This is a genomic window from Pedobacter sp. MR22-3 (assembly GCF_026240075.1).
In the GTDB taxonomy this organism is placed as follows: domain Bacteria; phylum Bacteroidota; class Bacteroidia; order Sphingobacteriales; family Sphingobacteriaceae; genus Pedobacter.
The window spans coordinates 1-230686 of the sequence record NZ_JAPIVF010000003.1 but is presented as its reverse complement, the minus strand read 5'-3'; the positions used below and the strand labels follow the sequence as shown (position 1 = coordinate 230686).

The 230686-nt window shown below is 39.0% G+C and carries 191 protein-coding genes and 1 tRNA gene (1 of these 192 cut by a window edge); 106 read left to right on the top strand and 86 right to left on the bottom strand.

All coding sequences use genetic code 11. The features are described 5' to 3' along the window. A protein-coding gene (nusB, locus tag OQ267_RS07945; protein WP_088300822.1) for a transcription antitermination factor NusB crosses the window boundary here: on the bottom strand, positions 1 to 302 show its 5' end (the start). Its footprint begins 649 nt before the window's first position; 302 of the gene's 951 nt are visible here — the first part of the coding sequence; it begins with the start codon at positions 300 to 302; its stop codon lies off the left edge, out of view. Between the two features lie 46 nt (positions 303 to 348). Further along, entirely contained in the window at positions 349 to 1437 is a 1089-nt protein-coding gene (locus OQ267_RS07940) for a Glu/Leu/Phe/Val family dehydrogenase (RefSeq protein ID WP_088300823.1), read from the bottom strand. A 188-nt stretch (positions 1438 to 1625) separates the two neighbouring features. Between OQ267_RS07940 and OQ267_RS07935 the strand changes: the two genes are divergently transcribed. Continuing rightward, positions 1626 to 3416 (top strand): ABC transporter ATP-binding protein, encoded by a 1791-nt coding sequence (locus OQ267_RS07935; protein ID WP_265835478.1) that lies wholly within the window; start codon positions 1626 to 1628, stop codon positions 3414 to 3416. Positions 3417 to 3483: 67 nt separating this feature from the next. Then, positions 3484 to 3807 carry a DUF3276 family protein gene (locus tag OQ267_RS07930; protein ID WP_088300825.1) on the top strand — a complete coding sequence of 108 codons (324 nt, stop codon included), beginning with the start codon at positions 3484 to 3486 and terminating at the stop codon, positions 3805 to 3807. A gap of 86 nt (positions 3808 to 3893) precedes the next feature. Here the strand turns inward: OQ267_RS07930 and OQ267_RS07925 are convergent, their stop codons facing one another. Beyond that, positions 3894 to 4355, bottom strand: a complete 462-nt coding sequence (locus OQ267_RS07925; RefSeq protein WP_088300826.1) for a DUF5362 family protein — start codon at positions 4353 to 4355, stop codon at positions 3894 to 3896. A gap of 187 nt (positions 4356 to 4542) precedes the next feature. Here OQ267_RS07925 and ychF point away from each other — a divergent pair, with 187 nt between their 5' ends. Next, a complete protein-coding gene (gene ychF, locus OQ267_RS07920; RefSeq protein ID WP_088300828.1) occupies positions 4543 to 5643 on the top strand; it encodes a redox-regulated ATPase YchF in 1101 nt (366 codons plus the stop codon). A gap of 95 nt (positions 5644 to 5738) precedes the next feature. Here ychF and OQ267_RS07915 read toward each other — a convergent pair whose 3' ends face one another. Both OQ267_RS07915 and mgtE read right to left on the bottom strand, forming a co-directional pair. Next, a complete protein-coding gene (locus OQ267_RS07915) occupies positions 5739 to 6353 on the bottom strand; it encodes an HAD hydrolase-like protein (protein ID WP_265835477.1) in 615 nt (204 codons plus the stop codon). 8 nt (positions 6354 to 6361) lie between these two features. Continuing rightward, positions 6362 to 7738 carry a magnesium transporter gene (mgtE, locus tag OQ267_RS07910; protein ID WP_088300829.1) on the bottom strand — a complete coding sequence of 459 codons (1377 nt, stop codon included), beginning with the start codon at positions 7736 to 7738 and terminating at the stop codon, positions 6362 to 6364. 508 nt (positions 7739 to 8246) lie between these two features. Here mgtE and OQ267_RS07905 point away from each other — a divergent pair. The 8 genes from OQ267_RS07905 to OQ267_RS07870 all read left to right on the top strand — a co-directional run bounded on the left by OQ267_RS07905 (position 8247) and on the right by OQ267_RS07870 (position 21036). Beyond that, the gene (locus tag OQ267_RS07905; protein WP_265835476.1) at positions 8247 to 11258 is read left to right on the top strand and encodes a SusC/RagA family TonB-linked outer membrane protein; all 3012 of its coding nucleotides are present in this window, start codon (positions 8247 to 8249) and stop codon (positions 11256 to 11258) included. Between the two features lie 22 nt (positions 11259 to 11280). Beyond that, positions 11281 to 12678, top strand: a complete 1398-nt coding sequence (locus tag OQ267_RS07900) for a SusD/RagB family nutrient-binding outer membrane lipoprotein (RefSeq protein WP_265835475.1) — start codon at positions 11281 to 11283, stop codon at positions 12676 to 12678. A 569-nt stretch (positions 12679 to 13247) separates the two neighbouring features. After that, on the top strand, positions 13248 to 13922 hold the full coding sequence (locus OQ267_RS07895) for a TolC family protein (RefSeq protein ID WP_265817127.1): 675 nt from the start codon (positions 13248 to 13250) through the stop codon (positions 13920 to 13922). A gap of 6 nt (positions 13923 to 13928) precedes the next feature. After that, positions 13929 to 16079, top strand: a complete 2151-nt coding sequence (locus OQ267_RS07890) for a GumC family protein (protein ID WP_265835474.1) — start codon at positions 13929 to 13931, stop codon at positions 16077 to 16079. A gap of 11 nt (positions 16080 to 16090) precedes the next feature. Continuing rightward, complete coding sequence (locus OQ267_RS07885; protein WP_265835473.1) at positions 16091 to 17551, top strand: O-antigen ligase family protein; 1461 nt, start codon at positions 16091 to 16093, stop codon at positions 17549 to 17551. After that, on the top strand, positions 17532 to 18731 hold the full coding sequence (locus OQ267_RS07880) for a glycosyltransferase (protein ID WP_265835472.1): 1200 nt from the start codon (positions 17532 to 17534) through the stop codon (positions 18729 to 18731). The genes OQ267_RS07885 and OQ267_RS07880 overlap by 20 nt, the downstream gene beginning before the upstream one ends. Before the next feature lie 99 nt (positions 18732 to 18830). Next, a complete protein-coding gene (locus tag OQ267_RS07875; RefSeq protein ID WP_265835471.1) occupies positions 18831 to 20039 on the top strand; it encodes a glycosyltransferase in 1209 nt (402 codons plus the stop codon). Positions 20040 to 20118: 79 nt separating this feature from the next. Next, positions 20119 to 21036, top strand: a complete 918-nt coding sequence (locus tag OQ267_RS07870) for a glycosyltransferase family 2 protein (RefSeq protein ID WP_265835470.1) — start codon at positions 20119 to 20121, stop codon at positions 21034 to 21036. A 13-nt stretch (positions 21037 to 21049) separates the two neighbouring features. Here the strand turns inward: OQ267_RS07870 and OQ267_RS07865 are convergent, their stop codons facing one another. Beyond that, entirely contained in the window at positions 21050 to 21799 is a 750-nt protein-coding gene (locus OQ267_RS07865; protein WP_265835469.1) for a glycosyltransferase family 2 protein, read from the bottom strand. A gap of 114 nt (positions 21800 to 21913) precedes the next feature. Here OQ267_RS07865 and OQ267_RS07860 point away from each other — a divergent pair, with 114 nt between their 5' ends. After that, complete coding sequence (locus tag OQ267_RS07860) at positions 21914 to 23440, top strand: lipopolysaccharide biosynthesis protein (protein WP_265835468.1); 1527 nt, start codon at positions 21914 to 21916, stop codon at positions 23438 to 23440. Further along, the gene (locus tag OQ267_RS07855) at positions 23437 to 24171 is read left to right on the top strand and encodes a glycosyltransferase family 32 protein (protein ID WP_265835467.1); all 735 of its coding nucleotides are present in this window, start codon (positions 23437 to 23439) and stop codon (positions 24169 to 24171) included. Before OQ267_RS07860 ends, OQ267_RS07855 begins: the two co-directional genes overlap by 4 nt. A gap of 56 nt (positions 24172 to 24227) precedes the next feature. Here OQ267_RS07855 and OQ267_RS07850 read toward each other — a convergent pair whose 3' ends face one another. After that, positions 24228 to 26081: a hybrid sensor histidine kinase/response regulator gene (locus OQ267_RS07850; RefSeq protein WP_265835466.1), complete on the bottom strand. Its 1854-nt coding sequence runs from the start codon at positions 26079 to 26081 to the stop codon at positions 24228 to 24230. Positions 26082 to 26678: 597 nt separating this feature from the next. Between OQ267_RS07850 and OQ267_RS07845 the strand changes: the two genes are divergently transcribed. From OQ267_RS07845 to OQ267_RS07835, 3 genes are all read left to right on the top strand, one after another. Further along, a complete protein-coding gene (locus OQ267_RS07845) occupies positions 26679 to 27083 on the top strand; it encodes a response regulator transcription factor (protein WP_088300842.1) in 405 nt (134 codons plus the stop codon). After that, positions 27083 to 28285: a sugar transferase gene (locus OQ267_RS07840; RefSeq protein WP_322974818.1), complete on the top strand. Its 1203-nt coding sequence runs from the start codon at positions 27083 to 27085 to the stop codon at positions 28283 to 28285. Before OQ267_RS07845 ends, OQ267_RS07840 begins: the two co-directional genes overlap by 1 nt. Positions 28286 to 28541: 256 nt before the next feature. Continuing rightward, the gene (locus OQ267_RS07835; protein ID WP_265817112.1) at positions 28542 to 32885 is read left to right on the top strand and encodes a PAS domain S-box protein; all 4344 of its coding nucleotides are present in this window, start codon (positions 28542 to 28544) and stop codon (positions 32883 to 32885) included. 155 nt (positions 32886 to 33040) lie between these two features. Here OQ267_RS07835 and OQ267_RS07830 read toward each other — a convergent pair. Next, a tRNA-Arg gene (locus OQ267_RS07830) sits at positions 33041 to 33112 on the bottom strand. A gap of 411 nt (positions 33113 to 33523) precedes the next feature. Here OQ267_RS07830 and OQ267_RS07825 point away from each other — a divergent pair. The 4 genes from OQ267_RS07825 to OQ267_RS07810 all read left to right on the top strand — a co-directional run bounded on the left by OQ267_RS07825 (position 33524) and on the right by OQ267_RS07810 (position 42365). After that, positions 33524 to 35053 (top strand): GAF domain-containing protein, encoded by a 1530-nt coding sequence (locus OQ267_RS07825; RefSeq protein ID WP_265835465.1) that lies wholly within the window; start codon positions 33524 to 33526, stop codon positions 35051 to 35053. Between the two features lie 6 nt (positions 35054 to 35059). Next, a complete protein-coding gene (locus OQ267_RS07820) occupies positions 35060 to 39892 on the top strand; it encodes a chemotaxis protein CheB (RefSeq protein ID WP_265835464.1) in 4833 nt (1610 codons plus the stop codon). 255 nt (positions 39893 to 40147) lie between these two features. Further along, complete coding sequence (locus tag OQ267_RS07815; RefSeq protein WP_265835463.1) at positions 40148 to 41821, top strand: ArnT family glycosyltransferase; 1674 nt, start codon at positions 40148 to 40150, stop codon at positions 41819 to 41821. A 211-nt stretch (positions 41822 to 42032) separates the two neighbouring features. Further along, on the top strand, positions 42033 to 42365 hold the full coding sequence (locus OQ267_RS07810) for a DUF5763 domain-containing protein (RefSeq protein ID WP_265835462.1): 333 nt from the start codon (positions 42033 to 42035) through the stop codon (positions 42363 to 42365). Positions 42366 to 42626: 261 nt separating this feature from the next. On the opposite strand, the gene OQ267_RS07805 is transcribed toward OQ267_RS07810, so the two are convergent. The 11 genes from OQ267_RS07805 to tatA all read right to left on the bottom strand — a co-directional run bounded on the left by OQ267_RS07805 (position 42627) and on the right by tatA (position 51432). After that, the gene (locus OQ267_RS07805; protein WP_265835461.1) at positions 42627 to 42977 is read right to left on the bottom strand and encodes a hypothetical protein; all 351 of its coding nucleotides are present in this window, start codon (positions 42975 to 42977) and stop codon (positions 42627 to 42629) included. Next, entirely contained in the window at positions 42978 to 43676 is a 699-nt protein-coding gene (locus OQ267_RS07800) for a HEAT repeat domain-containing protein (protein WP_265835460.1), read from the bottom strand. It lies immediately after the preceding gene. A 3-nt stretch (positions 43677 to 43679) separates the two neighbouring features. Further along, complete coding sequence (locus OQ267_RS07795; RefSeq protein ID WP_265835459.1) at positions 43680 to 43943, bottom strand: hypothetical protein; 264 nt, start codon at positions 43941 to 43943, stop codon at positions 43680 to 43682. Positions 43944 to 43979: 36 nt separating this feature from the next. Then, the gene (locus OQ267_RS07790; protein ID WP_265835458.1) at positions 43980 to 44207 is read right to left on the bottom strand and encodes a hypothetical protein; all 228 of its coding nucleotides are present in this window, start codon (positions 44205 to 44207) and stop codon (positions 43980 to 43982) included. A 603-nt stretch (positions 44208 to 44810) separates the two neighbouring features. Further along, complete coding sequence (locus OQ267_RS07785; protein WP_265835457.1) at positions 44811 to 45002, bottom strand: SMI1/KNR4 family protein; 192 nt, start codon at positions 45000 to 45002, stop codon at positions 44811 to 44813. A 77-nt stretch (positions 45003 to 45079) separates the two neighbouring features. Next, positions 45080 to 45508, bottom strand: a complete 429-nt coding sequence (locus OQ267_RS07780; protein ID WP_088300850.1) for an immunity protein YezG family protein — start codon at positions 45506 to 45508, stop codon at positions 45080 to 45082. A 5-nt stretch (positions 45509 to 45513) separates the two neighbouring features. Next, positions 45514 to 45855: an immunity protein YezG family protein gene (locus OQ267_RS07775; RefSeq protein WP_088300851.1), complete on the bottom strand. Its 342-nt coding sequence runs from the start codon at positions 45853 to 45855 to the stop codon at positions 45514 to 45516. Between the two features lie 12 nt (positions 45856 to 45867). Continuing rightward, on the bottom strand, positions 45868 to 47478 hold the full coding sequence (locus OQ267_RS07770; protein WP_265835456.1) for a DNA/RNA non-specific endonuclease: 1611 nt from the start codon (positions 47476 to 47478) through the stop codon (positions 45868 to 45870). A gap of 2 nt (positions 47479 to 47480) precedes the next feature. After that, positions 47481 to 48341 (bottom strand): hypothetical protein, encoded by an 861-nt coding sequence (locus OQ267_RS07765; protein ID WP_265835454.1) that lies wholly within the window; start codon positions 48339 to 48341, stop codon positions 47481 to 47483. 3 nt (positions 48342 to 48344) lie between these two features. Continuing rightward, positions 48345 to 50228 carry a type VI secretion system Vgr family protein gene (locus OQ267_RS07760; protein WP_265835453.1) on the bottom strand — a complete coding sequence of 628 codons (1884 nt, stop codon included), beginning with the start codon at positions 50226 to 50228 and terminating at the stop codon, positions 48345 to 48347. Between the two features lie 1012 nt (positions 50229 to 51240). Further along, on the bottom strand, positions 51241 to 51432 hold the full coding sequence (tatA, locus tag OQ267_RS07755; protein ID WP_088300856.1) for a twin-arginine translocase TatA/TatE family subunit: 192 nt from the start codon (positions 51430 to 51432) through the stop codon (positions 51241 to 51243). A gap of 200 nt (positions 51433 to 51632) precedes the next feature. Between tatA and OQ267_RS07750 the strand changes: the two genes are divergently transcribed. The 8 genes from OQ267_RS07750 (at position 51633) to OQ267_RS07715 (ending at position 60203) form a co-directional block, all read left to right on the top strand. After that, positions 51633 to 52163 (top strand): OmpA family protein, encoded by a 531-nt coding sequence (locus OQ267_RS07750; protein ID WP_088301345.1) that lies wholly within the window; start codon positions 51633 to 51635, stop codon positions 52161 to 52163. A 187-nt stretch (positions 52164 to 52350) separates the two neighbouring features. After that, complete coding sequence (locus tag OQ267_RS07745) at positions 52351 to 53160, top strand: alpha/beta fold hydrolase (RefSeq protein WP_265835452.1); 810 nt, start codon at positions 52351 to 52353, stop codon at positions 53158 to 53160. A 581-nt stretch (positions 53161 to 53741) separates the two neighbouring features. Next, positions 53742 to 54368, top strand: a complete 627-nt coding sequence (locus OQ267_RS07740; RefSeq protein WP_265835451.1) for a hypothetical protein — start codon at positions 53742 to 53744, stop codon at positions 54366 to 54368. A gap of 136 nt (positions 54369 to 54504) precedes the next feature. Further along, entirely contained in the window at positions 54505 to 55854 is a 1350-nt protein-coding gene (locus OQ267_RS07735; RefSeq protein WP_265835450.1) for a M28 family metallopeptidase, read from the top strand. A 42-nt stretch (positions 55855 to 55896) separates the two neighbouring features. Beyond that, a complete protein-coding gene (locus OQ267_RS07730) occupies positions 55897 to 56370 on the top strand; it encodes a TspO/MBR family protein (RefSeq protein WP_265817085.1) in 474 nt (157 codons plus the stop codon). Positions 56371 to 56419: 49 nt separating this feature from the next. After that, positions 56420 to 58717, top strand: a complete 2298-nt coding sequence (locus OQ267_RS07725; protein ID WP_253248992.1) for a patatin-like phospholipase family protein — start codon at positions 56420 to 56422, stop codon at positions 58715 to 58717. Further along, positions 58714 to 59244, top strand: coding sequence for a hypothetical protein (locus OQ267_RS07720; protein WP_265817082.1), 531 nt, complete (start codon positions 58714 to 58716; stop codon positions 59242 to 59244). Before OQ267_RS07725 ends, OQ267_RS07720 begins: the two co-directional genes overlap by 4 nt. 35 nt (positions 59245 to 59279) lie before the next feature. Next, a complete protein-coding gene (locus tag OQ267_RS07715; protein ID WP_265835449.1) occupies positions 59280 to 60203 on the top strand; it encodes an exopolyphosphatase in 924 nt (307 codons plus the stop codon). Here OQ267_RS07715 and OQ267_RS07710 read toward each other — a convergent pair. After that, entirely contained in the window at positions 60189 to 60869 is a 681-nt protein-coding gene (locus tag OQ267_RS07710) for a hypothetical protein (protein WP_265835448.1), read from the bottom strand. The two genes, OQ267_RS07715 and OQ267_RS07710, sit on opposite strands and share 15 nt — an antisense overlap. A gap of 93 nt (positions 60870 to 60962) precedes the next feature. Here OQ267_RS07710 and OQ267_RS07705 point away from each other — a divergent pair, with 93 nt between their 5' ends. Beyond that, positions 60963 to 61214, top strand: coding sequence for a hypothetical protein (locus OQ267_RS07705; RefSeq protein WP_265835447.1), 252 nt, complete (start codon positions 60963 to 60965; stop codon positions 61212 to 61214). A 136-nt stretch (positions 61215 to 61350) separates the two neighbouring features. Here the strand turns inward: OQ267_RS07705 and OQ267_RS07700 are convergent, their stop codons facing one another. From OQ267_RS07700 to OQ267_RS07665, 8 genes are all read right to left on the bottom strand, one after another. Further along, positions 61351 to 61920 carry a Maf family protein gene (locus OQ267_RS07700; protein WP_265835446.1) on the bottom strand — a complete coding sequence of 190 codons (570 nt, stop codon included), beginning with the start codon at positions 61918 to 61920 and terminating at the stop codon, positions 61351 to 61353. Between the two features lie 68 nt (positions 61921 to 61988). Further along, entirely contained in the window at positions 61989 to 62369 is a 381-nt protein-coding gene (locus OQ267_RS07695; RefSeq protein ID WP_265835445.1) for a hypothetical protein, read from the bottom strand. Positions 62370 to 62627: 258 nt separating this feature from the next. After that, entirely contained in the window at positions 62628 to 63155 is a 528-nt protein-coding gene (locus OQ267_RS07690; RefSeq protein ID WP_088300867.1) for a KdsC family phosphatase, read from the bottom strand. Between the two features lie 73 nt (positions 63156 to 63228). Beyond that, on the bottom strand, positions 63229 to 63471 hold the full coding sequence (gene iscX, locus OQ267_RS07685) for a Fe-S cluster assembly protein IscX (protein WP_088300868.1): 243 nt from the start codon (positions 63469 to 63471) through the stop codon (positions 63229 to 63231). Positions 63472 to 63615: 144 nt separating this feature from the next. Further along, on the bottom strand, positions 63616 to 63948 hold the full coding sequence (locus tag OQ267_RS07680; RefSeq protein WP_088300869.1) for a 2Fe-2S iron-sulfur cluster-binding protein: 333 nt from the start codon (positions 63946 to 63948) through the stop codon (positions 63616 to 63618). A 40-nt stretch (positions 63949 to 63988) separates the two neighbouring features. Further along, entirely contained in the window at positions 63989 to 64753 is a 765-nt protein-coding gene (locus OQ267_RS07675; RefSeq protein ID WP_265835444.1) for a Rossmann-like and DUF2520 domain-containing protein, read from the bottom strand. Positions 64754 to 64756: 3 nt separating this feature from the next. Beyond that, entirely contained in the window at positions 64757 to 67225 is a 2469-nt protein-coding gene (ccsA, locus tag OQ267_RS07670; RefSeq protein WP_088300871.1) for a cytochrome c biogenesis protein CcsA, read from the bottom strand. Positions 67226 to 67230: 5 nt separating this feature from the next. Beyond that, positions 67231 to 67665 carry a cytochrome c maturation protein CcmE gene (locus OQ267_RS07665; RefSeq protein ID WP_088300872.1) on the bottom strand — a complete coding sequence of 145 codons (435 nt, stop codon included), beginning with the start codon at positions 67663 to 67665 and terminating at the stop codon, positions 67231 to 67233. A gap of 296 nt (positions 67666 to 67961) precedes the next feature. Here OQ267_RS07665 and OQ267_RS07660 point away from each other — a divergent pair, with 296 nt between their 5' ends. The 4 genes from OQ267_RS07660 (at position 67962) to OQ267_RS07645 (ending at position 73820) form a co-directional block, all read left to right on the top strand. Next, positions 67962 to 68642 (top strand): hypothetical protein, encoded by a 681-nt coding sequence (locus tag OQ267_RS07660; protein WP_088300873.1) that lies wholly within the window; start codon positions 67962 to 67964, stop codon positions 68640 to 68642. A gap of 88 nt (positions 68643 to 68730) precedes the next feature. Beyond that, a complete protein-coding gene (locus tag OQ267_RS07655; protein ID WP_265835443.1) occupies positions 68731 to 70728 on the top strand; it encodes a hypothetical protein in 1998 nt (665 codons plus the stop codon). Between the two features lie 82 nt (positions 70729 to 70810). Continuing rightward, positions 70811 to 72151, top strand: coding sequence for a hypothetical protein (locus tag OQ267_RS07650; protein WP_265835442.1), 1341 nt, complete (start codon positions 70811 to 70813; stop codon positions 72149 to 72151). Between the two features lie 64 nt (positions 72152 to 72215). Beyond that, complete coding sequence (locus OQ267_RS07645; protein ID WP_265835441.1) at positions 72216 to 73820, top strand: Na+/H+ antiporter; 1605 nt, start codon at positions 72216 to 72218, stop codon at positions 73818 to 73820. 217 nt (positions 73821 to 74037) lie between these two features. On the opposite strand, the gene OQ267_RS07640 is transcribed toward OQ267_RS07645, so the two are convergent. The 4 genes from OQ267_RS07640 to OQ267_RS07625 form a co-directional block, all read right to left on the bottom strand. After that, on the bottom strand, positions 74038 to 75459 hold the full coding sequence (locus OQ267_RS07640; RefSeq protein ID WP_088300877.1) for a Glu/Leu/Phe/Val family dehydrogenase: 1422 nt from the start codon (positions 75457 to 75459) through the stop codon (positions 74038 to 74040). 134 nt (positions 75460 to 75593) lie between these two features. Then, positions 75594 to 75812, bottom strand: a complete 219-nt coding sequence (locus OQ267_RS07635; RefSeq protein ID WP_172406477.1) for a CcmD family protein — start codon at positions 75810 to 75812, stop codon at positions 75594 to 75596. Positions 75813 to 75944: 132 nt separating this feature from the next. Then, a complete protein-coding gene (ccsA, locus tag OQ267_RS07630; RefSeq protein ID WP_088300878.1) occupies positions 75945 to 76607 on the bottom strand; it encodes a cytochrome c biogenesis protein CcsA in 663 nt (220 codons plus the stop codon). 148 nt (positions 76608 to 76755) lie between these two features. Next, complete coding sequence (locus OQ267_RS07625; RefSeq protein WP_265835440.1) at positions 76756 to 77421, bottom strand: heme exporter protein CcmB; 666 nt, start codon at positions 77419 to 77421, stop codon at positions 76756 to 76758. Positions 77422 to 77662: 241 nt separating this feature from the next. On the opposite strand from OQ267_RS07625, the gene OQ267_RS07620 reads away from it, so the two are divergent. Beyond that, complete coding sequence (locus tag OQ267_RS07620) at positions 77663 to 78142, top strand: methylated-DNA--[protein]-cysteine S-methyltransferase (protein WP_265835439.1); 480 nt, start codon at positions 77663 to 77665, stop codon at positions 78140 to 78142. A gap of 15 nt (positions 78143 to 78157) precedes the next feature. Continuing rightward, positions 78158 to 78547 (top strand): hypothetical protein, encoded by a 390-nt coding sequence (locus tag OQ267_RS07615; protein ID WP_265835438.1) that lies wholly within the window; start codon positions 78158 to 78160, stop codon positions 78545 to 78547. Between the two features lie 129 nt (positions 78548 to 78676). On the opposite strand, the gene OQ267_RS07610 is transcribed toward OQ267_RS07615, so the two are convergent. From OQ267_RS07610 to OQ267_RS07595, 4 genes are all read right to left on the bottom strand, one after another. Then, positions 78677 to 79099, bottom strand: a complete 423-nt coding sequence (locus OQ267_RS07610) for a hypothetical protein (protein ID WP_265835437.1) — start codon at positions 79097 to 79099, stop codon at positions 78677 to 78679. A gap of 156 nt (positions 79100 to 79255) precedes the next feature. Beyond that, complete coding sequence (gene gldC, locus OQ267_RS07605) at positions 79256 to 79591, bottom strand: gliding motility protein GldC (RefSeq protein ID WP_056871223.1); 336 nt, start codon at positions 79589 to 79591, stop codon at positions 79256 to 79258. 116 nt (positions 79592 to 79707) lie between these two features. Beyond that, a complete protein-coding gene (locus OQ267_RS07600; protein ID WP_088300882.1) occupies positions 79708 to 79980 on the bottom strand; it encodes a hypothetical protein in 273 nt (90 codons plus the stop codon). A gap of 5 nt (positions 79981 to 79985) precedes the next feature. Continuing rightward, entirely contained in the window at positions 79986 to 81332 is a 1347-nt protein-coding gene (locus tag OQ267_RS07595) for a DEAD/DEAH box helicase (protein WP_265835436.1), read from the bottom strand. 319 nt (positions 81333 to 81651) lie between these two features. Between OQ267_RS07595 and OQ267_RS07590 the strand changes: the two genes are divergently transcribed. The 4 genes from OQ267_RS07590 to OQ267_RS07575 all read left to right on the top strand — a co-directional run bounded on the left by OQ267_RS07590 (position 81652) and on the right by OQ267_RS07575 (position 84615). After that, entirely contained in the window at positions 81652 to 82986 is a 1335-nt protein-coding gene (locus tag OQ267_RS07590; RefSeq protein WP_265835435.1) for a dihydroorotase, read from the top strand. Positions 82987 to 83020: 34 nt separating this feature from the next. Continuing rightward, positions 83021 to 83218 (top strand): DUF2683 family protein, encoded by a 198-nt coding sequence (locus OQ267_RS07585; RefSeq protein WP_265835434.1) that lies wholly within the window; start codon positions 83021 to 83023, stop codon positions 83216 to 83218. Positions 83219 to 83262: 44 nt separating this feature from the next. Next, positions 83263 to 83448, top strand: a complete 186-nt coding sequence (locus OQ267_RS07580) for a type II toxin-antitoxin system YoeB family toxin (RefSeq protein ID WP_322974810.1) — start codon at positions 83263 to 83265, stop codon at positions 83446 to 83448. A 93-nt stretch (positions 83449 to 83541) separates the two neighbouring features. Beyond that, positions 83542 to 84615, top strand: a complete 1074-nt coding sequence (locus OQ267_RS07575) for a DUF3810 domain-containing protein (RefSeq protein ID WP_265835433.1) — start codon at positions 83542 to 83544, stop codon at positions 84613 to 84615. A gap of 76 nt (positions 84616 to 84691) precedes the next feature. Here OQ267_RS07575 and OQ267_RS07570 read toward each other — a convergent pair whose 3' ends face one another. Continuing rightward, entirely contained in the window at positions 84692 to 85273 is a 582-nt protein-coding gene (locus tag OQ267_RS07570) for a tRNA-(ms[2]io[6]A)-hydroxylase (protein WP_088300888.1), read from the bottom strand. Between the two features lie 150 nt (positions 85274 to 85423). On the opposite strand from OQ267_RS07570, the gene OQ267_RS07565 reads away from it, so the two are divergent. The 3 genes from OQ267_RS07565 (at position 85424) to OQ267_RS07555 (ending at position 90433) form a co-directional block, all read left to right on the top strand. Next, positions 85424 to 86659, top strand: coding sequence for a glycosyltransferase (locus OQ267_RS07565; RefSeq protein ID WP_265835432.1), 1236 nt, complete (start codon positions 85424 to 85426; stop codon positions 86657 to 86659). Positions 86660 to 86802: 143 nt separating this feature from the next. Next, positions 86803 to 89283, top strand: a complete 2481-nt coding sequence (locus OQ267_RS07560; RefSeq protein WP_265835431.1) for a TonB-dependent receptor — start codon at positions 86803 to 86805, stop codon at positions 89281 to 89283. A 4-nt stretch (positions 89284 to 89287) separates the two neighbouring features. Further along, positions 89288 to 90433 (top strand): PepSY-associated TM helix domain-containing protein, encoded by a 1146-nt coding sequence (locus OQ267_RS07555; RefSeq protein ID WP_265835430.1) that lies wholly within the window; start codon positions 89288 to 89290, stop codon positions 90431 to 90433. Between the two features lie 40 nt (positions 90434 to 90473). On the opposite strand, the gene OQ267_RS07550 is transcribed toward OQ267_RS07555, so the two are convergent. Continuing rightward, a complete protein-coding gene (locus OQ267_RS07550; protein ID WP_265835429.1) occupies positions 90474 to 93206 on the bottom strand; it encodes a TonB-dependent receptor in 2733 nt (910 codons plus the stop codon). 259 nt (positions 93207 to 93465) lie between these two features. On the opposite strand from OQ267_RS07550, the gene dnaK reads away from it, so the two are divergent. The 4 genes from dnaK (at position 93466) to OQ267_RS07530 (ending at position 98841) form a co-directional block, all read left to right on the top strand. Next, on the top strand, positions 93466 to 95322 hold the full coding sequence (dnaK, locus tag OQ267_RS07545; RefSeq protein ID WP_265835428.1) for a molecular chaperone DnaK: 1857 nt from the start codon (positions 93466 to 93468) through the stop codon (positions 95320 to 95322). Positions 95323 to 95549: 227 nt separating this feature from the next. Then, the gene (locus OQ267_RS07540; RefSeq protein ID WP_265835427.1) at positions 95550 to 96581 is read left to right on the top strand and encodes an Atu2307/SP_0267 family LLM class monooxygenase; all 1032 of its coding nucleotides are present in this window, start codon (positions 95550 to 95552) and stop codon (positions 96579 to 96581) included. Between the two features lie 144 nt (positions 96582 to 96725). Continuing rightward, positions 96726 to 97847, top strand: coding sequence for a suppressor of fused domain protein (locus OQ267_RS07535; protein WP_265835426.1), 1122 nt, complete (start codon positions 96726 to 96728; stop codon positions 97845 to 97847). A gap of 58 nt (positions 97848 to 97905) precedes the next feature. Continuing rightward, on the top strand, positions 97906 to 98841 hold the full coding sequence (locus tag OQ267_RS07530) for a zinc dependent phospholipase C family protein (RefSeq protein WP_265835425.1): 936 nt from the start codon (positions 97906 to 97908) through the stop codon (positions 98839 to 98841). Positions 98842 to 98901: 60 nt separating this feature from the next. Here the strand turns inward: OQ267_RS07530 and OQ267_RS07525 are convergent, their stop codons facing one another. The 8 genes from OQ267_RS07525 to OQ267_RS07490 all read right to left on the bottom strand — a co-directional run bounded on the left by OQ267_RS07525 (position 98902) and on the right by OQ267_RS07490 (position 106765). Further along, entirely contained in the window at positions 98902 to 99588 is a 687-nt protein-coding gene (locus tag OQ267_RS07525) for a VTT domain-containing protein (protein WP_265835424.1), read from the bottom strand. Between the two features lie 72 nt (positions 99589 to 99660). Next, complete coding sequence (locus OQ267_RS07520; RefSeq protein ID WP_088300898.1) at positions 99661 to 100359, bottom strand: DUF4397 domain-containing protein; 699 nt, start codon at positions 100357 to 100359, stop codon at positions 99661 to 99663. A 58-nt stretch (positions 100360 to 100417) separates the two neighbouring features. Continuing rightward, on the bottom strand, positions 100418 to 101089 hold the full coding sequence (locus OQ267_RS07515; RefSeq protein WP_265835423.1) for a DUF4397 domain-containing protein: 672 nt from the start codon (positions 101087 to 101089) through the stop codon (positions 100418 to 100420). 70 nt (positions 101090 to 101159) lie between these two features. Further along, positions 101160 to 102284: a DNA polymerase III subunit beta gene (gene dnaN / locus OQ267_RS07510; protein ID WP_088300900.1), complete on the bottom strand. Its 1125-nt coding sequence runs from the start codon at positions 102282 to 102284 to the stop codon at positions 101160 to 101162. 33 nt (positions 102285 to 102317) lie between these two features. Beyond that, the gene (gene gldG / locus OQ267_RS07505) at positions 102318 to 104003 is read right to left on the bottom strand and encodes a gliding motility-associated ABC transporter substrate-binding protein GldG (protein WP_265835422.1); all 1686 of its coding nucleotides are present in this window, start codon (positions 104001 to 104003) and stop codon (positions 102318 to 102320) included. Next, positions 104003 to 104728, bottom strand: coding sequence for a gliding motility-associated ABC transporter permease subunit GldF (gene gldF / locus OQ267_RS07500; protein ID WP_265835421.1), 726 nt, complete (start codon positions 104726 to 104728; stop codon positions 104003 to 104005). The genes gldG and gldF overlap by 1 nt, the downstream gene beginning before the upstream one ends. A gap of 339 nt (positions 104729 to 105067) precedes the next feature. Next, a complete protein-coding gene (locus OQ267_RS07495) occupies positions 105068 to 105775 on the bottom strand; it encodes an ATP-binding cassette domain-containing protein (RefSeq protein ID WP_265817033.1) in 708 nt (235 codons plus the stop codon). Between the two features lie 72 nt (positions 105776 to 105847). Then, a complete protein-coding gene (locus OQ267_RS07490) occupies positions 105848 to 106765 on the bottom strand; it encodes a glycerophosphodiester phosphodiesterase family protein (protein ID WP_265835420.1) in 918 nt (305 codons plus the stop codon). Positions 106766 to 106852: 87 nt separating this feature from the next. Between OQ267_RS07490 and OQ267_RS07485 the strand changes: the two genes are divergently transcribed. The 11 genes from OQ267_RS07485 to OQ267_RS07435 all read left to right on the top strand — a co-directional run bounded on the left by OQ267_RS07485 (position 106853) and on the right by OQ267_RS07435 (position 116430). Next, positions 106853 to 107062 carry a hypothetical protein gene (locus tag OQ267_RS07485; RefSeq protein WP_265835419.1) on the top strand — a complete coding sequence of 70 codons (210 nt, stop codon included), beginning with the start codon at positions 106853 to 106855 and terminating at the stop codon, positions 107060 to 107062. Next, entirely contained in the window at positions 107046 to 108689 is a 1644-nt protein-coding gene (locus tag OQ267_RS07480) for a glycine--tRNA ligase (protein WP_265835418.1), read from the top strand. The genes OQ267_RS07485 and OQ267_RS07480 overlap by 17 nt, the downstream gene beginning before the upstream one ends. A gap of 76 nt (positions 108690 to 108765) precedes the next feature. Beyond that, a complete protein-coding gene (locus tag OQ267_RS07475) occupies positions 108766 to 109443 on the top strand; it encodes a 2'-5' RNA ligase family protein (RefSeq protein ID WP_265835417.1) in 678 nt (225 codons plus the stop codon). Positions 109444 to 109556: 113 nt separating this feature from the next. Further along, positions 109557 to 109961 carry a helix-turn-helix domain-containing protein gene (locus tag OQ267_RS07470; RefSeq protein WP_088300908.1) on the top strand — a complete coding sequence of 135 codons (405 nt, stop codon included), beginning with the start codon at positions 109557 to 109559 and terminating at the stop codon, positions 109959 to 109961. 86 nt (positions 109962 to 110047) lie between these two features. Continuing rightward, a complete protein-coding gene (locus tag OQ267_RS07465) occupies positions 110048 to 110812 on the top strand; it encodes an SDR family NAD(P)-dependent oxidoreductase (RefSeq protein ID WP_088300909.1) in 765 nt (254 codons plus the stop codon). A gap of 133 nt (positions 110813 to 110945) precedes the next feature. Next, positions 110946 to 111626: a CAP domain-containing protein gene (locus tag OQ267_RS07460; RefSeq protein WP_265817027.1), complete on the top strand. Its 681-nt coding sequence runs from the start codon at positions 110946 to 110948 to the stop codon at positions 111624 to 111626. A 107-nt stretch (positions 111627 to 111733) separates the two neighbouring features. Continuing rightward, complete coding sequence (locus tag OQ267_RS07455) at positions 111734 to 112249, top strand: GtrA family protein (RefSeq protein ID WP_265817026.1); 516 nt, start codon at positions 111734 to 111736, stop codon at positions 112247 to 112249. Positions 112250 to 112369: 120 nt separating this feature from the next. Beyond that, entirely contained in the window at positions 112370 to 114148 is a 1779-nt protein-coding gene (locus OQ267_RS07450; RefSeq protein ID WP_265835416.1) for an aromatic amino acid hydroxylase, read from the top strand. 469 nt (positions 114149 to 114617) lie between these two features. Next, on the top strand, positions 114618 to 115319 hold the full coding sequence (locus OQ267_RS07445) for an SDR family oxidoreductase (protein WP_265818277.1): 702 nt from the start codon (positions 114618 to 114620) through the stop codon (positions 115317 to 115319). Between the two features lie 87 nt (positions 115320 to 115406). Continuing rightward, the gene (locus OQ267_RS07440; protein WP_088300913.1) at positions 115407 to 115769 is read left to right on the top strand and encodes a hypothetical protein; all 363 of its coding nucleotides are present in this window, start codon (positions 115407 to 115409) and stop codon (positions 115767 to 115769) included. A 112-nt stretch (positions 115770 to 115881) separates the two neighbouring features. Further along, positions 115882 to 116430, top strand: coding sequence for a C40 family peptidase (locus tag OQ267_RS07435; RefSeq protein WP_265835415.1), 549 nt, complete (start codon positions 115882 to 115884; stop codon positions 116428 to 116430). Position 116431: 1 nt separating this feature from the next. Here the strand turns inward: OQ267_RS07435 and OQ267_RS07430 are convergent, their stop codons facing one another. The 3 genes from OQ267_RS07430 to OQ267_RS07420 form a co-directional block, all read right to left on the bottom strand. After that, positions 116432 to 117034 (bottom strand): YdeI/OmpD-associated family protein, encoded by a 603-nt coding sequence (locus OQ267_RS07430; RefSeq protein WP_265835414.1) that lies wholly within the window; start codon positions 117032 to 117034, stop codon positions 116432 to 116434. Positions 117035 to 117058: 24 nt separating this feature from the next. Beyond that, the gene (locus OQ267_RS07425; protein WP_265835413.1) at positions 117059 to 117946 is read right to left on the bottom strand and encodes a flavin reductase family protein; all 888 of its coding nucleotides are present in this window, start codon (positions 117944 to 117946) and stop codon (positions 117059 to 117061) included. 191 nt (positions 117947 to 118137) lie between these two features. Further along, on the bottom strand, positions 118138 to 119133 hold the full coding sequence (locus OQ267_RS07420) for a fumarylacetoacetate hydrolase family protein (RefSeq protein WP_265835412.1): 996 nt from the start codon (positions 119131 to 119133) through the stop codon (positions 118138 to 118140). A gap of 375 nt (positions 119134 to 119508) precedes the next feature. Between OQ267_RS07420 and OQ267_RS07415 the strand changes: the two genes are divergently transcribed. Further along, a complete protein-coding gene (locus tag OQ267_RS07415; protein WP_265817020.1) occupies positions 119509 to 120669 on the top strand; it encodes a homogentisate 1,2-dioxygenase in 1161 nt (386 codons plus the stop codon). A 102-nt stretch (positions 120670 to 120771) separates the two neighbouring features. Continuing rightward, the gene (gene hppD, locus OQ267_RS07410; protein ID WP_088301352.1) at positions 120772 to 121902 is read left to right on the top strand and encodes a 4-hydroxyphenylpyruvate dioxygenase; all 1131 of its coding nucleotides are present in this window, start codon (positions 120772 to 120774) and stop codon (positions 121900 to 121902) included. A gap of 178 nt (positions 121903 to 122080) precedes the next feature. On the opposite strand, the gene OQ267_RS07405 is transcribed toward hppD, so the two are convergent. The 7 genes from OQ267_RS07405 to dnaE form a co-directional block, all read right to left on the bottom strand. Continuing rightward, positions 122081 to 122599 (bottom strand): DsbA family protein, encoded by a 519-nt coding sequence (locus tag OQ267_RS07405; protein WP_265817018.1) that lies wholly within the window; start codon positions 122597 to 122599, stop codon positions 122081 to 122083. A gap of 6 nt (positions 122600 to 122605) precedes the next feature. Then, complete coding sequence (locus OQ267_RS07400) at positions 122606 to 123070, bottom strand: redoxin domain-containing protein (RefSeq protein ID WP_172406479.1); 465 nt, start codon at positions 123068 to 123070, stop codon at positions 122606 to 122608. A 21-nt stretch (positions 123071 to 123091) separates the two neighbouring features. After that, positions 123092 to 124828 (bottom strand): thiamine pyrophosphate-dependent enzyme, encoded by a 1737-nt coding sequence (locus tag OQ267_RS07395; protein WP_265835411.1) that lies wholly within the window; start codon positions 124826 to 124828, stop codon positions 123092 to 123094. A gap of 131 nt (positions 124829 to 124959) precedes the next feature. Further along, positions 124960 to 125877 (bottom strand): DUF58 domain-containing protein, encoded by a 918-nt coding sequence (locus OQ267_RS07390; protein ID WP_265835410.1) that lies wholly within the window; start codon positions 125875 to 125877, stop codon positions 124960 to 124962. 111 nt (positions 125878 to 125988) lie between these two features. Then, positions 125989 to 127203, bottom strand: a complete 1215-nt coding sequence (locus tag OQ267_RS07385) for a PQQ-dependent sugar dehydrogenase (protein ID WP_088300921.1) — start codon at positions 127201 to 127203, stop codon at positions 125989 to 125991. Between the two features lie 162 nt (positions 127204 to 127365). Then, complete coding sequence (trxA, locus tag OQ267_RS07380; protein ID WP_088300922.1) at positions 127366 to 127686, bottom strand: thioredoxin; 321 nt, start codon at positions 127684 to 127686, stop codon at positions 127366 to 127368. A 145-nt stretch (positions 127687 to 127831) separates the two neighbouring features. Next, positions 127832 to 132265, bottom strand: a complete 4434-nt coding sequence (gene dnaE / locus OQ267_RS07375; RefSeq protein WP_265835409.1) for a DNA polymerase III subunit alpha — start codon at positions 132263 to 132265, stop codon at positions 127832 to 127834. A 217-nt stretch (positions 132266 to 132482) separates the two neighbouring features. On the opposite strand from dnaE, the gene OQ267_RS07370 reads away from it, so the two are divergent. The 8 genes from OQ267_RS07370 to OQ267_RS07335 all read left to right on the top strand — a co-directional run bounded on the left by OQ267_RS07370 (position 132483) and on the right by OQ267_RS07335 (position 139114). After that, the gene (locus tag OQ267_RS07370; protein ID WP_265835408.1) at positions 132483 to 133181 is read left to right on the top strand and encodes a DUF6624 domain-containing protein; all 699 of its coding nucleotides are present in this window, start codon (positions 132483 to 132485) and stop codon (positions 133179 to 133181) included. 118 nt (positions 133182 to 133299) lie between these two features. Next, on the top strand, positions 133300 to 134238 hold the full coding sequence (gene mdh, locus OQ267_RS07365) for a malate dehydrogenase (RefSeq protein ID WP_265835407.1): 939 nt from the start codon (positions 133300 to 133302) through the stop codon (positions 134236 to 134238). Between the two features lie 154 nt (positions 134239 to 134392). Beyond that, positions 134393 to 134818, top strand: a complete 426-nt coding sequence (locus tag OQ267_RS07360) for an aspartyl protease family protein (protein WP_265835406.1) — start codon at positions 134393 to 134395, stop codon at positions 134816 to 134818. A 69-nt stretch (positions 134819 to 134887) separates the two neighbouring features. Further along, on the top strand, positions 134888 to 135283 hold the full coding sequence (locus OQ267_RS07355; RefSeq protein WP_265817007.1) for a group III truncated hemoglobin: 396 nt from the start codon (positions 134888 to 134890) through the stop codon (positions 135281 to 135283). Between the two features lie 210 nt (positions 135284 to 135493). Continuing rightward, positions 135494 to 136174, top strand: a complete 681-nt coding sequence (locus tag OQ267_RS07350) for a response regulator transcription factor (protein ID WP_088300928.1) — start codon at positions 135494 to 135496, stop codon at positions 136172 to 136174. Beyond that, positions 136171 to 137526: a sensor histidine kinase gene (locus OQ267_RS07345; protein ID WP_265835405.1), complete on the top strand. Its 1356-nt coding sequence runs from the start codon at positions 136171 to 136173 to the stop codon at positions 137524 to 137526. The genes OQ267_RS07350 and OQ267_RS07345 overlap by 4 nt, the downstream gene beginning before the upstream one ends. Before the next feature lie 137 nt (positions 137527 to 137663). Beyond that, the gene (locus tag OQ267_RS07340) at positions 137664 to 138161 is read left to right on the top strand and encodes a hypothetical protein (RefSeq protein ID WP_265835404.1); all 498 of its coding nucleotides are present in this window, start codon (positions 137664 to 137666) and stop codon (positions 138159 to 138161) included. Positions 138162 to 138187: 26 nt separating this feature from the next. Further along, on the top strand, positions 138188 to 139114 hold the full coding sequence (locus OQ267_RS07335; protein ID WP_088300931.1) for a bestrophin family protein: 927 nt from the start codon (positions 138188 to 138190) through the stop codon (positions 139112 to 139114). Positions 139115 to 139275: 161 nt separating this feature from the next. Here the strand turns inward: OQ267_RS07335 and OQ267_RS07330 are convergent, their stop codons facing one another. Then, positions 139276 to 140496, bottom strand: coding sequence for an ABC transporter permease (locus tag OQ267_RS07330; protein WP_265817003.1), 1221 nt, complete (start codon positions 140494 to 140496; stop codon positions 139276 to 139278). Positions 140497 to 140711: 215 nt separating this feature from the next. On the opposite strand from OQ267_RS07330, the gene OQ267_RS07325 reads away from it, so the two are divergent. After that, complete coding sequence (locus OQ267_RS07325; RefSeq protein ID WP_265835403.1) at positions 140712 to 141980, top strand: DUF1343 domain-containing protein; 1269 nt, start codon at positions 140712 to 140714, stop codon at positions 141978 to 141980. Positions 141981 to 142153: 173 nt separating this feature from the next. After that, complete coding sequence (locus OQ267_RS07320) at positions 142154 to 142363, top strand: hypothetical protein (RefSeq protein ID WP_088300934.1); 210 nt, start codon at positions 142154 to 142156, stop codon at positions 142361 to 142363. A gap of 41 nt (positions 142364 to 142404) precedes the next feature. On the opposite strand, the gene OQ267_RS07315 is transcribed toward OQ267_RS07320, so the two are convergent. Together OQ267_RS07315 and OQ267_RS07310 are read right to left on the bottom strand one after the other, a co-directional pair. Beyond that, complete coding sequence (locus OQ267_RS07315; RefSeq protein WP_265835402.1) at positions 142405 to 144258, bottom strand: ATP-binding protein; 1854 nt, start codon at positions 144256 to 144258, stop codon at positions 142405 to 142407. Positions 144259 to 144280: 22 nt separating this feature from the next. Next, positions 144281 to 145327, bottom strand: coding sequence for a DNA topoisomerase IB (locus tag OQ267_RS07310; RefSeq protein WP_265816998.1), 1047 nt, complete (start codon positions 145325 to 145327; stop codon positions 144281 to 144283). 87 nt (positions 145328 to 145414) lie between these two features. Here OQ267_RS07310 and fmt point away from each other — a divergent pair, with 87 nt between their 5' ends. Then, entirely contained in the window at positions 145415 to 146323 is a 909-nt protein-coding gene (gene fmt / locus OQ267_RS07305) for a methionyl-tRNA formyltransferase (protein ID WP_265835401.1), read from the top strand. A gap of 90 nt (positions 146324 to 146413) precedes the next feature. Here fmt and OQ267_RS07300 read toward each other — a convergent pair whose 3' ends face one another. Together OQ267_RS07300 and OQ267_RS07295 are read right to left on the bottom strand one after the other, a co-directional pair. Further along, positions 146414 to 147253: an aminotransferase class IV gene (locus OQ267_RS07300; RefSeq protein WP_088300942.1), complete on the bottom strand. Its 840-nt coding sequence runs from the start codon at positions 147251 to 147253 to the stop codon at positions 146414 to 146416. Positions 147254 to 147256: 3 nt separating this feature from the next. Beyond that, the gene (locus OQ267_RS07295) at positions 147257 to 148285 is read right to left on the bottom strand and encodes an RluA family pseudouridine synthase (protein ID WP_088300943.1); all 1029 of its coding nucleotides are present in this window, start codon (positions 148283 to 148285) and stop codon (positions 147257 to 147259) included. A 101-nt stretch (positions 148286 to 148386) separates the two neighbouring features. Between OQ267_RS07295 and OQ267_RS07290 the strand changes: the two genes are divergently transcribed. The 4 genes from OQ267_RS07290 (at position 148387) to OQ267_RS07275 (ending at position 152789) form a co-directional block, all read left to right on the top strand. Next, on the top strand, positions 148387 to 149412 hold the full coding sequence (locus OQ267_RS07290; protein WP_088300944.1) for a DUF6588 family protein: 1026 nt from the start codon (positions 148387 to 148389) through the stop codon (positions 149410 to 149412). Between the two features lie 66 nt (positions 149413 to 149478). Beyond that, a complete protein-coding gene (locus tag OQ267_RS07285; RefSeq protein WP_265835400.1) occupies positions 149479 to 150357 on the top strand; it encodes a 1-aminocyclopropane-1-carboxylate deaminase/D-cysteine desulfhydrase in 879 nt (292 codons plus the stop codon). 696 nt (positions 150358 to 151053) lie between these two features. Next, positions 151054 to 152385, top strand: coding sequence for an L-lysine 6-transaminase (gene lat / locus OQ267_RS07280; protein WP_265835399.1), 1332 nt, complete (start codon positions 151054 to 151056; stop codon positions 152383 to 152385). A gap of 2 nt (positions 152386 to 152387) precedes the next feature. Further along, positions 152388 to 152789, top strand: coding sequence for a hypothetical protein (locus OQ267_RS07275; protein WP_265835397.1), 402 nt, complete (start codon positions 152388 to 152390; stop codon positions 152787 to 152789). 71 nt (positions 152790 to 152860) lie between these two features. Here OQ267_RS07275 and OQ267_RS07270 read toward each other — a convergent pair whose 3' ends face one another. The 4 genes from OQ267_RS07270 to OQ267_RS07255 all read right to left on the bottom strand — a co-directional run bounded on the left by OQ267_RS07270 (position 152861) and on the right by OQ267_RS07255 (position 156268). Then, complete coding sequence (locus OQ267_RS07270) at positions 152861 to 154222, bottom strand: acyl-CoA dehydrogenase family protein (RefSeq protein WP_265835396.1); 1362 nt, start codon at positions 154220 to 154222, stop codon at positions 152861 to 152863. A 191-nt stretch (positions 154223 to 154413) separates the two neighbouring features. Further along, positions 154414 to 155130, bottom strand: coding sequence for a bacillithiol biosynthesis deacetylase BshB1 (bshB1, locus tag OQ267_RS07265; RefSeq protein ID WP_265835395.1), 717 nt, complete (start codon positions 155128 to 155130; stop codon positions 154414 to 154416). Continuing rightward, positions 155127 to 155648, bottom strand: coding sequence for a glutathione peroxidase (locus tag OQ267_RS07260; RefSeq protein WP_088300950.1), 522 nt, complete (start codon positions 155646 to 155648; stop codon positions 155127 to 155129). Before OQ267_RS07260 ends, bshB1 begins: the two co-directional genes overlap by 4 nt. Before the next feature lie 5 nt (positions 155649 to 155653). Next, positions 155654 to 156268, bottom strand: a complete 615-nt coding sequence (locus tag OQ267_RS07255) for a DUF4294 domain-containing protein (RefSeq protein ID WP_088300951.1) — start codon at positions 156266 to 156268, stop codon at positions 155654 to 155656. Between the two features lie 110 nt (positions 156269 to 156378). Here OQ267_RS07255 and OQ267_RS07250 point away from each other — a divergent pair, with 110 nt between their 5' ends. From OQ267_RS07250 to OQ267_RS07230, 5 genes are all read left to right on the top strand, one after another. Further along, positions 156379 to 158586, top strand: coding sequence for a RelA/SpoT family protein (locus tag OQ267_RS07250; RefSeq protein WP_088300952.1), 2208 nt, complete (start codon positions 156379 to 156381; stop codon positions 158584 to 158586). A 202-nt stretch (positions 158587 to 158788) separates the two neighbouring features. Beyond that, on the top strand, positions 158789 to 159283 hold the full coding sequence (locus OQ267_RS07245; RefSeq protein WP_088300953.1) for a Fur family transcriptional regulator: 495 nt from the start codon (positions 158789 to 158791) through the stop codon (positions 159281 to 159283). A gap of 38 nt (positions 159284 to 159321) precedes the next feature. Next, complete coding sequence (locus OQ267_RS07240; protein ID WP_088300954.1) at positions 159322 to 160602, top strand: adenylosuccinate synthase; 1281 nt, start codon at positions 159322 to 159324, stop codon at positions 160600 to 160602. 160 nt (positions 160603 to 160762) lie between these two features. Then, positions 160763 to 160912, top strand: a complete 150-nt coding sequence (locus OQ267_RS07235; RefSeq protein ID WP_265835394.1) for a hypothetical protein — start codon at positions 160763 to 160765, stop codon at positions 160910 to 160912. Positions 160913 to 161099: 187 nt separating this feature from the next. Further along, positions 161100 to 162356: an anthranilate synthase component I family protein gene (locus OQ267_RS07230; protein WP_265835393.1), complete on the top strand. Its 1257-nt coding sequence runs from the start codon at positions 161100 to 161102 to the stop codon at positions 162354 to 162356. A gap of 153 nt (positions 162357 to 162509) precedes the next feature. On the opposite strand, the gene OQ267_RS07225 is transcribed toward OQ267_RS07230, so the two are convergent. The 4 genes from OQ267_RS07225 to OQ267_RS07210 all read right to left on the bottom strand — a co-directional run bounded on the left by OQ267_RS07225 (position 162510) and on the right by OQ267_RS07210 (position 165504). Next, complete coding sequence (locus OQ267_RS07225) at positions 162510 to 163316, bottom strand: M48 family metallopeptidase (protein ID WP_088300956.1); 807 nt, start codon at positions 163314 to 163316, stop codon at positions 162510 to 162512. A 93-nt stretch (positions 163317 to 163409) separates the two neighbouring features. After that, positions 163410 to 164057, bottom strand: coding sequence for a glycerol-3-phosphate 1-O-acyltransferase PlsY (gene plsY / locus OQ267_RS07220; RefSeq protein ID WP_088300957.1), 648 nt, complete (start codon positions 164055 to 164057; stop codon positions 163410 to 163412). A 49-nt stretch (positions 164058 to 164106) separates the two neighbouring features. Beyond that, positions 164107 to 164949, bottom strand: a complete 843-nt coding sequence (gene nadC / locus OQ267_RS07215; protein WP_265816975.1) for a carboxylating nicotinate-nucleotide diphosphorylase — start codon at positions 164947 to 164949, stop codon at positions 164107 to 164109. Between the two features lie 156 nt (positions 164950 to 165105). Beyond that, positions 165106 to 165504: a DUF4783 domain-containing protein gene (locus OQ267_RS07210; protein WP_088300959.1), complete on the bottom strand. Its 399-nt coding sequence runs from the start codon at positions 165502 to 165504 to the stop codon at positions 165106 to 165108. A gap of 169 nt (positions 165505 to 165673) precedes the next feature. Here OQ267_RS07210 and gpmI point away from each other — a divergent pair, with 169 nt between their 5' ends. Together gpmI and OQ267_RS07200 are read left to right on the top strand one after the other, a co-directional pair. After that, positions 165674 to 167197: a 2,3-bisphosphoglycerate-independent phosphoglycerate mutase gene (gene gpmI, locus OQ267_RS07205; RefSeq protein ID WP_088300960.1), complete on the top strand. Its 1524-nt coding sequence runs from the start codon at positions 165674 to 165676 to the stop codon at positions 167195 to 167197. After that, entirely contained in the window at positions 167197 to 167730 is a 534-nt protein-coding gene (locus OQ267_RS07200; RefSeq protein WP_265835392.1) for a hypothetical protein, read from the top strand. The genes gpmI and OQ267_RS07200 overlap by 1 nt, the downstream gene beginning before the upstream one ends. Before the next feature lie 42 nt (positions 167731 to 167772). Here the strand turns inward: OQ267_RS07200 and OQ267_RS07195 are convergent, their stop codons facing one another. Continuing rightward, positions 167773 to 168393: a tetratricopeptide repeat protein gene (locus tag OQ267_RS07195; RefSeq protein ID WP_265816971.1), complete on the bottom strand. Its 621-nt coding sequence runs from the start codon at positions 168391 to 168393 to the stop codon at positions 167773 to 167775. Between the two features lie 305 nt (positions 168394 to 168698). Here OQ267_RS07195 and lon point away from each other — a divergent pair, with 305 nt between their 5' ends. Together lon and OQ267_RS07185 are read left to right on the top strand one after the other, a co-directional pair. Further along, positions 168699 to 171170: an endopeptidase La gene (gene lon, locus OQ267_RS07190; protein WP_088300963.1), complete on the top strand. Its 2472-nt coding sequence runs from the start codon at positions 168699 to 168701 to the stop codon at positions 171168 to 171170. Positions 171171 to 171252: 82 nt separating this feature from the next. Next, positions 171253 to 172200, top strand: coding sequence for a lipid A deacylase LpxR family protein (locus tag OQ267_RS07185; RefSeq protein WP_265816968.1), 948 nt, complete (start codon positions 171253 to 171255; stop codon positions 172198 to 172200). Between the two features lie 60 nt (positions 172201 to 172260). Here the strand turns inward: OQ267_RS07185 and arfB are convergent, their stop codons facing one another. After that, positions 172261 to 172680, bottom strand: coding sequence for an alternative ribosome rescue aminoacyl-tRNA hydrolase ArfB (arfB, locus tag OQ267_RS07180; protein WP_088300964.1), 420 nt, complete (start codon positions 172678 to 172680; stop codon positions 172261 to 172263). 74 nt (positions 172681 to 172754) lie between these two features. Here arfB and cmk point away from each other — a divergent pair, with 74 nt between their 5' ends. The 6 genes from cmk to OQ267_RS07150 all read left to right on the top strand — a co-directional run bounded on the left by cmk (position 172755) and on the right by OQ267_RS07150 (position 181461). Next, positions 172755 to 173435 (top strand): (d)CMP kinase, encoded by a 681-nt coding sequence (gene cmk / locus OQ267_RS07175; RefSeq protein WP_265816967.1) that lies wholly within the window; start codon positions 172755 to 172757, stop codon positions 173433 to 173435. A 182-nt stretch (positions 173436 to 173617) separates the two neighbouring features. Next, entirely contained in the window at positions 173618 to 174448 is an 831-nt protein-coding gene (locus OQ267_RS07170; RefSeq protein WP_265835391.1) for a 3-keto-disaccharide hydrolase, read from the top strand. A gap of 55 nt (positions 174449 to 174503) precedes the next feature. Next, entirely contained in the window at positions 174504 to 176009 is a 1506-nt protein-coding gene (locus OQ267_RS07165; RefSeq protein ID WP_265835390.1) for a TPM domain-containing protein, read from the top strand. A gap of 55 nt (positions 176010 to 176064) precedes the next feature. Beyond that, a complete protein-coding gene (locus tag OQ267_RS07160; RefSeq protein WP_265835389.1) occupies positions 176065 to 177123 on the top strand; it encodes an SH3 domain-containing protein in 1059 nt (352 codons plus the stop codon). A 364-nt stretch (positions 177124 to 177487) separates the two neighbouring features. Continuing rightward, positions 177488 to 179422, top strand: a complete 1935-nt coding sequence (rpsA, locus tag OQ267_RS07155) for a 30S ribosomal protein S1 (protein WP_029288947.1) — start codon at positions 177488 to 177490, stop codon at positions 179420 to 179422. A gap of 374 nt (positions 179423 to 179796) precedes the next feature. Beyond that, positions 179797 to 181461 (top strand): beta-N-acetylhexosaminidase, encoded by a 1665-nt coding sequence (locus tag OQ267_RS07150; RefSeq protein WP_265835388.1) that lies wholly within the window; start codon positions 179797 to 179799, stop codon positions 181459 to 181461. Here OQ267_RS07150 and OQ267_RS07145 read toward each other — a convergent pair. Next, a complete protein-coding gene (locus tag OQ267_RS07145; protein ID WP_265835387.1) occupies positions 181458 to 182384 on the bottom strand; it encodes a helix-turn-helix transcriptional regulator in 927 nt (308 codons plus the stop codon). The genes OQ267_RS07150 and OQ267_RS07145 overlap by 4 nt on opposite strands. Positions 182385 to 182637: 253 nt before the next feature. Here OQ267_RS07145 and OQ267_RS07140 point away from each other — a divergent pair, with 253 nt between their 5' ends. The 7 genes from OQ267_RS07140 (at position 182638) to OQ267_RS07110 (ending at position 192491) form a co-directional block, all read left to right on the top strand. Further along, positions 182638 to 184143, top strand: a complete 1506-nt coding sequence (locus OQ267_RS07140; protein WP_265835386.1) for an aldehyde dehydrogenase family protein — start codon at positions 182638 to 182640, stop codon at positions 184141 to 184143. Positions 184144 to 184292: 149 nt separating this feature from the next. After that, positions 184293 to 184667 carry a DUF779 domain-containing protein gene (locus tag OQ267_RS07135; RefSeq protein ID WP_265835385.1) on the top strand — a complete coding sequence of 125 codons (375 nt, stop codon included), beginning with the start codon at positions 184293 to 184295 and terminating at the stop codon, positions 184665 to 184667. 106 nt (positions 184668 to 184773) lie between these two features. Continuing rightward, positions 184774 to 184980 carry a hypothetical protein gene (locus OQ267_RS07130; RefSeq protein WP_265835384.1) on the top strand — a complete coding sequence of 69 codons (207 nt, stop codon included), beginning with the start codon at positions 184774 to 184776 and terminating at the stop codon, positions 184978 to 184980. Positions 184981 to 185769: 789 nt separating this feature from the next. Beyond that, complete coding sequence (gene pyrR / locus OQ267_RS07125) at positions 185770 to 186324, top strand: bifunctional pyr operon transcriptional regulator/uracil phosphoribosyltransferase PyrR (RefSeq protein ID WP_088300974.1); 555 nt, start codon at positions 185770 to 185772, stop codon at positions 186322 to 186324. 93 nt (positions 186325 to 186417) lie between these two features. After that, positions 186418 to 187347, top strand: a complete 930-nt coding sequence (locus tag OQ267_RS07120; RefSeq protein ID WP_010600217.1) for an aspartate carbamoyltransferase catalytic subunit — start codon at positions 186418 to 186420, stop codon at positions 187345 to 187347. A gap of 418 nt (positions 187348 to 187765) precedes the next feature. Further along, positions 187766 to 190789, top strand: coding sequence for a tetratricopeptide repeat protein (locus tag OQ267_RS07115; protein WP_265816954.1), 3024 nt, complete (start codon positions 187766 to 187768; stop codon positions 190787 to 190789). Position 190790: 1 nt separating this feature from the next. Continuing rightward, complete coding sequence (locus tag OQ267_RS07110; protein ID WP_253248993.1) at positions 190791 to 192491, top strand: TonB-dependent receptor; 1701 nt, start codon at positions 190791 to 190793, stop codon at positions 192489 to 192491. Positions 192492 to 192581: 90 nt separating this feature from the next. On the opposite strand, the gene OQ267_RS07105 is transcribed toward OQ267_RS07110, so the two are convergent. Genes OQ267_RS07105 through OQ267_RS07090 form a run of 4 tightly spaced genes read right to left on the bottom strand, consistent with a single transcriptional unit; the run spans position 192582 to position 199000 of the window. Next, a complete protein-coding gene (locus OQ267_RS07105; protein ID WP_265835383.1) occupies positions 192582 to 194183 on the bottom strand; it encodes a SusD/RagB family nutrient-binding outer membrane lipoprotein in 1602 nt (533 codons plus the stop codon). 3 nt (positions 194184 to 194186) lie between these two features. Then, positions 194187 to 197288, bottom strand: a complete 3102-nt coding sequence (locus OQ267_RS07100) for a SusC/RagA family TonB-linked outer membrane protein (protein WP_265835382.1) — start codon at positions 197286 to 197288, stop codon at positions 194187 to 194189. 31 nt (positions 197289 to 197319) lie between these two features. Further along, entirely contained in the window at positions 197320 to 198312 is a 993-nt protein-coding gene (locus OQ267_RS07095; protein ID WP_265835381.1) for a FecR domain-containing protein, read from the bottom strand. Between the two features lie 46 nt (positions 198313 to 198358). After that, positions 198359 to 199000: an RNA polymerase sigma-70 factor gene (locus OQ267_RS07090; RefSeq protein WP_265835380.1), complete on the bottom strand. Its 642-nt coding sequence runs from the start codon at positions 198998 to 199000 to the stop codon at positions 198359 to 198361. A 283-nt stretch (positions 199001 to 199283) separates the two neighbouring features. Here OQ267_RS07090 and OQ267_RS07085 point away from each other — a divergent pair, with 283 nt between their 5' ends. Both OQ267_RS07085 and OQ267_RS07080 read left to right on the top strand, forming a co-directional pair. Then, entirely contained in the window at positions 199284 to 202403 is a 3120-nt protein-coding gene (locus OQ267_RS07085; RefSeq protein ID WP_265835379.1) for a SusC/RagA family TonB-linked outer membrane protein, read from the top strand. Positions 202404 to 202420: 17 nt separating this feature from the next. Next, the gene (locus OQ267_RS07080) at positions 202421 to 204058 is read left to right on the top strand and encodes a SusD/RagB family nutrient-binding outer membrane lipoprotein (protein ID WP_265835377.1); all 1638 of its coding nucleotides are present in this window, start codon (positions 202421 to 202423) and stop codon (positions 204056 to 204058) included. A 223-nt stretch (positions 204059 to 204281) separates the two neighbouring features. On the opposite strand, the gene OQ267_RS07075 is transcribed toward OQ267_RS07080, so the two are convergent. From OQ267_RS07075 to OQ267_RS07035, 9 genes are read right to left on the bottom strand one after another with little or no spacing between them, the layout of a single operon-like run. Further along, positions 204282 to 205661, bottom strand: coding sequence for a YeiH family protein (locus OQ267_RS07075; protein ID WP_265835376.1), 1380 nt, complete (start codon positions 205659 to 205661; stop codon positions 204282 to 204284). 16 nt (positions 205662 to 205677) lie between these two features. Continuing rightward, positions 205678 to 207120, bottom strand: a complete 1443-nt coding sequence (locus tag OQ267_RS07070; protein WP_265835375.1) for a phytoene desaturase family protein — start codon at positions 207118 to 207120, stop codon at positions 205678 to 205680. Between the two features lie 11 nt (positions 207121 to 207131). Next, positions 207132 to 208376 carry a sulfite dehydrogenase gene (soxC, locus tag OQ267_RS07065; RefSeq protein WP_265835374.1) on the bottom strand — a complete coding sequence of 415 codons (1245 nt, stop codon included), beginning with the start codon at positions 208374 to 208376 and terminating at the stop codon, positions 207132 to 207134. Further along, a complete protein-coding gene (locus tag OQ267_RS07060) occupies positions 208376 to 208975 on the bottom strand; it encodes a c-type cytochrome (protein ID WP_265835373.1) in 600 nt (199 codons plus the stop codon). Before OQ267_RS07060 ends, soxC begins: the two co-directional genes overlap by 1 nt. Before the next feature lie 3 nt (positions 208976 to 208978). Beyond that, positions 208979 to 210661, bottom strand: coding sequence for a hypothetical protein (locus tag OQ267_RS07055; RefSeq protein ID WP_265835372.1), 1683 nt, complete (start codon positions 210659 to 210661; stop codon positions 208979 to 208981). A gap of 28 nt (positions 210662 to 210689) precedes the next feature. Continuing rightward, positions 210690 to 212024 (bottom strand): DoxX family protein, encoded by a 1335-nt coding sequence (locus OQ267_RS07050; protein ID WP_265835371.1) that lies wholly within the window; start codon positions 212022 to 212024, stop codon positions 210690 to 210692. Positions 212025 to 212031: 7 nt separating this feature from the next. After that, positions 212032 to 212946 (bottom strand): cyanophycinase, encoded by a 915-nt coding sequence (locus OQ267_RS07045; protein ID WP_265835370.1) that lies wholly within the window; start codon positions 212944 to 212946, stop codon positions 212032 to 212034. A 9-nt stretch (positions 212947 to 212955) separates the two neighbouring features. After that, positions 212956 to 214308 carry a RagB/SusD family nutrient uptake outer membrane protein gene (locus tag OQ267_RS07040; RefSeq protein WP_265835369.1) on the bottom strand — a complete coding sequence of 451 codons (1353 nt, stop codon included), beginning with the start codon at positions 214306 to 214308 and terminating at the stop codon, positions 212956 to 212958. Between the two features lie 15 nt (positions 214309 to 214323). After that, on the bottom strand, positions 214324 to 217443 hold the full coding sequence (locus OQ267_RS07035; protein ID WP_265835368.1) for a SusC/RagA family TonB-linked outer membrane protein: 3120 nt from the start codon (positions 217441 to 217443) through the stop codon (positions 214324 to 214326). Positions 217444 to 218075: 632 nt separating this feature from the next. Between OQ267_RS07035 and OQ267_RS07030 the strand changes: the two genes are divergently transcribed. The 8 genes from OQ267_RS07030 to OQ267_RS06995 all read left to right on the top strand — a co-directional run bounded on the left by OQ267_RS07030 (position 218076) and on the right by OQ267_RS06995 (position 228971). After that, positions 218076 to 219626, top strand: coding sequence for a hypothetical protein (locus OQ267_RS07030; RefSeq protein ID WP_265835367.1), 1551 nt, complete (start codon positions 218076 to 218078; stop codon positions 219624 to 219626). After that, the gene (locus OQ267_RS07025) at positions 219626 to 220333 is read left to right on the top strand and encodes a MotA/TolQ/ExbB proton channel family protein (protein ID WP_088300989.1); all 708 of its coding nucleotides are present in this window, start codon (positions 219626 to 219628) and stop codon (positions 220331 to 220333) included. The genes OQ267_RS07030 and OQ267_RS07025 overlap by 1 nt, the downstream gene beginning before the upstream one ends. Next, entirely contained in the window at positions 220333 to 220734 is a 402-nt protein-coding gene (locus OQ267_RS07020) for an ExbD/TolR family protein (RefSeq protein WP_088300990.1), read from the top strand. The genes OQ267_RS07025 and OQ267_RS07020 overlap by 1 nt, the downstream gene beginning before the upstream one ends. Next, the gene (locus OQ267_RS07015) at positions 220734 to 221552 is read left to right on the top strand and encodes an energy transducer TonB (protein ID WP_088300991.1); all 819 of its coding nucleotides are present in this window, start codon (positions 220734 to 220736) and stop codon (positions 221550 to 221552) included. The genes OQ267_RS07020 and OQ267_RS07015 overlap by 1 nt, the downstream gene beginning before the upstream one ends. A 140-nt stretch (positions 221553 to 221692) precedes the next feature. Next, positions 221693 to 222982: a bifunctional folylpolyglutamate synthase/dihydrofolate synthase gene (locus tag OQ267_RS07010; RefSeq protein WP_265835366.1), complete on the top strand. Its 1290-nt coding sequence runs from the start codon at positions 221693 to 221695 to the stop codon at positions 222980 to 222982. Positions 222983 to 223051: 69 nt separating this feature from the next. After that, positions 223052 to 224710: an alkaline phosphatase PafA gene (pafA, locus tag OQ267_RS07005; protein ID WP_265835365.1), complete on the top strand. Its 1659-nt coding sequence runs from the start codon at positions 223052 to 223054 to the stop codon at positions 224708 to 224710. A 393-nt stretch (positions 224711 to 225103) separates the two neighbouring features. After that, positions 225104 to 225472: a VOC family protein gene (locus tag OQ267_RS07000; RefSeq protein ID WP_265835364.1), complete on the top strand. Its 369-nt coding sequence runs from the start codon at positions 225104 to 225106 to the stop codon at positions 225470 to 225472. Between the two features lie 127 nt (positions 225473 to 225599). Next, on the top strand, positions 225600 to 228971 hold the full coding sequence (locus OQ267_RS06995; RefSeq protein ID WP_265835363.1) for a methylmalonyl-CoA mutase family protein: 3372 nt from the start codon (positions 225600 to 225602) through the stop codon (positions 228969 to 228971). Positions 228972 to 229031: 60 nt separating this feature from the next. On the opposite strand, the gene OQ267_RS06990 is transcribed toward OQ267_RS06995, so the two are convergent. Continuing rightward, positions 229032 to 230012, bottom strand: coding sequence for an acyl-ACP desaturase (locus OQ267_RS06990; protein ID WP_088300995.1), 981 nt, complete (start codon positions 230010 to 230012; stop codon positions 229032 to 229034). Positions 230013 to 230686: the final 674 nt, after the last annotated feature.

Genomic DNA, 230686 nt, shown 5'->3' with positions numbered 1-230686 from the left:
ACTGCTGATACATATTCAGGGTTTTGCTGCATTAAAACACTAAACTTATTATGAAGCAGTTTTAAATTGGGATTAAGATCATCCGCAGTTTTCAGGTGTTTATTTGCACGCTCTGCAGCGTCATTGGCCGTAAACTCGGTCACTTCTACCATAAGTGATAACATCCAGATGTACATTTCGTACACGCTGTCAATGCTTTGCATCAGGAGTTTTAAATCTCCTTTAATGTCTTTTTTGTCTGCCATGTGCCATGCAAAAATATTTTGCAAAGCTTTGATCCTTAAGTGCCTTCTGTTTAACATGAATGTAAGAACGAGTGGGTTTTTTAAAACCTTTTTTTAATAATTATTAATATGACGATTTAATTTTTTTAATGTCGGCAATCCGTTTTTCAGCAATCCGGTTTGCAGCGATGTTGGTTGATATTTTTTCTGATTTACTCAGTTTGATGACACTTCTTGTGGCATCATAAATATTTTCGGTGAGCTGAACAGTGCGTTTTTTACCAAAACCAGTCCATTCAGAATAGCAGGCAATTAATCCCCCTGCATTAATCAGGTAATCAGGAGCAAATAAAATTCCTTTTTTAGAAAGCAGTTCACTATCCAGAACCTCATCCTTAAGCTGATTATTTGCAGAGCCGGCAATAATGGCAAATTTCATGCGCTCAATGGTTTTGTTATTTACTGTAGCTCCCATGGCACATGGCGCATAAACATCGGCATCAATACCGAATATTTTATCAGCTTCAATGGGCTTTGCTTTGTATTTACGGGCAACGTAAGTGAGTTGTTCCTGGTTAATGTCACTGATCAGCACCTCTGCATTTTCCTTTCTTAACAAGGCCACCAGGTGTTCGCCAACATTACCAATTCCCTGTACTACAATGGTTCTGCCGGCAAGCATATCGGTACCAAAAACTTCCTTTACACTGGCTTTAATACCGAGATAAACACCCTGAGCAGTAAAAGGTGCCGGATTTCCTGCCCCGCCGATGGATTCAGGAACGCCCGTAACATAATTGGTTTCCATGCGGATATACTCCATATCCCTGGTATTGGTTCCCATTTCTTCTGCAGTAATGAACTCGCCATTCAGATTTTTGATAAACCTTCCATAGCTGCGCATCAGCGTCTCCGTTTTATCCTTTCTGGAATCGCCGATAATTACGCCTTTTCCACCACCCAGGTTTAAACCTGTGATGGAAGCTTTATACGTCATTCCTCTTGATAAACGCAAGGCATCTTCTAAAGCTTCTCCTTCGGTGGCATAGCTCCACATCCGGGTTCCGCCCAAAGCCGGCCCTAAAGTGGTATCATGAATGGCAATAATTGCTTTCAAGCCAGTATCCGGATCATTGCAAAAAACCAATTTCTTATGCCCGTAGGCACTTAATTGAGCTAATATGGATGAATCGGACGGAGAATTTGCTGGCATATTTAACGATCGGCTAACTTCCTGCAAAATTAAAATAAAAAAACCATTAATACATGCATTTAACTTAACTATAACAAAATATATTTCGTTCTGATCACATCACAATCGTTTTGCATTTTGAAAACTGATGAGGATTAACAATATAATTATTGAGTTTGAAATCGTGAAATTGCCTAAGTTTGTACCACATGAAACATCTGCGCAGATTAAATAAGTATTTTCTGAAATATAAATGGTGGATTATACCCGGAAGTATTTTTGTAGTCATCTCCAATATTTTCGGTGTTGTTCCTGCCCAGGTAATTGGTTATGCGGTTGATCTGATCACAGAAAACATACAGATCTATAACCTTTTTAATGGCTTTGACCGACAGGAGATCATTTATAGCATATTCAGCAGTAACCTTCTGTATTTTGGGCTATTGGTCATAGCACTATATATACTTAGGGGCCTGTTTCTGTTTTTTATGCGTCAAACCATAATCCTGATGTCGAGGCATATTGAATTTGACATGAAGAATGATATCTATCAGCATTATCAGGAGTTAAGCCTTGGGTTTTACCGCAGAAATAATACCGGCGACCTTATGAACCGTGCTACGGAAGATGTAAACCGGGTTCGGATGTATGTTGGTCCGGCCATTATGTATACCATCAATACCTTTGTTTTATCGGTATTAATTGTATGGTCAATGTTTGATGTAAACTCCAAACTGGCCATTTATTGCCTTCTGCCCCTCCCCTTCCTTGTGGTTATTATTTATTATGTAAATACGCTTATTTTCAAGAAAAGCGGAAAAATTCAGGAAAGGCTTTCTGAATTGTCAAGTTTTGTACAGGAGCGTTTTTCAGGCATACGCATTATCAAGTCCTATGTCAGGGAAGATTACACCCGGAACATGTTTGAGATTCAAAGTAATGATTATAAAAAAGATTCCATGAGTTTGGTAAAGGTTTCGGCGCTGTTCTACCCTACCATGATGCTATTAATCGGATTAAGCACCATTTTAACCATTTACATTGGCGGCATACAGGTGATGAATGGAAGCATCACGGCCGGAAACATTGCAGAGTTTATCATCTACATTAATCAGCTTACATTTCCGGTAACCATGCTGGGCTGGGTCACTTCTTTGATTCAACGTGCAGCAGCTTCGCAAAAAAGGATTAATGAATTTTTAGATATTCCATCTGATATCCAGTCGACAGAACTTAATGCTAAAACAATTAATGGACATATCAAATTCAACAATGTAAGTTTCACTTATCCCGATACCGGTATTGAAGCATTGAAAAATTTAAATTTTGAGATTAAAGCAGGATCGTTTGTGGCCATTATTGGCAAAACAGGTTCTGGAAAATCTACATTGGCCAATTTAATCATGCGCATGTATGATGTTCAAAATGGAGCTATTTTGGTTGATGGTAATGATTTAAAATCTCTCAATCTGAAAAACTACCGCAGCCAGATTGGCTTTGTACCACAAGAGGTTTTCTTGTTTTCTGATACGATAAGAAATAATATTGCCTTTGGTTTAGACCAGGTTACAGATGAAGAAATTTACACTGCCGCCAAAAATGCTTCCGTTTACCACAACATTATTAATTTTGATGAAAAATTTGAAACGATGCTTGGTGAACGTGGCATAACATTGTCTGGCGGACAAAAACAGCGTGTATCTATTGCCAGAGCTTTAATCAAATCGCCTGGAATTTTAATATTTGATGATTGTCTTTCAGCTGTTGATACCAAAACGGAAGAAGAAATTTTAAATAATCTGGGTAAAATGATGAGCGGAAAAACCAGTATTTTAATTGCGCACCGCATTTCTACCATTAAGAATGCAGATAAGATTCTGGTGCTTGATCGCGGAGAAATCATTGAGCAAGGCACACACAGCGAATTACTTAGCAAAAACGGGAGTTATACAGAACTTTACAATAACCAGCTTTTAGAGGAAGAATCACGAAGTATTTAATTTTATTTTGAACTTTAAATATTTGCTTTATATTTACCGAAACCAAAAACCAACATCAATACCAACCATGGGAGAATTCGACAACAAGGAAAGAGAAGAAGTTTTTTCAAAGAAAGTAAGAGCAGGCAAGAGAACTTATTTCTTCGATGTGAAGGCTACTCGCTCAGGTGATTATTATTTAACAGTTACCGAGAGCAAGAAAAGATTAGAAGACGGTGTGTTTGTAAAACACAAAATTTTCTTATACAAAGAAGACTTTGAAAAATTTACGGAAGGCTTAAACGAAACGGTTGATTATATTAAATCTCATCAGGATGTTATTGAAAAACGCTATGAATATTCTGAAAACGGAGAACATAGTGCTAAAACATCTGACGATTTTTCGTTTTAATCTAATCATATAAAAAAAGCCTTTGCGAAAACAAAGGCTTTTTTATGCTTTAAATATTTACTGTATACAGATTTGATCAATAGTGGCTATGCTACGGCCAATCCTGCTCCCATTAAAAAGATCAATAGAAAGTAGCCGACAATTACGGTGATTGTAATAATTCCCCAAAATTTAAAAAGCGATTTTACATGTTGCATAGCGCTGTTTAAACTTTCCTGATTTCCAAACAATACGCCTTGTTTTCCTTGATTTGAAATCCTAAACAATAACAAACTCGGGTAAAAATAAAACAGGCCAAGAAATAAATAAACGATCGTGATTGCAGTTGAACTGCCCTGCCCCAATGTACCCAATTGTTTGGCCAGCATTGGATTGCCCGCAATCATTGATGGGATTGAAAACGAAATTAAAACCATCATCGCTGAAAATACAAATCCAACAATTGATAGAAATTTCGCCCATTTGGTAATATCGTAAAGGTAACTACGCATTTCTTCTGTTACCACTAATTTCACTTCCTGAGGTACGCCCTCCGCTAAATCTTCCATATTAATCACTGTAATTTTGGATAAACTTAGATAAAATATCTAGCTGTAACAAATAACCAGCTTTAATTAAAGAGTTTAAAAGCTTATCTTTGCCGCCTGAAAAAGGTGAAAGGTGAAAGGTGAAAGGTGAAAGGTGAAAGGTGAAAGGTGAAAGGTGAAATCGTAAATCGTAAATTAAAAAATATAAATGGCATTACAATGTGGTATAGTTGGTCTACCAAACGTAGGTAAATCAACGCTTTTTAACTGTTTATCCAATGCAAAGGCGCAAGCTGCAAACTTCCCTTTTTGTACTATAGAGCCTAATGTTGGTGTAATTACGGTACCGGATGACAGACTAACCAAACTGGCTGAGCTGGTTAAGCCTAACAAAGTACAGCCTAATACTATTGAAATTGTAGATATTGCAGGTTTAGTTAAGGGCGCATCAAAAGGTGAGGGTTTAGGTAACCAGTTTTTAGGCAACATACGGGCTACAAATGCGATCATTCATGTTTTACGGTGTTTTGATGATGGTAATGTGATCCATGTTGATGGCTCTGTTGATCCGATCCGTGATAAAGAAATTATCGATACAGAATTACAGCTAAAGGATTTGGATACGGTTGATAAGCGCATCCAGAAGGTAGAAAAAATGGCTAAAACCGGTGGTGATAAAGATGCCAAACGCACTTATGAAATATTATCGGTTGTAAAAACACACTTAGAAAATGGCAAATCTATCCGTACTGCTCCTCTTGCGCAAGAAGATTTCGATTTCATCGAAGATTTGGGTTTATTAACCCAAAAACCTGTAATGTACGTGTGTAATGTGGATGAGGCTTCTGTCGTAAGCGGCAACAAATATGTTGATCTGGTAAAAGCAAGCGTAGCTGATGAACGTGCAGAGGTGCTGGTTATTTCTGCTAAAATAGAATCTGAAATAGCAGAATTAGAAAGCTATGAAGAGCGTCAGGAATTTTTAGCTGATTTAGGTCTGGATGAGTCTGGTGTAAATAAATTGATCCGTGCGGCCTATAAATTATTAAACCTTTATACTTATTTCACTGCCGGGGTTCAGGAAGTACGTGCATGGACCATTACCAAAGGTTTTACCGCCCCTCAGGCGGCAGGTGTAATCCACACTGATTTCGAAAAGGGCTTTATCCGTGCAGAAGTAATCAAATACAACGATTTCGTCACTTTAGGTTCGGAAAATGCCTGTAAAGATGCTGGTAAACTGGGTGTTGAAGGCAAAACTTACGTGGTAGAAGATGGAGACATTATGCACTTCAGGTTTAATGTTTAATAATCAAGAGTTACTAACTTTTACTGTCAACCGACTGGGAAAGTTAGTAACTCTAATGTTTAAATATTCACAATATTAACAGTTCAAATACTGTTTTAAACCTCCAATCCATAAGCCGCAAGCTGCGCCTTGGTATCTTCATAACTGGTGTGGTAGATCCCTTGCAATCCCAAACCTTCAGCTACTTGCACAAAAAGCATCCGGTCATCAATATATAAACTGGTGGCTACATCGCTTTGTGAAATATCTATCGCAACTTTGAAAATATCTGCATCAGGTTTGCGGAAGTGTACAAAACTGGATGAGACAAAGAAATCTACAAATTCATTCAGTTTAAAAGTATTGATCCTGTACTGGTTAAGTTCCCTGCCTTCATTACTGATAACCGCTACCTTAAGCTGATACTTCTTTTTCAAATCACAGATTAATTGAATCATTTCCGGGTAAGGCAATGATTTTTTGAACATAAATTCTTTAAAATCATCGTAGGTAAACTGACGAGGCTTGAAGAAGACGATCCGCTCAAGATATTCATCGAGGGTTAATTTTCCAACTTCGTAAGTGTCGAAGGTTAAATGGTGGCGTTCTTCTAAATCAACCGAATCCAGATCAAAAAGTACAGAGGCTTCTCCCCTGGCGTGCCTGTCCCAACCATTGGTAAGCAACACGCCGCCAATGTCTGTAAAAAGTGTGGTTATTTTCTTTTCCATCATTTATTTTATAATAAAACTCCTTTTAAAATCAATACGGCTACGCTAAAGTAAATGACAATACCGGTCACATCCACCATTGTGGCCACAAATGGTGCTGATGAAGTTGCCGGATCGAGCTTCAGCTTTTTGAGGATAATGGGCATCATAGAGCCAATTAAACTTCCCCATAATACAATGCCTACCAGCGTAAAAAATATGGTGGTGGCGATCAGGAAAAAGTGAGGTCCATAATCATACAGATGCAGTTCCTGCCAGATCACAATGCGCACAAAGCCAATGGTTCCCAATATAATCCCCAGCATTGAGCCAGACACCAATTCGCGACGCATTACGCGCCACCATTCTGCAATGGTAACTTCACCAAGTGCCATCGCCTGAATAATCAGGGTTGAAGCCTGCGAACCACTGTTACCACCACTACTCATAATTAAAGGAATAAACAGGGAAAGTACCACAGCCTTTTCGAGTTCAATTTCGAAGTGCTGCATGGCTGTTGCGGTTAACATTTCCCCCAAAAAGAGTACAATTAACCAGCCTGCACGTTTCTTCACCAATTTTAAAATCGGAATATCCAGGTAGGGCTCATCTAAAGCTTCAGTACCTCCGATTTTGTGCATGTCTTCTGTATATTCTTCATTGGCAATCCAGAGGATATCATCTACCGTCACAATCCCCAGCAGAATATTGTTTTCATCTACAACAGGTAAAGCTACCCGGTTATTCATCCTGAAAATATTGATGGCATCTTCCTGCGGATCATTTGCCTTTAAAGCGATAAAGCGTTTGTCTGTTAATTCTCCGATGATAGAATCCGGATCGGCCAACAAAACTTCCCGAATCCTGATATCATCCAGCAATACGCCATCTTTATCGATCACATAAACCACATCAATCGTTTCAGAGTTTTTTCCATACCGACGGATATGGGACAGCACCCTTGCTACCGACCATTCTGGCTTTACAGCAATATAATCGGGCGTCATTAAACGACCGATACTATATTCGTTATAGCCTAAAAGTGCCAGTGATTCCTTACGTTCTTCAGAAGGTAAAAGGGAAATCATTTTCTTTACCACATCGCCTTTCATTTCACCAAAAAGCGCGGTACGATCATCAGGTGGTAAATCCTTTATAATTTGATTTAACTTATTACCTGAAAGCTTTTTAATGATCCGCTCCTGCGTAGGGAAATCCAGAATACGAAATACGTTTACAGCCCTGTTGAGGGAAATGGTTTCGATGAATTTGGCTGCACATTGTGGAAGTTCATCAATTAATTCTTCTACATCAGAGATATTCAGTCCGTCGAGATATTTCTTTAAGGCAATATCATCTTGTTTTTCAAGTAGTTCCTGAACCTCTTCTACAACCATTTCTTCCATAAACAACTATTTAATTTAATACATGCCAAAACCTCTGCTAGCGGTTCGCAAAGGTGCATTTTTATTTTTTAAAAAGCCAACTGTGCACCTGTTAATTCATTTATAATGTGGCTTAAATAATCGATACGAGCATTTAAATGAAATGATATTCATCATCAATCATGATGATTTAATAATTCTTTAATATTATGGATATACCAATTGGATGCTTTAAAAAAATTGGAAGTATTTTTATTTTCTACTCCTTCATTAAAATATCGTTTTCATTTTTCATGCAACTAAAATAACCTATCGTATTATCATGTTTAAAGTGTAAACTTCATTCGGGTTATGCTAAAAAATATAAAATTATACCTTAAGTTCATCATTGTCAGCATTTCATACTTCCCTCCAATGCATTTAACATTTGCGTAATATTTTTGTTAAATTATGGTTAATACCTGATAAAATCCTCTAATGATCTGGTTTGCAAGTCACCTAAATTTGGGCAGACTAACAACCAAACCACATGATAACTAAACTCAAAACTGCTTTTCTGGCAGTAGTCATGCTCTGTTTTATACAGCTGCAAGCCCAAACGTCTCTCATTAGTGGTAAAATTACGACTAAAGATGGAATGCCCATACCTAGCATTTCAATAAAGGTAAAAGGTACATCCCAGGGCGTATCTACAGATGCTCAAGGGAAATTTTCCATCAGCGGCGCAAATCCTTCTGTACTGGTCATCAGCGGCATAGGCTACCAGACCCGGGAATTTGCGTTCAACGGGCAGCCTGCAGTGTCTATTGTGCTTCAGGAAGATCAGCAGAACCTGAGCGAAGTAGTAGTTACCGCATTGGGCGTTAAGCGTGAAAAACGCAACCTTACCTACAGTTCGCAGGAGGTAAAAGGTGAACAGTTAACTCAAACCAAAGAGCCCAATCTGGTAAATGCACTGGCGGGTAAAGTTTCAGGTGTACAGATCACCAGTTCATCAGGTTCGCCGGGTAGCTCATCCAGAATAGTAATCAGGGGTGCCAATTCCCTTTATGGAAATAATGAAGCTTTAATGGTAATTGATGGGATTCCGGTCAATAACGATGAAACCGGAAACCTGAATTCTGGCCCGGGAACGAATAGAATAGCAGATTTGGACCCTAATATTATCGAAAGTATCAACGTTTTAAAAGGAGGAGCAGCAACGGCCCTTTATGGTTCTGACGGTGCAAAGGGAGTAATTATCATCACCACGAAAACCGGAATGCAAAATAAGAAACCAACATTGAGTTTTTCATCTTCACTGTCTTTAGAAACCCCTTTACTGCCGGAGATTCAGAATAAATACTCATTAGGATCAAACGGTGTATATTTTGATGGCGTAAACCAAAAAACAAGTACTTCCTGGGGAGCAAGAATGGACACCCTAAAAATAAACGGACAACCAGCAACGGTTTACGATCAATCAGATTTATTCTTTAAAACCGGTAAAACCTATACCAATACCATTGGTATAAATGGTGGTGGTGCTTCAGGTACTTATTTCCTATCCTATACCAATCTTTCGCAAGATGGTACGGTACCACAAACCTCCTTTGACAGAAACACGGTTTTTGGAAAATTCAGCACGCAAATACTTAAAAATCTTGACGTTACCTTTTCTCTTAATTATGCCAACACTAAAAACAACAGGTTACCTGAAGGTTATGCTTTAGAAAGTCCGGTGTGGACAATCTTTACGGCACCGGTTTCTTACAATCTTCAACCTGCCCTTAATCCAGACGGAACACAAAGACTTTACCGCTTTTCAAGAAACAATCCGTACTGGGTATTGGATAATATCAGCAACACATCAGTAGTTAACCGGTTTTTACCCACTTTTAACGCCAGTTATAAGCCCCTGAGCTGGTTAACTGTAACAGAACGCTTTGGTGCTGATGTATACACCGAACAAGGAAAGTATCATGAATCTTCACTCTCCGTATCTAACCCCAATGGTCGGATCGTAAATAGTAACACCAATTTCAGACAATACAACAACGACTTAATTATCGGAGCCAATCAAAGTTTTGGTGATTTTAACATTGATGCCATCTTAGGCAATAACATTATCTCTACCTATTCTGAAAATGCATATGCCAACGGGCTTGGGATTACCGTTCCGGGATTTGATAACATAGGATCTACTTCTACGGTTAAATTTACGGAAACCAGCTACTTAAGCAGAAAAATAGGGTTTTACCTGCAATCAAATATCGACTATAAAAAATTCCTGATCCTCTCCCTCACCGGACGATATGACGGAACTTCCGTACTGGCCAGAAACAATAGCTTTTATCCTTATGGCTCTGCCGCTACAAGTTTTATTTTCTCTAACTTCTTTTCAAAAGAAGTTTCTGACATCATGAGCTTCGGAAAGTTAAGGGTATCATACAGTACCGTTGGAAATGCCAGTATTGGTCCATACAGCCTGCTTACACCTTATGAATCACAAACAGTAAGAAACATCGCCTTTCCATATCAAGGTCAATCCGGCTTTCTGATCAGTACGGTATTAAGTGATCCCAACTTAAAAAATGAGCGGATTAATGAATTTGAGGTAGGCCTGGAAACCGGTTTCTTTAAAAACCGTATAGGTTTGGAAGTAACATATTTCGAAAAAAAGACCGTAAACGGAATTATTCCCAATGTAGCACTTGCACCTTCAACCGGGTTTAATTCTACCAGTGTAAATACTGCATCCATGCGCAACAGAGGTATCGAAGTACTTTTAAATGCTAAACCCATTAAAACAGAAAACTTTAGCTGGGATTTGACACTGAATTATAGCAGAATCAGAAATAAAGTATTGTCTATTTACAATAACCTTAACCAGATTGGTAATGGCTTTACTTTTATTTTGGCCAATCAACCTTATGGCGTCATTTATGGAACACGATATGCCAGAAACAGTGAGGGCAAATTATCCATCGGTGACGATGGATTGCCATTCGCCGCAGATGAACAGGGCATTATCGGAAACATCAATCCGGATTGGATGGGCGGCATTATCAATAACTTCAAATACAAGCAGTTTACCTTAAGTTTCTCCTTTGATATGAAAAAAGGTGGCGATATCCAGAACAATGTTGATGGCTATGGCTATTTTTATGGTACACCAAAAGTAACGGAAAACCGGGAAAACCGAGTAGTGGAAGGTGTTAATGCCACTACCGGATTACCCAATACGGTTTCAGTTTCAGGTCAGGCTTATTACCAGCGTATCAACAGTATACTTGAATCCGTTATTCAGGATGGTACTTACGTAAAATTGAGAAATGTAAGTTTCGGCTATAACTTAAAACCAACATGGCTGCAAAAAACGCCTTTCAAAACACTAGGAATCCAGGTTACGGGTAGAAATTTATGGATTTACGCACCACACTTTACTGGTGGAGACCCTGAAGTAAGTTCATTTGGTTCTTCCAATGGTTCACAGGGAATTTATTCCTTCTCTATTCCTACCTCAAGATCTGTAGATTTTAGTCTGAAGTTAACATTGTAAGCAACATATAGCAATAATCAACATGAAAAAGATATATTATATTTTAAGTTTTACACTGATCACAGCTTTTGCCGGCTGCAAAAAATATATAGATGTGAACAATGATCCTAACAGACCAATAGATGTGAAGGAATCGTTGATGCTTCCGCCTATTCAAATGCTCATCTCGCAAAATATAAATGCTTCAGGGGATGGAAACCTGAGTGTGATTCTTCAGCAGTACCTGCAGGTAATGGCCCTGAACCAGGTAGCACCCAATTTCGGCACGTATCAAATGTATCACATAGACATGGATGGTGATTGGAATAGCATCTACGTGCGCACATTAAATAACCTGAACTTGCTGAATATAAAAGCGACAACCAATGGCAATTTAAATTATGCCGCGATTTCGAAAATACTCAGTGCTTATACTTTGGGTTATGCCACAGATGCTTTTGGCGATATCCCTTACAGCCAGGCTTTTAAGGGAAAGGAAATGCTTACGCCTGTGTATGACTCGCAACAGCAGATTTACATACAATTGCAGCGCTTACTGGATGAAAGCATTGCAGATATTGATAAGAAGACGGGTTTAACACCTGGTGCAGACGATCTTATCTATCTTGGTAACATGGCAAAATGGAAAAAGCTTGCCTATACCCTAAAAGCACGCTTCTACATGCATCTGACCAAGGCACCAGGTACTTCTGCAGCAGCACAGGCACAACTGGCTTTAACAGCACTAAGCAATGGTATGCAAAATAATGATGATGATTTTAAAATCTCATTTAGCGGTTCTGCAGGAGCTGAAAACCCATGGCAACAGAACTTTTTACCCGGCAGTACATTCGTGCTGGCAAATACTTTTGTGGATCAGCTGAAATTAAGAAATGATCCCAGACTCAGTAAGATGGTGAAACCAGCTACTGAAACAGGTTTGTATACCGGCAGGCAGATTGGACTGGAAGAAATCGGTAGCCTGGAATCCTATTCTATTCCGGCAGATTTTTATGCAGGTGCCAGTGCAAATAACTACCTCGTTAATTACACTGAAGCTGCTTTCTTAAAAGCTGAGGCTACTTTTATTATTTCCGGTGCTGATGCTGCACAGCCGTTTTATGCCGAAGGTGTTCAACGCCATATGGAAAAATTAGGAGTAAGTACAACCGACATTAATAATTACCTTGCTGCAAGGGGGCCACTTCGTGCAACTAATGCCATACAATTAATTATGGAGGAAAAATCGGTGTCTAACTTCCTGAACCCGGAAAACTACACCGACTGGCGCCGCACCGGGTTTCCGGTTTTAGCCAAAGTAAAAAATGCATTATCAGAAATTCCGAGAAGGGTTTTATATCCAAATTCAGAAATGATCTCTAATCCTCAACCGCAGCAAAAAGCGAAAATTACCGATCGCCTTTGGTGGGATAATAATTAGAAAATATTTTCAACCATTTTACAAAGGAGGTTGCATCATTGATAAAATGATCAGCCTCTTTTTTATACCAGCTGTTTTGAGAATTATCTGATCTCTTCATGTTCATTCTGAAAGTAGTTAACAGGTTACAACTGATATGGAAAACGGCATGATTTTAAGAAGAGAAAACAGACAGGTCAACCATTTTGAACATAAACTCAGTAAAAAACAGTAAATTTTTGCACGATCTTCCCACTGATCAGTTTCCAAAACAATTAAAAAGCCATTAGTAATAAGCGCCTAATCATATCTGAAACACCGTACATCAGGATTTATTCACTGCATAAAAATCCTATTTAATAAACAATAGAAACACTTTTTCATTAAAAAATAAAAAAATAGCAGGTGATGTAGCAGCATCTGGATCACCACGGTTATGAAATTAATTCTACTCAGGTACTTAAAAGCTTACAACTTGATGAAAAAAAAGGATTTAGTTTACAGAAAAGAATATACTAATTCACTAATTTTGACATTTGATTTATCTCAATAACTTAAATCCCCAAACAAAACGGTAGATTACCAAACCAATGGCCAAAATTTTTCTATTCATTATTATTATTCTATTTTCTATAAATACCTATGCCCAGGAGAGCTTTATTGGAAATATTAACTACATGCTTCTGGAAAAGTATGTTGATTTGGCCAAGCAAAACTACCCTAAAAGGAAAATGTATAAGGCCAGTGAGTTGAGCGCAAAGGCTAAAGTTGGCGTAGCAAGGGCTACTTATTTTGATGCTTTTACAGCTTCTTATAATTATAGTCCAACCAACGCTTCAAAAATTAACACGACCAATAACTATACATTAAACGGCTTGCAGCTTGGTATTTTTTTTAACGTAGGTATTTTATTCAGAACTCCTGCTTATGTAAGGCAGGCGAAAGAAGAACATAATGAAAAGATTTACCAGGCACAGGAGTACGACATATTACTGGCCTCAGAAGTGAAGAAAACCTATTACGAATATTTGCGTGAAGCTGCAGATCTGAAAGTTAAGGCGCAAACCTATACCGATAATAAAGCGGCCAGTGACGCACTTCGATATAAATTTGAGAAAGGCGAAACCAGTCTGGATGATTATACCAAGGCGAAAACGATAACATCATATGCCAATTCTGAACGCTTGCTGGCAGAACTTAATCTGCTCAAAGCTAAAGATTCACTCGAAGCATTGATTGGTGAGGCATTAGAGGACGTGAAATAAAGAAGTATGAACATTCAAGAATTTTTAAATCTTACACGTAAGTACAGGTGGCTGATCATTTCAATCCCTGTACTGACACTCATCATCACGTTTCTCTTTGTGAGGAATCTACCGAAAGAATATAAATCTGTGGCACAGATTTCTACTGGTTTACTAGATCCATCCCGGCAGGTGGCATCGGAAGTACAAGGTTATTCGGGTCCTGATATCATTATAAAACTGAACCAACAGTTTACCACCATTATCGATGTGATGCGGATGCCGAAAAATATGAGTCTGCTGTCTTACAGATTAATATTGCACGACCTCAAAAACCCGCAGGCACCTTTTAAGCCGCTAAGTACCGACCTCAAAAATCTGAATGCTGCCCAAAAACAAGAGGCTATTAATTTGTTCGAGAGCCGCTTGATGAAAAGAGAGGTACTAACCCCCCTGGATAATGGCAGGTTAATGCTGTTCAACCTTGTTGAATCTATGGGCTATGGTACGGTACAGCTGAATAAAAAGCTGAATATTACGCATGAACAGAACAGTGATTTTATATCCGTAGAATTTATTTCTCAGAATACCTTGCTTTCTGTTTTTGTGGTGAATACCCTCGCCAACGATTTTATCAATAATTACAGTTTAGATCAGATCAGCAATAAAAACACATCCATACTGGTGTTGGATTCGCTCCTGAAGAAAAAAGAAACTGTGATGAACGACCGCATACGCCAGTTGAAAGATTATAAAATTAAAAACGGCGTATTAAATCTGGATAAGCAATCACAAATCATCTATCAGCAAATTACTGATAACGAGAATAAAAAAAGTCAGGCCTTAATTGACAGGCAAGCTGCCCTGGCCGCCTTAAAAAATGTAAATGATAAGTTAGATGGCCGGAATACAGATAAATATCTTGGAGCTGAAGTAGTGGCTGATAATCAGGATATCATCAATTTAAAAAACAAAATCGAAACTGCAGAGAATATATACCTGGATGGTGGCTATAAAGCCCTTGATAAAAAGAAAGTTGATTCATTGCAACTGCTGTTGAGCGCAAAGTTATTAAAGTCAAATGACCGTTACGTAAGCGATCCGCTCGTTGCCAAGCAAACTTTAGTTCAAAGACGCATAGCTATAGGAATCGATTTAGAAAAAACGACGGCGGGTATTAAAGATATCGACAGGGAGTTAGACAAGTTAAATGCAAAATTTACCGGAATGGTTCCCTTTGATGCAGGCGTTCAGGATTATGAACGCAATGCCGATGTAGCAACTAAAGAATACCTGGAAATACTAAGCCGCTACAACCAAACCAGTCTGGATAAAAATATTGGTCTGCGCTTGCAACTCGTACAGGAAGGTGTGCCTACCGTTGCGGAATCGTCAAAAAAACCGATTTACATGGCATTAAGTGTTATCGCCAGCTTCGCTATCTGTTTTTTCCTGCTATTTATCATTTACTTTTTAGATCATTCTATTAACAATGCGCAGGAACTAAAAGCAGCTACCAATAGCAAGGTAATCGGTGAGTTAAATTTCATCAAACCTAGACACAGGGATATCACCAAAATCTGGGAGGAGGAACATACAGACCAAGAAATTTCATTGTTTAAGGACCAAATGCGTGCACTCCGTTTTGAAATTGACCGTTTGCTTGCCACAGAAAACCAGAAAGTTTTGGGAATTACAAGTCTGAAATCTGCCAGATCTCCAATTTTTACACTTGTTGGCTTAACTTATGCTTTTGCTTCATTGGGCAAAAAGATTTTAATCATTGGTCATGCTGAAATAGCCGTGGAACTGGAAAAATTGAAAATTCCGACCAACCAATCTATCGGCAATATTTTATCAGGAGCAACCATTGTAGCTGATCAGTCCATTACTTTTTTAAGCAATGATTTAGGAGGTAAGTCGCTGCTGGAAAAGGGAAATCAGGAAGGCATCCAGCAAATATTCAATACATTTGATGCACAGTTTGATTTAATCCTGGTGTATTTAGATCCGGTAAACAGTTTGTCGGCCATTAAAGAGTGGATCTTCTTTACAGATCAATACATCGCTTTATTTATGGCAGGCGACTCCATTGCCAACCATGAAAAGGAAAAGGTTACACAACTGAATGCGGACAAAAAGTTTGCAGGATGGATCATCAGCGGCGTTAAAGCTTAATCAGCAGGCTAATGCTTGATAAACTGAACACCTATATCACGGATAATAAAAAAAAGATTATTTTTTTTATTATCGCCATGTGCCTTTCCATATTAGTTGCTGGTTCCATCAGCAAATTTGGATTGCTTGGTCCCCTGTGTGCAATAGCCATTGCGGCCTCAGGTACTTTTCTGGTGTATGCTGTCAAAAATCCACGCCTTGCCTTTTGGGCCTATTTTGCCTATTGCTTTTGTCTGGGATTTCTGGTTAAATCCTTTTTACAGGTTCCGGTCGGACTTGCTTTAGAAGCACTATTGCTGCTCACCTGGTGTAGTATCCTGATCAATATGGATAAATTCAACTGGCAAAACATAAAAAATGAACACGTAATATTATCATTAATTTGGTTTGGCATCAGTTTCCTTCAAATATTAAATCCCTACGGTGGAAGCATTGTTGCCTGGTTTAATGAATTAAGGTTTGTGGCTTTAAACTGGTTGCTCATTTCACCACTGGTATTTTTAATATTTAACAGCCGGTCAGACTTAAATAAGTTTATTATATTCATTTTCTTATTTTCTTTTCTCGCCTGTTTATATGGTGTAAAACAACTTTATTTTGGCCTCACCAGCGGCGAACAGCAATGGATGGGCATGGGTAACGAGATGACGCATATTATAAAAGGTAAGCTCCGGGTATTTTCCATTTACTCGGATGCGGGGCAATTTGGTGCCTCGCAGGCCATTATGGCTGTGATCTCGCTGGCACTCCTTATTGGCCCGTTTAGCTTTGGAAAAAAAATAATTATCGCATTATTCACCTTTGTATTTCTATATGGCATGGCCATTTCAGGTACCAGGGGTGCACTATTTGCGCTGGCAGCCGGCGTAGCAAGCGCCTTATTTCTAAGTAAAAATTTTAAGGTATTATTTGTAGGTATCTTGTTATGTGGAAGCGGATTTTTTATCTTAAAATATACAACCATTGGCGAAAATATATTTCAGATCAGTCGTTTACGCAGCGCATTAAATCCGGAAGATGCTTCTTTCAAAGTAAGGCTGGATAACCAGAAAAAGCTAAAATCCATATTAAAAGACTTGCCTTTTGGCGCAGGTTTAGGAATGAGCGGGATGAATGGAATAACCCACAACTCCGATAAAGTTATTGCCAATATACCACCAGACAGCTACTGGGTAAAGGTATGGGTAATGTATGGCGTTGTTGGCCTCATCTTCTGGTTTGCCATTACCTCCTATATTATTGGGAAATGCAGCGGCATTGTTTGGAAAATTCAAGACCCGGGGTTAAAGGCAAAGATGATTGCCCTTACGGCCGGAACAGTGGCCTGTTTTATCTGTAGTTACGGCAATGAAGTGATGAATGGAATGCCATCATCTGTAATCATGTTCATGTCATGGTCTTTTGTATATATTGCACCATGGCTTGATAAAAAGTTAAACCAAACTGAACCTGATGGAAATAATCATCATTAATCTCTTACACATAGCACTTTGGATTTTAGGCATTTACCTGCTTATCAATTGCTTGTATCTGGCTTTTTTTGCGATCGCCGGCCTTTTTAATTTACCTAAATCACAAAAACATGCCATCACTTATAAAAAGATTGCCTTGCTTTTTCCTACCTACAGGGAAAATAGTGTTATTATCGAAAGTGTAAAATCTGCATTAAACCATCATTATAACGGAGACTTTGAAGTTGTCGTTATTGCAGACGGCTTACAGCCCCAAACCATTGCCATTTTGAAAGAAATGGGTGCAAATGTTATCGAGGTTTTTTTTAAAAAAAGCACCAAAGGGAAAGCCATGCACTTTGCCATGGAAAAGCTAAAAGATAAGGGTTTCGATATTGCAATGGTACTGGATGTTGATAATGTATTGGGAGCAGATTGTTTGCATTACATCAATTATGCCTTTCAACAGGGGAACAAAGTCATTCAGGTACACCGAACAGCTAAAAATGTAGATACCAGTTTTGCTTTCTTAGACGCTTGTAATGAAGAGGTGAATAACCAGATCTACCGCAAAGGTCATGCTGTTTTGGGTTTATCGGCCACACTTATTGGGTCGGGAGTGGCTTTCGATTTTTCATATTTCCATAGCAAATTAGGTTATATTGGAGAAACAGTGGGCGAAGATAAAAAACTGGATTTTATGATGGCCAGCGATAAAGTTAAAGTGGCTTACCTAAATGATGTATTTGTTTATGATGAAAAAGTAGAAAATGCACAGGTGTTTACCAATCAGCGCACAAGATGGATTGCATCTCAAATAGAATTCCTGAAAGAATATGCTTTAGAAGGCATATTGATGTTATTTAAGGGAAACATAGCGTTTTTCAATAAAACATTTCAAACTTTTTTAGTACCCAGGATCTTGCTACTGGCATTGCTATTCATCATGGCTGCACAATCATTTTTTAATCCTATCGGACCGGGCAGGGAATTCTGGATCACATTATTCCTTAGTCTTTGCATTACCTTGTTCATCGCCATACCCAGAAAATTCTATGTAGATAAAAGGCTTTATCTGGCTATCTTACAAATTCCGAGAGCAATGATTGGAATGGTGATCGCATTATTTAGTATTGGCAAGGCCAAAAAATCTTTTATGGTCACGCCGCATCACAATAAACCTGTTAAAGATAATCACTAATCATGCCGATAGAATTGCTGGCCATCATAGGCACCCTGTTTGGAATAGTGGGTTTCATCAGAGGACTAAACACATCAGAACATACAAAAAAGTAAGAAAATGTCGATTTTAAAGAACAGAGACATTATTATCGTTGGTCAGCAACCCTGGGACACCGCAATTGGCAGTAATTGCAAAGATCTGGCGCTTGAATTTAGCAAAAACAACCGGGTACTGTACGTGAATGCGCCTTTAGACCGAAGGACGAGCTTGCAACAAAGAAATGTTGAATTGGTAAAGAAAAGGTTGCGCATTATTGCCGGTAAGGAAGAAGGCCTCGAACAGGTATCGCCAAATCTGTGGGTGTATTACCCTAAAGTCATAGTCGAATCCATTAACTGGATCAAAATCATGCCGGTATTCCGCTGGTTAAATAAATTAAATAACAGGAAATTTGCCCGGGACATTCATGTCGCATCAAAAAGATTGAATTTTGAAAATTTCGTTCTGTTTAATGACAATGATATTTTCAGGAGCTTTCATTTAAAGGAATTTTTAAAACCTTGGATAAGTGTTTATTACTCCAGAGACTATATCATTGCTACCCCCTATTGGCAGTATCATGGAAAATACATGGAGCCACAACTGATTGAAAAAAGTGATTTATGCGTGGCAAATTCAGTTTTCTTGGCCAACTATTGTAAAAAATACAATCCGAATTCTTTTTATGTTGGACAGGGTTGTGATTTTAAGTTGTTCAAACATGATGACCCTATTTCTTTACCAGATGATCTTTCTGCAATCAAAGGTCCGAGATTGGGATATGTCGGTGCCATATTATCATTAAGGCTTGATGAAGCCATTCTTTTACACCTGGCAAAAACACGACCAGACTGGAGTATCATATTGGTTGGACCAGAGGATGATGATTTTAAAAGAAGTGAACTTCATCAATTAGACAATGTACACTTTTTAGGAAGCAAAAAAACGGAGACACTGGCTGCGTACATTAAAGGATTTGATGTTTGCTTAAATCCGCAGGCGATAAACCCGCTTACCATAGGCAATTATCCTCGTAAAATTGACGAATATCTGGCCATGGGCAAACCCACTATCGCCACCAATACAGCAGCCATGAGCATTTTTGAACAGCATGTTTACCTGGCTGAAACGAAAGAAGATTACGTAACATTGGCAGAAAAAGCATTGGTTGAGCACAGCGAAACTTTGGCTACTGAACGAATTAACTTTGCACATACCCATACATGGGCCAAAAATGCCGAAGAAATTTACCAGGCTATAAATGAAGTCTCAGCAAATAGAAGTTAGATCGCATCCATGAAATCGATTATCAAAAGCATTTAGATTATTTTTGCCAGGCAGATTAACATCAATATTAATAAAACGCATGTCCACCACCTCCATCATTACCGTCAATTTTCACCAGGAAGCCGTAACCATCGCACTACTCCAGTCAATCGGTAAACATTATGATGGAAAAGATGTTGAAGTGATCATTGTAGACAACGGGGCTAAGCAAAACCAGGAAAATGTTTTTCAACCTTACTTTGAAAACATTAAATATATCCAATCGAAGGAGAATCTGGGCTTCGCTGGTGGGAATAATTTAGGAATTAAGCAAGCCATTGGCGATTATATCTTTTTATTAAATAACGACACCGAATTGCCTGCCGGATGTATCGAAACCCTTTGTGCTGAATTGGAACAACATAAAAACATAGGGCTTTTGTCGCCGTTATTATTGTATTACGACCGAAAGGATGTAATTCAGTATGCAGGTTTCACGCCTGTAAATCACCTCACAGGCAGAAATGCCACCATTGGCGAACTGGATCGAAATGAAGGGCAATATGCCAATAAAAGCCATCAAACCGGGTATTGCCATGGTGCCGCAATGATGTGCCGTAAGGAAGACCTGCTCAGAGCAGGCTTAATGGAAGAAAATTATTTTCTGTATTATGAAGAGCTGGACTGGTGTGAAAAATTCAAAGCAATTGGCAAACAAGTTTGGTTTACTGGCAAAACCCATGTTTACCACAAGGAATCAATAAGTGTTGGCATAGACAGCCCGCTAAAAATCTATTTCCACACGCGCAACAGGATGCTCTTTATTAGGAAGAATACAGGCTTAATGAATACCGTTCTCTTTTCTGTGTACTATACTTTAATAGCCTGCCCGAAGGCGGTGTTTAAATATTTATTTAATCAGCAATCGCACCTGGCAAAATGGGTATTAAAAGGCCTTTTATGGAATTATACCCATCGTAAAGACAGCAAAAATTTAGGATTCGATCTGCAGAAGTAAATTTTCGATTAATCTACCTCAGCCTTTTCAAGACCGTTAACACAGCATAATTGATGAAGTGATATACAGACTTTACAAGACCAAGTTTTTCACTTTCCCTAAAAATTTTCCAGGTTTTGACAATGGCCTTCATTTTATTTGAAGACTGGGAATGTTTCCTGATTCTATACAAGGCCAATGGTTCATTGATTCCGTATCCCAGTTTACACTTTTTAAGCAACTGCAGGAAGAAAATCCAGTCTTCATGGCCCGCCTTCGAAAATTGTAAATCTCCGATAGTGCTCTTCAGCATCATGGAAGTTGAAAATATGATGACATTATGCGACAATAATTGAGTGTAGCTTACACTAAATGGCGCTGGAATTACCCCTGAAATGATATCGCCATCTTCATTAATTCTATTGTAGGCACAGAAGGTTAAACTGAGCATTTCTTTTTCCATATAAGCCACCTGGCGGCCTAGCTTATTTTCCAGCCAGATATCATCACTGTCCAGAAACGCAATATATTTACCGCCGGCTTTTGCCATCCCAAGGTTTCTCGCATGTGAAACACCTTTGTTTTCCGGTAAACGAATCAATTGTATGTTATTGTGCTGATTAGCAAACTTTTCTACAATGGTGCAGGTATCATCTGATGATTTGTCATCGATGATAATTAATTCCCATGAGGTATAATTCTGGGCAATCACTGAATTTAAGGTTGCCGTAATAAACTTAGCAGAATTATGGCAGGGTACAATTATCGATACGAGTGGTTCCAATTGATTAAAAAATTAAAATCTTGCGTTTGAGGACTAAAATAGAGAATTATTGCAAACCTTTTAAGTGCTTGTATAAATTAAATAAAAAACCACTACTTTAGTCATCCTTTATTTATGGATAGAAGACGCTTCGTAATTAACCTGGTTTCCAATCTTTTTAGTGCCCTTTCCGGCATCGGAATCTCCTTCTTTTTAACGCCATACATCGTAGCGCATTTAGGTAAGGAGGCTTATGGTTTTTTTCCGTTAACCAATAACTTTATCATGTATGCAGGTATTATCACCACTGCATTAAACTCCATGTCAAGCCGGTACATCACTATAAGTTTAGAGAAAAAAGAAATCAGGGAGGTAAATACCTATTTCAATTCCATATTATTTGGAAACCTGTTGATTTCGTTCTTTTTTATCATTTTGAGTGCATTGTTCTGCTATTTCATCAGCAATATACTTGATATTCCTACCCGACTATTTGAAGATGTAAGGTTACTCTTCATCTTCATGTTTATCAGCCTGGTTATCAATGTATCATCAGCAGTTTTTTCTGTAACGGCCTTTGCGCTGAACAGATTTGACCGCTTAGCCTATATCAATATTGCTTCTAACATCATAAAACTGGGTACCATCATACTACTGTTTTATTTTTTCACGCCGAAGATTTACTTTTTAGGTTTAGTTACGGCCATCCTGTCGCTTTACACCCTCATCGCGAACTACAGGCTTACCAAAAAACTACTGCCAGAAATTGTTATCGATTGGGCTTTCTTCGCTAAAGGTACACTGTCTGTAGTTGTTGGCGCCGGAATCTGGAATTCCATCATGGCACTGTCTAATGTGATTAACACCCAATTGGATTTATTGATTGCCAATCATTTTTTTGGCGCATCAGGCATGGGCTTTTTATCCCTCACCAAATTTATTCCGAACGCCATTTATATCCTGCTGGGAATCATCGTCCCCATATTTTTACCGGAAATGTTTAAGGCCTATGCCCGAAACGATATGGAGAAACTTAAGCATACCTTAAATCAGTCTTTTAAAGCCATATTCCTGGTGGTTTTAGTACCCCTGGCGGTATTTTTTGTTTATGGAGAAGATTTTTTTCATCTGTGGTTACCCACGCAGGATGCAAAAGGGCTGCACATTCTTTCTATTATTACACTTATTCCCTTTATCGTTCATGGAACGGTAGAAACGGTATATCATGTCTTTGTTATTACCAATAAATTAAGAATGGCTTCCATATGGGGAATTTTTATCTCTATACTAAATTACGTTTTAGTAATACTCCTATGTTTATACAGTAATCTGGGTGTATATGCCATACCCGTTGCAGCACTGATCAGTGGTGTATTTAGTCACCTTACCTTTACCCCATTATATGCAGCCTATTGCCTGGAAGAAAAGCGATGGTATTTTTTTATCAAAATGATCAAGGGCCTTGCAGGATTTATGCTGCTGTTATTAATTGCATATGGCTGGAAAAAACTCAATCTGTTTACCATTGACTCCTGGATTACCTTTTTAACCAATGGCTTGATCATTGGCACCATACTTTTTCTAATTTCCCTGGTGATCAAGTTTGAGCGTACCGAATTATATGAAGGCTATCAAAAAATAAAAAGGAAAGTGATACGATGATACCAAAAATTATACACTACTGCTGGTTTGGAAAAGGAGAAATGCCAGACCTCGTTTTACAATGCATTGCCTCCTGGAACCGTTATCTTCCGGAATACGAAATTATGGTTTGGAACGAAGAAAATTTTGACGTGAGCCTATATCAATATTCAAAGGAAGCCTATCATGAACGTAAGTTTGCCTTCGTATCTGATGTTTGCCGATTATATGCCCTTAAAACGGTGGGTGGGATTTACCTCGATACTGATGTAGAATTTCTCAGGCCGCTGGATGACGCCATGCTTCGGGATGTTGCCTTTACCGGATTTGAAGGGAATTTTTTACTGTCTTCGGCAATAATGGGAAGTATGAAGGAGGGCCAATGGGTCAATGAATTATTATCTTATTATCACAACAGAAGTTTTTACCTGGCGAATGGAGCATTAGATCTTAATCCAAATACGGAGAGTATAACGGCATTCATGAAAGAAAAAAAATCCCTCAAAACGGATAATACTTTACAAATCTTGTCAAACTATTGCACCATCTACCCAAGTGACTATTTCAGCCCGAAAAGTTGGAAAACGCTAAAGATAAATATCACCGGAAATACTTACAGCATTCATCATTTTGCGGCTTCATGGCTTCAGCATTCCAACTATAGCACGCTCGGCAAACTGGCTAACCTGTTATTGGGAAAAAGAATTTCGGATTTTTTATCCAAACATTACCGAAAGCTTAAGGGATCATAATCATCTTTTAAAAACATCCAATTTTTAGATCAAGTAGTGGATAGCAAAGCTCAATATCAACCGTTTCTTTTTTGAATTTCCGCCTGAAGCTCATCCATTACCTGGTTAAGCACACGATTAACCTCCTCAATCATGGAATGCAGCTCCGCTCCACTTCCATCTTCATTCAATGCCTCGATGCTTCTGATGGTGCGCTGAATTGATTTGATTTCCAGATGATCAATAGTAGATTTTAACTTATGCGCCAGTTTAGAAACCTGAGGAAGATCATTTTCCCGGAAACAGGCATTAAGATGATTTAATGTATCAGGTACCTGTCCACAAAACAACTCAATCATTTTAGTTACAAAATCTTCCCTCCCCTTGCTGATTATTCTGAGGCCTTCTAAACTATATAAAGGTTGTGTTAGCTCCGGCTCTGGAATATGAATTGGTTTCTTCTTCATCCAGCTATCTATCACCTTGATCAGGAGTTCTTCATTAATGGGCTTGGTAAGGTAATCATCCATCCCCGCAGCAATACACCTTTCCCTTTCTCCCGCAACCACAGAAGCCGTAAGGGCGATGATCGTGCCGGGGTATCCCTGCTGCCTCAAAATGCTGGTTGTTTCATACCCATCCATTACAGGCATTTGAATATCCATCAGGATAATATCGTAAACTTCATCCTTGACCATGTCAAGTGCCATCTCACCATGCTCGGCATTCAATACCTGAGCGCCATAATTCAATAAAATTGCACTGGCCACCAGTCTGTTGGTTTCATTATCGTCAACAACCAGAATTTTTCTACCCGCAAACAATTCTTCATTCTGGGTTACGATAACATCATCCGGAAGGTGGATATCAGTGCCTTTCTGAAGTTTGACAATAAAAGAAATTTCAGAACCAGCCCCTCTTTCGCTTTTCACATCGAAATGCCCACCCATCTGTTTCACCAATTTCTGAGAAATACTCATCCCCAACCCTGTTCCGCCATGTTTACGCGATACAGATTCATTTTCCTGACTGAAATTGTCGAAAAGCCGGTTCACGAATTCCGGGGCCATTCCAATTCCGGAGTCCTTCACCAGAATTTTAATTTCCTGGCTTCCCTGATCCTCTTTCAAAACTGCGGCGGTTAATGATACAAAACCTTTCTCGGTAAATTTTATAGCGTTACTCAGCAGATTCATGACTACCTGATTGATCCTCAAGGGATCTCCTATTAATACTGGTGCAATATCAATGTCTTCCGGAAGGATAAAGTCTATTTCCAATCCCTTCTTTTCTGCCTGATCCCGCATTAACTGCGTAACCTTTGAAAGAACTACCGGAAGATTAAAACCTATATGCTCCAGTTCTACTTTACCGGCCTCTATTTTGGAAAGGTCCAGAATATCGTCAATAATTCCCAACAGGTTGGTTGATGCTGTTTGTATGGTTTGAAGATAATAATCCTGTTCTTCAGTAAGCTTGGTTTTAGAAAGCTGACCAGCCATGCTGATAATAGCATTCATAGGCGTTCTGATCTCATGACTCATATTGGCCAGAAACAGTTCTTTAATGTCGGAAGGCTTTTCATTAACTGTATTTGCCGTCATCAGTTCCTGGTTATTGTTGCGCAAAAATTTTTCTCCGGCAAATAAGAATGATTTCTGGGCACTGATTTCCTCCCATTTTCCTAAAACTTTTCCATCAACATTTTTTATACGGAGCGCTGTATCTCTGCCCAAAAAAATCAGATTATCCATATCTTCCTGATCAAACCGCTCAAAATGATCTGTGAAATTTTCTCCGATATAATCTCCATATAGTGTTTTCAATACCTCACCCATCTGAACGATGTTCAGATTTTCATCTAATAACAAAAAGTAAGGATAAAGTCTGTTTAATTGAGCGAAATTGAGTTGTAAAAAATTGGTTTCCATTAATCAGATGGTTATAAGATGCCTAAATTTATGAAAATACCGATAAAATCAGAATTTAAATAGACATACTAAAAATAATGTGTGACCGGAATCGTGAGATAATGCTGCCCCTGCAATTTAAACTGTTTATTAAAACTAAGATCAATAACCATTTTGTCCATTCTGAGTTTTATATGCTTGAAACTGTTTTTTAACTTTAGGCCAATATTAAGAATCTCTAAAAGACGATGCTTTTATGTCTGTACAAAAATACCGGGTTTAAATATTTTGTAGAAAATGTGGTCAGTATACCACTATAAGTTTTGTAATTGTAGGCTATGTATGTAGATTTGTCATGATAATAAAAACAATTAAAATATCTACACCCTAAAGGAGTAAAACAGATAGCAACGATTAATTTTTTCTTATTATTGTGTGTTACCAGTAAAGATTTAATATGATTTTCCGGATGATAAATGTATTTATATACATTACTTATTTAATGATCCGGGCAATGAAAATTAAAGTCAGTTTGGTGATTACTTAATGTTAATTGCTATTTTTCACTAAACTATCCCTGGTAATACCTGTAATAAGCTCTATCATACGTCTTTCCAAATGAGTAAAACTAACAATCCCAAAATACACATACTCCTAGTTGAGGATGATGAATTCATGCAAGCCATACTTGATGAGATTTTGAATGTAAATTATCGCATAGATATCAGACCAGATGGCTTGGGTGCGTTAGCTTTTTTACAAAGCGGGAACATTCCTGACCTGATTATTTCAGATCTGAATACACCAAACATGAATGGGCTCGAATTAATAGAGCAACTTAAAGTGAGCGATTTTTTCAGTTCACTTCCTATCATGATTTTATCAGGTGAAGAAAGCTCCGATAAACGTATTAAATGTCTTGATGCCGGTGCCGATGATTTCGTGGTGAAACCTTTTAACCCTGCAGAATTGGAAGCTAGAATTAAGATGGTGTTAAGACGGGCCGGAAAAAGTGTGATCTAATGGAAACTACTGATAGAGCCAATACGCATGCGCAGATCATAGCCTTTGTTGGCTTCGTTGATGATTTTTTACATTCTTTTCTTGAAAGTTGTGACTTCAATGGTATACAGCTGGTGCATTTTGAGAATGGAATGGTGCTTGTTCAAGAATGGGAAGCTAAAAAGCTGCCTATAGTGGCAATTATTTCTCATAGCGAAATATTATCCAGCGGAGGCCTTTCGCTGATGGAAACAATTAAAAACAGGAAGATGCCAGCCGTGCCTTTCTTTTTAGTTGTAAGGTATTTTAATTCAAATCTGAGGATATTAGCACTTACCGCAGGTATCTCTGATGTTTTCAGACTTCCTTTGCAAAAAGACCGTTTGGAAAAACGTGTACTTTTCTTCATCCGGAATGGGGCTTCGTTAATTAAAGAACTGCCTGCTCACAGCAGGCCGGTATATCATACCGGATTGGCCAAACGCATATTTGATGTTTTTTTTGCCGGCATGGCACTGATTATGCTGTTTCCCCTATTCATTTTGGTTGCGATTTCCATACGTCTGGAATCTAAAGGGCCTGTATTTTATTATTCTTTACGCACAGGAACAGGATTTAAGATCTTCAGATTTTATAAATTCAGATCAATGTACATCAACGCTGATCAGAAAGTTAAAGACCTGATGCACCTCAACCAATACAATATTGACGAAAAGAAGGAAGAAAAGCTTACGCAGGAAAATCAGGTGCTTTGTGATACTTGTATGCAAACAGGTAAATGCCAATATCCTATTTATGCAGATGGGGCAAAATGGTGTGAAAAAGATGATGCTTACGTTAATTCAATGAAAAACGGATCTGCTTTTTTTAAGATTACCAACGATCCAAGAATTACCAGGGTGGGTAATTTCATCAGAAATACGAGCATTGATGAATTGCCGCAGCTGTGGAATGTTATAAAAGGCGACATGAGCATTGTTGGTAACCGGCCATTACCCATTTATGAAGCAGAAAAACTAACGACCGATAAGTCTGTTCTGAGATTTGCCGCACCAGCTGGATTAACCGGTTTATGGCAGGTTGAGAAACGTGGTAAAGGAAAAATGAGTGAAGAAGAACGATTGATGCTGGATAATACCTATGCAAAAAATCAAAGTTTTAAAAACGATATTAAACTGATTTTAAGAACAATACCTGCCATTTTCCAGAAAGAGAGTGTTTAAATATAAGCTGATCAGCAATAGAATACCATTATTTAGAGTTTCTTATTCAGAAGAATTTATTTCAGAACTGCTCATAAAACCATATCTTCAAAACCAAAACAAACTAACCAACTATTTTCTTCCGATAGCGCAAAAATCAAACAGTATTAGAATATATTAATATTTGCAGGTAGCCTGATAACAGCTGCATGCAGATATAGAAAATGGCTTAAGTAAACCGGCTTATAGTGATTACCACTATGCAAAACAAATTGAAATGCAAGAAAAAGAATTAGCCCGCCTGCGTGCACTGTATAGTTACGATATCATAGACTCCGATAAAGAGCGTGATTTTGATAGGCTCACAGAAATTGCCTCTTTGATCGCCGATTGCGAAATTTCATTAATTTCCTTTATTGATAAAAACAGGGTATGGTATAAATCAGCTAAAGGGCTTTCTGTAGAGGAGGAGCCCAGAGGATTTACCATGTGTGAATGCGCCTTACTATCTGATAAGCCTTTCATTGTAGAAGATACACTGGAAGATGCGCACTGGTGTACGCATCCAATGGTACAGGAGGGAATTAAAGTACGTTTCTATGCCGGTTTTCCACTTATTGATCCTAATGGATTTACACTCGGCTCATTTTGTGTAATCAGTACAAAACCAAATAAGATATCGCTATCACAGCAAAAACAGCTTTCACTTCTCGCAGAGGAAGCCATCACCGTTATTGTAGACCGTCGGAAAAAGCAGGAATACAAAAACTTCAGTCACCTGATCAATAACTCTGAAGATCTGATCTGCATTTTGGCTCAGGATTGGACTTTTAAGATGGCCAACCCATGCTTCAATGAATGCCTGGGATGGAGTGAAGAAGAGCTGCAATTCAAAACTATTTTTGATATTGTTCCGGAAGAAGATCAAGATAAGGCAAAGGCATTTTGGTCTAACATTAAAAAGGGCCAGGCAGATGAGCAAAATACACATCAGATAGCAATAAAGACAGGTGGTCACCGGATAATTGAATGGAGTGCTACTGCTGAAAAAACAGATAAAAATATATTTGCAATTGGAAGGGATGTTACAGCTGAAATAGAAAAAAACCAGGCGTTAAAAGTTAGTGAGCAAAAGTTAAAGGCATTTTTTGAAAGTTCACAAGGACTAATGTGTACGCATGATATCCATGGTAAATTAATTTCCATTAATCCTATTGGCGCCAGAACATTAGGCTATTCCAGGGCGGAGCTTATTGATAAAACGCTTTTTGACATCGTTCCGATAGAACAGCACGATGATCTACATCAATATCTTGCAGATATCTTATCAAATGGCTTTTCTAAGGGCTATATGGTTATTAAACGCAAATCGGGTGAAGAACGGTTGTGGTTATATTCAAACATACTGGAAGGTGACCTTAATGGTGAACCCTATATTATTGGAAATGCTGTAGATATAACTGACCAAAAGAAATTAGAAAAAGATCTTCTTCATACGAAAAATTTACTGGAGGAAACCAGTGCCCTGTCAAAAATTGGTGGCTGGGAACTTAACTTAGTTGATCATCAGCTTTACTGGTCCAGTATCACACGTGAAATCCATTCCGTACCAGATGGGTTTATTCCTACTAAAGAAAACGCAATTCAATTCTACAAAAGTGGAGAAAGCAGAGAAAAAATCATGCAAACGGTACAGGAATGCTTGCTTACAGGTAAAGACTGGGACCTGGAACTTCAGATTATCGACTTTAATGGTAAGGAAATCTGGGTACGCACAAAAGGCAATGTACATATTGTAAAGGAAGAACCAATTCGTTTGTATGGCACCTTTCAAAATATTGATGATCAGAAGCGTGCACAGCTGGAAGTAACCGCTTCTAAAAAACTGCTGGATGATGTCCTTTCAGCAGCTACCGGTGTAAGTATAATCGCTACAGATTTAGAGGGTACCATCACCGTGTTTAACGAAGGTTCAGTACAATTATTAGGCTATACTGCCGAAGAAATAATAGGAAAGCAAACACCAGTCATCTTTCATGACCCGAAAGAAATAGAAGAACTTTGTACCGATTTCAGTTCTTCATTAGATTTCGAAGTTTCAGGATTTGGCTTTTATAAACAGTGTGCAGATCATCTTCAGAAAGAAAGAACATTTACTTTTATTACCAAATCAGGCAAACGGCTAAGGGTATCATTATCCATCACTTCTATAAAAGATAGCAACGGCAATATCATAGGTTATTTAGGTATTTCGATTGATATTACGCAGAAAGAAGCCACAGAAAAAGAACTGGCAACAGAAAAAGCATTATTACTGGCTTTCATTGAAAATGCACCCGCATCTGTAGCCATGATTGATGCAGATATGCGTTTTCTGATGACAAGCAAAACCTGGTTAAAAGACTACACCCAGATTGAGGGAAATATCAAGGGATTATCGTATTATGATGTTTTCCCTAATTTATCCGATGAACGCAAGGCTGTGCATCAAGAGGTGCTCAATGGTAGGGTTGTTAAAAAAGAGGAAGATGTATATGTTGACGTCAAAACCAATACACCAAATCATATTTCCTGGGAAATGAGACCCTGGTTTAAAGCAGACAACTCTATTGGTGGCATGATGATCTTTACACACAACATTTCAGCAAGTGTTCACCACCGGCAAGAGTTAACTGTAGCGCGATTACGCGCCGACCTGGCTAACATGGCAAAGTCTGAATTTCTCGCCAATATGAGTCACGAAATCAGAACGCCATTAAATGGCGTGATTGGTTTCACAGATCTGGTATTAAAAACCCAGTTGAATCATACCCAAAAGCAATACTTAAAGATTGTCAATCAATCTGCCAATGCACTGTTGAGCATTATCAATGATATTTTAGATTTCTCAAAAATTGAGGCCGGAAAATTTGAGCTTGATATTGAAAGGTGTGATCTTTATGAAATTGCAGGACAAGCGAGCGATATCACCAACTACCAGATTCAAACTAAGAAATTAGAAATGCTGTTGAATGTTCAGCCAAATCTTCCAAGATTCATCTGGACTGACGCACTTCGATTAAAACAGGTACTGATTAATTTATTGGGGAATGCAGCAAAATTTACGGCCAAAGGAGAAATTGAACTTAAGATAGAATCCCTGAGCGAAAGTCAAAACCATCACTTACTTCGGTTTAGCGTTCGTGATACCGGTATCGGAATCGCAAAGGGAACGCAGGCAAAAATTTTTAATGCATTTTCACAGGAAGATTCTTCCACCACAAAAAAATATGGTGGCACCGGCTTAGGACTAACAATTTCAAATAAATTATTAAAGATGATGGATAGCCGCCTCTATCTGGAAAGTTCTCCCGGACAAGGCAGTATTTTTTACTTCGACTTAAATCTGAAGTCGGAAGAGGGCGATCCGGTGGAATGGCTTGGTCTGGAAAACGTCACTAATGTGCTCATCGTAGATGATAACGACAACAACAGGAACATCTTAACAGATATGCTGCTGTTGAAAAACATCAAGTCTGATCATGCAAGAAATGGCTTCGAAGCACTACAATTTCTGGCCGAAGGCAGAAACTACGATGCAATTTTGATGGATTATCACATGCAATATATGGATGGGATAGAAACCACAAAGAAAATCAGGGATAATTTTACACATGGAGATGAAAAGCTTCCTGTAATTCTGCTCCACAGCTCTTCAGATGACGGTACAATTATCAAAGCCTGCAACGAACTTGAAATTGAAAACAGGTTACTAAAGCCAATAAAAATAGATAAGCTTTATCATGCTTTGGTGAGACTCAAAACAAAGGAACCAGTACCGAGAAATCTGGAAATTTCAGCACCAATAGTATCGCATAAAAACCATGAATACAGTTTTTTGATTGTTGAAGACAATGAAGTAAACAGATTCCTCACACGCTCTTATATTGAAAAACTTTATCCGCAAAGTATAATTGTGGAAGCGGAAAATGGCCTGGTAGGTATCAAAGAATTCGAAAAAATGCCATTTAGCCTTGTTTTTATGGACATACAAATGCCGGAAATGAACGGTTATGCATGTACAAAAAAAATCAGATCACTAGAAAAAGGTAAAAGAACGCCAATAATTGCTTTAACCGCTGCCAATGTAAAAGGAGAAAGAGAAAAAAGCGTTGCTGCCGATATGGATGATTTTATGACTAAACCCGTCCTGGAGGAAAATATTGAGGCCATATTAAGCAAGTGGCTGGTTCAGCCCGAAACGCCTGAACGTGATGCAACCGAAAATGAAACCGATCAGGATCTGGTTCATTTTAATATTAAAAAACTGGCATCCTACTTTAGTGAAGATGCCGTTAAATTGCAAAAAATCATTGGGATCACACTTAATCAGCTTCATCAGGCGCAACAACAGCTGGATAAAAATATATTACCTGAAGATGCCGAGATGGTACTTTCAATATCACATAAGTTGTACGGCATGTCTACCTCTGCCGGACTTGAGAATTTAGCCGGGATAAGCAGGGAATTACAAAAGGTTGATGTGGCAGATCATATCTCACTTCAAAAGGGAGCAGCAGCACTCCTTGCAGAGATAAAATTGCTGATCCCGGTATTAATGAAACACAAAAAGGAAGAATAATGCTTAGGGCGGCTCCGCGTGTTGGAGTCGCTTAATGCTTTTTATAACTACAACCATGTGGTTAAATGAACGGTCTTTCGCTATTACCCAGTTCCAAAAATTAGAGGCTAAAAAAAATGGAGTCAGTTATACCTAGATAACTGACTCCAACCAAGTGTTCCCAGAGGGATTCGAACCCCCATCGGTGGTACCGGAAACCACAATTCTATCCATTGAACTATGGGAACTTTGAGCGGCAAATATATAACTTGCCATCCAAATTTGACGTATTTTGAAAAAAATAGTAGAATATATTTCTGCTACCGGCGTCTAACAATCTTTTCGCCATATGATTTAATCTGCCATCCCTGGTTATTTCAGTCGTTAAATCATTTCTATATAAAGCAACACTGCACAGTTAAAAAAGGATAGATCGGGTATGAAGGAATACTGATCAAGCCCTTCAATTCGTTATTTAAGTTAAATTCAGTAAATGTTCACCACTTATATATACTCCCGTTCGTCATAACCGAGATATTTCAATATTTTTACTGGCTTCAATGTTAATATTGAAACGTGATTGGAATAAAATAACTGATACATACAAAACAACATGATATCAGTTCAATAGGAAAAAGATACATAACCCCTGATAGCAAATGCCTGAAAATAAAAATTACGACGCACAATTTTGTGGAAACCTGGCCATACACCAAACCAATTCCATACAGGATTATGGCTATTTACTGGTATTAGCGCAGGAAAACCTCGAAATCATACAAGGCAGTGAAAACATCGATCAAATTTTCGAAAATACAATCCAGGCGCTCATCGGCACCAACATCGCTACATTCCTTCATGCGGAAGACCTTATCTACCTCAAAACGGAGATCAGCAAAGGTGAACGTAGCCGCCTGCCCTTTAACTTTACTTTAAATTTCCCTTCTGGTACTGTGCCGGTGAATATACTGGCACATGTAAAAAAGGATTTTATTATCCTGGAGATAGAAAAAGAGGCAGATACTACAGAAAGAAGTTTTACGGATGTTTTTCAGGAGGTTCGCTCTTTTATCTCTACCATTGAGAAAACCAGCAGCGTTATAGAAATCTGTGAGGCCAGCATCCGCGAAATCAGGCGCATCTCCGGCTTCGATGGCATCCGGATGTACAGTTTTGATGAGCAATGGAATGGTACCGTTATTGCCGAAGAAATTACCGGAAAGCTCGAAAGTTACCTCGGACAAACCTTTCCTGCATCTGATGTACCAAAACAGGCCCGTGCACTTTATATCCAAAATCCTTACCGGTTAATTCCAAACAGACTTTATCAGTCATACCGCTTATATCCGGTAATCAACCCCATATTTAACGGATTTTTAGATTTATCAGACTGTAACCTCCGCAGTATTGCAGGCGTGCACCTGGAATACATGAAAAATATGGGTGTAACGGCTTCCATGTCTATCCGTGTGATGGCGGAGGGGAAACTCTGGGGACTTATTTCCTGCCACCACGAAACGCCTAAATACCTGACCGTGGAAAACAGGTCTATATTTGAATGGTTAAGCATGGAAATTTCTCATCGCATTTCCGCTGTTATTATACAGGAATCGTTAAGCCGTTCTGCCGCACTGCTTCAGAAAAAAGCCTTAATTATAGAAAATATCTATTCAAAAGGAAATATCCTTAACGGAATAACGGAAGATCAAAACCAAAACCTGCGCTCTTTGTTTAACGCTACAGGATTTTTAGTTCATGCTGACGGAATAGTATCCAGTGGCGGAACGGTACCTGAAAATGAGGTGCTGGATAACATCATATTATGGATCAAGAGCAAATCTCTCGTAAATGTATTCCATACCAATAACCTGAGTGATGTGTTTGAAGATGCAGATGATTATGCAGATGTGGCCAGCGGAATGCTTGTTATCCCGATCAATCCGGGTCTGGGTGATTTTATAGTTTGTTTCAGGCCTGAAGTAGTGAAGCAAATTAAGTGGGGCGGTGATCCCAATCAGGCCATCAATTTTGAAAAAGACGGCAAAAGTTACCATCCCAGAAACTCATTTAAGCTTTGGCTGGAAACCGTTCACGGACAATCTGAAGCATGGTCGGAACAGGAAATGGAGACGGCAGAATCATTAAGGAACTTCCTTTTTGAATTTAGTACCACATCACTATACAATTAGTGTACAATGACTGACAAGAAAACAAAAGAAGGTATAAAAAGATACGATAAATACATTGTTGCCATAGGTGCATCGGCCGGTGGACTGGAAGCCATTCATGAGTTTTTTGATCATATGCCTGCCAATGCAAGCTTTTCTTTCGTGGTGATCCAGCATTTATCATCCGATTACAAGAGCCTGCTGGTAGAACTGGTGGGCAAACATACACACATGAAAGTGTTTGAGGCGGCCAATGATATGACTATCCAGCAGGATTGTGTTTACATTATCCCGAACAATAAGCTGATGACGATGAGTCATGGCCGTTTAAGACTGGCAGAAAAATCACTTGTAAAAGCACCAAATACCGCGATTGACCACTTTCTTTATACCCTGGCAAAAGATAAAAAAGAAAAAGCCATTGCCATTATTCTTTCCGGTACAGGTACTGATGGCACCAAAGGTATTCAGGCCATCAAAGAAAATGGCGGCATGGTCATCGTTCAGGATCCGGCTACAGCCAAATTTGATGGCATGCCCAATAGTGCCATTGCTTCAGGAAATGCTGATTTTATCCTCCCTCCTCCTGAAATGAGCCATGAGTTGTTTATTTATGTGAATGAAGAACCGGTAAAAGTGCTGGAGAACGGCAAAATAAATGAGCCGCTACTGGAAGAGGTTTTTAAAATTGTTCATCTTCAAAGCGGCAATGATTTCAATTTGTACAAAACCCCAACCATCATCCGTAGAATTGGGCGAAGAATGAATGAAAACGGCATTAAATCCCTGGATGATTATGTTGAATTTTTAAAAACAAATAAACGTGAACCCGGCATCCTGGCACAGGATTTCCTGATTGGTGTCACCAAATTTTTCAGGGATGATAAAGCTTTTGAAGCCTTTGGCGAACAGTTGGAGCAGGTGGTTAGCAGCAAGCAAAATGGCGATAACATTAAAATCTGGGTTTGTGCCTGCAGTACCGGTCAGGAAGCCTATTCCGTAGCCATCCTGGCCAATGAATATGTAGAAAAATCAGGAAAAAAAATAGACATTAAAATTTTCGCGACTGATATTGACGAAAAGAGCATAGAAATTGCCGCTAAAAACCAATATCCTGAAAGTATAAAAAAGGAAATTCCCAAACCGTATTTTAAAAAGTATTTTGTTCAGGATGGCGTTTTTTATAATGTACTCCCCGCCATACGGAAAATGGTGGTTTTTGCCAAACATGATGTCATAAAATCGCCGCCATTTATCAAAAATGATATGGTAACCTGCCGGAACATGCTGATTTATATGAATAATGTGCTTCAGGAAAAAATACTCTCCGTATTCCACTTTTCGCTGGTAAAAGGGGGCTATTTGTTTTTAGGTTCAAGTGAAACCGCTTCATCCTTAAAAGATGGTTTTACTGAAATACCAGGCAAATGGAAAATTTACGAAAAAACAGGAAGCATCAATTATGCCAGTTATAATACTTATAATACGGGTGCCAGGTCTCAGCTGGTAAAAGATAAAAAGAAAACAGTTGCTGCAGATTTTGTAATAAGTCCAATTGAGAAGAGTTTTAGTAACTTCTTAACAAAAGACCTGGGTTATGCCGGTATATATGTCGATAAATCCTATATCATGCAGGATGCCATTGGAGATTACCGGAAATATCTTTCCCTGCCCGAAGAAAAAATAGAATTAAACGTGCTGAAAATGGTACCCAAAGCGGTATCTATTATGCTGAATTCGGCACTTCGCAAAGCCTGGAAAAACCAGGAGGCTACACATTTAAAAAGAGTTTATTTTAATACAAAAGATCAGGCAACTTATTTAAACATTTCGGTGCAGCCTCCCGAGCAGGACAGCGGAATAGGTTTCACGCTGATTATTTTTGGGGAAAGCACCGTAGAAACCATCCAGGAAAAGGATGATATGGGCATGTTTGAGATCCATGATGGCAATCAGAATGAATATATTTTTGAGCTTGAGGCCGAACTGAATGAAACCAGGAGCAATCTTCAGCTGGCGGTAGAAGAAATGGAAACCACCAATGAGGAACTCCAGTCTACCAATGAAGAGTTGCTTTCTGCCAATGAAGAACTGCAATCCAGTAATGAGGAGCTACAATCACTGAATGAAGAGCTGCACACGCTAAATACCGAACACCAGCTTAAAATAAAAGATCTGGTAGATTTGAATGACGACCTTGACAACTATTTCAGAAGTACGGATATCGGGCAGATTTTTGTAGACGCCGGCATGTTTATCAGAAAGTTCAATGGTGCAGCCATTAGTATGGTCAACCTCATTGAAGCAGATATTGGCCGGTCTATAGAACACATTTCCAATAATATTAAGGCACAAAACCTCAACGCCGATATACAGCAGGTATTAAATAACGGGCACATTATTGAAAAGGAAGTGCAAATCCGCAACGGGCAGAGCTGTTTGATGCGCATTATGCCTTACATCAGGAAAGACAGGAAAACCGATGGTGTGGTGATTACCTTTGTAGATATTTCTAAATTAACGGAATTAAACAACATCATCAGCGGGGTATTTAATGCCAGCTTAAACGGCGTTCTGGCTTTCAAAGCGGTCAGGAATAAACAACATTTTATCACCGATTTTGAATGCATTTCTTTTAATGAAGCCGCACTCCGCATCCTGAAAAAGCCCCATGAATCGCTGGATAAATCCAAACTCACAGACGGCTTGCCTGAACTCTCGGGCAGCAACCTCATGGAGAAATATATTGAAGTGGTTGAAAAAGGAAATACCTTCCAGATCCAATTCAGGTTAAATGATCACCTTTGGATTGAATTGGTGGCGGTTAAAATGTCTGATGGCTTTGCAGCAACCGTAACCGATATTACCAAACAAAAAGTTGCAGAAGAAAAACTGAAAAAAAACTATAATGAATTGCTTGGTACCCGCGAAAACCTGAAGCATTTAAATGCAGCACTGGAGCAAAAGGTACAGGAGCGAACCATGCGCTTATCAGAAAGCGAAACCCGGTTTAACCTGGTTGCACAGGCCACCAACGATACCATCTGGGATTGGAATCTGGCCGATAATACCATGTGGCGGAGCCAGAATTTCACTACCATGTTTGGTTATGAGAATATACCTGATAACCAGAACATTTCTTTCTATTTTGAAATCGTCCATCCTGACGACAGGCAGAGGGTTAAAAAAAGCGTTTACGATGCCATTAACCAGGGCAGTGAGCAATGGACTTCCCAATACCGTTTAAAAAAGGCCGATGGCAGCTTTGCGACCATTTTAGACAGGGGAAGTATTCTGCTCGACGAAAACCAGGTACCTTACCGCATGGTAGGCTCCATACTCGACATTTCGGTGCTGGCAGATACTGAAACAAAACTCAGTTCAACGGAGCGTAAATTCAGAAAAATATTTGATTCCAATGTAATCGGAATGATGTTCTCCAATGTTGATTCCGGTAAAATTGAAACAGCCAACCGAAGCTTTTTAGAAATGCTGGGGTATACACCTGAAGATTTTGAACAAGGCAATATCAACTGGAGAAAACTTACTCCGGATGAGTTTATGCCCATCAGTAATATTTCTGCCGAATTGTTAAAATCAAAGGGTTTTTGTCCCCCATTTGAAAAACAATATTACACTAAAAGCGGTAAAAAGCTAGATGTACTGATAGGTTCTGCCATCCTGGATGATGAAAACAGGAGTGATGCGGTAACCTATATCATCGACATCAGCAAGCAGAAACACAATGAAAAGAGGCGGAATGAACTTCAGCACCTCATCAGAAAACAGCAGGATGAATTTTACAGCATTTTCAAGAAGGCGCCGGCATTGATCAGTATCCGCAGGGGCAGCAACCTCTTGTTCGAATTTGTAAATGAGTCTTTTGCGAAATTTGATGGTGGCGATCATTATGTTGGTGAAACCATGAGAGCCGATTCTTTATTCGCCAATCCGGAACTTAAAGCCATGGAACAGCAGGTAATGAAAACGGGTAAAACTTTTCTGGCCAATTCCTATTTACTCCAGCTAAAGGATAAGGAAACAGGACAAATAACAGACAGCTGGTTCGACCTGATCCTGAATCCTGTATTTTCTGCAGATGGCCTGATTGATGGAATTTCTTTCTTTGGTTTTGAAGTAACTGATTTAATGATCGCTCAGCGTGCCACCAGGGCACTGATGAATAAGAAAGATGAATTTATGAGCATTGCCAGCCATGAATTAAAAACACCAATTACCAGCATTAAAGGCTATCTTCAATTTGCCATGAAAATGGCCAGGGAAGAAAAATTTGGTCATACGTTGGAGTTTGTAAGCAAGGCTAACCGCCAAATCGGGAAACTGACCCGGTTAGTTGATGATTTACTGGATGTAACTAAAATCCAGGCAGGAAAACTCACTTTTACCATTTCTAACTTTAATGTGGAAGAGATTATTGCGGAGGCAGTTGATGGCGTGCAGGGAAATCTGGGCAAACAGAAAATCATAAAAGATGTAGATGACGTACCCATTTCTGCTGATAAAAACAGGATAGAACAGGTGATTTCCAATTTCCTTTCCAATGCATTAAAATATTCGCCTGAAGGAAAAGAGATCAGAATTTCGGCAAAATCAAATGGCAAAACCCTCAGACTGGCTGTTAAAGACCAGGGTATTGGCATTCCGAAAGATAAGGCCGAATTAATTTTCGACCGCTTTTTCAGGGTGGATGAATCGTCTAACCATTTCTCCGGACTTGGCCTCGGGCTTTACATTTCAGCACAGATTATAGAACGGCACCATGGCAAAATAGGTGTAAACAGTGATATCAATACCGGGTCTGAATTTTGGTTTGAAATCCCATTGGTTCAGCCAACCTAAAATACATGGTTAGTGATTGTTATCACAAGCAATCACTAATCATTTACTGCATAAACAGGCCATATGGCTGAAATGAACATAAAATATTTAATTTACAAATCAATCCGGGGCAATTGCTGTTATTCAGATGAAGGGTTTTATTAACCTTTCATTACAAAGCCGGACCATCCAAATTTTCAGCATGCTTCAATACAAAAATATACCTACCCTTTTGTTATACACAACCACCTCAGTTATAATTGTTGAGTGCTGATAATGGATATTTTAAGCAAGAACCCTGGTTTGACAGCAAAGTTTGAAAAAACAGATCTGGCAGAAAAAACAGCAACAATTAAAACGTGGAATTCTGAATTAAGATTAGACCGTAGCGGCTGGTTACTTATCGCCTTTTTTGGTTTGCTGAAATTCTGTATTCACTTAACTGGTATTTCCAACTATGGCCTTCATGCGGATGAGCTTTATTACATCTCGCTCAGTGAGCACTTTGCCTGGGGATTTTTAGACATTTCGCCTTTTGTAACCTGGATGGCAAAAGTATCTTCTACCCTATTTGGTACTGCTGTGATGGCATGGAGAATCATCCCCTGCCTGTTCAGTGCATTAACCGTGATGCTTACCGGTTTAATGGCGCACCATCTGGGTGGCAGAAAACTGGGCATTACCATTGCCTGCTCTGCCATCATTTGTTCACCTGCATTTTTAGCCACTTCATATCTTTTACAACCAGTTGTGTTTGATGAATTTTTCTGGGCACTTCTGGCCTTTTCGGCATTAAGGTTTCAGCAAACACAAAAACCAATCTTCCTGTATCTGACAGCCCTCGCCTTAGGATTGGGGATGTTAAACAAATATACCATTGCCATGTACCTGGCAGCCATGATATTGGGCTGGTTTATAACTGGCAAACGCCATATAAAAATCAATTGGCATAGCGTAGCAGGTTCCTTTCTTCTTTTTTTCCTCCTCATCATCCCCAACCTGATCTGGCAATGGGCATATGGTTTTCCCATTTTCGGATATTTGAATATTGTAGGAAGCAAAGCATTTTCAATTGATATTTCCGACTATCTTTTCCAGCTTTTTTTCTTTCATGGTGCCGGTGTTGCCGTATGGACAGCTGGTTTTTGCTTCCTGCTCATGAAACAAACCAGAGATAAACTTAATCTCACCTGGCCAGTCACTTTCATCATTCTTGTAATTTCACTGGCTTTGCTAAAAGGAAAATTATATTATGGTTTGGGTATGTTCCCCATTCTTTTTGCTGCCGGAGGTTGCTGCTGGGAAATGCTTTTCCGAATGCGGATATTTCCAAAATACATATTTGTAGCTTCTCTTTATCTTTTTGGCTTACTGAGCCTGCCACTGGTTATTCCGGTTTTGCCGGTGGATGTATGCCGAAATTACATTAAAAAAATGGTAACCTATACCAACTTTTCCAGACCAATGGTTTGGGAAGATGGCACAAGCGGATCGATTCCGCAATTTTTTGCAGATATGTCTGGTTGGCAAACACTTTCCGGTGAAATTGACAGCGCATCGCTTAAAAGTCTGAGTCAAAAACCCAATGCCATACTTACAAACAATTATGCGATAGCAGGTGCATTAAAGTATTATTCAAAATTTTTAAGTCCACGCGTAATTTCTGCCAATAATAGTTTTATGCTGGAGTCGCCGGGCAGTCTGCCATCCGGCACCATCCTCTACTTAAGCCGTGACCGGCAGGAGCTTGTGGTGAAAATGGCCCGCCACGTTTCCCTTTACAAACAATTAAAAATGGAAAATTCGCATTTGAAAGGCATCAATATCTATATCCTTTATGATGTGAATGAGTTGTTTAGAAAAAAATACGCATCAGACCGGAAGCAGTTTTTCCACCCGGTGGAAGTTATGTATCCTGATAAAATTTCTACCCAACTCAGCAGGTTTTGAAGAGGCAGAACCCTTATTTCCTGTAGCAGATACTTCATTTGCGCCTTGCATACCTAATGATGCTATTTACGGATTTCCATAAAATTAAATCATCTTTCAGCTGTAAATTTATTCCAACCTACAATACACAGCTATCAGTATTGTAGGTTTAAAAAATTGCCGCTAACTTATCACCTTTAATTTACTTAACATACTAAAACGACGCTCTATTTTGAAATTAATTATCCTGATGGTGTTAAGCCTAACACTCTTTCACACCGCTCCCACTAAAAGTAAAGTAAAAGCTGTAGTTTCTACCTGCTATGGGTATGACCCTTGTACAGCATGTTCCAATTGCAGTACATGTAAAAGCTGTGGTGCCGGTGGTAGCTGTGGTGTATGTGCAGCTAAAACATCCGGGATAATGAATACCTTTTCAGCAGTTAATCGCGCTAAAAATAAAACCACCAATTATACCGGGCAATGTAAAGCCTTAACCAAAAAAAGAAGCCGCTGCAAAAGAAATGCAAATGGAACGGGTTATTGCTGGCAGCATGATCAGTAGATTAAAACCTTCTTAATAATGTATTATATTTTACTTTCCCGATTTCAACAACCTGGTCGGGTTTTCAAATTTTATAACAGAAAAAAACAGGCTTCTAAATATTTTTTACAATGGTTTTGATGGGCTTCCTACGTTTTTAGACAATAAGATAAATAAAAAAAACTAATGCCTCTTTTAACTAATTTTCAGAATTGTCTAATAAATCCCATCTGTTCTTATTTTCTTTGGATTTATCTTGCGTGAGGAATTCATCCGGATTAATTAAAACTCATCATTATCCTTAAATAGGATCTTATTTTCTATTTGTAGTTGTAATTGACTTACAGTAGTATCCTTGAAAAGTATATTAATTATTTTGATACATTTATCATAAGATCCATATAGTTGAAAGGATTTTTTTGTAGTTTCAAATGAATCGGATGGTATATCAATTAACCATTCGTCCTGAGCATTCCAAGCAAATTGCACAAAGCGGTTATCATTATCAAATAATCCAAAGAATGTCCCCTTTACATCTGGCAAATCATAAAAGGCTTCTATTGCTTCTTCTAAACTGGCGTCATAATCTTCCAATTCATAATCATACTCCGGATCAAATAAGAATATTTTCATTTAACCTAAATAATTTATTAACGCTTTTTTAAATTTTGGTTCTGCTTGATTTAAATCTCCAGTTATTTCTCCTGTTTGTAACTCTCTTAATCCAAATTTCACTTTAATCAAATCTTGAAAACAGACAATGATTGTTTTTCGGACTATTTCGTCAGCTTCACTTTGATATGCCCTAGAATAGGCACCTGCTATTTTCTTATTTAGCCTGGAATTACTGAAAGCGATCTGCCTTAGTGCTGTTGCAGCATAAGCCCTTAATTCTGAATTTTTATTATTAGTTAATTCATTTTCAAGTATAACGATATCTTCGCTCTTACCAAGCCATCCAATCACGATTATACCATAGTATTGTTCCTTATAATTTTCACTTTTTAAAAAGCTAATGGCAATGGGCTTCACCTCTACGCACTCCATTGTGCCCAATATAAAAAGAGCTTCTGCTTTCAGGTCCGGGTCTGTTTCAATGTTTATCTTATCTAATAGAAATGCTTTGCCCTCATCGCCATGTTTATAAAACTCTCCCCTTAGTTGATAGAATAGATCAATATACGGTTCTTGATATTTTAACAAGCCATGGTGATATTCTAGAATATCATTTTCATTTGAACTATTTAATTCTCTTACAAATTTAATAGCTGCTACCTCATCGTAATTTTTAATTAATTCAAGATAGATTTGTTTAAGTGTATCTAGGTTCATAAATTATTTATAATTTTTTGGTGGATATTTATGGTATTTAATTTTATTGCATGGGGTGTGTAATTTTTCATGTTCACTCTTCCTCATTGTTTTCATATTTTCCGAAATATCTAATTCTTTCTTAGATGCTATGGTTCTTTGTGTATATAGTGGCTGTGTATGATCAACTTCATAGCCTTTAGGTACTGTATTTCCGTTAGATTTCAGAATCTCCTTTCTTGCCTTATCTGATAGTCCGCTGTTTGGATCTTTTGCATCCCTTAACAAAGCCTTTTTTCCTTTCAGAAATATTTTTTTTAAATTCTACAGTATTTGGATCTTTTGCAAACTGTCCATTTTTTTCCACAGAACTCCATTTTTATCTCTAAAAGTTGTTTCAGCAAGTTCATCCGTATTATTTGATACCACCTCCCCAAGTGTCCTAGCCTTTTTAGCTTCTTCAGCTGCCTTGGTGGCTTCCAAAGCTTTTGTTGCGGCATTGGCTTCTTCCGCTATTTTTGCAGCTCTTGCAGTCTCAGCCGTTTTAGCCAATACATTGGCACCTTCTGCAGTTTTGGCAAGTACGTTAACCCTTCTGCACCACTTACCACAGCTTTGGCTTCGCCAACGCCCGTAAACATTAAACCCACTTCAAAGCCGGTACGCCCCGTGTACCTGCCCCAATCGCGGGGGCTTTGTTTCGCCGCCCAGTTTTTAGCCATGATTAGACCTTTTTGGTTTGCTATATACTGACCTTCGCAGGATTTTTATACTGGTGGTAGACTTTCCTTTACAAAAGAATTATACACAAAAGCCCTCGAAAAGAGGGCTTTTGTGTATAATTTAAATCTGTGATGTTCTCTTATTTAGTGGCTAAAATCCTTCAATAAATTCTCGTTATTAATAAAATCTTTTATAAACGACTCAAGCGAATTTGCTATTTTATCTTTAAAATAATAAATTTCATTCTTGCCATTTTCATCTTTTTTATCTATGGCTAAATAAATGCCCTCGTTTACCTCAAAAAATAGTAATTTATCACCATGATATAGTTGGTCATATAATTCCAAATCAGGATCGAACTCGTAAAAATCTTCCTTGAGGTTTATTTGTGCAACCTGATTGCGGCTGGAAACCTATCAAAACTGCTTTTATTTAGCTGCAAAAAAAACCGTATCCAATTTGGGTATAAAAATCTTTTAGTTCTTTTGGAAGCGAAAAACCTAATTTATCCTCGGAAATTGCAATATCTGACAAATTTTCTGAATATAATTTATGATCCAATGCACTATACTGATTGACATCAACTACTTTAAACTGTTCTAAAAATCTAAAATCACTCATCATGCTAATTTGTAAATTTTCATCTATTCATAGCCTCCGTGAAAAATGGTGTTTACTGAATATTTCAAAGCTAAGAAAGTTTAATTTTTTAATAGAATATCATTCAACCATTCGGGTACCAAATCCTTATCTCTTGGGAAAACTTTCAAATCATCAATAAACTTATCCGGGCTGGGATCATATTTAAATTCGGGCTTTTCATCATAATCAAAATCTATGTTAAATTTTCCGTCGCTAGTTACAGTTATTATACATGTATACCAAGCTCCCTTATTAGGAGATAACTTGTATAATTCTTCGCGCAATTTTTTAATTTTTAACGTTACATCCTCGCCATTTTCTTCTGGATCAAAAGAAATTATTTCCCCATTTTTCTCATAAAATGATTTAACTGAAATCATTTTATTTATCGCATAAATGTTCAAGGTAAAATTATCCCAATCATCTGATGGGATATTAGAATTTGAAATTTGAATTATTTCGTTTATTAGATTATTTGTGATATCCATGAATTTTATTCCTTACTTAAACGCTCAATTTCATCGTTTAGTTCTTGATCCCAAATAAATTCCATATCGAATTTGCCTGTTGAAAATAATGTGAATATCGCTCGGTTCCATTTGTTGTTACCGCCTTCGGTTGTAATCTCATGAAGTTGGCTTAACCAATCAGTAACATCGTCATCGATGTTTTCAACTTCAATATCTTTTTTATTATTATCATTAACGTAATCACCAGTATACCCTACAACTCCCTCTCCAACAAATTCAAATTCCAAGCAAGCTTTATCCCAGTCATCATTAATTACGTTTAGGATTTCTTTGGCAATAGCCTCATAAATTTCATCAACTGTCATATTCTATCTTTTTTAGTTATTAGGAAATATTTTTATGTTTGTTTTTCCGTCAATTTTGTAAATAACCTTAAATTTCGACGGTCTCTTACTAACTCCATCGTATATATTTTTTATATCAACTTCAACTTTTTTAGGAGGAACCTCCTTCAAAGCTTTTGCCCAATCGCTTTCCATCTTTTTCCATGCACCCTGATTAAGCGTACCTTTAATAGGCACATAATTAATTTGTTCACCTGCCCCTTTAAATTGGTGCCCAATTAAATGCCCACCCTCATCAATACCTTTAGTTCCATCTTTTAAAATAACAGATTTTCCTTGTTGGTATCCATTTCTGCCAAGTTTGCCAAGCTCTATTTCTCCTTTGACTCTTTTTATCCTTCCAAACTCATCAGTCTCATAAAGTTTATTGCCGACCTTATATGTTGAATTTGGTTTTAACTTATTATTTAAAATTTTATTCCAGTTACCTTTAGTACCAGGTGCTAATTCTATAACATCATCTGCTTTTGCTGATACCACCTCCCCCAATGTCCTTGCCTTTTTAGCTTCTTCTGCTGCTTTGGCTACCTCCAATGCTTTTGCCGTTGCGTTAGCTTCTTCTGCTATTTTTGCTGCCCTTGCCGCTTCGGCAGTTTTAGCTAAAATGTTGGCACCCTCACCAGTTTTAGCCGCAACATTCGCAAGTTCTACACCACTTACCACAGCTTTGGCTTCTCCAACGCCCGTAAACATTAGACCCACTTCGAACCCGGTACGTCCTGTATACCTTCCCCAATCGCGTGGGCTTTGCTTTGATGCCCAGTCTTTGGCTTGCGTCAGCCCTTCACCCGTTTTAGTGATGGCAGCCTTACCAGCATTTTCCAGGTTGCCAGGCGTGGTTGCCCAATTATAAGCATTTATGTGCGCCTGCCCAATATCACTTGCAACTTTCTTTACATTGCCAGGTGTGCTTACCCAATCGGCAGCACCGCTTACTGCATTTTTGGTTGCTACAGCAGCATCTTTTACTTTGCCCGCGGTTTCAGCCGGGTGGGTTACAGCGTGTAAGGCGGCACCTCTTGCTTTATCGCCCATCTCTTTTAAAAACACCAACCCTTCACCAATGCCTTTTACCCCACCATATATCCCTTCATTTATGCCCAGTTTAAAATTGGAATATTTACCGTAAAGACCACCAACCTTGTTGTTGGCTTTTTCCTGCTCGTCAAAACCCTTTTGAAACCAGTCATCCACCTTAGCACCAAGGCTTTTCATCTCCCGCTGCCGCATGGCGGTTACATTGGCCTCGATGGCGGCCAGGGCAGCAGGCACACTAAAATGGATGCCAATTTTACCACCCAGGCTGCAGGGCAGTTTAGAATCTTCCAGCAGTTTGTGGTAAGGGCCAATGGTGATGCCCTGTTGCACGCCCTGCCACAGCAAGGGGATGGGCTGGCATTTGGTTTTGGTGATGGAACAGATCCCCAGGCAGGGAATATTAACCATGGGTACTTTATCGCCCTCGGTAGCCATCTGTTTGCCATACAGCCTAACATTTTTATGGTTGGTTACCTTGAGTTTTCCATACCCAAGCCCTTTATCGCAAACCAGATAGGCACCATTGGGAACATATTTCTTGGCCATGGCTAATTGTTTAAAGGTATTAGGATACAACTATTACGGTACATCAATACGCTTTCAATTGCGTATTGGGTCAATTGGGATGACTGCAAAGGCATGCCATCGCTGCCGTATTCATAGCTTTCTAAATGAAAACCTTCTACATGAGCATTGAGATTATAGACCTCCAGTAGCTCGCTAAACATTTCAGTTACACTATCCTGATCAAAATTGTCCCGATCAATCTCACCCTCTATTTTGATCGTGCAGCTATGTTGTACCTCATCGCAATCTGCCAACGAAACTTTTGTTTTAAAGGGTAATGCAGTTTGTCCGATGGCATTGGGTATTTCGCGGTGACCGTTAAAAGCATACTGTCTTTCTTTGCTGAAATTTTGTTCCAGTAGCCCAGGCAATATAGCTTGGTATAGATAGGATGATTGTATAGCCCTGTTTAACCCACCATCTGTATATAGCAGTAATACCGCATCATTGATCAATTCTTTAAGCTGCCCGTGATTTGCATATTTTCTAGCTATCGCAGGCCTAATTTCAAGCCAGTGATCTTTGATTTCAGATAGATTGACCACTTGTTGAATCTTGCCTTGCAAATCCGTTTCAATCAGGAGTTTCTTACGCAACTCGGCCATGCTCATATCTACCGCATCCACACCATCATTTTTAAGCTGCCACTGATTTAATAGCTGGATGGAAAACACATAATTTAAGGGAGTTTTTTGCTCTACCGTAACCCTTACTTCCGTTTTGATTTCATTGTGGTACTGATAATCGTCAACCGTATAGCTAATTTGCTGCTCAATCTGGTAAGCCTTGCTTGTACCTTCTGTTAATCCAAAATTGATCGGATAGTTATCTTCGTACAACATAACTTAGCTTTTATTAATTTCTACCTTGCCACCATTTAAAGAAGCTGTTGCGGTAACGCCTATGGTTAAGTTTTTTTGGCCATCAATGGTAAAATCATTTTCAGTGGCGGCAAGGTTCATGGCCCTGGCTTTTGCATCTACCAGGTCTTTCCCTTCCACCGTAATCAGTTCGCCTTTAATATCTAAAGTTTTGGTAGCGGCCGCCGTTTGTTCTGGTGTAGCACCTTCTGCCGGGGCCAGGTTACCCATGGTAATTTTCGGCGATTGAATATCGATGCTTGCTCGTCCGTTAATACTGATATGCTCGCCACTGATATCAATATTCCCTTCCTTATCCATGGTAATGGTACTTTTACCGCTATGAATCACAATTTTATTTCCGGCCTGTGCGGTAAGCAAAGCCTGCCCGTTTTTAATGTTGATGAAGTTGGCCGCACTGGTACCCATATTCAGCGCATGGTTCAAATCATCAAAAGTCAAGGCACTGCCTTTTCTGGAGGTTAAACCCTTGGTGTTACTGTTCTTAAAGCCAGAGCTGTCACCACTTTTGCCATGGTACACACTGCCCATTACCACGGGCCGTGCCACGTTGCCTTCTTCAAAGGCGATCACCACCTGGTCGCCTTTTTCGGGGATGACGTGAAAGCCTCGGTTTTTCCCGGTATCGCCCGTGCCCGCATTCGGGCTGACCACGCGCAGCCATTCGGTTACATCATTGCTGTGGCATTTCCACTTAAATTTTACTTTAATGCGGCCCTGCCCCTGCGGGTCGTCATTGTCAATCACGTCAGCCAGCTGCATATCCGGGCTGGGTTTAGTATAATTTTTCACCAGTATCCGTTCAGAACTGGCCACCACGCCTTCAAAAGTATTGTGGTATTTCCCCGTGCCATCCAGGTTATGGGTAATGCTGGTAATTAAAAACCGCCCCAGGCTTTCGGTAGCAAAGGCGATTTCCTGCCTGATGCTCATGGTAATTTCGGCCAGGGTACCAATGCCCAGTGCTGCATTATCGCCACTGGCGTTTATCTTTAACAACTCGCTGATGTGCGCTTTTTCTTCATTCTCTACATGACTTTTAATATCGCCATCATTATCCACCCTGATCATGGAGGGTTGGTTAAAGGTTTTGCTGTACATCAGGTTCGATGCTTTGATGGCATAATCCAGGTCAGGATGGCCGCCGGCCTGGCCGCTGCTTTCACTTTCCAGTATGGTATCCTGTTTGGGGTTATAGGCAAAACGTTTGTTTTTAAGGGGTGCCAGTTCCATGGCGTATTGCAGGTTGTGGACATCCCGGCCATAAAACAGGCCAATGTCCTTTTGGGTGTCAGGCTTCCCGAAATTCAGCTGCTTACCATCATAATACAGCCATTCATGGTATTCGCCAGAAAGGCGGTTTAAAAATTCCCAGTCGCTTTCCTTGTACTGGATCAGGTAATCAATACTGGCCTGGCGGCTGGCATTGGCTACAATTTTTAAATCGTTTGCCGGGGTATCAATGGTGGCCAGTTTTACAATTTCATTTAAATCTTTATCCAGGTAAGAACCGAGGTCTTCCCCGCGATCAATCAAAATAGTGGGGCTGTAACCACTCACAATCAACACCCCATGGTAGCCGTGGCTTTGGGCCAGCTCTACCCGGGTAACCAGGCCAGCAAATTGCTGCATCTGTTCGGTTGCGTAGCCAAAGGAGGCGGTTAGGGTTTTTCCTACAAAATCGCGGCTGTCATCCAGGTTAATCAGGCCGGGGGCACCCATCTGGTCGTGGTTAAACCGGAGTTCAAAATAATGGTGGCTGTTAAATTCCTGTTGTAAACTAAATGAGGCAAAATGAGGTATCGCCCGGTCTTCTATATTGATTTCGGTGATGAGTTTGTTTTCCATAGGGCTAAGCTGTTCACCATTTTAATTTAAACCTGCACCCAATATTGCTGATGAATCTGTTTATTGAAAATGAGTGCGTTGGCGTAAAATTTAATGATGGTTGATTTGGTTAAACGATATATGCATTTACCAAATATTGAGCCAATGAATGATCTATGTTGCTCATTTACAGCTGTTCAATCTGCCCAAGTTTTGAAAAGGTTTAATGTAAAGCATTTAAACATAGATTTTATCAGGAAAAGATGCTTGTATTTATTTTAAAATAATTTTCGTATCACTTATCATACTTCATATAAATCAAAATGTTGTAGGTTTTCAGGGCAATGTGTAGTGCTTTTATACACAGCACATTGAGATCATAAACTCAAATCATCGATGGCATGGCTGCGAATTTAGACTTGATGAGTTTTAAAAATTAATCCTGCACTAACCGGAAATTTATAAACCGGAAACAAGCGATAGCAGATAATGCCAATAATAAAATGATGAATTCCCGAAACAAAAAAAGCCGAAACATTTTTTTGTTTCGGGAAAATTTGTTTCCAAAATCCGAAACGTTTTTTCTGGAAACAAAAATTTGTTTCGCTAAAAAACGTTTCAACATTCGCATTACATACAATAAATGGACTTTTTTGAAAAAAACACGCCTGAATAATAGTCAATAATCATGATTAAATTAAAAATTTCGGGATATTTGAATAGTAGTACTAATCATACAATCAGACTAAATTAATAATTAGTACCTCGCCAACCACATAAGTTTTGGATCACATGCTTATATCTTTCAGGAGGAGGATTTGGAGGGGAATTTTTAACCTCTGCCAATGAGATTATTTCGGCTTATAAAAAGCTTTATAATTGGTTTTCTAATGCTAATGAATGGATAAATTCTTATAAAACAAAAGGAAACCGGTGCATGGTATTAAATCAGATAAATTAATTTCTTAAATAATACAGCAACAAACCTTACCGGTTTTAAAACTAGTAAGGTTTGTTGGTTATCATAAAAAATTTATTTCGTTTTTTCATTAACCGGGGCGGGAACGGGTTCATCCTGCTGGCCTTGCTTAAATTCTTTAATTCCTTTACCCAGGCCTTTCATCAGTTCCGGAATTTTCTTTCCTCCAAACAATAATAATATGGCTATGCCAAGGATAATCATTTCCGGGCCGCCCAATAATGCGGCAATTGTAAAATCTTTCATAGGTTCTCTGTTTCTGGTATTTTCATATACGACAGAAACCAGCCTTTGGTTTTTACCTGATGATCAGCTTTTCCGATAGAATTGCACCATCCGTTTTCATCTCCGGCCTTCCTCAACATAAGTTCTTTTAAAAAGAATCGTTATAGCTATAATCGGAATTTTGTATGTTTGATTTGAACAAAACCTTAACACCAAAAAAAATGAACATCAGTAAAAACATTTTATTCACCTCACTTATCGCATTATCAACACTAAGCATGTATTCATGCAAAACCAAAAAACTGGCAGCCAAACCAGCACCTGCACCGGTAGCTCAACCAGCTCCACCTGCAGAAGCCAAAAAACCGGCACCTGAGCCTGAAAAAGAACCTGAAGCAGCGCCATCAGATCAGCCAAACTTCAATCTGGATAATATTCAGTTTGAGTTTAATTCCTTTGTGCTCAAAACCTCTTCTTTTTCTATTTTAGACAAAGCGGTAGCAGAAATGAAAAAATCGCCAAATACCCAGTTTGTATTGAATGGTCACTCTTCTGCAGAAGGTAGTCCGGAGCATAACATGTCGCTTTCAGTAGATCGTGCAAATGCTGTTAAATCATATTTTGTAAATGCAGGTTTAAGTGCCGATCGTTTTACCATTGTAGGCCATGGGGAAAAAGAACCCATCAGCACCAATAATACCGAAGAAGGAAGAACCTTAAACAGAAGAACGGAGATTAAGATTAAAAATTAATCGCATCCTTCCACAGTAAATATTAACCTGAACATGCAATAACTGAATAGCATACCCGGTATGCCCAACCGCAGTTCATTGCATGTTTTTTCTTTTCATTCATTATTTTATTTTATTTCTGTTTCCGATCAACAATATTTAATTTCATTGAATATCCCCACATTGAGCTGAATTAAACCCGAATATTGTGCATCCCGTTTTAGTTAGAAATAATATTAAAATTCTTGGTGAAGGTAGCCAGATCATTGTTTTTGCACATGGTTTTGGCTGTACACAAAGCACCTGGAAATACATTACCCACTCTTTTCTGAAAGATTATAAGGTGATTTTGTTTGACTATGTAGGATCTGGAAACACCGACATCAGTCAGTATGATTACCACAAATATGCTACTTTAGAAGGTTATGCCTGCGACGTTCTTGATATCATAGCTGCACTTCAGCTTCAGGAAATTATTTTTGTCGGCCACTCGGTTAGCGCCATGATCGGGATGATTGCCGCAATACAAAAACCAGATGTTTTTAAGAAATTGATTTTTATCGGGCCTTCCCCTAAATACCTGAATGATCAACATTATATTGGCGGATTTAAAACTGAAGATATAGCAGCCCTTTTTAACCATATTGTAAACGATTATTCCGGATGGGCCAAAGCGATTTCACCAGCTGTGCTGGATTGTCCTCATAAACCTGAATTAACAGAATTTTTAATTGAATGCTTCGAAGAAACCAATCCCAGTATTGCATTGGCCTTTGCCATGGCTACCTTTAAAACAGATTGCCGGGAAAAATTAAAAGAACTATCCGTTCCAAGCCTGACTTTAGCCATGGCCAATGATCCGCTGGTTCCACTGCATATAGGCGAATACATCAGGGAGTATACACCCAATAATTTTTTAGTTGTGATGAAGGCCACCGGTCACTTCCCACAGATTTGTGAACCGGAAGAAACCGTGAAAGAAATCAAAAAATTTATTATGGATGAACACATGTGCTAAATCATAATAATATCTTCTTTACTTATGCTCTGAAGAAATTGTTGAATATATTGTTCAGACATCAGGATTTAGTGCCCTAATTCCCGCCTCTTCCATGGCAACAGCTGCACGAATAATCTTGATTAGCCACAAAGCTTGATCACTTCAAAATAATCAAGCTTTGTACTCATGAGATTTTTAATTTTCCTGTTTTCCAAAAATAGCTGTTAAAATGCCATGTAAAATAGGTTGAATGATAACAACGACGCCTCCTTCTCAAATGTGATATATAATTTTTAAAGGAGAGATAAAAATTATAAGGTTCAATCATTATTATAGCATTTTCGAATAATCATATTCTTCCAATATAATACCGCACTTGTTGGCATATTATTTGTAACAAAGGCAACGACATTCAAAATGAATGATATGATCATCAATATAATGAACAAAATGAATAAATCTGTTCATTTTAAAAACCAGACAAAATATAAACCCGTATATAAGCCAAAATCATTTATTATTTATGCTCCTCTGGCGCTTTTGGGCATGAATAAACTGAATGGATAACTATAATTTATCATCATAAAAAAATAACACACATGAACACTATCAAAAAAATCGTCGTTTTCTCGTTAATTATCTTTTCTGCATCGGCCAGTAATGCACAAAATGGTATGCGTGAACCTATCAATTATTCGTTAAAAAATGGTATGAAAATTATCGTTTCAGAAAATCAAAAGTCCCAGGGTGCATTTTCGAGTTTTACCTTAGATACCAGAGCATTTCAAAATAAGAAGGATGGCATTGTAGAATTGCTTAACGCGACATTAAATGAGCGTGCCTCAAAAAATGATCAGATCCTGTTTAAAGATAACAGTGGCAGGTTGGCTACCAATAATGCCCAGCTGGAAAAAGGATTAACAGAAATGGCCTCCATCATTCAACATACTGACATCAACCAAAAAGCATTCGATAGCGGCAAAGCGACATTACTTGCCAGCTTAAAAAAACAGGATTACGATTACGACCAAACGGTAAATGAAAATACGATAAATGCCATATCGCTTGCAGATCTTCGGGCTTTTTATAATGAAATCTCACCTGAAAAAACATTTTTAACTGTTGCGGGTAATGTTGAAATGAATACGGCAAAAGCAGCCGTAAAAAAAGCATTTGGAAACTGGAAAAAAGCGAATAAAGAAGAAATTTCTTCAATAGCAAAATAATATTATCCTACTTCAAATAAAAAGCTTTCTGATTAAAATCAGGAAGCTTTTTATGCTTAAAATGTTACATGATTTTGTCCGGCTCCGGATCAGATTAATTAAACATTCAATATCTTAGCACATCAATTATCCCGCTATGAAAAAGACCGCTGCTATCATACTCTTTTCTTTTTTGATCACCTCACTTCATGCACAAACTGTAGTAAACCGAAATCAGGATATTGATCAAATGGTTAAAGCTGTGAGCCAGGATTCATTGAAGTCATATATTGCTCAAATGGTTTCCTTTGGCACCAGAAATACGTTAAGTGATATGAAAAGCAAAACCAAAGGAATTGGGGCAGCCAGAAATTGGGTGGTTGGAAAGTTTAATCAATTTGCAAAACAAGGTGATGGCCGGCTCTCGGCATATTTAGATACCACTACTTTTAAACCAGACGGTAAACGGGTAGACCAACCTACCCTATTGGGAAATGCAGTGGCCATATTAAAAGGAACTGATCCAAATGATAAAAGGGTTTATGTGGTCAGCGGGCATTTGGACAGTCGCGTTACAGATGTAATGAACCGAAGCAGTAATGCGCCCGGAGCAAACGATGATGGCAGCGGGGTAGCCGGCGTAATAGAAGCCGCAAGGATTATGAGCCGGTATAAATTTCCTGCCACCATTATTTTCGTAGCCGTTAGCGGTGAGGAACAATCGTTATTAGGTTCGGGGTTTATGGCGGATAAAGCTAAAAAAGAAGGTTGGAATGTTGATGCGATGCTTAACAACGATATGATTGGCAGCAATAACAGCAGTGAAACACAAATTATAGACAATACCCGGTTACGTGTGTTTAGTGAAGGCCTGCCGACGTACGAGCTGGATAAAAACGCTAAAAGCATCCGCCAGTTTGGATTGGAAAACGATGGTAAAAGCCGTCAGCTAGCAAGATACGTAAAGGAAGTTGGCGAACGTTATGTCGATCAGCTGGAGATTAAACTCATTTACAGAAATGACCGCTTTTTAAGGGGTGGCGACCACACGCCTTTTGTTGAAAATGGCTTTACCGCAGTAAGAATCACTGAAATGAATGAAAATTTTGATCATCAGCATCAGGATTTAAGAACGGAAAATGGCATTAAATATGGCGATTTACAAGAATTTATGGATTTTGAATACCTCAGAAAAAATACGGGTGTTAATATCGCCGTCTTGGCCAATTTAGCCAAAGCACCTTCAGCACCCATAGAAGTTAAAATAGATGTTAAAAACCTGAGCAATGCTTCACAATTATATTGGAAAGCACCGTTAAGCGGCAATGTGAAGGGTTATTATGTGCTCATGCGCGAAACCAGCAGCCCCGTTTGGGAAAAGAAATTTTTTACTTCAGCCACTAAGATAACGCTACCCTATAGTAAAGACAATTATTTATTTGCTGTACAAAGTGTTGGCCATGAAGAGAATGAAAGCCTTGCGGTTGTTCCCGGCATTGGCAGATAGAAAATATTAAGCTTTACCAAAGTTTAAGCTTATTTTTAGGCCATGAAATTTAAGCCTTTAGCATTCATTTTAAGCATACTGATCACCCTGAGTATTGGGGCATTGGGCGGTTATGCTACAGCGCAATCGGTCAGAACCTGGTATCCTTTATTAAATAAGCCCGCTTTTAATCCACCTAACTGGCTTTTTGCGCCGGTTTGGACAAGCCTGTATGTATTAATCGGAATAGCTGCTTATCTGGTTTGGGTTAAACGCGATCGCATTGTTCACTTCCCCAGAACGGTAGCCATTTATTTCATCCAGCTTATTTTAAACCTGGCCTGGTCTTTTATTTTCTTTTACCTGCATGAAATTGGTTTTGCCCTGGCAGAGATTATTGTACTCCTGGCGGTTATCATTCTTAACGCAATGATGTTTTATAAAATAGATAAATGGGCAGGGCTACTATTCATCCCCTACATACTTTGGGTTAGTTTTGCATCATTTTTAACTTATAACCTATTCATATTGAATTAATTTTAAAAGAAAATCTTATTTTAGGAGAGTGGTAGCTTTTAAAAGAATTTTGCTGATACTCTTCGTTTTATGCTATACCCAGTTGCATGCGCAAAAGGTGGGTCTTGTTTTTAGCGGTGGCGGTGCAAAGGGCCTGGCGCATATTGGCACTTTAAAGGCGCTTGAAGAAAATCACATCCCCATAGATTATATTACCGGAACATCAATGGGCGGCATTGTTGGTGCCATGTATGCCGCAGGCTATTCACCGGCAGAGATTGAGAAAATAGCATTAAGTGATGATTTTCAAAACTGGGTAAACGGGCGCTATACAAGCGATTATACTTACTATTTCCAAAAGAATGCACCCAATGCTTCTATGCTTACAGCTAAAGTGGCCATAGATACAGGGTTCCATTTTAGTTTCCGTTCCAACCTGATTAATGATATTCCTTTAAATTTTGCCTTTCTGGAACTTTTCTCACAGGCATCAGCTGTATCTAAGGATGATTTTAATAAGCTTTTTATCCCCTACCGCTGTATGGTGGCCGATGTGCTTTCTCAGAAAAGTATTACGGTGAGCAAAGGAAGTTTAGCAGAAGCAGTGCGGGCAACAATGACGGTTCCGATCATTTACCGTCCGATTAAGCTGGATGGAAAATATGTTTTTGATGGTGGTTTGTATAATAACTTCCCTGCAGATGTGATGGAAAGGGAATTTAAGCCTGATTATATGATCGGGGCCAATGTTTCTTCCAAAACCTATAATGAATATCCTAAAAATACCGATGACCGTTTAATGAACCGTTTCCTGGTGTACATGTTTTTGTCCAAATCAGACTCCACCATGATTGGAAAAAACGGCGTTTACATCCAGCCTGATCTGGCCGAATATACCGCAACTAACTTTGCCCCCGTAAAAGAACTGATTAAAAGAGGATATGATGCAACGATGGCAGATATGCCCAGAATTAAGCTATTGATCAGCAGAAGGGTCAGTGATGAGGAACTGGCAAAAAAAAGAGCCATCTTTAATTCCAAAAAACCTGATTTCAAGTTCCGTACAGTCTCTGTATCCGGCGTAAACGACCAGCAGAAAAAATATATCGAGCGCTTATTCAAAAGTGACCAGCCTACATTTAACCTGCAGGATATTAAGCGCGGCTACTATAAACTGGTTGCCGATCAGACTTTTGAAACCGTTTATCCCAAAATATCTTATCAGTCTGTTACCGATAGCTATACTTTTGAAGTGGTGGCTCAGCCCAAAAAAAGCTTTAAACTGGATTTGGGTGGCAATATATCCACCCGTCCCATCAGTAATGTTTTTCTGGGTGCCGAATACAATTATTTAAACCGCAAGGCATACACCTTTGGAACGAGCTTTTATTCCGGTCGCTTTTACGAATCGGTTCAGTTGAACGGCCGGATAGATTATCCTACGAAATTACCGCTTTTTCTGGCTGCAGAAATGACTTATAACCACTGGAATTTTTACAATACCAGCCAGATTTTTATTGAAAATCCACGTCCTATTTATATCGAGCAATCTGACCGCAAGATTGACCTGATGATGGGTGTTCCATTAAATTACAACACTAAAATAGTCCTGCACTCCAGCTTCATCAATAATACGGATCGATATAGCCCGAATAATACCTTTGCGGTGGGCGACTTACTGGATCAAACCATTTTTAATGGCTTCAGGGGTTCACTTAATCTCGAAAAAAACTCTTTAAACAGGAAACAATATGCCACCAATGGTCAAAATTTCTCTCTCAGCTTCAACTATACCACCGGCAGGGAAAATTATACGCCAGGCAACATCTTTCGCAATACACTTGGTTATGTTAAATCACCGGAAGTGAGCAGATTGCACCATTGGGGCAGTATTAAAATCACTCAGGAGAACTATTTTCTGCACCTGAAGAAGTATACGCTGGGCTATATTGTGGAAGGCGTGATTTCCAATCAGCCTTTATTCAACAATTATTACTCTACGTTGCTGGTTGCTCCTGCCTTCTACCCTATTCAGGATAGCCGTTCGCTCTTTCTCGATAAATTCAGGGCCACTACTTATGCTGCCGGAGGGATTAAAAATATTTATAGCCTTAAAAAAAATATTGATTTAAGGGCTGAAGCTTATTTATTTTTACCGCATAAGGAATTTGAACGCGTTGGCCTGCAGGATGTTGATTATGCAAAGGCCATTACAAAAATTCGCTATGCGGCAACAGCCGGAGTGGTTTATCATACACCGCTTGGCCCCGTAAGCCTGAGTTATAATTTATATAATGATGCAGTTAAAAGAAATGGTGTATTATTGCATATCGGTTATTTAATTTACAATAAACGTTCTATCGAATGAAACAATTAATCTTATTTTGCTCACTTTGTTTGGTGGCTTTCATCAGCTCGGCACAAACCGCAACCATTAACAATTTCCTGGTGAAGGAAAATTTAATTAAAAATAATAAGCTCGCCATTATTGCCGCCGATTCGCTGAATGTTCCGAATGAAAATATTAATGGGACATATACCTTTAGCGTAAGTGGTTTTACCCAGGTTCTTAAATTCAATGATGGCATCGCAGTATTGCCCTTGCCCATAGATAAATCTACTTTTGTTTATATCAAACATCAAAACGATTTCGGTACACATAGTAAACTTGTTTATGTATACAAAAAAGACAATGACCTGAATCCATACACCATTAATAGTTTATGGCTGTTCATCATTCCAATTGCACTCGTGATTATTGCCTTTGCCTTTAGGAAACTCATCATTTTTGTGGTGATTGCCTTCCTCGTTTTTGTGTATTTCAACCACAGTTCCGGCTTAAATATCTCTACATTTTTTGAGAGCATATTTGATGGTTTGAAAAATCTGGTCTGAAATTAAATGCTAAACACTTTAACTTATTATCAGCTATGCGTATAGCGGTTATTGATCTGGGCACCAATACCTTTCACCTCTTGATTGCGGAGGTCAGCGGGCAAAATTTTGAAGTACTTTATAAAACGAATGTCCCTGTTAAACTGGGTGAAGGACGCATCAATGACAACATCATCATTCCGGAGGCATTTGAAAGGGGAATTAACTGTCTTAAAAACTTTAAGGAAACTATCTTAAAGTTCAGGGTAGAGAAGATCAGGGCCACTGCTACATCAGCGGTGCGCAGCGCCGGCAACGGGAAAGATTTCGTATATATCGTTAAGGAACAGACAGGAATAGAGATCGAGATTTTATCCGGTGATGAGGAAGCTGCATTAATTTATGAAGGCGTAAAATTAAGCGGCGCAGTAGAAGATTTAGCCTTAATTATGGATATTGGTGGCGGTAGCGTGGAATTTATCCTATGTAATACAGAAAAATTAATCTGGAAGAAGAGCTATAATATTGGTGCAGCCCGTTTAATGCAAAGATTTTTTAAGTCAGATCCCATTTCGGATGGGGATAAAAATAATATTTTAGCACACATTCAAGAGGAACTGACAGACTTATTTACCGTATGTGCACCGTATCAGCCAAAAACATTAATCGGATCAGCGGGTGCTTTTGAAACCTTCGCCGAATTGGTGAGCAGTGCGAAAAAATCGGTCATTAATTTAGATACACTCCAATCCTATCATTTCGATTTTGATGAATATATTACCCTCTCTGTTAAGTTGATTAACTCTACGCATCAACAGCGATCAGAAATGCCGGGTATCATTCCTCTTCGGGTAGATTTAATTGTAATTGCAGCCCTCATCACCAACTACGTTCTGGGCAGACTTCAGATTAACCAGCTAATACTATCAACCTATGATTTAAAAATGGGCATGCTGTCGCAAAATTTATTCGAGGGTTAATTTTTTAGCTGGCATAATCACTCTTCCCATAATGATTGGGCTGCTTTGCAAAGCTAAATCTTTTTGCTTGACCTTGCTGTAATCGAGTATCATTGTTGCGGCAAAGCGTGCGCTCTCCACAGAAAGTACATTGCTTTTAAGATCTAAACCATATTTAAAAACAAATTCATACCGACCAGCTTCATCTGTTATTGTATGATATTTGGTGTTCAAAATGACCACACGAATTCCGGACCTGGGCTTTTTATCTAAACCTAAAATCACTCCTGATATCCTCGTCACAGTATCTGGCTTTTTATCGTCCTCTTTAACTGTAGACTGCGCTGTAATTTCTGTAGCCACGCGAGGAATAGCAGCGCTGGCATCCTGAGTAAAAATGGCTGCGCCAATGGCCAGTATACCTAGGTATTTCATCCAGTTTCTATTCGCTGGTTTAACTAATAAGTAATAGTTCAACTGATTGAGCTGCGTAACTGTTAAACGGCCACATATCGAAGTGCTGGCTTGAGTTAATACAGAAATGATTTCTGCGTTGGTATAATTCGTAAAGTCGATCACGTTTTTTGAACAGGCTGTACAGAAACCAAAACCTGATTCTTTTTCCATCTCATCCCAATGCTGAGTACAGGGTTCTGCAATGGTCACTTGTGCTGGCGAATTTTTCATCTTTTAGATTTGTTAACATGATGAAAAAGAAATCAGGATTCCATAAGTTATTTAAAATGATTTAATTGTTTTGCAATAGAAAAAACATAGCAGATGTTGTACAACTACAATTCAGTTACAATGTTGAGTAGAATCGAAAAACTTATTAATAGATTCTTATCAAAGCCCAAAGATTTAACCTGGGGGAAATTAATTACGGTACTTAGGTTTTATGGTTTCGAAGAATTGTCAGCAGGAAAAACAGGTGGCTCGAGAAGAAAATTTGCTGATAAAAATAAAGATATCATAAGTTTGCATAAGCCTCTTCCAAAAAATATTGTGAGGTATTCTTCGGAAAAATTGTAGGCATAAATGATCTTATTACGTTTGAAGACTCTTCAGTAAACCATAAAAGCAATGTTGTGGGCTGAATTAACAACATAAAGAACTTAGTAGGTTTAACTTGATTGAATCTGTATTCAAATTCAGGATTAGCTACTTATCAACCTAAGAAGTTTTTGAGCTCTTGATATAACTTTTCAGTAGGTAGCCCCATTACATTGGTGTAAGAGCCTTCAATTCGCTGTACCACTACCAATCCCCACCAATCTTGCACACCATAACTCCCGGCCTTATCATATGGCTGATAGTGATCAATATAGAAATCAATCTCCTCACTGGTAACTGACTTACAATAAACTTCAGTCCGGTCATAAAAAGAATAGATTTTATTGCCTTTAGCTAATGTCACACCCGTATAAACTTCATGTTTACGACCAGATAATTTTGCCAGCATTTCCTGAGCATGTGCACGATCTGCTGGCTTGCCTAATATTTCGCCATTTAAGGCCACGATGGTATCAGCCGTGATGACGATTTCATCATCAGCCTTAAATGCTTTTGCTTTTTGTTCTGAAATGTAAACAGCAATTTCGGCGGGAGATAATCCATCAGGATAACTTTCATCGACATCTTTCAGTACCACTTTAAAATTTAAGCCCATCAGGGTTAAAAGTTCCTGTCTGCGCGGTGATTTTGATGCCAGTATAATGGGTGGGAATGTAATTGCCATAACGTAAATTTTTGCTAAAATAATAAAAGCGACCAAAAGCCGCTTTTATTATCGAATGTTTTAAGAGATTAATTACTTCCACCCTGCATACGCTTCTGCATTTCAGCGCGTTGCTCTTTCTGCCAGGCCTCATAAGTTTTTTTCTGATCGTCATTTAGCACTGCAGAAACCTTTGTATCATTTTCCGTACGGAATTTTTGCATCTTCTCCCTCATGGCATCCCGATCAGCTCCCTGCATTTCTTCACGCATTTTTTTCATGGCTTCAGCTTGTTCTGTAAAAACAGTGGTTAGCTTTGTTTTCTGGTCATCACTCAGCTTTAGCTTTTCATCCAATAGTTTTACACGTTCTTCAGGTTTCATCATCATACCTCTTCCGCCCCCCTGTTGTGCCTGAGCGAAACCAGCTATGCCCAGCATTAATCCGCAGATCATTAATAATTTTTTCATCTTGTTGTTTTTTGAAGTTTAGATAAGTTGGAGTATTAGCAGGAAACAAAGTTTAATGGCATACTGTAACTTCAATGTTGCAAATTAAAACAGATCAATCTTTTAAGTGTAATTCTGCCACAGACAATGGATAAGATTACATTTTCGTCATTGCGAGGAGGAACGACGAAGCAATCTATTTTGCGAAGAAAGATTGCCTCACGCCATTACGGAGCCTGCCCTTCAGTTCGCAAGGACGAATTTCCCTAATGATCCAACTTACTTACCCGAATCAGCAGCATTTGGATTTTCATCGTGCCATCTGCCCTGTACTTTCATTACCTTCTCAATAATGTCTCGTGCAGCCATTTTACCTCCGTTGTAAGGAGATATAAATGTAGATATGGCCTTAATCTCCTCAGCCGCATCAGCCGGACAAGTGGGAAGCCCAACCAGTTTCATCACTTTTAAATCCGGAATGTCATCACCCATATAAAGCACTTCACTCGCGGTAATGCCTTTTTCTTTTAAATATTGGTTAAAGATCGAAACCTTATCACCAGCGGCTAAAAAAATATCACTTATGCCCAGATTGAGAAAACGTTTCCGTAAGGCAATACCATCTCCACCCGATATGATGCAAAAATGATATCCCTTCTTTACGGCCAGTTGCATGGCATAGCCATCTTTAATATTAAAAGTACGCAGTGATTCCCCGCTCTCTGTTACCTGAACAGATCCATCTGTTAATACACCATCAACATCAAAGATGAAGGTGGTAATTTCCTTTAGTTTTTGAAGAAACATTTGTGCGTATGATATTTAGCGTTAGGCGTTCGGAACCGATTCAAGACTAAGGACTCCGAACTCATGACTTACTTTACTGATTATCTCTCCATTCGTAAACCCAGGCAGATTGTATTTGCTCTAAATGCCCTTCGCTGCTTTCTTCACGGGTTCCTTTAAAGTTCGGTAATTCCAAAACCCACTCTAAAAGCTCCGTGAAACGGATGCGATAGATTTTGGCTTCGGTAAAGTCATCACCAAATTTCTCGTATAAAGACATGGCGATATCTTCATAATCATTCCAGTAAAAAGGCAAGGCAAATTTATCGTTGTTCATGTTGTTGTAAAGTTGAAGGTTAAAAGTTAAAGGTTGAAAGTTATGAGTTAAAAGTTACCGGTCTGGCGTACGACATCTATAGCTTCATCATTTTCGAAAGAATGCTGCAGACTCGAGACTAAAGACTATTGACTCCAGACTAATCTAATGTCCCATAAAGCCAGACTGATCCGGAATGGTTACTTCAATATCTCCATTGATGACTACACACTGGCAACCCAAACGGGATGTAATTTTTGGGCGAACGGCTCTATCGATAAAGTCTTCCTCTTTATCAGAAATTTCCTCCAAATTATCCATACCCTTTGTTACGTAAACATGGCATGTACTGCATCCGCAAACGCCTCCGCAATTGTGCTGAAGGTCTATTCCATTATCCAGGCAAACATCTAAAACCGATTCTCCGGCAGCTATAGGTAATTCTATAGATTCGTGATCAGCTTCTTCAAAATTTATTTTTAATTTAAAAATGCTCATAATTATATTGCAAAAATAGTAAGCTAAAGCGGTAAATATGCTATTTGTGCATTAATTTTATACTATCGCTTAAAGTTTGATAAATATGCTGTAGTTCGGGCATGTGGTTTAACATGCTCAAATGCTTGTTTAATGTGGTTTCATCTACCCTCACTGCCGGCCCGGTTTGTACATTTTCCGGTAAATTCATCATCACCTTATCTGCAGTTTCTTTAATTAAGGGTCTGATGATTTCGAAATCCAGATGGTTTACCTGAAGCAACTGATGGGCTAATGCGTACAGATGATTGGTAAAATTACAGGCAAAAACGGCTGAGAGATGCAGCACCTTCCTTTGATCTCCACCCAGGTGATATACCTTTTGACTTAATTTAGAAGCCAGGCTTTGTAAAATGCTTAAATCAGCTTCATTTGCAGCTTCAATACATAAGGGAATGTCTTCAAATGAAATTGCTTTCGATTTAGAAAAAGTTTGCAGCGGATATAAAACACCCGGATGTTTAACTTTCGATGATAACACCTGAATATCTGTAGTGCCTGAAGTATGAACAACAAGACCATTAACCATTTTCAACTGATCAGCTATGCTTTCAATCGCATCATCTTTAACCGCTATAATGTATAAATCAGCATTGGTTTTAAGTAACTTCCAATCATTAACAGGTTCACAGGGAATGCCATCGGCCAAAAATTTAGCATGATTCAGATCCTGACTATAAATCTGAAGGATCTCTTCACCCCTACTTTTTAAAGCTTGTGCAAGATGAGTCGCTACATTTCCAGCACCTATTAAAACAATCTTCATCAGCTATGCGATTTTAGCCTCTTTTCTTCTCCTGAAAATAGATAATAAGAAACCAATCACCATTACAATGGTACCTGCCCAGTACAAGTTGATAAATGGAAATTCAATGGCTTTAAAAACCACCCAGTCCTTCGCCTGCTGAGGTTTTTCGAAAATCTGTAATTCTACCTTTTTCTCATCAGGTAAAACCTTAGAGAAGCGGAACTTAAGGTCTAATCCTTCTACTTTACGGGCAAAATCGAAAGTATTGTTCCCCTTGATTAAAAACATCGGTTCAGCGGTATAAATTTTTCCGGCTGAGTTAATTTCCAAAGGCAAACCTACGGCATAATCTCCTTGTGCCAATACCAGGTCTTTAGCCACTGGTTTATTATTTAAAGCTTTTACAGTTACCACACCGCTAGAGGTATGAATCGTATCACCCACGGCAACCTTTACAATTCGTGGTTCTTTATAATTTTCATCATCAGAATGACCTTCATGATCGCCATGATCGGCCTGTTTAATCGCCGCACTGGTGATGTGTGTATACACATCGTAAGTTAAATAATGCTTGGTATCAGGCGAAGCAATCAGCCCCATCTTTTCATTTTCTTGCACATGCGGATGCAAATTAAAATCTTCTTTAACTTTACCTGTTTCTTTATCAAGAACCTTAAAATTAAGGGTATAAATCGTATTCGGTGCTTCAGTGGTATCGCTAACATATGTTACCGTATACTTGCCCATTTCTTTAGGCTCATTTTTATACAACATGATGTTTTCACCCGGCTTTTCTGTTTTTTCAAAATCCTTTACCGGGATAAAGTTATTGGCATTGATGGATAGTGGCTTATTGGTTGCCGCTGAAATCAATGCGCCCAGAATTAAAAATGCGAAACCGATGTGGGCTACGGCAGAACCGGCCAGTTTCACCTTACCTCCAAATGCCTGGTATAAGATCGCTGAATTAGACAACACCGCAAATAAACAACTGAAGGTAATCAGAATATACATGGTGTTGGTGTAGATATCTGCTACCCAAACCAAACCAGCAGTCAGTACCAATGAAAACAAAATAGCCGAAATCAGGCTACTGTAGAATTTACGCGGATCAGTCCGTTTGTATTTTAAATATTGTGAAAAACCAGAAATTAAAGTGATCAGTACGGCGAATGGTGCCTGCCACTGGTTATAGTATTTTACTGCATCAATGGGTGGTGAAAAGTTGGTTCCGAAAGCTTTATTGAATACCGGAACTGAAGTAGAAAAAATGATCTGGATACAGGCAACCGTAACCACTAAGGCACCAATAAACATCCAGAATTCTCTGGAATAGGTCTCTTCATCTTTAGTCGTGATCGGTAATTCTTTCCACCTTACGATAATAAGGGCTATCGCAATCACGGCAAATACCACATTATACAGAATCAGGTGGCCAAACATGCCCATATCTGTAAATGAGTGTACGGAGGTATCACCTAAAATACCACTTCTGGTTAAAAAAGATGCATAAAGCACCAGCAGGAAACTTAAGAACACCAATGCAATGGCAGTGAAATAAGCATGACCGGTATTTTTATACGCGATCATTACGTGTACTGCACCAATTAGGGTTAACCATGGAATTATAGAAGCATTTTCTACCGGATCCCAGGCCCAGAAACCACCAAAGTTTAAAGCTTCATAAGCCCAGAATGAACCCATGATGATACCCGTTCCCAAAATCATGACAGCAAAAAGCGTCCATGGCATTGCAGGTTTAATCCATTCTTTATATCTTTTTTGCCAAAGGGCAGCAATACCATACGCAAAAGGAACCACCATACTTGCAAAACCTAAAAACAGCGTTGGCGGGTGAATCACCATCCAATAGTTTTGCAGCAATGGATTTAATCCTCTTCCATCGGTAATAAATTTTAAATAATTGGCAAAATTCTCCGGATTAGCGAAAACCACAGGAGCCATTGATTTCAAATCAAGGGAATCTCTTAACAGGATAAATGGCGAACTTCCGATCCGCTCGCCTAAAATTTCGACACCCAACAGCATGGAGGTTAGAAAAACTTGAGAAAATGCAACTACCGTCATAACCGGGCGCTCCCAGGTTTTTGCTTTCCAAATTAGCAAAGCGCCTAAAAACGATTGCCAGAAAGCCCAAAGCCAGAAACTTCCTTCCTGACCTTCCCAAAAGGCAGATACAATATAATAAACGGGTAATTCTTTAGATGAATGCCAATAAACGTAGCTGTATTCGTTATAGTGACCTAAAATCAAGTAAAACAATGTTGCACCAATACCGATGATACTGGCCCAATTGATGAGGAAACCAATTCTACCTAAATTAAGCCATGAACGATCTGTTAGATTTTTATCACGGGTAGCAAAAAAATATGATATGGTTGAAAGTAATGATGCACTAAAAGCCAGCACAATAAAAAACTGTCCGATTTTACCCGGCAGCAGGTTCTCACCTACAAATTGAATATCCATTAAAATTAATTATATTTTTTTTCGCCGTACTTACCCACTTCTTTAACCTTGCCATCCTGATTTATTTCGACCAGGTTATCATTATATTTAGATGGACACTTCATCAGAATTTTTGAAGCATAAAACTTATCGCCATCCATTTTACCAATCAACACTAACTTTTCTGATTTTTCGAAATCCTGAGGCTTCGTACCATTGTAAACAACTTCTCTGATTTCACCTTTTTCATCCTTCATGTGAAAAGCAAAATGATTGGCATCTTTAACGGCATCATAATACATCCCTTTGGATTTTTCCCAATAGCCCATTACATGTTCTTCTTTTTGAGAAGTAGCGGCCTCTTTAAAATTCGAGTAAGTATCCGTATTGGCATTTAAGCTAAAAAGAATCCCTACAGAAATTGCAATAGTAATTAATCCAATGATTGCACTTTTTTTCATGTTGTGTTATTGTAGTAAAAGCTGGCAACAAAGATAGAAAAATAGCCATAGCGAACCTTCTTTTACCGTTTTCGTGTCGTTATATTGACAATTAACTGATGATAGGATTAGATCATTTAAAATTTTAGAATTTATCAAATCAATGATGATTTTAATATGATATTTCTAAAATACATGTGGTATGGGACAATTATCTATAACATCAGATTAGATATGCATTAAATTCAGTTAAATGAGTATGTTTGACAATCAGATCATTGTTATTTTAATCGTGGAAATCCTAATTATTACCTCCTATGAAACTCCGGCAACTTTATAAGCTTATTTTATTTATCCTATTCATTCCTGCATTAAGCTCCTGTTTTGAAATTGTAGAAGAAATAAACATGCGAAATGATGGAACCGGCGATGTAACACTGACCATTAACCTTAGCCAAAGTAAAACTAAAGTGGCTTCTGTGATGCTATTGGATAGCGTTCAGGGATATAAAGTTCCCAGCAAGCAAAAAATCCAGTCAGAACTGGCAGAAGCAGTTGCTTATCTCAAAAAATGTGATGGCATTTCAAATGTAAAGAGCAGCAGCGATTTTAATCATTATATTGCCACCATCGGCTTTACCTTTAAAGATGTATCTAACATCAATAATATCACTAAAAACATCCTGGCCAAACAAAAAATAAAAGCCACCAACACCTCTTCCTACAGTTTCAATAAAGCCACCAAAGTATTTTCGAGGAAATACCAGCCCGTGGCCAATGCAAAGTCTGAATTCAACAAACTTAAAAATCAGGATAAAGCCGTTTTCAACGGTGCCACCTACACCAGTATCTATCGTTTTGAATCTCCTGTAACAAATGTGACCAATCCGGCATCAAACCTGTCAAAATCAAAAAAAGCGGTAATGCTAAAAAGTAATATCATGAATTTAATCAACGGAAAAGTTAACGTTTCCAATCAAATACAACTCCTAAAATAACCTAAGATTGCAATGATCACGAAATCGTATTCAGAAGAAAGTACACGATCATAACCAGCTACCCACCTTTGAAAACAAATTTATAAAAATGAAAAAACTTCTCGTTGCACTCTCCTTTCTATTTTTTTCCAGTTTGACCTATGCTCAGGATTTGGTAAAGAAAATCCCTAAAAATGCCTTTACTGTGGCTACCATAAAAGGTGATAATGTATTTAAACTCATGTTTGTGAAAGATTTTAATGAATCTTTTGTCGGTAAAAAATTATTAACAGAGACCTCAAAATCCCTGGATAAAAATTTCAGCAGCATAGAAGACTTTGGGATTAACCTGGAAAAAAATATGTATTATTTTAATCAGCTGAGCGACAGTATCACTTATAACTGCTTCCTGATTCCGCTTAAAGATGCTTCAAAATTTGAAAACCTCATCACCGACAAAGACAAAAAATTAAAGGTTGAGGGCGAAATCAGAACAATGTTTCTGCCTGACAGCACCAGCTTGATTAAATGGAACAATACCATGATGTACTATGTTACGGGTAGCATTAAAAGTTCTTTCTTTGCTGATTCTCTGACGTCTGCAAAATACGGCATCAAAGATATCCGCTATCAAAGCGATGATGTGCTTACAGATAGTGCCACAGTTGCGGTAGATTCTACCTATGCGGCAGAGCCAATGGTTGAAACAGAAATTGCGCCACCTGTTCTACCGAAGAAAAATCACAAAACAACGGGTAAGAAAAAACCGGTGACCAAGAAAAAAACAGGGAAAAGGAAAAAGTCCGGCAAAATTAAAAAAGCCCCAGAGGCTGAAGAAGTGAAAATGCTGGAAACTACTGACGATGCTGCTACGGATGCTGCAGGATCAGTAAGTGATTCAGACCAGTATGATAACTACCAAAAAGAAAAAGTTGAACAGGATGCAAAAATAAAAGCACTGACCTATATGTGGATCAGCGAACAGGCAGATAAAATCTTCAGTACCAATTACGAATCAATTGAAAGCAATAAATCTTACAGTGCCAGTCTGGATAAAAATGCCATTGCAGAAGTTTGGATTTCAAGCTTGCAGGATGTTTATAATTCCATCTCCCCTGAATTTGGCCGCTACGGAAAAGCAGGAATAATGAAGGGTTACGGAAGTTTAACCTCGAAATTATTTATGGATAAAAAAAGTTTCCGCATTTCTACGGGTCTGGAATTGGCAAAAGAACAGGCCGATTCATATAAAAAAATCATGAACCGGAAATTGAATAAAAAATTCCTGAAATATGTTGACAGTGAAAAGGCAATTGGCTTTATGGGATATGCCATTGATACGAAGGCTTATTTGGAGGAATTACCTAAATTGATGCAGCAAACCTATGGTTCATTTTTAGGCAGCAATAAAATGGATGAAGAAATTGCTTTGGGTTCAGAGTTATTTTCACTCCTGCTGGATGAAGAGGCCGTAAGTAAAGTAGTAAAAGGCGATGCCTTATTTATCATCAATGGTTTAAACAGCCGTGATGTGAGTTATACCACATATGATTATGACGAAGACTATAACCAAACAGAGGTAACTAAAACCAAAAAAGAAACCCTTCCCGACTTTCTTTTTATGTTCTCATCAGAAGACCAGCGTTTAATGAATAAACTGATTAAATACGGAATAAATAAAAACAAGGTTAGTGTAAGCAATAACATCTATAAGATTGAAGAAAAGAAAAGTCCGATAGATATTTACTTCATGATTAAGGATGGCATTGTATTTTTTGGAAATTCATTACCAGAAATGCAAAGCATTAGCAACAATACATTTAATGCGAGAATTAATAAAGCACATCAAAAACTATTGAGCCAGAACAATTTTAGTTTCTTATTTAATGCAAAAAACCTGGTAGGTAAAGTGCCGAACGAAGAAATAGGTGGCGAAGAAACAGCAAAAAAGTTTAACGAAACACTGGGCAAAATGGGTAATGTGTACATGAAATCAAATCCAATTAAGGGTAACCTGGTTTCTGCAGACATCAGTGCAGAAATTCCTAACGGGCATGAAAATGCATTGAAATATTTGTTTACTTTAATTGAAAATGCATCGAAATAACATTTGTTAAGAAAACACAGAAGCCACGGAAAGTGCTTCTGCGCTTTCATGATTCCGTAGCAAGATCATTTTGAAATAAATTATGAAGAAATTTTTTAAAACAATAGCAGTGATCATCCTATCACTGCTTATTTTTTTTGTGGGGATCTTTAAATACAGGCAATATCATGCCAATCAGATTGCTGTTCCGAAAGCGGCTACTTCAGTAATTAAGGTTAGTATCGATGAAATATATAAAAGTCTGGCGCTGAATATGCTTTTCAATCCGGACTATTATTTAAAATCTGATCCTGATAAAAAAACTGACAGCATTAGCGGAGACTTTCGCCATGGCTTAAAAATCCCGGCGAGTGTATATTTTTATACCATGAAAAATCAGCCGGAAATGGCGCTGTTTTCCCGATTTGAAATTAAGCAACTCCGCAATTTTCAAACATTTATTCATAACAAGTTTGGGTTTAAAATCCTGAAGAAACAAAATGAAATTACCTTTGCTGGATCAGGAAATGTGTTTTTTTGCTATGATGCGAACCATGTTGCTGTTGTTGTATCTGGGGAAGCCAGAAATTTTGATGCAGTACTCCTGGATATTTTGAAAGCAAAAAACTTTCAACAAATTGGTGTGGGTAAATTTAAATCCATAAAAGAATCAACCCATCACATTGCCTATTCTGATGCCAAAAATGGTGTTACAATCGACTTCAATAGTGGGGAAATAAATATCTCTGCTGATTTTGCTAATCATTCTATTATTCCGGCAGTCAAACCCTTTCATCGGAAGTTTAATCAGGAAAGTACAGCAAGTGCCTGGCTCAATGCTGATTTTGCTAAATTACCAAATAAAAAAATTCAACTAAAAAACAGCACTTTAGATCGCGATAGCTTGTTGAAATATTATAAAGGTTATCTGGATTTCGAATGGAACAATACCACCACACAAACTGATTCTATTGTTACTTATGAATACAATGATGATTTTGAAAAAACGGCTAAAGTAACCTTACAGAAACGTAGCGTACCAAACCTAATGCTTAATATTAAAGCTGATCGAAATCTATTGATTAAATATCTTAATGAAAAACAGGCGATTAATCTCGATAGTGGAACAATACGCAATACAGTATTTCCACTTTATAAAGTTTTTCTGGGTGGCCATCAAAATCAGCTTCAGCTAACGACTCAAAAAAAGAATAAAGCAGATAATATGCTAATCCCCTCGAATGCGTTCTTTTCACTAAATGTTAATTTAGTGAAAATCAATCAATCAATGCGTATTCCAGGTTTAACACAACACTTGAAACTCCTGAAATACATGGATATAAAAGGAAAGTCAATGCATGACAGGCAGATCAGGCTGGATGGAAAAATCACTTTCGTGAATGATCAAGTGAATGCTTTGTATCAGATTGTCAAAGATTTTTAATCTGCCTGCTGCTTTTAGTTTCAAATTCTGATATATTTAGGGATATAGATTTACATCTCATTAAATGCTACACGATAATTTAATTCTCATTCTGGTTTTATTGCTTGGCGTAACCCTTCTGGTAATGATGGGGCAAAAGCTTAAAATTTCTTATCCCATTTTTTTAGTGGTGGCCGGTTTATTTATTGGCTTTATTCCAGGTATGCCACATATCAAAATAGATCCTGATCTTGTTTTTCTGTTGTTTTTACCACCACTATTATACGAAGCTGCCTGGTTTACCTCTTGGAAGGCTTTCTGGGAATATAAAGGCGCCATTTTTCTGATGGCGGTAGGGCTGGTATTTATCACTTCAGTAGCGGTAGCTTATGCATCTGTTGCTTTCATACCAGGCTTTACACTGGCACTTGGCTTTTTACTGGGAGGAATTGTATCTCCACCTGATGCTGTTGCCGCAGCAGCTGTACTTAAAGAAATGAAACTTCCTAAAACTGTTACGGCACTTTTAGAGGGCGAAAGTCTGGTAAATGATGCATCCAGTTTAATCGTATTCAAATTTGCACTGGCTACAGTAACTACGGGAACTTTTATTTTGCAGGATGCAGCCGTAAATTTTATTTCTGTTGCAGGGTTGGGTATTATAATTGGTTTAGCCATAGGCGGTATATTTTACGCCATTCACCGCTGGCTGCCCACTACAGAAAACATCGATACCGTGCTGACCTTGCTTACGCCTTACTTTATGTACATCGTTGCGGAACATTTTGAAGCTTCAGGCGTCATGGCTGTGGTTTCAGGAGGCCTGCTACTTTCCAGTCAGTCACACTTAATCCTCACCTCAAACTCCAGAATTAAAACGGTTTCGGTTTGGTCTGCCCTGATTTTTTTACTGAATGGCGTGGTATTTATCCTCATTGGCTTGGCATTACCTGATATTGTAGCAGGCTTAGGTCTGGATTATCCCATTGCAAGGGCAATTGGTTATGGCATTGGCATTAGTATACTGGCACTTGTGGTTCGTTTCATCTGGCTTTTTTCAACCGCAAGAATTACCAGTTTTTTTAATAAAAGAACACGGGTACGTTATCAGGATTTAACCTGGCACTCCTCATTGGTCATTGTTTATGCGGGCATGAGAGGAGTGGTATCGTTGGCTGCTGCGCTTTCCATTCCGGTCATGATTGCTGATCAGACGGCCTTTCCGTTGAGGAATTTGATTTTATTTATCACTTTCGTAGTGATCTTTTTTACACTGGTGGTTCAGGGCTTAACACTTCCGCTTTTTATTAAACTGTTAAACATACCAGAACCAAAGCATAAGCTTTCTGAGCAGGAACAAATCAGCCAGATTAAGCTGAGGTTGATTGATCTTTCACTGGAAAAGTTAGTGGCTGATTACCAGTATCAATGTACCCACAATGAACTGATGGTGAATCTGAAGGCTGAATTGCAGCATTCTTTAAATGAGAAAAAAGATACACTTCAGGCTTATAAAAAAGGTGAAATTAACAAGCATGATTTAAAAGCCTATAATGAAATTGTAATTGCATTAATTCAGGTTCAGCGTGACGAACTGCACCATTTAAAGCGCAATAAAAATTACGATGATGACATTATCAGAAAAGAAGAATGGCGGTTGGATTTGGAAGAATTAAGTATTACTTCTTAGTTGGTTTGATCAGGCAACATCTGTTATACCATTGGCTAAACAAAATTGATGTATCTCAACCAGATTGTGGCAGATGCCGGTTTTTTCTGTCCGGAAAAGCAAAAAATGGAGGACTAACTCTTGTCCAAAATTACTCAGAACCGTACCCTTCCAACACAAAAAATCCTTGCAAGTATCATTTGCAAGGATTTTCGTTTAAGCTTTAACTTTCAACTCCCTATGGCCAAACGCCCAAGTTCATATAAGAAACTGCAATTTTATCAATAGAATTTACAAAAGCAGCAGTTCTTAATGTTTGTGTACCCGGTTTTACTTTCAGGGTTTCACGGATCTCATGGTAAGAATGGATCATGGTATCTTCCAGCCCGGAATTGACCAATTCCATTTCTGAAGCACCTTTCACAATCATTAAACGGTGTTCCGGAAGAATGGTTTTTCCTGTTAAGTTTTCTAAAGTTGCAATCAGGTTAGCGTTTGAATTTGCCGCATAACGGTTTTCCATACGACCAAAAGCTACGTGAGAAAGGTTTTTCAACCATTCGAAGTAAGAAACGGTTACACCACCGGCATTGCAATACATATCCGGAATGATGATCCCACCCATTTCAGTGAAAATCAATTCAGCCTCAGGTGTAGTTGGTCCGTTCGCACCTTCAGCAATAATTTTTGCTTTGATGTTGCGGATATTCAGTTCAGTAAATTGATTTTCCAGCGCAGCAGGTACAATGATATCACAATCCTGCTCTAAACCTTCCATTGAATTTCTGAAATCTGTTGCACCAGGGAATCCTAAAATCGAACCTGTATTTTTACGGTGCGCAAAAACCTCATCTACATTCAAACCATTTGGATTGTAGATGGCACCTTCATACTCACATAAACCAACGATGGTTGCCCCAAATTCGGCCAGGAATTTTGCAGAGTGATAACCTACATTACCTAAGCCCTGAACAATTACCCTTTTATCACCTAAACCAGCCTTGAAACCGATTTTAGCCATATCCTCAGCCACATCAACACATTCACGAACGGCATAAGCCACACCACGACCGGTAGCTTCTTTACGTCCGCGGATACCATGTAAGGCAATTGGTTTACCGGTTACACAACCCAATGCATCCAGCTGACCAGGATTCATGGTCATGTAGGTATCTGCAATCCAGCTCATTTCGCGTTCACCAGATCCATAATCCGGAGCCGGAACATCAATACCAGGGCCAATAAAATTCTTTTTGATTAATTCAGTTGTATATCGGCGGGTGATGGTTTCCAGTTCAGCTACACTATATTGTTTGGTGTTGATTTTAATACCACCTTTTGCACCTCCGAAAGGTACATTTACGATGGCACATTTATATGTCATCAAGGCTGCAAGTGCCATTACTTCATCCTCATTAACCATTTCACTGTAACGGATACCACCTTTAGTTGGACTCATGTGATGCGAGTGCTCTACTCGCCAGGCATCAATTACTTCAAAACCGTTTCCTCTGCGAATAGGGAATTGGAAACGATACACACTATTACATGCTTTAATCTGGTTCAATAAACCTTCAGGGTGATTGGTGAATTGAGCCGCACTGTCAAAGTTCTTACAAACATCTGCAAAAAACTTGTTCTCGTCTGCTAGATTAGCCATTTATTTATCTTTTATGAATTAAGTATGCCGCAAAATTGGCTAAAAAAACAGCATATATCCAAATGAAAAAATACTTAGTGTAAAGGAAACACCAATTGAAAATGACTGAAAAAATGGCTTTAAAACGTTTAAGCTTACTTTTTGTCCGAATTTTCTTTTTCTATTTTTTTTAATCTTTTATCAATTGAGAAAAGATAAGCCAGTAAACCGACTAAAATGATCACAATACAGGTAACCACTACATAGATTTTACCATCGCTGCGCAGTCGATCTGCCATTTCCACGCCATTATCCTGCGCAAATAATTGTACCGCAGTTAGCATTAATATCAGTGATAAAAATATCTTCTTCATGTTGGTGTTATTGAAATATTGTGCTGTTAAAAATTTTAATTTTGAGAGGTAAAAGATAAAAAAGGCAGTTCTGCATCTTACTTTCTGCACTTCAATCTTTGCTCTTTGTTCCTTGCTCTTTGCTCTTTGCTATTAATTCTGTTGCTGTTTAGTTTCGATGGAACGTATTCTGAAACGAATGGTATAGACCCAGTAGCCGATCAAAATCCAACCCAAACAGGCTGGGTAGAATACCATGCGCATGCGGCTATCCAAATCATAGCTGTTAAAACCAGGATTACCACCGTTACCAGGATGTAATGAATCTTTTAAACGAGGCAATACAAAAAGTAAAACCACCATCATCGGAAAAGCAAAAATGTTATAAATGGCTGAAATTTTAGCTCGCTTTTGCTCTTCATCTATGGCATTACGAAGAATGAGGTAAGCAAAATAAAGTAATACCGAAATGGCAGCAAAATTTTGCTTAGGATCAAAACTCCAGAATTGTCCCCAGGTATATTTCGCCCAGATGGCCCCCGTAACTAAGCCTAAAAGGCCGAAAACAATTCCTGCATTTACACTTTCTACGGCTTTAATATCATCAATTTCACTTTTGGTGCTCAGTGATTTGATGCTGTAAAAAACAGAAATAGAGAACAAAACAATCATGGCAAACCACATCGGTACATGGAAATATAAATTCCGGATTGATTCATTAATGATAGGCAAACGCGGCACACCCATTAACAAACCTGCAATTGCCGTGTAAATAACCAGCACTGAACCTAAGATTTTCCACCAAGTTTTATTCATACATATATAATTTTGAATGATCAAGTTTTGAATGGGAGAATATTCTTTTATTATGCCTTAAAAATCATCAAGGATTTATACTGGCGAATTTCTCATTCTATAATTCAATCATTCTTTCATTCAATCATTCAATCATTCAATCATTTTTTTAATCCCGCCAAAGGTAAGGAAATAACAATAAAGAGGTGGCAACGGTTAGTACATTTACCAACAATAACATCCCAATTTCATCGTAACTATTTTCCCATGGCAGACCATCTACTGCATTTTTAGCCAGTTTTATTAACAGAATTAATACAGGAATGATGATTGGAAAACTGAGAATCGCCATCAGCATTCCGCCGTTACCCGCCTTACTCGCGATGGCCGAAACCATCGTAAAAACAGTAGAAAAACTGATACTGCCCATCATTACAGCTACATAATATAAAAGTAAATCGGGAGGTGTAAAAGAATCAAATACCAGTGTATAAAACCCCAGTGCTATGGTGGTTAAAACCAGCATTAATATTGTGTTATATACCGTTTTTGAAATTAATATTGCTGCCGGACATGCCAGAATGTAGTTGTACAATTGCTGACCTTTCGTTTCCTGCAGAAAGCTTTTGGAAACACCGTTTATGGAGGCAAAAAGTATAATAATCCAGAACAATGCATTCCAGGCAAGCTTATCACCAAGACTTACAAAAGATAAATAACAGGTAAAAATAGTGGAAACGACATACAATAGGATTCCATTGATGGTATATTTGGAGCGCCACTCTAACAGTACTTCCTTATGGATTAAATATTTAACCTCTTTGGCCAGTTGCATAACCGCAAAGATACTTTTATTGAGAAATTATCGGTGCGTAATTTTGTTGGATTGTTGTAATATTGTTTAAAGATTAGGTTGCTGCCGACACATTTAAATAAATAATTATTATCTCATTAAGATTAAAGAATTTAGCTATAAAATGCACTGAAAATTATACCGTAAACTTTTCTGTTGGATGTAAAGGAATTGATTCTTTTTATTCCCCGGGCGATGCGTTTCAGTGGCAAAAAATAAATCTATGAATTATGCATCAGTAATAGCATCGCCGATTGGCAAATTAACCATCTTAGCTGATGATGATTTTGTGTGCGCCATAACTTTTTCAGCAATGAAAAATGATGGATTAACTGAAAACGAATTGACCAGAAATGTTGCCCATCAGTTAAAAAACTATTTTAACGGTAACTTAAAAAAGTTCGATTTCCCCATTAAACAAAAAGGCACTGATTTTCAACAACAGGTTTGGCAAAACTTACTGAATATTCCTTATGGAGAAACGGTTTCTTATGCGAAGTTTTCTGCACATCATCCACTGGCCATCCGGGCTATTGCAGCAGCTAATGGCAAAAACAACATCGCCATTGCTGTTCCATGTCACAGAGTGATTGGCAGCAATGGCAAACTGGTTGGTTATGCCGGTGGTTTATGGAGAAAGCAATGGCTCCTGGAACATGAAAGGGAAATGGCGCAAAGGGGACAAACCACAATTAAATTTTAATTATATCAATTGAAGATGACATCATTACAAAAAGCCGGAAAGAATAAATATTTAAAAGCCATTAGATTGATCAACCTTGATAACGATGATTGCAGCTTTGAAAGCGGAAAAATTCCGGTACAACAACACATCAATGCCAGCTATTTTTTCGCCAAAACGGATGTTTCCACCCTGGAAGGCATTCCGCATCCGGCACCTCGGCGGCAATATGTAATTACCTTAAAAGGAAAATTAAAATTTGGCGTAACCAACGGCGAAACTTTTATCATTGAGCCCGGAATTATTTTAATTGCGAACGACACAAAAGGCATCGGGCATACCTGGGAAATTATCGAAGGCGAGGAATGGGAAAGAATTTATATTCCACTAGAAGAGGATACAGCCGATTTATTTATTGCGGACTAATTTATCCGAATCTATTTCGAAGCGCAATCTAATCCTGAATCTCGATCATGCGTTGCAATCAAACTTTATAGATTGCAACGCATGATCAGGCAATACAAATGAAGTGCCGCATCATCCAATGCATTAACCTTACTTCAATACGTCAGGATTACTTGTGGCAGTTATCTTATCGCCACGTTTGGTGCTAAAAAGCATAAATAGAACACCTACCAAAAGAACAATCCATCCCCATTGGAAATGAACAACCTTACCGATTAATTTATTGGCGAAGCCATATTTGGTATAATTGTTAGCTGTAAAATAAACGGCTATCACTGCCAATACATACCAGATAGCCATTACAAAACTCATGAACCTGAATGCACCAGCCTTTCTGATAAAGAGAAAAAGTACTGAAACAACAATGATGGCATAAGTGATCATAAACAAGCGGGCATCAGATTGATATAGATTCCAGTTTCCTTTAATCGGCACTTTCAACATCGGACAAAAACCTGCAATGATACAAAGTAAAACACCTATAAAAGCCCTGAATTTATTTAATATTAACATAGTTAAAAATGATTACATTGATTTTAACGATTCCACTGATTGGTAATTGTTTGTAACGGAAGTTAATGGTTAAATCGCTAACTTACCTGGTATTTTTAATGACTAATGACTAATGACTAATGACTAATGACTAATGACTAATGACTAATGACTAAACTACTGCCCTTCTACAATCCCCATTTTCTCTGCGAAGTGCGCACAATAATCACGCAGGTCTTCCACAATCAGCGTTTCATTAGTGGCTTTTAAAAAGCTGTCGCCCATGGTTTGTAAAGTTTCGTAAAAGAAACGTTTCATTTCATCAACAGGCATATCCTTGGTCCAGAGGTCAATTTTGAGCGTGTTTTTATAGTTATGGTCCCAAACAGACAAGAACATTGCTTTTGCCGGTACTTTATCTGCATTTCCAGAATCTGTACTTTCCCAAAGAATGTTATCTGGATTATTACCTTCGTCTAACTCAACTGTTAATTTTATTTCTGCTGTCTTCATAAAATGATTTCACTGATTGTGGAGATTCCACAGTTTTAATTTATGGCGCAAAGATGCTGAATTTTTATTTTGATTATACGCTTGAACAGCCTGCGAGAATATTTTTTACGGTTTAATTACGAGATCCTTTGGATGATCAGCATCAACACTGCGGTAATGACAATAAAAATGGATTCCACCATCCAGATTTTTTTTAAATCCTTAAGTGTAAAACGGAAGATCAAATCAGTAATAAAGGTGACTAAAATTAAACATCCCAGTATTAAAAGATAAAAACCACTAAAATCTACCTGTCTTGGCGCATGCTTTTCCGGACTTAAAATAGTAAAGGCTACCAATCCTAATCCAATAGCACCAATGATATTCAGGGGCGTAATCCTCAGCTTCATGTTCCCTACTTTTTCTTATCGAAACGTTTACCCTTTTTAAAAGATTTTACTTCTTTTCCCGCTTTTGCCTTGGCCTTTTCGCGAACTTTCTTCTCTATGGCGGCAGCGTGTTTTTTCTCATGGAAAGCACCTTTAAAATCAGGATCTTCCTTGCGTTTCTGCATATCAATTTCCTTGGCAATCTGCTGGCGTTCCTCATAAGGCGTTTCATCAACATAAACCCCTTCAGGGATTTCAGCAACAGGAATATACTGGCGAATTAATTTCTCAATTTTACGGATATAATATTTTTCCGCATCGGTAGCAAAAGTAATGGCATCTCCTTTCGCAAAGGCCCTACCCGTCCGTCCGATTCTGTGCACGTAATCTTCAATAATAATCGGAACATCGAAATTAATCACATGGCTCACATCACTCACGTCAATTCCTCTACTGGCAACATCGGTAGCAACAAGCACCCTGATATTGCCTTCTTTAAAGCTGTTGATAGAATTAATACGGGTATTTTGTCCCTTATTGGCATGAATTACACGAACATTATCGGCACCATATCTACGCTCAATAAAACTGAAAATATTGTCTGCAACCGTTTTGGTTTTGCAGAAAATAATCAGGCGTGAAAAAGCTTCATCATTTTTTAGCAAATGCTGCAACAAATTTATTTTCGTTTTAAAATTCGGAACATAGTATAATGCCTGCGTGACATTAGCTGCTGGTGTAGCCTGTGCTGAAGCTTCAATAACAAGCGGATTATTTAAAAAATCACCTGCAATTTTTTGGACTAACTCGCTCATCGTTGCCGAGAAAAGCAAGTTCTGGCGCTTACGTGGTACAATTTCCAATATCCTGTGGATTGAACCAATGAAGCCCATATCCATCATTTTATCGGCTTCATCCAGTACCAGAAATTTCAAACTTTGTGTATTAATGTCTCCTGCAAGATATAAATCCAAAAACCTTCCGGGCGTAGCAATCAAAATATCTATCCCTTTTGCAATCTCTTCTTTTTGTGTTTTCGGACCAATTCCGCCAAAAATCACCAACGAACGCAAATCTGTATAAGTGGAAAATAATTTTACCTGCTCAGCAATTTGCATGGCTAGCTCACGTGTAGGAGATAAAATCAAAGCCCGTGGATTATCCCCCTGAGCGTATTTCAACTGCATTAAAATTGGCAAAACAAAGGCGGCTGTTTTACCCGTTCCAGTTTCTGCAATTCCAAAAATATCCTGCCCGGATAACACCGGGGCAATTGCTTTTTCCTGTATTGGTGTGGCAACAGTATAACCTGCATCGGCAACTGCATTTAATATTTGCCTGTTTAACTTAAATTCTTCGAACGATTTTGCCATAGCGCACAAAGATAGGTTTTTTAAGCCGAAAGGCTTGAGCTAGTCTGAAGTTCGGAGTCTGAAGTCTTGAGTCTTAAATTCAAACATAAAGTCAAAGCTTCATTAAAGAGATTAGGCGTAAAGCAATTCCGGTAATTTTTTGGCTATGGTAGTCCTGCCATTCGCTTTACTTCGTTACACTCGTGCACACTGCTGTCGGGTTTGTTTAACTTAAAACAGCAATGCTAAACCCAGTTTCTTCCTTTCATCCGTCCAAATTTTACCTCCTATTTCTCAAATCCCATATCTGACTTCTCAAATCTATTTTTACCTTTGAAGCATGAATGCTTACCTGATAAAAGCCGCCACAATTGTAAACGAGGGACAAAAAATTGTTGCTGATGTATTAATTAAAGATGGATTAATTGAAAAAATTGGTCAAAATCTTTCTGCACCCGAAGCACAGGAAATTAACGCTGAAGGACAATACCTTTTACCGGGAATGATTGATGATCAGGTTCATTTCCGTGAGCCAGGTTTAACACATAAAGCAGATATATTTACGGAGAGTATGGCCGCTGTTGCAGGAGGAATTACCTCTTTTATGGAGATGCCGAATACAGTTCCGAATACTTTAACTCAGGAATTACTGGCTGATAAATATGCCATTGCAGCAGAAACTTCTTTAGCCAATTACTCTTTTTACATGGGTGCCAGCAATGACAACATTGATGAAGTGTTAAAAACTGACCCTAAAAATGTATGTGGCATAAAAGTTTTTATGGGTTCATCAACCGGCAATATGCTGGTGGATAATGAAAAAACGCTGGAAAATATTTTTAGCAAAGCCCCCATTTTAGTGGCCACACACTGTGAGGATGAAGCAACGATCCGCCATAATCTGGCCGCATTTAAAGCAAAATATGGTGATGATTTAACCATTGATATGCATCCGCTGATTCGCAGCGCAGAAGCATGTTATACCTCATCGTCATTAGCCGTTGAACTAGCGAAACGATACCAAACGCGTTTGCATATTCTTCATATTTCGACGGCTAAAGAAATAGCCTTATTTGATCATACAACTCCATTAAAAGATAAAAAAATCACGGCTGAAGCTTGCATACATCACCTCTGGTTTAACGATAAAGATTATGCTTCAAAAGGTAATTTCATTAAATGGAATCCTGCAGTAAAAACCGAAGATGATCAAAAAGGTGTATTACAGGGCATTCTCAATGACTATATTGATGTAATTGCAACGGACCATGCGCCTCACACCCTGGAAGAAAAAAATCAACCTTATGCGCAGGCTCCATCGGGCGGACCATTGGTTCAGCATGCTTTGCCTGCCTTATTGGAAATGCATCTGCAGGGCAAAATTTCTTTAGAAAAAATTGCAGAAAAAACGGCACATAACCTGGCAATCTGTTTCGATATTGAAAAACGTGGGTTCATCCGCGAGGGATATTGGGCTGACCTGGTTTTGGTTGACCTGAAAGATTCCTGGAAAGTAACCAAATTGAATAATTTCTACAAATGTGGCTGGAGTCCGTTTGACGGAGACACCTTCCAGGCCAGTATTACTCACACTTTCGTATCAGGAAATCTGGCTTATCAAAATGGCAAATTCACGACTGATCAGATTGGGAAACGCCTAACTTTTGCACGATAGATTTGTTATATTTGTCTATCACAATGATTATAATATGGAAACACTAATCATACATCCAAAAAACAAAGACCAACTCTCAGCTTTAAAGGCATTTGTAAAAGCTTTAAAAATTGAGTTTACTACAGAAAAAAGCCCATACAAGCCTGATTTTGTTGCTAAAATAAAAAGAAGTCAGGAGCAAATGAAAGAAGGAAAAGGGGTCAAAATTGCTGTAGAAGATTTATGGAAATAAGTTATTTGTTACCTTATGTATAAGCCGTGATTTAAAAATCCATTATGCTTTCAATACTATGGAAATCATATATTTATGATGAAGCATTAGCTGACATCAAATTTTGGAAGAAATCAGAAAATAAAACCGTTCAGAAGAAAATTGAACAGTTGATTGTAAATATTTTGGAACATCCATACACAGGAATCGGCAAACCAGAACCTTTAAAATATGATTTATCCAGTCTATGATCTAGAAGAATAAATGGAGAGCACAGAATCATCTATCAAATATTAAACAATGCTTTACACATCCATTCATTAAAAGGTCATTATAAATAAATAATGATAGCGCGCCCAATACTAATCAAATTAATTGTTTTACTTGGCCTTGCTTTCTTAATTTTTTTCTTTGGCTTCTTCCCTACCCTGGTCCAAAAATATTATTCAACAGGTTTTTATCCTTACATTTCTTCAGCACTAAGGTTTATATCATCTCTTTTTCCTTTTGCCATTGGCGATATCATTTATGCCTTATTGATTGGCTTTGTACTTTATAAAATTGTTAGATTTTACAAAAGACGTAAATCACTAAAAAAGCAGGATAGAATTCTTGTCCCCTTACAGATTTTAAACTTCTTCTTAATTCTCTATATCATTTTCAAAATCGTATGGGGTTTAAATTATAGCCGACCAAGCATTAGCGAGGAGTTAGGGATAGGAAATGAAAAGTATAATGTTAAGGAGCTTGTTTCGCTTGGAGAATATTTCATAAAAAAAACGACTGCTTTAAAAGTAGAGCAAAACAAGAACGTTGCCTACGCTATAACTGATTTAGAAACTAATTCCGCAAAAGCTTACGATCTGATGGAGAAAAAAAATCCATTATTTGCATACCAAAGCCCCTGCTTAAAATCAGTTTTAATTCCATGGATGTTGAGTAAAGCTGGTATTGAAGGCTATTACGCACCGCTTTCTGGCGAAGCCAATATGAACATGAACCTACCTGACTTTGTTAAACCTTATGTTTCCTGTCACGAGATTGCACATCAGCTAGGCATTGCTTATGAAGATGAAGCAAACCTTTTAGGTTATTTAACAGCCAGCAATAGTCCTGATGTGAATTATCAATATTCAGCGAACTATGAAATGCTTAGGTATATCTTATTCGAAATCAGAATGAAATCACCTGAAGATTACAAGCGGCTCCATGATACATTATCACCCTTAGTTTTAGCTGATTTTAAAACTGAAAAAGAATTCTGGCGTAAATATAATGGCGAAATGTTCGCCTATATGGATGCTGCTTTTGACCGCTTTCTGAAACTCAACAACCAGAAAAAAGGAATCGACAGTTACCAGGATATTGTGATTTGGCTATGGAATATACATAAAAATGAGTTGAAAGTTAAGAATTGAAAGCCTAGGCGCATATAACCTGCATGGATGGAAAGGTATCCAAACTTACCACCTATAACTTCATAACCTACAACTTTTACCCATGTATCGCCTCTTTCGTTCCAAAACTTTGAATCAATTCCCCTTCAAAATCCAGCCATTCCTTCCAGCGTTTATCTACATCGACATCCGTACTGTATTTACGGGCAAAATTTAAGAATGTAGTATAATGCCCCGCCTCTGAAACCATTAGCTCATGGTAGAATTTAGCCAGTTCTGCGTCCTTAATATTTAATGAAAGTACGCGAAAACGTTCACAACTTCTGGCCTCAATCATCGCTGCAAACAAAAGCCTGTCGATAAAAGCCTGATTACGGCTGCCATCCTTTTTACTGAATTTTACCAAACGGCCAACATAATCATCCTTACGTTCACGGCTTAAGGTATAACCACGCTGTTTAATAATCTCAATTACCATTTGGAAATGCTGCATCTCTTCAATGGCAATGGCCGTTAATTCATCAACCAGATCCTGGTGTTCTGAATTTTGAGTAATTAATGTAATCGCATTGGATGCTGCTTTTTGTTCGCACCAGGCATGGTCAGATAAAATTTCTTCTAAATTAGATTCTGCGATATTTGCCCAGCGTGGGTCTGTCAACAATTTTAATCCTAACATGTGGTGTTGTAATTGAGCCGCAAAATTAAGAATATTTAAGATACGTTTATATATCCCGCAGGTTTAATCGATAATCGCAGATCCAGATTTTAATCTGAGAAAATCACATTTATCTGCAGGAGCAAAAAAAAAGAGCTTATTTTGTAGAAAATGAGTAGAAGCGTAAAAAAATTATTGATTATTGGATTAGTCTGGCCCGAACCAACCTCTTCGGCAGCGGGAACACGGATGATTCAACTGGTCGATTTATTTTTGAACAAAAATTACGAAATCACTTTTGCCTCTGCAGCATCAAAAAGTGATTTCAGTTATGATTTCGCACAAACTCCTGTTACTGAGCAGCAAATAAGACTGAATGATGAAAGCTTTAATTCATTTTTAAAAACACTAAACCCTGAAATTGTCATGTTCGACCGTTTTATGGTAGAAGAACAATATGGCTGGAGGGTTCAACAGGAATGCCCTGATGCATTGAGGATTTTAGATACGGAAGATTTACATTTCCTGCGAAGTGCCCGCCAGCAAGGCGATAAAAAGCAAACCAAAATCGATTTGTTTTCTGATACTGCAAAGCGCGAAATGGCTTCAATTTTACGTTGCGATTTATCTTTAATCATTTCAGAAGTGGAGATGGATATCCTGAAAAATCAATTCAAAATGGATCCTTCACTGATTTATTATCTACCATTTCTGGAAGAAGAAATCAATCAGCAAGTGATCGAAAAATGGATTCTCTTTGAAGACCGGGCAGATTTTGTTTTCATTGGCAATTTCCTTCATGAGCCCAACTGGAATACTGTTCAGGTTTTAAAAACCAGGATCTGGCCTCTGCTCAGAAAAAGGCTCCCAAACACAAATTTGAATATATTCGGATCTTATGCCTCGCAAAAAGTGCTGCAACTGGATAATAAAAACGAAAAATTCTTAATTAAAGGAAGAGCTGCAAATGCGAAGGAAACCATTGCTAAACATCGAATATTACTTGCCCCAATTCAATTTGGCGCAGGTGCAAAAGGTAAATTTATTGATGCCATGCAGGTTGGCACGCCGTCTGTAACTACATCTGTAGGCGCAGAAGCCATGAAAGGTGATTTAGATTGGAATGGTAGCATTGAAAATGATCTGGAACTTTTTATAGAGGAAGCCGTAAAACTTTATCAGGATAAAAATTCCTGGCAAGTCGCGCAGCAGAACGGTGTCCAGATCATTAACCAAAGATATTCGGCAAAACATTTCGCTGATCCATTCATACAAGAAGTTGAGAGACTATCTTCAGGTTTAACTACACACCGGCAAAATAACTTCTTCGGTCAGATTTTAAACCACCATACCACACAAAGTACAAAATACATGTCACTTTGGATTGAAGAAAAAAACAAGAAATAGTCTATTTCTCCATCTTACCTCATATCCTTCTTCCCAACTCACCTAAAACTCCGATTATTTATTTTCCTTTTGTAACATTTCAGAAATATATTAGATTTGCGCATTATTTAAAATAAGTCTAAATAAAATCCAAACAAATTTCGATGTCTAATCTTTATAAGAAACTGTTATTTTTAATTGTTTTTACGGGTATTTATGCCCTTGCCGCGGCCCAGGAATTGGTAACCATCAATGGTAAAGTAACCAATGAATCCGGTGAAGTGATTCCTGGCGTTAATGTATATGCTGATCATGGAAACGAAAAAACAACTACCGATCAACAGGGAAATTTCAATTTATCTGTGAGCAAAACCACATTAACTATTAAATTTAGTTATGTCGGCTATATCACCACCAGCAGAAATATTAACATGAATCGTGATAAAATCACTTTGAATGTGAGCTTATCTCCAACAAAATCAGATTTACAGCAAGTTGAGATTACCGGGAGAAAAGAGAAAACCTACAAAAATACAGCTACTTTCATTGGTAGCAAATCAGAAATCCTGTTAAAAGATTTACCACAATCGGTTTCTTATGCCAGTAAGGAATTAATTGCAGATCAGGGTGCTGTACGGGTTGGTGAAGTGGTCAAAAATTTCAGCGGCGTAAATCAGTTCACTTTTTATGATGACATCACGATCCGTGGTTTCAGAATTAATGGTGGTAGCAATACCCAGTTAATTAATGGCATGCGTACCAGCACCGGTTTCTGGAAACAGCCCCTGGCCAATTACCTGGAGCGTGTTGAGGTATTAAAAGGACCCTCATCAGCACTTTATGGCAATGCGAGTCCGGGTGGTGTGATTAACCGCGTAACCAAAAAACCTTTGGCAGAAACGCGTAAATCACTGAGCCTTTCTATGGGAAGTTACAATACTTTCCGTGCCCTTGCCGATGTAACCGGACCTGCAAATAAAGATAGTACTTTGCTATACCGCGTGAACTTTGGTTACGAGGATGCAAATTCATTCCGCGATTTACAATTTGATAAAAATGTGGTTATTGCACCATCACTTACGTTTTTACCTTCGAAAAACACCAGTTTAAATTTCGACCTGGTGTACAATGATTCCAAAAGCCGTTTAGATCGTGGACAATCTGTTTTTGGGAATGGGAACCTGTATTCCACGCCGCAATCAACTTCACTAAATACAGGGAACGACCGGCTGAATGAGAAAACTTATAATGTTGCGCTTTCCTTAAATCATCGTTTTAATGATAACCTGAATTTTACAGCTTCTTACATGAAGACAGGATACAGCGAAGATTTGTATGAACACAGAAGTGCCAACGCCTATGCCTTAGATGCTACCGGAAAACCTGTGGATAATCTAATCGCCATGCAAATTTTTAACCGTATCCGTAAAAGGTATATTGATAACTTCTCCGGCTTTATTAATTATAAAATAAAAACGGGAAAAATTGAGCAAACCATTGTAGCCGGATATGATTTTGCCAGCGAAAAACTTCCGGTTGGCGCTTCCCAACTGACGGCTAATAACTATCGCAATGCAGCCAATACCGGCGCAATCAGCTTTGTAAAATCAGACTATGATAAGGATCCTACCAATTATATCAAGCGGTTCCTTGTGGTAAATAATTTGCTGGTACCGAATGTACCATCGTTCAACCTGAATGATGTAATGGGGTCTCAGCGTATGCAAGACGATAGCAAAAACTTTTTTACCCAGGCTGCCTATGATCCAACCTATTATTTTCTACATGCTGGTTACGTACAGGACAATATCAAATTTGGAAAACTGCAGGCCTTGCTTGGACTTCGCTACGAATATTATACCGATTTCGCCAATTACCTTAAACCGAATGAAGCAAAAGCACATTCTAAAGCATTACTACCAAGATTTGGTTTAGTGTACTCAGCTACACCAAACATTAACCTTTACGGAACTTATGTAATGGGTTATACGCCACAAACAGCTTCGGCCATTTCCAACCCAAATGCCGGCGGACCATTTGATCCTTTAAAAAGCAATATGATTGAATTTGGTGCAAAAACGAGTTGGCTGGATGATCGCTTAACAGCTTCCGCTGCCATTTACCAGATTAAACAAACCAATGTGCTTTATCCTGCAAATGTTTCCGGCCAACCAGATCTTTTGCGTGCGGTAGGCGAAGAACGTTCAAGAGGCATTGAATTCGACATTATTGGGCGCATTATTCCTCAATTGAGCATATTAGCATCATATTCTTATAATCAGGCCATGATTACAGATAGTCCTGTTGCATCAGAAGTTGGTATACAGAAACCAAATGCACCTCATCATACCGCCAACATCTGGGCAAAATATAACTTTAGTGATGGTATCTTGAAAGGACTTGGCATTGGTGCTGGTTCAAATTATGTAGATTCCAGAATCTTATCTTTGAATTTTAATCAAACCATTCCAAGCTATACTTTATTCAATGCTGCACTTTATTATAACGTTGGTAAGGTACAAGTACAGTTTAACATGAATAATATTACGAATAAAGTGCATTGGGTTGGCGGGTACGATTACCTAAGACTTTTCCCGGGTACACCTTCAAATTATTTATTTACTTTGGGTTACACATTCAACTAAAATCTTGAAAAAATTTAAAAAAACAGCTGCTTTAATACACCTCTGGCTTGGACTGATTAGTGGTGTTGTCATTACTATTGTAGCCTTTACGGGCTGCATATACGTTTTTGAAGAGGAGTTGTTTAATTTTTTCCATCAGGATATTGTTTATACAAAGGCAGCGGGCAAACCATTGCCTTTGTACATCTTAGAAGACAAGGCACAGAAGGCACTTCCTGCTGACGAAAAATTTAATCGTGTGGAAGTAAAATCAGATCGGTACGCTTATATATTTTCAGCTTCTAAAGTCAATAAAAAGGCTGAATCAATTTTTTATCTTGGTCAGGTAGCATATAGTAAAGAGGTGTATATCGATCAGTTTAGCGGTAAGGTTCTCGGAGTTATTGATCTTAAACATGAATTTTTCAGTATTGTCAGACTGATTCATCAATATTTGCTATTTAAGAAGCCTATTGGAAGTTTTATCGTAGGATCCTCAGTACTCCTGTTTCTGGTGATCATTATTACAGGCTTTATCATCTGGCTTCCCAAAAAGTTAAAAAACATCAGGCAACGCTTAACAGTTAAGTGGAATGCAAGGTTTAAACGACTTAACTGGGATTTGCACAGTACGCTTGGTTTTTATGTGATTCCATTTGCACTGGTAATGGTTATCACAGGCCTGGTGTGGTCGTTTAAATGGTGGGAACTGGGCATTTATAAGTCATTGGGCACACCTAAAAAGCCAAATTTATTAAGAGAATACGTACAATCTCCGGCTGAACATAAAACCAGATTAGCCAGTAACCTGGCCTTAAATACCCTGATCAGGTTGAATAAAGGGAATTACGAAGCGATCCTGCTAAATTATCCTGAAGAAAAAAAGGCAAGCATGATGGCTACCGTTCAGATCATTCATTCAGGAGATGCCTGGCGGGGATTAAGTTATTTTTACTTCAATCCAAATACGGGTTTACTTACGGATCAAATGTTACATCAGCATAAGCCGTTGGGTTTAAAATGGCGCAATTCCAATCTCGATATCCATGATGGTGGCTTATTGGGCTGGCCTACTAAGATACTGGCATTTCTGGCTGCCTTAATTATTGCAACCTTGCCCACTACCGGATTTTTAATCTGGTGGGGGAAAAAGAAAAAAAGAGGCTTCTGATCTGATCAAAAGCCTCTTTAACATCGATATTCAGCTGATTTTAAAAGTTAAAAGCCAATTTGGTAAAGAGCCTGCGACCATTAAAGCCCATTTGAACAGCATCCCATGCACCGCCTGTCTCGCCATCATAAGCCGAGAGTTTAGCACCTTGAACATAGCCATAATCCGGGTGAATATTGAATACATTATCTACACCAAAAAACACGGTCATCCTTTTTGATACTTTGTAAGAACCATAAAGATCAGTAACCATTTTACCAGAATAATTGAATTGCTCCAATACGGTTGTTGCCGGATCGTTATCCAGCGCAACCAAGGGTGGGTAAGTATTTTCATAGCCATAGCCCAAAATCGAAATTTTACCATAGTACAAAAAGCGTGTTCCCACCATCCAATTGCCAAAACCATAATCTAAGTTTAAGCCTAGTTTTACAGGAGGTGCAGACGCTTTAATGTAAGCCTGTTCACGATCGCTAAAAAATGCCTGTTGATTTTCATAAGAACCACTTAGTGCATTTGGAATATTGATTTTATCAATATTTAAGTGATTTAAGTTTCCGGTAAATAAAACCCTGATGCTCTTATTATCGAATCGTTTGTTATAATCTATCACTAAATCCAAACCATAATTTGTGGTGTTAACCGCATTTGCAAAGAACTGTGCCTGTGATACATTCAATTGATTTAATATCGGCTTCAACGCCGGAATACTTTCATCAAACTGACCTGACAAAACTACCCTATCTTTAATATTGATGCGATAACCATCCAAGGTAACGTTAATCTCCGGTACAGGCTTCCATGAAAATCCTAAACTGGCATTCACAGATTTTTCCTGTTTTAAATCAGGAATTCCTGCAGCTTTGGTAATTGGACTATAGTTTGGTGCAATTTTAACCTCGAAAACATTACCTCCCTGTACATTGGTAAAGGTATTGCTAAAATTAATTTGCTGTAGCGATGGTGCCCGGAAACCCGTACTTAATGATCCCCGAATATTAAAATTATTCGTTAGCTTGTAACGGGTAGCGAATTTGTAATTGCTGGTGAAACCAAAATCGTTATAGTTTTCGGCTCTCACCGCAACACCAATCAGCCATTTATCAGTTGCATCTAATTCAGCATCAACATAAGCCGCCACGTTTGATCGGCTGGCATTCACTTCATCACCTGGCTGATAACCAGGGAAACCTTGTGCCCCGGTAGCTTTATCTGGGTTATAGTTGGCATAGGAGTCTTTTTCACCAGCATAAATCTGATAATTTTCATATCGATGTTCCAGGCCAAATGCTAAATTTAATCCTGATGCAACATCAGGTATTGCTTTACTTAAATTGAAGTTAACCGTGTTCTGAAAAAATGAGAAACCGCCATCATCAAAATGCGTTTTTCCGGCACCCAAAGAAGCATTGAAAGTCTGATCACCATAAAAATGGAAATTATTCCGTCCCAATGTGTTGCTTAAATCCCAGTTCCAATCGTTACCCCAAATGCCTTTTACTCCCGCCGCAAAAGAAAGATCCTGAATTTTAGTCTGAATGATCGGATCAAAATAAGTTTCTCCGTCTATTGTAGTTTGTAAAATAGGGTTTCCGGCAACTCCATCAGGAAAACGCTCCGGCCTGTCTGATAAATTTCGGGTGTAAGCATAGGCATCAGAGGCCTTTATATTACCACCTCCAAAAGAGTAAATAGTTGTTTTAGTATGTGCAATCGGTAATTCCATATTGTACATTAAACCACCGGATGTTACTGACCCATCTCCTGTAGATCTCCTCACCGTATTAATAGGCAAACCATCTTTGGTACTTAAATCTGTATTCAGGTTTTGCCTGAATGTTTTTCCATTGGCAAAAAAGTTACCGGAGAAATTGATAAAACCATTATTTTTCCCCAGTGCCAGACCATAATTAGTGCCCAATGAAAAAGCATTGCCATCTATTGCGCCACCATGGCGATACTGACCCAGCTCTTTAGCATAATAAGTATTATTTCTCGGATCATAATAGCCCGAGTAGCCGGTATTGACACTTAAAACACCAACATCCTTTTTTAAGATCAGGTTGATTACGCCCGCAATGGCATCAGATCCGTATTGGGCTGAGGCCCCATCTCTTAAAATCTCCACCCGATCTATTGAAGATTCGGGAATGGCATTTAAATCCGTTCCTGAATTTCCCCTTCCACGGGTTCCGAATACGGCAACAAAGGCCGTTTGGTGACGGCGTTTACCATTCACTAAAACCAATGTCTGATCTGGCCCCAAACCTCTAAGCGTAGCCAAATCTATCTGATCGGCACCATCTGACCCACTTTGTTTATTAAAATTAAAAGATGGAGAAGCAGCATTTAAAATAGAGGTTAAATCCATTTTTGCGGTAGGCATATTTACCTGGTTAATTTTAATCACATCAACAGGAACTGGTGTTAACATGGATGAGCGACCTTTTCCACGTGTTCCAACCACCACAAAATCACCAAGATTTTGTGAACCTTCAGACAGCGTAATTGATGAAGCCATAGCGGCAGTCACTTCTTTGGTTTCATAACCAATTGCACTAATCACTAAAATAGCCTGATTGGAAACTGAAATCTGAAAGTCTCCATTTTGATCCGTAACCGCACCCTTACCAGTCCCCTTTTCTTTAACAGAAGCGGCAATAATTCCTTCTCCTTTCGTAGTTAAAACCTTTCCCTTAACCAAATTCTGGGCTAAGGCAGTAATCGGAAGCATAAAAGCCACCATTAACACATAAAGTAATCGTTTTTTCATATTTATTTTGCTAGATACAAGCAATATAAATTAAAAAACCATTCATTTTGTTAAAAAATAAATTAATAAAACAAAATAAAAACCACAAACAAACGAATTAACTTCAATTAAATCCAAAAACGTATATTTAATACAACAGATTTATAGATTTTCTGTAGAAATTGAATAAAAATCATTCAAATAAAAAGACTAAAACTTATGCATTCTTGCTAACAAATGAATGACATAACCTTTATTTAAAAAGCATATTTTTGTTGCTATGGCAAAAATATCAATCAACCTTGCTACAGGTTCATTTCAAAAGGAAGAAATCATAGTCGGAATCGATTTAGGCACAACCAATAGTTTAGTCGCTTTTATTAATCCAGATAAAAATCCGCAGGTGATTAACGATGCCGGAAAGGGATTATTGGTGCCATCTGTGGTTTATTTTAACAGCCAGAATGAAGCTATTGTGGGGAATGAAGCTAAGGAATATTTAACTACTGATCCGGCCAACACTATATTTTCCGTTAAAAGATTATTAGGCCGCTCCTATAAGGATGTTGCTGAACATGCTGCTATTTTCTCTTATAAGATCATTGATGATGATAGCGATGCCCTGGTAAAAATTCAGGCAGGTAATCGTTTTTATACCCCTATTGAACTATCTGCAGAAATTTTAAAAGAACTGAAAGCCAGGGCAGAACATGCTTTAAAGACACCTGTTAACCGGGCTGTAATTACTGTTCCAGCCTATTTTAATGATAGTCAGCGCCAGGCCACACGCGATGCAGGTAAACTCGCCGGTTTAGACGTAATGCGAATTGTAAATGAACCTACCGCTGCTAGTTTAGCTTATGGAATTGGTTTAGATCCTACGCAACAAAAAACCATTGCCGTTTATGATTTAGGTGGTGGAACATTTGATGTTTCTATTCTTCAAATTCAGAATGGAATTTTTGAAGTACTTGCTACAAATGGAAATACTTATTTAGGTGGTGATGATTTTGATAATGCCATTTTAAACCATTGGATAGAAAAAAATAATTTAGACATTAAGGTATTGGCTGAAGATAATATCCTGATGCAAACCTTACGTTTACAAGCTGAAGCAGCAAAAAAAGCATTGTCTTCGCAAAATTTATACAATGAAAAAGTTGGCAAAATCTGGTGTACATTAGATCAGCAAACTTTTGAACAGCTCATTGCGCCGAAGGTTGAAGAAACCATTAGCGCTTGTAAAAATGCTTTAAAGGATGCTGAACTTAAGGCTACTGATATTGATGAGGTGATTTTAGTTGGTGGCTCCACCCGTACCCCATTTGTTAAACAACAGGTAGAAAATTTCTTTGGCAAAACACCTCAAGACAATATTAATCCGGATGAAGTGGTGGCATTGGGTGCAGCCATTCAGGCAGATGTATTGGCCGGCAACCGTTCTGATATCTTATTGTTAGATGTAACCCCTCTTTCTTTGGGCATCGAAACCATGGGTGGATTAATGGATGTGATTATTGCCCGCAACAGTAAGGTGCCCACAAAAGCAGGTCGCCAGTATACGACATCCATTGATGGGCAGGTAAACATGAAAATCTCCGTTTTTCAGGGCGAACGCGATCTGGTAAAAGAAAATCGTAAACTGGCTGAATTTGAATTAAGGGGCATTCCGGCTATGCCTGCCGGATTACCTAAAGTTGATATTAACTTTTTATTGAACGCCGATGGCATTTTAACTGTTCAGGCAATTGAACTGCGTTCTGGCGTGAAACAGGAAATCGAAATTACCCCAAGTTATGGTTTAAGTGATGACACTGTAGAAAAAATGCTGATCGATAGCATCACCCACGCCAAAAGTGACGTTGAGCAACGAATGCTGATCGAAGCAAGAAGTGAAGGTGAGCAATTGGTTTACACGGCCGAAGGTTTTATCAAAAAACATGCAGAACATTTAAGCGAGACCGAAATTGCAGAAACTGTGGCACATATCGAAGCGTTAAAAACAGCTTTAGCCTCACAAGAAAAAGATACCATTTTAAAGAAAGCAGATGAACTGAATGAATTTACCCGTCCATTTGCAGAACGTGTAATGGATGCGGCGGTTTCTACGGCGATGAAGGGGAAGAAGATTGAGTAGTAAGTCCGAAGTCCAGAGCCGATAGTCCAGAGTCAATGTGTAAATTTAAGGCATAAGGTATCGTTCTGAATGAGATTCTAAATCTCTTATTAAGCATTTGCCATATAAGAAAATGAAGGGCGATTGTCCCATGAATATTTTCTTATATGGTAATTCCAGCTTTCTTACCATACATCAAAAACCGCTAAACCTTAATCCCCTATCTTTGTTAAATAAATTTTAGCATTATGGAATTAGGTATTGGCATGTTCGGCGATTTGCAAATTAATGCAAAAGGAGAAATTCAACCCGCACAACAAAGGCTTCAGGAAATTATAGAAGAAATTAAATTGATGGACCAGGTTGGTCTTGATTTTTATGGTATTGGTGAGCACCATCGCTCTGATTATGCAGTTTCCAGTCCGGAGATTATTTTAGCCGCGGCAGCAACAGTTACTAAAAACATTAAACTAAGCAGTGCAGTTTCTGTTTTAAGCTCTTCAGACCCTGTTAAATTATACCAGAATTTCGCAACTATAGACTTAATCTCAAACGGCCGCGCCGAGCTTATGGCCGGTCGCGGAAGTTTCATCGAATCATTTCCTTTGTTTGGCTATGACCTTCAGGATTACGATGAGCTTTACGAAGAAAAGCTCGAATTGCTTTTAAAAATAAACCGTGAACCCAAAGTTAACTGGAAGGGCAAATTCAGGGCCGGTTTGGTGAATCAGGAAGTTTTGCCACGTGCAGTAAATAATAACCTCAAGATTTGGGTTGCCGTAGGTGGTACGCCACAATCTGTTGAACGGGCAGGCAGATTAGGCTTACCTGTCATGTTTGCCATTATCGGTGGTCAGCCAAATCAATTTAAACCCCTTTTTGATTACTATAAAAAAGTTTATCAGGCCCATGGTCATGATATGGCTAAATTTGAAGTGGGCGTACACATGCATTCCTTGTTTGGAGCGAACAGCCGGGACATTTCAGATTATTACTTCCCCTTGTATTCAGCTCAAATGAATAGAATTGGAAAATCACGCGGCTGGGCACCTTTTCAGAGAAACCAGTTTGAAGCCGCCCGGAGCCCCGAGGGTGCTTTAATTATTGGTGATGTAAATGAATCCGTTGATAAAATTTTAGCCATGGAAGCCACATTTGGCTTAACCCGTTTTTCAGCGCATATGGATGTTGGCGGGCCATCTCATGCGGCCATGATGAAATCAATAGAGCTCTTCGGAAATCAGATTGCGCCTGCCGTTAGAAAAGCCCTGCAGCCATAAATGAGGTCAGATAATCTTGGGAATTGGCATAAAACTTGAAACAGAACAGTTATGCATATTGCTTAAGGTTTGGCTTTAATCCTAAACTGAATGGATTATTATATCTATAAATCGTTTTTAAACTTTTAAAATTAAGATGATCAGATGAGTTTTTTAAAAAAAATATTTGGTTCAGATGCTCCTGAAAGGGAAGAACCAGAAATACTCATGGAATTGAGAAGTCCGGCTTGTCCGATTACCGCTATTGTAGAGCAGGATAATCAAGTTGCTTATTTTTATTTGTGGGGTGATGAAGATTCCGATTTTGGAGTTAAAGCCTGCTGGATCAGAAACCTGGATGAAGCCCCCTTAAATGCAGATTTAAAACAAATGGAAGAAGGAATTCCGCCAATGTTAACCAAAGCATACTGCAGGTTTCCAGAAGGACAAACACCTTTGCAAGCAGATGATTTGGAAATTGTTTGGCTTGAGGAAGGTGATGGTGCTGCTTTAATGGAAAAGGGAGAAGTTATTGCCCTTATCCCATCCTGGGCTGGTATGAATGGTTTTTCTGGCTATGCCAGAGATTGTGTTGGTGAAGGAGAATATTGCTGGGAACTCAAATCTTCTAATATCTTATTAGAAAGGGTTAAAGAAGCGAAAGATTACTGGCAATTGTGGGATCAGGAAATTAATCCATTTCAAATGATTCAGCCTCAGTTACTTCAGCAATATGAAGATCATTTAGGTAAAAGTGATCAATATTTTGCGATAGATGGAAACGAATGGCCACCAAGGGGCTTATTCTTAAAGAAAGGAGAAGTTAAGGATGTATTTGTAACCGTTGGACTATCGTTGCTACCTATGCCAGTGGCTGAAATGTATAGCGAAGACCCTAATGCGGTAAACAGAATAGAATTGGGCTTACTCTTAAATGCTGGCTTGACGCAGGCAGAGCTTAACCTTATTGGCGGTTGGATCAGCGGTCAGGCGGGCATTCCGTGGAAGAGAATTTCCTGGCTTGGTAACGGGCACACCATTACTTTTAATATTTTTGAGCACACAAAAATGACGTCAGTAGTACTGGTGAAACATTTAAATAACTTACCTGATATCCCGCTTGAAAATTACCGTGATAGTCAGGTGAATATATTATGGATGGTACCCATTACCGAAAAGGAGAGAAATTATATTACAGATCATGGATTTGAGCCCTTCAGTGAAAAGTTAAATAACATCGGATCAGAAATTTTCAATATTCACCGTGATGAAATTAATTTAAGTTAAAATCAGCACAAATAATATATATTTTTTATCTTAGGATATGAAAAGATTAACGATAATAATGGCGTTAATCATCCCTTTTCTAATTTGTACATCCTGGGGTTTCTTTGCACATCAAAGAATTAACCAACTTGCTGTTTTTACCCTGCCTTCCGGCATGATTGGTTTTTACAAAAAAAACGTCAAGTACATTACCGAACATGCCGTAGACCCAGACAAACGAAGGTATGCGGATACGCTCGAGCCACCGCGACACTATTTGGATGTTGAAAATTACACATCAAATATAGATAGCATTCCTGAAAAGTGGAATGATGCATTGGCCAGATACGGATCAAAGTCATTAAATGCAAATGGTATTCTTCCCTGGCAAATTCAGCGGACATACTTCAGCCTGGTTAATGCTTTTAAAACCAGGGATTCTGTAAAAATACTGAAGTATTCGGCAGACCTTGGACATTACATCGGAGATGCACATGTACCGCTCCATACTACCGCTAACCATAACGGACAACTCACTAAACAGGTAGGAATTCATGCGTTTTGGGAAAGCCGTTTGCCTGAATTATTTTCAACCCAATATAATTTTGTTGTAGGCAAAGCCAGTTACATTGAAAACCCATTAAAGGAGGCATGGAAAATAGTGAAGCATACCCATCGCTTAGTGGATACCGTGTTAATTTTTGAAGCACAGCTGGCCGCATCTTTTCCATCTGACCAGAAATATAGCTTTTCTGAACGGAACAATGTGGTTTTAAAACAGTATTCTATTGCCTATGCAAAGGCTTATCATGACCGGATGAATAATATGGTGGAAAAACAAATGCGGTTGGCTATATTGGAAACCGGTAATTTTTGGTTTTCAGCCTGGGTTGATGCCGGACAGCCGGAACTTAAAAATCTAGTGAAGATTCAGCCCGAACCAGACTTAAAAAAGGAAGAATCTGAAACAGAGCAGAAATATCAAAAAGGCATCATCATCGGACGAGAAATATGAATAAAACAAAGCGGCGAACATCAAATGCCCGCCGCTTTAAATTCTTTATCAGTATTTATATTATTTTTTGGCGTCCTCACCTTCTATAATTTCTTCTAGTTTTTTCGGTTGAAGACGGCTTTTTACCGCAGCCCATATTGCCGGAACAAAAGTTACCACCCCAATGAATACAATTACAAGTTCGAAATTATTTTTGATCACTGGAATCTGGCCCAATACAAAGCCACCCAATAGTAGCGCGACGATCCATGCCACACCGCCTATAACATTGAAATAGGTAAACCGGCCGAATGGCATCTTCGCAATTCCGGCCACAAATGGCGCAATGGTTCTGAAAATAGGCAAAAAGCGACTAAAAATAATGGCCTTTCCGCCGTGTTTTTCAAAAAACTCGTGTGATTGTTCGTAATATTTTAATTTTAAAATTTTATTATTCTCCTTGAACACACCAGCTCCGAGCACACTACCTAGCTTAAAGTTTACCGTATTACCTAGAATGGCTGCAATGATCAGGATAAATAGCATTATCCAAATGCTGAGTCCGGTTTCATGCTCACCGGCAATTAGGGCCCCCATGGCAAAAAGCAGGGAATCACCAGGTAAAAAAGGTAAAACCACCAAACCGGTTTCTGCAAAAATAATCAGAAACAGGATCAGGTATGTCCAGGTTTGATAATCATTAACAATTTGTGCGAGATGTACGTCGATATGAAGGATAAAATCCAGAAGTTGATGTAGTAATTCCAATTGATCTAATTTTGGACAAAAGTATGAATATGAAAAGGATTTAGGAGCGATTAATTAAATAAATCTGATTAATCAGTTACTGGTTACCAAACGTTTCTGAAGATCTCCTGTTTTAGAACCGTCAATCAGCACCGTATAAACTCTACCTTTAATTATTGTTGTAGAATCCAATACCGTAACAACTGGCTGTGGATTAGTGGTGGTTGGTGTAGTGAGCACAAATGAAATCTTGGTTAACCTGCTTACCTTTATTTTCTTTTCAACCCGATCGCCGTAACTCATGGAGAATTTATTAAAACTGGCACCTGTATCTGTTACAATAACCGGAGACTGAAGGGTATAACCCAGATTTAAAAATACAACTTTAGCAGTTGCCGTATCTATTTTCACATCATCCTCATACATCATTAAATTTGGTGGTGAGGTTATCGTCTTTCTGGTGAAAAATACAGAATAATTTTTTCCTATTCCAAATCGCTGATTATCCAAACTGGTTAAATCGTCAGATGACGTAATGTTCCTGGAGCTTACTTTGTAGGAAGAGTCTCCTGCAATTACAATATAACTGCTATTGGTTCCGTAAGTTGTAGCAGAACCAAGCTGCCGGCCACTAAGAAAAAAATTTTGCGTGGTATCCAAAGCCGAAGTTTGAAATATCCTGATTTTTGCATCTCCCTTAATGAAATTATCATTTTTAATGCAGGCACTGATACAGATAGTCCCCAGGGTTAAAAACAGTAATTTAGGAATTAGAAATAATTTATTCTTCATAAACAGGTATAACACAATTAAAACGTAAAGATAGCAGAAAGCATATTAAAACTGATAATTAATTATCTGTAATCACATGTGCCGTTAAGCTGGCAGCGGTATTGCCACTGAACCAAATGGTATAAATCTTACCTGCCTGAAAATTAGAATTATCAATGGTTTTAACTGTTCCGGAGCCTACTACATTATACCTGAGGTTTAAATCGGCATCTACAGAAAAATAGGTTGACGACTCTTTGTATTGTAATCCGTTTACGAATAATGTTCCCGCTTGTACACTCACATTAATTCCTGTTGAAAAATAAGGCGTAAGGCTGATCAGTTTAATTTTAGCTTTTCCTGATTCGGTATTGCTTAAATTATCTTCATAGGATACAATTTCTTTTGCTCCTGAACGGTTACTGATCAAAAAAGTAGTATAGGTAATGGAAGGTGTATATTTAATAGAAGCTTTTGTTTCAACGTGATTATCCCCTATAAATTTAATATCCCTGCTTCCGGAAACCAGCTTCATATAATCTGTTGACTCGGAGAAAGCCAGTGCGGAATTAGAAAGCTTTTCGTCATCAATAAAGATATCCTGAACTGCATTGGCCTGAATCGCATTCACTAACTTCACTTTTGATTCTCCTTTCACCTCTACATTTGGATCCGCTTTTTTACAAGAAAATAAAGAAGTAAGGATTAAACATGCGAAAAGAATAAAGAAAAGAGCGGAATGGCGTTTCATAGCGGGGTTTGGTTATAACAAAAATGGCTTGGTCAAAAACCAAGCCATTTTTTATATTTAATGAAACAGATTAATAGCTGTTATTCAGCATCACCGGCATCACCAACATCAAAACATCTTCGTTTTCATCATTGGTTTGAGGAATGAGTAAGCCGGCCCTGTTTGGTGTTGAAAGTTCTAAAGTAACTTCATCACCGCTAAGATTAGTGAGCATTTCAATCAGAAAACGGGCATTAAAGCCAATTTCAAGATCTTCTCCATCGTATTGACAGCTTAAACGTTCATGTGCTTCATTGGCAAAATCCAAATCTTCAGAAGAGATATTAAGTTCACTTCCATTAATTTTTAACCTCACCTGGTGAGTGGTTTTATTTGCAAAAATCACTACCCTACGAAGGGTATTTAAAAATAATCCCCTGTCAATTACCAGTTTATTTGGATTGTTCTGAGGAATCACCGCCTCATAATCTGGATAACGTTCGTCTATTAAACGACACACCAGGTTGATGTTATCAAATTTAAAGAATGCGCTTGTGGCATTATAATCAACTGACACATTAATATCTGTTGATGGTAAAGCTGCTTTTAAAAGTGTCAGTGCTTTTTTAGGAAGAATAAATGAAGTGGCTTTATCGGCCTTACTATCCATACGGCGATAACGCACCAGCTTGTGGGCATCAGTTGCTACGAATGTGATGTGCTGAGGCGATAGCTGGCAAAATACACCAGTCATTGCAGGGCGCAACTCATCATTACTTACCGCAAATATGGTTTTGGTAATAGCTTCTGTTAAAACAGACGCCGGTAAATTTACCGAAGAAGCATTTTCTACCACCGGAATTTTAGGGAAATCATCCCCGTTTTCACCACTTAATTTATATTTACCATCACCAGCACTGATTTCTATTGCAAAGGTGCTGTCGTCAATATTGAACGCAATGGGTTGATCTGGTAATGTTTTAAGGGTATCTAATAAAATTTTAGATGGAACAGCTACTTTACCTTCTTCCTTTGACTCTACAGCTAATGAGGTGGTCATGCTGGTTTGTAAATCGGTAGCTGAGATCGTGAGGTTTCCCTCTTTAATTTCAAAAAGAAAATTTTCTAGTATAGGTAGAACTGTACTGCTGCTTGATGCACCATTTACAGTTTGCAGGTGTTTTAATAAGGTTGATGTGGATACAATAAATCTCATGATATTATTTAGTCTTCTTCAAAAATATAAAAATTATTTAGCGTACTTGTATTTGCGGTAATAATGTTGAAAAATCGCAAAGAATATTAACAATAACAAAGGAACTGCAATATTTATAAACTGCCATCGGGCTTTTTCGAGTTTTATTTTGGTTTTATCCAGTAACCTGATTTTCACTTCTTTGTTTCTGAGTATAATCAGGTTATCATCGTCGGTAAAATAATCAACAATATTTAACAGTAGTGCTTTATTGCCATAAGTGCGCTGACTAAACCGGTCAAAACCCAAAGGAAAAGGTGAATGGTCTCTTTCAGAAACCTGATTCCTGAAGACATCCCCATCGCCGATGACGATCATTTTTGTAGTTTTACTGTTTAAATCCTGGGTATAAGGTACTGAAATTCCAACCGGCAATGGTCTGCCCGCAAATACAGAAGGAAAATGGCCTTCCATCATTAAACCTACGCGCTGTGGTACGCCTTGAAATGCACGGGGGTCCAGCTGTTCACTAATCATCTGTAAACTGAAAGGCTTAGGGGTATTGTAAACCTTATTAAATGCTGAAGTATTGAGAATGAATGATTTCGTAACACCCTTAACCCCTATGCTATCTACCGTTCCTGGAAACTCCGACTTTATACCATCTAGTTTTTTCACCACACTTTGGCTCGTATCCGGAAGTAAGATAGGGTAATAGATCCATGGCAAGAGTTGCATCTGGCTTTGTCCGCCAACTGACCCTGTTGAAACCGGAATTTCGGCACAATTTGCCGGATCAGCAATCAGATTATAATTAAGTCTCGCCCCATACATAAAAAGCATATCATCCAGGTTCAGGTTGCGGCTGGTCGCCATCTGCCCGCTCCTCTGTCTCAAACTATCCAGTTCTGCATTTACCTGATCAATGCTCCAGAGTATACGCCCGCCATTCATCACAAAATAATTGATTTTGTATTTTTCCGTTTCCGAAAACGGCTTAACCGGCTTGGCAATAATCATCATGTTCAACTTATCCAGCCCGGCCTTATCAATGGTGTTCAAATCCACGCGTCCTACTTCATAACTACTGGAAAGCGTTCGGATGGCATCTCCAATCTGTAAATCGTTAAGTTCTCCATTTGATTCGGTAAATCCAATCCTGGGATTTTTTCCGGTAATTACTTTTTTTAAGCTTGCTGTAAAAACATATTCCAGGTTTTCAATGGCCCGGTTTATATTATCTTCATAACTGCCGCGGGTATCTAAATTCTGAAAAAGCTTTACCGGAAATTCCTTATTGTCCGTTTCAATCATGGCCATTGGATACACTAATTTCTGTGTCAGTCCGGCTTCTGTTTTAACACTTAAATTGGTTGCCTCAATCCCTCTTTCATATAAGTTATTGATCACGGTATCCTGATCGGATTGATTTAATCCGGCCAGCGGATCAACAAAAACAATTTTCAGATCGGCATTAGAATAAGCTTTATAATCTGACAAAATATCATTTACCGCGGCCTGAAGACGTTTAAATGCAGGAGGCAATTCACCATCTAAAAAAACAGTGACGGTAATGGGCTTCGTATTTTTAGCCAGAATATCTTTTGTTTTATTACTTAAAGTAAACCGCTTATCTGTAGTAAAATCAAAGCGGTAAAAAATATAATTTCCAATGATATTGATGGCAATGAGTGCGATAAAAAGCAAGATCATATACAGCCATTTTTTCCCTTTTTCCATTATCGCTTCCCTCCTATTATTAATCTGGTAAACAATAAAAAAAGCAACGTAAAACTGATGAAGTACAGTAAATCCCTGGTATCCAGCACACCTCTGCTCATTGAGCTATAATGTGCACCGATACCGAAACTTAAAATGGTACTTTGGAATTGCTGTAAAAAAGCTACCTGACTGGTATATTCAAATCCTAAAAAGGCAAATGCACATAATGCGGCGCAAATCACAAAAGCAATGACCTGATTTTTCGTTAATGCAGAAGCAAAAATACCTATTGATGTAAAAATGGCGCCGAGAAAAAATAAACCGATGTATGATCCGGTTATCGCTCCTGAATCAATATTTCCTTCCGGAAATCCCAGTTTTGAAATGGAGTAAGAATAAACGAGTGTTGGAATTAACGCAAAAAATACCAGCACCAGGCAGGCCAGAAACTTCGCAATGATTATCTGCCACAGGGAAACGGGCCGGGTGATTAAGAGTTCGTAAGTTCCCTCTCTGCGTTCTTCGGCAAAAGACCTCATGGTGATGGCCGGAATCAGAAACATAAATAAGTAAGGCACCAGACTAAAAAAGCCATCCATTTCGGCATAGCCATAATCCAGAATTGATGTGTCAGGAAAAAACCAGAGCAACAAGCCAGAAATAAGCAGGAAAATGCCAATGGTGATATAAGCCACCATTGAACTTAAGAAACTGAATAACTCGCGTTTAAAAACTGCGTACATACCACGTTAAAATGCCGAAGTTAATTAAATATTCGGGCATATTAAAGGTACAAAACGGCTAATTCGTTCAGAAAGCGTTGTTGCTATTCCGCTTTAATGAAATATATTACCTTATCATTGATTAAAATAAAAGCCAACGTTAACAGCACACACTTTATCTTTTCATTAGTTAAATCTAACACTTAGCCGAGTGTATCATTTTAACCCAAATCAGATCTTTCATGAAGTTACTCCATTATTTAACTATATAGCTGGCCGTAAGATTTAGCATGAAAATATTTCTATACTAATATAGATACCAGCACTTTCATCCTCCCGAAACAGGAATTAAAAAAGCAATCAGGCCGTAAGTTTTCTGAAAATATCCTCCAATGAGATCTGATGATGCACTTTTTTCAAGCCTTCAAGCGTATCGTTCGCTACAATTTTACCTTTATTGATGATGATGATGTCATCACAAATGGCTTCTACCTCTTGCATAATATGTGTAGAAATGATAACCGTTTTATTTTTACCCAGCTCCTTAATTAAAGCACGAATATCTATTAATTGGTTAGGATCTAAACCTGAAGTAGGTTCATCCAGAATCAAAACATCGGGATTATGAATAATAGCCTGTGCCAGTCCTACCCGCTGGCGGTAACCTTTTGATAACATCGCAATTTTCTTGTGTTGCTCTGGTGTTAAACCCACCAGCTTAATCACTTCATCCACACGGCCCGGTATATCTTTTAACTTATAAGTATGACCCACATAGCCCAGATACTCCCTTACATACATTTCCGGATAAAGCGGTGTATTTTCGGGCAAATAACCGATGTGTTTTTTAGCTTCAAGAGACTGCGTAACGATATTTTTATTTGAAATTTCCGCACTGCCGGATGTTGGTTCCAGGTAACCGGTTAACATGCGCATAGTTGTTGACTTCCCCGCACCATTTGGTCCCAAAAACCCTAAAATACGCCCGGCCCTGGCCTCAAAACTAATTGAATCAACAGCCTTTTGTGCATCGTAATGTTTGGAAATATTTCTTACTGAAATGCTCATTTTGTTTTATAATAACCGCAAAGAACACTAAGTTTTTCGCAAAGGCTGTAAAGTTAGCCAAGTAAGACGTTTCTAATTAATGCGTGCTGATTTCAACTTTTTATTGTACCTGAATTTATCAAGCTGCTCAGCTGCTTGGGGGATATTATCGCCAGATAAGATGTCCGCTCCATTGTTTACCAGGTGGTAATAAATATTTCTGGCCGGACTGGCAATCGCACTTTTATCAATATTACCCATGGTTCCTAAAATGGTGGTAATTCCCTTGGCATGGAGAAATTGATATAATTCCTTATCAGGTGCCGAAACGCCAACAAAAGCCACAATTCTATTGTCGGGAATACCCAGAGCATTGAGCCGTTTCAACTCTGATTGTTTCTGTACAGATGCAGAAATCATTAAATCCGGCGCCAGGCGATGAACCTCTTCTGCCTGATTTGCATTATAGGTAATGAGGATAGCATTACTTTCTACCTGATATTGTCGCACTTTTTCAATCACTTTCGCATAAGAAACGCCCTTTTTCAAATCGATTGTTAACAATACCTTTCCTTTACTCCAGCTTAAAACACTATCAAGCGTGGGGATCTTAAAACTGGTTTCTTTCCCTTCATTATCTTTCAGGTTAAATGATTGAAGTTCTTCGTACGTGTAATTTCCAATCGGGCCTTTTCCCGTTGAGGTCCGGTCTAAATTATCATCATGCATAATTACCATCACCGAATCTTTGCTGTAAGCAATATCAAATTCGATGACCATGGGATTATAAGTGGTTGCATTATTAAAGGTTTCAATACAATTTTCAGGAAAACCGGGCATCGGGCCACCTCTGTGTGCACTGATTAATGGAAAACGGTTTTCCGGGCTCCATTTTAAGAATTGATAGAGTTCCTGAATATTATTAAACTTAATATATTGATGAGCTTCCTCCTGGCCGCATGCGGCGAAAATGGTCAGAAAACTCAATAAAATGAGATGATAAAATTTCATAAGGCAAAAATAGTAAAAAATGGATGATGTATAGGGTTATAAGAAAAATGGAAGCAGGGGAGACAAACTTTCATTATTACACCACTTTTGCAAACTAAACCCGATGGCAGCGAGCACAAAGTAAAGCGTACAGCGGGACTGGAGCAACCGATCAGCATTACCATTGCTTTACCACTAAATCGCCTAAAGGGAGACCCTGTAAACCGCATAATGGTTTCGTTCAAAAACCTTCAGCCTTATACCTTTAAACCCTCCGCCTTTTTATTATCTTTGCTGCATTATGGCTCAAAAGAATAACGACGAACAATTTAAAAATGTAATCTCACATGCAAAGGAATACGGTTTTGTATTTCAAAGCAGCGAAATATATGATGGCTTAAGTGCCGTTTACGACTACGGGCAATTGGGTGCCGAGTTAAAAAACAACATCAAATCATACTGGTGGAAAGCCATGGTACAAATGCATGAAAATATTGTAGGAATTGATTCTGCGATTTTTATGCATCCTAAAGTTTGGAAAGCCAGTGGTCACGTGGATGGTTTTAACGACCCGATGATCGACAATAAAGATTCGAAAAAACGTTACCGTGCCGACCAGCTACTGGAAAATAAAATTGATGAATTATATTCTGAACTGGCCAATTTCAGTGTTGAAAACAAAGCTAAGTTTCAGGAGTTTCAACATGAAATTTTAGGTCTGAGTGATGAAGGTCAGGCCGCGTGGATTCCTGGTTTTAAAGATGAAAATGACATTTTAGAGCATGAGAAATATCCTTTTATTAATGAAGCCAGCTGGAGATTTGTAAAAAAAGGCTTAGCACTTGAGGTTGAAATGAACCTGGCACTTAAATCTGAAAATTTAGCACAGCTAAAGGATTTAATTGTTGATTATAAAGTGATTTGCCCGATCTCTAAAACCTCCAACTGGACAGATGTACGCCAGTTTAACCTGATGTTCAGCACTCAGTTTGGTGCTATGGCAGAGGGCAGTGATGAAGTCTATCTTCGTCCGGAAACGGCTCAAGGTATTTTTGTAAACTTTTTGAACGTTCAAAAATCAGGAAGGATGAAAATTCCTTTCGGGATTGCCCAAATTGGTAAAGCCTTCAGAAATGAAGTAATTGCCCGTCAGTTCATTATGCGCATGCGCGAATTTGAGCAGATGGAAATGCAGTTTTTCGTTCGCCCTGGTGATGACAAAAAATGGTTTGAATACTGGAAAGAAGCCCGCTTGAAATGGCATAAAGCTTTAGGAACATCGCCTGAGAAATACCGTTACCATGACCACGTAAAACTGGCGCATTATGCCAATGCAGCCACAGATATTGAATTTGAATTCCCATTCGGATTTAAGGAAGTGGAAGGAATTCATAGCCGTACAGATTTCGATTTAACGCAACACCAGGAATTTTCCGGCAAGAAAATGCAATATTTCGACAATGATTTAAATGAAGATGGCAAGCCTTACGGAAACTATGTGCCATATGTGATTGAAACTTCAATCGGTTTAGACCGTATGTTTCTGTTAACCATGATTAATGCTTTTGAAGAGCAGGACTTAAGTACGACAGAAAAACAGGACAGTCGTACATTGTTACGCCTGCACCCTGCTTTGGCACCTTATAAAGTTGCAGTTTTCCCATTGACCAAAAAAGATGGTTTACCGGAAAAAGCCCGCGAAATTATGGATACCCTAAAGTTCGATTTCAATTGCATATATGAAGAGAAAGATGCCATTGGCAAACGTTACCGCCGCCAGGATGCTGTTGGTACACCTTTTTGTTTAACTATCGATCACCAGAGTTTAGAAGACAATACCGTAACCATCCGCCATCGCGACAGCATGGAACAAGAGCGTGTTGCTATTGCTGATTTAGCCGATATTATTGGCAAAGCAGTGAGTTGGAAAACACTACTTGCCTAATTGATCACCTAAGAACATTTTAGTTTGGTTATCATATTTAGTCGCGGGTTTTAACCTGCGACTTTTTTTTGGAAAAATGAATTTATCAGCACATTACGACAAACTATATCAGGAATCGAAAACCAAAATAGCCAATGGCCATTATGAGATTGATGAACTGATTGATTCGAAAGATGATTATCGTTTCGGAATTACCTTGCTGATCAGGCCGGACGAAAGCACCAAGACTAACATCCAACAATTTTTGAATGAAGTTAAAGCCATTGATCCACACCAGTATTATTATCAAAACAGCGATCTTCACATTACGGTGATGTCCATCATATCCTGCTATGTTGGTTTCGATCTCCGGCACATCAATGTAGCGGATTATGTTAAAGTAATTGAACCGATAATAGCCAAACACCCAAATTTCAAAATTCAATTTAAAGGAATTACGGCCTCTCCTTCCTGCATTTTGCTTCAGGGATTTTTAACTGATACGCTAAACGAAATCAGGGATGATTTGCGCATTGGCTTTAAAAACACTGATCTTCAACAAAGTATAGATAAACGTTATGCCATTCAAACAGCACATTCAACCGTTATCAGGTTTAGGCAAATGCTAAAAAACAAAGATCAATTATTGAAACTGGTAGAAAAATACAGAGACTTTGATTTCGGCACCTTTGAAGTACACAACATGGAGTTAGTTTACAATGACTGGTATCAACGTAAAAAATTCGTGAAAAAACTACACGAGTTTGATTTATAACAAAGCAGGTTTCGAGATAATGCGAAAGTCAAAAAAGAATGGTTTTTATCTATAAGGATCCTGGTTTTATCGTTTGTAGATTATATTTGTCACGGTCCTAATCATATCACCTGATGAAACTTCCTCAAAAATTTTTTGCCCGTCGCCATGAAATTGCGGCCGATTATATAAAAGAGTTAGATAAACATCTTGATGATATTGTATCCGGCCGGGCAACAGAAATGTTTGAAGTCAGGGACTTTGCCGATTTAATCCATGTCCACCCGGTTCATTTAAGCAATACCATTAAAGCCGCTACCGGCTATGCGCCATGTTATTTCTTTGAAAAGCGTTTGATGGATATCTCAAAATCCATGTTGGAAAACACTAATATGCCCATTTCAGAAATTGCCAGAATTTTAACTTACGATCCTTCCAACTTCACCAAGTTTTTTAAACATTTTGCTGGCAAAACGCCAAAGCAATATCGTGAAGCATATTTAATTTCTTTAGCAAATAAAGCCCTTACTACCGCATAATACTTAATCTCTCACCATTTTAACTTAAGTAGTCACCATTTTTCCCATCACTTTCCATTTAACTTTGTTTATCAAATTAAAAGAACATGGAAAAACAACATAAAATTGCATTAGTTACCGGTGGTAGCCGTGGCTTAGGAAAAAATGCAGCGATTAAAATCGCCGAAAAAGGTATTGATGTTATTGTTACTTATCAATCAAAAAAAGAAGAAGCTGAAAATACGGTTAATGAAATTAAAAAATTAGGTGTAAATGCCGCAGCACTTCAGCTTGATGTTGCCAATAGTGGAAATTTCGATGCTTTTATTACTGAAGTGCAATCCACTTTAAACACGGTTTTCAGTGCTGATAAAATGGATTTTATCGTAAATAATGCAGGTATTGGTATCCATGCATCATTTGCAGAAACCACAGAAGATCAATTTGATACTTTGGTAAACATCCAGTTTAAAGGTCCGTTTTTTCTGACACAAAAAGTTTTACCTATCCTGAATGATGGTGGTGCGATTATTAATATTTCATCAGGCCTGGCCCGTTTCTCTTTACCAGGATATGCGGCTTATGGTGCGATGAAAGGAGCTATGGAAACTTTAACCAGGTACCAGGCAAAAGAATTGGGTGCAAGAGGTATAAGGTCAAACATCATTGCCCCTGGAGCGATAGAAACTGACTTTGGTGGTGGTGTGGTACGTGATAATGAACAAATGAACGCAGGAATAGCCTCGCAAACTGCTTTAGGCCGTGTAGGCTTACCTGATGATATTGGTGGTGTAGTGGCATTTCTTTGTACAGAAGAAGCCAGATGGATTAATGCGCAACGCATTGAGGCTTCAGGCGGCATGTTCTTGTAGAATGGCTGAAAGTTCAGTTTGTCGAAGGCCATTGGGTACTTCGACAAATTTTGATTAATGTCCTATTGACCAATAATCACATAATTAAAATAAAGCATTCTTCCGGGCGTTTTCATTACAAATGCCGTCTTGAATGATCAGATATTTTTTATTCACACTCTTAATTCTTTCTTTAGCCGTTATTGCTCAGGCACAAAAATGGACAGATGCTGAGTATCAACGTGCCAATACAGCAGCCAACGCATCATATCTCAGCAATGAAGAAAAAAACATGGTGCTGTACATGAATTTGGCGCGTATGGATGGCGAGAAATTTTATCACACCCTACTGGAAGAATACATCAATGATTACAATGCAAAAGTTCGTAAATACCGCAATTACAATGATCTGAAAATTGCTAAAAACAACCCTTATTATTTATCACTACTCATACATTTGCGCAAGATGAAAGACCTGCCAATGTTTTATCCGGACGATAAATTATCAATAGTGAGTCGTAATCATGCATTGGATTTAAGCAAAAATAATCTGGACACACATGAGAGCAGTAATGGCGATAAGTTTTCAAAAAGAATTGCTACATATTACCCAAATAGAACGATGAGTGAAAACATCGATTTCGGGAATGATAAGGGATTGGATATTGTATGCCACCTGCTTCTGGATTGTGGTGTGCCATCACTTGGTCACCGCCTGACCATACTGGACCAAAGAAACAGGTTTAATATCGTTGGTTTAAGCATACAGCCACATCCCTCCTATGTATGGTGTGCGGTGATAGATTTTGTTGCGCTCCCTAAATCAGACCGTTAAACGCCATAATGACCTATTCAATTCATTTAACCGTTTAACCTTAGCAAAAATTTGAAAGTAATTTTTGTTAAAAAAACTACCTTTGCGACTGAACCATATCAAAATTCATGCGGAAATTTATTTTAGCCATTATCGATTTTTTCTATCCACCATTTAAAAAATACATCTCACTGCATAATTTTCGATATCTGGCTACAGGTGGCAGTACTTTCGTTCTTGGGCTGGTGGTTTTCTATGTTGCGTATAATGATGTCTTCATGAAGGAAGAATATCATATTTTATTCATGACTTTGAAAAGAAATACCGTTGCGCTTGCCGTGGAGTTTGCCATTGTCATTCCCTACAGTTTCATTTTAAATAAATATGTAATTTTTACGCACAGCGAAGTAAAATCACATGTTCAGTTATTTAGATTTTTAAATCTGCAACTGATTAATATGCCGCTTAATTATATTTTGCTCAAGTTCTTTTCAGAAATTTTAGGTATTTATCCCACCATATCCCGCCTGGTTGTACAATTCCTAATCGCCGGCTTCAGTTACCTTTATCAACATTACTTTACCTTTAGTGTAAAAAAACTAGGCAGCAATAGCAAAATCAATAAAACCGGCACTAAATACTGATTCTTCGATTCTGCTTTAACCATTTATTACCTATGGCTGTTAATTTATAGGATGGCTTTCTTGTTTAGGTAAGGCTAACATCATAACTTAGCCCTCGACCAACTTATTTTCATTTCAACCATGAGCCATTTTAATGATTTTAATAACGCGCAGGTAGCAAAATTACCTAATCATTTAAAACAATTTATAGTTAATCAGAATTACGAAAAATACACCCCTATTGATCAGGCGGTTTGGCGTTATGTTATGCGTCAGAATTATAGCTACTTAAAGGATGTTGCTTATTATCCTTACATTAAAGGTTTACAAAGGGCCGGCTTAAGTATTGAACATATTCCAGATTTACAGACCATGAATGATAACCTCGGCAAAATTGGCTGGGGTGCCGTTACGGTTGATGGTTTTATTCCACCAGCTGCTTTTATGGAATACCAGGCCTATCGGGTCTTGGTCATTGCTGCAGATATTCGCCAGATCAACCATATTGAATATACACCAGCACCAGATATTATTCATGAAAGTGCCGGCCATGCCCCTATTATAGCAGATACAGATTATAATAATTATTTGAGTTATTTTGGTGCTATTGGTGCCAAAGCGATGTTTTCAGCCAAGGATTTTGAGCTCTATGAAGCCATCAGAAAATTATCCATATTAAAAGAAGCAGTTAATACTAATGAAGAACAAATTGCGAAAGCAGAAAAAGCATTGCGCACCATTAGTGAAAATATGGGAGAGCCTTCCGAAATGGCACTGCTTGGCCGCCTGCACTGGTGGACAGTTGAATATGGCTTAATCGGAACGTTGGAAGATCCGAAAATTTATGGTGCAGGTTTGCTTTCATCCATTGGAGAAAGTGCTTCCTGTATGAATAAAGAAGTTAAAAAATTGTGGTACAACATCGATACCATCAATTACCAATATGATATCACCAAGCCTCAGCCCCAGCTTTTTGTAACAGAAACTTTTCAAAATCTAATTGATGTACTGGAACAATTTGCAGATACCATGGCCTTTCGCCGTGGCGGAACAGAAAGCATTATGAAAGCGATTGCCTGTAAAAACGTGGCAACAGCAGTTTATTCTTCAGGATTACAGGTGAGTGGTGTATTTACCGATATCGGGATTGGCCTGGCAGATGAGCTTACTTTTATTAAAACTACCGGGGTTTCTGCCCTTGCTTTTAATGACAAGCAACTTCCGGGTCATGGAAAACAATATCACGCTGATGGGTTTTCATCTCCTGTTGGAAAGCTGAAGGATGTTACAAAACCGTTGGAAGATTACAGTGATGAAGAAATCAGAACATCAGGAAATCATCAGGGTAACAGAACCCAGATGATTTTCAGCAGTGGCATCTGTGTTGATGGCAGGGTGACAGATATTTTGAGAGAAAATGGAAAGGTTATCTTAATCACATTTGTAGACTGTACCGTAAACGAGCGCAATGGTAATATCCTTTTTAAACCCGAATGGGGCAATTATGATATGGCTGTGGGTGAAAAAATTATTTCTGTTTTTAATGGTGCGGCAGATAAGGATGCCTTTGAAGAGATTGCCCTGATCAGCAAGGAAAGTACACATCAGATTATTTATGAAGAAAAAACAGTAGCATTGCATCATCTGTATCAACAGGTTAGAGAGATCAGGGAAAGTGGTCAAAACCTGGATGCACTCGCTGGAATTTTTGATCAGCTGAAACGGAACCATCGGCAGGACTGGCTTTGTTCATTGGAGATTTTAGAAATCATCTTTCATCAAAAAATTTATCACCAGCTGGAAAAGGAAATTCAGGTTTATCTGGAAATTAAGGCGGGCAAAGAGTTAGATCATAAAAAACTTATTAATGATGGTTTACATGTGATTAAAAATCCGGTGAGTCAATTACGAATAGATTAACACAAAAACCTAACCTGTGAAATTTGATATTATTTAAGTAAATTTGAGCATAATCATTGAAATTCAACAACCTATCACGAAAGAAAAGTTCAAGATGCCATAAAAAATTATCAGAAACGGGTGTAAAAAACCTTGCATAAGCATTTTAGAAAATTGCAACGTGGTTTGGATGAAGTAGATTACCAGACAAAAATAAGAAATGAGTTCATTTAGTTTTGTAGCGGATACAACCTTCCTTATTAATGTTCAGGGCAACGCTTTAAAGTAAAAACTCCCGATGCAATTAAAGCAGCTGTTCAAGTTTTTTACAAATACCTTTAGTCACTTCTGATACAGGATTCTAATTTATCGATGATATTGAATTAATTTTAATTTAACTTACGCCAGAATTTTGAAGATTACTAAGCTTAAAGCTATTTAAAACTTAAATCAATAGATGAAGGATATTCATCGCAAATATACCTTACCCATGAACATTATCATTACCGGAGCAAGCAGCGGAATCGGATTTGAAACTGCCTTAGAGTTTAGCTTGCAGAAAGAAAATAAAATTGTTGCCATAGCCCGTTCTGCGGATAAATTACGTAAACTGCTGGAAATTGCCAAAGGGATCAACCCGGATTGCACACTCCTGCCTGTTGAATTTGATATCGTAAATGACGATTATGCCGCACTGATTCCATTTTTAAAAGAGCGCCTCGGCCATATCGATATCCTGATTAACAATGCAGGCGCATTAATTAATAAACCTTTTTTAGAAACAACTGAACAAGACTTAGGCGAAATGCTGCAAAGCAACGTGATCAGTCATTTCAGAATGATCCAGGCTACATTACCTTTAATGCAAAAGGGCAGCCATATTGTCAATGTCGGAAGCATGGGTGGTTTTCAGGGGAGTGTTAAATTCCCCGGACTTTCTGCTTACTCTGCAAGTAAAGCTGCGCTTCATGCCTTAACCGAATGCCTCGCTTTTGAATTAGCGCAAACAGAAATCAAAATTAATTGTTTAGCCTTAGGTTCGGCACAAACGGAAATGCTGGAAGCTGCTTTTCCCGGCTATCAAAGCCCTGTAATGGCTTTTGAAATGGGGAAATACGTAGCAGATTTCGCAAAAACAGGGCATAAGTTTTTTAATGGAAAAATTTTGCCTGTTGCAGTGTCAACACCTTAATAATTAAGACTTTAAAAACTGATGAACTTTATTGGTTTAATTAAAGTCTATGATTTAATATGAATTGCATACCTTTAAATTAATCATATGGAAAACTCAAAATTCACTACTACTCCAGACAGCGGCAAAAATGCTGCAATTGTTAGCTACATCTTCCTGATTGGCTGGCTTATTTCTTACTTCGCCATGTATAAAGACAATAAAACGGCTTTATCCAGTTATCATTTAAGGCAGTCGCTGCTGCTGCACTTGGCTATTATTGTGGTTAATATCTTACTCACCATTCTGGTGGCGATTTTCCCGGTAGCATTTTTAGGCTATTTGAGTTATCTGATTTACATTGTGTACATTATCTTCATCATTTTAGGTGCAGTTAGTGCAAACAATAGTCAGTTAAAGCCACTTCCGGTAATCGGAGATAAAGCTCAGGGCTTTTTCCCAAGTATCTAATCAGCACTAATATTTAATCAGGCCCGGACATTCAATCCGGGCCTTTTGTTTTAACGAGTTTTCCACATTTTTAACCTGCTTTATATTTTTTTTATATCTTGCCAGTCAACATATGAAGAAAATAACATTTGCCTTTCTGTTTTTCATTTTGTATGCAAGTGCAGTGAAAGCTCAAAACATCATACCTGCCCAATATCAGGAACTGGTTAAAAAATTAGTTGCTACCTTACCAAAGAGTACTACTGCAACATTTAAAGATGGTTCATCTACAGATTCTGAATCTTTAATCGATTTTGCCAAAAGCATGCTGGGCATACGTTATCGCTATGCCACTAGCAATCCTAAAATTGGTTTTGACTGTTCAGGCTTTGTGAGCTATGTATTCAGTAATTTCGGTTTTAAAGTGCCGCGTTCATCAAGAGAATTTAGCGGGGCAGGAACTGAAACCACTTTAGAAAACGCGAAAGTAGGTGACGTGTTAATTTTTACCGGAAGCAATTCAAAAATCAGGAAAATCGGCCACGTTGGCATTGTGTATTCCATTGATGAAAACGGAATTAAATTTATTCATGCCTCATCAGGAAAAGCACACAGCGTTACCATTACTGAACTTAATGGCCATTATAGAAATCGCTTTATGAAAATCGTAAGCATCATCTAGCTTATTTTTTGTATTTCCACATTCTGGTTTTACCTTCACCAATCCATTCAATAGCTGTGGCCAGCCGCCTTGCTCTTGTACCTTCAGTTTTGGCTTCTTCCAGCCACAGCACATAGTCTTTTTTACTGGAAGGGCTGAAGTCTTGAAATATATGCATGGCTACAGGATCTTCTTGTAGTGCCTCCATAAAATATGCCGGAATAATCAGGTTTTGTGTGCCTGCCTTAGGCTTTGCAGGAAGCTTAATCCCATCTTCATTTAAGCGAATGCCTTCCTGAATATAAGCGATCAGTATTTCATCGTCAGGCACATCACTTAGGCTTTTGATTTTACCCAACATCCCCATTGCACTGCTGCGATCTTCAAAAATATTAAACTCGTCTGTGATTAAAGCGCCTTTCCAGAAACCAAAAGTACAATGGTTTTTAAAAGCCGCCATATGGCATACCGCACCTTTATATTCAAAAAAAGGCATTCCCCATTTTATCTTCTCCTCTATCCTGGCATCTGCATGATGCACAAGTATTCTTAAGCGTTCCAATATCGGAATGGCAAATGGAGCAGATTTGATAATGTATTGATCAACTTGTACAGAAGTATGCATAAGCCTAGATTTTTAAAATTAAATTTAAAGCAAAACAACCTTCAATGCTAATGCTACATTTCCTTGCCTGAGGTATTGCCGGGCGAGCTCATGTAATTCACGTTCCCTGTTCATGGCATCACCAATGGTGGCATCTAAAACTTCTTTTACATCTGGATTTAAAGTAACCAAATCAACTTCATGATCAGTTGGCAAATGTTCCACATTCCCTAACATACCCAAATCGTTTCCGGTTAATACTTTAGATAAGCGTACAGATTTTGGCAAGCCATCTACACCGATCCCTAATTTAGCCAGTGGTTTGGCTACTTTAAATAAATTTTCTGCAGTTACCCTGCAGTACCAGTCGCCACCTAAACGGGCCACCAAATCTATTTTCTCCTGATCTATTTTTCCTTCGCTATTTAGAATATCTTCATTAATATGGATGAGCTTAACCTCTGCTAAAATTAAGTTTCCGGCACCATGCTGATCACCTAATGGAATTACTTGATTCACCACACATTCAAACTGCACCGGGGCTTCTGCTACTCTTGGTGGTTTAACCAAATCAGATTTAAGCATGGTAAAACCCGCTTTTTCAAACTCATTTACTTCTTTTGCATATTCGGTACTGGCCAGACTCATTTGCTGTACCATCTCATAATTTACAATATTGATGACGCACTCTTTTACCTGGAGTACATTCTCCAGCGTATGCTTCGTCGTATTATCCCGCACCCGCCGGGCTGGTGAAAAAACACAAATCGGCGGCTTGGTACTAAACATATTGAAAAAGCTGAACGGACTCAGATTGATGTTTCCATCAACATCAATGGTTGATGCAAAACAGATTGGCCTTGGTGCAATGGCATATTGCAGATAATCCTGCAGCTGCATCGCAGATAAATCTTCAGTTTTTAAGGTTAGCATGAGCTGATGAATTGGTAAAATTGTTTTTTTTACAGTTGGTAAGTTGGGGCTTAGTGAGTTGTGCAGTTGAATAATCAATCTGGCAAGTAAGCTTAAATTTTGGAAATTGACACATCCCCCCCTCCTTTCTTACATATCGGCACCTGTGGATTTCACTTACTAAACGCCTAACCAACCTACCGCCTGCACCACTATTTCTTCAAAGCTAAAATAGAAAAATCAGTATCAGCTTTGGTTATGGTATTGGTTAAAGCACCTAAACCTGTAATTTCCATTTCTACCACATCGCCGGGCTGTAACCATTGTGTCTGATAATTTGGATCGTTTAGTAAACCTGTACCATTAAGTTCCAGGAAACATCCGGTTCCAACCGTACCTGATCCGATGACATCGCCAGGCAGGATATCCACACCATAGGCACAACGCTCAATAATTTCGGCAAAGGTCCAGTCCATATCTGCCGCATTACCCTTTGATACTTCAATACCATTTACGCGACAAGTCATTTTTAAATTGTAGGCATTTCCGGTGTGGCCATCTTTCGCCGCAACTTTGTAGGGTTCCAGTTCATCTGGTGTAACCAGCCAGGGGCCAATCACCGTAGAAAAATCTTTTCCTTTTGCCGGACCTAAATTTAACAACATTTCTTCCATCTGCAGGGTCCTGGCACTCATATCGTTCATTACCATATAACCGGCAATATACTCATCCGCTTCTGCAGCTTTAATATTTCTTCCTTTCTTACCGATGACAATGGCCAGTTCCAGTTCAAAATCAAGCTTTTCGAAATGATCAGGCATACATTCAATTTCTCCTGTACCCTGAATGGCATTGTGGTTGGTGAAGTAAAAAATCGGATATTCATCAAACTGCGGAATCATATCTACTTTACGGTTCCGCCGAGCCGCAGCCACATGTTGTCTGAATGCGTATCCATCCCTACAACTGGTTGGATTTGGTACCGGTGCGAGAATTTCATAGAAAATTTCTTCTTTGGCTTCCAGGCTTCCATCTTTTATCTGTGCATCAACCTTTTTTGCACGTTCCATCAGTACCTCTCCGCCCTCCAAAAATTCATTCATATTGTCTGGTAGCAATTTATCGCAGCTATTTAAATTATAGATATGTCCGTCGATAAACAGGCCTAAGTGTATAACATCTTCTGTTTTATAGGATACGAATTTCATATATGATTTGGTTAAATTACGGGGTAAATATAGTAAAAAGGAATAGCGTTCAAAATCAACCCAACCTGGATAAAGCAACCGCAATTAATTTTAAGTAATTGATTATCATCGTAAAATCCGGTTAAATTAAAATGGTTAAAAATTTCTTCCTCTTAAAGAATATACTTATTTTAGCCGTATCAAAACATGATTTTAAAAGCATTACATATCAATTTAGTAAACGATGCCATCGCTGCACGTCGCTATAAAATGCTATCTAAACTAATCATGGCCCAGTATTCTTTGTAAAATCCAGCATCCTTCTTCTTAATTAGACGCTTCACGTTTTTAATTAATTTTTCCAGTAGATTTTATTTCTAACCTAACATTAATTATATGCCTGTTTATCATAAATTGGGGCAGATACCAGCAAAACGCCATACGGTTTTCCGCAAACCTGATGGAAACCTTTATGCCGAAGAATTGGTTTCTACAGAAGGTTTTTCGAGTTTATATTCGCTTGTTTATCATGCCCATCCACCAACCATGGTGAAGCATTTGGGCGAACCTTACAGCGTTGAGCCTAAAATTGCCAGAGAAAAACACCTGAAACACACCAGCTTAATTGGTTTTAACATTCAACCGGAAGACGACTACCTGAAAAGCAGGAAGCCGGTTTTAGTGAATAGTGATTTACATATTGTTTTGGCGGCACCCAGGAAATCCATGACCGATTATTTTTATAAAAACAGTCAGGCGGATGAAATGATCTTCATCCACGAGGGTTCCGGAAAACTTAAAACAGGCTTCGGGGAGATTAAGTTTGGCTATGGCGATTACCTGATTATCCCGAGAGGAACCATTTATCAAATGGAGTTTGACCAGGAGCAGAACAGGTTGTTTATCGTAGAAAGCTTCAGCCCATTACGCCCGCCTAAACGTTATTTAAATCAATACGGGCAGTTGATGGAACATTCGCCTTATTGCGAACGCGATTTACGTTTACCTGAAAACCTGCAAACACATGATGAATATGGTGATTTCAAAGTGCTTATTAAAAAACAAGGATTAATTTATCCCTATACCTATGGCACGCATCCTTTCGATTATATCGGATGGGATGGCTATCATTATCCATATGCCTTCTCCATTCATGATTTTGAACCCATAACCGGGCGTTTACATCAGCCACCACCTGTACACCAAACCTTTGAGGGGCATAATTTCGTAGTTTGTTCTTTCGTACCGCGTAAATATGATTACCACCCTGATTCGATTCCTGCGCCCTATAACCATAGCAACGTAGATAGTGATGAAGTGTTGTATTATGTGGATGGCGATTTTATGAGCCGTAAAAGCGTGGTTAAAGGTCAAATTACCTTACATCCGGGAGGAATTCCTCATGGCCCTCATCCAGGCACAGTAGAAAAATCAATCGGTAAAGAAAAAACTGATGAACTGGCTGTGATGATTGATCCTTTTAAACCGCTGATGCTGACAGAAGAAGCCATTGCAATAGAAGATGAAAATTACCACAAAAGCTGGCAGGAAGGGTAGGTTGAGTTTGGAGTCGAAAGTCTTGAGTCCGGAGTCGGGATAATGAGATATCCAACATATTCGAAATATTATAATATTAAAAAACATTACAACAACATCAAAATGGAAACACAGACATTTGCAGAAAAGATCGCTAAGGCACCAGATTTTCTGCCTATTAACGGAACAGATTATATTGAATTTTATGTAGGCAACGCCAAACAGGCCGCGCATTATTACAAAACCGCATTTGGCTTTCAGAGTTTGGCTTATGCCGGTCCGGAAACAGGCATACGTGACCGCGCCTCTTATGTTTTACAACAGGGAAAAATCAGGTTAATTTTAACCACTGCATTAAAATCAGATCATCCGATTTCTGAACATGTAAAAAAACACGGAGATGGTGTTAAAGTACTGGCCCTTTGGGTAGATGATGCCTACAGTGCATTTGAAGAAACGACAAAACGCGGTGCTAAGCCTTATATGGAGCCTAAAACATTAACAGATGATCAAGGTGAAGTAAAAATGAGCGGGATTTATACCTATGGCGAAACCATCCACATGTTCATTGAAAGAAAAAATTACAAAGGTACTTTTATGCCGGGTTACCGCGTTTGGGAAAGCGATTATCAACCTGCTGATGCCGGCCTTTTATATATTGACCATTGTGTAGGTAACGTGGGCTGGAACAGGATGAACGAGGCCGTACAATGGTACGAAGATGTGATGGGATTTGTAAATATCCTTTCCTTTGATGATAAACAAATCAACACGGAATATTCTGCATTGATGAGTAAGGTAATGAGCAATGGAAATGGCTTTTCAAAATTCCCGATTAATGAGCCCGCGGAAGGTAAAAAGAAATCGCAGATAGAAGAATATTTAGAGTATTATGAAGGCGAAGGCGTTCAGCATATTGCCGTGGCCACCAAAGATATTGTAAAAACTGTTAAAGAATTAAAATCACGTGGCGTGGAGTTTTTAAGTGCCCCACCGGAAGCTTATTATGATATGATGCCACAACGGGTGGGCAAAATAGATGAAGAAATTGCTTTATTGGAAAGCCTGGGGATTTTGGTTGACTGTGATGAAGAAGGTTACTTACTACAGATCTTCACCAAACCTGTTGAAGACAGGCCTACCTTATTTTTTGAAATTATTCAACGTAAGGGCGCACAAAGCTTTGGTGCAGGAAATTTTAAGGCTTTATTTGAGTCATTAGAGCGTGAACAGGAGTTAAGAGGGAATTTATAAATAGTAAAATCACTTCTTCACTAAAACTTCATAAATGAAGTGCACCTTTGATATAACAAAACACCAGAAGCGATTTCCGTTTTGTTAAATTCTAAAAACTTCATAATTAGTTTTTTAGTTTTCCGGTTACCCTTATCTGATACCTCATGTATTGCAAAATACATGAGGTTTTTTATTTTTATTCAGCATTCTCTTTCAACATTTCAAATAAATCTTCAGGACCGCCATCAAATTTAGTTTCATTTACATAAAATGATGGCGTTCCATTTACCCCGCTTCTCACACCGCTCTCAAAATCATCTTCCACTTTTTGCTTTACCGCTTCAGTATTTATATCCTCATCAAATTGCTCAATGTCTAAGCCAATGGTCTCTGCAAGTTCCTGAAAGAGTTCATCATTTAAACGGTACTGGTTATCATAGATGGCATCGTGCATTTCCCAGAATTTACCCTGAAGTGCTGCTGCTTCTGCAGCCAAAGCTGCCTGAAATGCAAACGCATGAGATTCCTGTAGCGGAAAGTGCCTGAACACAAACCGGATCTGATCACCAAAAGCCTGCTGAATTTCTTTTATAATCGGATAAGCGTGGGCACAATGCGGACATTGATAATCGCCAAATTCCACGATGGTAATTGCTGCTGAATCAGATCCTTCGGAATGATCGCTGCTTCCTATTGCTGGTTTTAATGTGCTCATGATATATTATTTTTGTTCTAAACTTTCCAAAGCATCCAGTATGCCATCAGCACCAGGGTTCACTGCTGTTGGTGATAAATAACTCCAGGCAATTTTTCCTTCCTTATCAATCACGAAAAGTGCCCGCTTACTCTCTCCTACCTCATCATCATATACGCCATAAGCTTTTGAAACTTCCCCTTTAGGCTCAAAATCTGCCAGAAGCGGAAAATGTAATTTTCTATCTTTCTGAAAAGCATTATGGCACCAGGTGCTATCTACTGATATCCCGATCATCTGCGCATCATGTTTACTGAAATATTTCAGCATTTCATTATATAAGGCCATCTGGTCGCCACATACCGGACTCCAGTCGGCAGGGTAAAAAGCCAGGATCACATTTTTACCTTTGAAATCGTTCAGCTTAATTTTCTGATCCGGTGTGGCATTCAATTCAAAATCTGGTGCTACTTTTCCTTTTTCGAGTATCATTTTATATTTTTTTATTCCGGACTATAATACTTCGCCCAAATGTTTGTAATTAGATTTTATGGTATCAAATACCTCACTCATTTTACCGCCAAGCATTAATTTGGTCATGGAAATGGTCATTCCCTTTACTTGCTCCCATTCTATTTTTGGTGGCATTGCTAAAGCATTCGGGTTGGTCATGATATTCAATAAAACGGGACCATCTTCAGCAAAGGCATTGGCGATGGCAACTTCTACCTCTTCAGGCTGGTTAATCGTAATGCCTTTAAAACCCATGGCCTGTGCCACCAAAGCAAAATCAGGATTAATCATGTCCGTTTCATTATCAGGCAAACCATCAACTTCCATTTCGAGCTTCACCATGCCTAAGGCACGATTATTAAAAACGATAATTTTAATAGGTAGATTATATTGTTTAATGGTGGCCAGATCACCCAGCAGCATTGATAAACCACCATCTCCGCAAAGTGCAATTACTTGTCTTTCAGGATGCGCAAGTGCAGCCCCTATCGCCATGGGCATGGCATTGGCCATTGAACCATGGTTAAAAGATCCCAGCATTTTCCTTTGACCTGTGCCATCTATAAACCTGGCGCCCCAAACGCAGCACATCCCGGTATCTACCGTATAAATTGCATCCTGATCGCTTAACCGGTTGATGGTATCTGCTACAAATTCGGGTTGAATTTTATTTTCCTCTCCGCGGTCTTTCACATAGCTTAGTTGATTTTCTTTTACTTTTCCGTAAAACTCCAGTTGTGCTTTTAAGAAACTATCATCGGTTTTAGTGGAAATTAATGGCAGCAGAGCAGCTATTGAATCTTTGATATCACCGCACAAACCCATGTGCAGTTTTGCCCTTCTGCCTATTCTCTCCGGACTTTCATCTATCTGAATGATTTTATTTTTTTCAGGCATAAAATTCTGGTAAGGGAAATCCGTTCCAAGCAGTAACACTACATCCGACTCATGCATGCTATGGTATGCAGATGGCTGACCAAGTAAGCCGGTCATGCCAATTTCGTAAGGGTTATTGTATTGGATGCCCATTTTTCCACGGAAGGAAAAACCTACCGGGGCCTTCAGTTTTTCGGCCAGTGCAACAACTTCATCATGCGCTTCAGCCGCGCCGATACCACAGTAAATGGTGATTTTTTTACCTTCATTTAAACAATTAGCCAGTAAGTGAAGATCGCTGTCTTGGGGCCTGATGACAGGTCTGCTTTTAAAAAGCTGCATAGATGTTTCACCTTCTACCGCGTCCATTTGGGCAACATCACCTGGTAAACCAAATACGGCTACACCTTTTTGATGAACAGCATGTTGAATAGCAGCCTGAAACATTCTGGGTACCTGCGCAGCAGTTGTAGCAATCTGGTTGTAAGAACTGCAATCGTCAAATAATTTAGTGGTATTGGTTTCCTGGAAATAATCCATACCAAACTGCCCGGTATCAATGGTAGAAGCGATGGCGATCACCGGAACATGAGATTTATGTGCATCGTACAAACCGTTAATCAGGTGAACGTGCCCGGGTCCGCAGCTTCCCGCACAGCAGGCCAATCCATCCAGTTCCGCTTCAGCAGCGGCAGCGAAGGCACCCACTTCTTCATTGCGAACATGAATCCATTTGATTTTTCCGTTTCGGCGTACAGCATCATTAAAATAATTCAAGCTATCGCCTGTAACCGCATAAACTCTTTTTACGCCAGCCTCCACAAGCATTTCTACCAGTTGTTCTGCAACATTTTTAGCCATATAGTTATTCTTAAAGTGGAGGTTATTATCCTCTGTTAAATATGATTACTATTTATACTTTAAAAATGAGGCTATTGTTTGCATGGATTTACAATGTTTTGTAATTTTTGATCTGGTTGAGTTAAAAAAAACTAACCTATTTTTTGCCTTTTGATGAGATAAGCCTGAAGTACAGGATAAAAACCTGCTTTAATATCGGCATCTATCAGGTCAATTTTGTATTGCGCGCACTTTAAGGCAATTTGCTGTCTGTATGTTGTTATGGCGTCTTTATAATTATCCTTTACCTGATTGGTATGCACTTTAATGGTATCACCTGTTTCCATATCAATAAACTGATGCGGGCGGTTCTCAAATTCAAAGTTGACTTCTTTAGACTGATCCACTACATTGAAAACCACAATTTCATGCTTATTGAATTTGAGGTGCTGCAATGCATCAAAAAACTGATCGGTTTGTTCAGGGCTGCTTTGGGTGTTGAATAAATCACTAAAAACAACCACCAGCGACCGTTTGTGGATGAGGTCTGCCACCTGGTGAAGCGATTCACTTAAATTCGTTTGTGCATTCACCTTTGGCGTGTTTAATAATTCTTCAAGCTTGGTAAACAAGAATTTCTGATGAACCGTTGTTGATTTAGCAGGGGTATTTAATAAGATTTCATCTGAAAAAAGGCTTAGTCCAAAGGCATCTCTTTGCTTTTTGAGCAGGTACATGAGTGCTGCAGCTGCCTGAATGGAAAAAGTAAGCTTATTGTTTTGGGCTTCAGGGAAATACATGGATGAAGAAACATCCACTACGAACTGACAGCGAAGATTGGTTTCTTCTTCGAAACGCTTGCTATACAGCTTATCTGTTTTGGCGTATAATTTCCAATCAATGTTTTTAACATTATCGCCATTATTGTACTGACGGTGTTCGGCAAATTCTACAGAAAAACCATGAAACGGACTTTTATGTAATCCAGTGATAAAACCTTCTACTACCTGGCTCGCCAGCAATTCCAGGTTTCCAAAACTGGTTTCTTGTTCATCATTTACGGCCTGCATATCGTAAAGCTAATAAAAAGATTTTATGAAATGATGGCCCGTTTGTTACACCCCGAAACAGATATTAACATATTGGCTGGTGTTTCACCAGCCAATATGTTAATATACTCGCTATTTTACAGCTATTTTATAAAGTTTTCCATTATCGGTTACGGCATATAAAGCACCGTCTTTTTCTACTAAATCTCTGAAACGCTCGCCTTTTCCTTCCAGCAGCCTTTCTTCTCCAACAATTTTATTGTCTTTAATTACCAGACGGATAATATGCGAGCCACTCAATGCACCAACAAATAAATTACCTTTCCATGCCGGAATTTTATCACTGTTATAAAAAGCAATCGAGCCCGGCGAAATTACCGGATTCCAGTAATAAACTGGTTGTTCCATACCTTCTTTTTGCTGAATACCATCACCTACAGCTTTGCCACTGTATTCAATTCCATATGTAATTACCGGCCAGCCATAATTTTTACCCGGCCTGATTAAATTAATTTCATCACCACCGCGAGGGCCAAACTCAGCCTCCCATAAATCGCCGGTTTGCGGATTAATTGCCAGTCCGTCAGGGTTCCGAAGTCCGTAAGCGTAAATCTCTGGTTTGGCACCCGCTTTACCGGCAAAGGGCCCGTTCGGCACAGGTTTACCTTCAGGTGTTAAATGCAGAATTTTTCCGAGTGAGGAATTTAACTGTTGCGCCTGAACCCTGATTTCTTTATCTGATCGTTCTCCGGTACTTACAAAAAGATTTCCATCTTTATCAAAAACGATTCTTGAACCGTACTGAAGTTTCCCGGTATGTGCAGGTGTAGCCCGATAAATAATTTTCTGATTTTCTATTTTTGTTTCGCTTGCAGACAATTTCCCCTTCGCAATGGCCAATAAAGAGCCTTTAGCCTGAGGTTCGGCGAAAGCCCAGTAAACCATCCTGTTTTTTGCAAAGTCAGGATCTAAAGTGACATCCAGTAAACCACCCTGACCCGAGGCATCAACCTTCGGCAAGCCTTCAATTTTCTTTAACAGCTTTCCATCAGCCCCTAAGATAACCATCGATCCCTGTTTCTGGGTGATTAAAAATCCACCATTTGGAAGAACGGCTATTCCCCACGGATTTTCTAATTTTTCATTGATGATTGAAACAGATAAAGGCGTTTCTGTTTTTATTCCGGCAATCCTGGTTTGTCCGGTAAAAGCTGGCTTATAATCTGCTGTAGGCTTCTCCGTTTCCACCGGATTTTGAGCGAAAGCACAGGCCGTATTTAGGCAGTTTAAGGCGAAGCCTGCTATAATAATCCCTACTGTTTTGCTGTTGAATAGATTGACAGACATGATTCTATATTTTTATTAAATAAACAAAAAAATATCGCAATAAAAAACCCGAATACCTTAAAATGGTTTCGGGTTTTAAAATATGTTACACGCAGCGCGGATAAAATAGTTAGTATCCAGGATCAAGACCTAAATTATTAGACCTGTATACCTTCAACCTTCCTATGCCAGTTGCTTGTTCAGTTTATCTGCTAATACAGATTTTGGAACTGCACCAACTTGTTTATCTACGATCTGACCGTTTTTGAAATATAATAAGGCCGGAATGTTACGGATACCAAACTGCATTGAAATTTGAGGGTTGTTATCAACATTTACTTTTCCAACTATTGCCTTGCCATCGTATTCTTTAGCGATTTCTTCTACAACAGGACCAACCATGCGACAAGGGCCACACCATTCTGCCCAAAAATCTACTAATACGGGTTTATCTGATTTTAATACAAGCTCCTCAAAGTTTGCATCTGTGATTTCTAATGCCATAATTATTTTTTTTATGTTCAAATATATGTATTCAATTGCAATGCCAACTACTCTGTAATGTCAATTTGACATTATTTTGGTAAAGCGTGGGGCGGTTGGCGTGCGGTATTCGTAATCGAAAATGCTTTGCGCTAAACACTAACCGCTAGTTAAGCTTGTAATTAACAACATTAAGCCCCAGTAATTGTTCTAGAAACTTATTGTTAGGGTTTATTTTTAAATTTTTGGATGATAGATCCAGCATAATCTGTTTTTCACTATCGAAAACAGCGAAATTAAGCTGGCAGTTCTGCTGATCAGAATTTGCCTTATTGTCTGCTAAGATCAGTTCAATTTCCTTCATCAGTTCATCATTAACCCGCTCAATCGGCACTTGTATGGTTAAACTTTTGGTAAGCTTATCCCTTAATTCTGACATCAGGTTAATGGCTGTGATTTTAAACTCCCAGTCGCCTGCCTTTCCAAATCTTTCACCCACCCTGCCTCTGATTTGAAGGAAATATCCTTCTGTTAAAAAGGATTTAAATTTGAGAAAATCTTCGCCGAACAAAGCCATTTCACAGGCATCTTCATAATCTTCAAATACAAATGTGCCAAAGGGTTTGCCGGTTTTGGTTATCCGCTGAGAAGCCGCCACCACTAATCCACCCACGCAAAGTTCGCGGTTTTGCAGCTTTGAAAATTCAGCCAAAATCTCTTCATTGGTATCGCCCATTCTCACCTTATTGATGATGCTCAACTGCCTGACACCATGCGTACAGAATCTATCCAGTTCCAGTTTGTAATTATCCAGAGGATGCCCTGAAAGGAAAATTCCGATGGCATCTTTTTCATATTTCAACCGGTCCATGAGTGCCCATTCCGGTGAAACAGGTAATGAAGGCTCCAGAATCAGATCTGCTTTTGATCCGCCAAATAACGATCCCTGCGAGGTATTTTCATTATTCTGGAAATCATTGGCAAACTTGATAATTTTTTCAATGCCATTCATTTTATCATTAGGTCCGATGTAAAAGTATTGCGCACGGTGCCCGCCAAAGGCATCAAAAGCACCGCTATACACAAAACTTTCGTAAGCCTTTTTATTCACGATGCGGGTATTAGACCGTTTAGCAAAATCATAAACGGATGCATAGGCCCCGTTCGAAACCCTTTCTTCGATAATACTCTCCACAGCCTTCTCTCCTACACCTTTCACTGCCGACATTCCAAAACGCACTTCACCTCTGCCATTTACGGAAAATTTAAGGTCAGACTCATTCACATCAGGCCCTAATACCACTACCCCCATCTGGCGACATTCTTCCATAAAAAATGCCACTTGTTTAATATCGCTCATGTTGTTGGAAAGCACCGCAGCCATATATTCTGCCGGGTAATGGGCTTTTAAATAAGCCGTTTGATAGGCAATCCAGGCATAACAAGTGGAGTGCGATTTATTAAAGGCATAAGAGGCGAATGCTTCCCAATCTTTCCAGATTTTTTCTAAAGTTGCCGCATTGTGGCCCTTTTCTGCCGCCTGCTTTACAAATTTAGGTTTCATCTTATCCAGAACATCCTTTTGCTTTTTACCCATTGCCTTCCGCAAAACGTCGGCCTCACCTTTGGTAAAACCAGCCAGTTTTTGCGATAAAAGCATCACCTGCTCCTGGTATACGGTAATCCCGTAGGTTTCTTTTAAATATTCTTCACAGGCATCTAAATCGTATTGAATTTCTTCTTCTCCATTTTTACGCCGAACAAAACTTGGAATATATTCCATTGGACCAGGACGGTATAATGCGTTCATGGCAATTAAATCGTCGAAAACGGTCGGCTTCAGTTCCTTCATGTACTTTTGCATACCCGGACTCTCGTACTGGAAAATACCAATGGTTTCACCGCGCTGGAAAAGTTCATAAGTCATCACATCATCAATCGGAAAATTATCCGGATTAAGATCGATGCCATGCCTTTTCTTCACCAGTTTAACGGTATCTTTAATCAGGGTTAATGTTTTTAACCCCAAGAAGTCCATTTTTAATAAACCGGCACTTTCTACTACGGAGTTATCAAACTGGGTAACATATAAATCAGAATCCTTTGCTGTAGCTACCGGAACGAAATTGGTGATATCGCTTGGCGTGATGATTACTCCGCAGGCGTGAATCCCGGTATTTCGCAATGAGCCTTCTAAAACCTGTGCCTGTTGAATGGTTTCGGCACTTAGGTCTTTTAAAAGTCCCATTGCCTTCAACTCCTGAACACGTTCATATTCATCAGGTCGTAAAGCATCCTTTAAACTCTTTTCGTCGAGATTAAAGATTTTAGCGAGCTTCATATTCGGAATCAGCTTCGCAATTTTATCGGCCTCAAACAGTGGCAAATCTAACACCCTGGCCGTATCACGAATAGATGACTTAGCCGCCATGGTACCATAAGTGATGATTTGCGCAACCTGGCTGGAACCGTATTTATTAATTACATATTCCATTACACGACCACGCCCCTCGTCATCAAAATCGATATCAATATCAGGCATGGAAACCCGGTCTGGATTCAGGAAACGCTCAAAAAGCAGATCATATTTAATCGGATCGATATTCGTAATCCATAAGCAATAAGCCACTACAGAGCCTGCTGCCGAACCACGCCCGGGTCCAACTGACACATCTCTTCGGCGTGCTTCAGCAATAAAATCCTGTACAATCAGGAAGTAACCCGGATAACCTGTTTTCTCAATGGTAGCCAGCTCAAAATCTAAACGCTCAATAATTGGCGGTGTAAGTTCTCCATACCTGATTTTCGCGCCTTCATAGGTAAGGTGCCTTAAAAACTTATTCTCACCACGTTTTCCACCGTCTTCCTCATCTTCCGCGACTAAAAATTGTTCGGGGATATCAAATTTTGGCAGTAATACCTCCCGGGCAAGCTTGTAAGTTTCAATCTTATCAACAATTTCCTGTATGTTCAAAATGGCTTCAGGTAAATCGGCAAAAAGCGCTTTCATCTCCTCGCCCGATTTAAAATAGTATTCCTGGTTAGGTAAGCCATAACGGTAACCACGTCCACGACCAATTGGTGTAGCCTGCTTTTCACCATCCTTTACACACAATAAAATATCATGCGCATTCGCATCCTTTTTATTGATATAATAGGTATTATTGGTGGCTACAAGCTTAACATCATGTTTTTTAGCCAGTGAAATTAAAGATGCATTTACCCGATCTTCATCTTCCTGACTGTGGCGCATCACCTCAATATAAAAATCATTTCCAAACCGTGCTTTCCACCACAGCAAAGCTTCCTCTGCCTGGTTTTCACCCATGTTTAAGATTTTATTTGAAATCTCGCCAGACAGATTTCCGGAAAGTACAATGATATTATCTTTATATTGCTCAATTACCTCCCTGTCAATTCTGGGCACATAATAAAATCCCTTGGTATAAGCAATGGATGACATTTTAGCCAGGTTGTGGTATCCTGCTTTATTTTTAGCCAACAGCACCATTTGGTAGCCATTGTCTTTTGTGGTTCGGTCTAAGTGGTTGTTACATACGAAAAACTCTACGCCAACAATTGGTGTCATCACCACTTCTGTTGGTCTTTCTCCGGCTTCTATAGCAGCAGCATTTTTGGCCTCGGCAGCTTTATTATGATTTAAAACATGGTTTACAAAATGAAAGGCTCCCATCATATTGGCATGATCGGTCATGGCTACTGCAGGCATTTTCAACGATGCTGCCGCCTTAATCAATGCCGGAATACTGATGGTACTTTGTAAAACAGAAAACTGGGTGTGATTGTGCAGGTGTACAAAATTCGCCAAAGCCAGTTCCTGCTTATTCTGTTCAAGTTCCTGCCTGGATACCCCACCACCCTCTGCTTTCTGCAGGCGCTTGCGAATTTCATCAGAAGCCGATTTTAAATTCACATGCGGAATCCCAAAGCTTGGAATAGACGCCGGATTTATTTCCCTGAAACGTGGAAAATATTCTGCATCAACCAGTAATTCTTCCTTTTTAAAAACTTCTTTCTTGATCAGTTCCAGGAAACAACGTGTTGTTGCTTCCACGTCGGCTGTGGCATTGTGTGCCTCATTAAAAGGTACGCCAAATAAATAGGAATGCAGCTCGGTTAAGGTTGGCAGTTTAAATTTACCCCCCCTTCCCCCTGGTAACTTCAATAATTCGGCAGTTACTTCTGTACAGGTATCCAATACGGGCATTTCGGCCATGCGGTTTTCCATACCAAAACGGTAAAATTCGCAGCCCATAATGTTGATATCGAAACCAACATTCTGCCCGACTATGAATTTTGATTTAGCAAGGACGGCATTAAATTTTTCCAGTACTTCTGCTAAAGTAATTCCTTGTTCATCGGCCAGTTCAGTAGAAATTCCGTGAATACGCTCGGCATCATAAGGGATGTTAAAACCCTCTGGCTTAACCAGGTAATCCTGATGTTCCACCATCCTCCCCATTTCATCGTGCAATTGCCAGGCAATCTGAATACAACGCGGCCAGTTATCGGTATCGGTAATGGGCGCATTGTAATTGCGTGGCAAACCTGTGGTTTCTGTATCAAAAATTAAGTACATATGGTATGGTCAAGAATTAGCCGTTCGGGAATCATAACGGTTTTTCAAAAATAGGAAATTTGAATGCGGATGTTGTCAGCAAATTATCAACAAACCACTCCATTTTGAAACGACTAAGATGATCAACTACATCATTTAACATGATATAAAACGAAATTTCAGTTAAAAAACATTACTTTTTGTAAAAATTTATTTCAAGAAAAAAAACTTCATTGCCATGATGAAAACTATTTTAGCTATATTATTTCTTTCTGCGCCCTTCTCCGGTCTGTTTGCGCAGAAGCAATTTAATCTGGAATTGAAGAAGCAACTGGATACCATTCTGCAACTTGATCAGGGGATCAGGGAATTTGGTGATACAGAAACCACGGAAATAAGAAAAGATACACTTGCAGCAATATTTAAATACCCTAAGAAAATCCTGACTGAAAACCTATGGAAGGTCATGAATGAAATAGATTCTGTTAATTTAATCAAAATGGAAGCCATAATATCAAAATACGGTTACCCCGGAAAAAGCATGGTGGGTGAACCGACTAATACAGCCGCTTTTTTTGTCATCCAACATAGCCCTAACCTTATTCCAACATATTATCCACTTATTGAAAAAGCTGGAAAAGCAGGTGAGTTACCATTTAAATACACGGCAATGATGTTAGATAGAAAGTTAAGTAACGAAGGGAAAGAACAACTTTATGGCACACAGATATATGGTGTAAAAATTCTGAATAAAATAACCGGCAAGAAGGATTTCTTTCGGTATGTAGTCCCGATTAAAAATGCCAAAAACGTAAACAAAAGACGCAAAAAAGCAGGTTTTGACACCACTGTTGAAGAGAATACCAAAAGATTTGGCTTTAATTATAAAGCCTATACGCTGGAAGAAATAAAAAAAATAACAAAACAAACACCATAGGTTTATTAAAACAGGAACGGTTTATCCATGTAAAGTTTCCAATAAGGATTTTTTAACCTTATATTTATTTCTACCTTCGACTTATATTAGTGAAGCAAACCATTAAAATTATAGATATATGAAAGTAACGGTTGTAGGTGCAGGCGCTGTTGGTGCTACCTGTGCAGATAATATTGCCCGGAGGGAGTTGGCTAACGAACTTGTTTTACTGGATATTAAGGAGGGTTTCGCCGAAGGTAAAGCAATCGACATGATGCAAACGGCTACGCTATTGGGTTTTGATACAAAAATCAGCGGAGTAACCAATGATTACAGTAAAACCGCGGGCTCGGATGTTGTGGTCATTACATCAGGTTTGCCACGTAAACCTGGGATGACCCGCGAAGACCTCATCGGAATTAATGCCGGCATTGTGAAAGGCGTAGCCGAAAACATCCTTGAATTTTCGCCGGAAGCCATTATAATCGTGATCAGTAATCCGATGGATACCATGACCTATTTGGCTTTAAAATCTTTAGGATTACCCAAAAACCGCATCATTGGCATGGGTGGAACTTTAGACAGCTCCCGTTTCAAATTTTACTTATCTCAGGCTTTAAATTGCAATCCGAATGATTTGCAGGGTTTTGTAATTGGTGGCCATGGCGATACAACGATGATTCCTTTAACCCGTCTGGCTACTTACCAAAGTTTACCGGTAAGCCATTTACTGGATCAGGCTACGCTTGATAAAGTAGCGGCAGATACCATGGTAGGCGGCGCAACACTAACCGGACTAATTGGTACTTCCGCCTGGTATGCGCCAGGTGCAGCCGGTGCAGCTTTAGTAGAAGCCATTGTTCGCGATGAGAAAAAATTATTTACCTGCTGCGTTTCTTTAGAAGGCGAATATGGTCAACAGGATATTTGCCTGGGTGTTCCGGTAATTATTGGCCGTGATGGATGGGAAAAGATTATTGATTTCAAATTAACCGATGAGGAACAGACTGCATTTAATAAAAGTGCTGATGCAGTGAGAAATATGAATAACGTACTGGCCGAAATGAAATTGGTATAGCTATGAAGTTAACCACCTGAGCAACCCAAATACAGCTAAGTTCAACTTGCCTAAATAATATTAAATGTCTCAGGTGGCAAAATTAAAGCCAATGAACTAAGGATTGGCTAAAGTGACTTATAAAAGCTGAAATTTTAGGCGTTAAAAACCATGCATGAAATCAATACCTATCCCACTTAAACTCATCAATCTGCAAGATGACGGCTTCCACCTCCTGGTAGAAATTGTTGTTTTTAAGGAAACGCATTTCGCAGTATTGGATACCGGTGCATCCAGAAGTGTATTTGATAAAGCCATTATAGAAAAACACCTTTCCGAAACCCTCCATGTATCGGAAGAAATAAATGCCGCAACATTATTTACCACCACCACTACCATACAAGCCACTATTCCGGAAGTTAAAATTGGCACACTAAAAATAAAAAATTACGAAACGGTTGCCTTTGACCTGCAATCGGTTAGTGCAACATACCAGCAATTTGGCCATCCTCCTGTCGCAGCCATTATCGGAGGCGATATTTTAATGCAATACAATGCCGTTATTCATTACAGTAAACTTTTGATGAGGCTTTACCGATAGTGCTGGCATAATGATCCCGGTCATTTTTTACAAATCATTTTATATGATCTTTGTTACCATAAAAATTGCATGATGAATGACATTGAAAACAGAACGGATATCATCCTTTTGGTTGATCGCTTTTACAACCATGTACAAGAAAATCAAGAGATCGGTCCGATTTTTACTGAGATCGCACAGGTAAACTGGGTGCACCACTTACCTAAAATGTATGATTTCTGGGAAAGTATTCTTTTCGGAAAAGCCATTTATAAAGGAAACCCGATGCTTACACATTTTTCATTAAACCAAAAGACACCACTACAGGAAGCAGAATTTAGCATCTGGAAAGCGATTTTTATTCAAACGGTTGATGAATTATTTGCCGGTGAAAATGCTGAAACCATTAAACAAAAAGCACAATCAATTGCAGATCTAATGCATTTTAAAATCAATTCGCCCAAAACAGACCTTAACATTATTTAAAAATCAATCACTATTTCAGGGCATGAAGCACAGCTAATGCTTTTACTGGTCTGGTAAGATTGCTTTATCGGACATCTATACCATACGCCCACTTTGTGCCTGTTGCACGACTGAAAACCATACTCATCTTTCAGGAAAAACGATTATCTTGGGGAGATTACAAAAAATTAAATTTTGTTAATTCCCCGTTTTTTAATTACTTGTACTTAGATGAATTTATTACTTGTAGAAGATGAACCCAATGTGGTTTCGGTCATTTCAAGAGGTTTAACCGATGAAGGTTTTACGGTGAGTATTGCTCCCGACGGACTGATTGGCAAACAAATGGCCATCGAAAATCATTTCGATTTAATTATTCTGGACATCATGCTCCCCGGCATTAATGGTCTTGAGCTCTGTAAAATGATTAAAGAACAGAAACCCGGTATCCCGGTCATTATGCTTACGGCTTTAGGTACTACCGAAAATGTGGTGAATGGATTGGATAACGGTGCAGATGATTACCTGATTAAACCTTTTAAATTTGCGGAACTTTTTGCCAGAATCAGAATGCTTTTAAGGCGTTATCAAGGCACTGTTAATCTCGATCAGATCATCAGCATTGCTGATTTGAAAATTAACCTCAGTGCAAAAACCGTTAACCGGAATCAGACTGATATTGTACTCACGGCAACAGAATACCGCTTGCTGGAATACATGGCAAAAAATAAAGGCAAAATCCTGTCAAGGATCGATATCCTGGAAAATGTTTGGGATATTGATTTCAACCTCGGCACCAATGTGGTGGATGTCTATGTGAATTACCTGCGTAAAAAAATAGATAAAAACGCCAGTCAGAAACTCATTCATACCGCTGTTGGATTAGGCTATGTTTTAAAAGAAAAATCATGAAAATTGCCCAGAAAATCACTTTACTTTTCGCCATTTTATCGGCCGTAATTATTTCATTGTTAAGTGGTTTTGTCTGGTATTTTTCAAATGAATTTGCGTTTGAAGATTTTTACAAACGTTTAGAAGCCAGGGTGAACATTGCGGCACAAATTAAATTGTATGAAGACGATAATAACGCTGTTTATGCCAAAATGCGCAATCAATACCTGGAGCGCCTGCCATCAGAGCAGGAGTTTATCATCGATCCCAAAAAAGCCACTTCACCAATAGACCGGGAGTTGCCCAAAACTTTTTATAAAAAGATTAATACAGGTATGATGGCCCGCTATCGCATCGAAAATCATTTTTATGCCGGCAAATATTTTAAAACGTCTAAGGGGGGCTACATTGTAATCATTTCTGCAAACGACCCGTTTGGTTTCAGGGAACTGGAAGATTTACAAAAAATCCTTATTATAGGTTTTTTCCTTTCCATTATTCTCTCTTTTGTGGTGGGCTGGAAATTTTCTGATTATATGCTTACCCCACTGAGAAACATCATCAAAAGTGTAAAAAAAATAAAAGCAGAGAATTTGCACATGCGCCTGGATGTTAAAAAAGGAAGCGATGAAATGTCGCAACTGGCACAAACTTTCAATAACATGCTAAACCGCCTGGAAACGGCCTTTGAAACCCAAAATAACTTTATCAGTAATGCATCGCATGAGCTGCGTACGCCGCTAACCGTAATCAGTGCCGAAGTGGAATTGGCCATGAAACATGATCAGCATCAGGAATACCAGCAGAAGGCATTATCCAGAATAAAAGATGAGGCGGAACGGCTGGAGCATATTTTAACCAGTTTACTTGGCCTGGCACAATCTGGTTTTAACGGTAAAAATCAACCCTGGGAAGAAGTAAGGATGGACGAATTGCTGTGGGAAATTAAAGGTTCAGTTAACCAGGTATACCCCAATAGCAGCATCCAAATTGATTTCAGTAAACTGCCGGAAGAGGAATCATTGCTGACCTTGAAGGTAAATAAGAATTTAATTAAACTGGCCATATCCAATGTGGTAAGTAATGCCTGTAAATATTCAAATGAAAATGTAGTGCTTATCGGCATTGAAAGTACTGGCAAAATACTATCTATTGCCGTAACTGATCATGGAATAGGCATACCACAAACGGATATTCAACATATTTTTGAGCCTTTTTACAGGGCTTCCAACACCAATGATTATAAGGGTTACGGTGTTGGTTTACCACTTTCACTGAATATTATCCGGCTGCACAGGGGAAGTATTGCCATTAAATCACAGGAAGGCATTGGAACCGAAATTAAAATCATGCTGCCGTTAATTGGTGTATAATCCTATATTGATTATATTTGCTTATTATCCTTCCTTTATACACAACTCTAATCGTATTCTAATCTCATTCTTAACTGGCTGTAATGTCATTGGCCTAAACTTGTATCAATTGATTAATTCACTTAAACAAGTTAGCAATGAAAACAGTATTGGTACCCACCGACTTCAACCTAGAAAGCACAAAAATTATTGATGCCCTTGTAGAAGCCCAGCCCAATGAAAGCCTGAATATTATCTTTCTGCATGCTTTTAAGTTATCAGATTCAATTACAGATATGTTGATGCTAAGTCGCCGCAGCCGCGATTATGAAAATGTAAGCGATGAATTCTATCAGAAACTGGAGACTTATAAAAGGCAATATGCCAATCAGATCCATAATATCGGCATTGAATATTTTTATGGCAGCACAGTATTTGCCTTTAAGAATTTTATAGAAGCTTTTGAGGTAGACTACATCGCCTATCCAAAAAATTATAATTTCCAGGCCATCAATAAATATAGCATCAATCCGAAATATTTAACGGAAAGATCGGGCTGTGAAGTGATGTATCTAAATATGATGAAACTTCATGTTCAGGAAAACCTGATCGAAACCCGCATTCCTGAAACCCGTTTACAAGGATCTAATGCCTAACCACTTACTCTTAAAGACATTTATTTATGCTGCTACGAAATAACATCCCGCTCACCTACATTTTTGGAAAGATTAAATCGGAATTACTTTTTGTGATCAGTTATTCGGTAGGTATTGTTGTGCTTTATCAGAATTTCCATGTCACCAGAATTTCAATACCGGTTGCCGTGCCCGCGCTTTTAGGAACGATCATATCGCTACTACTGGCTTTCAGGTCAAACCAGGCTTATGACCGTTGGTGGGAAGCCCGAACACTCTGGGGGGCAATTGTAAACGATTCAAGATCAATCTCCCGGCAAATTTTGTCTTTTGTTGAAAATCCATATGGAATGAACGAGGTGGAAGAATTCAAAGAACGCTTTATTAAAAGGCAAATTGCCTGGTGCTATGCCCTAAGTCAGGCACTAAGAGGCTTTAATGCCCGTAAAGGACTGGAAGAATACCTGTGCGCCGAAGAACTTGCTTTTATTAAAAAAAGAAGAAACGTAACCACATCATTGCTGGAGTTACACGGAATGGATTTAAAAAAAGCCCTCAGCGAAGGCTGGATTAACAAATACCAGCAAATCGAAATTGATAAATCCATTACGGCTTTATGCAATCACATGGGTGGCTCAGAGCGGATCAAAAACACCGTTTTTCCGGTTACTTACAGCAAGTACATCAACATGTCTATTCATTTATTTATTGTGCTCCTGCCATTCGGGCTGATTGAGTATTTCGGATATATGGAAGTACCCCTGGTAGTGGCCATTGCCGCATTCTTTTTATTGGTTGAAAAAATGGCTGTTCATTTGCAGGATCCCTTTGAAAATAAACCTACAGATACCCCCACCACCACCATCTGTAGAAATATTGAGCGCGATCTTTCACAAATGCTTGATGATGATAAAATATATGAAGATAAACCGCAGACCGAACTGGCATCAGTCGGGTCTTATTATATCTTATAGAAAAGCTTAATTCTTAGTGCTGTTCCAGTTTGGAATGGGTTAGTTAATGCCGAAAGTCTTGTCTCTGGATGGAAATAAGCTTAAACGGCACATGATTAATGATCACTTAATGCGGCGATCTGATTGCCGCATTAGTTTTTTAAGCACCTTATTTAATTTCGCTATTTAAACCTGATGGCTTTTAAAGGGGAAACTTTACTGATTAAGAATGATGGAATGATCAATACCGCCAAACACACCACTACAGTTACAACATTTAATGCTACCACATCAATAAAATGAAATTCTATCGGGGCATAGGCCAGAAAATAAGATGCCTGGTTAAGCTTGAACAGATGGGTGGATTGCTGAAAAAAGCCCAGGCCAAGCCCTAAAATATTCCCCAGTAACAAGCCGATTCCGATTAAGTAAGCCGAATTAAACAAAAATATTTTCATTATAGACCAGTTGCTGGCACCAAACGATTTGAGCATGCCAATCATATTGGTCCGTTCCAGAATCATAATTAATAAGGCTGTTACCATATTAATTACCCCGACAATCAACATTAAAATCAGCAGCACCCTGGTATTTACATCCAGCAAACCCAGCCAGGTAAATATATTCGGGAAATTTTCTTTAATGGAAAATGACCTGAGGTTTTGGGGTAAATCTTCAAAAATTTGATCAGCAACCGGCTTTAGTTTGTTAAAATCCTTAATTCTGATTTCGACACCGCCAATTTCTTCTGGTTTCCAATTGTTTAACCGCTTAATAATATTCAGATTTCCCAGTACAAAACCCTTATCTATATCTTCAACGCCTATATCATAAATACCTACAATTTTAAACTTTCTTGGCCTCAACTGGTTCTGCACAAAGTACATGATAAAGTCATCACCGGTTTTAAGTTTTAACCGGTTAGCCGTATAATTGGAGATCAGCAATTCCTGCATTGCAGCCGTACTGTCAGAAAAATCGATGATGGTACCGCTAATGATATGCTGTTTAATATAGTTCCAGTGATACGTTTTATCTACCCCCTTAAAATTGATCCCTTCAATTTCGTCATTGGCAGAAAGAATGGCCGGTTTGGTTGCGAAGGGATAATAAAAATCAATATCCGGATTATTTTTCAGCTGTTTTTTTGTTTCAGCATCCAGTATAAAAGGCGAATGTTCAAAAGAATTATTTAAATCATAACGCGTAATCTGAATATCACCCAGATAGCCCCTGACTTTATCCTGAATTTCAGTTTTAAATCCTTTAATGATCGCGATAGACAGAATCATTACAGCAAGGCTTAGCATCACCCCTGCAATGGCAATGCGCACAATTAACTTTGAAAAAGTTCGCTCCGATTTAATGGCTATACGGCTGGCTATGAAATATTCGAAATTCAATTCTGATAATTTTTAACAGCAAAAATGCTTAAATCCTTTTTAAAAATGGCATATATTTGGAATATTATGCCCTTATAATGATAAGTAAATCAATATGGATGAGGGATTGTTTTAATGAATTACCTTTATCTCTATTAAGCATCATTTAACCTTGTATTAAATACATTAGTATAAATGCCTATAAAGTATTCCGAAAGGTCAAAAAATATAACAACATGAAAAGATATCTATTTCTTGCTTTTACCAGTTTACTTGCACTATCCGCCTGTGGTCAACCCAAATCAACAGAAGAAGATTCAGGCACAGGGAAAGGAGATCAAAAATCCACCATCAGGCGCATGAATTTACCTGATACTGTGGGGATTAAAACAGGAGCCGAGCAAACAGAAAAATATTTGCCTTTGCTGAAAGGAAAACGTGTGGGCATGGTGGTTAACCCAACATCTATTATCGGCAAACAAACTGTTGTGGATAGTTTGCTGAAACTGGGTGTGAAGATTCAGAAAATTTTTGGTCCTGAGCATGGTTTTAGGGGTGATGCGAGTGCAGGTGTTAAAGTAGATGATGCAGTTGATGCCAAAACAGGAATAAAAGCTGTATCGCTTTATGGTAAACATAGTACACCAACTACTGAAGATCTGGCTGATGTAGACATCATGATATTTGACATTCAGGATGTGGGTGTACGTTTCTATACCTATATTAACACCTTACAAAATGTAATGGAAGCCTGCGCAGCCAATGGGAAAACACTGCTGATATTGGATCGCCCAAATCCAAACGGATATCTGATAGACGGACCGATTTTAGACCCTCAATTCAAGTCAGGCATCGGCGTACAACCTATTCCCATTGCACATGGCTTAACGGTTGGCGAATATGCACAAATGCTGAACGGCGAGGGCTGGTTAAAAAACAAGGTTAAATGTCATATCGTGGTAATTAAAAACCTTCATTACAATCATGATATGGAATATACTTTACCAGTGAAGCCTTCTCCAAATTTAAATACACAACAAGCTATATTGCTTTATCCATCTACCTGTTTATTTGAGGGCACCTATTTAAATCATGGTCGCGGGACAATGTTTCCTTTCACCATCATCGGTGCGCCTTACTTAAAAGGTAAATTCAAATTCAGCTTTACCCCTAAAAGTATCAAAGGAATGTCTGAAACGCCGCTCTTTCAAAATCAGCTTTGTTACGGACTTGACCTGAGGAATTATGATCCTGCTGAATTAAGAAAATCTAAACAGATTAATATTTCATGGCTCATTGCACTGTACAATGCCTCACCTAAAAAAGAAGATTTTTTCAATACAAAATTAAGTAAAGAGATGGGAGTTATCGAGCGGCTGGTTGGCGTTGCTGATTTCAGAAAACAGGTGATGGAAGGTCAGGGCGAAAAAGAAATCAGAGCCAGCTGGGAACCAGGATTAAGTAATTATAAAAAAATGCGCCTGAAATATCTGCTTTATAAGTAATGAGTGAAATTTGAATAGCTGAATGAGTGAATGGTCAATGAGCCTGTAATGGAATGATGAAATTTGAGAAACAATTCGCATTCTGACATACCGAACTAAACAATACGGATTGGGCTTTGTTACTTTAATAAGCGATTTTAAACATTATCATTCAAAATTCAATCATTAAAATTATGAGCGGACCAAAAGAAACGAGCGACAAACCAGGAAGTAACTATAAAGAGGAAGTACCTAAAGGACGAAAGCCGGTAGATCATCAAACCGTTCGTAAACCTAATGACAGTACACCGAATAAGCCTGTTAAAACAGATGATCCGGCAGCACAAAGAGAAACTGAAGAGCAACCTGTTCATCCGATAAAGAAAGCACCTAAAGCGGATTAATGATCAGGGGATTTTGATGGTATTAAAATCCCCTTTTTGCACTATGCCTTAATTTTTAAAGCGAAATAAAAGGTTGAACCTGTACCAGCTTCGCTTTCCAGCCAGATTCTTCCACCTGTATTTTTTATAATTTCCGCAGAGATGTACAGCCCTAAACCTAGGCCCGGATACGTATGTTGCTGATGGCCGCTGACACGGTAAAACTGGTCGAAAACATACTGTTGCAAATCTTCTGAAATACCGATTCCATAGTCTTTCACACTTAAAATCACTTCATTTCCGATCACCTCACTTTTAATTTCGACATTGTCCGCATCATCAGCATATTTGATGGCATTGGATAAAAAGTTAGTGATCACCTGCCCAATCCTTTCGCGGTCTGTTTCTACCTTCACGAAACTGTTTAGTGTAGCATTTAGCTGGTGTTTTAAAGTGGTATGCTGCATTTCTTCCACAATATCCTTCACCAGGTTATCGAAATCAAATATTGAAAGGTTTAAGACCATTTTACCCGCCTGGATTTTAGTTACATCTAATAAATCACCAATCAATCCGGTTAAACGGTTTAATTGCTGATCCATTTTATGCACCATATTGGCTTTCTTTTCATCCCCTTCCAAACGGATCATGCGTTCCAGTACCTGAGTATAAGCCTTAACACTGGTTACCGGCGTTTTCAGCTCATGACTTGCAATTCCCAGAAACTCATCCTTTTGCTGCTGCAGCTGAACCTGTCTGGTTACATCTATTGCGGCATGCAGAATGCCATAAACTTTCCCTGTAGCATTCCGAAGCGGTTTATATGTAAAATTAAACCAACTTTTTGTGGGAACACCATCCATAACCAACACTGCCTCCTGCTGATCTGCGTGATAAGGAATACCTGAGCGGAACACTTCTTTTAAAATGGGGATAAAAGGCTGACCAGCCAACTCCGGAATACCTTCAATCATAGGTTTTCCAATAATGCTTTTATCTTTATCCCATAACTTAAGCATTTCGTTATTGGCTATTTTAATGACAATATCTTCGGTTTCATAGAAGGCAGTAGGCATAGGATTATCCTGCACCAGCGTTCTGAAACGTGCTTCGCTTTCCTTTAAATTAAGCTGTGAATTTACCTGTGCGGTAACATCACTGGCTACAATCATAATACCTGATACTTTTTTATCCTGATCAAAAATGGGATCATAAACAAAGTTGAAATAATAATTACCCAACACTCCGTCACGTTCCACACGCGCCAGGGTTTCATAGCCGTAATATGGCTTCCCGCTTTGGTATACCTGTGCCAATATTTGGGGGAATTGCTGATCGGCAATTTCAGGTAAACCATCCAGCAGCTTCTTACCAATAACCTTTTCCGTTTTACCCCAGATTTTTAATAAATCAACATTGGCATCTTCAATAATGAAATCTTGTCCGCGTAAAACGCCAATGGCAATGGGTGCGTCATAAATCATCTGCCGAAACAAGGCTTCCTTTTCCTGATATTTTAACCTGGCTTTCACCAGTTCAGTCACATCGGTGGCATTGTTCAGTATGGCCCATACCTTTCCGTTTTGATCAAAGAGTGGCTTATAAATAAAATCGAAGTAAAATGTTCTGAGATCGCCATCCACCATCAATTGCACCATGTCTTCCTTCGCCTCATAGGCTATTCCGGTCCGGATCACCTCTCTGAGAAGCTGCAGGAAAGGCTGGTTGGCAAGTTCAGGAAGTGCCTTGGCGAGTTCCATTCCTTTAACCGAATCATCCTTGCCCCAGGCCTTTAAAATCGCCTTATTGGCAACACTAATAATCAGATGATCCCCTTCATAAAGGGCAATCGGCGTTTTTGATTCTTCTATTAAAATGTTAAAGAGATCTGAATGATCTGTAGGTTTTTCTTGCATATGGAAAAACAAATATAAAAATTTACTTGCTTCCTGTCGATTTCAGAAAGGAAAGCAATACCTTTTCATCGTGTTCCAATCCCAATTTACCAACAGTTTTATGGTTATTCATTTTTTTCATATACTTCACCAGTTCATTATTTTCATAAGCCGTGATCAGCAACGGATATACATATGAACTTTTACAAACGGCCCGGGTATTGCCCAGTTTTTTGGCTACACAATCCAAAACATTTATCACTGTTTTCTTGGTATTCAATGCTACATCAACATCCACTGAACATTTCGCAAACTGGCGTAAGGCTTCTAATGTACCCCCCCAGGTTCTGAAATCTTTCGCGGTGAAATCGTTCTGCGTGATTTCTTTAATGTAATTATTGATTTTACCCGAATCAATACCGCGGTGTTCCTTACCATCGGTATAATATTGAAAAAGATCCTGACCGGGAATATCGCGGCATTTTTTAACCAGTTTGGCCAGGCTGCTGTCGTTCAATACAACCGTTTGCCTTACCCCTTTCTTGCCAATAAAATCAATATTAATTTTGCTGCCTTCTATTTTAACATGCTTATCCCTCAGGGTACTTAAACCAAAGGAGCCGTATAGCTGCTTATAATTTTCATTACCTACCCTGATCAAAGATTTCTGAAGAACATCTACTGATATGGCAAGTACTTTACGCTCGTCCAGTTCCTTACGTTTAAGGTCTTTGGCAATCTGTTTTCGGGCTTCGGGCAATACTTTTCCAAATTCAAAAAGCCTGAAATACTTATCTTCCGATCGACGGCTCGTCCACTTGGCATGATACCGGTATTGCTTTCGACCTGCGGCATCAATTCCGGTCACCTGCAGGTAGGCATTGGGTTTATTGGCAATCCATACATTTTGCCATGCCGGCGGAATAACCAGCGCTTTAATGCGGTCGAGGTGCCTTTCTTCCGTAATTTTATTTCCTTTTTTATCTTCGTAGTAAAATTTACCGGGTTTGCCTTTTCGGTAAATACCAGGCATGGCATCGGTTACATAAACCAATCCGCTTGCTTTAACCACATCTTCACCTTGTACCATTTTTACTTATCAGGATGAATTAATTTTTAGTTATTTTGTAAAACTTAAGGTGACTGATCACGTTATTTTAGAACACAACACACACGTATGAAAATAGTTTTTATGGGTACGCCCGATTTTGCAGTTGCTTCCCTTGATGCCCTGGTTCAGGCCAAATTCGACATTGTTGCAGTGGTAACGGCACCTGATAAACCTGCCGGGCGTGGGCAGAAAATTAACGAAAGTGCCGTAAAAAAATATGCTGTAGCAAAATCAATTCCGGTACTCCAACCCGACAAACTTAAAAATCCTGATTTTTTGGCTGAGTTAAAAGCTTTTAAAGCCGACTTACAAGTGGTGGTTGCCTTCAGAATGCTTCCGGAAGTGGTGTGGAACATGCCGCCAAAAGGAACCATTAACCTCCACGGATCTTTGCTGCCACAATACAGAGGCGCAGCCCCGATTAATCACGCCATCATCAATGGCGAAAAGGAAAGTGGTGTAACGACCTTCTTTTTAACACATGAAATTGACACTGGTGATATCATTTTAAGTGACCGTACCCCTATTGGTGACGATGAAACCGCTGGTGAACTACATGATAAATTAATGGTAATTGGTGCCAATTTGCTGGTCAAAACAGTTACCGCCATTTCAAACGGAGATTTTACCGAGCAACCACAGCCACAAAGCGATGAATTAAAACATGCGCCAAAAATATTCAAAGAGGATTGTAAAATAGACTGGAATAAGTCTTCAGCCATGATTCATAATCTCATCAGAGGATTGAGTCCTTATCCAACTGCTTTCACCCTGTTAAATGATAAAACATTAAAAATTTTTAAAGCGGAGCCTGAAGAGAAAGAACCAGGTATTGCTGCTGGTGGCTTTTTAACAGACGGCAAAACTTATCTAAAATTTGCCACGAAGGATGGATTTATCAAATTACTGGATATTCAGTTTGAAGGTAAAAAAAGGATGCTGATTGAGGATTTTTTAAGGGGGATGCGGTTGTAGAAATTTTACAATGATATAAAACGATGATAGCATGACTATCAAATTTTGAAACCTCCCGTAGCAGCAGTTTTAATAAAAATTAACTTGCATTTATAATGCATTCAACTTCTCATTCAAAAATTTAGAAAACTCATTAAAATACCTTTTTCGGCCATAACCCATAATCCATTGAATACCCTGCGTAGCATTGGTAATAAAAACTTCTTCGGCTTCTTTTAAAATTTCAGGACTAATCTGCGCTTCAACCAGGGGAATATCGTTCATTTTACAAATCTGCATCACCGTGCTGCGCATTACACCACTAATACAACCTTCAGTTAATGCAGGCGTATAAATTTGCTTATCATATACAATGAAAATGTTTGAGCTGATGCTTTCACACAAAAAGCCATTCTGATTTAATATCATGGCTTCATCTAACCGGTTCTGTGTCTTAAAAAGACCAGCCATTACATATAGCAGGGCATTTGAGGTTTTGAAATTAGCTAGCTTATTGATGGATTTGGTCATTTCATCATAAACATCAATAATTAAACCTTTTGCATTTAATTCATAATCAGTAGCCTTTAGCGGAATACCTTCTAAAACATAGCCAGACTTGCTACTTTCAGGCGTGTACACCCCTGCACCCTGCCGGTAAACAGAAAGCCGGAATCGAACATTGCCATTCCACTTATTCTTCTTCACCAGGTCTGCAGTTTTCTGCCGAAGAAAATAATCATCCATTAAAACATGACCATCAATCTTCAGTGCTTTCATACCTGCAGTAAGCCTATCGGCATGCAAATCCGCAAACTGAAGCTTATGATTAATCATCCGCATGCTTTCAAAAAGCCCGTCGCCAAATTTAAACCCACGATTAGAAGTCGTTAAAACAGGAAAATCATCCGCATGAAATTCATCATTAAATAGAAGGTACGCTTGAGACATATTTTATGATGTGGTGATGTAATTTTCCCATTTCGTTAAAGCTGCTTTAAAATCTGCAGGTAATGCCGATTCGAAGTGCATGTATTCTTTTGTTGTTGGATGAATAAAACCCAGACTTTGTGCATGTAACGCCTGCCTGGGCAACAATTCAAAACAATTATCTACAAATTGTTTGTACTTATTAAACGTGGTTCCTTTTAAAATCTTATCGCCACCATACATGGCATCGTTAAAGAGCGGATGCCCAATGTGTTGCATGTGCGCACGAATCTGGTGCGTACGGCCGGTTTCCAGTTCACAACTGATTAAAGTCACATATCCCAGGCGTTTTAAAACTTTGTAGTGCGTAACCGACCATTTTCCTTTTTCTTCCTCCTCATAAATATCCATCACCCTTCTGTCTTTCACACTTCTGCCAATATAGCCGGTTACGGTGCCATCGTTTTCAATATCGCCCCAGGCCAAAGCAATATATTTACGGGTGATGCTGTGGTCAAAAAACTGTCTGGCCAGGTGTGTAATTGATTTTTCATTCTTACTGATCAACAGTAAACCTGAGGTATCTTTATCAATCCTGTGCACCAAACCTGGTCTGCCATCATTTCCAGGCAATTGTGGCAATTGCTCAAAATGGAAAGCCAATGCATTGACCAGTGTTCCGGTATAATTATTGAAACCGGGGTGTACCACCATTCCGGCTGGCTTATTAACCACCAATAAATCGCTGTCTTCATAAATGATATCCAATGGAATATCTTCCGGATAAACTTCGGTATCACGTGGCGGATGTGGCAGAACAATCGAAATTTCATCATAAGGCTTAACCTTATAACTTGGTTTGATCTGCTTCTGGTTCACCAAAACATTCCCGGCATCAATGGCATTCTGAATGCGGTTTCTGGAAGCATTTTCCACACGAACCATTAAAAACTTATCGATGCGCAACAGAGATTGACCCTTATCAACAATAATTTTTAAGTGTTCATATAATTCCTGCTCTTCTGATTCCTGCAATTCTACCACATTTTCCATCTTACAAAAATAAACTTTTAGCCCTAAGATTATCGAAATGATTTTATAATTAAAAAAACTGGGCTATCTTAGTGATACAAACCGTTCTAAACCATTCTACCATGAAAAATCCCTACGTAAAAGCCCTTCTGGCTTTCTTGCTATTTGCTTTCGCACCTCGGGCAAATGCGCAAAAAGATGTTGGAAACCTATTCGTTTCCGGTCCTGCAGATGCAACAAAACTCATTAATGCCTACTTTGATCCATTGTACAAAGGCTTAGGTCAGGGCCTGAATGATGGCTGGAGCAACACCGCCAGGTCAAAAGGTTTTCTAAAATTTGAAGTCAGGGTTTCTGCCTCCGCAGCATTCGTACCACAATCAGCCCGCACTTATGATGTAAATACCTTAGGTTTAAATAACATTAAACCCGCCCCGGGAGCCTCATCAATCGGTCCGACTGCTTTCGGGCAAAATCAGGATGGCGGCCGGATGGAAGTTTACACCAGTGATGGCATTCCCACCGGAAAATTCTTTAGCCTGCCAAGGGGTGTTGGTTTCCATGTTGTGCCTTCACCACAAATTCAGGCCACTTTAGGTCTGCCCAAAAACATCGATATCTCTTTAAGGGCAATGCCAAAAATTAAATTGGGTAGCGATTTAGGCAGTATTTCGATGATTGGTGTTGGTGCAAAGATTGAATTGTTACCTTTAATTCTGGGAAAAACAGAAAAGTTAATCCCTGTAGATATTGCCCTGGCTGGAGGTTTTACCCAATATAAGTATAACCTCGACTTAAACATCAATAACGAAGCAAATTCAGATCAGCGCATTGATGCCAGATTCAATGGTGTTAATGTTGATGCCATTATTTCGAAGAAGATTATGTTTTTTACACCTTTCGCCAGTATTGGTTACCAAACCGCTAAAACCAGTTTAAAAGCCCTGGGTACTTATCGCTTTGAAACCAGCCCTGTAACCACGGCAACTTATGTAGATCCTGTTTCAGTTGGCCGGACAGATATCGATGGCATCCGCGGCAGCTTAGGTTTTCAACTGCAATTTGGGTTTTTTAAGTTATACGGCTCTTATACCCAGGCAAAATATAGCATGGTTAATGCGGGCGTAGGCTTTGGTATCGGACAATAACAAGTCCGTCGAAACATTAAAGACTAAAAAACGCCTGAAATCATCAGGCGTTTTTTAATTTTACACGTGTTCAAAAATATATATAGTCCGGTTCAAAAGATTGATTTTCATCCGCTCAACAATTTATATGTAAAAAGGGATGACCTGATTGATCCCTATATTTCTGGAAATAAGTGGCGCAAACTAAAGTACATTCTGGAAAAAGCAAAAGCTGAACGGAAAAATCACCTGGTTACTTTTGGAGGTGCCTATTCCAATCACCTGGTGGCTACAGCTGCTGCAGCTGCCCGGTCTGGCTTACAGGCTACAGCGTTTGTACGAGGAGAAGAAGTAAAAAATGAAATGCTTTTAATCTGTTCCCTCTACGGAATGAACCTCATTTTTGTAGACAGGGAATCTTATAAAAATAAAGCTGGGTTATATCAGCGGCATTTTGGTTCCAATGACAGCACTTATTTTATTGATGAAGGGGGCGCATCAGCAGCAGCAGTGATTGGCTGTAGTGAAATTATCTCAGAACTCACAGAAACTTATGATCATATTTTTGTAGCTGCCGGTACGGGCACCACTGCAGCGGGTTTATTAAAGGGGATTCAAGATGCGGGTTTAAATACAAAACTGCATGTTATTCCGGTTTTAAAAGGAGGAAGTTTCATTGCTGATGAAATCGTCAGGTACACTGCGCTTTCCAACCACCTTATTTTGCATACCGATTATCATTTTGGTGGCTATGCCAAAACTACCCCGGCGCTTCTGGATTTTATTAAAAAATTCACTCAAGAAACTGGCGTGCTGATCGATCCGGTTTATACCGCAAAAATGTTTTATGCCATTCTGGATTTATATCAGCAAAATCAAATCCTGCCAATAGATAACATCCTGGCTATTCATACCGGTGGGTTATTGGGTTTACTTGGAATGAAGGATAAATTTCACTTTCCATAGTAGGCTAATTAAATAAGCCATATCTGCTGTAAGCTAGGTTAATGTTTGTTTCAAAATACACAAGCCACTTGCTAACCTTACTGGCGCATGTGCGTTTTATATCCTACATCGCGGTGCACCGGCGAGGGGAAACATTTTTTTGCTTCCTGACTCATCGTTTCCAAATCCCGAAACAAATTTACGAGAAACATTTTTTTGTTTCCTGTAAAATTGTTTCTCCAACCAGAAACATTTTTTATAGAAACTTTTTTTTGTTTCGCGTAAATTTGTTTCCAAAATAGCTTTGATTAATCTGGAGGCACTTTTTTAGAACATGATCCAGTCGATCTGTTAAAAATCAGTGTGTAATTTCAATTTTGAGCTTTAATGATGCTTAAACTTATTTAGCATCATCCTCAAACAACGTATAAATAAGTTAAAAGAATCTGTTGGGTGGTAAGTATACCTGTAGTGATGCTTCTTTCCTGATTGGTGAATTTTCAAACAGATATGACCTCCTATCTGATCGTATTCTCATTGAGTTGATGTTTTTCAACCAAAAAAGTTTTCCACATTTCTGAAGTCTAAAATCCGAATTTGTCTATAATCATACTTTAAACAGTTTAAACCTATTTTTTGACTAACTCCTGCAAAAAGTGCTTAAATTTTGATTCCAGGCACATTTTACTAAATTTGAATTATACCAAAACCAAGTTTATGTACGAGTTAACCATACCTGCCGACCAAGTTAAAGAATCATTAAGCAAGCATATTTTAGCGGATGGTTTCGACCTGACCTATGATATGGAAAAGAGTCATGGAGCCTATATCTATGATGCTAAATATAACCGGACACTTCTTGATTTTTTCACCTGCTTTGCATCCGTTCCTTTGGGATACAATCACCCAAAAATGGTAGATGATGAAAACTTTAAGAAAAACTTATTACTGGCAGCGATGGCGAATCCATCTAATTCTGATGTTTATACCCAGCAATATGCCCAGTTTTTAGCAACCTTCTCCAAAATTGGTATTCCGGATTATTTACCACATGCTTTCTTTATTGCAGGCGGAGGATTGGCAGTAGAAAATGCCATTAAGGTAGCTATGGATTGGAAAGTTCAAAAAAACTTTGCCAAAGGCTATACCGAAGAAAAGGGATTTAAAGTATTACATTTCGAAAAGGCCTTTCATGGCAGAACAGGCTATACCTTGAGCCTGACCAACACCCTTCCTGATAAAACAAAATGGTTTGCCAAATTTGATTGGCCAAGGGTTTCAGTGCCAGAAGTGAAATTTCCGCTTGCCGGAGAAAGTCTTGATCATGCGATCCAAACGGAAGAAATATCTATAGCGCAGATTAAAAAGGCTTTCGTAGAAAATAAAGATGATATCTGTGCCATTATTATTGAACCCATTCAATCAGAAGGTGGCGATAATCACCTGAGAGAAGAATTTTTGATTCAGCTAAAGACACTGGCTGATGAAAACGAAGCTTTCCTGATTTACGATGAGGTACAAACTGGTGTAGGTTTAACCGGTAAATTCTGGTGCCACCAACATTTTAGTGAAAAAGCGAGACCTGATATTATTGCCTTTGGTAAAAAGATGCAGGTTTGTGGAATACTGGTCGGTAATAAAGTTGATGAAGTAGAGAAAAATGTATTCAAAATTCCGAGCCGAATCAATTCTACCTGGGGTGGTAACCTGGTAGATATGGTGCGTTCATCACAGATTCTACAAATTATAGCAGATGATCAGCTTTGTGAGAATGCGGAGAAAGTGGGTACATATTTAAAAGACAACCTGGCTAATCTTGCTCAGCAATTTGATAAGATGACCAATGTCCGCGGGCGAGGTTTGCTCTGCTCTTTTGATTTCCCGAATAAAGATATGCGCAATACTTTTATCAGCAAAGGATTGGAGCACAATGTGATGTTTTTAGGTTGTGGAGAAAAGACCATTCGTTTCAGACCCGCACTTTGTATCGAACAAAAACATATTGACGAAGGCCTGACGGTTATGGAAAAAATATTGCCTTTATTGTAAGCATGCGCAGAAAATCCCTTATTTACGTCATTACGGCAATCGTTATTATTTTAGTTTTCTTTATGGTTAAAGATACCTTTAATCAGCCCGGAGCTGAAGATATGAAGGCTGGCTTTAAAGAAATTGCTAAATATAGAAATGCGAACAATACTGGTCCGGTACAACGTATTTATGTGGTAACGGTTAAAGATTCTGTTTGGAAGGAAATGGAAGATTATGGTAATTTAATGCCACATACCAAATATGGCAGCACAAAAGTTTATTTCTTTATGGCGAATGCAAACGTACCTAACACGTTAGAACCCGGAACGGTAAACTTCGATCCTTCATTTAATAAGGATTGTATAGCCTTGTATGAAAAAAGTGCCATGAGTCAGGTGGCATTTAATAAATATCCTCTATAAAATTTCCAGCAGATCAAGATAACCGCAGAAAAATTAGCGAAAATCACCTTGATCTGCTGGAAATTTAGAAATTACACAAATGCCGAAAACCCGGTAATCGCCCTACCTACAATCAGGGTATTAATTTCTTTAGTGCCTTCGTAAGAGTAAATCGCTTCGGCATCGGCAACGAATCTGGCCACATTATATTCGAGTAAAATACCGTTTCCGCCCATCACTTCACGGGCTTTGCTCACTACATCACGGGTACGTAAAGAACAAAACACCTTGGCTAAAGATGCATGCTCATCTTTCAGTAAACCCTGATCCTGCAATTGAGAAAGCCTGAAACATAAAGTTTGCATAGCCGTCAGATTGGATAGCATTTCTACCAGGTGATTCTGAATCAACTGAAAAGAAGCAATGGGTTTACCAAACTGTTTCCGGGTTCGGGTATATTCCAAAGCATTTTCATAAGCACCACGAGCACAGCCAACAGCCTGCCAGGCCACCCCTGCCCTGGTCATTTGTAAAACCTTCGCCGTATCTTTAAATGAATTGGCATGTTGAAGTCGGTCTGCTTCCTCTACCTCACAATTGGTTAGTGTAATTAATCCGTTTTGAACAATCCGCAAGGCCATTTTATCCTGCATCTTTTCTACTGCAAAACCCGGATTATCCTTTTTTACAATGAAACCTTTCACTTCTCCATCACCTTCATCACGTGCCCAGATAATTAAAATATCAGCAAAAGTGGCATTACCAATCCATTTTTTCTGACCATTTAACACCCATTTATCGCCAACCTTTTTACAGGTGGTGGTTAAACCGCCCGCAGCTGCAGAGCCTACTTCAGGTTCTGTTAATCCAAACGAGCCTATAATTTTAAACTGCTGCATTAAAGGCAGCCATTGCTGTTTTTGTGCTTCCGATCCGCAGAGGTAGATGGAGCCCATGGCAAGCCCACTTTGAACACCAAAAAAAGTAGAGATTGACGTGTCTATTCTGGCCATTTCCATCGCCAGAATCCCTTCCATCAAATTTGATTTTCCCGGGCAGCCATAACCTTTATAGGTTAATCCACAGATGTTCAGCTCCGCCAGTTTCGGAATGATCTCAAACGGGAATTCAGCCTTATTCCAATAGTGGTTCACAATCGGCTTCACTTCCTTCTCTAAAAATGCACGAACCTTCAGCTGGAGTTGCCTGTCTTCATCTTTCAAAGCTTCGTCGCCCAGGTGGTAAAAATCACCTTCAATTGGTGGTAATTCTCTTTTTTTGCCAGATCCACCCATCATTTTCATCATGCCCTGGATTTGTTTATCATCCAGGCTAGAAATCGTTTCGACCATTTTGGGCAGATCTACTTTTTTAGAAAGCGCTTCTAACTTATCGAAATCTACATGTTTGAAAAGGTTGTATGCGTTTTTGAGTGAAGAGAATATATTTGCCATGATTATTCGTTTGGAGAGTAACAAATGAAGGGCAATTTTGTTGGGGATTCCCATTTAAGCAATCACATAACACGAAGAGAAGGCACGAAGGAACACTGAGCTTAAATATAATTCAGCTCAATATTCTCTGTAAAAACCTGGAGCATCCGGTGATCTAAAAGCTCGGCGTCCTTTGCGGTTAATAAACGAGATTACCTCAAATCAAACAGGTTATCTACGCCCAGCAATTTTCTGGAAGTAAATCCCTCACCAAAGGTTGCACCAATACTTTTACCAAACTCTCTGGAACGGCCAATTACGGTTTCAAAAAACTCCGGAGAGGAAATATAGGTTTGCAAACCATCTACATCTGGATTGTAGAATTGCGTTTTAAAAGCTTTGATTGATTCAATCTTTTGATCCATATGCTCCGAAATATCAACGATGATATCAGGTTTCAGATAACGGTCCTGAATATATTGCAGCAGTAATCTTGGTCGGTGGGCACCTTGATTGATATCCTCTATTTTTGTTTCGATTTTAGGTAATCCGGAAAGAAAAACAGCATCGTAAACCAGATCTCCCGCCCGACCATGGTCTGGGTGACGGTCTTCCAATGCGTTACTTAAAATAATTTCCGGTTGATATTTCCTGATCACCTTAATCACTTCCAGGCGATGAAACTCATCATTCTGAAAAAAACCATCTCTCAGGCGAAGATTTTCCCGGGCGTGCAAACCTAATATCCTGGCTGAATCTGCAGCTTCCTCATCACGGGTTTCAGCCGTTCCCCGGGTACCCAGCTCTCCACGGGTTAAATCTACAATTCCTACTTTCTTACCAAGTGCAATATGTTTTAAAATTGTTCCTGAACAGCAAAGTTCTGCATCATCAGGATGTACAGCGATAACTAAAATATCTAATTTCATGATGATTGATTGGCATTTTCGTTCAGCAACTGCTGAACTTTCTTTTTAATTTTTGAACTCAGGGGTTTGGTAAAGGGCAGATAAAAATCAACCAGTTCGCCTTTTTTGTTCAGCAAATACTTATGAAAGTTCCACCTGGGTTTAGAGCTTAACTTTGCATTCTTTTTTTTATCACTTAAGAATTGATAAAGTGGATGTGCGTGTTCGCCACGAACCATGATCTTATCAAAAACAGGGAATTTTACACCATGGTTAATTTCGCAAAATGAGGCGATATCATTACCAGTTAAGGGTTCCTGTTTTCCAAAGTCATTTGTCGGAAAACCTAAAATCTCGAAATCCGGGTGGTTAATTTCATCTTTCAGTTGCTGCAGTTCCTTTAGCTGTGGCGTAAACCCACATTCAGATGCGGTATTCACTACTAAAACAACTTTATTCCGGTATGCGGAAAGGGGTTGCTCTTCCCCATTGATTTTCTTAACCTTGAAAGAATAAATATTCGGAATGCTTTCCTGCATTTGATTTATTGATAAAACCCTGAAGTTCTGATGATCGATTCAATATCACGATCTTCATTAGGGTTGTAAGTACTTTTTAAATTATGACCAACCACGCGGGCAACAATCTGATAAGAAAAAGCCGCAAAACCACCTTTGGTTTGCTTCACAATATCATAAGTGGTTCTTCCAACTTCCCGGTCAATGAGTTTGGTTAAAATCTGGCCTTGTGTAATGGTGAGTTCTTTAATTTCGCGGTTAAACATGTCTTTAATTTCTTTATCACATTGCTTAACCAGTTTCTTTTGATCTTTTTTTTCAGGTGTGCGTGCAATATCTTCCTCCAGCTGCTGGTAGCGACGTTTGGCATATAAAGCATACGGCATCACTTTCAATACGTTATACCTCAACCTGTTATAAGCCATTTGTTCTGCAGGAGATTTCCAGATTCTATTGGCAAAAATACTCACATCCTGTAGTTGCATCCAGGGAATCATCACGCCGTTATCATTGGTAGAGGCCACCCTGATCGTATCTGCTTTGCTCATTTTAGGAAAAACCGGAGCTGTAACGTCCTGGGCTTTTAGTGTAACACCAAAAATCATGACAATAAACAGAAAGATTGACCCTTTAAAATTCATAAATTTATACTTTAACAAAGTTAGGTGTTATTTCATATATTAGTCGTGTGACAGAACTAATATAAGTTTTATTCATAAATAAGACGCAAATTTTTACGCAAAAAAAACAAATGAAAACAGAGTTAGTGATTGATTTAGAGGCGGAAAAGCAGGAGATTTTAAAAAGATACAGGGCGTTGCTACGGGCCAGCAAATCTACATTGCAGAAAGGGGATAAAAAAGAAATCAGAAAAGCTTTTGATATGGCACTGGAAAGCCATAAAGATATGCGCCGTAAATCTGGCGAACCTTACATCTATCATCCTATTGCGGTGGCACAGATTGCCGCTGAAGAAATTGGCCTGGGCACCACTTCTATTGTTTGCGCATTATTACATGATGTGGTGGAAGATACTGAAATCACACTGGAAGATATTGAACGTGAATTTGGCAAGAAAACAGCCAAAATCATTGATGGATTAACCAAAATATCAGGGGTTTTCGACACGAACAGTTCCCTGCAGGCGGAGAATTTCCGTAAAATGCTGCTTACCCTTGCTGATGATGTAAGGGTGATCCTGATCAAACTGGCCGATCGCCTGCACAATATGCGTACGATGGATTTCATGCCCCGCCACAAGCAGCTGAAAATTGCATCCGAAACCATTTATCTTTATGCACCACTTGCTCACCGATTAGGTTTATATGCCATTAAATCAGAATTAGAAGATCTTTCCATGAAATATCTTGATCCTGATACCTATAAATTTATCGCCAAAAAATTGAATGAGAAAAAAGCTGAACGTGCACTTTTCATCAAAAAATTCGTAGAACCGATTGATGAAATTGTTCACGAGCAGGGCTTGGTTGCTGATGTATATGGCCGGCCAAAATCCATTCATTCCATATGGAACAAGATGAAAAAGAAAAATATTCCTTTTGAAGAGGTTTATGATCTTTTTGCCATCCGGATTATCCTGGATAGTGCTTATGAAAATGAAAAAGCCGATTGCTGGAAAGCCTATTCTATTGTAACCGATCTTTACCGTCCAAATCCCGACCGCCTGCGCGACTGGGTGTCATCACCGAAAGGAAATGGTTATGAAAGTTTACACACTACGGTAATGGGCCCCAGGGGGCAATGGGTAGAAGTTCAGATCCGTACGCAACGGATGAATGAAATTGCCGAAAAAGGTTTCGCTGCGCACTGGAAATACAAAGAATCGAGCAATGATAATGGCCTTGACCAATGGATCCAAAAAGTGAGGGAGATGCTGAGCAATCCGGAAGCAAATGCTTTGGATTTCCTGGATGATTTTAAAATGAACCTTTTCTCTGATGAGATCTTCATTTTTACGCCAAAAGGTGCCCTGCTGCAGTTGCCTTTAGGAGCAACAGCCTTAGATTTTGCCTTTGAAATCCATACTGGTGTTGGGGCTACCTGTATTGGGGCAAAGGTTAACCATAAGCTGGTGCCCATATCCTATAAGCTCCAAAATGGCGATCAGGTGGAGATTATCACCTCGAACAAACAAACGCCTAAGGAGGATTGGTTAAATATTGTGGTAACGGCGAAAGCCAAATCCAAAATTAAATCATCCCTTAAAGAAGAAAAAAGAAAAATTGCCGATAATGGTAAAGAGATTCTGGAACGGAAACTTAAATCGCTCAAAATCACCTACAATACCGATAACTTACAAAAACTAAGCTATTTCTTTAAACTGCCATCTACCCAGGAGCTTTTTGTAAATGTGGCACTCGGAAAAATTGAGCTTAAAGATATCAGGGAATATTTAAATAGCGAGAAGGAGGTAGAAACCCGTGGACCAGAGCGCCCTGAAAATTTATCTGTAGACGGTGTTAAAAGCAAAATAAAAGGCGGTGAATCGGATATTTTACTCATTGGTGAAGATATGCAACGTATTGATTATACGCTTGCGGCCTGTTGTAACCCTATTCCGGGTGATGATGTTTTCGGCTTTATCACCGTTAGTGACGGGATAAAGATTCACCGGACAAATTGCCCCAATGCGGCGCAGCTGATGGCCAACTATGGCTATCGCGTGGTGAAGGCAAAATGGAATAAACAACAGGAATTAACTTTCCTAACGGGATTACGCATTATGGGTATTGATGATGTGGGTTTAATCAATAACATTACCAGAGTTATTTCAACAGACTTTAAGGTGAATATGCGCTCCATTACTGTTGATACCAATGAAGGTATATTTGATGGCTCAATCATGATCTTCGTCAATGACACCGAACATCTTGAAAATTTAATCAAGAACCTGTTAAAGGTAAGAGGGGTGACAGGGGTGACGAGATTTGATGCTTAAAAGAGCCTGAAAGTCTGGAGTCCGAAGCCTGAAGTAGTATAGTCCGACTTAGGATTCCAGACTTTTGACTTCAGACTAATCTTAAAACATTTCAACAATAGAATAATATCATAATCAAACAATTACCAAATCTTTGTAATCATTTCACCGGGGTAATCATTTTTAAAACAATTTACCTACCTTTGATTGGAGTTTAAACACTATGCCTGAACAAAAAACAAATGAGCTCGTTCGTAAGATTTTTGAAGCTTATTTAGAAAACAAGAATCTGCGCAAAACGCCTGAGCGTTTCGCCATACTGGAGGAAATATATTCTAGAAACGATCACTTCGACGTTGAAACCCTCTATATTCACATGAAAAATCAAAAGTATCGTGTAAGTCGGGCTACGGTTTACAACACTTTAGAATTATTGGTTTCATGTGATTTGGTTACCAAACACCAGTTTGGTAAGAACATGGCACAATTCGAGAAATCTTACGGCTACCGTCAACATGACCATGTGATCTGCATTGAATGTGGTAAGGTAGTAGAATTCTGCGATCCCCGTATTCACCAAATTCAAACCATGGTTGGCGATCTTTTAAAATTCGATGTAAAACACCATTCATTAAACCTGTATGGATTCTGCTCAGACTGCAGCATGGCCAGAAAAGTAAATGAGTCGGCCAAGACAGCCAAACCTGAAGAAAATTAAATCAATCCACAAAATAAAACCAGCTTAAATTTTTAATAATGACGCAAGTAGATGTACTTCTCGGCCTGCAATGGGGTGATGAAGGAAAGGGAAAAATCGTTGATGTACTCAGTCCAAAATATGATCTTATTGCCCGCTTTCAGGGTGGCCCGAATGCCGGACACACACTTGAATTTGATGGTAAAAAATTCGTTTTAAATACCATTCCATCAGGAATTTTTAATGAAAAAACCATGAACCTTATCGGTAATGGTGTAGTGATCGACCCAATCATTTTAAAAAGAGAGTTAGATAACTTAAAAAAAGCTGGTCATGACCCTGTTGCCGATGGCAAACTGGTAATTGCCCGTAAGGCACACTTAATTTTACCTACCCACCAGTTATTGGATGCCGCTAATGAAGCACGCATGGGTAAAAATAAGATCGGCTCAACACTTAAAGGAATTGGTCCGACTTATATGGATAAAACCGGCAGAAATGGTCTTCGTGTTGGCGATACTACACTTCCTGATTTTAAAGAGCGTTACAACAAATTAGTAGAAAAGCACACCGAAATTCTTTCCCATTACGAAGGTTTTGAATATGAACTGGCAGAAAAAGAAGCCTCATTCTTTGAAGCCATTGAGTTTTTAAAATCAATCCCTCATGTAGATAGCGAACATTATGTTAACGGTTTCTTAAAAGAAGGAAAAGCTGTTTTAGCCGAAGGTGCGCAAGGAACTTTATTGGATGTTGACTTTGGATCTTATCCTTTCGTAACGTCTAGTAACACTACTACAGCCGGTGCTTGTACAGGTTTAGGTATTGCACCGAACAAAGTTGGTGCTGTTTATGGTATTTTTAAAGCTTATTGTACCCGCGTTGGAGGTGGTCCATTCCCTACTGAATTGGACAATGAAGTTGGTGAAAATTTACGCGCTTTAGGTCATGAATTTGGTGCAACTACAGGTCGTGCCCGCCGTTGTGGCTGGATTGATTTGCCTGCATTAAAATATGCCATCATGTTAAACGGTGTTACCGAATTGATTATGATGAAAGCCGATGTATTGGATACTTTCGAAACCATTTACGCCTGTACACATTACGAATACAATGGTGAAACCATCGACTATATGCCTTACGATATCATTTCCATCGAACCGAAACCAGTATTAAAAGCTATTGACGGATGGGCTACTGATGTCACTAAAATCACTTCAGTTGATGAAATTCCAGCGAAGCTAAACGATTATATTGCATTCTTAGAAAAAGAACTGGAGGTGCCAATCAAATTCCTTTCTGTAGGACCAGATAGGGCACAGACTCTGGAATTACGCTAGATATCTTTCATAGTCATACAGCAAAAGCAACCAGAAAAAGGTTGCTTTTGCTGTATATAACATTTTTTAATTTTTGAGTAGCATTATCTATCTTAGAACTCCGTGTCAATAACATACATCTCATCTATATAATTATTGTACTAAGTTTAATTTAGATAAAATGAGTGAACCAAAATTAGTTGAAGATAAGGCAGTACCTTACAAAGCCAAAGGATACAGCGATGAATGGATTGAAAAACAAATCCGCGGTATTCTTGTTCGCGATGAACTCACTAACATATGGAAACAAGGAGGCGTTAAAAAAAGATAAAGAATATGCCATTTTAACCGTCGCAAAAGCAGGTTGGCAGCTTTGCCGGCAAAGCCCGAAAAGATTTAGCGCAATAATCAGGTAAAAAGATAGTGAGCAATCAAAACTTTAAGGAGCTAAAATAAAAAAGGGATGAGAAACCTGGAATAGCTAAACAATAACCTTATACCGAATAAAAAAAGCATTATTGAAAACCATACAAAATATCTTTGATTTCAAACAAAAAGCATTACACTGGGCCAACCAGTTTGAAGTGTGTTGCTTATTAGATTCAAATCAATACGCAGACCCCTACGGTAAATACGATTTTCTGATCGCTGCTGATGTTCAGGCTCAATTAAAATGTGCAAGCGGAACAGCATTTGAGCAACTCAAAATTTTCTATGAAAATCATAAAAAATGGAGCTTTGGCTTTTTGAGCTATGATCTTAAAAATGAAATAGAAGATCTTCAATCAAACCATGCTGATCATTTGAATTTTCCGGAATTATTTTTCTTTGTACCAAAATACCTGATTGCCCACAAAGATGGTAAAACAGAGATCTTAGTTGGAGATGACGCTATTTTAGAAGAGATAAATAATTTCAAGTTTGAAAATGAAATGCCTCCGAAGGCCTTAGATATCCATTCAAAACTTTCAAAAAAGACATACATCGAAAAGGTGGAGGCTTTAAAAAACCATATTATCCGGGGCGATATTTATGAAGTTAATTTTTGCCAGGAGTTTTTTGCTGAAAATGCCGCAATTAATCCATTGCAAACCTTTAGTTTACTAAATGAAGTTTCTCCTACCCCATTTGCCGGTTATTTTAAGATTGATCAACATTATATACTATCTGCTACGCCTGAACGTTTTGTGTGCAAGCGTGGCGCAAAACTCATTTCCCAACCCATAAAAGGGACGGCAAAAAGAAGTGCAAACCTGCTGGAAGACAAGCTGATTAAATCACAATTGAGAAATGATATCAAGGAGCAGTCTGAAAATGTAATGATTGTTGATTTGGTGCGTCACGACCTTACAAAATCAGCGGTAAGGGGATCAGTTAAAGTTGATGAATTATTTGGAATCTATAGCTTTCCACAGGTTCACCAGATGATTTCTACCATCAGCTGCGATTTAAATTCAGATGTTTATTTTATTGATGCCATCAAAAATGCATTCCCAATGGGCTCTATGACAGGTGCACCAAAGGTAAAAGCCATGAGATTGATAGAGGAATACGAAGAAACCAAACGGGGAATTTATTCAGGATCTTTTGGCTACATAGATCCGGCTGGAGATTTCGACTTCAATGTAATCATCAGAAGTATTCTTTACAATTCAGCGAATCAATATCTATCCTTTCAGGTAGGCGGAGCAATAACCTATGAATGTGATCCGGAAAAAGAATATGAAGAATGTATGCTGAAGGCCAGTGCAATGCTGAAGGTGTTTGGCGGTTAGGCCTGATTGGAGTATTATTAGAAAACAAAAAATGAGTCTTTGCCAGTCGTAATGTTTAGCTATAATCAGGATAACGACTATATAAAAAAGGTGGAAACTTCTACACAATGTAAGAACCTTCCACCTTTTATCTTTTAACTTTTAACTTCAACCCTACTTCTTATAGTACTGTTGTGCTTCAGGTAAATATTTTTGAATCTGAGCAATACGGGTTGCATCACTTGGGTGCGTACTTAAAAATTCTGCTGGTTTTTGTGCGCCTTCAGATGCAGCAGACATTCTATTCCAGAAACTGGTGGCATTCTGTGGATTGTATCCGGCCATCGCCATAAAAATCAAACCTAAACGATCCGCCTCCAGCTCCTGGTTACGACTGAATTTCAACATGGCTACCGGTGTACCCACACCATAAAGGGTATTGAAAATCGACTGTGTTTTAGGATTTTTAGATAAAGCTACCCCTGCTGCAGCACCAACGCCCTGAGCCACCATTTCCTGCGACATGCGTTCGGCCGAATGACCTGCAATAGCATGCGCAATTTCGTGCCCCATTACAGTTGCCAGCCCAGCGTCATCCTGTGTCACGGGTAAAATTCCGGTATACACCACAATTTTTCCTCCTGGCATACACCAGGCATTCTTCTCTTTGTTTTGAACTACGTTAACTTCCCACTGATAATCTGCAATTAAATTTCCATAATTATTGCTGTTCATATAGGATTTTACCGCATTGATCAATTTGTTTCCAACAGTTTTAACTTTTAAAGCCTGCGCATTTGATGCAGGTAAAACAGTATTTTTATTTTCTGTTAAAAATGTATTATAGGCCTGAAATGCCATGGGCAACACCTGATCATTACTTACCAAATCAAATCGACTACGTCCGGTTAGCGGAACGGTTGAACATGAATTAAATAATAAAATACCAGCAACACCTGCCGTTAAAAATAACTTTTTCATAATGCGATTTTAGTTGATTGATAAACCCTTCGGGCACAACGGAGATTAAACATCATGCCAGCAAATAAGTTTTAATGAATGTGTTTTTGTTAATTAGTTTGCCTTTTTCCTAAACAAATACACCTTGGATTCTTTGCCCTTCAGCAACCTTTCGAGATTTTTTTGATGCGTAACCAGAATCAGCACACAAACCACCATGCCATAGAGCACTTCTGATTTTATGGAAACCTGAAACAGGAAGACAACACTGAGCGGAAATGTAAAACCCGCACAAATTGAACTTAATGAAACATATTTTGTTAACAATAACACAATCACAAAAACCAGAACGCAAAGCATAGATGCTTCAAAGTTAACTGCCAAAATCATTCCAAAAAGTGTAGCCACTCCTTTTCCTCCCCTGAAACCTGCAAAAACGGGAAATAAATGCCCCATTACCGCCGTTACACCCAGGGCAAGCTGATAATTTACAAACACTACTGAATTTTGTGGTCCGGTAACAGACATGCCTATAAGATAGGCTAAATTGGTAGCGGTATACCCTTTCGCAATATCAATGATCATCACGGCTATGCCCGCCTTTTTACCTAAAACCCTGAAGGTATTGGTTGCGCCTGCATTACCACTTCCATACTCTCTTACATCAATACCATAAAAGGCCTGACCGAGCCATACAGCTGTAGGTATAGACCCAAATAGATACGCGAACAATAAGGCGCTGAGCGAATAAACCGTAACCATAGCCTACAATGATACAAAAAATAAACTTTCAATTTTATAGCACATCAATTTAGTACGCTTTTAAGCTGATGTCCAGGCTTTTTACAGAATGTGTAAGTGCACCCATTGAGATAAAATCTACACCGCAAGCAGCATATGCTAACACATTTTCTTCTGTAATGCCGCCAGATGCCTCTGTTGTAAACCGGCCGTCGATTAATGCCACAGCTGCTTTCAATTCCTCAAAATTAAAATTATCAAGCATAATCCGATCTATACCTCCAATAGCCAATACCTGCGATAACTCATCCAGATTTCTTACCTCAATCTCTATTTGCAAAGCTTTTTGATGATCAGCTAAATATTTTTTAGTGGAATGAATGGCATTTGAAATTCCTCCTGCATAATCTACATGATTGTCTTTTATCAGGATCATATCGTACAAACCTATCCGGTGATTGACACCTCCGCCAATTCTTACTGCCCATTTCTCAAGGTAACGCAAACCCGGGGTTGTTTTACGCGTATCCAGAATTTTAGTCTTCGTATCTTTTAAAAGCGAAACGATATGATTTGTCTTGGTTGCAATGCCACTCATCCGTTGCATGCAGTTTAAAACCAAACGTTCTGCAACAAGAATAGAATGGGTACTTCCGGATACCGTTAAACCAATATCACCTACATTTACCTTGGCACCATCCTGTAACAACACCTTCACGTTTAAATCTGCATCAACAATTTTGAAGATCTCTACAGCCAACTCCATTCCTGCCAGAATCCCTTCCTCTTTGATAATGAGTTTTGCCTTTCCCTGAGTTCCTGCCGGAATGGTTGATAATGAGGTATGATCACCATCACCAATATCTTCAGCAAGTGCGTTTTTTATAAACTGATGTACAAGTAGAATATCCAAAGTATAGATTTTATGCAGCAAAAATAAGAATTATTTGTGAGCGGGCAATTTACAGATGGATTTAAAGCAACCGGATTGAGGAAAATATATAGATTGGAAATCTGAATTTCTGCTATTTCCAGATCTTAAGTCAGCTGATATGGAGGACTCTGACACCTAGTCTTTAGCAGGTTCAATTCTTAATTCGGTAATTAAAAAACTGTTGTTAAATTTCTTCATGGTGATGGATACCCTGAATGTTTCTTTTGAAGTATTTAAGATAACTACTCCGAAGCGATAGTTTGGACTATTGTTGATTTTATGAAAAACACTTGTTTTGACCGCAGGATGCTTAATGAAAAAATCTCTGAGAATTTGTTCACCCTGTGCTTTAGAATAGACATCTTCTTCATCAATAATAATTAATTCAATCGTTGAAGCGAAACTTTTCGCGATCTCTTTCGCATTGCCGGCTTTAAAATATGACGATAAATCATCAATAATATCGGCCTGGATGGCATTAGAACTATATAATGATGATAAACCAATAATAAATAAAAATAAGCTCCGGATCATTTCTGTATTTTATACAGAATGGTTAGCTAAAATTATGCCATTAGCTGATCAAAAAACAGATTTCTTAATTTGTATAACCTTCAATAAAGCTATATTTGCCATATAAATAGAATACTAAAACAGGTTTTACAATAAAATGTTTTGGTAATAATTATAATTTTGAATAAATATGGTAAATAATAAAAAACTCGCACTTATTATTTTAGATGGTTGGGGCTACGGACGTCAGGATAATGCTGATGCAGCATATGCTGCAAAAACACCCTTTTTCGATTCTTTATTACAGCACTATCCAAATTCGAAGCTGGAAGCATCCGGCGAAGCAGTAGGATTACCAGCCGGACAGATGGGGAACTCTGAAGTTGGACATATGAATTTAGGTGCAGGACGTGTGGTTTATCAGGAACTTGGCCGAATAAACAAAGCCATTACCGATAGAGAACTTCATGTTAATCCTGTTTTGCTTGACGCTTTTAATTATGCAAAGCAAAACAATAAGGCGGTTCATTTTATTGGTTTAGTTTCAAATGGCGGTGTACATGCCCACATTGAGCACCTGAAAGCACTTTGTGATGCGGCAAATGAAGCCCACGTGGAAAAAACTTTTGTACATGCCTTTTTGGATGGAAGAGATACGGATCCGAACGCTGGCTTAGGCTTCATTACCGACTTACAAAATCACCTTCAGCACGGTAACGCAAAACTGGCTTCAATGGTTGGACGTTACTACGCCATGGATCGTGATAATCGCTGGGAACGTGTAAAACGTGCCTACGATGTAATGGTGAATGGCATTGGCGAAACCACACAGGATGCCTTGAACGCCATTCAAAATTCATATCAGAATGGCATAACAGATGAGTTTTTAAACCCGGTGGTACTTACCCAGGCCAATGGTGCACCCGTGGCTACCATTCAGCCTGATGATGTGGTGATCTGCTTTAATTTCCGTACAGACAGAGGACGTGAAATTACTACTGCATTAACACAAAAAGATTTTCCGGAGCAGCAGATGCACAAATTACCATTGTATTATGTCACCATGACCACATACGATGAAAGCTTTGAAAAAGTAAATGTCATGTTTACTAAAGATGACCTGACCAAAACCATTGGTGAGGTTTTAGCCCAAAATCATAAAAATCAGATCCGCATTGCGGAAACAGAAAAATATCCTCATGTTACCTTTTTCTTCTCAGGTGGAAGAGAAAACGAATTTGAAAATGAAAAACGTATTTTAATTCCTTCGCCTAAAGTCGCCACCTACGATCTGCAACCGGAAATGAGTGCAGCCGGCATTACTGAGGCCATTACGGCAGAAATGGAAACCGGATGGGCAGATTTTATTTGCTTAAACTTTGCAAATCCGGATATGGTGGGCCATACCGGTGTTTTTGATGCAGTGGTAAAGGCTGTAGAAACTGCAGATCAATGTGCGGAAATAGTGGTAAAGAAAGGTTTAGAAAATGGTTATTCCTTTATTTTACTGGCAGATCATGGCAACTCTGAATTTATGGTTAATGGCGATGGATCTGCAAATACAGCCCATACGACTAACCTGGTTCCCTGCATCCTGATTGACCATGATTATAAAACCATTGCTGATGGAAAGCTCGGTGATATCGCGCCTACTGTGCTTAGGATTTTAGGTGTAGATATTCCTGCAGAAATGACTGGAAACGTTTTAGTATAATGATAAAAAACCTTTGTATACTGGTATTTGCTTTGGCATTTCTTTCGTGTAACCCACATGAAGAACCTAAAGCAAATACCGGATTACCCTATTTCGATTTAAAAGGTTACTTCGGAAAGGAGATCATGCGTTTAAAGAAGGCTAAACCTAAAGTAAATAAAACAGTTAGTATAAATGGCGTAGAAGAAAATAAATCCCTTCATATTAATGACTGGGATAAGGAACTGGCCATTTTTATAGATGCCGATATCAATAAAAATTCATGGAAAGGTAGCTTTAAGACTAACCGGAAAGATGACATAATCACCTACACATCTGACAATAAAAAAATCCCGGTAAAAAAGATTTCGGTAACGGAAAAGTCATCGAAAATTAGCAGGATTGAAATCATTATTAACCAAAAGAATATTTTATTTCAATCACAGGATACGCTTACCTACCTCCCGGATCAGTTATATCAAATTAAAAAACAACAGAAAATAAGATTTCTTTCGACTAAAAATTACGCCGTAATAGCCAGTTTTAATCCATAAAAAAAGCAGATTCGAATCTGCTTTTTTTATGGATTTCCAATTCTATTTTAAACTGACGATCTGCGCTTTATCGTAAGCTACCCAATCGATAATGTCTTTCCTTAAAGGCTGCATGGTAAGCACTTTTTGAAAATCTGCGATAGAATTGTTAAATAATGCAACACAGGCTAGCTTCTCGGTGTTTTTCTTTACTTTATAGGATTTAAAAATTGCATAGTCTTTATAGGCCAGTCCACGGTTTTGAAACATTTGTGTATCCTCATCCCCGTTAATTTCAATGGCTTTGGTAAAATCCTTAATGGCAGCTGTATAAAAATTTTCACGCATGGTATTTAATGATTCTTTCGGATCATTTGCGATGTTTAACCTGGCTTTTCCTCGATAATAATAAGCAGACACTTCATTAGGCTTCATGGCCAACAAACGACTATAAGTAGCAATACACTTTTCATATTCTCCGTTTTGAAAATAAGAATAGCCCAGCATTTTTAAAACATTGGCATTATCGGGTGTTTTGGTATCGGCTTTTTCTAATTGTGTAACTGCAGTTTTATAATCGCCTTTCATCATGGCCTGCATGCTTTTCTCATAATTGTTCTGAGCAAAACTGGTGGTTGAAGAAAAAATGATTAAACCTAAAATCGCTTTTTTAAAATAGTTCATGTATGAATAATAATTTAGATGAATCCAGCACCTTCAGGGTGTTTTTTTTGCAATATAATCCTATTATGATAATTTAATAGTTTTTAATTTTCTTTATCTAAAAAACGGAAAGCCCAGATATTAGCTTAAACGATCAATTAGAAGAAATATGATATTGACTTAAAATTATATTTCTCTGCCTTTTTAACATAAGATTAATATAGTTTTTACTTTGGCACAAGAGTTGAATTTATTATATTACTAACATAATTAAACAATGTGAATACGATTAAACTGCCAGTTTGTCGTGAGAGGAAAACGTGAAAATGAGTAAACAAGATATATTTGATTTCCATTCTGCTATGCCAATTATAAATGAGGATACCGAATTCTTCCCTTTAATGTCTCAACAAGATGAGGAGGAAATGAACAATGAGGATACGCCTGAAACATTGGCTATTTTACCCTTAAGGAATACTGTTTTGTTTCCGGGAGTGGTTATTCCCATTACAGTTGGGCGGGATAAATCCATTAAATTAATTAAAGAAGCTTATAAGGGAAATAAAATCATTGGTGTGGTTTCTCAAAAGGATGTTTCCATCGAAGATCCTACCTTTGAGCAACTTAACTCAGTGGGTACTGTGGCCAACATCATCAAATTGCTGCAGATGCCTGATGGCAACACCACTGTAATTATTCAGGGTAAACAGCGGTTTAGCTTAATTGAAGAAGTACAGAATGAGCCTTATATCAAAGCTGTTATTAAAAAATTTGAAGAGCAAAAACACAAGAGCGACAAAGAGTTCAAAACCTTAATTGCGTCTATACGCGAAATGTCGGCCCAGATTATTCAGCTTTCTCCAAATATACCAAGTGAGGCCAGTATCGCGCTGAAAAACATTGAAAGCAATTCATTTCTGATCAATTTTATTTCGTCAAACATGAATGCCGAAATGGCCGACAAGCAAAAGATTCTGGAAATGAATAAATTGCTTGATCGCGCACAAAAAGTGATGGAATTGTTGATGGTAGAATTACAGATGCTGGAGTTGAGAAACCAGATTCAATCTAAAGTTCGTACCGATCTGGATAAACAACAACGTGATTATTTCCTGAACCAGCAATTAAAAACCATACAGGAAGAATTAGGCGGCAACTCTGCCGACCTGGAATTTGATGCCTTACAGGAGAAAGCAAAACTGAAAAAATGGTCGAAAGAAGTTAATGCGCATTTTGATAAGGAACTGGATAAATTAGGCCGAATGAACCCGGCTGCACCAGATTATTCTGTACAGTTGAATTATCTTGAATTACTTTTGGATTTACCATGGCGTGAGTTTACCAAAGATAATTTCGATTTAAAAAGAGCGCAACGTATTTTAGATAAAGACCACTTTGGCCTTGAAAAAGTAAAACAACGTATCATAGAATATCTTGCCGTGCTTAAACTTAAGCGCGACATGAAAGCACCTATTCTTTGTTTAGTGGGGCCTCCGGGAGTAGGTAAAACTTCCCTGGGGAAATCAATTGCAAAAGCTTTAGGCCGCAAGTATGTCAGAATGGCCCTTGGTGGAATCAGGGATGAAGCAGAAATCCGCGGTCACCGTAAAACATACATTGGTGCCATGCCCGGACGGATCATTTCATCAATTAAAAAAGCCGGTGCTGATAATCCCGTATTTGTTTTAGATGAGATAGATAAGGTAGGTACCGATCACCGTGGCGACCCATCTTCGGCCCTCTTAGAGGTACTTGATCCGGAGCAAAACAATGCTTTTTATGACCACTATGTAGAGATGGATTACGATCTATCTAATATATTGTTCATTGCTACCGCTAACTCGCTTAGTACCATTCAGCCTGCTTTACTGGATCGTATGGAAATTATTGAAGTTAACGGTTATACCATTGAAGAAAAAATAGAGATTGCCAAGAAATACCTGCTTCCTAAGCAGAAAGAAAATCACGGTTTAGAGAATAAGCATATTACCCTTAAACCAGCACTGATTGAAAAGGTAATTGAAGATTATACCCGTGAATCTGGTGTGAGGGGACTGGAAAAAAGAATAGGTTCTCTGGTTCGTGGTGTGGCTACAAAGGTGGCTATGGAAGAAGAATACAGTGCAACTTTAACAAATGAAGATGTTGAACGCATACTAGGTGCACCAATTTACGATAAAGATTTATACGAAGGCAATGAAGTAGCCGGTGTGGTTACCGGTCTGGCCTGGACAAGTGTTGGTGGCGATATTTTATTTATCGAATCCAGCTTAAGCCCCGGAAAAGGAAAATTAACCTTAACCGGTAATCTGGGTGATGTGATGAAAGAATCTGCCGTAATTGCATTGGCTTACTTACGTGCTCATGCTGCAGAATTTGGAATCGATTATACCTTATTTGATAACTGGGATGTTCACGTACACGTACCTGCCGGCGCGACACCAAAGGATGGTCCATCTGCTGGTGTAACCATGTTAACGGCCCTAACATCTGTCTTTACGCAGCGGAAAGTAAAACAACATTTAGCCATGACCGGTGAAATTACCCTCCGTGGTAAAGTGCTGCCTGTGGGTGGAATCAAAGAAAAAATCCTGGCAGCCAAAAGGGCCAATATTAAGGAGATTATCCTTTGTAAAAGTAACCGCAAGGATATTTTAGAGATTAAGGAAAGCTATATCAAAGACCTTACCTTTCATTACGTAAATGAAATGAGTGAAGTCATAGATTTGGCTTTAACTAAAAATAAAGTTAAAAAACCTTTGGATCTGAGTATTAAAGCCGCACCCATTGTAAATTAAATGGGAAATCTTTGGGGTGATCTTTCGAAAATTCAATAACAATAAATACATTTATAGCCCGGGTAATCATCCGGGCTTTTTTATGAAATCAATTTTCACCACAGCTATTTTTTGCTTCATCTGCATGACAGGATTTGCGCAGTCATTTAAAAACGAATTTGGTTTTAAAACCGAAAATGATGCTTACCTGGCCACCTTAAATGACCGGTACTATACCAATGGCTTATTTATTTATTTCCGCAGAGCCATAGATTCAACAAATTTTTCAGATAAAATAGAAAAGAAAACCTATGAAATTTCTGCTGGTCAGAAAATGTATACCCCATACTGGGGTCAGGTGGCGAAAAAAGAAGATCAAGACAGACCCTTTGCCGGCTATTTATATGCTGGTGCAGCTTATTCCATATTCTACAAAAATGAAAGTGTATTGAAAACCAGCATAGAAATCGGAACTGTTGGACCAAATTCACTGGCACAGGATGCCCAGAAGTTTTTGCATAAAACTGTTGGCTTTTATACACCTGCAGGATGGGAATACCAGATTAAAAATGAATTTGCTGTAAATTTAGGTGCAAATTATAGCAAATTACTTTTCAGGCCTGAAGATCCGATTATTGATATTAGCGGACAGGGTTATGCAAACCTTGGTACTACATTTTCCGGTTTGGGTGCTTCCGTATTATTCAGGGCTGGAAAATTAAATCAACTATTTAACAGTGCCTACCATCATGCAGTAATTGGAAATTCGAAAACAAAGCGCTTAAACAAATCTGAGCTTTTCCTTTATGTAAAACCACAGCTTAACTTTGTGGCTTATGATGCGACTATCCAGGGAAGTTTATTTAATAACAATAGCCCGGTTACATTTGACGTAAAACCCATTGTTTTCGAACAGCAGTTTGGTGTGAACTACAGTTCAAAAAGATTTACCGCAGATTTTAATGTTATTTTTAAAACAAAGGAAGTTAAAAGTGTTGCCAAAGCACAGAATTATGGCGGATTAAGTTTGTATTATAGGTTTGGGAAGTAAATTGCTTACCTGTTAAATTGCATCACTGCTTTACAATACCGAAGTATTTTTAATTAGGTTCTATTCCCCCTTTAGGAGCCTGGGAGGTTTTCTGTTTTTCTTTCTATCCGAATGAACGGCTTTATTTTTCAATCTATTCTCTACCACACCTTTCGGAATTTTAGTTGGCTTTCTTTTTTTTTGCACATGAAGCGATTTTTTAAGGAGCTCAATCAGTTTGGCAATAGTTTTCTCCTTGTTCAAAAGCTGACTTCTATCTTCCTGAGCTATAATATGAAGCAAGCCTTCACTATCTATTCTATTTTCCAGGCGAGATTTTAGCAGCGTTTTCTCTTCATCACTTAAATATTCATTTGCTGATAAATCGAAGATCAACTCAACTTTACTGGAAACTTTATTTACATTTTGCCCACCTTTACCCCCACTTCTGGAGGTTTTGAAGGTTACTGATTTTAAAATTTCTGCTCTGGTGGGCAACATTTTACAAAAGTAAAAAGAATCGCCGGCTAAAAAAAGTTAGTAAGTCGATCGGCTTTTTTTACCTTTGTAGCAGAATGAAAAAGAACCTGGTTATAGCTATTGATGGCTATTCATCTTGCGGAAAAAGCACACTGGCAAAGGCCTTAGCTAAAAAATTAGGCTTTATTTATGTAGACAGTGGTGCAATGTACCGCGCAGTTACCTTATATTTTTTACGGAATCATATTGATGTGCGTGATGATCATGCTGTTGCAGATGCCCTACAACACATAGAATTAAATTTTCATTCAAGGGATTATGAATCACATATCACTTTAAATGGGGAAGAAGTTTCTGATGAGATACGTTTAATGCCTGTTTCCCAAAATGTGAGTGAAGTATCTGCCCACAAAACGGTACGCCATGAAATGGTGAAACAGCAACAGCGCATGGGGAAATCAAAAAGTATTGTAATGGATGGCCGCGATATCGGCACCACTGTTTTCCCAAATTCCCCATTAAAGTTTTTCATGACAGCTGATCCGAAAATCCGGGCAGAACGCAGGTTTAAAGAGCTGGAGAGCAAGGGTAATAACCTCACCACACTGGAGGAAGTTTTTGAAAACCTGGCCCATCGCGATTATGCAGATACCACCCGTAAAGAAAGCCCTTTGGTTCGTGCTGATGATGCTATTATTTTAGACAATACCAATTTAACACAAGACGAGCAGCTGGCTTTCGCCATAGGAAAAGTAGAACCTTTGCTGGATCGGTAAGGCGGAGAAGTGGATTCGTTGTCCAGATGCTGGAGCTGATTAGGATTTAGCGGTGTAGCACTTAATGCTTTTCAAATAATCGTTTACCGGTACCAGCAACGCTGAACTGAAATTGCCAGCTGAACACTATTTCCCGGAGAATAAAAAAATTCATATTTTTAGCAGCTAACCACTAAGCCGCTATGAAATTAAAATATTCCCCGCTCCTGTTTCTTTTTTTTATTTGTTTAAATTTTAATGTCCTGGCGCAAAAAGGCTGGATTAATCTTTTCAACGGAAAAGATTTGAAAGACTGGAACATTAAAATTGCCAAACACAATTATCAGGATAATTACGCCAATACCTTTCGGGTCGAAAATGGCTTAATGAAAGTGAGTTATGATGGTTACCAGGAATTTGACCAGCAATATGGCCATATCTTTTACAAAAAGCCTTTTTCAGCCTATTTATTAAAGGTAACCTATCGGTTTGTAGGCAAACAGGCCAAGGGTGGTGAAGGTTGGGCACTGCGCAATAGTGGTGCCATGCTACACTGTCAGGATCCGGCAACGATGCTGAAAGATCAGGACTTCCCTATTTCTATTGAAGCACAAATTTTAGGTGGCGACGGAGAACATTTACGGCATACCAGTAATGTCTGCACCCCCGGTACGCTAATCAATTATCAGGGTAAACTTTTTACCGATCATTGTCTGGATTCAAAGTCGAAAACTTATTCCGGAGAACAGTGGGTAACTGCAGAATTTCTGGTTCTTGGAGATTCTGTCATTAAACACATCATCAATAAAGAAGTGGTATTGGAATATACCAAGCCCCAAATTGGCGGTGATAATGTTTCCAATTACGATCCCAAAGTAAAAGTTGATGGTACCCCTTTAAAATCCGGTTATATCTCACTTCAAAGTGAAAGTCATCCCATTGAATTTAAAACCGTTAAACTTTTTGACCTGAAACCTTACCTGAAAAACAAAACAAAACTTGATCAGGTAATTAATCAACTGTTAGAAAAGTAAGGTTAATTATCTATTGCTAGAATAAGCATCATAAAACTTAAATTCCGATAGATAAATGATACGCCTACCCCATTCTTTCATCAAAAATTTTATACCTGTTATATTTTTATTTATAACGACAATTGCTTTCGGACAAAAAGCTTATACCGTAGCAGAACTTCCAGATCCTAAAAAACATGGCGGAGGCTGGGTCAGTGATCCCGATCAGATTTTAACACCTGACGATATTTTACAGATTAACAGCACGATCTCTACATTCGAAAGCAAAACGAATGTTCAGGTAGCTATTGTCATCGTGAAAGATTTTGACCACAATCAGGAAGATTTCGATTTTGCTTACCACCTTTTTAACACATGGGGAATTGGATCAAAAACCAGCAATAATGGTTTACTTTTATTTATAGCTAAAGACCGCCGCAAGTACCGGTTTATCACCGGAACGGGGATTGAAGGTGTTCTACCCGACGTAAAGCTTAAACACCTGGCAGAACAAAATTTAATTCCGGCTTTCATGGAGAATAATTTCGGCACCGGCATTATCAATACCATTGATGCTATTGGCATAATTATTTTAAATCCAGATAACCACGCAGAACTAAATCAATTTTTCACACAAAAGGACAGCAATAGTTCATTAGAGAACTTTTGGATTCCCATGTCGCTCATCATTTTAGGCTTTTGGATCACTTTTAAAATCATAAACAGGGAAGATAAAAATGAAAAGAAATCAAAATCTTCAAAACAGGAAAGTTATGATCCTGCGCTTATTAAAGGCTGTGCCGGCTTTATTTTTTTTGGTTTCCTTTTAGTATTCGCCATAGTATTTTTCGGGGGGTTCGATCTTATTGAAAAAATAAAACTAGCCCAAATACCTATTATTGCTTTTATTATTTTATCCATCATGCTTTTCTTCAGGTATTTGTTTTTCATTGCCTCCATCAGAAATCAACACCAGGACGATAAAAATTTCTTTAATGCAGTTAAGGCTTTTCATCAGAAAAACTGGTGGCTAATCTTTTTTTCTCCGTTCATCATCTTTGCGATCATCAGGCACCTGATCAAGAGAGCTAAAACTAATGATCGTTTTAAGCCTGTGTTAGATAGCAAAAACGACGAGATGATACGTGTTGATAGGGATATTAACATAGAGGGAAGTCCTTATTTAACACCAGGGCAACGTAAAGAAGAAGTGGAGAAAGTATACGATTACGACATTTGGGAAAATACCGAGAAAACAGAGCATGTTATTAAAAAATGGCCTGCTGAAAAATTCGACGGTTATTTGGAGTGCCCGGCCTGTGGATTTAAAACCTACAAATTAAATAAAAAAATCACAACCAAATCTGCAACCTATAGCCATGAAGGACAAGCCAAAATCATTAATGAGTGCAGCTTCTGCAAAAAAACTGAGTTTATCAGATGGATCACACTGCCCATGTTGGTTAAGTCAAGCAGCTCATCATCGGGTTCATCTTCATCAGGCAGCAGTTCTTCAGCATCCTCTTCAAGTAGCTGGGGCGGTGGCAGCAGTAGCGGTGGCGGCACCGGGGGAAGCTGGTAAAGGCTTACTTTTAGATTCTTTTCTGTGCTAATCAAAACTATTTTATAATTTTGGCATGCTTGGCACAATGTCTGCGCTGAGCGTAATTGCCAAATCATTCTTTACAGATTTGCAGAATCCCAATATTATGACCAGAATTTTCTTCTTAGTTATTGCGCTTTTTATTTTTTCCAGCCAGGTAATGGCTCAGGATTTATACCGTGTAACTGCGGATAAACTGAGGGTTAGACAATCCAAAGACGCAAACAGTAAAGTAATTGCCAATATTATCCAAAATGAAAAAGTGACCATTTTAGATGCCAGTGATGCCAAATTTTATAAGATCAAACTTCGCAATAAAGAAGGCTGGGTAAGTAAAGATTTTCTTGAAAAAATTGCTGCACCGGCCCAGGCTGAACCAGCAAAAACCGGAACAACAGCACCTGCTGCAGTTGATACGACAACGTCTGCGAATAAGGATATTTACAAGGCCACTACAGATAACCTAAGGGTAAGATCAAGTGCAGACCCGAAAAGCAAAGTAATCGGATACCTACCTGAAAATGAAAATGTTGCCGTTCTGGATTCCTCCAACACGAGTTATTTCAAAATTAAAGTGTCAAATGGTGAGGGTTGGGTAAGCAAAGCGTTTTTAGCCAGGGTATCACCCGTAAATAAACCGGTTGCGAAAAAACCTGCGGTATCGGTTGAAGTACCGCAGATTGCCAAAGATTATTCAAACATCATTCTGTTTGCCATTGTTGCACTGGTTTTTGGCACCATTCTTTATTTTATTTTTAAATATTCCAATCAGAATAAAATACTGATCGGCATTTCTGCAATAGTGGTTCTGGTAGTGGTTTATTTTTGCTTTGTTACATTTATACAGCCCAAAACAGTTTCAGGAACTTATATCAGCGATAGCGACACCCAATATAAAACTTTCGACTTTGGTATACAGGATTCTGTTGTGGTAAAAGATACCTATACTGATTCTACTTTTAAAGCAAAGTATGTGATTGAAGGCGATATGATCAAACTTTATGATCAGCAAAATATGATTTTACTGTTGATCAGGGATGAAAAAACGCTGGTTGGAGAAGGTTTCACAAGGGGGACTTTTAAGAAGAGATAAATCTGGATCATAATATTAATTATCTTTAAAAGCTATTGTTGATAACAATGAGTATTTTTTTTGCAAAGCCTTCGTTTATAAACCCGGTAGAGCAGATAGCCCACAGCGCAGCGAGGACTATAAGCGATGACGGGACTACTGTATCCGAAGAATTACTTCACCTTCATTTACAAAAAATCAAGAAAAATCACATTCATATTATTTGAATTTTACAATTTAGATGCTGAAATAAATGCAGCATGACGAGTGGTAGAATCTTAATAACCTAAAAATCAGCAACATTTATTAAAAAAATCTTTTCTATTAATTAAAATATTTTTACCTTTGCAATCCCTAAATAGGGAAAAAAGGAGATAATTAATTAATGGCTAAAAAACAAGTAGCAGAAAAAGAATTAGCAGCTAAAACAGCTGAACTTCAGGGAGAAGGCGGACGCCTGACTGAAAAAGAAACGATTGAATCAGAAGCTGATTCAGTTTCAATCGAATCGATTAAATCATCATTAGCAACACCAACCGAAGATTTCGACTGGGATGCAGATGAAAAAGTTTTTGGTAATTACAATGATGCAGACCGTAAAAAGTTTGAAGATATGTATGCCGGAACATTCAATCAGATCACTAAAGGTGAAATCATTAGCGGTATCGTTGTTTCTATTAACAACAAAGACGTCGTATTAAACGTAGGTTTTAAATCAGACGGTTTAGTTTCTACTTCTGAATTCCGTGATACACCAGATCTTAAAATCGGCGATTCAGTTGACGTTTTCGTTGAAGCACCAGAAGATGCTAACGGTCAATTGATCCTTTCTCGCAAAAGAGCAAAAACCCAAAGATCATGGGAAGCGATTAACGAGGCACTTGAAAATGATAGAATCATCAACGGTTTCGTTAAGAGCCGTACTAAAGGTGGTTTAATTGTTGATATCATGGGCGTTGAGGCTTTCTTACCAGGATCTCAGATTGATATTAAACCTATCCGCGATTACGATGTATACGTGGGTAAAACAATGGAATTTAAAGTTGTTAAAATTAACCATGAGTTTAAAAACGTAGTTGTTTCTCATAAAGTGTTAATTGAAGACGATTTAGAAAGCCAAAAAGTTGAAATCGTTTCTAAATTAGAAAAAGGACAAGTATTAGAAGGTACTGTTAAAAACATTACTGACTTCGGTGTGTTCATCGATTTAGGTGGTGTTGATGGTTTACTTCACATTACTGATATTTCTTGGGGCCGCATAGAGCATCCGAAAGAAGTATTATCATTAGATGAAAAAATCAACGTGGTTGTTTTAGATTTCGATGATGAGAAAAAACGTATCGCTTTAGGCTTAAAACAATTAACGCCACACCCTTGGGAGAATTTAGATGCTAACTTAGCTGTTGGTTCTAAAGTAAAAGGAAAAATCGTAACTGTTGCAGATTACGGTGCTTTCTTAGAAATCATCCCTGGTGTTGAAGGTTTAATTCACGTGTCTGAAATGAGCTGGTCGCAAAACTTAAGAAATCCACAGGAGTTCTTAAAAGTTGGTGATGAGATCGAAGCTGAAGTGTTAACTTTAGACAGAGACGAGCGCAAAATGAGCTTAGGTATTAAACAATTATCTAACGATCCATGGCAAGAAGTAGCTGCTAAATTCCCGGTTGGAAGCAAGCACCAGGCTACTGTTAAAAACATGACTAACTTCGGTGTCTTTGTTGAAATCGAAGAAGGTATTGATGGTTTAATCCACATCTCTGACTTATCTTGGTCTAAAAAAGTAAACCACCCTAACGAATTCACTAAAGTTGGTGATGTATTAGACGTAGTTGTTTTAGAATTAGACGTTGATAACCGCAAACTAAGCTTAGGTCACAAACAATTAGAAGAAAACCCTTGGGATACTTTCGAAACGATCTTTACTTTAGATTCGGTTCACCAGGGTACTGTTGTTAAAGTAACTGATAAAGGTGCTGTGATTGCTTTACCATATGGTGTAGAAGGTTTCGTACCAACTAAACACATGGTTAAAGAAGATGGTACTTCAGTTAAAGCTGAGGAAACCAATGACTTCAAAATCATTGAATTCAACAAAGAAGCAAAACGTATCGTAGTATCTCACGCCCGTATCTGGGAAGAGGTTAAAGCTGAAGCGGTAGCAGAAGAAAGAAATGCTAAGAAAAAAGAAGCTAAAGCTGCTGTAACTGCGGTTAAAAAAGTTAAAGATTCTGTAGAGAAATCTACTTTAGGAGACTTAGACGTATTGGCTCAATTGAAATCGCAATTAGAAGGCGAAGAAAGCAAAGCTAAAAAAGGCTAGTTCTTTTTAACTGAATATATTCATCCCGATAGCGAAAGTTATCGGGATTTTTTTGTGTTCAAAGTTTTCGTCATTGTGAGGAGGCTTTTCAGCCGACCAAGCAGTCTTATTTTCATTCACTATATAAGAAATGTAAGAACATTAAAGAAATTTACAAGATAAGCTTATATTTTTCTTAGATTCCTTATATCGTCAATCATAATTAGAAAACCAAAGTAATAGCTCATCGGCAACTCCTGCCCCGCTATACTTGCTGCCGTGAAAAACGGCATTCATCCTATCGGGTTTATGTAACATCAGTAGTTCGTTCTGCCCAACCATTTCCTTTCATCCGCCTATAATTATTACTTTTGAAAAGGAAAATCCCTTTTATAATGAAGAAATTTATCTTTTTGTTTCTAGTCTTAAATGCTTTCAAACTTTCTGCACAGGAAGTTAATATCATCCCGGTACCTGTTCAACTCGATATAAAAAAAACTTCACCGTTTACCATCGATCAAAACACACTGATTATTGCGCCTGACTCTCTAATTAACAGCATCTCGTTTTTCACAGATTATCTTTCAAAATATTATGGCATTGTGATCGGCAGAGATAGTACTTCCAATAAAAAAGACAACGTCATCAAGCTGCAAGTAAATACGATCAAAACCTTAAATCCAGATCGGTATGAGCTTTTTTCAGATGATAAGCAAATCCAAATCAGTGCTTCTTCTCCAAAAGGAATTTTCTACGGCATCCAAACGTTAATTCAACTGCTCCCCTATTCCCGTAAAGCTTTTCCTGTTCAAATTCCTTCGGTTTCTATTGTCGATTATCCACGCTTCGATTACAGGGGAATGCACCTGGATGTGAGTCGCCATTTTTTTGATGTAGCTTTTGTAAAGCAATACATTGATTATTTAGCACTTCACAAAATGAATTATTTCCACTGGCATTTAACTGATGACCATGGATGGAGAATCGAAATAAAAAAATACCCAAAATTGACAGAGATAGGTGCCTGGAGAGAGGGCAGCATTATAGGTTTGTGGCCTGGAAAAGGGAATGAAAACATTAAATATCAGGTATTGCCAACGGAAGTGAAAATTACGCCAAAAGACGCTGTGATCAAAACAGACGGCATTAAACACGGCGGATACTATACCCAGGAACAGATTAAAGATGTAATTGATTATGCGGCTAAGCGCTACATTACCATTATCCCGGAAATTGAAATGCCTGCACACAGCATGGCTTTACTTGCCGCCTACCCCGAATTAGGAACAGAGCCAAATAAAAAATACGAAGTTGCCCAAACCTGGGGCATGATGAACAAATACAACAATGTACTACAGGCTTCTGACACGACATTCAAATTCCTGGAAAATGTATTAACTGAAGTGATGGATTTATTTCCATCGCCATATATTCACATTGGTGGTGATGAAGCTGCTAAAGTTTGGTGGAAACAATCGGCCGTTTCGCAACAGATTATGAAAACAAATGGCTTAAAAACAGAAAGCGAGCTACAAAGTTATTTCATCAGAATGATTGAAAAATTTGTAAAAAGCAAAGGCAAAACCATTATTGGCTGGAATGAAATTTTACAGGGTGGCCTGGCCCCAAACGCGGTTGTAATGAGCTGGCAGGGCGAAAAAGGTGGCATTGAAGCCGCAAAGCAAACCCATAAAGTAATCATGACTCCTGAAGACAAGTTTTATTTTAACCATGCCCAATTTGTCCAGGAAGATAGTTTAACGGCAGGCAAAGCTTCCCTCCTTGCTGATGTTTACCAGTATGACCCTCTTCCTGCCGAATTAAATACCGAACAAGCAAAATACATTTGGGGCGGGCAGGGTTGTTTGTGGAGTGAGTACATCACCAATCCCGTAAAAGTACAATATCAGCTTTTCCCAAGGTTAGATGCGCTGAGTGAAATTTTGTGGAGTCCGAAAAACAAACGAAATTATCCGGATTTTAAAAAACGTTTGAAAACTCAATTTAAACGCTATGATTTGATGGGCATTACCTGTTCCGAAAAATATCTGGAAAATTAATGAATGAGCTGTTTTGACATTTGTAACTGATAGTTACCAGGTGTAATACCAACAACCTTTTTAAAAATTCTGATGAAGTAATTGGCATCATTAAATCCAAGTTCATAACTAATTGAAGTTACCTTTGCCCCAGATTGCGCCAGTAAAACCTTTGCCCTATTTATTTTCTCAGTCAGGATAAAATCATTCGGACTAATGCCTAACTCCCTCTTAAATAACCTGTAAAAACTTGCTTTGCTCATACAGGCTTTATCACTTAAACTCTTGATACTAATTTTCTCGCTTAAATTTGATTTAATATAATTCAATACAAAGGCCAGTGGATTTTGGTTAAGGTTATAGGCCTCATCAGTGATGGTTTTGAAGTTTTGCATTTGCATAATCCTGACTAAAAGTTCTTTGAGGGTTAAATCTGCCAGAACATCTTTTTCTTTTGCGCCTTCTGAACAAATCCTGATTACTTTGTTAATGAGGTATGCAATTTCTTCATTGTTGTAAAAATGATATTCATCGTAATTTAACAACCATTTTTCATCGCTTCCCTCTTTAGGAAAGAATTCGTTCAGGTAAGCTATTGTTTTTTTAATCTGATCCTGATCTATAGCGAGTGCTATACACTGTGTCGGACTACGGTGGCTTGCTTCCGGAAAATCAATTTTCATGGTTACAGAAGGCGGAACAATAACCGTTTGCCCTGGAAAATAATCAAATCCATTTTTATCGAAGAGATGCATGACCTTTTTGCCTCTTAACATACTTGTAATGACGAAATCTTTAAAAGTTAGCGGCACCAGGTAAGATTCTGCATAAGTTTCAAAAACGTTTAATTCGCAATGTGATAAAGTATATGAAGTTCTGTTTTCAACTAATGTTTGTAATTTTTCGATTTTACTTAAACTGACCTGGTCTAATATATGTGGCATAACAATAAAGATTTTGGTTAGAGCGCATTGCTGATTACTCAAATATATAGATAAGTATTTTCACAAAGGCCATACAGACTGCAACAATAATGCTATTACTTGATGCAATTATACTACCTCTACAGGCAGATTTACCATTAGGTTTGTATTAACCAGGTCTTCATTCGCTAAAAATCATGATGAGCAATTCGATCTAAACCTGATTTAGTGAAATGCTTTTGGTGTTTTTATCATTAAAAAATCAATAATAATTATGGAAAATTTAATCGAGAAACCGACATTTAAATCCCATTACGATAACTATATCGGCGGAAAATTCGTAGCGCCAGTAAAAGGTGCCTACTTTGATAACATCTCTCCGATTGACGGAAAGGTTTTTACAAAAGCCGCTCATTCTACCAAAGAAGATTTAGAACTTGCTGTAGATGCCGCACATGAGGCTTTCCAAACTTGGAGCAAAACTTCATCAACCGAACGGAGCATCATTTTGAATAAAATTGCTCAACGTATGGAAGATAATTTAGAATATCTTGCCACTGTAGAAACGATTGATAATGGTAAGGCCGTTCGTGAAACATTAGCTGCAGATTTGCCTTTAGGTATTGATCACTTCAGGTACTTTGCTGGTGTAATCCGTGCGGAGGAAGGCTCACTTTCAGAATTGGACGCCAATACGGTTTCGCTAATTGTACACGAACCAATTGGTGTAGTCGCGCAGATTATCCCCTGGAATTTCCCGCTGCTAATGGGTATCTGGAAACTGGCTCCTGCCTTAGCCGCAGGTAATTGTGTGGTCTTAAAACCAGCAGAAAGCACACCAATTTCCATCATGGTTTTGATGGAACTCATTGGTGATTTATTGCCTCCGGGCGTAATCAATGTCGTAAACGGTTTTGGCGCAGAACTCGGACGTGCATTAGTTACCAATCCTAAAGTTTCAAAGGCAGCTTTCACCGGATCAACACCAACAGGTAGATTGGTGATGCAATATGCAACTGAAAATATTATCCCGGTTACTTTAGAGTTGGGTGGAAAATCGCCAAACGTTTTCTTCAGTTCTGTGATGGATGAAGATGATGCGTTTTTAGATAAAGCAGTAGAAGGTGCGGTGATGTTTGCCTTAAATCAGGGCGAAATTTGTACTTGTCCATCGCGTTTGTTAATTCAGGAAGACATTTACGAGAAATTTATTGCAAAGGTAATTGAAAGAACGGAGTCGATTAAGATCGGTAGTCCCTTGGATAAAACCGTAATGATGGGTGCACAAGCTTCAAAAATTCAGTTCGAAAAGATTGCTCAATATATCAAATTAGGGAAAGAAGAAGGTGCCGAAGTATTAACTGGAGGGGAAGTAAACGAACTTCCTGGTGAGCTTGGCGGTGGATATTATATTAAGCCAACCATTTTCAAAGGGCATAACAAAATGCGGATTTTCCAGGAGGAGATTTTTGGTCCGGTGCTGGCTGTAACCACTTTTAAAACAGTTGAGGAAGCGATAGAGATCGCGAATGACACACTTTACGGTTTGGGTGCAGGTGTTTGGACCAGAGATGCACATGAGCTTTACCAGGTGCCGAGGGCCATTCAGGCTGGTCGCGTTTGGGTAAATCAATATCACTCCTATCCTGCAGGTGCGCCATTTGGGGGGTATAAACAATCGGGTGTGGGAAGAGAAAATCATAAAATGATGCTCGGTCATTATCGCCAGACTAAAAATATGTTAATCTCTTACGATAAAAATAAATTAGGTTTCTTTTAGTTAGATCATGGTTTATGGTGAATTAGCTTATAGCCTGGTGTTTCTTAAGAACGTAATCATGAGATAAATGAGACGAATATCACGGCTATAAACCATGAACCATATAACTATCAAAATATGAACCGACATAAAACCATCTATACACTATTATGATAGCGCGAATAGACAGTACAGGGAAAGCTAAAGAGCTGATTGCAATTCTTAAAGAAAAACATGGGGAGCTCATGTTCTATCAAGCCGGAGGATGCTGCGAAGGCACACAACCCCAATGCTTCGAAAAAGGTAGCTATTATCTACGCATGAGAGATGTTTGCCTTGGAGAAGTAGAAAGTTGTGAATTCTGGGTGGACAGAGATCTTTTTGAATATTGGAAATTTTCGCACTTTACACTGGATGTTTTGGATGGTTTCGGCGTTGGCGGATTTTCATTGGAAACACCTTTGCAAAAAACTTTCAAAATCCATTATCGCCTTTTTACTGAAGAAGAACTTAAAAATCTGGTACCCGTTAAAACTGCAGATTAAATACTATTTTTTCTTTTAAGGTCAGTTCGGCATAATCCGGCTGACTTTTTTATTTTATGGCAATTGGTATTGAAAATAAATACAATCTTTGCATCAAATTATAACCATGAGAAAAGTTTTTGCAGTTGCTTGCACCATCCTCACCTTATTTCTTTTAAAAGAAACCGTGAATGTTTTTATTACCGATGAAGCAGATATTGTGAAACAACGTGGAATTTTCATCGTGATTTGGCTAAGCATCTTTATTCCGTTTTTAATCTTAAGTCTTTGGTTATGGTCACCTAAAAACAAGGACCGAGATACAGAACAGTAAGCATTAATCTATCGGTCCTTGTCCAGACGAACGAAACAAAGAATCAAATTTATTTATAGTTTCAAGCTTGGCCATTATAGTCCGTTAAAATTTCTATTGGTGTAACGCAAATCAATAAAAAGGTAGGACGAAAGGCAGAAGTTTATTGATTAAGATAATCGCTATTGCCCAAATAATTATCCCGTAGATTTAGAGGACTTCCGCAGAAGCGAATAGTAAAAATCTGCGAAATCACTTTGATCTGCGGGCCAAAGCCAGACATAACCTTATGTCCATTTTACAGCGCACGAGTTAGCTTATTTAATTCAATATTTATTATAACGAACTAAGAAATAATCGCTATTGCTTAAATAATTATCCCGTAGATTTAGAGGACTTCCGCAGAAGCGAGCAGCAAAACCTGAGAAATCACTTTGATCTGCGGGCAAAGCCAGGCATAACCTTTTACAGCGCAAGATTTAACTTATTTAATTCAGTATTTATTAACGAACTAAGAAATAATCGCTATTGCTTAAACAATTATTCCGCAGATTTAGAGGACTTCCACAGAAGCGAATAGTAAAAATCTGCGAAATCACTTTGATCTGCGGGCCAAAGTCAGGCATAACCTTATGTCATTTTACAGCACATGATTTAACTTATTTATCGGTCCGGTGTCACACCGACCGAAAACAAAAAATTAAATTTTAAATGTTGCTACAGAAGAATTTAGCATACAAACTACAAAACAATAAGCATCTAACTTTTCTACCTTAAAACATTTTTCTATATTTGCCCAATCCTTCTCCAATGCAAAAGAAAACAATCTTTGACGGACAAAAAATTCAGATTACAATTAAGCGGCTTTGCCATCAGTTAATTGAAAATCACGACGATTTCGCAAATACCGTTCTAATTGGCATTCAGCCAAGAGGAATCTTTTTGGCTGACCGGATTCACCAGGAACTGCAACTCATTTTAAAAAATAAAAAAATCCTTAAGGGCAATCTCGACATTACCTTTTTCAGAGATGATTTCCGCAGAAAGGATGGTTTGGTAACAGCAAGCAGCAATTCCATCGACTTTATTATCGAAGGAAAAAAAGTTGTACTGATTGATGATGTATTATGGACTGGCCGAACCATCAGGGCAGCACTTGATGCCTTGCTGGCATATGGCCGTCCGGAAAAAGTAGAACTGCTGGTGTTAATAGACCGCAGATTTAGCAGGCATTTACCCATCGAACCAGATTATACGGGCCATGTGGTAGATAGCTTAAATTCACAACAGGTGAAGGTTACCTGGGCAAGCGAAGGAGCAGAAGACAAAGTGATTTTATTATCTGAACCACCCTTGCCAAAATAAGCACAAACGCTTTACGGAGGGTATTTTGGCATAGAGCGCTATCTGACAGTTAATAACATTATAATAAACAGATAAAAAACAATACTATAGAAAATGGCAGCAGACAAACTATCAACCCGACATCTTTTAGGCATTAAAGATATTAACCGGAATGATATCGAATTGATTTTCGAAACTGCAGATAATTTTAAGGAAGTAATTAACAGACCAATCAAAAAGGTTCCTTCACTTCGTGACATTACCATTGCCAATATCTTTTTCGAAAACTCTACCCGAACAAAACTTTCATTTGAACTTGCTGAAAAGAGACTTTCGGCTGATGTGGTTAATTTTGCAGCCTCTTCCTCCTCTGTAAGTAAAGGCGAAACACTGATTGACACCGTAAATAACATCTTATCGATGAAAGTGGATATGGTAGTGATGCGTCACCCTTATGCCGGTGCAGGTCAGTTTTTGAGTAAACACGTTAAAGCGCAGATCGTAAATGCCGGAGATGGGGCACACGAACATCCAACACAGGCTTTGCTTGATGCTTTCTCTATCCGTCAGAAATTAGGTGATGTTTCCGGAAAAAAGGTCGTCATTGTTGGTGATATTCTCCACTCCAGGGTAGCCATCTCTAATATCCTTTGCCTGCAGCGTTTAGGTGCAGAAGTGATGGTATGCGGACCGACAACATTGATACCAAAACACATTCATCAACTGGGCGTAAAGGTAGAACATAACCTGATCAAAGCGCTAAACTGGTGTGATGTAGCCAATATGCTCCGCATTCAACTCGAGCGTCAGGACATTAAATATTTCCCGTCATTACGGGAATATGCGATGATGTACGGTCTAAACAAACAGATTCTGGATAACCTTGATAAAGAAATTATCGTCATGCACCCTGGCCCGATTAACCGAGGCGTAGAAATTACCAGTGATGTAGCCGATAGCAAACAATCCATCATCCTGGAACAGGTAGAAAATGGTGTGGCGGTAAGGATGGCAGTGCTTTATTTACTGGCAAGCCAGGGTTAAGTTTGGAGTTTTGAGTCCAAAGTCTAGTGGCCGGCATTAGTATTAGTAGTGGGTTGTAAAAAATATTCAGGAATTGAAAGCATGTTTCCGGACCTGACAGAGATAATTAATCTTCAGCTTCTTTACTCTAATGGCGGATGCGGCGACACAAATAAACAACTGTACCAATGACGAATGACCATTGAACTCCTGGCCGAAATAAATCTCCTTTTTCAACAATCAGATCTACCCTGATACCAAACTAAAAAACCTTTCGTTAAAGTGTGTTATTAACAGATGTTAATTACTTATGTTGATAAACAGCAATACTATTTTTAATTTAGTACCAACCCTATTTGAAACCGATGGAACCTTTAAGCCTTAATCTCCTGCAATTATGGATTATAACGGCATCATCTCATGAAAAAGATATAGCATAATGAAAAAAAAATACTTATTAATTCCGCTACTTTTGGCAGGAAGTTTTAGCTCGTATGCACAGGTTAGTGCCGTCCAAAACCTCAATAAAAACTATCAAACCGGCTTAGAATTATTAGATAAAGAAAAATACACTGCTGCGGCACAACAGTTTAAGCTGGTAGAACAGCATCTTTATAAACCCTCTACCCAGACAGAGAGTAATGCCGAATTATCCCTGTTAAAAGAGAATGCAAAATTTTATGCTGCAGTTTGTGCACTTGAATTAACGAATAGCGATGCAGAAAGCTTGTTTCAGGCATTTATACGCGATTATCCACTCAATCCAAATACCAAACTGGCCTACTTTTACGTGGGTAAAACTTATTTCGGACAAAAAAACTATCAAAAAGCTTTAGAATGGTTTGAAAAAACTGATCCCTCAACGCTTTCTGCCAAGCAGAGAAACGAATACCAGTTTAAGCAGGGTTATTCTTATTTCGAATTAAAACAATATGATAAGGCCGAACCTTTGTTTGAGCAGGTGAAAAAAGAAGAAGGCGATTTCCAGGAAAGTGCCACCTATTATTTCGCCTACATCAATTACCTGAACAAGGAATACAAAACGGCATTGGCCAACTTCGAAAAGTTAAAGGGCTCTCCAACTTATGAAGCGAGTTATCCTTATTACATCACTTCGATGTATTATTTGGATGAACGCTATGATGATGTGATCAGCTATGCGCTAGAATCGATTCAAAAAACGAAGCAACAGTTCGAACCGGAAATGCTGAGCCTGGTTGCCGCTTCTTATTTCGCAAAATCAGACTTTAAAAATGCTGAAAAATATTTCGCTGAATTTTATGCGAAAGACAAAAACGACACCAAAAACAATCTTTTTATTTATCAGTATGGTTATTCCCTGTTGCAAAATAAAAAATATAAAGAATCTGTAGCGGTACTCGAGAAATTAAATTCGGACGATGTTTACCTTCAAAACGGAATGCATACCTTGGGTAAAGCATTTATCCAGCTCGGTAATAAACAAAAAGCACAAAGCGCTTTTTTCAGGGCTTCACGTTTAGATTTTGATAAAGGCATTCAGGAAGAAGCCTGGTTAAGCTATGCCAAGCTGAGTTACGAACTGGATTTCCATCAACAGGCTTTGGAGGCCACACAAGGTTTTTTAAAGGCTTTTCCTAAATCACGTAAAATAAATGAAGCCAAAACCTTATTAGGCGAAGTTTTATTAACCACTAAAAACTATCAGGCCGCAGTAGATATCTTGGAGCCTATTCCGGATAAAACTTTAGAAGCCAGAGAAGCCTATCAGAAGGTGACTTATTTCCGGGGTTTGGAATTTTATAACGAGCGGGCATTTCCTAATGCATTATCCATGTTTTTACGTTCAGATAAATATCCTGAAGATAACGAGATCTATGCATTAAACACCTATTGGAAAGCTGAATCGATGTATGAGTTACGTAAATTCGGTGAAGCAGTATCTACTTTTGAGAAATTCCTTAAACTGCCTGGTGCAGACAAAACAGGTGTTTATAATTTCGCAAATTATGCCTTAGCCTATGCTGCTTTTGAAGATGAAAAGTACAGCAAAGCCGCTAATTATTTCGAGAAGTTTTTAGCCGGAAATGATAAGGACCAGAAAACAATTGACGATGCCACCATCCGTTTAGCCGATTCATACTTTGTGAATAAGAGCTACGGTCAGGCGATGAGCAATTACAATAAAATCATCAGCAGACATACTTCTTCAGAAGATTATGCAACCTTCCAGAAAGGAATGATCCAGGGATTGGAAACGCAATACGATGCAAAAATTGCCACCATGCAAAGTTTGTTATCACAGTTTCCAAATTCGAACTATGCTGATGATGCGGGTTTTGAAACGGCTTATACCTATTTTAACAAAGGTGATTTTGATAAATCTAAATCTGATTTAGTGGCTTTAGTAGCCAAATACCCACGAAGCAGCTACGTACCAAAAGCTTTGGTAACGATTGGTTTGGTTCAATATAACCAGGATCAGGATGATGCGGCTTTAGAATCCTTTAAAAAGGTAGTGACAGAATATCCTGCCGTAGATGAATCCAAACAGGCAATGGAATCCATCAAAAATATTTATGTAGACCGTGGCGATGCAAATGGATTCATCAACTATGCAAACACCACTCCACTTGGAAATTATTCTAACACGGAGCAAGACAACATCATTTTTGCCGCAGCAAACAACCTTTACTTAAAGGGCGATGCCAATGGTGCTTTTCAAGCCGTAAACGCCTACTTTGATAAATTCCCAAAAGCCATTCATACTAAGGAAGCCAAATTCATCAGGGCAGAATCTTTAGTAAAATTGAATCGTCCGGATGAGGCCATTGCAGATTATGAATTTATTTTGAACGACTGGACGAGCGATTATACCGAACGTTCGCTCGTGAGCATTTCCCAGTTGTTCCTGAATCAGAAAAAATATAACGAAGCCATTGTTTATTTAAAACGTTTAGAAACCACTACTGATTACAAATCTCACTATGGTTTCGCCATCAACAACCTGTTAAAGGCTTACACCGCCCTGAACATGCCAGATGACATGATTAAATATGCACAGCTGACGAAAGAATCGGAAAAAGCTTCAGAAGAAGAAAAAAATAGTTCTGGTTTATTCTCTGGTAAAGCTTATTTACTGAAAGGTGATACCACCGCTGCAGTAAAAGAATTTAAAAATGTAGTGGCTAAAACCAAAACCATTGCTGCAGCAGAGGCAAAATACAATCTTGCGCTGGTAGAATATAACAAAGGCGATTACAAAACATCTTCGAAAACCTGTTTCGACCTGGTTAACAACATGGCATCTTATGATTATTGGGTAGCGAAAGCATTTATCCTGTTATCAGATAATTATGTTGCATTGAAAGATAACTTGCAGGCAAAAAGTACGCTTTTAAGTATCATTGATAATTACGAAGGCAAGGATGATATCATCCCAACAGCCAAAGAGAAACTAGAAAAACTAAACCAGAAGAAGTAAGATGATGAAGTCAATTAAATATATATATAGTTCACTGTTTTTTATAGCTGCCGGATTAATGACTGTGCAGGCGCAGGAAAAAAAGACAGAGGAAAAAGCAGTGGTTAATGAAGAGATTGAAGTGGTTCGTCCGTACAAGCCTATCTTGGCAGAAGCAGTAAAACTAAGAAGGAGTCCGAACCTGGATGACGTAAAAATCTACAAAGCAAAACTGAATTACAGCATTACTGACAGAAAGCTGGAAATTAACAGCGATATCCAAAAATTACAGGCACAAGCTGTAGCGGATGAAAAAGAAAGTATCTTAATTAATAATTATGTTAAAGGTGGCATAGGTAACCTGGGTACCATTTTTGGCGAAGCTTATTTTAATAATGGAAAAGATGAAGGTTTGCAGTTTGGTGGTTATTTCAAACACTTTAGTCAGGAAGGGAAACTAAACAAACAAAACAGCAGTGACCAGCAATTGAGTGTTTTCGGTCGCAGCATTTTAGATCAGCACACCGTAAGTGGTCGCATTAATGTTCAGCGTCATGGAACAAATTTTTACGGAATTGATACCGACAGACCAACCTTTAATACAGACCCTCAGAAACAGGCATTAACATTTGTAGAACTGGAGGGTGAGTTGGTAAAAAACTTTACTGAAGATCCGGATGCTTTAAGTTATGCGCTGAAAGCCAATGGTTATATCTGGTCGGATAAATTTGAAGCAAAAGAAAACTATTTAACCTTAAACGGTTATCTAAACAAAAGAATCAGTTCTTTTAACTTAGGTTTGGCTGCGTCTACAGAATTTGGAAATACTAAAGATGCTTTGACCAGTGTTGGTAACAACTTACTTCGTTTAAATCCATACATCCGCTTGCAGGTTAAGGGGGCAAAAGTAACCGCTGGGGTAAACTTCGTTCAGGAGTTTGGTGCTTTCAGCAGCACAAGGATCTTCCCTGCTGTTACAGCTGATTTCACTTTAATTCCGGATTATTTACAAGTTTTTGGGGAAGTAAAAGGTGATGTGAACAGAAACTCTTTAAGAGGTTTTACAGAAGAAAACCCATGGTTAAATAGTAATATCCTGATTAAAAACACGGTTGAAAAATTGAGTTTCAGTGCAGGGATTAAAGGAACTGGTGGCCCCGGCTTTGGTTATAAAGCAAGAGTATATGTTAAACAATTTGATGACATGCCGTTGTTCATTAACAACTTTGATAACCTGAACAAATTTGACGTGATCTACGATTTCGGCAAAACCAAGTTAACGGGTATTGAAGGGGAGCTTTCGGTACAGGTAAGTGATGCTTTAAAATGGACTGGAAAGTTAAATGTTGACGATTGGAAACCTGCTCAGGAAACTTACTCATGGTTTAAGCCAGGACTAAAGGTTAGTTCGAACTTCCTTTATACTTACAATAAAAAATTAAGTTTCAACGCTGCTGTAGTAATTCAGGATGATGTGAAAGCAAAAGTAAACGTACAAACGCCGGTAAATCCTTTGCAATATTTGGTACCGAATACCGGGATCGAACGTATCGAAACAGTTAAAGGTTTCGTTGATTTAGGTATTGGTGCAGATTATAGAATCAATAATAAATTCTCTGTTTTTGCAAAGGCCAATAACCTTTTAAATAGTAAGTATAACAGATTTTTGTATTACCAGGTAAACGGTTTAAACATTTTCGGCGGATTGACTTATTCGTTTTAATAAGCGTTAAAATTTATCAAAAAGCGGCAGTATCATGGTACTGCCGCTTTTTGATTTTAGCTATATCCTGACAAAAGACGAGAATGATTTTTAATGATCCCACCAAACCCTCGAAGTCAGTACATCTCCACCTGGCATCCTACTTACGGCATCTCTGTAATTTTGTGGATTATTCAGAATCTCTGTTGAGAGGTAGATCATTCGCCTCGGAATAGTAGCATTCGTTACGTTTCCTCTATAGTTCACCGGAACCAGCTTAGGATAATCACTCCGCTTCCAGTTTAACCAGGCTTCAATAAAATTAAAGTTAGTGCCCGTAGCAATCCAGTATTGTGTATTTATATTATTTAGTGACGCTTCTGCACTGCTTTCATCAAGCAGATTTTGGCTAACGAAATGGTTAATACTGGTTGCATTTACTGTAGCTAATGGATCTAATTGAGCAAGAGACTGGATAGCACCCGCTAGTCCATTGGCATAGTGAATTGGTGCAGTTCCTTCAATATTCCATCCCCTTACTTTAGCTTCTGCCAATAGAAACTCAGTTTCTGCGTAGCTTAATATAAAAATTGGTCCGCCGAGTTTGAGGTATACATTGGTGCGTGGCCTGGAATATTTTCCAAGCGGAGCAAAATCACTTCCACTCCCTGTACCGCCGGGATAATCTGGAGCCTGACTGATATCCGTAGCTCCGCCTTGTAAATCATATCCATTCGGAAGCCCCAGCTGAACACTTGCCTCTGTATTTCCGGTGAGGTTTTGATCTGCGCTTTTTGCCAGTCCATCATTAGGCACTTCTCCTATTACGCCGAGCCTGGGGTCATTCGTCTTGCGGAGCTGATCAATCAATGTTTTGCTCCATCGCACTTCGAGATAATCTGAATAAGTTCTGAGTGCAAGTGAACTTCCATTCTGGCTCTCAAAAGAAGAAGCATCAGTAATTAAAATTGCATTATCACTAATGTTAGCAAAGGTTTTACCCGCTGCCTTTTCAGCCCAGACTTTCGCCTTTTCCGGATTTACTTTTGTTAATCTCATGGCAATACGGAGCATTAAAGAATAACCAAACTTTCTCCATTTATTGATATCGCCTTTGTAAAAAAGATCGGCAGTGGGTCCGGGTTTATTCGAATCAAGCTGGGCTGTTGCAGTTTCGAGATCATTCAGCATCTGGTTATAAATAGCTTCCTGCCGATCATAAACCGGAAATTTGATTCCTTCGATCGCTTTTGCCGCTTGCGTGTAGGGTACATCTCCGTAGGTATCAGTAATTCGTTGTAAAATCAATACAAACATGATATCGCCAATTGCTATTAAATTTTGATTGGCGCCCGGGTTTTTCAATTTCGCCAGTCGCTGCATCTCCCGGATATAGGAGGCATCTTTATAACCTTCGTCAAAAATCCTACCCTGATAATCGGTAAAACTGCCGACATTTATGTATTTATCGCCATTGTTATAATAATTGTAAGTAGAAGCAAACAGTTGCATCATCGTACTTTGATACAACAGCTGGTAATAACCGAGATTGGCATATTTCAACTGCGCCTGCGAGAGTAAATTGTTAGGATCGAAATTCTCTTCGGTAAGTTTGGTTGGGTCAGTATTAATCTTATCCAGTTTCGACTTTGAACAACCATTCATTAAAACGAGAAATGAAATTCCTATTGCACCTATCCTTTTCCAATTCATGGTTTATCTGAATTTAAAGTTAAAATTGATTCCAAAAGTCCGGGTGGCGGGTAGTGACGCCCCCTCTATTCCTGCATAACCAAGTGTTGGCGAAAACTGTGATTCAGGATCAACATTATCACTGTATTTAAGCAAGGTGAATATATTTCGTGCAACCAAATCTATGTTGACACTGCTAAAAGGAGTATTTTTGAGAAATTGATTCGTAAAAGCATAACCCAACGTGGCCTGACGGAGTTTTATGAAACTGCCATTGAGTACTGATAATGCCGAAACATTCGTAGCCAGTTCGGGATAGTAAGCGTAGGCCGGAACATTTACCGTATTCCTTTGGCCACTTTCGGTTACCCCATCTGCAATAATACCGGTTTCCCGGCCCACGAGTGTTGCTTTATTAAGTCCTTGTACATAACTGTAATATGCTGTTGCAGATAAAATTTTATTGCCGAAACGATAGTCGATTAAAAATGACAGATTAAACTGTTTGTAAGTGATGCTATTGGTGATTCCTCCGTATAAAGTGGGCATGGTACTACCCATCGGGATAAAATTACCCCGCTTCGGAATCCCGTCTGATCCGATGATAATATTTCCACTGGAATCGCGAAGGTAATCGTAAGCCATAATCTGCGTAATTGGTTTACCAACAACCAGTGCCGTATTGGCATTTAATGGCCTGTATGTTCCGGTGAGCGTATAATTGCTATTCCCATCTATAGAAAGCAACGTATTTTTCACCTTCGTCATGTTCAGGTTAATCTGCCATTTACTATTAGTTGTTAAGAGGGGTGTATAACCGAGCGCCAGTTCAATTCCCCTGTTCCGGGTAGCACCAAGATTAACATAAGCAGAGGTAAAACCTGTGGTTACAGATTGCTTGGCATTGATGATTTCGTTATGGGTAAGGCGGTTAAAATAGGTAAAATCAATATTAAAACGGCTATTAAAAAATTTGAGATCCAGACCAGCTTCTATTTCATTCAGGGTAAAGGGCTTCAGGTTGTAATTAGGCAGGTCGCCGGAAAAGCCGCCTATTGGCGTTCCATTTACATGATGATCAATGTTGTAATAAATCTGCGTGGTATAAGGCATGATGGGTTCTCCACTGGTTTTGGCAAAATCTAATCTTAGTTTACCGAAATCCAGGCCTTTCCATTTCAGCAGATCTGAAAAGATGAAACTGCCTGATACACCGGGAACGAAAATTCCACGGTTATTGACTGGCAAGGTAGAATAGATATCATAACGGCCGGTTACGGAGAAATTGAGAAAACGTAAGTAACTCAAATCTGCGGTGTAATAGGCCGATTCCGTGACAATCCTGGAAACATTGAACATCCTGGTACTGCTGATTAGATTTTCCGGAACGTATAAATAAGGTGTGATAAATTGCGAGCCTTTCAACTGTTCGCCATTGCCCTTTCTTTCTCGGTAATTTGCACCCAGCGAGAGTTCAAGGCTCAATTGATCGCTCAGCTTTTTATTTGCGCTGAGTAAAACATCACTGTTAAATTCAGCAGTTTTGTTTTGATCGTAAGCATTGATACCACCTTGCCTGTTAATCGAAAATGCCGTTCCGGTAGGTAAAACACTCACCACCTTATCTTTACTTAAATCATAGCCAACCCGTCCCTGAAGCGACATCCAACTTGCCAGTTGATACCTCATCACAGCAGAAGTAATGTAGCGGTTTCGGTTGGCGTAATCGGCTTGCTTATTCATTAAAAAATAAGGGTTCGTTTTATATTCATCGGCATTCCATCGCCGCTCGAAACCAGTTTCTAAATCAAAACCAGGGGCGAGAATCGACTGATCCAGGCTGGTAGCTAAAGCTGAAATCCCATAGTTGGCATTTAAAGGTCCGTCGCTTAAATAACTTTTATTTTTATTCCGTTCATCAATATAATTTCCGGTCAGGCTTAATGAAAGCTTCTTGGTTAGTGCCAGACTTCCGTAAAAATTGATTGATTTTCTGTTGAGCGCACCATTGGTTAAAATGGAATTATAGTCTAAGTTAGAAACTGAAACCCGGTAATTATTGCTGGTATTTCCGCCCGTAATTGAAAGGGTATTGGTAACTGCAGGTGCTGTTCGATAAAAAGTCTGGATGTTATTTTTCGCCGGATTATATGGCCGCATGGAACCATCAACCTGCATGGTTAATTGTCCGTCCATGATTTCACCCCAACTAAGCAAACCCGTGTTAATGGCATTATACAAATCCGAAGGACGTTTATTCTGCGCACCCTGACCATACAAATATTGATAATCGGTGGAGTTCACCGGAACATCAAAAGCCAGATTTGCGTTATATTCCAATTTCGGATCGGCAGTTTCCCCACCACTTTTAAGATTAATCAGGATTACACCATTTGCGGCCCTTGCACCATATAAGGCCGAAGCGGCCGAACCCTTCAGAATCGTGATGGTTTCAATATCATCAGGATTGATGTTGCTGATGCCGTCGCCATAATCGGCACCACCATATTCGTTGGCACTTCCCCTGATACTATTATCGATGGGTACACCGTTGATCACAAATAAAGGTGAGGCGGCAGTCATGCTCGAAACACCACGAATCAATACCCGCGCCGCAGATCCTGGTCCGCCATTTACACCAGTGATATTCAAGCCGGCAACCCTGCCCTGCAAAGCCATGATTAAATTGCTTTCTCTTGCTTTTGAAATAGATGATCCTTTGATAGTTGTTAAAGCATAGCCTACTTTTTCATTATCTTTTTCAATCCCCAGAGCGGTAATTACAACCTCTTTCAATACACGACCGCTATCTGCTGGTAATTTCCCCTCAGCTGTTTTTCTGATTACGATTAAATTATTTGGCAACAGCGAATAGGTATAACCGCTATTGCGCAGCAGTTGATCCACTACTTTGAGTGCTTCCTCTTTTTCTACTTTAACGGAAACCTGATGTTTCGGAATTTGCGCTTCACTGTAAGCGAAGTGATAAATGGTTTGTTGCGATATGGAGGTGATCACCTCCTCAAAATCTGCATTGTTAAAGTTGAGCGTAACCTTTGTTTGCGCAGCTGCATAAAACGGAAAAAGCATTCCGATAAATAATACGACTTTTTGCAGCAAACCCATGGCCACAAATATACGTGGCTAATGCTTTGTACTAGCGGAAGATATAGACATTTTTACCCTTTATTGAATAATTAAAGTTTTCAATGAATTTTAATGCATCTAACGCTTCATTAATATTTTCTTTCGTAAAGTGGGCGGTAAACTCCATCTTTTTCAAATCGGGATCTTTAAAATATATCTTGATATCATAATGCCTTTCAAAAAGCCTGGAAACCTGATCGAAATTTTTATTTTTAAAAACGAGTTCATGGCTCGTCCATGCAGTTTCTTCTACACCGCCACTTTCAGTTTGACTTACTAGGCCTTTGCCATCTACCAAGGTGAATTTATCATTTGGCCGTAAAGTAAAGGGTTGTTTATCGCCATTTTTAAGTGCAATCTCAACTTTACCGCGGATTAAAGTAGTTTCGGCGAAATCATCATCAGGATAGTTTTTAACATTAAAAGCAGTCCCCAACACTTGCACGTCCATTTTTTCAGTATGCACAATGAAAGGATGTTGCGGGTCTTTTTTTACATCGAAAAATGCTTCTCCGGATAGATAAACATTTCTATTATCGCCACTAAACTTTTTCGGATACCTGAACAGGCTTGCAGCATTAATTTTGACAACAGATCCATCTCCAAGTGTAATCGTTCTAATATCAGCGGCTTTAGTCTGCGCTTTCACTAAGACTAAATGGCTGGAATCGTCTGAAAAAAGTGCTTCTCTATAGTATAATAAAACGGCTCCTGATACGATGGCAACCAAGGCAGCAACTCTTAACCAAAGGAACCTTTTACTTTTTAAAACTTTTAATCGGGTTTCAGCAGGAGCCTGAATCTGGCTTTTAATGCGATCGAAAACCACCTCGATATTTGCTTCTTCTTCCGTTTCAGATTCCAGGTAATTTTGCAACAGTTGATATTCTTTATTTAATGCTGCATGATTTTCTAAAAGTGATTTCAGTTCCATAGATTCATCCGCAGAAATATCTCCGGCCAATTGTTTTCCAAGTAATTCTGTAAATCTCTGATCTGTCATTTTATTTGTGGTTCTATTTAAAGGTTCCTGTTTTTTTGAAAATTGCCTACAAGTAAGATAAAAAAGATAAGGAGCCCAAGAGCATCAACAACGAAATTATTGTTCCGCTTGGGGTTTCGCCAGATTCCATTTCAGCTAAGGGTTTCAAAATTAACCGAAGTTTGGCAATTGCTCTGAATAATTGCGTTTGCACGGTTCGGGGTGAAATATTAAGCAATTCGGCCACCTCTTTATATTTCAGTCCGCCTTCTTTAATCAACCTGAACACCTCCCTGGCCTGGGGTGCCAAACTTTCAATGGCGAGATGAAGTTGTTGATGAAGTTCTTTTGTTTCAAGAATATACTGCGGCGTTTGTGCTGTTGCCGAAACATCTTCATCAACATCTGCTAAATCCATAAACGTAACTGATGATTTTTTTTTAAGGTGTTTTAGCGATTGGTTTTTAACTGCGATAAAAAAATAGCTTTCAGGGTTTAAAACGTGTGTACTTGCGCTACGATTTTCCCAGCACTTCACAAAAACCTCTGTAACCAGATCTTCAGCAGCTTGTTTATCACCAACATAATAAATGGAAAACTTAATCAGCCGGCTATACAAAAACCGGTACAGCTGCTCAAAAGCGTTCATATCACTTTCCAGGCAAATCTTACTCCATAAAACGACCAGATCTGGCTTTGCTGTTTTCAAATTGATTAGTTTAGTTAATCAAACGTAAAGTAATCAAAAAAAATCTAGTCGGCAGCCAGTTTAATAGAAAAATCTGATTCCTCAAATAGCTGCTAAACCTTATTTAATGCCAATAGCCGCATTTTAAGTAAATGATTATCAGGCCCGAAGAAATAAATATTAAAATCATCAGTTTTTCTGTAGGCAATTTATCCTCCATAAATGCTCTTAACTGATAGACCATCCAGATGGATTCTGTATGGCGACTAACAATTAACCAAATAATTATTCAAAATTATTCTTCATGAATATGAAAAAATCTTTACAGCTCACTTGTTTATTGCTTTATGCATCAACAGGTTTGTATGCGGCTGCACCAATTAATCATTTTAATCACGCGGTTTCCTTCCATTCGGTTTACCAGGATGTGATTAAAGGAACGGTAAAAGATGAAAAGGGCATTACCCTACCCGGCGTAACTGTTGTGATAAAAGGTACAAAAACCGGAACACAAACGAATGCCTCTGGCCAGTATAGCATTTCTGCTAAAGCCGGTGATGTTTTGGTCTTCTCCTTTATTGGTTATCAAAACAAAGAGGTAACGGTGGGTACAGAAAGTACTGTTGATGTTTCGATGGGTGCTGATTCTAAAAACCTGGAAACCGTTGTGGTAACGGCATTGGGTGTTAAAAGGTCAGAAAAATCGTTAACATACAATACACAGCAAGTATCAGGAGATGAATTATCAAAGGTTAAAAGCCCTAACTTAATGAACTCGCTTAACGGAAAAGTAGCAGGCTTAACTATCAGTCCGAGTGCTTCCGGAGTAGGTGGTTCTGCAAAGGTAATTTTACGTGGTAGCCGTTCAGTGAGCGGAAATAACCAGCCTTTGTACGTGATTGACGGGGTTCCGATTAGCAATAACGGTAATGCAAACGGCCAGCAAAACAGTGTATTTGGAGGTGGTCAGGATGGCGGAGACGGAATTTCCAACTTAAATCCTGATGATATTGCAAGCATCACAGTTTTAGAAGGTGCATCTGCGGCAGCATTATATGGTAGCCAGGCGCAGAATGGTGTAATTTTAATCACCACCAAACAAGGTAAATCAGGTAAAACTGAAATTGGTTTCTCTTCCGGTGTAAATATTGATAACATCGCTTACAAACCGAAGTTCCAAAACAGCTACGGACCAGCATCTGCTACTACGAGAGATAGCTGGGGAAGTGCAATTAATAACACTACAGATAATCTAAGTGATTTTTTCCGGACTGGAATCAATACTTCAAACGCGATCAATCTTTCTGGCGGATCGGAAATTGCACAAACTTATTTTTCTTATTCGAACACTTATGCAAGTGGTATTCAGCCAGGAAATAAGTTAAACAGAAACAACATCAACCTGCGCGAAACCGCTAAATTTTTAAACAACAAGTTAACGGTTGATGCGAGTGTAAACTACATCAATCAGCGAATTAATAACAGTCCTACTTTAGGTTTATATTTAAATCCGTTGGTGGGTTTATATCTTTTTCCTCGTGGTGTAGATATTAATCCTTATAAAGAGCAGTATTTGCTTTCTAATAATACAGGTACTGCCCGCCAGAACTGGTTAGGTGGTTCGGCAGATATTAATCAAAACCCTTGGTGGTTAACCAATTTAAATCCGAATACGGCTATCCGTAACCGTTTCTTATTAAGCGGAAGCGTAAAATATGATGTAGCCAGCTGGTTAAATGTTCAGGTAAGGGGAAATATGGACAGAACGACTGATGATTATGAAAACCACAGGTTCTCTGGAATCAACGGAAACTTTAATTCTACCGGAACAGGTTATTTTTCACAAAGCAACCAGACTTTTGTACAAAAGTATGTAGATGCGATTGCAAACATTACGGTGCCATTAACCGGATCAGATTTTAAACTGAATGGGTTAATTGGTGGAAGTATTAACGATCAGAAAACTTCTGGTTTGTCTCTTGCAGGAAATTTATCGGCAGTTGATTTCTTTACGCCATCCAACACCATCGTGGCGCAACCTGGTACCTTTACCGGGAATACGTTGACCAATACCACAGCGATTATTCCTAACCATAATCAGTTACAGGCAGTTTTTGGTAATGCCAACTTATCTTACAAAGACTGGGCTTTCTTTACTGTTACCGGTAGAAATGATTGGTCTTCGAACTTATCGTACACCCCAAACAATTCTTATTTCTATCCATCTTTTGGTTTGTCTTTCATTGTCTCGCAAATGTTTAAATTGCCTGAGGCCATCAGCTATGCAAAAGTGAGAGGTACCTATGCAGAGGTTGGAAATACGGTTCCGCCGTACCTTACCTTTATTCAAAATACCTTAAAGGCAGATGGTGCATTGTTATTTAATACCAATGCAGCTTTTAGAGAATTGCAGCCAGAACGTACCAAATCTTTCGAAATTGGAACAGATTTACGCTTCCTGGCAAACCGAATCAACTTTAGCTTCACTTATTACAAAACCAACACCAGAAACCAATACATTCCGGTAATTGCACCACCATCATCACTGGTATCTACCGGTTACTTAAATGCTGGAAATGTAGAAAACAAAGGTATCCAATTCATTTTAGGCGCTGATGTGGTGAAAGGTGACGGATTCAACTGGAACACCTCGATTAATGGTTCTGCAAACCGCAATAAAATTATTGATATCGCATCTGAAGACAGAATTTTTAGTATAGACTTAACGGGCGGCGGTAATAATTCTTATATATCCAGGTTAAAAGTTGGTGGTTCTTATGGTGATATTTATGGCTATACCTTACAGAGAGATGCACAAAACAGAATCATTTTAGGTGGAGACGGAACAAGCGCTTCGCCATACACACCATTAAAAAGCGCAGACTTCAATTACATTGGCAATGCCAATCCGAAATTCCAATTGGGTTGGAACAACAGTTTCAGTTATAAAGATTTCAGTTTGAGTTTCCTGGTTGATGGTAAATTCGGCGGAAAGGTGTTATCGTTAACAGAAGCATTAATGGACGAAGCCGGCGCATCTGAAGCGACTGGCAATGCCAGAAATCAAGGCGGTGTTAAAATTGATGGTGTTGATACGAGAGGAAATGCAGTTTCTGCAAGCATCAATCCACAAAGTTATTATTCTATTGTTGGTGGAAGATCAGGCGTATCTGGCGAATACATTTACAGCGCAACTGTGGTACGTTTAAGAGAAGCCGCTTTAGGTTATACTTTCCCGTTAACCGGTAAAACTTTCAAAAGCATGAAGTTTTCAGTTACCGGCAGAAACCTAGTGTACTTCTATAAAAAAGCACCATTTGATCCGGAGCTCACGATGTCGACAGGAAATGGTTTATCGGGTATTGATGTATTCAATCAGCCTGCCACCCGTACTTTAGGTTTCAATCTAAATTTAACATTTTAATTCTATTGAAAAACAACATGAAAACGATATATCAAAAATCTGCTGATAAAGGGATTAAAGGATGGTCTGCTGTTTTGCTGGCATCTTTAATGGCCCTGAATTTTGGATGTACCAAAAACTTCGAGGAGTTTAATACCAACCCAACTGCACTTTCACCAGAGCAAACTACTGCCCTTTTAAAATCTGCAATTGGTCCGATAGAGCAGGAAATTTTTCACAACTATCAAATCGCACAGAACTTAAGTGCTGATGCATTTAGCGGCTACATGATGGCACCAACGCCATTTAACGGCGGTATTAACAACATGAACTATTCGCTTAATAACGGATGGAACAGTACCGGCTTTAATGATCAGTATAATTTCGTAATGGCACCGATTTCTAAAATTGGCCAGAGCGAGGTGAAAACGAAATCGCCTGAGGCCTGGGGTATCGCCCTTTTGGTTCAGGTGATGGCGATGAGTAGGGTGACGGATAAATTCGGTCCGATTCCTTATACGACGGCAGGATCATCTTTAATATCTACGCCATATGAAGATCAGAAAACGGTTTACAATGCCTTTTTTAAGCAAATTGATACCGCAGCGAATAACCTACAGGCTTTTATTTCTGCCAATCCAAACAAAACTGCTTTTTATGATAAAGGAGATTTAATTTATTCCGGCGATCCGGTAAAATGGCTGAAACTGGCGAATTCACTGCGTTTACGTTTGGCCACGCGAATTGTGAAAGCTGATGCCGCTACGGCAAAAATTCAGGGAGAAAAAGCGTTAAGTGCGGCGGGTGGCTTATTATCTACGGTTACAGACAATGCTGCGGTTGCCCAATCTGGAACCAGAGATAACGATTTATGGGTAGTTACCGTATCTTATGATGGCGATAATGCTTTGGGTGCTGCTTTACAATCGTATTTAGTGGGTTATAATGATCCACGCTTACCCATTTATGCTACACCTGCAACAGATCCCCTGTTTGCTGGTCAGTATGTAGGCATCAGAGCGGGAGCCAATACTTCGTTTAATGGCTTAGGCAAACCTGGATACAGAAATTATTCCAGCTTAAATTCAAGTGATAATTTAAAATCGCCTGCCGGACAAAAAGCACCTCAAATTTTAATGACGGCGGCTGAAGTTTGGTTTTTGAAAGCAGAAGCTGCTCTTCGTGGATGGGCAGGTGCTGGAGATGCACAAACGAATTATGAAACCGGAATTTCTACTTCACTTCAACAGTGGAATGTAAGTGCTGGAAATTATTTAGCGGATGCAACAAGCAAACCAATGGCCTATGTTGATCCGAAAAACCCGGCAAACAATTCCGCAGCCGTAAGTACCATTACGGTGAAGTGGGATGCAGCAGCTACGAATGAGCAAAAGCTGGAAAGAATTATTACGCAAAAATGGTTGGCGATCTTCCCTGACGGACAGGAAGCCTGGTCTGAATTCAGACGTACAGGTTACCCGAAATTGTTCACCGTAGCGAATAATTTCAGCAACGGAACAATTAATACCCAAACGCAAATCAGAAGATTGCCTTATCCATCTACCGAGTTCGGAAATGGTAACAGTGCAGAAGTGGTTAAAGCGGTTGGCTTATTGGGCGGACCTGATAACGGCGGTACCAGATTATGGTGGGACGTTGATAAGGGGAATTTTTAATTCAATTGATAATAGTTTAAAGGTAGGATGACTGAGGTTATCCTACCTTTTTTTGTGGAGTTGAGCCTGAGGAAGGCGTAAGGATAAGAGAGCAAAAATCCAGAGCAGACAACCAAATAAAAACGACAAAAAAACAAGCCAATAGATTTAAAAAGATGAATCCTTATTTAACCACCATACCCTCCGGGCATCCCTCCTTGAGCATAAGAAAAGAAGGAATAAGCTAGTTAAAATCCGGGATCGGAAATAAATACCCTCCAAACAAAATATACGACCAAAGTAAAGTCCAGAAAATATTGAAAATTTGTGCGACCACAAACGTCAACGCCGGCTTGCCTCCCTGCAATTTAACCAATGAAGAAAATTTAGCTTCCATCCCGATGGAAATAAAGGCAATCGCAAACCAGATGGTACGTAAACCGTTCAGTGTTGGCCCTACACCTTTAGCCGTTGCTGGTGAAAGCAGAAATGAAAATACTAAGGATGCGCCGACAAATCCCAGCACAAATTTTGGAAAGCGTTCCCAAACAATTTTAAGTCCCGGGCTTTTGGTTTTAACAGCCGAAATTTCACCAGTTAAGTTAGCAGGCTTTCTGTAAGCCCACCAGATGGCAATAAAAAAGGCCGCTACACCGATGAACACATTTTGCGAAAACTTAGCAATCACACCAGCTTTTACAGCAATCGGGCCGACTAAATCGCCAGCTGCGGTTACCGTTGCGGTGGTATCTAAAGTTCCGCCAAGCCAGGCACCCCCAATCACTTCCGGGATTTGAAAGTACCGAACCGCCCAGGGTAAAATCACCATCATCGGGATCGCCATAATTAAGACCAGGGTGGTGACATACGATAATTTCTTCTTATCTCCGTTTATTGCACCAGCTGCTACAATCGCTGCTGAAACCCCGCAAATAGACACTGCAGATGCGAGGATAATTCCAAATTCATCGTCTACCTTTAATTTTCGGCTTAACCATAAAGAGAAAAACCAAACGGCACTCACTACAATCACTGCCTGGATAATACCGGGTAAACCTGCTTTAATTAAATCAGCAGATAAAATGGTCGTACCTAAAATGACCAGACCGGTTTTGATATAAAACTCTGAGCGAACGGCTTCCTTTAACCACGTTGGGAGTTTAATCAGATTGCCTAGCAAAATTCCAATGAGCAATGCAAAAACCACATATTCCAATCCGTAATAAGATACGGTCTTGTTTCCACCAATAATGAAAGCGATATTGGCGAGGAGATAAATGAAACTGAAGCCGGCGGCAAACCGGGCAACGTTTCCGCCGGATAATGCAATGGCGATACTGGTCAGTGCCAGAAAGATCACCCCGGTTTCCAACATGAGCAGCAGATTCGCCGGAGATAAAATTGTATTAAACAACGCTTCACTTCCACTCCATTTATAAGCAGGTAAGGCGATGGTTGTGCCGCTATTGGTTAAAAATAAAACCGTGGCAATGATAATGGAACCCAAAATTACGGCCCACCAGTCTTCCGTTAAAGATTGTAGAAAGGTCTTCTTATCTGGTGTAATCCCCGCATCGTTTAATGCAGCGCTGTTTTCTGTTGCTGTATTCTCTACTGACATCATTTTTTTGTTATGAATTTTATTTGATTTCAATTTTAAAAATATCTTTTAATGCGGCCTTCGCAGCATTGTATCCGCACATGCCATGCACACCTCCGCCAGGTGGCGTAGAGGAAGAACAGATATATAGTCCCTTTGCAGAAGTTTTATAGGGCGACCATTTCAGCACCGGCCGGGTAAACAACTGTCTGATGTCCAAAATCCCACCATTAATATCGCCACCAATATAATTCGGATTATGGGCTTCCATTTGTTCGGTATTCATGGTATTTCTGGCCAGAATAACATCCCTGAAACCCGGTGCAAAACGTTCTACCTGGTTTTCGATAATGCTAGTCATATCTTGCTTGGAACCATTTGGAACATGACAATATGCCCAGCCCGTATGTTTTCCGGCTGGTGCACGGGATGAATCAAAAAGACTTTGCTGGGAGAGCAGTACAAAAGGTTTTTCAGCCTGCCTGCCTTTACTGGTCATTAACTCCCCTTCTGCTATTTCTTCAAAAGTATTGCCGAGATGAATTGTACCTGCCGTTCTACAGGCCTCGGCTTTAAATGGGATAGGCTCAGCTAATGCCCAGTCGATTTTAAACACCCCCATTCCATAGCGGTAACGTTCCAGCTGCCACTTGTAAATATTTGAGAATTTATGCCCGGCAATTTTCAGCAATTGTTTTGGCGTTACATCGAAAAGAATGGCATGGGCAGAAGGCAGTTTGGAGAGATCGGTAACAAAGTCTCCGGTTTCAATCTTGCCTCCAATGCTGCGAAAGTAACTGGCCAAAGCATTTGCAATGGATACAGAACCTCCTTTCGGAATTGGCCAGCCTTTCAAATGCCCCGTAGCCATCAGCACCAAACCGATTGCCGTTGTACTTAAATTGTTTAACGGCTGAATGGCGTGGGCGGCCATCCCACCGAATAATCCGCGCGCCGCCTGCCCTTTAAAATGATTGGCAAAATAGGTACCACTGGTGAGGGCTTTTAAACCAAAACTGGCCAAGGCCAGCGGGTGTGAAGGAAAACGCAGTGGCCCGAGTGTATCTTTGTCAATAAGCGGCCAATCTGAAGTTACAGACGTCATCAGTTTTTCATAAGTGCGGGCATCATCACCCAAAAAACTGGCGGTATGTGAAATCGAGTGATCCAGAATTGCTGCCGTGCCATCATCAAAAGGATGGGCGGCGGCAAGTGTTGGGTAAATAAACTCCAGGCCATGTGCATTTAGAGGCAAGGTTTTAAAAAACGGCGAGGCCACGGCCATTGGATGAATCGCTGAGCAAACATCATGTACAAAGCCAGGCAGCGTCAATTCTTCAGAAGCGAGGCCGCCACCAATTTTATCTTTCCCTTCAATCATCAAAACAGATAATCCCTGCTGTTGCATTAAAATAGCCGCCGCTAACCCGTTCGGACCAGAACCCACCACTATTGCATCATAATCACGTTTTTCCAAACTCATTTTTATTTCGTCTAATTTTCCGGCTTAAAAAATACAAAGCCATCTTCCCTAATCTGCCAGGCCGTAACCGGGTTCATATGGTAACCACTTATATTCGGCCCCCTTGCCTCAATCAATTGTTTTAGTGTAGGCTGTAAATAACCTGTTTCATCGGTTACCCGGCTTAAAATCGCTGTCGGAGAACCATCCCAGTTCCATAAATATCTGAAATAAGTATGGGCTTTGCTCAAAACCGGTTCCTGTAATTTTGCCATTTCCCAGGTTTTCCCGTCATCGGTGCTCACTTCTACCTGTGTCACTTTTCCCCTCCCGCTCCAGGCCAGACCACGAATTTCCACATATCCTTTTGTAATCTGCTGCGGATAAGAAGGATAAGTAATGATCGAGCGGGCATCCATCTCAAAGCTAAACATTCTGATTTTATCCTGTACCGGATACGTATATTTTGAAGTTTCTTCCCTAGTCATGTAAGGTTCTTCGGATAATTCAATCCTTCTGAGCCATTTTATATTCATATTTCCTTCAAATCCGGGAAGTAACAACCGAATCGGATAACCCTGCTCCGGCCTGATGGCCTCTCCGTTCTGGGCGTAAACAATCATCGCATCATCCCAGGCTTTGGCTAGCGGAATGGTTCGCGTCATCACGGCCGCGTCTGACCCTTCTGCCAGAAACCATTTGGCTCCGGCTTTGATTCCCACTTCGTTAAAGATTGTTGATAATAGTACGCCCGTCCATTCACTCTGGCTGGTCAAACCCAAAATATCCTGAGGGGTCATCTCTGCTTTCCCGGTTCTGAAATTTCCGGCACACTCAATAAAACAGATGCGCGTAACCGATGGAAAACGCTTTAATTCTGCCAGCGTGAACTTCATTGGTTGATCCACCAGGCCGTGAATCAATAATTCATGCTTAAGCGGATCAATTGCTGGAATACCGGCGTGGTGCCGCTCAAAATGAAGATCGGAAGGTGTAAGGGTACTGTGAAAATCCTGCAGGGGTGTACGGGAAGAAATATCTGATGGTTTCCGAACAGGGTTTTCGAAACCCGATCGCTTACCTAAAGGACTTGGCCCCGGGCCGGGTGTTTTGGTTGGGTCGTCATTGATTACTTCGGGTATATTAAAGGAATCCTTTTCCAGGGCGAACAACTCATCAACCGGTAATACCGCAGCAGCCAGAATGCCACCTAGCAGGGTTCGCCTGCTCATGTGTCCCGGTTTTTTTTCTGGAGCAAATTTTATTTTCTTTCCCATTATTTAATTTCTGCCCCTCCCCGGCGATCATCCATGATAAAAAGTTTTTTAGCCGGCATCACCACTTTTGGAAGATTGTTAGCATCCAGCACCACATCAGCACCTACAATTTTATTGGCATTTAGCAGGTAAGCACTTAAGCTGTAAACTTCGTTATTGGTTAAGGAACCCGGAAGATTATACGGCATGGCCCGCCTGATGTAATCAAATAAAGTGGTGGCATAGGGCCAGTAATTGCCGATGGTTTTTGGTTTGGCAGTTGCCAAAGTATCACCCACCAAAGCACCACCTGCTAATTTTACCGTTCCGGTTTGGCGGCCGTTTAAACCATGGCAAACCGCACATTTCGTATCATAAATTACTTTCCCCTTTTTAACATCACCTTGTCCGGCAGGCAATCCCTTTCCATCCGGGCGAACATCAATATCCCAGGCGGTAATCTCAGCACCTGTTGCCGGCCTGCCGAAACCAAATTTTACAGGCTTCTTTAAACTATCTGTAAACGGTTGCCGCTTTTGAGCAACGACAAAGGTATCATTTACGGAAAGCAGGATCAGTCCAAACAAAAAGCCAAATATGAATAGTAACCTCTTTTTCATCTCCTAATACTTTCCTGCATTTAAGGTACTTTTGGGTAACACATATGGTCTGTCGTAGCGATTTAAAACAATAGAAACAGAATCATTATATTCATTTAAACCGCTTAATACCACTTTAGATCCATCTTTGGTCTCATAATGAAGCACCATTCTTTTTCTTTTAATTTCCTTGGGTTGCGCTGCAAACTCCCGGTCTCTCCGGGTAGACCATGCACGCGGATCGATCATTTCTTTTTCGTTCCCGATATGTGCCCAGACAGCTTTGCTAATCCACTCATCCGGTTTTTTAGTTTCAGCTGCCGCTTCGTTTTTAGCCTGACCACGAAGCGCCATCACATTTTTATCCTGCAGGTACAGCACCTTATCGATAGTATCGGCATAGTAATGAAAGGCACGTTGCCCGCCCGCCACACCACTAATTTCGAAGGTCCGCTGAATGTCGCGCATCGGACTACCGCCTCCGTTTGAAGGATCAATCAGCACTGGCCGGTTTACCCTGAAAGTAAGTGTAGTCCAGTTTTCGAAGGTGGCTTCCTGCCAGCGGGTAGAATCCAGTGGATTAAAGGGAATCACCTGTCCGTTTATTTTAAATTCCGTTACCCGATAGTTTCCGCGGAGGTTTTTGACGCCTGCCGTAGCGGGTTGCTTATAGGGATCATATTTAAAATTGATGATCTCGGTGTAAGTCATCACCCCGAAAAAGATCAGGAAGGTTAACACCTTTAAACCAATCCGCGTGTATTTCCATGCTGGTTTTCTCAGGTTTGGATATACCCGAAAAGGTACGGTATAACGTTCCAGTATGAGTAAGTTATATAGCTTTGGAATATCATCTGCCAGCAGAAACAATCCGAGAACCACGAAATAAAAAGCATATACATGCACACCCCCATCATAAGCATAATTTACAAAAGTGATGTCGCCCAATGCGGCAATGAGCAAAATGGCTCCGAAAGTGGTCGTTTTCCTGAAGAACAACAGCGCGCCCGCCAGAATTTCAACTACCCCGCCAAAAACCTGGTACCAGGGCACAATCCCAACTGATAGCCAGTAAATTTTTTGGGCGGTAAAATCACCAAAATTACTGTTCAGCAAACCCAAAGATGGATAAGGCATTTGCGTGGGAAACAATTTGGTGAAGCCGAAGCCAATAATTCCAATACCGGCCCGGTAGCGTACCACCACCCGAATCCAGTAATAAAGCTCGTGATAAGATTTTCGCTTCCGGTCCAATACAGACCAGATGGCACCACCCAGCAGCCCGATGAACAATGCAACACCCCAATCGGCATAATCGGCCAGGAAACTTTTCTTTGCGGGCAGTGCAACCGTGTTTGCGGTGGCTTTTTTTCCTGAATTTTCTATTTTGACTGTGTTCTTTTTATCTTTTCCGGAAGCTGCATTCCCATTCGGAGAGTCTGTAATATCCCGGTTCCGCTGACCGCCAAAAAGGGAAAGGAAACCCGGCTGAAAACGTGCGATATCATAAAGGTCGCGGTAATGCGGACGAGACCAATCCAGCGTCAAAACATTTTTATACCAGTTGGGTGAAAATGGAATACACATGGCCAGCAGGAAGATGAACAACACACGGAATCCGAATTTCTTCAGTGCCGACCAGGGTTTCAGCGTTGAAGGTGAAATACCCGCGGTATCTTGAATTTCGTTTTTACTAAGGTCAGACATGATTTTTTGATTTTACAGTATACTCCATTTAAAGTTTCAGTGCTTTCCGGCGGCTCATTTTTAAGGGATATTTTTTATTTATCCGGTTCAACGCTACATACAGAGAATCCCTTTTTTCGTTAACCCCTTTTAAAATAATTGTTGCCGTATCTGGCCGGCTGTATTTAAATGTTAACTGCTCCCCCTTGTAATGAAAGTTTTTATTCTCCAGCAGAAGCAAATGATTTATCGTATCAAGCTGATAGGCATAATAATGTCTGCCACCACTACCGGCCAGCTCATAATTTCGTTCCTTATCGTGTGTAAAAATCCGCTCGTCATTCAAAGAATCGATCAATACCGGCCGGTTGGAACGTATACTGATTGTGGCCCATTTTTCAAATACCACATCTTTCCACCGCACCGGATCGGCAGGGTTGTAAGGCAAAACTCTGTTATTGATTTTAAACTCAGTTACATTATAAATACCTGCAGCCCGGGCTAAACCCTTCGTTTTAGGGAACTGATAAGGGTCGCGGTGTGAGCCGGAATAGGTTTTAAATCCATAGAAAAAAATAAAGAAGAAAATGATAAAGCCTTTTACTGCCTGGCGGATAGGTTTAATGTTGCTGTTGAAATATGGTTTAAAAACATTCGGTTGGGTGGGGCGCTCCAGTGCAATGAGGTTGTAAATCCTGATGGCATCGAACCACAACACAAATACCGCAAAGCTGATGAGGTATAATGCATAAACATATTCCCCGCCATTGTAGGCCAGATTTGAGATGAACACATTCCCGGTAAAAACCAGAATAATAATCGCACCAACGGTAGCGGTTTTGCGGAAGAAAAGCAGCAGACCAGCCAGTATTTCAACGCTCCCTAAAAAAGTTTCATAACCGGGCACAATGCCTAAACTCATTGAAAAAAGTTTCCAGTTGGTAAAATCACCGTAACTGGTATTCAGGTTACTGATGGATGGAAAAGGTGCCTGCATCGGGAAGAACTTTATGAAGCCATAACCGATAATGCCGATGGCCAGGCGATACCTCACCACTACCCTGAGCCAGTAATAAAGTTCGTTATAATTAGCGTCTTTATATTTAGATCGCGACCAGAAAGCAGTACCTGTTAAGGAGATTACGGCAACAATGAGCCAGTTAAGCAGACTATCCGAACCCGGTATAAACTTCGCCGATAAACGGGTGAGGTCGAAGATGTTTCCATAAGAGATATACAGCCAGTTAAAACCAAATACGATTTTGAAAAAATCAATGCTTAACGGCAACGCCTGAATTATAAAGAAAAGAAAAAAGAAACGGAAGATCAGTTTTTCTCTTTCCGTCCACCTTCCTGCTGAGATGCTATTTGTTTGAGTCGTCATTTTGATCCTACTTTTTTGCTTTCGCAGATTCAACAATCACCTTTCTTGCAGCCAGATCATATTTCTGCCCGTTTCTTAAAAAGAAAAACGGACCACTTGAAGCCTGGAAATTTTCCCGGCCGTTTGCTACATGCTGGTTGCTATTATTTATAATATGCGCATCATCATAAATGGCAACGAAAGATTTGCCCAATACCTGCAGGGTATCTTGCCGTACCCATACGGCAGTGGCTTCATCTAAACCTATACCAATCAGTTCAGGAGATTGACGAATAAAATCTACCAGGTCAAACTGTCGGTTTCTCACCAGCAAATGCTGATCGATCGCAGAATTTTTAAGAAAACCCAAACCTTGCGTATGATCGCCCACTAAAATATGTGCACCCCTGGTATCACCCCGCCATAAAAAGGAGCCCAGAATGGTCGCACCCGCTGAACTGCCCGCAATTACGCCGCCACGGCTCAGCACATCTGTAAAGGCCTGGTGCGTAAGGGTATTGAGGTAAGAATCGGCGATTCGCCATTGCCTGCCACCTTCAAAATAAACGGCAGTGGCTTTTTTTAGTGGCGCTATAAACTTTTCACTATTGGCCTCTTTAATATCGCTGGTATGCAGAAGCGTTACATTTCTAATCCCGGTTTGTCGCTTTATCTCTTCAACTCCTTTCTGGTCAAACGCCGCAGAATCGCCGGTAGCTGTGGTAACCACTACCAATACCGCTTTATCCTTGCCGCCAGCCAGTTCCGTAAACTTCTCCCAAATGTCGCGCTGTGAGCCTACATTTCCTCCGATAATGACCAGGCTTCCTTTTTCAGGCCCATGCCTGGTAACCGATTTTCTGATGGTTATCGGCGACGGCTGTGCCAGGATCGAAAAACCAGTGGCAACGAGAGCAAAAACGGTTAATGTTAATTTTTTCATAAACATAGCTTAATAACCTGGGTTACGGTTTGCTCCTCCAAGCTGGGGATCTACCAATGTTTCATTATAAGGAATCGGGAAAAGATAAAGGTGCTTATCCGGCAAAGCCAGAACTGTTTGTGCACGATCGGTGCGGACAAGATTAAACCAACGGTCGCCTTCAAAAGCAAATTCCAACTGACGCTCGTTTTCCAAAGCCAGTAAGATCTCTGCCAGTGTTGAAGCCGTGCTGGCGCTCAGGCCTGCCCTGCTTCTCACCGCATTCAAATCTGCTGTTGCGCCGGTAAAATTCCCCTGATAGGCCCTTGCTTCTGAGCGGATTAAATAAAGTTCCGAAACCCTGATCAGGTAAGCAGGATCAGTTCCCAACGGGTTGCGGTAATATAATCTGCCATACCATAAATTTCCAGGAGGAGCAGTTCTGGCAATTAAAGCATTACGGTTGCCACCTATAGCCGGATTATTCAATTGTGCTACCAGAGCATCATTTGGCGACCATTCTCTTCTTCCGCCCAAAGCCGGTGGCAGCCACCAGTTGCTGTGGTTATTGGTATTTGAAGTGGTATAAGCCAGTTCGAGAATTGATTCGTTTGTGCTGGCTACATTGTTTGCAAAAAAGGCACTGTAAGTCGTAACCAACGAATAGTTCGCATTATCGCCAATAACCAAGGTGGCGAATTGTTCAGCCAAAGCCCAATTTTTCTGGTACAGATAAAATCTGGCTTTCAATGCCTGAACGGTGCGTAAAGAAACGCGGTTCCGGTTTACCACAGCAGGCACTAAAGTTTCTGCAGCATTTAAATCTTTCAGCACCTGCGCATAGGTATCTGCTAGGCTGCTTCTTGGAATGTCCGAATTATCTGAAGAAGTATTGGTGGGTCTCAGAATTAACTGAACACCACCCCAGCCCCTTGCCAGGTCAAAATAGGCCAGCGCCCGAACAAAATAGGCTTCACCCAGGTACTGGTTTCTTAAAGCCGTTGAAAACTGTGGATCGGCCACGCCCGGTACTTTGTCTATAATGTAATTGGCCTGAGAAATGGTTCTGTAAATAGCCGTCCATGCAGACTGTACGTAGCCATTGGTTGCGGAGGTTAAATGTTTGGTAATTTCATTCGGATCAGCCTGCGATCCGGACCATTGAATATCGCCAGCAGAAAGATAGGAAAGTGCCAGAAAGTTAGAGCCATAATAACCGTTGCTGGCCAATAGGTTAAAAAGACCATTAGCTGCAGTAGTGGCGGAACCTGCGTTAATAATCGCCTGATCCTGATCCACCTGAAGTTGTGGTTCTACCTCCAGAAACTTTTTGCAGGAAGTAAACAATACCACGAGAAATAAGATATAAATTACTTTTTTCATAATTGTTACCATGGATTAAAATGTAATGTTTGCGCCGATTTGAAAAGTTCTGGGCACGGGAGGTGTTCCCAGATCGTAACCCAAAACAGTTGCTGATGATGACACATTGATTTCTGGATCGGGCCCCTTGTACTTAGTCCACAAGGCCAGATTCGATCCGCTGGCATAAATGCGAACGGCAGACATTTTTATCTTTTTAGTGATGCTTTTCGGAATGTTGTAGCCCAACGTAACATTACTTAAGCGGATAAATGAACCATCTTCAATGTTCCGGCTGGTCGGGCTGATGGTGTAATTCTGTCCAAAAGCAGTAAGTCGAGGCATATCTGTGATATCGCCTGGCTGTTGCCAGCGATCTAACTGATAAACATCCATTGCCCTGTTGGCATCGCGGGTTCCTCCACCCTCCAGGAAGTAGTGGTTATTATTGTAAACTTTATTTCCGTAAACGAAGTTGAAGAACACCGATAAATCAAAGCCTTTATAACTGAAATTATTGGTTAAACCTCCATTGAATTTTGGCAGCGCATTTCCTACCGGAACAATATCATTCGCATTGATCACCCCGTTTTTGTCGGCATCTTCATAAACCGCATTTCCCGTTTGCGGATCTACGTATAATTGGTTGTACACAAAAAAGGTATACATCGATAAACCCTGTACCATGCGTTGTGCGGCATAGGCAGCAACTACCGGTGTTGGTAGTTGCTCAATTTTATTGATGTTTCTGGAGATGTTGAAGTTGGTGCTCCACTTAAAAGCCTGATCAAGGTTTACACTGCTTACATTAAATTCAAAACCTTTGTTGCTCATTTCGCCGGCATTGGTTAATATGGATGAGAATCCCTTGCTTGATGCCAGCGGGAGGTTAAGCAATAAATTACTGGTGTACTTTTCATAAACATCACCGCTGATGGTTAAACGATCTTTAAACAGGCTCAAATCCAAACCAATATTCGTTTGGCGGGTACTTTCCCATTTTAAATCAGGGTTAGCCAGTTGTGAGGCGATGGTTCCAGGATTGTCCTGGTAGTTCGCACCAGCGCCCCATAACCCGCGTGAGGCGAAATCGTTGATGCCATTCTGATTACCGGTAATCCCGATACTTCCTCTTAATTTTAAATCAGAAATCACCGCGACATCTTTTAAGAAATTTTCTTTATTAATACGCCAGGAAATACCTGCAGAAGGAAAATATCCCCATTGATGATTGGTACCGAAACGGGAAGAACCATCACCGCGAACACTAAAAACCGCGTAATATTTACCAGCATAATTATAATTTAACCTGGCGAAAAATGAGGATAAGGTATATTTAGATTCAGAGGCTGATGAAGTGGTAGTTGCGGCAGAAGCAATCTGCTGAAACGAATCGTTTGGAAAATTAGTTCCCTGAGCTAAAACCTGTTTGCTTACCGCACCTTGAAGTGAATTTCCGATTAATGCACCAAAACTATGATCACCAAAAGTATGGGTATAGTTTAAGGTCTGCTCATTCGTCCAGATGGTATTGTTACTTACACTGTTTGTGCCGAGGTTTCTGTTGGCAATTCCTAAATTGGTTAAGCTATTCCAGTATTGGTATTCATCATACTGATTATAATCAACGCTCCAGCTGGTTTTGAAGGTGAGGTCTTTTAGAATTTTTACCTCTCCATAAACATTGCTGATTAAACGGTTACTCGTACTATTCATATTGGTATTTGCGAGCAAAACATCCAGGTTATCAAATCCGGCCCATTTTCCGGGAGTTCCATCCGCGTTAACCTCAGGTAAATAAGTTGGGGTATGCAATGCAGACTGGAGAATTCCACCCTGTGGGCCATCGCCTACACGGGCATTGGTACGGTAAGTTTGCGTTAAAATATTGCTGGTACCGATGGTGGTGAAATCGCCGATTTTCTGGTCGAGGTTAATTTTAAAACTTCCCCTTCTAAAATCGTTTGTTTTTAAAGTCGCCTCCTGCTTATTTAATCCACCCCCAATATAATAGGTGGTCTTATCATTTCCGCCAGACACCGATACATCATAATTTTGCAAAAATCCGGTTCTGAAAGCTTTGCCTAACCGATCGTAAGTACTTTGATCCTGAGGCAAACCGCGTGGTGCAGGAGATGCCGTTGGGTTATCCGTTAAGGCTCTGAAAGGCTGAAAGCGATAAGTGGTAGCTGGGTTTGTTCCATTTGCGGCGGCAATTGCAATGGCATCTGCATTCGAATTTCGGTAAAATTCGTTTACCAGTTCTGCATGCTGCGGCCCCGTAGCCAGATCCCATAATTTTGGTGTTTTTGCGGTACCTACATAGGCGCTCAGGCTTACCTTTGGCCCGGTATTGTATTTGCCACGTTTAGTGGTGATGACAATTACCCCGTTGGCTGCCCTGGCACCATAAATGGCCGTCGCATCAGCATCTTTTAACACCGTTACACTCTCAATATCATCCGGATTGATATCCGACAACGGATTATTTGCCTGGCCCTGAGTGGTAATGCGTTGCAGTGATCCGCTGTTTACATAAACCCCGTCAATTACATACAAAGGATCATTACTGGCATTAATAGAGGTTGTTCCCCTGATTCGGATAAACATCCCGTCACCCGGAACCCCGGTTGATGTACTTACCTGTAAACCGGGTGCTTTCCCCTGTAATTGTTCGGCAAATGTGGCTGTAGGTTTTGTTCTTACTTCATCTACAGCAATAGTAGATACCGCGCCTGTTAGTGATTTCCGGGTTTGTTTGCCATAGCCAACCACTACAACATCATTTAACTGACTATTGGTTTCCTTTAACCGGATCGTTACCGGACTCGTGGAAACCACCAGCTCTTTGGTTTCGTAACCCACCGAACTTAAGATTAAGGTATAAGGCAGTTTTTGGCCGGTAACGAAAACAAATTTACCCTCACCATCGGTTGATACCGAATGTGTAACCCCTTTTATACGAACCACTACCCCCGGTAAAGGTTGTTTGGTGGCCGAATCAATGACCAGTCCCTGTAAATTTGAATTAATCAGGGGTGGTGGTTCTACCTGGGCAAAAAGCTTGTTGGAAACAGACAGCAGCAGAAAAGAAAAAATCAGGCTGGCTTTTAGAATATAAGCTATATACTTTTTCTTATGGAGAAATATTTCCATATTTAAACTGGTTTTATGTTAATGATTATCATTGAATAAAGCTGAGCGGATATCAGTAAGTGATTGGCGTTACAGAACTGATATTCCAACTAACCGGTGAGGCTTCCTTGCCGGTTTTTTTATAAACGGTTAACTCATGGATGAAGGGATTGGATTTGTTAGGGATTGACAGATATTAATAATGCTTTAACTTTTACAGGGTTCCTGATTCATCCGTGGTATCTTCAGAGGATAGGAAGGCGGAACTAACAACTTAAGTACCTGAGTAAGAATTGTTCGTGTGGTATTCATCGTAATGACAAACGTAAAAAAAAATAGTTAATCTACAAAATCGGTAGATTAACTATTTTTATATATTTACAACTGTCTAAATCCTTTTAGATTACTTTTGATTAGCACAATCGTATTATATTTTATATGCCATTTGCGTAGTAACATACCATTTTTATCTTTGTAACCGTTATCTTTGAAAGAACTCAGCTACCAATTCTCTTAAACCGTAAAATTTGCATGATAAAAATTATTCATTCCTCCCCTATTTCCGGGCTTTTTCAACTCACATTTTGTAAAAACAGCCTTCAAAGCAGTTTAAATGAATATCTTTTTTAATTCTAAAATAATAATTTTACAAAATGGATATCTTATCATACCTTTTTGAACTCTTGCAACAACGCAAAGAAGTTGGTATTGCCGGTTTAGGAACTTTCTTTAAAAAGAAATATCCTGGCAGATACGATAAGGAAAAACAATCTTTCTTACCCCCGGGATTTACTTTGCACTTTACTCCTGAAGTTAAAGAAGAAAATATACTGGAAGACTATGTTGCCGCTAAAAGAAACATATCTGTTGAAAGTGCCGGGTATTACATTTCTAAATTTGTAGAAGAGACTAATCTTCGCCTGGAAGAGGAACATGAAGCCATTTTGGACCGTATTGGCAGACTTTATTTTACAGAGCATGCGGGTTTAAGTTTTGACCCTGCTGAAAACATTACCTATGGTTCTGAATTTTTTGGTCTTCCTGCACTTTCTGAAAACAACATTGAAGAAGTAAAACCAGCTGTAGACAAAACAGAGGAGGAAGTAAATAGCGAAATACCTGATAAAACGGTTACATCTTCCCCATTTGCAAATCCATCATATCAACATCCCGCAATTGAAAATATTGAACCTGATGAAGTGAAGGATGATTTTAAGCATACTTTAAAACATACCATTCCTGCTGAAGAGGTGAAGGATACACCTGAATTTATAAAGGAGCAGCATGCTGCACATCCGAATCGTTTTGGCCATACCCCTGAATCAGAAGAGGCGTATAAAGAAGCCGTTCAACAGGCAAATGAAAATACTTCGCAGCTGGAAACTCCTGTTGCCACAAATGCTGTGGTTCCTGATGAAACAGCAATTTCAGAAACAGATATCCTTCAACCGGTACCTCACTCAGGTCGCTTCTCATTGAGGGCTGATGCGGATACACCTAAAACATACCTTCATCTGGACGAAAATACAGCAGAGCCGGAACCTGTAATAGATGCGCCTTCTTTCATTAAAGCACAGCATGCCGAACATCCCAATCGCTTTGGTCACGATCCTATTCTATCTGAGGAAGAAACACCGCAAGGCATGTCAACCTGGCTAAAAATAACGATTGCTGTATTGATTGTAATTATCGCAGTAGCCATCACCTATCTGATTAAACCAGAACTATTTACAGGCCAGATATCACCTGCTCAACCTATTAAAACCGTTACAGACACAGCTCAGGTTACTGTTGATCCGGCAAAAGCCAGACAAGACTCTGCTGCCAAAACAGATAGCATTCTGAAAGTAAACCAGGTACAGAAAAAAACAGATTCACTTGGTAAACTGACAGAAAAGCCAGTGGTTAAGCCTCCTGTAGAAACGCCTAAAGAAAGTCAAATCCCGGTTAATACCGGTCCGTCTACCTTTAACGTAATTGCGGCATCTTTCCAATCAGAAAAGAAAGCTTTGGTTTTTATCAAACAAATGGAAAAAATAGGTTTGAAAGCAGAAATTGCAAAACTTCCGGGCCGTTTAAAAAAGGTAAGCATTGCAAGTTTTAAAACGCAAAAAGAAGCTGAAGTGCAAAAAGAGATTTTGCAGAAAAAACTAAAAGGAAAAGGATTTTTCGTACAACAAATATTTACCAACACACAACCATAATGATTACTTTATTAATTCAAGACACCACGCAAGCGATTCAAGACACAGCCAATGCGGTTAACCAGGCGTTAACACAGCCCGCTCCGCAAGAACTTCACTTTATCGACCTTCTTTTTAAAGGCGGCTGGGTAATGATTCCGCTGGCATTTCTGGCATTTTTAGCCCTTGTTATATTTGTAGAACGTTACTTAACTATTAAAAAAGCGACAAAAGATGAAGCTAACCTTATGGGACAGATCAGATCATATATCCATTCCGGAAATTTAGACGGGGCCATGTCGTTGCTAAAAAATAATAACTCTCCACTTTCACGCATGTTGCAGAAAGGTTTAAAACGCATCGGTCGACCGATTAAGGATATTGAAGGCGCCATTGAAAACGTGGGTAAATTAGAGGTTTCCAAACTGGAAAAGAATATCAGTATCCTCGGTATTGTTGCTGGTATTGCACCCATGCTTGGTTTCGTCGGAACCATCGTTGGGGTAATTACCATCTTTCACCAGGTATCCATTAAAGGCGCTATTGAAATTGGTACCATTTCAGGAGGTTTATATACTAAAATGATCACCTCTGCATCCGGTTTAATTATCGGTATTATTGCTTATGTGTTGTACCACATCTTAAACATTATGGTAGAAAAAATCATCCTTAAAATGGAGACAGATGCTATTGATTTTATTGATTTATTAGAAGAACCAAGCAAATAATGAATTTACGCAAAAGAACAAAAGGAAGTGTAGAAGTACATACATCAGCACTGAACGACATTATGTTCTTTCTAATGTTGTTTTTCTTATTGGCCTCGGCTGTCGTAAATCCACAGGTGGTTAAATTATTATTGCCACAATCTTCCAGCGGACAACAATCAACAGCAAAGAAAGCCGTAACGGTGAGTATAGACGATAAGTTCAATTATTTCGTTGATAAGAAACCAGTAGCTGCTGAAGGCTTACAATCTGCCATTGAGGTTTATCAGAAAGCTGCGCCTGATATGACGATCGTTTTATATGTGGCAAAAAATGTTCCGGCAGAAAACATCATGGTGGCTTATGATGTAGCAAACAAATTGAAATTAAAACTCGTTTTAGCTGTAGAGCCTAAAAAATAATGAATAATACTACAGAAGAAAATAATTATCCAAAAGCCATTGCCATTTCCAGCGGAATCATGGCTGTTTTGCTTGCGATTAGCTTTTTGATCGTGATAAATTCTTTTGAGCCCCCCGAAGAGATCGGAATGGGTGGTATGGTGGTGAACTATGGTACGGCTGAAACCGGGATGGGCGATGATTATACCAGTATTGAAGAACCTTCTGCAGATCCAAATGCCAATAATAAAGCACCTGATAAAGTTGTACCAGAAGAAAAAGTAACGGAAAATACAACGGTAGAAACTGGTGAGAAGGAAATTCAGACACAAAATACCGAAGAGGCAATTGCCGTAAATACAAAACCAACCAAAACGAAGGCGGCTACCCCAACTACAGCCACTGAAGATAAACCTTCGAAACCGGTCGTAAACCAAAATGCGCTTTACAAGGGCAAGAAAAGTACCGGCCAGGGCGGTGGAGATGGAACCGGAAATACGCCGGGTAACCAGGGTTCTGTAAATGGTGATCCTTTAGCCAACAATTATGGTGCAGGCGGTTCAGGATTTGGCAATACACCACTCCCATTGAGGCGCTTTGCAAATTTAGAAAAGCCAACAGATGATGGTCAGAAGACAGGCCGGATTGTGATCAGGGTATATTTTAACCGGAACGGAAAAATTGTTAAGGCCACTCAAAACCTTAAGGGATCTACCACAACCGACACTGAATTGGTGAATAAATGTATTCAGGCGGTGTTAAACTCTTCGATCATTAAAGCCGAAGAAGGTGGAGATAATCAAACTGGCTTAGTTACTTTTAATTTTGGCGTAAACTAGCTTTACATCACTTTAAATTTCACATATTGTAATACTAATACAAAAGGGCACGGATAAAATACCGTGCCCTTTTGTGTTTAGATGCTTTTTTTAAAAAGATTTCAATTTCACTTTGAATCCCCTTGATGTATATTTGCGCCATGAATTACCAGCAGACACTTGATTTTTTATACAGTAAACTTCCCATGTTTACCCGTGTTGGCGCGTCAGCATTTAAAAAGGATTTAACCAATACCATTTTATTATGCGAAGCAATTGATCATCCGCAAAGAAAATTTAAAAGTATTCATGTGGCTGGCACCAATGGTAAAGGTTCTACGTCGCACATGCTGGCAGCAGTGTTACAGGCACAAGGCTATAAAACAGGTTTATATACCTCACCACACCTTAAAGATTTTCGAGAGCGCATCCGGATCAATGGAAAAATGATGCCGAAGCAGGATGTGATCGACTTTGTTTCCGCTCAGCGAACACTCATGGAAGACATCCAACCCTCTTTTTTTGAAGTAACGGTAGCCATGGCTTTTGATCATTTCGCAAAAAACAAAGTAGACATTGCCGTTATTGAAGTTGGCCTGGGCGGACGTTTAGATTCTACCAACATCATCAGTCCTGAAATTTCTGTGATTACCAATATCAGCATGGATCACATGAATATGCTTGGAAATACTATTGAAGAAATTGCCGGTGAAAAAGCAGGTATCATTAAAGCCAATACACCAGTCATTATTGGTGAAACACAAGACAAATCATCGGCTGTTTTCATTGCAAAAGCTACAGAAGCAAATGCACCGATCGTATTTGCAGATGAGATTTTAAAGGCTGCCGATTTTGAATTAAAGGATAACCTGCTTTCCTTATCTATCCTTCGGGAAGATAAAATACAATACAAAAATCTGCAGAGCGACCTTACTGGCTTCTATCAGCAAAAGAACATCGTGACCGTTTTGGAAGCATTGCATGTTCTTGAAAAAGAAACGGAATTCAAAATTGCAGAAAAAAGTATTTACAAAGGACTCAAAAACGTAAAAAAATACACTGGTTTGCAGGGTCGGTGGCAAACTTTGCAAACCAGTCCGCTGGTAATTTGTGATACCGGTCACAATGAAGCCGGTATTGCAGAAGTGATGAAAAACATTCACCAAACGCCCTACGAAAAATTGCACATCGTTTTTGGAATGGTGAAGGACAAAGATATTTCGAAGGTTTTATCACTACTGCCGCTGCAAGCTACCTATTATTTTTGTATGCCTGATTTGGAAAGAGGGTTACCTGAAGCTGAGCTGGCAGAACAGGCATCTGCATATCACCTTATGGGTAAAACATACACTTCAGTTTCAGCAGCAAAGGAAGCCGCGTTAAAAAATGCAATGGTAAATGATCTGATTTATATCGGCGGAAGCACGTTCGTAGTAGCGGAAGCGATATAAAAACTTTACAAAAACTTCAAAAGTTCTTCATCTTAAAATGATTAATTTTGGCCTTTACTAAAAAACAGAATGAAGAAAATTTCTTATTTACTCTTTTCACTCGCACTCCTCTCCGGTTCAATCGCATCAGCACAAACCAAAAAAACACCACAAAATCAATCCCAGACATTTCCTGCTGAAGTGGCACGACCTAAACTGGTGGTAGGCCTGGTGGTTGATCAGATGCGTTGGGATTACTTATACCGTTATTACAACCGCTATACCAATGGAGGTTTTAAGAGATTAATTAACGAGGGTTTTTCTGTTGAAAATACGTTTATTCCTTATACCCCAACTTATACGGCCTGTGGCCACACCTGTATTTATACAGGCTCCGTGCCGGCCATTCATGGCATTATCGGCAACGACTGGTATGATCCTGAAACAAAAAGAAGCGTGTATTGCACTGAAGATACCAGTGTCGTAACTGTGGGCAGTACACCATCACCCGAAGGCAATATGTCGCCAAAAAATATGTTAACCTCAACCATTACAGATGAGTTAAGGTTAGCCACTAATTTCCGCGGTAAAGTCATCGGAATTTCATTGAAAGACAGGGGATCTATTCTTCCTGCAGGTCATGCCGCAAATGCAGCATACTGGTATCAGGGAACTACAGGTAACTGGATCACCAGTAGCTATTATATGAAAGAAGTACCAACCTGGATTGCAGATTATAATAAACTTAAACTCGCAAATAAGTTTTATGCAAAAAACTGGGAAACATTATATCCGATTAACACTTATGTGAACAGTACTGCGGATGAACAGTTTTATGAAGGAAAACAAAGTACTTTTCCGCATAGCCTTGCGCAGTTTGCCGGTAAAAATTACGATGCCATCAGAAGCACACCTTACGGCAACACCATTACCCTTGACCTTGCCAAATTAGCCATCCTTTCTGAAGATTTAGGTCAGGATAACATCACTGATTTCTTAGCAGTAAGTTGTTCTTCTACCGATTATGTTGGTCATGCTTATGGCCCGAATTCAGTAGAAGCTGAGGATACTTATTTACGTTTGGATAAAGACATTGAAGAATTTTTCAATTATCTGGATAAGAAAGTTGGCAAAGGAAATTACACTGTATTTTTAACGGCAGACCATGGTGCGGCCCATGTACCTGGCTTTATGCAGGCCAATAAATTACCTTCAGGTGTGGTAAGTGACAGAGATATTGCCAGTAAACTAAATACTTATCTTAATGAAAAATTCAAGCTCAATAATATTGTGTTAAGATCAATGAACAACCAGATTATTTTTGATCACGATAAAACAGATCAGCTGAATGTAAGCTTTGATGTAGTAAAATCGGCATCAATAGAATTTTTGAGAAAGATGGATGGCTGTGCCAATGTGGTAGACATTTCAAAAATCTCTCAGGTAACTTTACCGGAGGTTCAAAAGAAAATGATCACCAATGGTTACAATGCCAGAAGAAGCGGAGACCTTTATTACATTTTAAATCCGAACTGGTTTAACGGTAGCAGCACAGGTACTACCCATGGCAACTGGAATCCATATGATGCTCACATTCCATTGGTTTTTATGGGCTGGGGAATCAAGCCAGGTGCATCAAATAAAACACATTACATGACTGATATTGCCCCTACCCTCGCTGCCTTGCTGCATATTCAAATGCCAAATGGCAATGTTGGAGAACCCATCACAGAAATTACCAATAAATAATTCAAAAAAACTATGCCTACCAGCATAGTTTTTTTTTATTTTATTACATATAATCCTCACCCTGAATTCATTTCAGGGTCTTTTGAGGTACCCTTAAATTTATTAGACCAAAAATCTCAAGTAATCTCCACCTATACCTGATATGCACTTAAATGTCTATATGGTTAAAAATCAAGTATACTATTTTCTAATCACCAAGGATGATCTTCGATGATAATGGCAAAGAATAATATTGACCACCTTAGTCAGTTTAGCATGCCCCCAGATATAAATGCACAATATGAAACTATACCTGATATGCACTTAAATGCCTATATGGTTAAAAATCAAGTATACTATTTCTAATCACGAGGATGATCTTCTATTTTGAACCACTTTTATTATTTTTGGATCATGTCAACATATACAGCAACCAAACTCACGCCCATGCTCGAAACGCATGATATACAGGCCACCTTAACATTTTATACTGAAATATTAAACTTCACCTGTAGTAAAAAGTCCGATGACGTTTGCTGGTTAACCCTCAGCAAAGATGAAATAGAAATCATGTTCTGCACACCTAATCAACACCGTAACTTACATAAACCGATCATGAGTGGCTCACTTTATATCAAAACAAATGAAGTAGCAACATTATGGGAAAATTTAAAAAGTAAATGTAAAATCTGTTACCCACTGGAAGATTTCGATTACGGCATGAGGGAGTTTGCCATTTATGACAATAATGGCTATTTGTTGCAATTCGGACAGGATTTATAGCTGAACCAAAAGCCATAACGGTATAGGGTATACCTGGCCGGAGCTACTTATTTTAGTACATTTGCATACCAAATATTTGGGAACAAGGATGAGTCGTTTAAGTACAGCCGCCTTTAAATCCTATTGTATGCAACCAGTAGAAATATACAAACCAAAAAATAAAATCCGTTTTGTAACCGCTGCCTCCCTTTTCGATGGCCACGATGCCACCATTAATATCATGCGTCGGATTTTACAGTCATCCGGAGCAGAAGTCATCCATCTTGGTCATAACCGATCAGTCGAAGAAGTGGTAAATTGTGCCATACAGGAAGATGTTCAGGGCATTGCCATGACGTCCTATCAAGGCGGACATATAGAATATTTTAAATACATGCATGATCTTTTACAGGAAAAAGGTTCAGGGCATATCAAAATATTTGCCGGCGGCGGTGGGGTGATTTTACCTGCAGAAATTGAAGAACTTGAGGCCTACGGGATTTCTAAAATCTACTCTCCGGATGATGGTCGCAAAATGGGTTTACAGGGAATGATCAATGATATGTTGATTCAAACTGATTTCATGACGAATGACGGGATTACAAACGAATTGCAAACCATCCCAACAAAAGACGTAAAGGCCATTGCCGGAGCAATTACGGTTGCAGAAAATGATCCGGAAGGTGCCCAGAAATTCGTGGATGAATTAAAGAAACTTTCAAAAAATAACACGGCTCCAATTTTAGGAATTACAGGAACAGGCGGAGCAGGTAAATCATCATTGGTAGACGAACTGGTTCGTCGTTTCCTGGTGGAAGTGCCAGACAAAACATTGGCTATCATTTCCATTGATCCATCCAAAAGAAAAACCGGTGGGGCATTATTAGGCGATCGCATTCGCATGAATGCCATCAATAATCCTAGAGTTTATATGCGATCACTTGCTACGCGGCAGGCGAATCTCGCTTTATCCAAAAATGTACAGGAAAGTATCGATATCTGTAAAGCGGCAGGTTACGATTTAATTATCGTGGAAACTTCCGGAATTGGCCAGTCTGATACCGAAATTACCGAACATTGTGATGTTTCATTGTATGTGATGACACCTGAATTTGGTGCCGCTACACAACTGGAAAAAATTGACATGCTTGATTTTGCCGATCTGGTTGCTTTAAACAAATTTGATAAACGTGGTGCTTTGGATGCACTTCGCGATGTACGCAAGCAGTACAAACGTAATCACAATCTTTTTGAGGTGAGCGATGATAAAATTCCTGTTTATGGTACCATGGCATCACAGTTTAATGATCCGGGCATGAATAACCTCTTTGTTGCCTTGATGGAACAAATTAACATTAAAACCGGAACAGATTTTCAGGCGAAAATGGAACTCACTTCAGATCAGTCAGAAAAAATTTATATCATTCCACCTGATCGCATCCGTTACCTGGCAGAAATAGCTGAAGGAAGCCAGGCCTATCATGAATGGGTAGATAAACAAGCCAGCATTGCCCGAAAAATGTATCAGCTGAAAGGCGTTCTCGATCTTGCACAAGATCATCCATCGCTCTCTTTAAGTGAAGGTTTACAGGAGGCATATATATTATTTGAGGAACAATTGGATGGTGAATGTAAGCGCCTGCTTCGTCAATGGCCGGAAACCAAAAAGACTTATAAGGAAAAGTTTTTTATCTATAAAGTACGTGATAAGGAAATTAAGCAACCACTATATTACGAGTCATTATCCAAACTTAACATTCCTAAAGTTTCCCTACCCCGATATGAAGATTGGGGCGATATTTTAAGATGGTTACTTACAGAGAACCTACCAGGAGAGTTCCCGTATGCCGCTGGCGTTTTCCCGTTAAAACGGGAGGGTGAAGATCCAACCAGAATGTTTGCAGGTGAGGGTGGTCCCGAACGTACAAATAAACGTTTTCATTATGTTTCACTCGGACAGCCGGCACATCGGCTTTCTACCGCGTTTGATTCCGTGACCCTATATGGAGAAGATCCGCACATCCGCCCCGATATTTATGGTAAAATCGGGAACTCAGGGGTAAGTATTGCCACTATTGATGATGCCAAAAAACTGTATTCAGGTTTCGACCTTTGTGCACCTTCCACATCCGTTTCCATGACCATTAATGGGCCTGCGCCGATGTTGCTGGGCTTTTTCATGAATGCCGCTATTGATCAGCAATGTGAAAAGTATATCCTCGAAAACAATCTACAGGAAGAAACAGCGCAAAAGATAGATAAAATTTACCAGGCAAAAAATATCCGGCGCCCCTCATACAATGGCGAACTTCCTGAAGGAAATAATGGACTGGGATTAATGCTTCTGGGTGTAACCGGAGAGGAGGTTTTACCTTTGGAAGTTTACCAGACCATCAAGGCAAAAGCAATCAGTGCGGTTCGTGGAACGGTACAAGCAGATATTTTAAAAGAAGATCAGGCACAAAACACCTGTATCTTCTCCACAGAATTTGCACTCAGAATGATGGGCGACATTCAAAAATATTTTATTGATGAAAAAGTCCGTAATTTTTATTCTGTATCAATTTCCGGATACCATATTGCCGAGGCAGGGGCAAACCCCATTTCCCAACTTGCTTTTACCTTAAGCAATGGTTTTACGTTTGTAGAATATTACTTGAGCAGAGGCATGCACATTGATGATTTTGCCCCCAATCTTTCTTTCTTTTTCTCCAATGGGATAGATCCCGAATATGCTGTGATTGGTAGGGTGGCACGGAGAATCTGGGCAAAAGCAATCAAAAATAAATATAAAGGAAATGACCGGTCGCAAAAATTAAAATACCATATTCAAACTTCCGGACGCTCCCTGCATGCGCAGGAAATAGATTTTAATGATATCAGGACAACCTTACAGGCACTTTATGCCATCTATGACAACTGTAATTCATTACATACCAATGCATATGATGAAGCCATTACCACACCTACAGAAGAATCTGTTCGTCGCGCCATGGCCATTCAACTCATTATCAATAGGGAATTAGGATTGGCTAAGAATGAAAACCCACTGCAGGGCGCATTTATAATTGAAGAATTAACCGATCTGGTTGAAGATGCCGTATTACAGGAATTTAAAAGAATTAACGACCGGGGTGGCGTTTTAGGTGCGATGGAAACCATGTACCAGCGTGGAAAAATTCAGGAAGAAAGTTTATATTATGAGACCCTTAAACATAATGGTGATTATCCGATAGTAGGAGTTAATACTTTTTTAAATAAGAATGGTTCGCCTACTATAGTTCCAGGTGAGGTGATACGGGCTACTGAAGAAGAAAAGCAATACCAGATCAATGCACTCCAAAATTTTCAGCAAAGAAATGCAGCTCAATCAGATCACCTGCTCAAAAAACTTCAGAAATCTGCCATTGATGGAGAAAATATATTCGAACAGCTAATGGAAGTTTGTAAAGTTTGCTCCCTTGGTCAGATCAGCCATGCACTTTATCAGGTTGGCGGGCAATACCGCCGAAACATGTAGCACAAAAAAGTCCCGTTATGATTTTTTCAAAACGGGACTTTCAATAATATTTCAGGGCTTTTAACCAGCAATCCAGCTAAATTTATAATCAATGGTGGGTGTCTTCATCCGTTCTGCCACACGCAATAAACGGGAAGGCAGTGCCATAATATAATCACGGGCTTTTTCACCGGCATCATTTAAATCCTGCATACCGTCAATTTTCCAGTCTTCAATTAACTGTTGCATAATTTCTACGTAATCAACCGCTGTATAAACACCTAAGCGTTGTGCTGCATCGGTAAAGTGACCAAATGTCTGACCAATTTTCAAACCCACTTCACGTAAAAAGTGTGCAGGCATTACAATTTTTTTACGCATCATATCCTCAAAAGCAAGCATGGCCTCATTAGGATCCACTTCGAAAATACGATTCATGAAATCCTTGTAAGCTTTAGCATGTCTCGCTTCATCAGAAGCAATAACCCCACACATTTTAGACAATAGGGTATCGCCATCTCTTTTGGCTAGGGAAGCCACCCTTCTGTGCGAAATATTGGTAGCCAACTCCTGAAAGGAAGTGTAAATAAAGTTACGGTACGGATCATGTCCGGTTCCGATGTCAAAACCATCAGCAATTAAATATTGTGTAGAGATTTCCATCTGGCGCATATCCACACGACCTGATAAATATAAATACTTATTTAACAAATCACCATGACGGTTTTCTTCAGCAGTCCAGTGTCTGTTCCATTTCATCCAGCCACCATCTTCTTTCATGCTTGGTCCCTGCACCATGGCCAGCCATGATTCGTAGGTAGGTAAGGCTTCTTCAGTAATGGTATCGCCTATTAAAACAGCTACCAGGTCATATGATAAATCTTTTGCATTTTCCCTCAAGATTCTAATATCCTGATAAAAAGTATCACTTGTAGAATCAGGTAGAAAATCAGATGGTTGCCAATTGGTATCAATAGGCTTAAGGTATGTATCCATCATGTCGAGCATATACTTCTCAATATGCACCATTACTTCCCTTCTTTTTTCTGCAAAAAAACTCATTACTCGTTTATATAAATTTTGTTAAAAACAAAGGTAACCAAATATTACGGCAAACCTTATTTTATTAACACATTTGCATAGAATCAGTTTTAAATATGATCTTTATTACTAATCTCATAATGAGGGAAATTGATACCTGATCATCTACCATCGATTAAACCATATGTTGAAAAATCAGGCCGTTTGATAATAAAGTAAATCCACTGAATACTTTGAACAATTTGTAAATGAAAGTCAGCAACTATTGGCTATTTTAGTCCTGCTGTACACTGCAATCTTTTTGTTGAGATATTTCTGGAAATAGAATGATATATGGTTAACAAAAAGGATTTTCGTTCCCATCAGGTTTATTAAGATAGGCCTGGTGCCTTTTTTTGTAAGCCTGCTCCTGCTGAGGCATTTTAAATCCACTCTTCTCAGATCCTGAATCCCATTCAGAAGAACCAGACAAGGGCTTCGAAAAACATTGATTGAGAATAACTTTAGACTGGCTTTTTTCAGACTTCAAATGCGACTACACAACGTTTCATCACCCTAAATCTGCGAAATCCCTGAAATCTGCGGGAACCATTATAGATGGATTCTAATCTCGTTGTTTTTCTATCGTTATGGATTAGTAGCCTTAAAAAGATCCAGAATCATGTCTCAGCCATATTCAAACAACAATTCAGCCT

What these genes read in the sequence shown, in the direction of transcription:
- OQ267_RS07940 (WP_088300823.1), bottom strand. Translation starts at nt 1,437, where the DNA reads ATGCCAGCAAATTCTCCGTCCGATTCATCCATATTAGCTCAATTAAGT.
- OQ267_RS07935 (WP_265835478.1), top strand. Translation starts at nt 1,626, where the DNA reads ATGAAACATCTGCGCAGATTAAATAAGTATTTTCTGAAATATAAATGG.
- OQ267_RS07930 (WP_088300825.1), top strand. Translation starts at nt 3,484, where the DNA reads ATGGGAGAATTCGACAACAAGGAAAGAGAAGAAGTTTTTTCAAAGAAA.
- OQ267_RS07925 (WP_088300826.1), bottom strand. Translation starts at nt 4,355, where the DNA reads ATGGAAGATTTAGCGGAGGGCGTACCTCAGGAAGTGAAATTAGTGGTA.
- ychF (WP_088300828.1), top strand. Translation starts at nt 4,543, where the DNA reads ATGGCATTACAATGTGGTATAGTTGGTCTACCAAACGTAGGTAAATCA.
- OQ267_RS07915 (WP_265835477.1), bottom strand. Translation starts at nt 6,353, where the DNA reads ATGGAAAAGAAAATAACCACACTTTTTACAGACATTGGCGGCGTGTTG.
- mgtE (WP_088300829.1), bottom strand. Translation starts at nt 7,738, where the DNA reads ATGGAAGAAATGGTTGTAGAAGAGGTTCAGGAACTACTTGAAAAACAA.
- OQ267_RS07905 (WP_265835476.1), top strand. Translation starts at nt 8,247, where the DNA reads ATGATAACTAAACTCAAAACTGCTTTTCTGGCAGTAGTCATGCTCTGT.
- OQ267_RS07900 (WP_265835475.1), top strand. Translation starts at nt 11,281, where the DNA reads ATGAAAAAGATATATTATATTTTAAGTTTTACACTGATCACAGCTTTT.
- OQ267_RS07895 (WP_265817127.1), top strand. Translation starts at nt 13,248, where the DNA reads ATGGCCAAAATTTTTCTATTCATTATTATTATTCTATTTTCTATAAAT.
- OQ267_RS07890 (WP_265835474.1), top strand. Translation starts at nt 13,929, where the DNA reads ATGAACATTCAAGAATTTTTAAATCTTACACGTAAGTACAGGTGGCTG.
- OQ267_RS07885 (WP_265835473.1), top strand. Translation starts at nt 16,091, where the DNA reads ATGCTTGATAAACTGAACACCTATATCACGGATAATAAAAAAAAGATT.
- OQ267_RS07880 (WP_265835472.1), top strand. Translation starts at nt 17,532, where the DNA reads ATGGAAATAATCATCATTAATCTCTTACACATAGCACTTTGGATTTTA.
- OQ267_RS07875 (WP_265835471.1), top strand. Translation starts at nt 18,831, where the DNA reads ATGTCGATTTTAAAGAACAGAGACATTATTATCGTTGGTCAGCAACCC.
- OQ267_RS07870 (WP_265835470.1), top strand. Translation starts at nt 20,119, where the DNA reads ATGTCCACCACCTCCATCATTACCGTCAATTTTCACCAGGAAGCCGTA.
- OQ267_RS07860 (WP_265835468.1), top strand. Translation starts at nt 21,914, where the DNA reads ATGGATAGAAGACGCTTCGTAATTAACCTGGTTTCCAATCTTTTTAGT.
- OQ267_RS07855 (WP_265835467.1), top strand. Translation starts at nt 23,437, where the DNA reads ATGATACCAAAAATTATACACTACTGCTGGTTTGGAAAAGGAGAAATG.
- OQ267_RS07850 (WP_265835466.1), bottom strand. Translation starts at nt 26,081, where the DNA reads ATGGAAACCAATTTTTTACAACTCAATTTCGCTCAATTAAACAGACTT.
- OQ267_RS07845 (WP_088300842.1), top strand. Translation starts at nt 26,679, where the DNA reads ATGAGTAAAACTAACAATCCCAAAATACACATACTCCTAGTTGAGGAT.
- OQ267_RS07840 (WP_322974818.1), top strand. Translation starts at nt 27,083, where the DNA reads ATGGAAACTACTGATAGAGCCAATACGCATGCGCAGATCATAGCCTTT.
- OQ267_RS07835 (WP_265817112.1), top strand. Translation starts at nt 28,542, where the DNA reads ATGCAAGAAAAAGAATTAGCCCGCCTGCGTGCACTGTATAGTTACGAT.
- OQ267_RS07825 (WP_265835465.1), top strand. Translation starts at nt 33,524, where the DNA reads ATGCCTGAAAATAAAAATTACGACGCACAATTTTGTGGAAACCTGGCC.
- OQ267_RS07820 (WP_265835464.1), top strand. Translation starts at nt 35,060, where the DNA reads ATGACTGACAAGAAAACAAAAGAAGGTATAAAAAGATACGATAAATAC.
- OQ267_RS07815 (WP_265835463.1), top strand. Translation starts at nt 40,148, where the DNA reads ATGGATATTTTAAGCAAGAACCCTGGTTTGACAGCAAAGTTTGAAAAA.
- OQ267_RS07805 (WP_265835461.1), bottom strand. Translation starts at nt 42,977, where the DNA reads ATGAAAATATTCTTATTTGATCCGGAGTATGATTATGAATTGGAAGAT.
- OQ267_RS07800 (WP_265835460.1), bottom strand. Translation starts at nt 43,676, where the DNA reads ATGAACCTAGATACACTTAAACAAATCTATCTTGAATTAATTAAAAAT.
- OQ267_RS07785 (WP_265835457.1), bottom strand. Translation starts at nt 45,002, where the DNA reads ATGATGAGTGATTTTAGATTTTTAGAACAGTTTAAAGTAGTTGATGTC.
- OQ267_RS07780 (WP_088300850.1), bottom strand. Translation starts at nt 45,508, where the DNA reads ATGGATATCACAAATAATCTAATAAACGAAATAATTCAAATTTCAAAT.
- OQ267_RS07775 (WP_088300851.1), bottom strand. Translation starts at nt 45,855, where the DNA reads ATGACAGTTGATGAAATTTATGAGGCTATTGCCAAAGAAATCCTAAAC.
- OQ267_RS07770 (WP_265835456.1), bottom strand. Translation starts at nt 47,478, where the DNA reads ATGGCCAAGAAATATGTTCCCAATGGTGCCTATCTGGTTTGCGATAAA.
- OQ267_RS07765 (WP_265835454.1), bottom strand. Translation starts at nt 48,341, where the DNA reads ATGTTGTACGAAGATAACTATCCGATCAATTTTGGATTAACAGAAGGT.
- OQ267_RS07760 (WP_265835453.1), bottom strand. Translation starts at nt 50,228, where the DNA reads ATGGAAAACAAACTCATCACCGAAATCAATATAGAAGACCGGGCGATA.
- tatA (WP_088300856.1), bottom strand. Translation starts at nt 51,432, where the DNA reads ATGAAAGATTTTACAATTGCCGCATTATTGGGCGGCCCGGAAATGATT.
- OQ267_RS07750 (WP_088301345.1), top strand. Translation starts at nt 51,633, where the DNA reads ATGAACATCAGTAAAAACATTTTATTCACCTCACTTATCGCATTATCA.
- OQ267_RS07740 (WP_265835451.1), top strand. Translation starts at nt 53,742, where the DNA reads ATGAACACTATCAAAAAAATCGTCGTTTTCTCGTTAATTATCTTTTCT.
- OQ267_RS07735 (WP_265835450.1), top strand. Translation starts at nt 54,505, where the DNA reads ATGAAAAAGACCGCTGCTATCATACTCTTTTCTTTTTTGATCACCTCA.
- OQ267_RS07730 (WP_265817085.1), top strand. Translation starts at nt 55,897, where the DNA reads ATGAAATTTAAGCCTTTAGCATTCATTTTAAGCATACTGATCACCCTG.
- OQ267_RS07720 (WP_265817082.1), top strand. Translation starts at nt 58,714, where the DNA reads ATGAAACAATTAATCTTATTTTGCTCACTTTGTTTGGTGGCTTTCATC.
- OQ267_RS07715 (WP_265835449.1), top strand. Translation starts at nt 59,280, where the DNA reads ATGCGTATAGCGGTTATTGATCTGGGCACCAATACCTTTCACCTCTTG.
- OQ267_RS07710 (WP_265835448.1), bottom strand. Translation starts at nt 60,869, where the DNA reads ATGAAAAATTCGCCAGCACAAGTGACCATTGCAGAACCCTGTACTCAG.
- OQ267_RS07705 (WP_265835447.1), top strand. Translation starts at nt 60,963, where the DNA reads ATGTTGTACAACTACAATTCAGTTACAATGTTGAGTAGAATCGAAAAA.
- OQ267_RS07700 (WP_265835446.1), bottom strand. Translation starts at nt 61,920, where the DNA reads ATGGCAATTACATTCCCACCCATTATACTGGCATCAAAATCACCGCGC.
- OQ267_RS07695 (WP_265835445.1), bottom strand. Translation starts at nt 62,369, where the DNA reads ATGAAAAAATTATTAATGATCTGCGGATTAATGCTGGGCATAGCTGGT.
- OQ267_RS07690 (WP_088300867.1), bottom strand. Translation starts at nt 63,155, where the DNA reads ATGTTTCTTCAAAAACTAAAGGAAATTACCACCTTCATCTTTGATGTT.
- iscX (WP_088300868.1), bottom strand. Translation starts at nt 63,471, where the DNA reads ATGAACAACGATAAATTTGCCTTGCCTTTTTACTGGAATGATTATGAA.
- OQ267_RS07680 (WP_088300869.1), bottom strand. Translation starts at nt 63,948, where the DNA reads ATGAGCATTTTTAAATTAAAAATAAATTTTGAAGAAGCTGATCACGAA.
- OQ267_RS07675 (WP_265835444.1), bottom strand. Translation starts at nt 64,753, where the DNA reads ATGAAGATTGTTTTAATAGGTGCTGGAAATGTAGCGACTCATCTTGCA.
- ccsA (WP_088300871.1), bottom strand. Translation starts at nt 67,225, where the DNA reads ATGGATATTCAATTTGTAGGTGAGAACCTGCTGCCGGGTAAAATCGGA.
- OQ267_RS07665 (WP_088300872.1), bottom strand. Translation starts at nt 67,665, where the DNA reads ATGAAAAAAAGTGCAATCATTGGATTAATTACTATTGCAATTTCTGTA.
- OQ267_RS07660 (WP_088300873.1), top strand. Translation starts at nt 67,962, where the DNA reads ATGAAACTCCGGCAACTTTATAAGCTTATTTTATTTATCCTATTCATT.
- OQ267_RS07655 (WP_265835443.1), top strand. Translation starts at nt 68,731, where the DNA reads ATGAAAAAACTTCTCGTTGCACTCTCCTTTCTATTTTTTTCCAGTTTG.
- OQ267_RS07650 (WP_265835442.1), top strand. Translation starts at nt 70,811, where the DNA reads ATGAAGAAATTTTTTAAAACAATAGCAGTGATCATCCTATCACTGCTT.
- OQ267_RS07645 (WP_265835441.1), top strand. Translation starts at nt 72,216, where the DNA reads ATGCTACACGATAATTTAATTCTCATTCTGGTTTTATTGCTTGGCGTA.
- OQ267_RS07640 (WP_088300877.1), bottom strand. Translation starts at nt 75,459, where the DNA reads ATGGCTAATCTAGCAGACGAGAACAAGTTTTTTGCAGATGTTTGTAAG.
- OQ267_RS07635 (WP_172406477.1), bottom strand. Translation starts at nt 75,812, where the DNA reads ATGAAGAAGATATTTTTATCACTGATATTAATGCTAACTGCGGTACAA.
- ccsA (WP_088300878.1), bottom strand. Translation starts at nt 76,607, where the DNA reads ATGAATAAAACTTGGTGGAAAATCTTAGGTTCAGTGCTGGTTATTTAC.
- OQ267_RS07625 (WP_265835440.1), bottom strand. Translation starts at nt 77,421, where the DNA reads ATGCAACTGGCCAAAGAGGTTAAATATTTAATCCATAAGGAAGTACTG.
- OQ267_RS07620 (WP_265835439.1), top strand. Translation starts at nt 77,663, where the DNA reads ATGAATTATGCATCAGTAATAGCATCGCCGATTGGCAAATTAACCATC.
- OQ267_RS07615 (WP_265835438.1), top strand. Translation starts at nt 78,158, where the DNA reads ATGACATCATTACAAAAAGCCGGAAAGAATAAATATTTAAAAGCCATT.
- OQ267_RS07610 (WP_265835437.1), bottom strand. Translation starts at nt 79,099, where the DNA reads ATGTTAATATTAAATAAATTCAGGGCTTTTATAGGTGTTTTACTTTGT.
- gldC (WP_056871223.1), bottom strand. Translation starts at nt 79,591, where the DNA reads ATGAAGACAGCAGAAATAAAATTAACAGTTGAGTTAGACGAAGGTAAT.
- OQ267_RS07600 (WP_088300882.1), bottom strand. Translation starts at nt 79,980, where the DNA reads ATGAAGCTGAGGATTACGCCCCTGAATATCATTGGTGCTATTGGATTA.
- OQ267_RS07595 (WP_265835436.1), bottom strand. Translation starts at nt 81,332, where the DNA reads ATGGCAAAATCGTTCGAAGAATTTAAGTTAAACAGGCAAATATTAAAT.
- OQ267_RS07590 (WP_265835435.1), top strand. Translation starts at nt 81,652, where the DNA reads ATGAATGCTTACCTGATAAAAGCCGCCACAATTGTAAACGAGGGACAA.
- OQ267_RS07585 (WP_265835434.1), top strand. Translation starts at nt 83,021, where the DNA reads ATGGAAACACTAATCATACATCCAAAAAACAAAGACCAACTCTCAGCT.
- OQ267_RS07580 (WP_322974810.1), top strand. Translation starts at nt 83,263, where the DNA reads ATGCTTTCAATACTATGGAAATCATATATTTATGATGAAGCATTAGCT.
- OQ267_RS07575 (WP_265835433.1), top strand. Translation starts at nt 83,542, where the DNA reads ATGATAGCGCGCCCAATACTAATCAAATTAATTGTTTTACTTGGCCTT.
- OQ267_RS07570 (WP_088300888.1), bottom strand. Translation starts at nt 85,273, where the DNA reads ATGTTAGGATTAAAATTGTTGACAGACCCACGCTGGGCAAATATCGCA.
- OQ267_RS07565 (WP_265835432.1), top strand. Translation starts at nt 85,424, where the DNA reads ATGAGTAGAAGCGTAAAAAAATTATTGATTATTGGATTAGTCTGGCCC.
- OQ267_RS07560 (WP_265835431.1), top strand. Translation starts at nt 86,803, where the DNA reads ATGTCTAATCTTTATAAGAAACTGTTATTTTTAATTGTTTTTACGGGT.
- OQ267_RS07550 (WP_265835429.1), bottom strand. Translation starts at nt 93,206, where the DNA reads ATGAAAAAACGATTACTTTATGTGTTAATGGTGGCTTTTATGCTTCCG.
- dnaK (WP_265835428.1), top strand. Translation starts at nt 93,466, where the DNA reads ATGGCAAAAATATCAATCAACCTTGCTACAGGTTCATTTCAAAAGGAA.
- OQ267_RS07540 (WP_265835427.1), top strand. Translation starts at nt 95,550, where the DNA reads ATGGAATTAGGTATTGGCATGTTCGGCGATTTGCAAATTAATGCAAAA.
- OQ267_RS07535 (WP_265835426.1), top strand. Translation starts at nt 96,726, where the DNA reads ATGAGTTTTTTAAAAAAAATATTTGGTTCAGATGCTCCTGAAAGGGAA.
- OQ267_RS07530 (WP_265835425.1), top strand. Translation starts at nt 97,906, where the DNA reads ATGGCGTTAATCATCCCTTTTCTAATTTGTACATCCTGGGGTTTCTTT.
- OQ267_RS07520 (WP_088300898.1), bottom strand. Translation starts at nt 100,359, where the DNA reads ATGAAGAATAAATTATTTCTAATTCCTAAATTACTGTTTTTAACCCTG.
- OQ267_RS07515 (WP_265835423.1), bottom strand. Translation starts at nt 101,089, where the DNA reads ATGAAACGCCATTCCGCTCTTTTCTTTATTCTTTTCGCATGTTTAATC.
- dnaN (WP_088300900.1), bottom strand. Translation starts at nt 102,284, where the DNA reads ATGAGATTTATTGTATCCACATCAACCTTATTAAAACACCTGCAAACT.
- gldG (WP_265835422.1), bottom strand. Translation starts at nt 104,003, where the DNA reads ATGGAAAAAGGGAAAAAATGGCTGTATATGATCTTGCTTTTTATCGCA.
- gldF (WP_265835421.1), bottom strand. Translation starts at nt 104,728, where the DNA reads ATGTACGCAGTTTTTAAACGCGAGTTATTCAGTTTCTTAAGTTCAATG.
- OQ267_RS07495 (WP_265817033.1), bottom strand. Translation starts at nt 105,775, where the DNA reads ATGAGCATTTCAGTAAGAAATATTTCCAAACATTACGATGCACAAAAG.
- OQ267_RS07490 (WP_265835420.1), bottom strand. Translation starts at nt 106,765, where the DNA reads ATGAAATTTTATCATCTCATTTTATTGAGTTTTCTGACCATTTTCGCC.
- OQ267_RS07480 (WP_265835418.1), top strand. Translation starts at nt 107,046, where the DNA reads ATGGCTCAAAAGAATAACGACGAACAATTTAAAAATGTAATCTCACAT.
- OQ267_RS07475 (WP_265835417.1), top strand. Translation starts at nt 108,766, where the DNA reads ATGAATTTATCAGCACATTACGACAAACTATATCAGGAATCGAAAACC.
- OQ267_RS07470 (WP_088300908.1), top strand. Translation starts at nt 109,557, where the DNA reads ATGAAACTTCCTCAAAAATTTTTTGCCCGTCGCCATGAAATTGCGGCC.
- OQ267_RS07465 (WP_088300909.1), top strand. Translation starts at nt 110,048, where the DNA reads ATGGAAAAACAACATAAAATTGCATTAGTTACCGGTGGTAGCCGTGGC.
- OQ267_RS07460 (WP_265817027.1), top strand. Translation starts at nt 110,946, where the DNA reads ATGATCAGATATTTTTTATTCACACTCTTAATTCTTTCTTTAGCCGTT.
- OQ267_RS07455 (WP_265817026.1), top strand. Translation starts at nt 111,734, where the DNA reads ATGCGGAAATTTATTTTAGCCATTATCGATTTTTTCTATCCACCATTT.
- OQ267_RS07450 (WP_265835416.1), top strand. Translation starts at nt 112,370, where the DNA reads ATGAGCCATTTTAATGATTTTAATAACGCGCAGGTAGCAAAATTACCT.
- OQ267_RS07445 (WP_265818277.1), top strand. Translation starts at nt 114,618, where the DNA reads ATGAACATTATCATTACCGGAGCAAGCAGCGGAATCGGATTTGAAACT.
- OQ267_RS07440 (WP_088300913.1), top strand. Translation starts at nt 115,407, where the DNA reads ATGGAAAACTCAAAATTCACTACTACTCCAGACAGCGGCAAAAATGCT.
- OQ267_RS07435 (WP_265835415.1), top strand. Translation starts at nt 115,882, where the DNA reads ATGAAGAAAATAACATTTGCCTTTCTGTTTTTCATTTTGTATGCAAGT.
- OQ267_RS07430 (WP_265835414.1), bottom strand. Translation starts at nt 117,034, where the DNA reads ATGCATACTTCTGTACAAGTTGATCAATACATTATCAAATCTGCTCCA.
- OQ267_RS07425 (WP_265835413.1), bottom strand. Translation starts at nt 117,946, where the DNA reads ATGCTAACCTTAAAAACTGAAGATTTATCTGCGATGCAGCTGCAGGAT.
- OQ267_RS07420 (WP_265835412.1), bottom strand. Translation starts at nt 119,133, where the DNA reads ATGAAATTCGTATCCTATAAAACAGAAGATGTTATACACTTAGGCCTG.
- OQ267_RS07415 (WP_265817020.1), top strand. Translation starts at nt 119,509, where the DNA reads ATGCCTGTTTATCATAAATTGGGGCAGATACCAGCAAAACGCCATACG.
- hppD (WP_088301352.1), top strand. Translation starts at nt 120,772, where the DNA reads ATGGAAACACAGACATTTGCAGAAAAGATCGCTAAGGCACCAGATTTT.
- OQ267_RS07405 (WP_265817018.1), bottom strand. Translation starts at nt 122,599, where the DNA reads ATGAGCACATTAAAACCAGCAATAGGAAGCAGCGATCATTCCGAAGGA.
- OQ267_RS07400 (WP_172406479.1), bottom strand. Translation starts at nt 123,070, where the DNA reads ATGATACTCGAAAAAGGAAAAGTAGCACCAGATTTTGAATTGAATGCC.
- OQ267_RS07395 (WP_265835411.1), bottom strand. Translation starts at nt 124,828, where the DNA reads ATGGCTAAAAATGTTGCAGAACAACTGGTAGAAATGCTTGTGGAGGCT.
- OQ267_RS07390 (WP_265835410.1), bottom strand. Translation starts at nt 125,877, where the DNA reads ATGCAGGCCGTAAATGATGAACAAGAAACCAGTTTTGGAAACCTGGAA.
- OQ267_RS07385 (WP_088300921.1), bottom strand. Translation starts at nt 127,203, where the DNA reads ATGTCTGTCAATCTATTCAACAGCAAAACAGTAGGGATTATTATAGCA.
- trxA (WP_088300922.1), bottom strand. Translation starts at nt 127,686, where the DNA reads ATGGCATTAGAAATCACAGATGCAAACTTTGAGGAGCTTGTATTAAAA.
- dnaE (WP_265835409.1), bottom strand. Translation starts at nt 132,265, where the DNA reads ATGTACTTAATTTTTGATACAGAAACCACAGGTTTGCCACGCAATTAC.
- OQ267_RS07370 (WP_265835408.1), top strand. Translation starts at nt 132,483, where the DNA reads ATGATGAAAACTATTTTAGCTATATTATTTCTTTCTGCGCCCTTCTCC.
- mdh (WP_265835407.1), top strand. Translation starts at nt 133,300, where the DNA reads ATGAAAGTAACGGTTGTAGGTGCAGGCGCTGTTGGTGCTACCTGTGCA.
- OQ267_RS07360 (WP_265835406.1), top strand. Translation starts at nt 134,393, where the DNA reads ATGAAATCAATACCTATCCCACTTAAACTCATCAATCTGCAAGATGAC.
- OQ267_RS07355 (WP_265817007.1), top strand. Translation starts at nt 134,888, where the DNA reads ATGATGAATGACATTGAAAACAGAACGGATATCATCCTTTTGGTTGAT.
- OQ267_RS07350 (WP_088300928.1), top strand. Translation starts at nt 135,494, where the DNA reads ATGAATTTATTACTTGTAGAAGATGAACCCAATGTGGTTTCGGTCATT.
- OQ267_RS07345 (WP_265835405.1), top strand. Translation starts at nt 136,171, where the DNA reads ATGAAAATTGCCCAGAAAATCACTTTACTTTTCGCCATTTTATCGGCC.
- OQ267_RS07340 (WP_265835404.1), top strand. Translation starts at nt 137,664, where the DNA reads ATGAAAACAGTATTGGTACCCACCGACTTCAACCTAGAAAGCACAAAA.
- OQ267_RS07335 (WP_088300931.1), top strand. Translation starts at nt 138,188, where the DNA reads ATGCTGCTACGAAATAACATCCCGCTCACCTACATTTTTGGAAAGATT.
- OQ267_RS07325 (WP_265835403.1), top strand. Translation starts at nt 140,712, where the DNA reads ATGAAAAGATATCTATTTCTTGCTTTTACCAGTTTACTTGCACTATCC.
- OQ267_RS07320 (WP_088300934.1), top strand. Translation starts at nt 142,154, where the DNA reads ATGAGCGGACCAAAAGAAACGAGCGACAAACCAGGAAGTAACTATAAA.
- OQ267_RS07315 (WP_265835402.1), bottom strand. Translation starts at nt 144,258, where the DNA reads ATGCAAGAAAAACCTACAGATCATTCAGATCTCTTTAACATTTTAATA.
- OQ267_RS07310 (WP_265816998.1), bottom strand. Translation starts at nt 145,327, where the DNA reads ATGGTACAAGGTGAAGATGTGGTTAAAGCAAGCGGATTGGTTTATGTA.
- fmt (WP_265835401.1), top strand. Translation starts at nt 145,415, where the DNA reads ATGAAAATAGTTTTTATGGGTACGCCCGATTTTGCAGTTGCTTCCCTT.
- OQ267_RS07300 (WP_088300942.1), bottom strand. Translation starts at nt 147,253, where the DNA reads ATGTCTCAAGCGTACCTTCTATTTAATGATGAATTTCATGCGGATGAT.
- OQ267_RS07295 (WP_088300943.1), bottom strand. Translation starts at nt 148,285, where the DNA reads ATGGAAAATGTGGTAGAATTGCAGGAATCAGAAGAGCAGGAATTATAT.
- OQ267_RS07290 (WP_088300944.1), top strand. Translation starts at nt 148,387, where the DNA reads ATGAAAAATCCCTACGTAAAAGCCCTTCTGGCTTTCTTGCTATTTGCT.
- lat (WP_265835399.1), top strand. Translation starts at nt 151,054, where the DNA reads ATGTACGAGTTAACCATACCTGCCGACCAAGTTAAAGAATCATTAAGC.
- OQ267_RS07275 (WP_265835397.1), top strand. Translation starts at nt 152,388, where the DNA reads ATGCGCAGAAAATCCCTTATTTACGTCATTACGGCAATCGTTATTATT.
- OQ267_RS07270 (WP_265835396.1), bottom strand. Translation starts at nt 154,222, where the DNA reads ATGGCAAATATATTCTCTTCACTCAAAAACGCATACAACCTTTTCAAA.
- bshB1 (WP_265835395.1), bottom strand. Translation starts at nt 155,130, where the DNA reads ATGAAATTAGATATTTTAGTTATCGCTGTACATCCTGATGATGCAGAA.
- OQ267_RS07260 (WP_088300950.1), bottom strand. Translation starts at nt 155,648, where the DNA reads ATGCAGGAAAGCATTCCGAATATTTATTCTTTCAAGGTTAAGAAAATC.
- OQ267_RS07255 (WP_088300951.1), bottom strand. Translation starts at nt 156,268, where the DNA reads ATGAATTTTAAAGGGTCAATCTTTCTGTTTATTGTCATGATTTTTGGT.
- OQ267_RS07250 (WP_088300952.1), top strand. Translation starts at nt 156,379, where the DNA reads ATGAAAACAGAGTTAGTGATTGATTTAGAGGCGGAAAAGCAGGAGATT.
- OQ267_RS07245 (WP_088300953.1), top strand. Translation starts at nt 158,789, where the DNA reads ATGCCTGAACAAAAAACAAATGAGCTCGTTCGTAAGATTTTTGAAGCT.
- OQ267_RS07240 (WP_088300954.1), top strand. Translation starts at nt 159,322, where the DNA reads ATGACGCAAGTAGATGTACTTCTCGGCCTGCAATGGGGTGATGAAGGA.
- OQ267_RS07235 (WP_265835394.1), top strand. Translation starts at nt 160,763, where the DNA reads ATGAGTGAACCAAAATTAGTTGAAGATAAGGCAGTACCTTACAAAGCC.
- OQ267_RS07225 (WP_088300956.1), bottom strand. Translation starts at nt 163,316, where the DNA reads ATGAAAAAGTTATTTTTAACGGCAGGTGTTGCTGGTATTTTATTATTT.
- plsY (WP_088300957.1), bottom strand. Translation starts at nt 164,057, where the DNA reads ATGGTTACGGTTTATTCGCTCAGCGCCTTATTGTTCGCGTATCTATTT.
- OQ267_RS07210 (WP_088300959.1), bottom strand. Translation starts at nt 165,504, where the DNA reads ATGATCCGGAGCTTATTTTTATTTATTATTGGTTTATCATCATTATAT.
- gpmI (WP_088300960.1), top strand. Translation starts at nt 165,674, where the DNA reads ATGGTAAATAATAAAAAACTCGCACTTATTATTTTAGATGGTTGGGGC.
- OQ267_RS07200 (WP_265835392.1), top strand. Translation starts at nt 167,197, where the DNA reads ATGATAAAAAACCTTTGTATACTGGTATTTGCTTTGGCATTTCTTTCG.
- OQ267_RS07195 (WP_265816971.1), bottom strand. Translation starts at nt 168,393, where the DNA reads ATGAACTATTTTAAAAAAGCGATTTTAGGTTTAATCATTTTTTCTTCA.
- lon (WP_088300963.1), top strand. Translation starts at nt 168,699, where the DNA reads ATGAGTAAACAAGATATATTTGATTTCCATTCTGCTATGCCAATTATA.
- OQ267_RS07185 (WP_265816968.1), top strand. Translation starts at nt 171,253, where the DNA reads ATGAAATCAATTTTCACCACAGCTATTTTTTGCTTCATCTGCATGACA.
- arfB (WP_088300964.1), bottom strand. Translation starts at nt 172,680, where the DNA reads ATGTTGCCCACCAGAGCAGAAATTTTAAAATCAGTAACCTTCAAAACC.
- cmk (WP_265816967.1), top strand. Translation starts at nt 172,755, where the DNA reads ATGAAAAAGAACCTGGTTATAGCTATTGATGGCTATTCATCTTGCGGA.
- OQ267_RS07170 (WP_265835391.1), top strand. Translation starts at nt 173,618, where the DNA reads ATGAAATTAAAATATTCCCCGCTCCTGTTTCTTTTTTTTATTTGTTTA.
- OQ267_RS07165 (WP_265835390.1), top strand. Translation starts at nt 174,504, where the DNA reads ATGATACGCCTACCCCATTCTTTCATCAAAAATTTTATACCTGTTATA.
- OQ267_RS07160 (WP_265835389.1), top strand. Translation starts at nt 176,065, where the DNA reads ATGCTTGGCACAATGTCTGCGCTGAGCGTAATTGCCAAATCATTCTTT.
- rpsA (WP_029288947.1), top strand. Translation starts at nt 177,488, where the DNA reads ATGGCTAAAAAACAAGTAGCAGAAAAAGAATTAGCAGCTAAAACAGCT.
- OQ267_RS07150 (WP_265835388.1), top strand. Translation starts at nt 179,797, where the DNA reads ATGAAGAAATTTATCTTTTTGTTTCTAGTCTTAAATGCTTTCAAACTT.
- OQ267_RS07145 (WP_265835387.1), bottom strand. Translation starts at nt 182,384, where the DNA reads ATGCCACATATATTAGACCAGGTCAGTTTAAGTAAAATCGAAAAATTA.
- OQ267_RS07140 (WP_265835386.1), top strand. Translation starts at nt 182,638, where the DNA reads ATGGAAAATTTAATCGAGAAACCGACATTTAAATCCCATTACGATAAC.
- OQ267_RS07135 (WP_265835385.1), top strand. Translation starts at nt 184,293, where the DNA reads ATGATAGCGCGAATAGACAGTACAGGGAAAGCTAAAGAGCTGATTGCA.
- OQ267_RS07130 (WP_265835384.1), top strand. Translation starts at nt 184,774, where the DNA reads ATGAGAAAAGTTTTTGCAGTTGCTTGCACCATCCTCACCTTATTTCTT.
- pyrR (WP_088300974.1), top strand. Translation starts at nt 185,770, where the DNA reads ATGCAAAAGAAAACAATCTTTGACGGACAAAAAATTCAGATTACAATT.
- OQ267_RS07120 (WP_010600217.1), top strand. Translation starts at nt 186,418, where the DNA reads ATGGCAGCAGACAAACTATCAACCCGACATCTTTTAGGCATTAAAGAT.
- OQ267_RS07115 (WP_265816954.1), top strand. Translation starts at nt 187,766, where the DNA reads ATGAAAAAAAAATACTTATTAATTCCGCTACTTTTGGCAGGAAGTTTT.
- OQ267_RS07110 (WP_253248993.1), top strand. Translation starts at nt 190,791, where the DNA reads ATGATGAAGTCAATTAAATATATATATAGTTCACTGTTTTTTATAGCT.
- OQ267_RS07105 (WP_265835383.1), bottom strand. Translation starts at nt 194,183, where the DNA reads ATGAATTGGAAAAGGATAGGTGCAATAGGAATTTCATTTCTCGTTTTA.
- OQ267_RS07100 (WP_265835382.1), bottom strand. Translation starts at nt 197,288, where the DNA reads ATGGGTTTGCTGCAAAAAGTCGTATTATTTATCGGAATGCTTTTTCCG.
- OQ267_RS07095 (WP_265835381.1), bottom strand. Translation starts at nt 198,312, where the DNA reads ATGACAGATCAGAGATTTACAGAATTACTTGGAAAACAATTGGCCGGA.
- OQ267_RS07085 (WP_265835379.1), top strand. Translation starts at nt 199,284, where the DNA reads ATGAATATGAAAAAATCTTTACAGCTCACTTGTTTATTGCTTTATGCA.
- OQ267_RS07080 (WP_265835377.1), top strand. Translation starts at nt 202,421, where the DNA reads ATGAAAACGATATATCAAAAATCTGCTGATAAAGGGATTAAAGGATGG.
- OQ267_RS07075 (WP_265835376.1), bottom strand. Translation starts at nt 205,661, where the DNA reads ATGATGTCAGTAGAGAATACAGCAACAGAAAACAGCGCTGCATTAAAC.
- OQ267_RS07070 (WP_265835375.1), bottom strand. Translation starts at nt 207,120, where the DNA reads ATGAGTTTGGAAAAACGTGATTATGATGCAATAGTGGTGGGTTCTGGT.
- soxC (WP_265835374.1), bottom strand. Translation starts at nt 208,376, where the DNA reads ATGGGAAAGAAAATAAAATTTGCTCCAGAAAAAAAACCGGGACACATG.
- OQ267_RS07060 (WP_265835373.1), bottom strand. Translation starts at nt 208,975, where the DNA reads ATGAAAAAGAGGTTACTATTCATATTTGGCTTTTTGTTTGGACTGATC.
- OQ267_RS07055 (WP_265835372.1), bottom strand. Translation starts at nt 210,661, where the DNA reads ATGTCTGACCTTAGTAAAAACGAAATTCAAGATACCGCGGGTATTTCA.
- OQ267_RS07050 (WP_265835371.1), bottom strand. Translation starts at nt 212,024, where the DNA reads ATGACGACTCAAACAAATAGCATCTCAGCAGGAAGGTGGACGGAAAGA.
- OQ267_RS07045 (WP_265835370.1), bottom strand. Translation starts at nt 212,946, where the DNA reads ATGAAAAAATTAACATTAACCGTTTTTGCTCTCGTTGCCACTGGTTTT.
- OQ267_RS07040 (WP_265835369.1), bottom strand. Translation starts at nt 214,308, where the DNA reads ATGAAAAAAGTAATTTATATCTTATTTCTCGTGGTATTGTTTACTTCC.
- OQ267_RS07035 (WP_265835368.1), bottom strand. Translation starts at nt 217,443, where the DNA reads ATGGAAATATTTCTCCATAAGAAAAAGTATATAGCTTATATTCTAAAA.
- OQ267_RS07030 (WP_265835367.1), top strand. Translation starts at nt 218,076, where the DNA reads ATGGATATCTTATCATACCTTTTTGAACTCTTGCAACAACGCAAAGAA.
- OQ267_RS07025 (WP_088300989.1), top strand. Translation starts at nt 219,626, where the DNA reads ATGATTACTTTATTAATTCAAGACACCACGCAAGCGATTCAAGACACA.
- OQ267_RS07020 (WP_088300990.1), top strand. Translation starts at nt 220,333, where the DNA reads ATGAATTTACGCAAAAGAACAAAAGGAAGTGTAGAAGTACATACATCA.
- OQ267_RS07015 (WP_088300991.1), top strand. Translation starts at nt 220,734, where the DNA reads ATGAATAATACTACAGAAGAAAATAATTATCCAAAAGCCATTGCCATT.
- OQ267_RS07010 (WP_265835366.1), top strand. Translation starts at nt 221,693, where the DNA reads ATGAATTACCAGCAGACACTTGATTTTTTATACAGTAAACTTCCCATG.
- pafA (WP_265835365.1), top strand. Translation starts at nt 223,052, where the DNA reads ATGAAGAAAATTTCTTATTTACTCTTTTCACTCGCACTCCTCTCCGGT.
- OQ267_RS07000 (WP_265835364.1), top strand. Translation starts at nt 225,104, where the DNA reads ATGTCAACATATACAGCAACCAAACTCACGCCCATGCTCGAAACGCAT.
- OQ267_RS06995 (WP_265835363.1), top strand. Translation starts at nt 225,600, where the DNA reads ATGCAACCAGTAGAAATATACAAACCAAAAAATAAAATCCGTTTTGTA.
- OQ267_RS06990 (WP_088300995.1), bottom strand. Translation starts at nt 230,012, where the DNA reads ATGAGTTTTTTTGCAGAAAAAAGAAGGGAAGTAATGGTGCATATTGAG.